Consider the following 230,686-nt stretch of genomic DNA (forward strand, 5'->3'; position numbering starts at 1 on the left):
CAGTCCAAGCCAGCGCGGTGGCTGCCTCGAACATCACGGCGTATGCCTCGGGTGTGTTCGCAAGAGCTGCAAAGCCGTGCGAGTGGATGGGGACGTTGGCTCCTGGAATGCTCAGCCACGGGTGCAAGGAGGGAATGACTTGGGAGATGTTGCCCATGTCCGTGGAGCCGCCGCCCATTCCTGCCGCCGGGGAAGTGTCCTTGCCGAACGCGTCCATGGCTTCGGTCCAGTGTGCGGCAAGTTCGCCGTCCTGGATCAGCGGCTCATAGAGCGGTTCCGCCGCCGTGATCTCCAGGGTGGTCCCGGTTGCAAGTGCGGCGCCTTCGAAGCAGCGCTTGACCCGTTCGAGCAGTGCCTCGTACTCCGCGAGCGTGAAGGCCCTGCATTCGAACGGAACCACGGCATGGTCCGGAATGATGTTGGTGACGTGTCCGGCTTCCGCCACGTAACAGGCAATACGGTGGTCTCCCGGAATTTGCTGGCGGAGCAAGCCGATCGCCACCTGGCTGAGCACGGCTGCGTCCCCGGCGTTGACGCCCAGATGCGGGGCGGCAGCCGCGTGGGCAGCCTTTCCGGTGAACACGGCCTCGTAACGGCCCACTGCTTGAGCCGTTGTCCCGGCGGGGTTGTACGTGACGCCGTCCTGGACCGGGTGGACCATCAAAGCAAGGCCGACGCCGTCGAAGGCGCCCCGCTCCAGCATCAGCACTTTGCCGCCTCCGTGTTCCTCGGCCGGCGTGCCGATCGCCTTCAACGTGATGCCGAGTTCGTCCACACGGGGGAGCAGAGCCAGTGCCGCAGCTATCGATGCTCCCGCGATGAGGTTATGTCCACAAGCGTGACCCACTGAGGGCAGGGCATCGTATTCCACGCACAGGGCAACAGTGAGTTCACCGGTTCCCGCGGTGGCGGTGAAGGCTGTTGGAAGCCCGGCCGTTCCTTGGGTGACGTCAAAGCCACCTTCGGCGAGCAGGGAGGTTATTGACTCTGCGGCCTGGACTTCTTGGAAGGAGATCTCGGGGTTGGCGTGCAGCGCCTGCGAGAGTGCCTGAACCCGGGGTTTCCAGGCCGTGACGCCGTCCGCCAAGGCTTGACGCAGCGGAAGTGATGAGGCCGTAGTGGTGATTTCCATGATTCTCCCTGCTAGTAGGACAGGGACGGGAAGGGGGATCCGGCTGCACGGGTGGGAACCCAAACCGCCTTGGTCTGCGTGTACTCGTCCAATACGCCGGGCCCGGAGGATCGGCCGTGGCCGGAATCGCCGAAACCGCCAAAGGGAACGGCAACGTGGATGGTCTTGTACGAGTTGATCCAGAACGTCCCTGCCTTCACCTCACGGGCGATGTGGTGGGCCCGGGAAACGTCCGAGGTCCACACAGCGCCGGCCAGTCCGAAGTTGGTGTTGTTGGCACGGGCAATTGCTTCGGCTTCCGTGTCAAAGGCGTCGGCACCGACTACTGGTCCGAAGACTTCAGTGGTCTCCAGGCGGTTTGCCGGTGTCACGCCATCCAACAGCGTCGGCATGACCCAGTGGCCGCCAGCCAGAGGCGACCCGGCCAAGGACTCAGGCAACGTTCCGCCCGTGAGCCTGCGGCCGCCGTCGTTCATTCCCTGTTCAATCAGCGAAGTGACGGTCGCGAACTGGGGCGCGGTGATAATCGGCCCCACCTCGGTGGCGGCGTCCAGTGGATCCCCGACCCGAAGCCGGGCAGCACGTTCGGCCACCATGTCAATAAACCGGGCGTGAACGCTGCGTTCGACCAGTAGGCGCGACCCTGCCACGCAGGATTGCCCGGCGCCGGAGAAGATGGCGGAGATGGCGCCGTCGGCGGCGCGCCCGAGGTCGGCGTCGGCGAAGACGATATTGGCACTCTTGCCGCCAAGCTCCAACAGGGCTGGAATTCCGGCTTCCGCGGCGGCTACGGCAACCCGGCGGCCCGTGGGAACCGAACCGATGAAGCTGACTTTGCCGACCCGGCGATCGGACGTGAGAGTGGCTCCGACTGTCTGCCCGAGTCCCACGGCTACGTTGAACGCGCCGTCGGGAAGGCCGGCTTCGTGAGCCAGCTGTGCGAGCCGCACGGTTGTAGCCGGGGTGAATTCGCTGGGCTTGATGATGACGGCGTTGCCCGCCGCCAGCGGCGCGGCTGAGTTCCAACCGGCCGTGAACAGCGGGGCATTCCAAGGCGTGATGGCGACGACGACGCCCCACGGAACCCGCTCCGTGTAGGTGTGCCACGGGCCGGGCACGGGTATGGTCTGGCCGGTGAGTTTGTCGGCCCAGCCTGCGTAGTAGCCGAACATTTCAGCTACCTTGGACGCTTCAACGCGGGCGTCGCGGATGGGCTTTCCCGTGGTGGCCGATTCGAGGATCGCCAGTTCTTCGGTGTGTGCTTCGACCATCCTGCTGACGTTGCGGAGGATGGCGGCGCGTTCGAAGCCGTTCAGCGATCCCCACGCCGCTGCGCCCCGGACGGAGCTCTGCAGGATGGCATCGGCGCCCTCGGTGCCAGGGTCGGCATAGGTGGCAAAGGCTTCGCCCGTGGCCGCTGACGTCAGGGTGACGGAAGCGCCGGAGCCGGCGGCCACTTCGCCGTCGACGAACGCGCCAAGCCCTGAAGGGAAGGCGGAGTCCAGGACGGTCCGGGCTGTTGCGGTGGAGGAAGCCGCGGGGGCTGTGGTGATGCTCAAGGTAATGTCCTTCTGTTGCTGGGGGCGCTATGCGATGTGCGTGGTGCCGGGGGCGCCGGCGGGGGTAACAGCGGGCGCTACGGTCCTGGCGATTTCGGTGAAGTCGGCGGCCGGGCCGAGGGATGCCAGGGCGGCCTGCCACTGATCGGCCGCGGCAGCCAGGAGTTCCGGCTGTTCGCCGACCTGCCGGGCGATGTCGACGGCCAGGGATGCGTCCCGTGCCATCAGGCCGAGGGAGAAGCCAGAGTCGTGGGTGCCGGACAGGATCCAGTTCGGGTACATCGCGGAGGAGACTTTGCTGCCCCCGGAGGCATTGCTGATGCTCGCGGCGGCCACTGCGGGATCGATTCCGTAGGCCTTTGCAACGCCGAGCGCCTCGCCCACTGACACCAGATTGGCGGCGGCCAGGATGTTGTTCAACAGCTTCACGACGTTTCCGCTGCCAGGCCCGCCGATGCGGGCATACTTTCCGCCGGTGAGGGCTTCGAGGACGGGCTGTGCAGCCGCGGCAGCTGTGTCCGTTGCTCCAACGAACGCGCTCAGAGTCCCGGTGGCTGCGCCTTCGCGTCCACCGGAGACCGGCGCGTCCACAAAGCATGCGCCGTGGGATTCCGCCAGCGCTGCCATGGACGTACTCGTGCCCGGCTCGGAGGTAGTGGTGTCAATGATTGCGATGGTCCCGGGTCCCGAGAGGAGCACCGGCACTGTTGCCTCGACAATGTGGGCCGAGGGCAGGGACAGCACGGCATATGGGATGCCGGCTAGATCCCGGAGTTCTGCCGTGGTGGAAATTCCGGTTGCGGCAGCCGCGTTCCGGGCAACGTCCGAGGGGTCGAAGCCGGTGACGTCCCAGCCTGCGCGGTGCAGCGTGGACGCCATCGCACCTCCCATGGATCCGAGGCCGACGACGGCGATGCGGCGGGTGTTGCTCATGAATGCTCCTAGGTGGGGATTGTGGGGGGAAGAAGAATGTGGTGGCCGCAGGGCGGGTCAGTCCAGGTAGATGTCCAGGTCTTTCCAGAGTTGCTGGGTGCGCCGGATGGCTGATCGACTCCGTTCGGGGTGCGCCGCTTCCATGCCGGCCAAAAGGCCGTAGACCATGGAATTGGCCGCCGTCACGGACTGGAAGAAGGAGATCCCCTCGGAGGCAACGATCAGCAGGTGGTCAGCCGCGGCGGCCAGGCGCCCGCGGCGCATATCGCTGATGGCGACGACGGTGGCTCCAGACTGCTTGGCGGCTTCGGCAGTGACGATGATCTGCTGGACCGACCGCCACATATTGACCACCACCAGCACGTCGCCGGGGCCGAGGCTGTTGGCTGCGGAAGCGAGATGTACGCCGCCACGGTTTTCCAAGGTAATGGGGTACCCCATGGTGGAACCGAGGTGCGCCATGACACTTGCCGGTCCGGCGAAAGAGCCGATGCCGATGGTGGTGATGGACTTTGCCGAGGCCAGGGCGGCGATGGCGGCTTCCACGTCCTCGGAAGTGTTCGAGTCAAGGGTGAGCCGCAGGTTTTCGATGTCGTGGTTCAGTGCGTCGTGGAGGGGGCTGTGGTGTTCACCGTGCTCGAGGAGGGTGTCCTCGGTGGAGATCATCACCAGGTACCGGGAGCGAAGTTCGCGTTGGAGGTCAGGCCAGCCCCGGTAGCCCAGACGCTGGGCGGTGCGTACAACTGTGGAGTTGTTGACGTCTGAGCGCTGCGCAATTTCGGCGATGTCAGCGTAGGAGGACAACTGCGGATTGCGTGCAATGACCTCCACCACCCGTGCCTGGGACTTGGATAATGCGACGTCGGGAAGTGCGTCTCCCAGCCAGGCGTGGTCCACAGGCTCGCGCGCCACAGTGCTGGGACCCGACTCGTCTGGCTTGCTTGTCACTACTCAAACTCCTTGTAACGCAGATCACTTGGCAATCTCGATTGCAATTAACATACTCTGCAATTTCGTTTGCAGCTAGTGGTTTGCGTTACAGGCATGTAAAAGTTCCACCCGAGGGCATGGGCGGGCGTTAAACGACAAGTGCCAGGGACCCTGTGGGGGTCCCTGGCACTTATCGTCACCCTAGGCCGGGTTGCTCACCAGCCCTGCATCCGCCTTCGTAATCCCGGGGCGCCGCGCAGAAAGGAGCGGAGCGAAGAACGCCGCAAGTTCCGCCGTCGCCGATAACGGCAGGACGTTGGCAACATACTGGTCCGGGCGGACGACGACCACGACGCCGTCACGGCTGAGGCCACGCAGCTCAAAGATGTCGTTGGCCGGATCTGCGCCGAAGACCTTCTCAAGGTACGTGAGCTTGAACGGTCCCACGGTCGGCTTGAATGCCGCGGGGACGGCGTTGATGTCCACGTTGGTGTGGTCCTGCTGGTAGATCACTTTGACATCGAACCAAGCGTCCCGGTCAAGGTTCGACGGCGTCGCAGCCAGCGGCGAGTCCGGCGCGTTCGCGATCCACTCGGCAAAGTCGGCAACCGGGCCCTCGGCGCCTGCTTGGGCGGCATCGGCAAAGACGTAGATCCGCCAGCGGCCGTCCGCCTTTGCGTGGTGGCCCAGCTGCATGGGGTTGGTGTCGCAGACCCGCTGGACAGGGGCGGACTTGAAGCGTTTGCCTACCGGGAAGCCGGTTGCGAGTTCCTGGTGCCGCGGCTCCGATACGACCAGGGAGGGCGCGTATTGGGTCATGAAACCTGCGGGGAACTCTGCGGTGCTGGTGTAGAAGTTCTCCAGCTCCGTGGGGTCTTCAAACTCTTCGGGCTTCTTGGCCATGAGGGTGGACCATTGCTTGTCGAAGTCGATTAGGTTCTTCGCGACCACCTGGCGCTCCGCGGAATACGTGTCCAGCAGGCTTTCGGGGCTGCGGCCTTCGAGGACGTGACCGAGCTTCCAGCCTATGTTGAAGCCGTCCTGCATGGAGACGTTCATTCCCTGGCCGGCCTTGGCGCTGTGGGTGTGACAGGCGTCGCCGGTGATGAACACCCGTGGGGTACGCGTTCCGCGCTCCTCCGGCAGGACGTCGTCGAACCTGTCTGTCAGGCGGTGGCCGACCTCGTAAACGCTGTGCCACGCGACGTTGCGAACATCCAAGGTGTACGGGTGGAGGATGTCGTTGGCCTTCTGGATGATCTGTTCGATGGTGGTCTTCCGCACCGCCCCGTGGTCATCCGCTGCGACCTCGCCGAGGTCCACGTACATGCGGAACAGGTGCCCGCCCTCACGGGGAATCAGCAGGATACTGCCGCCGTTGCCGGACTGGATAGCGCATTTCGTCCGGATGTCCGGGAAATCGGTGACCGCCAAGACGTCCATGACGCCCCAGGCATGGTTCGCTTGATCACCGGCCAGATGGCAGCCAATCGATTCGCGGACCTTGCTGCGGGCGCCGTCGGCACCAACTACGTACTTGGCGCGGATAACCCGCTCCTGGCCCTCATCGGCACCGGCGGTGTGGCCGAGGGTCACCTCAACCGGGTAGTCCCCGTCGCCGGTGACCTTCAGGCTGCGGAACTCGTAGCCAAAGTCAGGGACCATGCGCGTGGGGGAGTTCGCCATGAACTCCGCAAAATAGTCCAGGACACGGGCCTGGTTGACGATCAAGTGCGGGAACTCGCTGATCCCGGCGGGATCATCCACCGCCCTGGCTGCCCTGACGATGCGAGAGTGATCGGCCGGGTCCGGCTTCCAAAAGGCCATCTCGGTGATGCGGTATGCCTCGGCTGTGATCCGCTCTGCGAACCCGAAGGCCTGGAAGGTCTCAACACTCCGGGCCTGGATGCCGTCGGCCTGGCCAATGGCGAGCCTGCCAGGGCGGCGTTCGATGATGCGCGTAGTGACTCCGGGGAACTGGGCCAACTGGGCCGCCGTCAACATCCCGGCGGGACCGGTGCCCACGATGAGGACATCGACTTCATCCGGAAGTGCTGACGGCCGGTTGATTCCGACGCCGGCGGCCGGCTCGACCCGCGGGTCACCTGATACATAACCGTGGTGGTGGAACTGCACGGGCTTTCCTCACTTCTTTGTGGGCTGGTGGAATGACTTGGTGTTCGATAATAGAACATGCCGTTCTATTATCGCTCGTTATATCGTAATGCGGGTCATAGTGCTCTTCAAGTCATCGACGGAGAGCGCTGGAAGGAGACGGGTTCCTGTGGTTTTTGCCCGGGGCATGTCAGGATCAGGTATGCCTCGACTGATGCTCCTGGACACAGCCTCCCTGTACTTCCGCGCCTTCTACGGTGTGCCTGATTCCATCCGGCGTTCGGACGGGACTCCGGTCAACGCCGTGCGCGGCCTGATGGACATGATCGCCCGCCTCGTTACGGACTACGAGGCCACACACGTGGTGGCCTGTTGGGACAACGACTGGCGTCCTCAATGGCGTGTTGACCTGATTCCCAGCTACAAGTCCCACCGTGTCGCGGAAATCGTTCCGAACGGCCCCGACGTCGAGGTCGTCCCGGATCCGCTCGAAGCGCAGATCCCCATGATCCGCAAAGTACTGGAGCTCGCCGGGATAGCCGTGGTGGGCGCCGATGAGCATGAGGCTGATGACGTGGTGGGTACCTACGCCAGCCAGGCAGCGTTCCCCACTGACGTCGTGACCGGCGATCGCGACCTCTTCCAACTCGTCGATGACCAGCGCGGTGTACGGGTAATCTACACAGCGCGCGGGATGAAGAACCTGGAATTGGTCACCGAGGTAGTAGTTGTCGGCAAATACAAGGTTCTGCCGCAGCAGTACGCAGATTTTGCCACCCTCCGCGGCGACGCTTCCGACGGGCTTCCCGGAGTGGCCGGCATCGGCGAAAAAACCGCAGCTGGTTTGCTCGGCGAGCACGGCACCCTGCAGGGGCTGCTGGAGGCGGCAGAGGATCCCGACGGCGGTTTGTCGGCTTCCGTCCGAGCCAAACTGTCAGGTGCCGCGGACTACCTCAAGGTTGCGCCCGCCGTCGTCAATGTTGTCCGCGACCTGCAGCTGCCGTCCTTGGAGGAAGCGGGCGCGGAACTTTCACCTGTAGCGGGCGCTGCCCGCTCTGAGCTGGAGCAGCTGGCCAACGACTGGAACCTGGGTGGCTCCGTCAAAAGACTCCTCGATGCGCTGGACCGGGTCCGCTGACGTTACCGCCCTTGACCTTCCGAATATTCATTCACAGCTTCGTCATAGGTACAGGACAGGATGGTCTGGGGTTGGCCCGTCATCGTGTTAAGAGGACGGCACATTGGACCGTCCCTCAGACAACACCCGTAGCAAGGGATTGAGGAGAGGCATATGTCGAAAACCAAGAGAATAACCCTGGGGGTCGCAGCCGGAGCGCTTGCGTTGGGTGCCGGATTGGGTGTGACCAGCATCGCCACAGCAGCGACCACGCCGACGCCGAGTGCTACATCTTCCGCTGATGCGACCACTCCATCGGACCAGGGGGGAAGGCCCGGCGGGCATGGACACGGACGGGACGGCGGCAAGATTGCGTCCGAACTGGCAACCAAGCTGGGTGTGGACGAGACTAAAGTCTCCGACGCGCTGAAGGCCTTCCGCGAAGCGAACAAGCCCACCACCCCGCCTGCCGAGGGAACAGAGGGCACTAAGCCGGATCCCTCGGCCCGCGATGCCGCGTTGGCGAAGTCCCTCGCTTCGGCGCTCGGCGTTGACGAAGCCAAGGTCACCACGGCGTTGGAAGAGATCCGTTCTGAGGGGCAGGCCCAGCGTGCTGCCGCACTGAAAACCCGGCTCGACAAGGCCGTGACGGACGGAAAGCTGACGCAGGCCGAAGCCGACGCCGTAACCAAGGCCGTTGAGGCAGGCGTTATCGGAGGTGGCGGGCGCTAGTACGCCGTGACAAGCCCTTTTTGTGGCACTAAAAGGGTCCCCTGGAGTTGTCCGGGGGATCCTTTTTCGTGCCGCTGGAAGTTTTTTTAGAACCCTTGTCGATTTGACCTCGCACCGTTCGACCTATGGGTGAGAAGGTCGAAGGGCGACCTTCCACAACATAGGAGATTGAGCCAAATGGCAAAGTACATGTTGATCATGCGGGCAGACGACGATTCCTACGCCAAGTTCGAGAACATCGACTTCAACGACATACTCGAAGCCATGGGTAAATTCAATGACGAACTGATCCGGGCGGGAGTATTGCTGGCCGCCGAAGGTCTGGAGGATCCGAAGGAGACCGTAGTGGTTGATTTCACCGGCGAAACGCCCGTAGTCACTGATGGTCCTTACGGTGAAACAAAGGAGCTCTTCGGTGGCTTCTACATCCTTGATGTCGCCTCGAAGCAGGAGGCCGTCGAATGGGCCAAGAGGGCGCCCATGACAGCAGGCACCAAAACCGAAATCCGCCGCGTAACCAGCATCGACGAGTTCCCCCAGGACAACGAATGGATTCAAAAGGAACGTGCATGGCGCGAGCAGACAGGCCAACTCTGAAACTCCGGCCGGTTTTTCCCTGGAAGCGGCATCGCGCGTGAGCAGCAACGAGGCAAGGGCCGCCGTCGAGGCAGTGTGGCGGAGCGAATCTGCCCGCATCGTCGGCGCCCTTGCCCGCTATACGGGCGATTTCCCGCTGGCCGAGGACCTTGCCCAGGAAGCCCTCGCAGAAGCGATCGTGTCGTGGTCCGTCAAGGGTATTCCGTTGGAACCTGCGGGCTGGCTGCTGACTGCCGGACGACGCCGGGCCATTGACACCTTCCGCCGACGTTCCGCCCAGGACGAAAAGTACGCGCTGTTGGCCTGCGAGCTGACTGAAGAGGCGGCAGGAGCGGACGCGCTGTTCACCACGGATGCGATAGATGACGACGTCCTGGCCTTGATGTTCATCTCCTGCCACCCGGTCCTCTCGAAGGAAGCGCGAATCGCCCTGACACTGAGGGTAGTTGGTGGCATGGGGTCCGATGAAATCGCCAAGGCGTTCCTGGTTCCGCTACCTACCGTCCAGGCCCGCATCACCCGCGCCAAGAAGACCCTCGCGGCCGCCCATATACCGTTTGCCGTGCCGGAGCGCGACGAGATCCCCGAACGGCTTGGATCCGTGCTTCACGTCATCTACCTCATCTTCACTGAGGGGTCCTTCGCTTCTGCGGGGGACTCGTGGATGCGGACGGAACTCGCTGGCGAAGCACAGCGGCTGGCCCGGGTGCTTGTCCGACTGGCGCCTGAACCCGAAGTATTCGGGCTACTCGCGCTGATGGAACTAACGGCCGCCCGATTCCCGGCGAGGATCGACGCGGCCGGGAACCCGGTACTCCTTGCCGACCAGGATCGACGGCGCTGGGACCAGTCAGCGATACGACGCGGCAGGGCGGCACTCGCGACTGCGGTGAGCACTGGACGGGGTCTTGGTACGTACGGGTTGCAGGCATCGATCGCCGAATGCCATGCCATCGCCCGCACTGCGGACGAGACAGATTGGCAACGCATTGTCGTCCTGTATGAAGCGCTGGGGCGGCTCACCGGGTCGCCTGTCGTTGAACTCAATCGCGCGGTGGCCGTGGCCATGGCCGCAGGGCCGGCTGCCGGCCTGAAGCTCGTGGATTCGCTCGCAGCCAGGGGCGAGTTGGAAGGATCTCACCTTCTGCCAACAGTGAAGGGAGAGTTGCTGGCACGGCTTGGGTGCTACGCAGACGCCGAAGAATCACTGAAACTGGCCCTCGACCGCTGCACGAACGCAGCCGAACGGACTGCCCTGGAGCGAAAGATCGCGCAACTCGGTAAGAGCTGACCGAAGTCACGGGTTTGATGAATCATTCCGTGTTGCCGGCCGACGCAGTCCCGGATTCTCAGGAGAATGAAATTCCAGCCGGGTCTAGAGGCAGGCACGTCCCAGCCAGGTCTAATGCACGGCATAGTCACGTCTTGTCATGGGCCGCATGCTGGTTTCCCGCCCGGTGTCATGTTTTGGGTGGTGTGTGGTGGTGGTTGCGTCGGGGTGTTTGGTGGGGGTCGATGTGGGGTGGGGGGATGAACCAGGGGACGCCGTTTTGGATGGTGATGCGCCAGTGTTCTTTGTGGATGAGGTGGTGGTGGTGGGTGCAGAGCAGGGTGGCGTTGTTTGTTCCTGTGGTGCCGCCTTGTGACCAGTAGGTGATGTGGTGGGCTTCGCACCAGGGTGCGGGGAGGGTGCAGTCGGGGAACGCGCAGCCTTGGTCGCGGGCGGTGATGGCTTTGCGGATGTGGGGTGGGAAGATCCGGGTGGTGCGGCCGATGTCGAGTATTTGGGAGTCGGTGCCGAGCAGGACGGGCAGGATGTCGGCGTCGCAGGCTATTTTGCGGATGGTGTTGGGGTGGATCGGGCCGGTGAAGGTCGCGGTGCCGGTACTGACAGTGTTCCGGGGGCCCGGCTGATGTGTCGCGTTGGGCTGCTTCGGGGTGTTGGTTTCTTTTGTGGCGCTCGTGGTGGTGTGGGTGAGTTGTTGGAAGAGGTCGTGGTGGTCGATGGTGACGGTGAGTTGGGGTCGGAGTCCGCCGTTGCTGGGCAGTTTCCCGGTGGTCATGGCCACGGCGCAGGCTCCGACGAGGCCGTCGAGGAGTTTCTGGGCGCGGGAGCGCCGGTCCAGCCCGGGGCCCGCACCGTTCGGAACACCTGCAGCTGTTGCCGACGCGGTTGCCGTGCCGGTGCCGGTGGTGTTGGTGAGTCGTGGGTTGGTGGCGGCGTTCATGGCGGTGGTGAGGGTTTCGTATTGTTCGGTGGTGGCGAAGATTTCCAGGTGGTGGAGTCCGTGGCGGCGTCGGCGTCGTAGGAACGCGCCTTGGACGTGGTGGAGGGCTTCTTCGGTGGGTTCGGGGCCGTTGTGGTCGATGTGGTCGATCCAGCGGTTGGCCATTTTGGTGACGAAGTCGGGGTCGGATTGTGTGGCGGTGGTGGTGAGGGCGTGTTTCATGCCGGTGAGGGTGTCCGGGTCGGTGAAGTGTTGGGCTTTGTCCAGGGCGGTGCTGATGATCGTCGCGGACCGGGACGGGACCTGTCCGGTGTGGAGGGCGTCGGCGAGTCTTTGACGACGGGCCGGGATTTCCTGGCCGGTTATTCCGGCCCCGGGCAGGACGTCGGTGGCGAGGGCGAGCCGGCGCCGTGCTTCGCCGATCCCGATCCGCAACCGGGCCCGGAGGAACTCCGCCGCGTTCCGGTACCCATCATCCAAAACACTGCCACCACCACCAGCACCAGCACCAGCACCACCGTCCCCTGAGCCACCGGCTGGCTCGGTCCACCCCGTCCGCCATTCCTGGGCGCCGGACGCCGGGGACTGTCCGGACTGCTGTGCCGGCACCGCACGCTGCGCCTCCGTCCGGGTCCGCTCCACAGCCTGCGCCGCAACGACCTGCACGTACTCCAGCTGCCGAGACAGATCCTCTGCCCGGCCCGCAAAATCAGCAGCCTCCCCCAAGCCAAACAACCGGGCATCGGCAGCGACCGAACCACACAGCTCGACCAACGCCTCGGAAGCATCGTCAAGCAACTGTGCGTGTTCTGACGGACCACCTCCAGAGCCGGACGTGGTTCCGCAGCTGACAGGAAGCCGCTTATTGTTGTGATCGCGCGGGGACAAATCGCTGGAGCCTGATTGCTCGGATTGCGGATTCCCTGAACGGAAGGACACGTCGGACGGTTCGCCCGGCCGACTGAGAACCTGCCCGTTTGTGTCCATGCAAAGAGCCTGTCATGGCCCGACTCCGGCATTCAGCCCCCTCAAGGGCTATGTGGAAAAGTCCGTGACTACGCCGGTCTTGGAAGCCGAAAATCCACCCATGCAGCTCCTGCTGACAGAGCCTCCAACGCCAACGTCCTCATCATGCCGAGAGGGTTTCTGCCAGTACCCGTAACAGCAGTGACTGCTTACACTCAGCCAAAGCGTGTTAGATGGAAACATCCACTAAAGACAGACACGTTGGAGAAACATGCCTACCGCTTCCGCATTTGCCTCACCCTCGGCCACGGGCGACCTGACCCTGACCACCATTGAACGCCGCGAAGTTGGCCCGAACGACGTCCATATTGATATCAAGTTCGCGGGTATCTGCCACTCGGACATCCACACCGTTCGCGGTGACTGGGGTCCCCAGCAGTACCCCTTGGTGCCGGGCCACGAAATAGCCGGCATCGTTACCGAGGTTGGCGCCGAGGTGACCAAGCACAAGGTCGGCGACCGCGTCGGTGTCGGCTGCATGGTCAACTCCTGCAAGGAATGCAAGAACTGCCTGGCCGGCGAGGAACAGTATTGCCTGAAGGGCAACGTGGGCACCTACGGCGCGGTGGACCGCGACGGCACCATCACCCAGGGTGGCTACTCCAGCAACGTCGTGGTGAATGAAGACTTCGTGGTGACCATTCCGGAAGGGCTGGACCTCGATGTTGCTGCTCCGTTGCTTTGCGCCGGTATCACCACCTTTTCCCCGCTGCATCACTGGGGCGCGGGTCCGGGCAAGAAGGTAGCGATTGTCGGGCTGGGCGGTCTCGGACACATGGGCGTCAAGATTGCCCACGCCATGGGCGCCGAGGTGACGGTGCTGTCGCAGTCCCTGAAGAAGATGGAAGATGGCCTGCAGTTGGGCGCGGACCACTATTACGCGACCAGTGACCCCGCCACCTTCGAACAGCTTGCCGGTACGTTCGACCTGATCATAAACACGGTCAGCGCTTCAATCGACATCAGCGCCTACCTCCAGTTGTTGACGCTCGACGGGACGCTCGTCAACGTCGGCGCGCCCGCTGAACCGCTCCCGGTGAACGCCTTTGCCTTGATCGGCGGTCGCCGTCGTTTCGCCGGCTCCATGATCGGTGGCATCCGCGAAACGCAGGAGATGTTGAACTTCTGTGCCGAGCACGGCCTTGGTGCGGAGATCGAGGTCATTCCTGCCAGCAAGATCAATGACGCTTACGAACGAGTTCTCGCCTCGGACGTCCGCTACCGCTTCGTCATCGACGCCTCCACCATCGGCTAGACCTAACGTCTCGAAAGGCCGCGCTCTCCAAAGGGGCGCGGCCTTTCGGCTGCCGGGACGCTGCCAAAAAACAGCGACAATGGTTTGGTGACTTTCAGACTGGACACCATTGGCAGGGGACTGGTCTTCGCCGACTTCATCCAGGACCTTGCAGCGGCCCTGTCGCAGCAGGGCGACGGCGGCACGGCGGTCGTGCAGGCACCGCCAGGTACGGGAAAGACCACGCTGGTGCCGCCGCTGCTGGCGAACCTCATTGGTCAGTGGCATTCCGGGCAGCCACGCGTCGTCGTGACCCAACCCCGGAGGGTCGCAGCACGTTCCGCCGCACGGCGGCTCGCTTCCTTGGACGGAACCCGGTTGGGCAGAAAGGTGGGCTACACCGTCCGTGGCGAGTCCAGGACGGGTCCGGACACGATGGTGGAGTTCGTTACTCCCGGGATACTCGTCCGGCGACTCCTCAACGACCCCGGTTTGGAGGGCGTCCAGGCGGTGGTCCTGGACGAGGTCCATGAGCGGGGCCTTGAGTCTGATCTTCTGGTGGGGATGCTCGCCGAGGTCCGCGAACTCCGCGAGGACCTCACACTGGTCGCCATGTCGGCAACCCTTGATGCCCGGCGGTTCGCCGCGTTGTTGGGAACCGGGGACGACGGCGGCGGGCCGGCTCCCGTTATCGACTGCCCTTCCGCAATGTACCCTTTGGACTTTCAGTGGCGTCCGTTCCGGGAACACCGTTTGGACGAACGGGGAGTGGTCCGTGCCTTCCTCGATCACGTTGCCCGCACCACGGCGGAGGCCCACGCAGCCGCCGTGGCCGGGAACCCCGACGTGGATGCCTTGGTGTTCCTCCCGGGCGTCCGTGAGGTATCCGACGTCGCTTCCCGCCTGCGGGCGGAGGTGTCGGGGAACGTTGAAGTTCTTGAGTTGCACGGCCAAGTAGGTCCTGACGCCCAAGACCGCGCAGTATCCGGGCGGGAGCCGGGAGGCGCAGCACGGATCATCGTGTCCACGTCTCTGGCTGAGTCGTCACTCACCGTTCCGGGAGTCCGGTTGGTCGTCGACTCAGGGCTGTCCCGTGAACCGCGCAGGGATGCCGGCCGCGGCATGTCCGGTCTCGTTACCGTCTCCTGCTCACGTGCATCGGCGGATCAGCGTGCGGGGCGCGCGGCGCGGCAGGGCCCGGGTACCGTGGTCCGCTGCTACGACCAACGGGACTTTGCTTCCGCCCCTGCCCATCAAACCCCGGAGATCCTGGCCTCTGACCTGACTGGAGCGGCGTTGGTGCTCTCGTGCTGGGGGGCGCCCCGCGGCAAGGGGCTGGCGTTGCCGGATACCCCGCCCTCTGCCGCCATGGACGACGCTATGGAAGTGCTCAGGGAACTGGGCGCCGTGACGGAAGACGGAACAGCCACCGCCCTGGGCAAAACTCTTTCGCGCGTACCCGCCGATCCGCGTCTGGCCCGGGCCCTGCTGGACGGATCAGCAGTTGTGGGCCGACGCGTCGCGGCCGAGACGGTGGCCATGGTGGCCGGCGATCAGCGTGCTCCCGGGGCGGACTTGACCAAGTTACTGGGCTACCTGCGTTCCGGATCAGATCCCGCAGCGCGGCGTTTCGCCGAAGACGTGAAGCGGATGGAGAGCATCGCGCGGCAGGAGGCGGCCGCCGTCGTGCCCTTACCAAATGCCCGCCACATCACGGCGGCCGAGGCGCCCGGCTTCGTTGTGGCGCTGGCGTTCCCGGACCGTATGGCCAAACGCGTTACGGGGAATGGCCCGGACAGCTACCTGCTGACCTCGGGTACGCGGGCGGGACTGCCGGCCGGGAGTCCGTTGTCAGGGCACGATTGGCTGGCGGTTGCTGAGGTCTCACGCGCGCAGGGCCGCGACGCTGCCGGAACAGGTGCGGTTATTCGCTCGGCCGCGCCGCTTTCGGCGGAACTGGCCGAGGCCGCGGCCCCCCACCTCTTGACCGGGAAGGAATACGCCACCTTTGACCAAGGTCGCGTGACCGCCCGCCTGGAACGGAGGCTTGGGGCGATTGTTCTGTCCTCAACGCCGGTACGTCCCAGCGTCGCGTCCGGACGAAGGGCAGTAGCAGAGTCCCTGGGCAAGAACGGATTATCCATGCTGCATTGGTCCAGCAACGCCGATGCGTTCCGGCGGCGTTTGGCCCTGCTCCACCGTGAGCTCGGTGATCCTTGGCCCGATGTCACGGAATCAGGCCTGTTGGCCAGGTTGGAAGAATGGTTGGCCCCCGAGTTGGAGGCGATGGCCACTGGCACTGCTGCCAGTGCCGTGAATCTTGCCGATCCGCTGCGCCGCCTCCTTCCATGGCCGGATGCCGGCCGTTTGGACGTTCTTGTTCCCGAGCGCCTTGCGGTGCCCAGCGGTTCTCTGGTGCGCCTTGACTATCCGGACGTGGATGACGACGGCGGTCGTCCCGTTGTGGCGGTCAAGTTGCAGGAGTGCTTCGGCTGGGACAGCACGCCCCGGCTGGTGGACGGCAGGGTGCCTGTGCTCTTTCACTTGCTGTCCCCGGCAGGGCGTCCCCTGGCCGTCACGGATGATCTCTCGTCTTTCTGGTCCGGCCCCTACGCACAGGTCCGGGCAGAGATGCGGGGACGTTATCCCAAGCATCCCTGGCCCGAAGACCCGTGGACCGCACCGGCTACCGCCAGGACCAAGAACCGGATGTAGGCGGCCTGCTAGGCCGAACGGTCCAGCATGAACTGGATTTCCCCGTCCACGAACGTTCCCAGGACGCGGCTTGCGGCCAGCTCGTCCGGCGCTGCGCTAAGAGGGTCCAGTTCAAGGACAGTGAAGTCCGCCCGCTTGCCCTTGGAAATGGACCCCGAAACATCCCATAGCCCTGCGGCTTTTGCTGCGTGTGAGGTGTAGCCCTCAAGCGCTTGAAGCGCCGTAAGTGCCTGGGCGGGAGCGATGGGGTCCTGCTCCGGGTGGCCCGAACGGCGCCGCAGGCGTGCGTCCGCCATGATGGGCAATGGCGGGAAAGGAGCGATGGGCCAATCGGAGCCAATCCCCAGGGCCACACCGGCTTCACGAAGATCCCGGCAGCGCCACGCCCTGTCGGCCCTTTCGGGACCGAGCCTGGTGGACCAGTTGTCGCTATGGTCGGCCAGGGAGTAGTGAGTGCAATGGGTCGGTTGCATGCTCGCCACCACCCCCGCATCCTTGAAGCGCGCCACGAGTTCGTCCGGAACGGTTTCAAGATGCTCGATCCTGTGCACGGTCCGGCGGAGGACATCCGACGGCACAACATCGCGGAGGGACTCCATCGCCTCCAGCACGTGTTGCACTCCGGCGTCACCGATCGCGTGGGTCGCCGTCGGGATTCCGCGGGTCGCGAAGTAGCGGACGGCGGCTGAGTATTCTTCGGGCCGCGGCCAGAAGGGCGCCGTGGATTCGCCGTACAGATCGGGTTCGTAGAGCCAGGCCGTTCCGTTGTCCACCGTTCCATCTACGAACAGCTTGATGGCTTCAACGGACCAGCGGCGCCCACCGTTGCCCAAGGCACGGGCGAGTTCCTTCCAGTCGTCCTCTCCGGTGCCAGGCATGCACCACGGCGCAGAGCGCAGCCGGAGCGGCAGCTCACCGTCGGCCTCGAGTGCGTGGAAGAGCGCTGCGGATTCTGCACTGTGGTCCATGATGTGGCCGCCGGTGAGTCCCGACCTCGCAAAATCCCGGAGCAATGCGGCCAGCCTCGTCTTGCGCCGGGCAAAGGCCTCCTGGGGGATGTGCCGCTGCACGAGCTCCATAGCGGCGGCTTCTAGCAAGAGGCCGGTAGGAACTCCTTCGGCGTCGCAGACCACTTCCGAGGCTTGCTCGAAGGCGTACCTGCCACGGACGCCGGCCACCTCCAGGGCGCGGCTGTTGGCCACGGCCGAGTGCCCGTCGAACAACCGGATCAGTGCCGGTTTGCCGCCGCTGACATCGTCCAGCATGCTGCGGTGCAAGGGCGCCGTGCCGAACGCGTTCGGATTCAGGCCCCAGCCACGCAACCACTCGTCGTCGTGTGCTGCCTGGGCGCGGAGGAGCGCCCGGACCTCATCAAGCGTCGACGCACCGGAAAGGTCCACACCGACGGTGAGGTCCAGGCCGAATACCGGATGGATGTGGCAGTCAACCAGGCCCGGCGTGAGTGTTGCGCTGCCGAAGTCCACCACGTTTGTGCCCGCCTGTCGCCAGTCGTGGGCGTCAGCGCGGCTTCCGACGGCGGTCACGGTGCCGTCGCTGACCGCGACTGCTTGGACGGGCCCACGCTGTGGGTGCTCGTCCAGGGTGTGGATGGTATCGGCGAGGACGATGAGGTCAGGAATCATGGGTTTCAAAGCTTCCAATCCGGGCGAAGACATCGGGGCGGGCAGTGCGCAGGCGGCGGGCGATCAGCAGGCCTGCGAGGAAAACGATGGGTGTGACAGACAGGAGAATGGCGTTGGTGACGGCATCGGCAAAGGTCAGCAGTTCGATGTTGACGGCGATGAGCGCCACGACCCCGAAGAGCAGGAAGGCCGATGCAATGCTCACTGGAATGAGCACTCGGTTGGTCACTGCGGCGGGGTTCCGGCGCAGGTAGATGAACGCGGCCACCGAAACAAGCCCCTGCAACGCCACGATCCCCACGATGCCTGGTGTGTTGACCCAAATGAGCAGGTGCTTGTAGGGGTCGGCATTGGCCACGGCACAGATCAGGATGACGACGGCGGCCAGCACCGTCTGGATCTGTCCCGCACGGTGCGGTGACTTGTATTTCGGGTGTGTCCTGCCCAGGAAGGCGGGCAGGATCCCGTCCTTGGCCAGCATGTAGACATAGCGGTTGATGGCGTTGTGGAAGGCCAGCTGGGAGGCATAAACGCTTGTCACGATCAGCACATACATGACGACCTCGGCCCAGGGGCCTACGTACTGGTTAATGGTGGCGAAGAACATCCCGTCGGCGAGTTCACCGGCAGCAGCCACGACGTTCCCGTTGCCGAATGCTTGGATGACCGTCCACACAATGAAGGCGTAGAACACGGACATGAATCCCACGGCGATGTAGGTCGCCCTGGGGACGGACTTGTCCGGATTACGTGCTTCACGCCGGTACAGGACCGTTGATTCGAAGCCCATGAACGCCGCGAAGCAGATAGCGAGAATGGCCAGGACTCCGGGAGTGAAGGCGTTTTCGGGGGAGAAGGAAGCGAAACTGATACCTTCGGCACCTCCGCGGGCCAGGATGCCAACACCCATGATGGCGAGGATCGCGGTCTCAGCGATGAGCAAGACGCCCAGCACCTTGGCGCCGACGTCAATTCCGCGGTAGCCGAGGAACCAAACAGCCGCTATCGCGGCCAGGGCTACCAGCGGCCAAGGGACTTCCAGGCCGAAAAGCGTTTGAAGCATGGCTTGGGTCTGGACCGCGAACAGCCCGTAGACCCCGATTTGCAGACAGTTGTAGCACACGATCGCGAGGATTGCCGAGGCAAGTCCCACCGTCTTGCCCATGGCCAAGGTGATGTAGGTGTAGAAGCCGCCGGCGGCTTTGACGTGCTTGGTCATTGCCATGAAAGCGACGGCGAATACCAACAGCACCGCGCCGGCGACGACGTAGCCCATGGGGGCGCCGATGCCCCCGATTCCAATGGCTACGGGGGCCACGCCGGCCATGACGGTAAGTGGGGCCGCTGCGGAGATCACCAGGAAGGCGATGCCGCCGGTGCCGATGGCGTTCCGTTTGAGCCCGTTTCCAGCATCGGCTGCTGGCGGTCGGGTTTCCAGATCAGACATGGGGATCCTATGGGGTGAAGGGGAAAACTGGGGGAGGGAGACTTAAGCGAAAGCCTTTCGTTTATCGTATGGTCTTGTGATCCGCAGCACAATACCCATCGGGCAACTTCTGGCTAGAGTCGTAACAACAACCTTGAATGGAGTACCCCGTATGGCACGCCCGCTGGTCCCGCTGATATCCATCGACGCACTCGTCACCGCCGCCCTGGAGTTGGTGGACGAGGCCGGGGACTTCAGCCTGCCCAAACTGGCCAAACGGATCGGCGTCAGCCAGTCCTCCATCTACAACCACGTCAGTGGACGCGATGAGATCCTTGAACTCATGCGGGGCCGCATCATCTCCGAAAGCACTTACGAACTCGACGCCCGGCAGGATTGGGAGGCCGCCCTTCGCGCGATTGTCCGCAGCTACCGGGATGCCTTTGCCCGGCACCCCAGGCTCGCTCCGCTGCTGGTACTGCAGACGGTGCAGGACCACCAGGTCCTTGGCCTCTACGAGGATCTGGCACTGGCCCTGGAAGCCGCCGGTTTCCGCGGCCGCGACGTGTTGTCCGCGATCTCCACCATCGACAGCTTCGCCCTGGGTTTTGCCTTGGATCTGGCAGCCCCGGACGTTGTCTGGGCACCTCCACAGCAGGGCTTCCCGGCCCTCAGCGGCGCCTTGGCCAACGCAGCACCTGCCGATGAGCGGGGCGAAGCGGCCTTCGAATTCGGTTTGGAAATCCTCATCGCGGGCTTGCATTCCCGGCTGCGGACCGCGGTTCAGTGAACTTTCCGCAAACGTGGTGGGAGGCGGTGGTCCGTGGTTTCACCCAGACCCACACCACTACCGTACCCATGCCTGTCCTCGTTGGCATCCTGGCCTGTGCTGTGGTCCTCAGCATCCCGCGCGCGACGTGGCGATGGTTCGGCCTGTACGTCACCTTCGTCCACGAACTGGGCCATGCCTACGCAGCCCTCATGACGGGAAGATTCGTCCATGGACTCCGGATCGGGCTCGATCACTCCGGCCGCCTGGTCAGCAGTGGCCGGAGCGCCTTCGGTGCGGCGTGGTCCGGTTTCTGGGGTTATCCTGCCCCGGCCGTCGTGGGACTGTGCCTGATTGCGGCGGTCAGTGCCGGGCGGTCCGGCGCTGCCATGTCGGTCGGGGCCTTGATCCTCTTGGTTTCCCTGGTCTTCCTGCGCAACCTCACGGGGATACTGGTGGCTCTGGCCAGTGCAGGGATTGCCCAGGTTTTGCTCCTTTTCGCCACTCCCGACGTCGTCAACTACGTCGTGTTGGCCCTGGGCGTAGCCCTGACCGTAGGAGGGGTGCGTGACCTCTTCAAGCTGGCCGGCGTCCACGCAAAACGCCGTGAACGCCTCGCTTCGTCAGACGCTTTCATTCTGGGCCGGACCACTGGCGTGCCCGGGTTTGTGTGGCTCTCCGGGTTCACGGTCGTCATTGCCGGCTGCGTGGCGGCGTCAGCGTGGTTGCTGTGGGGGCTGCTCACCGTTTAGCCCGGCATCAGGGACAGCGGGGGACGTGCGACGCCGCGGGCTTTGGTTCAGTGGCTGCAGGCACTTGCCCTGTGGTCGCCTCAGGGTGTCCAATCCTCTTAAAGATTCGGAGCTCTGGATGCGAACCATGAGCGTTCGGGCTCCGTGGCGGGAGAACCTCAGGAGATGCCATGTCTGCAAAGGGCACGCGCGATGCGGGAAAAGCTACAAGCCCCACCGCGAATGAAACCAGGCGCAGTGGGAACGGCGTGGTTTCTGCACACCGAGACCCCGCCAGGATTCGCAACGTGGCGCTGGTCGGGCATTCGGGCTCCGGCAAATCGATGCTGGTCGAAGCGCTGCTCGCGGCAACGGGAGCCATTACCAGGATGGGCTCCATCAGCGAAGGCACGACTGTCAGCGATGCTGATCCTTCAGCCATCCATCAACAACGGTCGGTAACCCTGTCCGTCGCACCGATCCTCATTGGCGACATCAAGGTCAATCTGATCGACACCCCCGGCTACACCGACTTCACAGGCGAGTTGCGGGCTGGTTTGCGGGCCGCCGACGCGGCCCTTTTTGTTGTGTCCGCCGTGGAGGGAATCGACGGCGCCACCGTCGCGCTGTGGAGCGAATGCGAAAAGATCCGGTTGCCCCGCGCAGTAGTGATCAGCAAACTGGACCATCCCCGCGCAGACTTCAGCGCCGCCGTCGAGCGCTGCCGGGAAGCCTTCGGAGAATCTGTCCTCCCGCTGTACGTTCCGGCAGTGGGTAACGCCGGCCTCATCGGTGTCCTTCATGGCGCCGCGGAAGAGTTGACCCCCACGGTCGATGTGGAAGCAGTAAGGGATGCCCTGCTGGAAGGAATCATTGCCGAAAGCGAAGACGAAACCCTCATGGACAGGTACCTGGGCGGTGAAGAACTGCCGTTGACCGACCTCATCAACGACCTTGAAACCGCCGTGTCACGCGGCAGTTTCTTTCCCGTGATGCCCACCTCGGCCGAAACGGGCCTTGGGTTGCCGGAACTGATGGCCCTGCTCACCGACGCTATGCCATCGCCCCTTGAACGGACGCCACCTGCAGCCATGACGCTCAACGGTTCATCACTGACGACGTTGCACTGCGATCCCGCGGGCCGTCTCGCCGCCGAAGTCGTGCGGACCACCGTGGACCCTTTCCTCGGCCGGGTGTGCCTGCTTCGGGTCTTCTCGGGAACGCTGCGCGAGGATTCGTCCATTCACATCGGCGGCAGGGGACTGGCGGACAGGGGACATGAGGACCACGACGCGGATGAGCGCATCACACACCTGTACTCCCCGGTGGGATCCAGCCTCAAAGCCGTCCCGGAGTGCATCGCGGGTGACATCTGTGCCATCAGCAAACTGGCAAGTGCCGAAACAGGCGATACCGTCTCGGACCGCGAAGCCCCGCTCCTGATCGAGACCTGGAACATGCCCGAACCCTTGATGCCGATCGCCGTGGAGGGCGCATCACGAAGCGACGAAGACGCGTTGGCGAAGAGCATTGGAAAGGTAGCGGCCGCCGATCCAACACTCAGGCTTGAGCGCAACCCGGACACCCATCAGCTCATCTTGTGGTGCATGGGAGAAGCGCACGCCGAGGTGATCATGGACCGCTTGCGAAACCAAGGCGTGAAGCTGCAGACCGTGGATATCATTACTCCCCTTCGGGAGACGTTCGCCAGCAAGGCAACCGGACACGGCCGCCACGTCAAGCAATCAGGCGGCCATGGCCAGTTCGCCATCTGCGACATCGAGGTGGAACCGCTGGCACGCGGCGAGGGGTTTGCGTTCACGGACAAGATCGTTGGCGGGGTCATTCCGGGAACGTTTGTCACGTCCGTGGAAAAGGGGGTCCGGGCCCAAATGCTCAAGGGGGTGTCTGCAGGATTCCCGGTGGTGGACATCAAGGTAACGCTGGTGGGTGGCAAGACCCACAGCGTGGATTCCTCCGATGCCGCGTTCCAGGCAGCAGGCGCCTTGGCGCTGCGGGAGGCTGCCGCCGCCGCGAAAATCCAACTCCTTGAACCTGTCTCCTCCGTGGTGATCAGCGTGCCCGACGAATACGTCGGAGCTGTCATGAGCGACCTCTCCGGGCGACGAGGGCGGGTGAACGGCACCAATGCCACCGACAACGAGGGTACCGAGATCCTTGCGGAAGTGCCGGACCAGGAACTGCTGCGTTACGCCATCGAACTCCGCGCACTCACGGCCGGCACAGGACATTTCCGGAGATCGTACCTTCGCCACGAGCCACTGCCCAAGTAGATTCAGGCACCCGTTTTCAAGAACGCAGCTACCTCGGGTGCCAGCGAAGCACCTGTTTCAGCGGCGGTCCGTTTCAGGCCCTTGACCGCAAATGAATGGTCACCGCCCTCGCACCACTGGAGCCTCGCCGTCGGGCCGATCCTGGACACCACGCCTTCCAGGATTTCCGGAGTGGCGAAGGTGTCCCGGGTGCCCTGCAGGAACAGCATCGGCACGGTTATTCCGTAGAGGTGTTCATCCCGGAGCTTCTCAGGCTTCCCGGGGGCATGCAGCGGGTACCCAAGGTAGACGAGTCCCTGCGCGGGCATGCCTTCGGCCACCGCCATGGACGCCATGCGCCCCCCGAACGATTTGCCTGCGGCCCATAACGGATTGCCGTCCGACAACTCTGCCGCTGCCTCCATCACGGCCTGCCACGTTGCGATGGCAAGGGGCGGACGGTCCGGGAAGCGACGCCCGGCTTCGCGGTAGGGAAAGTTGAAACGGAGGGTAGCCACACCCTCCTGCGCCATGGCCGAGGCGAAGCCCTGCAGGAAGGGGTGTTCCATCCCGGCCCCGGCGCCATGGGCCACCACCAAGGTGGCAAAACTGTCCTCAGGCTGGACATGGAGGGCGGAAACACGGGTATCGGCGACGGCGACGGTCAGGGATGTCTCGACGGTGGGCATATGAATATCATTACCTACCGGAGCGGCAGGAGAAGAGCCCATCACGAAACACGCCCTCGGGCATCAGGCACAAGGTGCTGACGCGGCGCACCTTTACGGGGTAGCTTGTGCCCATGGCGAGTGAAGCAACCACTGTAACCGTGCCCGGTCCCAACGGCCCACGTGAGGTCAGGATTTCCAGTCCGGGCCGGGTCATGTGGCCGGACGCGGGGCTTACCAAGCTCGATCTCGCCAACTACCTGATCGATGTCGGCGAGCCGTTCGTCGCCGCCAACGGCAACAGGCCCGTGAGCCTTCAACGGTACTCAGGAAACATCGATGGAGAGATGTTTTTCTCCAAGAACCCTCCCAAGGGCGCCCCTGAGTACGTTCGCGCCGTCACTGTTACCTACCCGAGCGCGCGGTCACACCCCCAACTGGTCATCGACGAACCTGCGGCAGCGGTGTGGGCAGCCCAGATGAACACAGTGGTATTCCACCCCTGGGCTTCCCGTGCCAACGATCCCGATAACCCGGACCAGCTACGGATCGATTTGGATCCCCAGCCCGGGACGGATTTCGACGACGCCATCCCGGCTGCGATTGAGCTTCGCTCCGTCCTGGAGGAGGCCGGGCTGACGGCGTTCATCAAGACATCGGGTAACCGCGGTCTGCATGTTTACGCCCCCATCCATCCCAAGCACGAGTTCCTCGAAGTCCGCCACGCCGTGATCGCTGCCGGACGCGAACTTGAACGCCGCATGCCCGACAAGGTCACCACGGCGTGGTGGAAGGAAGAACGCGGAAAGCGGATCTTCGTGGATTTCAACCAAGCCAACCGGGACCGGACCATCGCTGGCGCCTACAGCCCGCGGGCTGTACCGACAGCGCAGGTATCCTGCCCTTTGACCTGGGAGGAACTGGAGAATGCGGACCCCGGTAAGTACACCATCACCACCGTTCCCGACCGGTTGAAAGAGGTGGGGGATCCTTGGGCGGCCATGCACGATCATCCAGGTGACATAGACGTCCTGCTCACATGGTGGGAACGCGACGTCGAGAACGGCCAGGGCGAGATGCCTTTCCCGCCGGAGTTTCCCAAAATGCCCGGTGAACCCATGCGGGTACAGCCAAGCCGGGCGCGAAAGCCGGAATAGTACGCCACCGCCGTCGGCCTCGACCGTTATTCGAAGCGGGAAGGATCGCCCGTACCGCGCCGTACCACCTCGGCCACCCCACTCGAAAAGTCGATCACCGTGGTTGGTTCCGAACCTGTGTCTCCGGCATCGATCACGCCGTCCACCTGATTGTCCAAACGCTCCTTGATTTCCCAGCCCTGAGTCAACGGTTCTTCCTCATCCGGCAGCAGGAGCGTGCTGGACAGCAGAGGCTCTCCCAATTCGGCGAGAAGTGCCTGCACCACCTTGTGGTCCGGGATGCGGACGCCGACTGTTTTCTTCTTGGGGTGCAAAAGCCGCTTCGGAACCTCCCGGGTGGCCGGAAGGATGAACGTGTAGCTGCCGGGGGTGACAGCTTTGATGCTCCTGAAGATGTCATTGTCCAGCATGACGAACTGGCCCATCTGGGCGAAGTCCTTGCAGACCAGAGTGAAGTGGTGTTTGCCGTCCAGATGCCGGATGGTGCGTATCCGGTCCAGCGCTTCCCTGTTTCCGATCTGGGCGCCCAAGGCGTAGCAGGAGTCGGTGGGGTAGGCGATCAAGCCGCCGTCCCGCAGCATATTGACCACTTGGCCGATGGCGCGTGGTTGAGGGTCTTCCGGGTGCACATCAAAGAATCTGGCCATGCAAAGAGCCTACGACAAAGCTACGACAACACGTCCTTGTTGGAGAATTTCGCATACGCCAAGGCGCCGCACACCACTATGTAGCCGGACTGCAGCAGCGCGTTCGCACCAAACGATGTCCAGGCGATGGGCTGCCTGAGCAGGTCAGCGAAGTCCAGCCAGTGGTGGCTGAAAAGCCACGGATGCAGCCACTCCAGCTGTGGCAGGTTGTCGAGGACCTGCGACACGACGGACAGGACAATCGTGGCTGCCATGGCACCAACAGGCGCATCGGTGAAGGTCGAGATCAAAAGGCCGATCGCCCCCAACCCCATCAGGGACACCGTGATGTAGGCAGCGATCAGCAGCGACCGCAGTGCGGAATCGCCCACGCTGACGGTGTCGCCGGACAGCAGGGTGACCGGCCCTACGGGAAAGAGGACGACGCCGGCCAGGGTGCCTGACGCTGCCACAGTTGCCGTCGCGGCACAACAGAAGGCGACCGTTCCCGCGTACTTGACCAACAGCAGGCGAATGCGTCCCGCAGGTGCCAACAGCAGGTACCTCAAGGTTCCGAGGTTCGCTTCCCCTGCGATCGTGTCTCCTGCCACCACACCTATGGTGAGGGGAAGGAACAATGGCACGCATACCACCAGCGCCGTGACCGCCACGAAGAGCCCGTTCTGGGTGATCCTGTCCAGGAACAGCGGGCCGCGGCCAGGAGTTGCGGGCCTCGACGACAACCTCACCGCGACTGCAATCAGGATGGGCACGGCGGCCAACGCGACCAGCATGGCCCACGTGCGGAGCCTGCGGAAGAGTACCGACAGTTCAGAGGCAAGGAGTGCCCACCCTGCCCCGGACCGCCCGGTGGCAGATGGAATACCAGCAGCGGTTTCAGCCGGCAACGTCAAACCCCTCTCCAGTAAGGGACACGAACCGTTCTTCCAGGCTTGCGTGCCCAACAGTGAATCCGCGGACGCGCACGCCTCCTGCAACCAGCGCGGCCACAATCGTCTCCGGGGCCATACCGTTGAGTCCGGTGCCCATGAGCGTGTCGTCGCCCCTGCCTGTCGCATCACTTGGGACCACACCAAGGCGGGACAGGACGCCTGCGGCCACGCCGACGTCGGGCGTGTGGATCAGGACGTGCGACTCCCCGGAGGAGCGCAGCTCATCCAGTGGCCCTTGGGCCACCAGTTTTCCCGCGCTCATAATGCCTGCGTGCGTGCACATCTGCTCGACCTCGGCCAACAGGTGGCTCGAGACAAAGACCGTCGCGCCACCTGCGGCAAGGGAACGAACCAGGGCGCGCACTTCGCGCGTCCCTTGGGGGTCAAGTCCGTTGGTCGGTTCATCAAGGACAAGCAGTTCACGGGGACGCAGCATCGCGTTGGCCAGGCCGAGGCGCTGTTTCATGCCTAATGAGTAAGCGCGGACCTTCTTTCCGGCAGCATGGCCGAGCCCCACACGGTCCAGGGCCTCGTGGGCACGCTGCCGCCTGGTCGATGAGGGTGCGTGGCGGTCGGCCGAGTCCAGGCGCATCAGGTTTGCCTCGCCGGTGAGGAACGGATAGAAACCGGGGCCCTCAACCAAGGCGCCCACGTGCGGCAACACGGAGGTCAAGGATTGTGGCATCTCCTTGCCCAAAACGCTGATGTCGCCGCTGTTCGCCGTGGCGAGGCCAAGCAGCAACCGGATGGTGGTGGTCTTTCCCGATCCGTTGGGCCCCAGGAAGCCGTAGACCGCCCCCTGGGGAACGGCCAGATCAATGCCGTCGACGGCGGCGCGGTGGCCGAAGCGCTTCACCAGTCCACGTGTTTCGATGGCAAGATTGTCGCCGGTGCCTGGATTGCTTGCCAGGACGGCAGGGCCGGTCAGCGGGCTGGTCGCTGGGTCGGTCACGGGGCAGGGACGTTTAACTGTTGGGCGACTGCCTGAAGCCGCTCCAACGGCACCATGCCCGCATAGACGCGGCCGTCGTCGAGAATCAGCACGCTGATCACCGACGTCGTCAGTGCGCGGCCGCCCGGAACAGCTTGGAGCGCTTGCGTGAGTTCCGGGCTGGCGGTGAGCCCGGCCGGAGCGGTTCCCGCCGGGAGGGAGATCACGGCGTCCCAGCCGGCGCCTGTAACCGTTGCACCATGATGTGGCTGGGTCGGATGTGGCTGGGTCGGTTGCGGCTGGGTCGTTGGGCCGGAGGGCTCAGGCAGTGGCATGGAAGGAACGGGTGCTGCGGGGATCGTCTTTTCCCTGACCGATGCGCCCTGCGGCGGTACGAATTCAAACAGCGAGGCGTCCGGGGCAGTCAGGTCCAGCTGCGTGTACTCCAGTGAGTAGGCGGGCCCGGCCTGCCCGTTGGCCCACAGTTCGACACCGAGGGGGAAGCCGGTTTCGGCATCCACATCAATCGCCACAGCGTCCACCAAGGTGCCCGCCGTGCGGGGTTTCAGGAGGAGTTTGTAGGCGCTGCGCCCGGCCACCGAGGACGAATCCCCGACGCTTACTTCAGTGCTGGCGTCAATGGCTGTCAGGAAGCGCGACGCTAAAGCCTCGGGAGTGGGGAAGGCGGGGCGCGGTGATTCTGGTACCCGGGACTCGGTGGGTGCTCCCACCGACGGACGGGGGATGCTCACATGCGTAGCACTGTTGTCCGAGGAGTCATAGAACCACGCGTCCTCGCCGTTCAGTACAAGATCGCGCTCGGCCATCCGGTCCAAGATCTGTACGCGTGCTTTGGAAGGACCATCAATGTAGACCCTCGCAGTGTGCGAGCCTGTCAGGAACTCCAAAGCGGAGGCGGTTCCGGGCGCAACCCCGGGGCCGGACGCTGGAACTTCGGGAAGTCCCAGTTCGGCGGTTTGTTCCAGTGTTCCGGACAGCTCCCGGACCTGGGTGCGCGCGATCATGGCCAGGATCTCGTCTGCGGTTTTGGGTGGCAGGGAGCCGCTTGCGCCCGCTTGGACTGCACCAAACAGCACGGCCATGCCCATGGCAAGGCTTATCAGGAGCGCCGGCAGCCACCGCCGCCTGGCCCGGGTCATTGCTACCGGCCACCGCACATCAAAGGCATGAGTCCAGATTACTCCCGTTGGCCGTCGGGATCACTCGTGGTTCGTTACTGCTGGATCAGTTGCCGTGCAAGTTTGACTGCGCCGAAAACGGGGGCTTGGGGGAGTATCCGGACCAACGACGGATCCTCCAAGGACACTTTGCGCGCTACAGCCGCAGCGAGTTGGTCCTGGTTGACCAGCAAAGCGCCGGCCATCACCAAGGGAAGATCCAATCCGAGTTCGCCCAGTACTTGCCTGGCCAAGGACGCCAGGGAGTGGGCTGCCTCGGCCTGGATCCGCAACGCCGCAGGGTCGCCGTCCTGCGCCATCTCAAGGACGAGCGGGGCCAGTCCAGCCCAATGGTCGGGTTCCGGTTTTGCATAGAAGAAGTCCATGAGCTGCAGGGCGTCCACACTGGCCGTGGCTGCCATCAACGATTGGACCAGCGGGCCCGGTTCAAGTCCTGCGTAGTACTCCCGTAAGGCCTCGCGAACGGCGTCCCGGACTACCGAGTATCCACCACCCTCGTCGCCGAGGAGATAGCCGTATCCTCCACTGCGGGCTTCCCGTCCCTCACGGTTCCTGCCCCAGGCCACAGAGCCGGTTCCGGCCACCAGGACCACGCCTGCTTCGAGACCGGCCGCGGCGAGGATGATGCGTGTGTCATGGACCACCTCGATTTTGGCACCGGGAAAATGTTCCGAGAGGAGGGCCGACAGAACGGCCCGGCTCGCAGGGGTGTCGGCGCCGGCCGCTCCCGCACAGACTGCTGCGACACTACCGCCCACACGTGCCGCAATCCGCCGCAGCACTGCGTCCGCGCCCTGGTGCCCCACGGAAGACAGGTTTGCACGTGCTTCGGTGATCTCCAGGCGGGCATCATTGTCCGCCCCGGAGAAGCGGGTGTCGTCGGCGAGAACCGCGTGGGTTTTCGAACCGCCGATGTGGAGCCCGAGGACAACCGGGGCAGCGTTTGTGGCGCTGTTGCTCCCGGACTGCTGCATTTCCTCCAAGTGACATCCCTTCGTCTCACGCCAAGTTTGGCACTCCGCCTAGATTGGCATAGACCAATCCCCTTGTCTACAGGTAGTTTGTCCGCATGTCCGCTGATACAGCTCCGGCAACACCCAAGTACTACATGGTCAAGACCGAAATCCTTGCCCGCATCACGGGGTTGAAGCCCGGTACCCTCATTCCCACCGAGAGGGCTCTTGCGCAGACGTATGCAACGTCCCGCACTACGGTGCGCCTGGCCATCAGTGAGCTTGTTGCCGAGGGGAAGCTGGGGAGGATCCAGGGGCATGGCACTTTTGTCGCACCCCCCAAGGTGACCCATGTGCGGCAGTTGACCTCATTTTCCGACGACGCCCGGATGCAGGGACTTAAACCTGGTTCGACGCTGGTGGCCCTGGATGTCACCAAGGCCAGCCAGGAGGTCGCTGCGCACCTCGGGCTCGCGGAGGGTGGCTTGGTAACCAGACTGGAACGCATCAGGCTGATCGATGGTGCACCACTGGCCCATGAGGTCGCATGGCTTCCGGGAAGGCTTCCACGGTTCAAGGCCAGCCTTGCCAAGGCGGGTTCGCTGTATGCCGCTCTCCGGGACACTTACGGGATAAGCATTGCCGAGGTCGAGGATACGGTGGAAACTGCGTTGGCCGGCCCGGGTGACGCCCGGATTTTGGGGATTGAAATGGGGGCACCTCTTCTGGTGGTCAACAGGCTGGCGCGCGACGGGAAAGGGGCGCCCGTTGAGTGGACTCACAGTACCTTCCGCGGTGACCGGTTCAGGTTTGTCTCGCGCGTGAAATCAGGGGAATAGCGTGGCCAACTCGACTTCCGGCGAGTCCGTCATCCGTCGGGTTGTCCGGCTTGTCGGCGCGTTCGACGACTCCCATCGGACCATGAGCGTCGCCACGCTGGCCCGCCGCTCGGGGCTGCCCGTAACCACCACCTACCGCTTGGTGGACGAGATGCTTGCCGAGGGCCTTCTTGAACGGGAAGCCAATGCCGAGGTCCGCATTGGCACGAGGTTGTGGGAGCTTGTGTCCAGAAGCTCCCGGATGGTTGGCCTGCGTGAGGCCGCGCTGCCCTTCATGGAAGACGTGCAGTCTGTGGTCCGGCATTCAACAACGCTGGGAATTTTGGAGTCCGATGAAGTCCTTTACATCGAGCGGATTGGTTTCAGGGATTCGATGGTGGACATCACCAAGGTGGCCGGACGTCTGCCCGTGCACGGCACATCCTCCGGGCTTGTCCTGCTGGCGTATTCCTCAGCCGCCTATCAGGACCTCTTCCTCTCCCGGACGCTTGAAAAGTTCACTGACGCCACGCTGACCGATCCAGCCGAACTGCGCCGCCACCTGGCAGCGATCCGCCAGCGGGGATTCGCGTCCATGCCCGGGATCATCGTGCCGGAGTCGAGTGGGATCGCCGTGCCTGTCTTCGACCGCACCAACGCCGTCGTGGCTGCCTTGAGTGTGGTGGTGCCCAGGAATGAAGAAAACGCCGCCGTCCGTGTGCCCGTTTTAATGACGGCAGCAAGGGGTATTTCGCGTGCCCTCGGTTGGCGCGGCGAACTCAAGGGCGCTCTTCGCCAAAGCAACGGAAGCATCTGATTCCCGTTCATCGGTAACGCTGTGGCTCTACTCACAGGGCCGCTGGCAAAGTGGAGGACACAGCAGGGCACTGCGGACAGGACCACCGTCCGGAGCCATCCAAGAGGACTCAGACCCTCACGGCATTTCGCCCAAGTTCACGATCAGCCCCTTGAGGCTCTCTTCCGTGCTGCCCTGCGCCGCAGTGATGTTTGAACGCCGCAATGCCGCGGCAGGAGGAGTTTGATCATGGATTCAGAAAGACGCGGAAAGCCGGCCGATGCGGCCCGGCGCGTGGCCGGGAAAGTGGCCGTGGTTACCGGCGGCAGGGGCGACCTGGGGAGCGCGACTGCCCGGCTGTTGGCGGACCATGGAGCCTTGGTGGCGTCGTTGGACCGCGCCGGGGCACCGTCCGGAGGCGGCCGCCCGGGCATCACCGAATACGACGTCGATGTCACCGATGAGTCCAGCGTCGCATCAGCGATCGGGAGACTCAGCAAAGAACTCGGCACCCCGGACATCCTGGTCAACGCAGCCGGAATCATCGGTGCCGCCGGAGCAAGCCACACCGCCTCCATGGATGACTTCAATGCCATCTTTGACGTCAACGTCAAAGGGGTTTGGCTCATGACCAAATACGTCGTTCCGGGGATGATCGAAAAGCAGTCCGGGAGCATCATCAACTTTTCGTCCATTCATGGACTAACAGGTGGAAGCAACGTGCCCCTCTACCACGCAACGAAGGGTGCCGTCCGGCTCCTCAGCAAGTCCGACGCCGCTACCTACGGAATTCACGGTGTCCGCGTGAACTCGATACACCCCGGTTCCATGAACACCAGGATGAGCCGCCGTTCAGCGGAACAGTCCGCGATCGGGGCAGAGGCCTACTACCGGCAATTGGTCGGCAACAGCCCCCTCCCCAGGCAGGGGGAACCGGACGAAATCGCCTACGGCGTTCTTTACCTTGCCTGCGATGAGTCCCGCTTCACCACGGGATCCGAGCTGGTGATCGACGGCGGCTACACCGCTGTCTGAGCCCAAGCATCCGCAACTGAACCACAATTCCCCTCTGAAAGGCATTCTTCGTGAAATTTCTCAACGGCACACAGGCCGGTACCTACGACGTCGTCGTCGTCGGCTCTGGCGCAGGGGCACTGACAGCAGCGGCCACCGCCGCACGGGCGGGCAAGTCCGTCGTCGTGCTCGAAAAGACCGAACTTCTCGGCGGAACCACTGCCGTCTCGGGCGGCATGCTCTGGGTGGCTGACAACCACCATGCCCGCCAAGCGGGCCTGGACGACTCCAAGGAAGCGGCCGCCCGGTACATCCGGGCCGTGGCGCGTGGACGCAGCCGCGAAGAGCTCCTGGACGCTGCCCTTGATTTTGGAGACACCATGCTCCGTTTTGCCGAGGAAGAATGCGGACTGCGCTTCATCTTCCTGGATAACTTTCCGGACTACCGCCAGGACCTACCCGGTTCCGTTGAAGGCGGGCGCACTGTTGAACCTGAACTATTCAATATCCGGGAGGCACTCGGCGACCTCGCCCGCCACGTCCGCTCCGATGGCAGGGCACCGTTCACTATGCAGGAGTATGAGAACTGGGGCGCCTTCACCAAATTTCCGTGGGCTCAACTCAACCAGCGCCAGGACCAAGGGCTCGTGGCCAAGGGGCACGCCTTGATTGGCATGCTGCTCGCAAGCCTGGTCCGGGACGGCGCTGCGCTGGTGGTTGGCGCCCGTGGTCAACGATTGCTTCTCGACGGCGGCCGGGTCACGGGCGTCGAACTCGAATCGGGAGAAACGTTCCTTGCCAACGATGGTGTCGTACTGGCTACCGGCGGATTCGAATGGGACAAGGCCCTGGCCGATTCGTTGCTGGCCTCGCGCCTGTACATTATGTGCTCACCGCCCTCCAACACAGGCGACGGGCTCAGGATGGCACAACGCATCGGGGCACAGACCCGCGGAACCCGCGAAGCGTGGTGGGCCCCCATGTCAATAACGGGAGACACCCGGGACGGGGCACCCGTGGGCACACTGCTGAGGTTCGAACGGCAAGGGCCCGGCTCGCTCATGGTCAACCGGCACGGACGCCGCTTCGCCAACGAGTCACAGAACTACAACGACCTTGCGCGCTGCCTTCAGTCCTGGGATTCGCCCAACAACCAGACCTTGAATACACCGGCACATGTGGTCTTCGACCACGCCTACTTGGAGCGCTACGGCGTCCTTGCACACCGGGCCGGCCAGCCCACGCCCGAATACCTCGTGGAAGCACCCACGCTGGAGGGACTGGCCGCAAAGATCGGTGTTCCTGCCGGGGAACTGAGGGCTACGGTCAGCCGCTTCAACGAATTCGCCGTCAAAGGCGAGGACCCGGACTTCGGCCGGGGTGAAAGCGCCTACGACAAGTACTGGGGCGACGACGACTGTCCTTGGCCCAACCCATCGCTCGGCCCGCTGGTGACCGGCCCGTTTTACGCGATGGAAGTGGTCAATGGTGCCTTTGGGAGCAATGGAGGCATAGCCACGGACGGACGGGCACGCGTCCTGGACGTCGACGGACAACCCATTCCGGGCCTTTTCGCTGCCGGTAACACCACCGAAAATGCCTACGCCGCTGGGTACCCGGGTGCCGGGGCCACCCTGGGTCCCATCATGACCATGGGGTACCTGGCGGGCCGGACCATTGCGAGCCAACCGGCCGAATACGCGGGTGAAAGCGTCATGACAGGGGTGGAAGCATGATCCGTCATGCAGTGCTGTTCAAGTTCAAGCCGGATTTTCCCACAGCCGACAAAGCCGCGTGGATGGCGGGACTGGATGCCATGGACGGCAACATTCCCGGCCTCCTGAAACTGACCCACGGCGCTGACATCTTGCAGCAGGAACGCTCCTTCGACTACGCGATCGTTGCCGACTTCGCCGCGGCGGAAGACATCGAGGTCTACAACACCCACCCGCTGCACGAGCCCCTCAAGAAGTACTCGTTTCCCAACAGCGAACTCATCATCGCCGTCGATTTCCACCTCTGAATCAACGCCTGGACGCCGTTCAAAGGAGAACAGCCATGCAAACAACCGCCAAGCAGCCAACGACGCTGCGCAAAACCCCTGGAAAAGCCGCTTTGGCCTCGTTTCTGGGAAGCACCCTCGAGTACTACGACTTTTTCATCTACGGCTCAGCCGCTGCACTGGTCTTCGGCCCGCTGTTCTTCCCTTCCGATGATCCCGCAGTTGGCCTGATCGGGGCTTTCGCCACGTTTGGCGTGGCCTACGTGGCACGGCCGGTCGGCGGCCTGGTCATGGGACATTTCGGTGACAAGCTGGGCCGGAAGAAGATCCTGCTCATCACCCTGGCCGTGATGGGACTGTCGTCCCTTGGCATCGGGTTCCTGCCGGGTTACAGCCAGATCGGCGTCTGGGCTCCGGTTCTCCTGGTCATTGGCCGCCTGGCACAGGGTTTCTCCGCAGGGGCAGAATCGGCAGGCGCGTCCACCTTGACCCTGGAGCACTCACCGGAAGGGCGACGTGGTTTCTTTACCAGCTTCGTCATGACCGGCTATGCCTCCGGCATGGTGCTCGCGACGATTGTCTTTATTCCTGTGTCCGCTCTGCCCACTGAGGCACTGATGAGTTGGGGTTGGCGCATCCCTTTCTGGTTGTCCATTGTGGTGTTGGGCATCGCCTACTGGGTGCGTACGCACCTGGATGAGACTCCGATCTTTGAAGAAGCAAAGGACCGCAAGGCTGTGGCTCCTTTGCCGTTACGGGAAGTCCTGCGTTTCCAATCTGCGGATGTGGTGAGGGTGATCGGCATGTCCATCATGTCAGTGATGCAGACGATCTTCACGGTCTTCGGTTTGTCCTACGCCACCGGTGCAGCAGGGTTCGACAAGGCACCCATCCTCACGGTGAATGCGGTAGCCATCGGCCTGTCCATGTTCGTGATGCCCCTGACTGCGAAACTCTCCGACAGGTTGGGACGCAGGCCGCTGCTGCTGACTGCGGCCATCGGCTGCTCGGTGACGATCTTCGCCTACTTCGCGGCTTTGTCCACGGGCAACATCTTCCTGGTCTTCGCCGCAGCGTTCATCAACATGACGTTGCTTTACTCCTGCTTCAACGGGATCTGGCCTGCCTACTTTGCCGAACTGTTCGCGGCCCCGGTCCGGTATTCGGGCATGGCTTTGGGTAACCAGTTGGGTTTGGTGGTTGCTGGTTTTGCTCCCCTCGTCGCAGGACTGCTCCTGGGCAAGGGCGACGACGGCTGGCTTCCCGTAGCGGGATTCGCGGTACTGTGCATGGCCATCGCCGGAGTTTCCGCCTTCTTCTCCCGGGAAACGGCCAGGACTCCCATAGGAGAGCTGGGGGAGCCCTACTGGCGGGGAACGGCTGTCAGGAAGCCGTGACCGTCACGGTGTCCTGGAGGGAACGCCGGACGAACTCCGAGCTGGGTTCCGCATAAGCTGCGAGGATCCGTTTGAACAACTCGGCACCTTCGGCCCCGGGCCAGTCGGCGGGCAGGAATGCCTGCGGCAACCCGGGGTCGAGGTAGGGAACGATGCGCCACCGATCGATGCACCGGACGTAGGCAGCGAAGGCGGAGGCGCCGGGTTCGACTTCCGGTGCGGCACCAATGACCGCTGCTGCGTGTTCACGGATGAAATCCCTATGGAGTTCAGCAACTGCTTCCAAGTCCCACCATTTGGACGCCGCTTCCCGGAGGCTGCCACCCACCATGGGTGTACCGGCCACGAAGATTGTGGTTACGTTGCGCAGCCCCAGGTCCGACAGTATTTCCTCCACTTCCACCCGGAGGGAATCCGGGCAGATCCACAGGCCGGCGGCCACTGTCCCGCAGCCGATCCAGTGCAATCTGCGCCGCAGTTGATGCCGTTTCTCACGTTCGGTCTCAGGGATCGAAAACGAAATCAGGCACCAGGGATCCGTGGGCGACATGGTTCGCGGGTTGTAGATCCGGCGGTCGCCGCGGGCAAGCATGGTGGCCGCACCTTCTGTCAGGGTGAAGCCTGGAATGCCCTCCCGGTTCTCCTGCACTAGCACGTCCTTCTTCCGCAAGCGGCCCAGTGCCGTCCGCGTGACTGTTCCCGACGTTCCCAGGGCGTCCATGAGCAACACAATGTCCTTGGTGGACATCCATCCGCCCGCGTCGCGCAAGTACAGGCCGATGACGGTGCGCAGCAATGAGGTTGTGCTCCCTGGACGGGAGTCCATGTCATCGAGGACGGCGCTCATTCCCGGCTCACCGCAATTCGGCGAGGGCGTCGCGGATAGCTGCCACTCCCAGCTCAACCTCGGCGTAGCTGGTGCTGAGCGGGGAGAGGCCGATGCGGAGGCCGTGCGGGGGGCGGAAGTCGGGGATGACTCCCTTTTCCCACAGCTTGGCTGTGACGTCGGCGAAGAGCGGGTGGTCCACGGTGATGTGAGAACCGCGTTCTGCCGGGTCCCGGGGGCTGACAATCTCTGCTCCGAGCGGGACCAGGAGTTCCTCGGACAACGCGATGGCGTACTCCGTGAGTTTGATGGACTTCTCCCGTATGGCGTCCATTCCCACAGTGGCGATAAGTTCGACCATGTCCTTGAGGGGTTGCATGGCCAGGACCGGGGGTGTGCCGGTTATGAAGCGGCGGATGCCCTGCGCCGGACGGTAGGCCTCGGTCATGCCGAAGGGGTTGTCGGCGCCCATCCAGCCCCAGATGGGCTGCTGCAGGCGGTCCTGCTGCGAGGAGTTGACGTAAGCGAAGGCAGGGGAGCCGGGTCCGCCGTTGAGGTACTTGTAGGTGCAGCCGACGGCAAGGTCCACGCCCCACGCATCCAGTTCCATGGGTACGGAGCCCACAGAGTGGCAGAGGTCCCAGAGCATGAGGGCACCGGCTTGGTGCACCTTGGCGGTGATTCCCTTAGCGTCCGCCAGGAACCCTGAGCGGTAGGCGACATGGCTGAGGACCACGACGGCGGTCCGCTCACCGAGGAGCCCGTCGAGGTCCGCGGCGCGGACGCCGCTGGCGGGGTTGGCCGCGATCCATTTGATCGTTGCCCCGCGTTCCTTGGCGATCCCTTCGATGATGAAGCGGTCAGTAGGAAAGTTGTCACGGTCGATGATGATCTCGTCGCGGCCTGGCTGAGCGTCGACAGCGGCGCGGATCATCTTGTAGAGCATGACGGAGGTGGAGTCACCCACCATGGTCTGGCCTGGGGCCGCTCCGAGGGTCACTTCGCCGATGCGGTCGCCCACAGCGGTGGGCTCGTCCATCCATTGTTCGTCCCAGCCGCGGATGAGGCGGCTGCCCCAGGCGTCGTGGACGAAGGAGGCGAGGTTCGCCGCTGTTGCCTTCAGGGGGCGTCCGAGCGAGTTGCCGTCCAGGTACGAGGTGAGCTGATCGGCGTCGGGGGCGTAAAAGGCCTCACGCTGGGCGGCGAGGGGATCAGCGGCGTCCAGTTCGGCCGACGTCTGCAGTGGGCTTTGGGTCTGCTGTGGGGTGGTCATGGCTTCTCCTGCGGAAGTTCTGGGCGGCGCTGCCCGGGGGTGGTGTGCTTAGTTGCCGATTTCGGTGCGGACGGCGTAGAGCTCGGGGAAGAACGTCAGGTCCAGGGCGCGTTTGAGGAAGTCCACGCCGGAGGATCCGCCGGTACCGACCTTGAAGCCGATGGTGCGTTGGACGGTCCGGAGGTGGCGGAAGCGCCAGGCCTGGAAGTTGTCTTCGATGTCCACAAGGTCCTCGCAGGCTTCGTAGAGTCCCCACTGAGTGTCATCCGATTCGTAGATCTTCTGGAAGATGGGAACCAGATCCTTGCGGAAGATCCACGGCTCGCTCGTGTCACGGTTCAGGATGTCCGCCGGGATGTCATAGCCGGCACGGGAAAGGACCCCGAGGAAGGCGTCGTACAGCGTGGGCTCCTCCAGGAGGGTGCTCAGCAGGGCGTGGGCTTCGGGTTCGCTTTCAAAGACGCGCAGCATCCCGCGGTTCTTGTTGCCCAGCAGGAACTCGACTCCGCGATATTGGTAGGACTGGAAGCCTGAGGAGCTGCCCAGGAATCCGCGGAACTGGGCGTACTCGCGCGGCGTAAGGGTGCCCAGGACGGACCACTGCTCCGTCATCGTGCGCTGGATTGCCTTCACGCGGGCGATGCATTTGAGCGCTTTGCCGAGGTTGTCAGCGTCGAAAAGCCGCCTGGCCTCCAACAACTCGTGCAGCACCAGCTTCAGCCAGAGTTCGCTGGTCTGGTGCTGGATGATGAACAACAATTCGTCGTGGTGTTCCGGCTTGCTGAGCGGGTGCTGGGAGCTAAGCAAACGATCAAGGTCCAGATACCCGCCGTAGGACATGGCGTGCCGGAAATCGGTGCGGACGGTGTCCTCGATGTCGCGGACGCTCTGGGCGGAGTGGACTGGGGGCTTTTCCATGAATCGAGATTATCACTTCCATGACGCACGTCAAGAGATTGATTATCGGCTCGCTGCATCCGAACAAACCCCGTTCCCGTAGGCTGGCTTCCATCTATTGGGGAGGGGACGATTGTGGATTCCATGGGGGATGCCGTGAGGCCCGTGTCCATCTACCTTGACGTCGACGGCGTGGTGAACCCCTTCAGTCCGATGGGAACCACGGACTGGGGCGGCGAATGGAGCATCGCCGACGCCGGCATCCTGGAGGTTGCCTTTGCGCCTGAAGCCGTGGCCGAGCTCAACGACCTCGCTGAACATCCCTCCGCCAGGTTCGTGTGGCTGACGACGTGGGAGCGCCTCGCGCCGGAGTTCCTGTGCCCCGCTATCGGCCTGAACGGCCAGGACTGGCCGGTACTTTCAAGCCAAGGCTGGGATGAGGGGCCGGAATGGTGGAAGCTGGTAGCCCTGCAGAAGGACCTGGCAGCGACCGGGAGTGAACGTATTATCTGGCTTGACGACCAGCTCAGCCAGGAGTCCGATGCCCGCTCGTGGGCCGAATACCAGCAGGATCGTGTGCTTTGCATCTCACCGGATCCCCGCAAAGGGTTGAGCCGGGGCGAACTCGCGGCCGTGCGCAGGTATCTGGGGTGAACCGGGGATCCCATACGTTTGGCTGCTCAGTGGATGGCACGTAGGATTCTTAAGGTTTCAAGCCCGCCAGAGTGAATCCCGCAAGCAGGGTCAGTTGAACAATTGCTGAACTATGCTGTGGATGGCAGGTATGGGGAAGTGAAACTGCTGAACGTCGACTCTGCAGATTGGGCAACAGGTGGATATCACCTTCATGGTCGCGCTGGTAATAGCGTTGGCCCTATTCTTTGACTTCACCAACGGGTTTCACGACACAGCCAATGCGATGGCCACGCCTATCGCTACGGGGGCGATCAAGCCCAAGACGGCCGTTGCCTTGGCCGCGGTACTCAACCTTGTGGGCGCATTCCTGTCCACTGAAGTGGCCAAGACCATTTCCGGTGGCCTGATCCGCGAAGGCTCCGACGGCATCCACATCACTCCTGACATTATCTTTGCCGGGCTGATGGGTGCCGTCCTCTGGAATATGATCACCTGGCTCAAGGGCCTGCCGTCGAGTTCCTCGCATGCGCTTTTCGGCGGTCTGATCGGCGCCGCGGTTGTGGGCATCGGATTCCACTCCATCAACTTCGAAACCGTTCTGCAGAAGGTCATCCTTCCTGCGCTCTTCGCGCCGCTGATCGCTGGCGTGGTGGCGTACATCTGTACCCGCCTGGCCTACGCGCTCACCTCACGGCATGATCCCGAAACCGGCGACAAGCTCACGCAAAAGCGAGGCGGCTTCCGCACGGGCCAGATCTTCACGTCCAGCCTGGTGGCCCTCGCGCACGGTACCAACGACGCCCAGAAAACCATGGGCATCATCACGCTGGTCCTGATCGCCGGTGGCACCCAGACACCTGGCAGCGGACCGCAGTTCTGGGTCATCGCCGCCTGTGCCTTTGCCATCGCCATCGGAACCTACGCCGGTGGCTGGCGCATCATCCGCACCATGGGATCCGGTTTGACCGAGGTCAAGCCCGCCCAGGGTTTCTCAGCTGAAACCAGCACAGCCTCCGCAATCCTTGCTTCCTCGCACCTGGGTTTCGCCCTGTCCACCACGCAGGTTGCTTCCGGCTCCGTCATCGGTTCCGGCCTGGGCCGCAAAGGCACCTCCGTCCGCTGGGGCACCGCAGGCAAGATCGCCTTGGGATGGCTGTTTACCCTCCCGGCATCGGCGATCGTTGGTGCCCTGACCGCCCTGCTTGTTGGGGTCGGCGTCGTGGGTGTCGTGATCGCCGCAGTAGCCGGAACGGCAGCCATCGTCTTCATGTTCGTTGTATCCCGGAAATCGCACGTTGGGCACCACAACGCCGTCGAGGTTGAAGAGGCCGGCCACGCCGTCCGGTTCCGCAAGAAGAAGAAGTCCCGAAAGAACACCCCGAGCAAGGACGTGCAGCGATGAAATGGTTGGAACTGCTGCAGGTAGCCGGCGTTACCCTCCTTGCCGCCGTGACGCTCGTGGTCCTGTACTCCCTGGGCGTGCGGCTTACTGCCATTGCCGGCGACGCCCAGCAGAAGTCCCCGGTCCTGATGCGGTCCCTGGCCTACATTTGCTTTGGCTTCTGCGGGGTGGCCGTCCTGTTCGGCATCTACCTGATTGTTCCGTACTTCGGAAAGTAGCAACTGCGGGTAGCAACTACTCTGGCAGCTTCGTCCATTCGGGAGAATAATCGGCAGTGTAGCCATGAATATGACTGCGTGGTCGTGGTCCGGCAGATATGGGGCTGTCATGAAGTGCCAATCCCGAAGCCGCCCGGCAGGACTTGCCCTGGTCCCGGTCCTGCTGCTGGTCCTTTCAGCCTGCTTGCCGCCGTCCTCTGAAGGCCTTTCCCCGCAGCCGGGGTCCGGGGCGCAAACGGCCGCAACCTCCGGACAGGCCAGTCCAACGGCCGGCGATCCGACGGCGGCACAACCTGCCGGCCCTGCCGGTCCCGCAGCGCCGCAGGCAGACGCGCCAGTCGTGCGATGGATTCCCATAGGGCCAGTCGGGCCCAACGATCCCACCTCCGGTCAGCGATACCTCCTTCTGCAGCAATTCCAGTGCGACGCCCTGGACCGCAGCATCGAAGGGGCGGAGGACTCGGCCGTTTGGGTGGCCGGTGCCGCTGTCTGCCGCGCCGTGCTAAGCGGCAGCCGGGGGGACTGGGAAAGGGCGTCCAACGCGGTTTCGGCCATGCCGCGGATTCCACAGAGTCAGTGCCTGGAGTTCAGGGTTGCAGCCATGTCGGCCTCTTTGGTGGCCCAACGTCGCAGCAACCCTGATTCTGCCTTCAAGGTCGAACCCGGGCTGGGCGAGGCATGTCCGCGCCAGTTGCTGGGCTTGACGGTAGTGGACGAACAGCTCAGGCCGGTTCCGGGGACGCCCCGGGCCTCCGGCCCAAGTTCCGGCGGCACCATTGTCCGCCTCGACGGCTACTACGTCCGCGTTGGCGAGGTCATGTTCGACGGCGTTCCGGCAGACGTCGAATTCGTGGGGGACAGAGAAGACTACGGGACGCTCTACCTGCGGATGCCGCCCGCCCAAGGGCGGAAGTCAGTCCGGATATCGGTCACGGACACCGTGGACATCGCCGGTTCAGTGACGTTCTTCTACGACGACGCCGGAGTTACCCCGAGCCCGAAGGCAACCGGAGGAGGTCCATCTACCGCCACCGGGACCCCCACGGTGTCCGTTGAAGCAACCCCCACGGCCTCACCGTGAGCGAAGAAACGGCGGCTCCAGACCGAAGCAACACCCGATGGCAACGGACCCTCGAGGTGCTCTCGGTCGTCGGTCCGCCGTTGACGGTTGTCACGGCGTTGCTGGTCTATTTCGGATGGGCACGCACCGATGCCCAGGCGAAAGCCATGGGCTTGGACGTCAGCCTGTTCGGCTACACGGTCCAGGACTTCATGCTGCGGAGTATCCAGTCGTTGTTCCAGCCCCTGGCGTGGTTGGTGGTCATCGCTTTGTTGTGGTTGATGCTGGACCGGGCAGTGGCACGCCTCCTCGAATTTCCCGGGCAGCGGAGGCGGGTGCAGTTGACCGCCACGGTAATTCTTTTCCTAGCTTTCGCCTATGCCGCCGTGATGTGGCTTGCGGTGACGGCGCGCCCTGAACAGACTGTCCTCTATGCGCCGTTCCTCATCGCGGCGGGGCTCGTTGTCGGCGCTTGGGGCCTGCGGGTCCGACGCCGGGCTGCCGGGCTTTCAGCGCAGGCCCCGCGCACCGGCAAGGGCGCCCTCGAAGGGTGGCTGGTATTTGTCCTGGTGACGCTCCTGCTGTTCTGGGGAACCTCCGACTACGCCCAGGCGCTGGGGCGGGGCGCCGCGGTCGACTACCAGGAGCGCTCCCACCTGCTGCCCACCGCCGTCGTTTACAGCAAGGAACGGTTGGCCGTTACTGTGCCTAACGTCAAGGAGGAGTCGGCCGGCTCGGAGGCGGCACCCCTGTACCGTTACACCGGCCTGCGCTTGCTGGTGGTCAGCGGCGGACGGATCTTCCTGCTGAACGACGGATGGTCGCTGGATCGCGGCAGGGTGGTGGTCCTGCCGGATAACGGGAGTGTCCGCGTGGAGTATGGGAACCCTGCTTCGGACTGACTAGTCTGGGGCCATGTCGACGTTCCAGTACTACGTAGCTTCCACCATCGACGGCTTCATCGCTTCGCCTGACGACGACCTCGGCTGGCTCCTGCAGTTCGACAGCGTCGACGAAGTCAACGAGGGCATTGGCTTGTTCATGGCCGGCGTTGGTTGCATCGCCATGGGCGGAGACACCTACAGGTGGCTCATTGAGCACGAACCCGGCACGTGGCCGTATCCGGATATCCCGTGCTGGGTCTTCACCCACCACGAGTACTCCGCACCCGCGGGATCGGATATCACCTTCGTTCGGGGCGAGGTCAGCGAATTCGCTCCCGACCTGGTCAAGGCCGCCGACGGCAAGAACGTCTGGTTGGTCGGTGGAGGTGACCTGGTGGCCCAATTCGCCAACGCCGGACTGCTCGACGAAATGATTGTCACCATCGTGCCTGTGGTATTGGGCGCCGGAAAGCCGCTGTTGCCGTTGAAGGGCCCGACGGCGCCACTCGAGTTGGTCTCGTCGAGGACGCTTGGTGGGGCTGCGGTGGAATTGCGCTACCGGCTGCAGCAATCCGCACGGTAATGGCGGGTTTCCGGCCCGAGCGGAATCAGTGGCGGTTGTCCCGGATCATGTTGGTGATGCGGGCTGTTGAGAGCCTCCGGCCTTTCTCGTCAGTGATGACGATTTCATGCGTGGCCAAAGTGCCGCCGAGGTGGATCGCGGTGCACGTGCCGGTGACGGTACCCGTTGCCACTGAACGGTGATGGGTTGCGCCCACTTCAATGCCGACGGCGTGGCGTCCCCTTCCGGCGTGCAACGATGCCGCAAAGGAGCCAAGGGTCTCCGCCAGCACAACGTGGGCTCCACCATGGAGAATGCCTGCTACCTGGGTGTTTCCCTCCACAGGCATGGTGGCCACCATCCGTTCCGCACTCATCTCCGTGAAACGGATACCCATTTTCACCACCAGGGTTCCCACGCCGTGCGCGGAAAGCCAATCGTGGAATTCTTCGGGCACCCCGGCCTCATTGAGTTGGTCGACAAAGCTGTTCGGCGTGAAATTGTCCATCATGCCAACTAGGCTGGCACCTGTGAGTGAAACAACCAAACCGGACCAGGTTCCAACGGCCCAAGCTGCTGCCATTGCAACAGCACCCGCCCCTTCTGCCACTACTTCCAGCGTCTCCGCGGGGGAGGGCCGGCCAAGGTTGCTGGTCCTGGATGGCCACTCCATGGCGTTTAGGGCTTTCTACGCCCTTCCTGCCGAGAATTTCTCCACGGCCCGGGGTCAGTACACCAACGCGGTGCACGGTTTTACGTCCATGCTGATCAACTTGATCAAGGACCAGAAGCCCACGCATGTGGCTGTCGCTTTCGACGTTTCCGACGACACGACGTTCCGCAAGGCGGAGTACAGCGAGTACAAGGGCGGCCGAAACGCCACTCCGGCTGAGTTCGCCGGCCAGATAGGCCTCATTGCGCGGGTGATGGAGGCATGGGGCATCAAAACCATCGCCATGCCCGGATACGAGGCTGACGATGTCCTTGCGACGCTGGCCTCGCAGGCTGATGCTGCCGGTTTCGAGGTGCTGCTGGTTTCCGGTGACCGGGACGCCTTCCAGCTCATCAACGACAACGTTTTTGTGCTTTATCCGAAGCAGGGTGTCAGCAACATTCCCAAGATGGACGCGGCCGCCATCGAGGAGAAGTACTTCGTTAAGCCCGGTTTGTACTCCGACCTCGCCGCACTTGTCGGCGAATCCGCCGACAACCTGCCCGGCGTTCCAGGCGTTGGCCCCAAGACTGCGGCCAAGTGGATCAACCTCTATGGCGGCCTGGAAGGCATCCTGGAGAACCTTGACTCCATTGGAGGCAAGGTGGGCGGCGCGCTCAAGGAGAACCTGGAAAACGTCAAGCGCAACCGCAGGCTGAACCAGTTGCTCACGGACCTGAAGCTGCCCATCACATTGGAGGATCTCCACGAACCGCGTCCTGACCGGCAGGCCATCGAAGAGCTTTTTGAAGAGCTCGAATTCCGGACCCTCCGCACGCGCCTTTTCGACCTCTATGGTGACGACACAGCGGGGGCTGCTCCGGACACCATCGATGCCCCCGAGTTCGACTCACTCACGGATGCTTCCGGGCTGGAAGCCTTTTTCACCGCCGGATCCGGCATGCGTTCGGCCCTGGCCGTGCAGATGGTCCCCGGCCGGGTGGGTGAGGACGCCAGTGCCTTGGCCGTCGTCCGCGCCAACGGTGCAGCCTTCATTGAACTGACGGGCCTGGACGCCGAGGCCGAGGGAGTGTTGGCCCGCTGGCTGCGCGACCCCGAAGAAGCCAAAGTGCTGCACGAGTTCAAGGCGGCACTTAAGGCCCTACACAACCGTGGCCTCGGCCTGGAAGGGGTCGTGGATGACACGTCCATCTCCGGGTACCTCATCCAGCCCGACCGCCGCAGCTACGACCTCGCCGAACTCGCACAGGTCCATCTCAAAATCTCCCTGGCCACGGCCGCTTCCCAGTCCGGACAGCTGGAACTCGACCTCTCCGGTGATACGGACCAGGCTGCCGCTGCCGCGCTCGTCCAGCATGCCGCCGTCGTGCACGCGCTCAGCAAGCACTTCGAAAAGGAGCTTGCAGACCGCAAAGCCGACGCCCTGCTGACCACGCTGGAACTTCCAGTGGCGCGCGTCCTGGCCCAAATGGAACTGACGGGCATCTTCGTCTCCACGGACCGTATGGATGAACAGCTGGCGGACCTCACCAAGGTGATCCAGACCGCCCAGGAACAGGCGTTTGCGGCTATCGGGCATGAGGTGAACCTCGGTTCGCCCAAGCAGCTGCAGACAGTCCTGTTCGAGGAACTGGGCCTGCCCAAGACCAAGAAGATCAAGTCCGGCTACACCACGGACGCTGCCTCGCTCAAGGCTCTGCTTGAAAAGACCGGCCACGAGTTCCTGGTCCAGCTCATGGCGCACCGAGAGTCGTCCAAGCTGGCACAGATGGTGGAGACGCTGAAGAAGTCCGTCGCTGACGATGGGCGAATCCACACCACCTACGCGCAGAACATCGCCGCCACCGGCCGTATCTCGTCCAACAACCCGAATCTGCAGAACATCCCGGTCCGCAGCGAAGAGGGGCGCCGGGTCCGCGGTATTTTCGTGGTGAGCGAAGGTTACGAGTGCTTGCTGTCCGCTGACTATTCGCAGATCGAAATGCGGATCATGGCCCACCTTTCGGGCGATGAGGCACTGATCCAGGCGTACCGGGACGGCGAAGACCTTCACCGCTTTGTGGGCTCCCGGATCTTCAACGTCGCGCCGGCAGAAGTCACCAGCGCCATGCGCTCCAAGGTCAAGGCAATGTCGTACGGGCTGGCCTACGGCCTCACCTCCTTCGGCCTGTCCAAGCAATTGGAGATTTCCGTCGATGAGGCCCGGACGCTCATGAAGGACTACTTTGACCGCTTCGGTGGTGTCCGGGACTACCTGAGGGGCGTCGTGGACCAGGCCAGGACCGACGGCTACACCGCCACCATCGAAGGCCGCCGCCGCTACCTGCCGGATCTGACCAGCACCAACCGCCAGGCCAGGGAAGCAGCAGAGCGGATCGCCTTGAACTCGCCGATCCAGGGCTCCGCTGCCGACCTCATCAAGCGGGCCATGCTGGGGGTATCGGCCGAGCTCGCCAGCCAGGGCCTGAAGTCCCGCATGCTGCTGCAGGTCCACGACGAACTCGTCCTGGAAGTAGCGCCAGGGGAGCGCGAAGCCGTGGAGAAACTGGTCATCGAACAAATGGGCTCTGCCGCGGACCTGTCAGTTCCGCTCGATGTCCAGATCGGCGTCGGATCAAGCTGGTACGAGGCCGGACACTAGCTTTCGAGTAACCGCTTGAGGGCGCGCCGCCGTGGTGGTGGCGCGCCCTCAGGCGTCTGGCTAGGCTCGAAGGCGTGGCTGATCCCAATGAAAGAAACTCCGAAAAGTACTCTGTCCAACGATTCCCTGTTGTCGCCGACAAGACTGACGAAGGCTACAGCCGTTGCACCACCTGGGTGCAGGCCGTCTCGCACGGCTTCCACCAGGAGCGGCGGGACGACGAATACCTGGCCAAAACCCTGGCTGCCTACCGGACCGACAAGCGCGAGCTGACCGGTGTCTATGTCAACGCGGACGTTCCCGATCATTCGCTCGGCGCGGATGTCCCGGTGGCCACCTATGCCACCATGCGCAAATCTCTCAACATCGGCTACGGGCGCCAGCTGGAGTCCAACCTGATTACTGCCGTAACCGTCCGTGGAACCCACAGGCGCAACGGAATCCTCCGCGGCATGATCACTGCCGACCTGCAAGGCGCCAAGGACGACGGCCTCGCCATGGCGGCGCTCACGGCCTCCGAAGGTTCCATTTACGGACGATTCGGCTTTGGTGTGGCCACTTTTGAACGCAGCATCAAAGTCGACACCGGTCCGCGATTCCGGCTCAAGGGACAGCCTGAAGGCGTGGTCGAAGTCGCCGATCCTTCAGTCCTCCTGGACGTTGCGCCAGAGGTCTTTGAGCGGGTCCAGCGGCTTTCTCCGGGTTCGGTCGACAGGCAGGAGTACTACCGCTTGGTGGCATCCGGTTCAATCGGCCATGACGGCAAGCCCGATGCCTCCGTGCGTTGCGCCTTGCATTACGACCCCTCCGGAACATTGGATGGCTACGTTTCCTACCGCTTCAAGGGCTGGGACCACAAGCCGTACACCATGGAAATCGTGGACCTCGTTGCCGCAACCAACGCCGGCTACCGCGACTTGTGGCGCTTCCTGGGCAGCATCGACCTCATCGACGAAGTCACGTGGGCCGAGGCCCCCGTGGATGATCCGCTGGCATGGGCGCTCGAGGACCAGAGGTGCATTGAGGCATCCGAAGTCCGTGACATGCTGTGGCTCAGGATCCTGGATACCCAGGCCGCTTTGGAGGCCCGGAAGTACCCCGCAGCCGGCCGCCTGGTTATTGAGGTCACCGACTCCTTGGGCTTGGCGGGGGGCACCTGGCTTCTGGAATCCGACGGCGGTGCTGCCGCCGTCGTCAAGGATGCTTCGGGTGAGAAGCCGGACCTCAGCATGGACGCCGCAGGCCTCGCCTCCATTTACCTGGGTGCGGTATCGCCGGTGACGCTGGCAGCCGCCGGCCGCATCCGCGAGAACTCCCCGGGCGCCGCGTTCCTGGCCCAGCAGTTGTTCACAGTGGAACGTTCCGCTCACTGTCTGACACACTTCTAGGCAGTACCACTTCACTACAACCACATAGTTACAACGTCAGTAAGGACATCCATGGGGGATTCCAAGCGGCGGCCATTGGCTGGCCGGCGATCAGTGCTGCTTGGAATGGCAGGTTTGGCAACTGCTGTCCTGGCAGGATGTGCAGACAGCGGGACCGGGTCCTTGCCGGGCGGTCCTGAAAAGGATGCGGCAACGGAGCAATTGCGGCCAACCGGTCCCGCTACGCCGCCTCCGTCCGTCTCTGCCAAGTCGAGCGAACAGGCTGCAGCCGCCCTCGCGCAGCCGACCATGAAGCCCCCGGCGGTGCCGGACAAACAAAAAATCCTTGCTGAGTTTGCAGGCAGGCAGCCCAAGGAATGGGGACTGCATGTCACCGGAGTCGTCAACGACTCTCCGGCCAAGCAAGTGGCCTTGACGTTCGATGCGTGCGGCGGGCCGGGGGGTTCAGGGTGCGACCATGAACTGCTGCAGACCCTGCGCAAGCTCCACGTACCTGCCACACTCTTCGTCAACAGCCGCTGGATCCAGGCCAATCCCGGACTTTCCGCGGAGCTGGCAGCGGACCCGCTGTTCGAACTGGCCAACCACGGGACATCACACCTTCCGTTGTCGGTCAGCGGCAAGTCAGCCTATGGGATCACCGGAACGGCCACAGCGTCCGCGGCGTACGACGAACTCATGGGCAACCAGGCAATCATGCAGGACACTTTCGGGAAGTCCCCGCGGTTCTTCCGTCCGGGAACGGCCTTTTACGACGACGTCACGGCCGCCATGACGCGCAGGCTCGGCATGCTGCCGGTCAACTTTACTGTCAACGGCGACGGCGGCGCGACCTTTCCGGCGGCCACCGTCGCCACCGAGGTGGGCCGGGTCGGGCCCGGAGACATTGTCATTTCGCACTTCAACAAGCCGGCGGGAGCAACAGCGGAAGGCTATGGGCGCGCCTTGCCGCGGTTGCTGGACAAGGGTATTTCCTTCGCGCGGCTCGGGGATGTCCTGAAGCCATAACACCGCTTTTGACCCTGCTTTGCCAATACGACTAGAATAAACGGGCGTGTACTACGTGCATGCATCCATTTTGTACTAATCCACAAATCAGGATGACCCGGCGCTTTGCCGTGTTCTGCCGTCCGGACCCGGGCGGCAGCGGTTTGCCTGACCGACTAACTATCCACAACGGAGCCCCTACTACATGACCATCACCTCCACCGAGAAGCCCGGTACCCCCGTAGTCGCCATTAACGACATCGGTACCGCTGAGGACTTCCTCGCAGCTGTCGACGCCACCATCAAGTACTTCAACGACGGAGACCTCGTCGAAGGTACCGTCGTCAAGGTCGACCGCGACGAAGTTCTGCTCGACATCGGTTACAAGACCGAAGGTGTCATCCCTTCCCGCGAGCTTTCCATCAAGCACGATGTTGATCCCGGTGACGTTGTCGCCGTTGGCGATCAGGTCGAAGCTTTGGTTCTCACCAAGGAAGACAAAGAAGGCCGTCTGATCCTCTCCAAGAAGCGTGCTCAGTACGAGCGTGCCTGGGGCGACATCGAGAAGGTCAAGGAAGAAGACGGCGTCGTTACCGGTACCGTCATCGAGGTTGTCAAGGGTGGCCTCATCCTGGACATCGGCCTGCGCGGCTTCCTGCCCGCATCCCTCGTCGAGATGCGTCGCGTCCGCGACCTCGCTCCGTACATCGGTCAGCAGATCGAAGCCAAGATCATCGAGCTCGACAAGAACCGCAACAACGTTGTTCTGTCCCGCCGTGCATGGCTCGAGCAGACCCAGTCCGAGGTTCGCTCCACGTTCCTCAACAAGCTGGAAAAGGGCCAGGTTCGTCCGGGCGTTGTTTCCTCCATCGTCAACTTCGGTGCATTCGTGGACCTTGGCGGCGTAGACGGCCTCGTTCACGTTTCCGAGCTGTCCTGGAAGCACATCGACCACCCGTCCGAGGTTGTCGAGGTTGGCCAGGAAGTCACCGTCGAGGTCCTCGAAGTGGATCTGGACCGCGAGCGTGTCTCCCTGTCGCTCAAGGCTACGCAGGAAGATCCGTGGCAGACCTTCGCCCGCACCCACGCCCTCGGCCAGGTTGTTCCGGGTAAGGTCACCAAGCTGGTTCCGTTCGGTGCGTTCGTTCGCGTCGAAGATGGCATCGAAGGCCTCGTCCACATCTCCGAGCTGGCTGTCCGCCACGTGGAGCTCGCCGAGCAGGTTGTCTCCGTTGGCGACGAACTGTTCGTCAAGGTCATCGACATCGACCTCGAGCGTCGTCGTATCTCCCTCTCCCTCAAGCAGGCCAACGAGGGCGTGGACGCTGACAGCACCGAGTTCGATCCCGCTCTGTACGGCATGGCCGCTGAGTACGATGAAGAGGGCAACTACAAGTACCCTGAGGGCTTCGACCCCGAGTCGAACGAATGGCTCGAAGGCTACGAGACCCAGCGCGCCGCTTGGGAGCAGCAGTACGCTGACGCCCAGACCCGTTGGGAAGCCCACAAGAAGCAGGTTGCCCAGCACGCTGCCGACGACGCTGCTGCTGCAACGTCCGGTGAGAGCGATTCCGGCACCACCAGCTACTCCTCGGAGCCGGCTGCTGCTGAGTCCAACGCTGGCACCCTGGCGTCCGACGAAGCACTCGCCGCACTGCGCGAGAAGCTGACCGGCAACTAATTCCGCCGCCCTCACGGGATGTGCTGAATAGCCAAAGAAGGACCCCTGCCTCCGGGCGGGGGTCCTTCTGTTTTGCGGTCAATCTGTTGGCGCATTCTTAGGCCGGAACGTCAATCCATTCGGTACCCTCGGGACGGAGGAGTGAGCTGCCTGCGGTTAGTGCCGCCACCCGGGCGTGGGCATCGCCAATCTCAGTGGCTGAGTCCTCCAACGCTATGCGCAGGACCGCATGCCGTGCTTCATACGAGGTTTCAGCCATGACATATCCGGCATTCCGGAGTTCGTTCTCCAAACGCCCGGCTTCGGCATGGGCGACCTCTACGGCGCAGAGCCGCAGACGCCGTCGCTGAACCAGGGGAGCCAGGTCCAGGGCCGTCGAGACCGATTCCGAATAGGCACGGACCAGCCCGCCCGCCCCCAGCAGAATTCCGCCGAAATAGCGTACGACGACGGCAGCGACGTCGCTGAGGTCGGTCACCCCGGGCGCCGACTCACGTTTGATAAGGGCTTCGAGCATCGGTATGCCCGCGGTACCGGAGGGTTCGCCGTCGTCGTTCGATCGCTGGATCATCCGGTCCGGTCCGATGACGAACGCCGAGCAGTGGTGGCGGGCGTCGTGGAACTCGCGCCGCAGCCCGGCCACCAACGCGCGCGCGGAATCCTCATCCGGCACCCTGCGGAGCACGGTGATGAAACGCGACCGCCGGATTTCCAGTTCGTGGCGGAAGTCGGGCCCTGCCCGGAGCGTCGTGTACCGGGTCGCACGGCTTTCTTCCTCAATTTCCACCGCTTCAGTCTAGTGTTGAGGGGTGCTGAAAATCGGACTGACGGGCGGCATCGCCTCAGGCAAATCGTTGGTGGCATCCAGGCTCCGGGAGCTGGGGGCACTGCTCATAGACGCGGATGTTATCGCCCGGCAAGTAGTGGAACCCGGGACACCGGGGCTGGAACAGGTTGTTGAAGCCTTCGGTCCTGGCATCCTGGATCACGACGGCGGGCTCGACCGGCCGAAGCTGGGTTCCATCGTGTTCCGGGAACCGGCTCAGCGCGAAATCCTGAACGCCATCGTCCACCCGCTCGTCCGCAAGTCCGCGGCCGCCGTCATGAACAGCGCCGGTGCGGGTGGCATCGTGGTGCAGGACATCCCGCTGCTGGTGGAAACCGGACAGGGCAGCACCTTCCACCTGGTGCTGGTAGTGGATGCGCCTGATGAGCTGCGTGTCCAACGGATGGTGGAGCTTCGAGGCATGACGCCGGAGGACGCGCGTTCCCGCATGGCCGCGCAGGCCTCCAGGGCGGAGCGCCAAGCTGCAGCCGACGTCATCCTGGACAATTCCGGCAGTCGGGAGGATCTACTTGCCGCGGTTGATGCACTGTGGGAGCGGCGTCTGGTGCCTTTTGCGGAAAACATCAAGAGTGGTGTCCGCGCGCCCCGGACAGATGGCCCCGTCCTTGTTGCCCCGAATGGGGAATGGGCACGGCAGGCCGAACGGCTGGCAGCCCGCGTCGCCCTGGCCGCTCCGGATGCGATTCTGGCCGTTGACCATATCGGCTCAACCTCTGTGCCGGGCCTGGCCGCGAAGGATGTCATCGACCTTCAACTGACAGTGCGCGATCTCGAGACGGCCGACCGGATCTCGCCCCTGCTTGGCGCAGCCGGATTCCCAGCAGTGCAGCACGTTCGCGGGGACACCCCGAAGCCCTCCCACCCTTCTCCGGAATCCTGGCAAAAGCGGTTCCATGCCAACGCCGATCCCGGCAGGGCGGTGAACCTTCACGTTCGGAAGGCTGGATCGCCCGGCTGGTATTACGCCCTGTTGTTCCGGGACTGGCTGCGCGCCGACCCTGCAGCCCGCGCTGAGTATGAGGCCCACAAACGCGGCCTGGCCGGGGCCCATGCGGGGGACAAGGACAGTGCAGCCTATGCCGAAGCCAAAGAGCCGTGGTTCACTGACGTGGCGTGGCCGCAGATGGAGGAGTGGGCCAAGCGCACCGGCTGGGCACCGCCGTCGTATTCATCTTCCGCTGAGCGCAAACGCGGACAGTAGCTGTCCGGGGTCGGGGGTAGATTTGGTGTATGAGCCTTGCCCAGGAAATCAACCGTGTCGTCGCACCCTTTGAAGTTGTCAGTGACTATAAGCCCGCAGGCGACCAGCCAACCGCCATCGCAGAGTTGACCGAACGCATCAACAACGGTGAGAAGGACGTAGTCCTCCTTGGTGCCACGGGTACGGGCAAGAGCGCCACCACGGCATGGCTCATCGAGCAGGTCCAGCGGCCTACCTTGGTGATGGTGCAGAACAAGACGCTGGCGGCGCAGCTGGCCAACGAGTTCCGGGAGCTCCTGCCGAACAACGCGGTTGAGTACTTCGTTTCGTATTACGACTACTACCAGCCGGAAGCGTACGTGGCCCAGACGGACACCTTCATCGAGAAGGACTCCTCCATCAACGAGGAAGTCGAACGGCTGCGCCACTCTGCCACCAACGCATTGCTGACCCGCCGCGATGTCATCGTGGTGGCAACAGTGTCCTGCATCTACGGCCTGGGCACGCCCGAAGAGTACATCGCCGGTATGGTGACGCTCCGGAAGGGAGCGGAAATGAACCGCGACCATCTCCTGCGGAAGTTTGTCTCCATGCAGTACGCCCGCAACGACATGGACTTTCACCGGGGAACCTTCCGGGTCCGCGGCGATACCGTGGAAATCATTCCCATGTACGAGGAACTCGCCATCAGGATTGAGTTCTTCGGCGACGAGATCGAGAACATCCAGACGCTCCATCCGCTGACTGGCGAGGTCATCCGGGAGGAGGAAGAGATGTACGTCTTCCCGGCCTCGCACTACGTGGCCGGTCCCGAACGGATGGCGCGGGCCATCAAGCGGATTGAAGACGAACTGGCGGACCGCCTGAAGGTCCTCGAAGCCCAGAACAAGCTGGTGGAAGCCCAGCGGCTCCGCATGCGGACCACCTATGACCTTGAAATGATGCAGCAGATGGGGTTCTGCAACGGCATCGAGAACTACTCGGTGCACATCGACGGCCGCGAGCCCGGCACGGCACCTCACTGCCTCCTGGACTACTTCCCGGATGACTTCCTGCTGGTGGTCGATGAATCGCACGTGACCATTCCGCAGATCGGCGCCATGTACGAAGGCGACATGTCCCGGAAGCGAAACCTCGTGGACTTCGGCTTCCGGTTGCCCTCTGCCATGGATAACCGGCCCCTGAAATGGGACGAATTCCTTGAGCGCATCGGCCAGACGGTCTACCTCTCGGCCACTCCCGGAAAGTACGAGCTCGGCAAGGCCGATGGCTATGTGCAGCAGATTATCCGACCCACGGGCCTCATCGACCCCGAGGTGGTGGTCAAACCCACCAAGGGCCAGATCGACGACCTGCTGGGGGAGATCCGAATCCGCACGGAGAAGAACGAGCGCGTTCTTGTGACCACCTTGACCAAGCGGATGGCCGAGGACCTCACCGATTACCTTGTGGGACACGGCATCAAGGTGGAGTACCTGCACTCGGACGTCGACACCTTGAGGCGTGTGGAGCTGCTCCGGGAACTGCGCATGGGTGTCTTCGATGTCCTGGTGGGCATCAACCTGCTCCGGGAAGGCCTTGACCTTCCGGAGGTCTCCTTGGTGAGTATCCTCGACGCCGATAAGGAAGGCTTCCTGCGTTCCTCCACGTCGCTGATCCAGACCATCGGCCGTGCCGCCCGTAACGTGTCGGGCCAGGTCCACATGTACGCCGACCGGATCACGGACTCCATGGCGCACGCGATTGATGAGACCAACCGCCGCCGCGCCATCCAGGTCAAGTACAACACTGAGCACGGCATCGACCCGCAGCCCTTGCGCAAGAAAATCGCTGACATCACCGACCAGTTGGCCAAGGAAGACGCAGACACCCAGGAGCTGCTCAACAACAACCGGCTGGCCAAGGGCGGCAAACGCGGTAAGACGTCCGCGAAGGGTGCCGCAACTGTCCGGCAGGACGGCCTTGCAGCAGCGCCGGCGGAGGATTTGGTGGGCCTCATTGAACAGCTAACGGAACAAATGCATGGTGCCGCCGCCGAACTCCAGTTCGAGGTCGCGGCAAGGATCCGTGACGAAGTCAAGGAGTTGAAGCGCGAATTACGCCAGATGCAGTCCGCCGGTCACGCCTAGGGTAAGGTTTAAGCCACGTAGGGGAGTATCCCAAGCGCTAGGTTCGTCAGCACGCAAGGCATGGTTGCCTCGCCGGGCCTAGCGGGTCGCCATGTCAGAGCATCAAACGCTCCAAGGCGGCCGGAGAGACTTACACCGTTTTCCCGTACCCTGCGAAAGGCCCTTTAATGGAGCTCCCTGTCTGGTTCGAGGTCGGCTCGTTTGTCGTCCTCGGAATTATCCTCGCTGTCGACCTGCTGTTGGTCGTCAAGCGCCCCCACGAACCCTCGATGAAGGAAGCCGGCCTGTGGGTCGCTTTCTACGTGGCCTTGGCCATGGTGTTCGCCGGAGCCATGTTCTACTTCACGGGCCCCGAGTACGGAAGCCAGTTCATTGCGGGCTGGGTGACTGAATACAGCCTCAGCATCGACAACCTGTTCGTGTTCATCATCATCATGGCCCGGTTCGCTGTGCCTCGTAAGTACCAGCAGGAAGTGCTGATGGTGGGCATCATCATCGCCTTGGTGCTCCGAGGTATCTTCATCGCCCTGGGCGCCGTGGTGATCGAACAGTTCAGCTGGGTGTTCTACATCTTCGGCGCTTTCCTTCTGTGGACCGCCTGGAAGCAAGCCAAGGACTCCGGTGAGGATGAGGAAGAAGGGGCCGAGAACCCTTTGATTGCCCGCCTTCGCAGGGTGCTTCCCATGTCTGAGAAGTTCGACGGCGGCAAGTTGCGGACCACTGTCAACGGCAAGAAGGTCTTCACCCCCATGCTGATCGTCTTCGTGACCATCGGCCTGACCGACCTCTTGTTCGCCGTGGACTCCATCCCCGCGATCTTCGGCCTGACCCAAAGTGCCTTCATCGTTTTCACAGCCAACATTTTCGCGTTGATGGGCCTTCGTCAGCTCTACTTCCTGTTGGGCGGACTCATGACCCGCTTGGTCTATCTGAAGCACGCCTTGTCGGTAATCCTGGCGTTCATCGGCGTCAAGCTTGTCCTGCACGCCATGCATGTCAACGAACTTCCCTTCATCAACGGCGGCCACCACATCGAGTGGGCTCCGGAGATCCCCACGTACGTGTCGCTGGCGGTCATCGTCGGTACCATCGTCGTGGCCGTAGTGGCCAGCCTTCTCAGCCCCGCAGCACGCCAGGCCAAGATTGATGCCCGGCTTGAGGAAGACGCACGAAAGAGCTTGAGCGAAGCAGAGTAACTTCATCGAAAGTTGTAGTCTCATGGGGTGACTACCTCCCCAACTACGGCGCTGGACCCACAACGGGTTCAGCGCCGTAGTGTTTTCCTGCTCAGTGCGTCCCAGCTCCTCAGCGGAGTTGGCAATGGAGCGACGCTTTCCATTGGCTCCCTGCTGGCTGTTGATCTGTCCGGCTCCGAGGCATGGGCAGGTTCCATCACTACCGTGTTGACCCTGGCGGCCGCCATTGCCGCCCTTCCGCTGGCGCGGCTGGCCGAAGCACGTGGACGCCGGGTGGGTCTGGTCACCGGCTTGGTAGCTGCCATGATCGGGGCACTCCTGTTCATAGTCGCCGTGATGGCCAGGTCATTCCCCGTCCTGATACTGGGGGCAGCCTTCCTGGGCCTGGGCACTGCGGCAAACCTCCAGGCGCGGTTTGCTGCCGTAGACCTCGCCGAGCCCGAACATCGCGGCAGGTCCCTGTCCACAGTGGTCTGGGCCATCACCATCGGAGCGGTTGCCGGGCCGAACCTCATCCAGCCAGGTGCCTTGGTGGGACAGGCTCTTGGGTTGCCGCCCATTGCTGGCCCCTTTGTCTTTTCCGCGGCAGGGCTCTTGCTGGCGGCGCTGCTTCTGTTCCTCGGGCTCAGGCCGGATCCCTTGTTGCTTGCCAGGCGGCTGGCATCAAGCGCCCACGATTCGGGCGGTACCGGGAGCATCCCCGTCAGGGGCACTGTCAGGTCCGGCCTACGGGCCGTTCGTTCCTCCCCGCAGGCCCTTCTGGCACTGGCCGCTGTTATCGCCGCCCACGGGGTCATGGTGGCGGTCATGTCCATGACGCCTCTTCACCTCCAGCAGCTGGTGGACGGATCCCATGCCGGCCACCACGGGGGAACCACCGACAGTACGGATGCTCTGGTGATTATCGGGGTCACCATTTCGCTTCATATTGCCGGCATGTTCGCCTTGTCGCCGGTGTGGGGATGGCTGACGGACAAGGCCGGCCGGCTGCAGACCATTGCCATCGGGCACGGCCTGCTGCTGGTGGCCGTGTTCATCGCCGGCTTCGGGCAGCACGAACCCACGCTTGTCACCGCAGGATTGATCCTTCTGGGCCTGGGTTGGTCCGCAGCCACCATCGCTGGTTCGACGATGCTGGCTGAGAGCGTCAGTCAGGATGAGCGGGTCACCGTCCAAGGAGTCTCGGACACCTTGATGGGCGCTGCGGGGGCAATCGGGGGTGCCACCTCCGGCCTTCTCCTCGCGTGGATTGGCTACCAGGGCCTCAACGTGGCGTCCAGCTTAGTGGCTGCAGCAGTCCTTGCCCTGACTCTGGCCATGGCTCTTCGGCGCCGCCCGGGCGTGAGCAGCCGCTGAAGCTCAGCCAAGCGGTCAGCGTGCGCCACGGACCATGCCCAAAAGCCGTTTGAAGATGCCTTCACCATCTTCCGCGATACCGTCGTGGTGGAAATCGGACGTAACCCATGCCTGGAGCCCGCGAACGGCCGCAGCGGTTTCAAGTGACAAATCGTGGTCCACGTAGATGTCATCCTTGTACACTGCCGCAGCCACGGGAACCGGGTTCGCGGCCAAGGCGGCGGTGTCGTACAGCGGCTTCCAATCTTTGCGGGCGGCAAGGATTTCCGCTACGTCGCGCAGGGGTGCAAGGGAGGGGTCCTGTTCGAAATACCAGGGATAAACCATTTCCCCGGTGAGCAGCGGCTGTTCGGCGCCTGGCTCGAACTCCGGATAATCCTCCAGGACCCGCCACGCCGCCCAGTTGGTTGCCTCGCCCTGACCATAGATTGATTCATGCAGCACAGCGTAAAGGGGGTTGGCAGCCCTGCTGACAAGGCTTCGTACTTGCTCGAGGAACACTTCTGAGAGTCGCTCCCCGTCCAAGGTGTCGATGAACGCATCCTCCAGCAGATAGTGAAGCGAATCCACGCGGGTGTTACCTCCCAGGAACGATCCGACCATTTGGAACCGTTCCGGGGTCAACCGCTCACCGCTTGCCAGGAACTCGGGAGTCTTTTCCAAGTGCCGGACGATCCGGGTGACCCGTTCACGGTCTTCCGGGTACCAACCGAAGTATTCGGCGTTCCGTGCAGCAACGCGCTTGAAGGTCGCCTGGTAGACCCGGTCAGCGGGTCCTTCCAAGGGAGCCAGGCCTCCGGTGATCAGGACCTCGCGCAAACCCTCCGGCGCGAAGGACAGATAGGTCAAGGCACAGAACCCGCCGAAGGATTGGCCCATGACGGTCCAAGGGCCCGAGCCCAGGACGCCACGGATAAATTCTGCATCGGCAACAATCGAATCGGCCCGGAAGTGCGTCAGGTACTCAGCCTGGGCAGCAGCGTCGCCACGAAGCTCCAGCGTTTGCCGTTCAACGGGGGTGGAAAGACCGGTGCCGCGTTGGTCGAGCATCAGGATGCGGAAATCCCGTGCGGCTGCCTTCATCCAGCCGGCCAGGGAGGTGACCCGGTTCCCGCGTCCACCCGGACCTCCCTGCAGGAACAGCAGCCACGGCAGCTTGGACGCTTCTTCCGCGGTATGCGCCGTAGAGGAGTACTCCCGGGCAAAAACGGTGATCGTTTCACTGGTGGCTTCGTTGGCACCGGGGGAATGCACCAGGGGGACGGTGAAGTAGTGTTCAACCGTGCGTACGCCACGGAATTCGTGGCGGTTCAGGACGGTGTGTTCCGGCATTGAGGAGTACGTTTCAGCCACGGGCAAACGATTCCTCTGACTGTCCGGCCTTCGTGCCAAAAGCTTCCAGGGCCTCTCCAGTGAGGCGGAAAGTGGACCATTCCTCCATGGGGAACGCGCCGAGTTTTTTATAGAAATTGATGGACGGTTCGTTCCAGTTCAGGACGCTCCATTCCACACGGGCGTAACCACGTTCGACGGCGGTCGCTGCCAAGTACTGAAGAAGCGCCTTCCCATGGCCCTCACCACGGGCGTCGGGTTCGACGTAAAGATCCTCCAGGTAGATGCCGTGGACGCCTTCCCAGGTGGAGTAGTTCAAGAACCACAGCGCGAACCCCTGCACGGTGCCGGCAGCGTTTTCCGCGATCGTGGCAAAGACCCGCGGGTTCTCGCCAAACAGCACCTCCGTGAGCCTTTCCGGGGTGTTCTTGACGGCGTCCGGCTCCTTTTCATAGATCGCCAGATCGTGGATCATGCGCAGGATCGCGGGGACATCGTCAACAGTGGCTTGGCGGATAACACTCATGCATTCGAGCTTACTAAAGGAAGCCCGCCTTACTGGCTCCACGCCACAGGGGATGTTCCATACCGCACAGGCGGCCGGCGATACTGCAGTTGCACGCCGTCCACCAACAGCGGCGGCCCCACGAACCGCAGCTGGCCATACGCACTCGGGGTCTCCCGATACGCAGGTTGGGGCAGCCGGGCGGCCTTTACGTCAGCTTGACGGGCCGGCAACCTGAACAGTTCCTCGGCGGTGCGTGCCAGCGACAAAGCCGCCATTCCTCCTGCCCCTGTCCTCAACCTCTCTGCCAACAGGGCCAGTACGGCAGCCGCCACTCCGTAGCCTGTTGCGTGGTCCAGGGCCTGCACCGGCAGCGCACCTGGCTTCCACCCGTCGTCGTCCAGGTGCCCGTATTCTTCGGCGATGCCGCAGGCCGCCTGTACCAGGCTGTCGAAACCGCGCCGTTGTCTCCACGGCCCCGCGCTTCCCCAAGCCGACAGGGTCGCCACCACGAGGTCCGGCTTCCCGGCCAACAGGGTTTCAGCTCCCAGGCCAAATCTGTCCAGGCCGCCGTTGCGGTAACCCGTCACGACGACGTCCGCGGTGGAGATCAGGTCTTTGACGGTCTCCAGTCCGGCAGCGTTCCCCAGGTCGGCCACGGCAGATCGCTTATCGAAACCGCCATCCACGAAAGCCTCCTCCAATTCCGGGAGGCCCGGAGGATCGATCCGCAGGACATCGGCTCCGAGCGCTCCGAGGAGCCGGGTCGCCGTCGGGCCTGCAATGACGCGGGTCAGGTCCAGAACCCGCAGGCCGGTGAGTGGCCGTTCAGGGTCCTTGGATGGCTTCCACGCGGCTGAGGCAGAAGAAACTGGTGAGGTGGTTGACGACATCTGCAGGGCGGTTGATGGGAGAAACCGGATCCACGGTTCATCAGAGAGCGCGCGGTGCATGGCGGAGGAGACCATTCGCCACGGCGTCGGACCGCCGTTGCCACGCCCCGGTTGGCGTTGGTGGCATCCTCGGCGTCCAGGGAGGTCATGGTCAGGAGTGCGTCGTCCACGTCCTGGGCGCTGTTCGCGCCCATCGCTTCCATCAGCCGCGCTGCGTGGTGAGGGTAGTTCGCGTGAAGGCGGATCCAGCCGTCCGAGGTCCGCCGAAAACCCGACGCCGGTGCGAAGCCCTGGGGTTTGGTGCCCGCGATCCGCAGGTGCGTCAGCGAATCGAACGAAGCAGCCACCGGCTCAGATGACGCTGAATACCTGCCCGCACAGCCTGTCAGGGCTTCCAGGGCAGTGGCTGCTGCCAACACTGAACCCAATGCAAGGCCCTCGACATCCAGCGCACCTTCCCACCAGCTTCTCAAACCCGGCAGGATCATCGTGGTCACGGGGGTTACCGAGCGCAAGGCCTCCAGGCTGCTGGTCAGGTCGGGGACGGGTTCCATGGCTTCTTCGGGCTAGAGCCTGTTGACGTCGGTCACGCGGACTACGGCTGTGCCACTCTCATCGGACGCCGCCAGATCCACTTCGGCCGAGATACCCCAGTCATGGTTTCCCGCGGGGTCGTCGAAAATCTGTCGGACCTTCCACAGGCCCGGCTCCTCCGTGATAATCAGCAAACCGGGTCCACGCGCGTCCGGGCCGGTCCCGATGTCATCGTGTTCGTCGAAGTAGTCGTCCAGAACTTCTTCCCACCGCCCGGCGTCCCAGCCGGCGTCGGCGTCGAGTTCTCCCAAGGCACTGGAATCCTCGTCTGCGAAAAGTTCAACTCTGCGGAACATCTCATTCCGGACCATCACCCGGAAGGCCCGGATGTTCGAGGTCAACAGTGGCGGCGGGGGAGGAGGCGCATCGTGCGGTGTCGGAGCCAGCCCGGAGGTCAGTTCCTCCCATTCGTCCAGCAGGCTCGAGTCAACCTGACGCACGAGTTCTCCGAGCCAGGCAATGAGGTCTTCAAGATCCTCGCGCAGCAGGTCCTGGGGAACGGTCTGCCGAAGTGCCCGGAAACCGTCCGCAAGGTATCGCAGGACGATGCCCTCCGAGCGTGCCAGGCCGTAGAACTGCACGAACTCGCCAAAGTTCATGGCGCGCTCATACATGTCCCGGATGATCGATTTTGGTGCGAGTTCGAAGTCGCCAACCCACGGCGCAGCTTTTCGATAGACCTCGAACGCCTCACCAAGAATCCCGGCCAACGGCATGGGATAGGTCACTTCGTCCAGCATGGCCATGCGCTGCTCATATTCGATGCCGTCCGCCTTCATGGCGGCAACAGCTTCCCCGCGGGCCTTCTTCTGCTGTGCGGAAAGAATCTGGCGCGGCTTCTCCAAGGTCGACTCAATGACTGAAACGACGTCCAGTGCGTAGGAAGGCGACTCCGGATCAAGCAGTTCCAAGGCTGCTAGAGCGAAGGGGGACAGCGGCTGGTTGAGGGCGAAGTTGGCTTGGAGGTGAACCGTCAGCCGAACCGACCGTCCTTCAGCTTCCTGCTCGTCCTCGGGGATTCGTTCAACAACCCCGGCAGCCAACAGCTCCCGGTAGATCCCCAGTGCTTTCTTCATCAGCCGAAGTTGTGCAGGGCGGCTCTCGTGGTTCTCGCTGAGCAACCGCCGGGTGGCTTGGAAGGGGTCGCCCGGACGCTCCATCAGGTTGAGCAGCATCGCGTGCGTAACGGTGAAACTGGACGTCAGCGGCTCAGGAATGGACTCGACGAGCTTCTTGAACGTGGGTTCGCCCCAGGACACGAATCCTTCCGGGGGCTTCTTCTTGACGACTTGCCGCAGCTTCTTCTGGTCATCACCGAACTTGGCAGTGGCCTTGGCCATGGCCTTGGTGTTCTCCACCACGTGATCCGGCGCCTGCACCACAACGGTGCCTGCGGTGTCGTAACCGGCGCGGCCGGCACGACCGGCAATCTGGTGGAACTCCCTCGAGTTAAGAGACCTGGTGCGTACGCCGTCGTACTTGCTCAAGGCCGTCAAGAGCACCGTCCTGATCGGAACGTTGATGCCCACGCCCAGCGTGTCCGTGCCACAGATGACCTTAAGCAGCCCGGCCTGGGCAAGCTGTTCCACCAAACGGCGGTATTTGGGCAGCATGCCCGCGTGGTGCACTCCGATGCCGTGGCGCACCAGCCGGTTGAGTGTCTTTCCAAAGCCTGCCGCGAACCGGAAGCCTGCGATCAGTTCGGCGATGCGATCCTTCTCGGCCCTGCTGCACATGTTGATGCTCATGAGGTTCTGGGCACGTTCGATGGCTTCGGCCTGGCTGAAGTGCACTACGTACACGGGAACCTGCTTGGTGGAGAGCAGCTCTTCCAGGCTCTCGTGGACCGGGGTCAGCTGGTAGTAGTAGTGCAGCGGTATAGGCCGCTCCGCGGAACTTACCGTTGTCGTAGTCCGGCCGGTCAGTTCCGTGAGGCCTGTTTCGAAGCGGGAGACGTCGCCAAGGGTGGCAGACATGAGGAGGAACTGGGCCTGGGGGAGTTCCAGGAGCGGCACTTGCCACGCCCAGCCGCGCTGGGGATCGGAGTAGAAGTGGAATTCGTCCATGACCACCGAGCCGAGTTCGGCCGCTGACCCTTCGCGGAGGGCTATGTTGGCCAGGATTTCCGCTGTGCAGCAGATGATGGGTGCATCCTGGTTGACGCCGGAATCGCCGGTGATCATTCCCACGTTTTCTGCACCGAAGATGTCGCACAAGGCAAAGAACTTCTCCGATACCAGTGCCTTGATGGGCGCCGTGTAGTAGCTGCGCTGGCCACGGGCCATGGCTTCGAAGTGGGCGGCGATGGCCACCAGGGACTTACCGGAACCTGTGGGCGTAGCAAGGATGACGTTGGCGCCGGAGGCGAGTTCCATGATCGCTTCATCCTGGGCCGGGTACAACTGCAGGCCACGGCTTTCAGTCCACTCGACAAACCGCGTGTAAATGTCATCCGGGTCCAGGGGACCTGTGGCGGTGGAACCAGGAAGCTGCTCAAGAAGTTTCATTGGTTTCCAGCTTAGTGCCCGGACAGTTTAGGCTCAGCCCAGCAGTGTTGCCCGGCTCCAGGAGGCTTTTATGAAGTGGAATCCATCCAAGTACGCCGAGTTCGGCAATCATCGGGACCGTCCGTTTCATGACCTGGTGGCGAGAATCCAAGCCGCTAAGCCCGGCCACGTGGTGGACCTGGGCTGCGGCCCTGGCAACATGACTGCCACTTTGGCGGACCGCTGGCCCGCGGCACACGTTGTTGGGATTGACTCGTCGCAGGAAATGCTGGCCAAAGCCGCGTCATTGACGGGTCATTACAGTGGGCTGTCCTTCAACCAGGGCGACATTGCTGAGTGGATGCCGGACAACGATGTCGACGTCGTGGTGACGAACGCTGCCCTCCAGTGGGTCCCCGGGCACCAGGAGATGCTCGCCGCCTGGCTCGAAGGGCTAAGGCCAGGCGCTTGGTTTGCCCTGCAGGTCCCGGGCAACTTTTCGTCGCCCTCCCACGCATTGATGCGTGAACTCGCCGGTTCGCCGCGATGGCGGACGCGACTGGATGGGGTCCTGCGGCACGATGACGCGGTGGGCAGTCCCGCGGACTACTTGGGCATAATGCTCGACGCCGGATGCTCGGCTGACGCATGGGAGACCACCTACCAGCAGGTACTTACGGGGGAGGATCCGGTGCTGGAATGGGTACGGGGCACAGGACTGCGACCCGTCCTTTCCGCCCTGCCCGCGCCCGAAGCCGACGCCTTCGAAAAGGAATACGCAGCCATGCTGCGCCAGGCCTACCCGTCGACGGCCCACGGTACGGTGTTTCCGTTCCGCCGTATTTTTGCGGTGGCGAGGAAGCACGCGTGAGCCGACATACATTTATGACCGGCCAGAGGAACACGCACCCCCATGTCTTGTCCCATGGTGGTGGCGCTGGTCTAATTCTCGGCATGGACCAAGGATGCAATCCGGATCTGCCGCCGACGGTGGCGCACGTGCCTGCCAGGAGCTCATCATGACGCCCGCAGGGGATTTCCCCGGGAGCTGGCGACCCAACGCCGGCAGTGCTGTGGCGCTCTTTGAACAGTTGAGGCTCCGCATCATCGAACTCGCAGATTCAGGCGTTCTCGCCGTGGGGTCGAAACTGCCGCCCGTCCGGAACCTGGCAGGTGTACTGGACGTGGCACCCCATACAGTCGCCCGGGCATATAAGGAGCTCGAAGCAGCCGGCGTTGTCGCTACCCGTGGACGCAACGGGACAGTAGTGTGTGCCCGCGATGACCGTTGGGGGGCGCTGGCCGAAGTTGCCGCCCAGTACGCAGCTGCTGCCAAGGCCCAAGGCGCTTCCTTCGCCGAGGCAGTGCAGCTTTTCGCTGCCGCTTACGACGCCGATTGATACCGATCGGTAGCATGTGAGGCACGACATGGAAATTCGAAGAAGTTTTCGATTAGCATTGGTGGGTGCCCAAAGCCTTAGCTGAAGATACAGCCATCGATTCCCTGAACAGCGCTTCCGTCGTTTCTGATAAAAAGCCAGCCAAGCCGGATCTGTCCCGCCTGGTGGTCAAGGGAGCCCGGGAACACAATCTGCGCAACGTGGATCTCGACCTCCCACGCGACGCCATGATCGTCTTCACCGGACTCTCTGGTTCCGGTAAGTCCTCCCTGGCTTTCGACACCATCTTCGCCGAAGGCCAGCGCCGGTACGTCGAATCATTGTCGGCGTATGCACGCCAGTTCCTTGGTCAGGTCGACAAGCCCGACGTTGACTTCATCGAAGGTCTCTCGCCTGCGGTGTCCATCGACCAGAAGTCCACCAGTAAGAACCCGCGTTCCACTGTGGGCACCATCACCGAAATCTACGACTACATGCGCTTGCTGTGGGCGCGCGTTGGCCGCCCGCACTGCCCGGTCTGCGGTGAGCCGATTACGCGGCAAACACCCCAGCAAATCGTCGACCAACTCCTGGAGTTGGAAACCGGCACCCGCTTCCAGGTCCTCGCTCCGGTCGTCCGCGGCCGGAAGGGTGAATTCGTTGACCTCTTCAAGGAGCTGACGGCCAAGGGTTACTCCCGTGCCCGGGTTGACGGCGAACTGGTCCAGTTGAACGATCCGCCCAAGTTGGGCAAGCAGTACAAACACACCATCGAAGTCGTTGTTGACCGCCTGGTGGTGAAGGAAGAGATCAGCCAACGGCTCACGGATTCCGTGGAGACTGCACTGGGCCTGGCCGAAGGCCGTGTGCTGGTTGAATTCGTGGACCTGGACGCTGAAGATCCCGCACGTATCCGTGCCTACTCCGAGAATCTGGCGTGCCCCAACGAGCACCCTCTGGCCATCGACGAGATCGAGCCGCGATCCTTCTCCTTCAACAACCCGTTCGGTGCCTGCTCTGCCTGCAGCGGCATCGGCACCAAGTTGGAAGTCGATGAGGAACTGATCGTTCCCAACCCGGAACTTTCGCTGGGCGAAGGCGCGATTGCTCCGTGGTCCCTGGGTACAGCTACCACGGAGTACTGGAACCGCCTCCTTGAAGGCCTCGCACACGAACTCGGCTTCTCCATGAAGACCCCGTGGGAGAAGCTCCCCAAGGATGTCCGGAACACGGTACTTCACGGCAAGGACCACAAGGTCGTAGTCCAGTACAAGAACCGTTTCGGACGTGAGCGCAAGTACAGCACCGGCTTCGAAGGAGCCATCCAGTACGTTCACCGGAAGCACGGTGAAACGGACTCTGACTGGGCCCGCGACCGGTACGAAGAGTACATGCGCCAAATTCCTTGCCCCGAGTGCAACGGAGCCCGCCTGAACCCGGCATCGCTGTCCGTACTGATCAACGGGAAGTCCATCGCCGAGGTGGCCGCGCTCCCGATGCGGGAATGCGCAGAGTTCCTCGGAAGCCTGACGCTGACCAACCGGGAAGCCCAGATCGCCAACCAGGTTCTCAAGGAGATCCAGGCCCGCCTGACGTTCCTTCTGGACGTTGGCCTGGAGTACCTCAATCTCGAGCGCCCTTCCGGCACGCTGTCCGGCGGCGAGGCCCAGCGCATCCGGCTGGCCACGCAAATTGGCTCGGGCCTGGTCGGCGTCCTGTACGTCCTGGACGAGCCCTCCATCGGCTTGCACCAGCGCGATAACCGACGCCTTATCGAGACCCTCACACGGCTTCGGGACCTGGGCAATACGCTCATTGTGGTCGAACACGACGAAGACACCATCCACGAGGCCGACTGGGTGGTGGACATCGGACCCGGCGCCGGCGAGCACGGTGGCCAGGTCGTCCACTCCGGTACCTACAAGGAACTCCTCGAAAACACGCAGTCCCTCACCGGTGACTATCTCGCCGGGCGCCGGAAGATCGATATTCCTGCCAAGCGCCGCAAGTACGACAAGAAGCGGGAGCTTAAGGTTGTTGGCGCCAGGGAGAACAACCTCAACAACGTTGACGCTACGTTCCCCCTCGGTCTGTTCACTGCGGTCACGGGTGTCAGTGGTTCGGGCAAGTCCACCTTGGTCAACGAGATCCTGTACAAGGTCCTCGCCAATAAGCTCAACGGAGCCAAGCAGGTAGCCGGACGCCACCGCTCCGTGGCCGGCCTGGAGCACTTGGACAAGGTAGTGCACGTCGACCAGAGCCCCATTGGCCGTACGCCGCGCTCCAACCCCGCCACCTACACCGGCGTGTTCGACAACATCCGCAAGCTGTTTGCGGAGACCACTGAAGCCAAGGTGCGCGGGTACCAGCCCGGTCGTTTCTCCTTCAACGTCAAGGGTGGCCGCTGCGAAGCCTGTTCCGGCGACGGCACGCTGAAGATCGAAATGAACTTCCTGCCTGACGTCTACGTTCCGTGCGAGGTCTGCCATGGGGCCCGGTACAACCGCGAGACGCTGGAGGTCCACTACAAGGGCAAGACCATCGCGGACGTCCTCAACATGCCCATTGAAGAAGGTGCGGAGTTCTTCGCCGCCTTCACTCCAATCGCACGGCATTTGAACACCCTTGTGGACGTTGGACTTGGCTACGTCCGGCTCGGCCAGCCTGCCACGACACTTTCCGGCGGCGAGGCCCAGCGCGTGAAGCTGGCTGCGGAGCTCCAGAAGCGTTCCAACGGCCGCAGCATCTACGTGCTGGACGAGCCCACCACGGGATTGCATTTCGAAGACATCAGGAAATTGCTGATGGTCCTCCAGGGCCTTGTGGACAAGGGCAACACCGTCATTACCATCGAGCACAACCTGGACGTCATCAAGTCGGCGGACTGGATCGTGGACCTTGGCCCCAATGGTGGTTCCGGCGGCGGACGAATCGTCGCGACCGGAACCCCGGAGCAAGTAGCGAAATCCACAGAGAGCCACACTGCCACCTTCCTGGCTGAGATTCTGGGTTAGAAGTATTCCGGTAGCGGCATGCGAGTTTCAGGCATGCCGCTACTCGTGAGAAACTAACCCGGTGACTCAAACAAAGGTGCCCGTAATATTCGATCTGGACGGCACCCTTGTCGATCCTGCCGGCGGTATCACCGGAGGCATTTCTCTCGCCCTCCAGGAAATGGGCCTTCCTGTTCCGGAACAGGCCGTACTGAATTCCATGGTGGGTCCCAAGCTCAGTGATTCCCTTCTGCGTTTGGCTGGCGTTCCCGGCGAATTGGTGGATGAGACCATTCACCGTTATCGGCGCCACTACAAGGAAACCGGTATTGGTCAAAGCCGGCTTTATCCGGGAGTCTTCGACCTCCTGGAGTTCTTTGCCGAAAGCGGCCGCCCCGTAGCGGTAGCCACGCAAAAGCCACAGTCCATTGCGCGGCTCGTCCTCGACCACCACCGGATCGCGGACTTCTTTGTTTCAATCCGTGGTGCTGCTGATGACGAGTCCGCGAAGGCAAACACGGCACCGGGGAAGGTCGCGATCGTCGGGGCAGCCCTCGCCGATCTGCATTCCCAACCAGCGGTCATGGTGGGGGACAGGCATCAGGACGTCGCCGGGGCGATGGCCAACGGATTGGACTGCATCGGCGTCAGCTGGGGTTTCGCACCTGACGGCGAACTTGAAGAAGCGGGCGCCGTGGCTGTTGTCAGCACGGCCCTTGAACTGCGTACGCGAATTGAAGAACTTGATGCTGTCCGTGCGGCGGCCCTTAGCGAGGTACAAAACGATGGCAGTCTTTGATGCGATCCGGTGGACAACCCGCGGACTGATCTCGTCCACATGCCGGCCAACAGTCATCGGACTTGAAAATGTCCCCAAAAGCGGACCTTTCATCGTGGCACCAAACCACCTTTCCTTTCTGGACAGCGTGATCGTCCAGGCCTTGATGCCGCGGCCCGTTGCGTTCTTTGCCAAGGCCGAGTACTTCACCACCAAAGGTGTTAAGGGCGCCGTGATGAAGTCGTTCTTTGAAGCCGTGGGTTCAATTCCCGTGGAGCGCGGGGAGCAGGCGGCCAGTGTGCAGGCACTCAAGACCCTCCTGGACATCCTCGAAGCCGGGAAGGGCATCGGCATCTACCCCGAGGGCACCCGCTCCCGGGACGGGATCCTTTACCGCGGCCGAACAGGAGTAGGCTGGCTGGCCTTGACCACGGGCGCCCCGGTGATACCCGTTGGCCTCATCGGCACGGAAAAGCTGCAACCTGCGGACAAGAACGCCGTCCGACCGCAGCACTTCACCATGAAGGTCGGCGAACCGCTCTATTTCGAGAAGACGGGCCCTGACCATTCCCTCCCGGCCCGCCGGGAGGTCACTGACAAGATCATGGACGCGATTGCACTGCTCAGCGGGCAGGAACGTTCTGGCAGCTACAACCAGAGCAAGTCGGTGGACTAGGCTTCCAGCGCACTGCACTGGCGTTTGACAGCCAGTCCGGTTCACTAGACTGGACGTGTGGCAGATCCATCAACTTACCGACCCCGGACCGGTGAAATCCCCACTACCCCGGGTGTCTATCGCTTCCGTGACCCCCATGGCCGGGTCATCTACGTGGGCAAAGCGAAGAACCTCCGTTCAAGGCTGAACTCTTACTTTGCCAACCCTGCGGGGCTGCTCCCCAAGACCCATGCGATGGTCCATGCAGCCAGCAGTGTTGAATGGACCGTGGTGGGCAGCGAGCTGGAGTCCCTGCAGCTTGAGTACACCTGGATCAAGGAATTCAAGCCTCGGTTCAATGTTGTTTTCCGCGACGACAAGACCTATCCCTACCTGGCCGTGACCATGGGGGAGAAATTCCCCCGGGTACAGGTCATGCGTGGCGAACGCAGGAAGGGCACCCGCTATTTCGGTCCCTATACGGCGGGGGCCATCAGGGAAACCATGGATACGCTCCTCAGGGTTTTCCCGGTCCGAAGCTGCAGCCCGGGAGTCTTCAAGCGGGCCGAAGCCTCCGGACGGCCCTGCCTGCTGGGGTATATCGACAAATGCTCCGCGCCCTGCGTGGGCCGTGTGACTCCTGACGAGCATCGGGGGCTGGCCGAGGATTTTTGTTCCTTCATGGGCGGCGAGGCCAAGCGCTTCATCAGCCGTTTGGAAAAAGACATGGCAGCAGCCGTGGCGGAACTCGATTACGAGCGTGCTGCCGGGCTCCGTGATGACATCATTGCTTTGCGCAAGGTCTTCGAGCGCAACGCCGTGGTCCTTGCAGAGGATACTGATGCCGACGTCTTCGCACTGCACGATGACGAACTGGAAGCATCGGTCCAGGTGTTCCACGTCCGTGGAGGCCGGGTCCGCGGCCAGCGCGGCTGGGTGGTGGAGAAGGTGGAAGATGCCACTACCCCGGAACTGATTGAACATCTTCTCCAGCAGGTTTACGGCGAAGACAGCGAGGTTCAAGGCAGGATCCCCCGGGAAGTCCTGGTTCCGGAGAACCCCAGCAACCATGCCGAACTGACTGAATGGCTTGGCGGACTCCGTGGCGCCAAAGTGGACATCCGGGTTCCGCAGCGCGGGGACAAGGCCGCATTGATGTCCACGGTCCGTGAGAATGCCGAACAAGCCCTCAAACTCCACAAGACGCGGCGCGCGGGAGACATCACCGTCCGGTCCCTCGCGCTCCAGGAACTCCAGGAAGCCCTGGACATTCCGGTTCCCTTGCTGCGCATCGAGTGTTTCGATATTTCCCATGTCCAGGGCACCAACGTAGTGGCTTCCATGGTGGTGGTCGAAGACGGGCTTCCCAAGAAGGCCGACTACCGCAAGTTCTCCATCACGGGCGCGGCCGCTGCCGATGACACCGCGGCGATGCACGACGTCCTCACGCGGCGGTTCAAGCACTACCTGACGGACAAGGCCGCCCAGGTACCGGTCGTTTCGGGCGAGATCGTCAACCCCACCCGGTCCGTGTCCAGCGGCATGACGGACCCAACGACGTCGGATGCCACGGTCCCGGCGCCCAAGGCCAAGTTTGCCTACCCGCCCAACCTCGTGGTGGTCGACGGCGGTCAGCCGCAGGTGAACGCAGCCGCGCGAGCCCTCGCCGAAGTTGGCATCGACGACGTCTACGTCGTGGGACTCGCCAAGAGACTGGAAGAGGTCTGGCTTCCCGACAGCGACTTCCCGGTCATCCTGCCGCGGACTTCCCAAGGGCTGTACCTCCTTCAGCGTATCCGCGATGAAGCGCACAGGTTCGCCATCACCTTCCACCGGCAAAAACGCGGCAAGGCAATGACGGTGTCGGTACTGGACGGAGTGCCAGGCCTCGGTGAGGCCAAGCGGAAGGCCCTCGTGTCGCACTTTGGGTCGCTTAAGAAAATCAAGGCAGCCTCGGTTGAGGAACTGACGTCCGCCAAGGGCATCGGTCCAGCCCTGGCCACCGCAGTGGTCCAGCACTTGGGTTCCACTGCCGCGGATGGGGAGACCGCTCCCGCAGTGAACATGACAACCGGCGAAATCATCGAATCTTAGCTAGGGTAAGAACTTGGCCGCTGCGGCAATTTCCGGCGCTGCGGTCAAGGGGTGCTCCGCCGTGTCCGGCGGGTGGCACAGGCAGCTATGACACTTCCGAAGAAACGGGGACAACTGATGGATGAGGCAATGGCTGGGTCCGGCACGGAGCAGGACGGCCTGACGCCAGTCAAGCCACCGGAGGCGGAGCTCCTGGTCGTCACCGGCATGTCGGGAGCGGGGCGCAGCACTGCGTCCGATGCCCTTGAGGACCACGGCTGGTACGTGGTGGACAACCTGCCTCCCCAGATGCTGGGCACCCTGGCTGAGATTGTCTCGCATGCTCCCAAGTCCATTCCCAAACTGGCAGTCGTGGTGGATGTCCGAAGCAAGGATCTCTTCACGGACATCCAAACGGCCTTGGGTGCGTTGAGCGCCAGCGGGATTACTTTCCGCGTGCTGTTCCTCGATGCCAATGACGATGTCCTCGTCCGCCGCTTCGAGCAGGGCCGGCGTCCGCACCCGCTGCAAGGCGGAGGCCGGATCCTCGACGGGATCGGCATCGAGCGGGAGGTCCTGCGCGAACTGCGCGAACACGCCGATGTAGTGCTGGACACCTCGGAGTTCAACGTCCACGGCCTGGCTACCGCCATCACCGAGCTCTTCAGCGACACGGGACCTGTGACTCTGCGGCTCAATGTCATGAGCTTCGGATTCAAATACGGACTGCCTGTCGACGCAAACTTCGTGGCCGACGCCCGCTTTATCCCCAATCCCCACTGGGTGCCGCAACTCCGTCCCCACACCGGCCTGGACGAGGACGTGAGTGACTACGTGCTCGGCGCAGAGGGCGTGCAGGAATTCGTGGATCGTTATGTCCGGGCCCTGGAGCCTGTTCTGGACGGCTACCGCCAGGAGAACAAGCACTATGCAACCCTTGCCGTTGGCTGCACAGGAGGAAAGCATCGTTCGGTGGCTGTCGCCGTCGAGCTTTCCAAGCGCCTGGCCCAGTTTCCCCGCGTGACCGTAACCACCACCCACCGCGACCTGGGACGTGAGTAGTGGGTGTCCTGACGGGCCCGCTGCCCCTCATACCGCCCAAGGGAGTCCCCGGCAGCCAGCAGAAGAAGAGCCCGTCCGTGGTGGCTCTCGGCGGTGGGCACGGCCTGGCAGCGTCACTTTCGGCCCTCCGGCTGCTTACCTCGGAGCTGACTGCCATTGTCACGGTGGCAGACGACGGCGGATCGTCCGGGCGTTTGCGTGAGGAGTACGGCGTCCTCCCGCCCGGCGATCTGCGGATGGCGCTGAGCGCCCTCTGTGACGACACCGACTGGGGCCGCACCTGGCGTGATGTCATGCAGCATCGTTTCGACGCCGGAGGCAAGGCCAAGGGCGGCTCGTTGGACAACCACGCCATGGGCAACCTCCTCATCGTCACGCTGTGGGAGCTTCTGGGGGATACGGTTGCCGGCCTCAAATGGGCCGGCGCCCTTCTGGGCGCCCGCGGCCAGGTGCTTCCGATGTCCAGCATTCCGTTGACCATCGAGGGCAAGGCACGCACGGAACTTCCCGACGGGAGCCACCAACTGCAGACTGTGCGCGGGCAAGCGAAGTGCGCTGTCGCGGGCAAACTGGAAGAGGTCAAGCTGTTTCCCGAGGATGCCCCGGCATGCACGGAAGCCCTGACGGCAATAGAGCTCGCAGACTGGGTGATCCTTGGACCTGGCTCCTGGTACACCTCCGTGCTGCCCCACTTGCTGCTTCCCGAGCTGCGCCAAGCGCTCGGTGACACCGCCGCCAAGCGTTGCTTGACCATGAATCTGGACGTGGAGACCAAAGAGACCTCCGGCATGACCGCCGCAGACCACCTGGACGTCCTTCGGCGCTACGCCCCGGAGTTCAGTGTGGACGTCGTGCTTGCCGACCCGGCTGCCATCCAGGACCTCAAGGCCTTCGAAAAGGCCGCCGGGATGATCGGAGCCGAAGTGGTGTTGGGTAGAGTAGGGGCGTCGAGGCGCCGCCCAGTCCATGACCCATTGCTGCTGGCAGCGGCTTACCACGATATTTTCGGGAACAGTTAGGAATACGCGATGGCACTTACTGCGTCGGTCAAGGACGAACTGTCCCGGCTGGACATCAAGAAATCTTCGGTCCGCAAGGCAGAGGTCTCTGCAATGTTGCGCTTCGCGGGTGGCTTGCACATCATCTCCGGCCGGATCGTCATTGAGGCAGAGGTCGACCTCGCCTCGACCGCCAGGCGCCTGCGCGCCGCGATCGCCGAGGTCTACGGACATCAGAGCGAAATCATCGTGGTATCCGGGGGAGGCCTGCGCCGCGGGAGCCGCTATGTGGTCCGCGTCGTACGCGACGGAGAGGCTTTGGCACGTCAGACAGGCCTTCTGGATGGCCGTGGACGGCCGGTGCGCGGACTGCCGTCGGTAGTGGTCAACGGTTCTGCCGCGGACGCTGAAGCCGTGTGGCGCGGAGCTTTCCTTGCCCATGGTTCCCTCACCGAGCCAGGGCGGTCCTCGTCCCTGGAGGTGACATGCCCGGGTCCTGAATCCGCGCTTGCGCTGGTGGGCGCTGCCCGCCGTCTGGGCATCCAGGCCAAGGCACGCGAGGTCCGCGGCGTGGACAGGGTGGTCATCCGCGACGGAGACACCATCGCTGCCCTGCTGACCAGGATGGGTGCCCATGACGCGCTCATGGTCTGGGAGGAACGCCGGATGCGGAAGGAAGTCAGGGCTACCGCCAACAGGCTGGCGAACTTTGATGACGCCAACCTGCGCCGCTCGGCCCAGGCTGCAGTGGCGGCCGGTGCCAGGGTGGACCGGGCCCTTGAGATTCTGGGCGACGACGTCCCGGACCACCTCAAGTACGCGGGGGAGCTGCGCGTGGCCCACAAGCAGGCCAGCCTGGATGAACTGGGCCGGCTTGCAGACCCGCCCATGACCAAGGACGCCATTGCCGGGCGCATCCGCCGTCTTCTCGCCATGGCCGATAAGCGTGCTTTGGACCTCGGAATTCCCGGGACTGAGGCAAATGTGACTCCCGAAATGATGGACGAGTAGTAAGCACCCATAGAATCGGGAAAGTGTGGAGGAAATACTGCGAGGCAACTGCTGGTTGACCCCGGTGGAGGCAAGAGCAGTTATCTTCCCCAAGGATTTCCGGCTGGTCCGCCGGTCGGATGAACATAACGAGAGTTACCAAACCGGACGTTAGTCCATTACATTGGAGGATTTCGTGACAGAGTACGTTCTGCCCGAGCTCGGCTACGACTACGCAGCACTTGAGCCGCACATTTCGGCAAAGATCATGGAGCTGCACCACAGCAAGCACCACGCTGCCTACGTTGCAGGCGCCAACAACGCCCTTGCCCAGCTGGCCGAGGCCCGCGACAAGGGTGACTTCGCCAACATCAACCGTCTCTCCAAGGACCTCGCGTTCCACACCGGCGGCCACATCAACCACTCCGTGTTCTGGAACAACATCTCCCCGGACGGCGGCGACAAGCCCGAGGGCGAGCTGGCCGCAGCCATCGATGACGCCTTCGGCTCCTTCGACGCTTTCCGCGCCCAGTTCACAGCAGCCGCTCTGGGCCTGCAGGGCTCCGGCTGGGCCTTCCTGGCCTACGAGCCCATCGGTGGGAACCTCCTCATCGAGCAGCTCTACGACCAGCAGGGCAACGTAGCTGTTGGCACCACCCCGCTGCTGATGCTCGACATGTGGGAGCACGCGTTCTACCTGGACTACGTCAACGTCAAGGCTGACTACGTCAAGGCCTTCTGGAACATCGTCAACTGGGCCGATGTCGCCAAGCGCTTCGAAGCAGCACGCACCAACGCCACGGGCCTCATCGTCCTGTAGCTGGTGAGCTCCGGTTCACGCCGATGTAACAAAAGTCACTTTTGGCGTGAATTGAAGCGAAATGCTGAAAAGCCTGCCTCCGCAGTTGCGGGGGCAGGCTCAATTAAACGTAAGATGGATCACGGAAGGCGGTTAGCCTTCAGCAACGTGGCTGGTCGCCCTCCGATCTGATAATCACCTCTGCCCAACGACGTGCGGGGTCTGTTAGTTGGAAATATTTGATCCGACTCACTAGGCGTGCTTGCAAGAGCACCAAGGAGATTGACACATAGTGACCACCCGTATTGGTATCAACGGCTTCGGCCGCATCGGCCGTAACTACTTCCGCGCAGCACTGGCCCAGGGCGCAGACCTTGAGATCGTCGCAGTCAACGACCTCACCAGCCCTGAAACCCTCGCCCACCTCCTGAAGTATGACTCCGTCGGTGGACGCCTCGCCCAGACCGTGGAAGTTGTCGATGGAAACCTGGTAGTCGACGGCAAGTCCATCAAGGTGCTTGCCGAGCGCGATCCCGCGAACCTCCCTTGGGGCGATCTCGGCGTCGACATCGTGATCGAATCCACCGGCTTCTTCACCAAGGCCGCAGCAGCGCAGAAGCACATTGATGCCGGGGCCAAGAAGGTCCTCATCTCCGCACCTGCCAGCGACGAAGACATCACCATCGTCATGGGCGTCAACGACGGGCTTTACGACCCCGCGGCGCACAACATCATCTCCAACGCCTCCTGCACCACCAACTGCCTCGGCCCGCTGGCCAAGGTCGTAAACGACGCGTTCGGCATCGAGCGTGGCCTCATGACTACGGTCCACGCCTACACGGCTGACCAGAACCTGCAGGACGGCCCGCACGGCGATCTTCGCCGCGCACGCGCCGCAGCCATCAACATGGTTCCCACCTCAACAGGTGCAGCCAAGGCAATTGGCCTGGTCCTGCCGGAGCTCAAGGGCAAGCTCGACGGCTACGCCATCCGCGTACCGGTCCCCACCGGCTCGGCCACGGACCTCACGGTCACCGTTTCCCGCGAAGTCACGGTTGAGGAAGTCAACGCAGCCGTCAAGGCAGCAGCCGAGTCCGAGCAGTGGGCCGGCATCCTGTCCTACACGGATGCGCCGATCGTTTCGTCGGACATCGTCGGGGACCCGGCGTCGTCCATCTTCGACTCCGGCCTGACCAAGGTCATCGGCAACCAGGTCAAGGTTGTTTCCTGGTATGACAACGAGTGGGGTTACTCCAACCGCCTCGTAGACCTCACGGAGCTCGTTGCATCCAAGCTGGGCTAGGGTAGACACATGACATCTCACACCCTCAACGAACTCATCGCTGAAGGTGTCCGCGGGCGGTACATTCTGGTCAGAAGTGACCTGAATGTGCCGCTCGACGGCTCTATAGTGACCGACGACGGCCGCATCAAGGCCTCCCTCCCGGTCCTCAAGAAGCTCTCGGACGCCGGTGCCCGTGTGCTCGTGACAGCCCACCTCGGACGCCCCAAGGGCGCGCCTGAAGCCAAGTTCTCATTGAAGCCCGCAGTGGAGCGCCTTGCCGAACTCGCTGACTTCAAGGTCCAGCTTGCTGCGGATACAGTCGGTGACTCCGCCAAGGAGCATGCCGCTGCGCTGCAGGACGGCGACGTGCTTGTCCTGGAGAACGTCCGCTTTGACGCCCGCGAAACCAGCAAAGACGACGCCGAACGCGGCGCCTTCGCTGATGAGCTGGTTGCCCTGACGGGCAGCAATGGAGCGTACGTGGACGACGCATTCGGTGCAGTCCACCGCAAGCACGCCAGTGTCTACGACGTCGCCACACGGCTTCCGTCGTATCTCGGTGATCTTGTCCATACCGAGGTGGAAGTTCTGCGGAAACTGACCACTGACACCCAGCGCCCATATGTCGTGGTTCTTGGCGGGTCCAAGGTCTCCGACAAACTGGCCGTCATCGACAACCTGCTGGGCAAGGCCGACACCATCCTTGTGGGTGGCGGCATGCTGTTCACCTTCCTTGCAGCAGCAGGGCATAAGGTTGCTGGCAGCCTCCTTGAAGAAGACCAGATTCCGGTTGTCCAGGATTACCTCAAGCGTGCTGCCGATGCAGGCACCTCCTTCGTCATTCCAACTGACGTTGTTGTGGCCAGCCGTTTCGCAGCGGATGCTGAGCATGAGGTCGTCAAAGCAGATGCCATCGAGGAGAGCACCTTTGGCGCTTCCGGCATCGGCCTGGATATCGGACCTGAATCAGCGTCGGCTTTCGCTGCCCAGATTGAGGGCGCCAAGACCGTCTTCTGGAACGGCCCCATGGGCGTTTTCGAATTCGAAGCGTTCGCCAATGGCACCCGGGCCATCGCCCAGGCGCTGACGGACACCGTGGCTTTCACCGTGGTGGGGGGCGGCGATTCTGCTGCCGCAGTCCGTACCCTCGGGTTCGAGGATTCGCAGTTCGGCCACATCTCCACAGGTGGCGGCGCCAGCCTTGAATACCTTGAAGGCAAGGAACTTCCCGGCCTGAGCGTCCTGGACCGCTAAAGCAACAAACCGGCCGGCAGGACGCCACTGCGTCCTGCCGGCCGTTCCACATCCCAACGCATTCTTTTGGAGTACATGTGACTACCTCCGCCAACGGCAACTTCGTCCGTAAGCCCTTCATCGCCGGTAACTGGAAGATGAACATGGACCACGTGCAAGGCATCACCTTGCTGCAGAAGCTCGCGTGGACCCTCTCCGACGCCAAGCACGACTACAACCGCGTTGAGGTCGCCGTGTTCCCCCCCTTCACCGATCTGCGCGGAGTCCAAACCCTCGTCCAGGGCGACGAGCTCGACATCGTCTATGGCGGCCAGGATCTTTCGCAGTTCGACTCGGGAGCCTACACGGGCGACATTTCCGGCCAGTTCCTTAACAAGCTGGGATGTTCCTATGTTTTGGTGGGTCACAGCGAGCGACGAACCATCCACAACGAATCGGACGAGGTCCTCAACGCCAAGGTCAAGGCAGCCTTCCGCCACGAGGTCACTCCCGTCCTCTGCGTGGGCGAAGGCCTCGAAATCCGCCAGGCAGGCACCCACGTTGAGCACACTCTCGCGCAGCTGCGTGCGGGGGTTGATGGACTGACTGACGAACAAGCCGCGGATCTCGTCGTGGCTTATGAGCCCGTCTGGGCCATCGGTACCGGTGAGGTAGCGGGCCCGGAGGACGCGCAGGAAATGTGCGCAGCCATCCGCGCAGAACTCGCAGTGCTTTTTAATGACGCTGTCGCGGCCAAGACCCGCTTGCTCTACGGAGGCTCCGTCAAGGCCAACAACGCCGCCGCCATTATGGCTGGAAGCGACGTTGATGGACTGCTTGTGGGTGGCGCCAGCCTGGACCCCGCAGAATTTGCTAACATTGTCAGGTTCGAGAGCCACCTCGTCACGGACTAGTCCGGCTCCCGTTTTCCGCTTCTTCGAAAGGCCGTCGTGGACGTTCTTCAAGTCATTTTGCAGATTCTGCTGGCTATCACCAGCCTTCTGCTGACGCTGCTTATCCTCCTGCACAAGGGACGTGGCGGCGGTTTGTCCGACATGTTCGGTGGCGGAATGAGTTCGGGGTTGAGCTCCTCCGGTGTTGCCGAGCGCAACCTGAACCGCTTCACCATCATTCTTGGCGTCACTTGGGGCGTTGTCATCATCGGGCTGGGGCTCATTATGCGCTTCACCTCGGGCGGCGACTCCTAGCAGCCACCGGGTGGGGAGGTTCCTTGACGGGAGCCTCCCCATTTTTGTGTCCGGATCGGCACACAACTACCAGTGCCGCCGTCGGGCCCCTCGCATTAGACTGGCCCTGTTGGCTGTAAAGCTTCCAGGGCCGTGACGGCCGACCACCGAGTCGCTAGGGGTTCGAAATGGTTCATGGCACGCCAGGTTATCGGGGCACCCGCGTGGGTGTGGCCCAGGGGTCTGAACCCAGAAATCACAGCGACCACGGACAAGGCGAGCAACTGCCGCGTATTCGGGTTCCCTACTGGTGTGCCAAGGGACACGAAACGCGGCTTGTTTTTCTTAAGCTTCCAGACGAGCAGATCCCGAAGACCTGGGACTGCCCCAAGTGCGGAATGCCCGCGTCACGTGATCCTGAGAGTCCAGCCAATCCACGACCGGAAGACGAACTCTTCAAATCCCATCTGGACTACGTTAAAGAAAGACGCTCCAGCCAGGACGCTGAAATTGTCCTGGCCGGAGCGTTGGAAAGACTACGCGCCCGCGGGATCCTTTCGGACCAACTGCTGGGGGACACGTGAGGCTGCGTTCTCGTCAATGAGCCATAGAGTCCTGGTGCGTCCTGCCGGCCCCGCTGCGGGAACCTGGACCGGATTGGCGCCGGCCAAAGCCAAGCCCACGGCGCCGGCCTTGTCCTCACCCGCCACCACCATCCAGATTTCCTGAGCGGTATTGATCGCCGGCAATGTCAAAGAAATACGCGACGGCGGGGGCTTGGGCGAGTTTTCGACGCCAACCACGGTGCGGCTCTTCTCGCGGATTCCCGCCTGCTCGGGGAAGAGCGAGGCAACGTGCGCATCCGGTCCTACACCGAGCAGCAGGACATCGAAACGCGGCAGGTTTCCAGGCTGTTCAGGCCTGTCGTCCGACATGTCCGCGGCGTGCTCGGCCTCCGCAGCCGCCTTGAGCTCGGCTTCGTAGGCCGCTGCAGCTTCATCCGCCGTGGCGAATTGATCTGTTGAGCCGGGCTCATGCACCCTGGCCGGGTCCACCTGCAGGTGGGACAAGAGCGCCTGATGGGCCTGGCGGGTGTTCCTGTCGTCGCTGTCAGCGGCAACGAACCGTTCATCTCCCCACCAGAAGTTGACCCTCGACCAGTCCACGGCCGGAGCCGCGGCGGAGTCGGCAACGGCCTTCAGGGTACCGATGCCCACCGTGCCACCGGTGAGCACCACTGTGGCCTCGCCGTGCTTGTCCTGGACATCCACTAGTTTGGTGATGAGTCGCGCCGCGATGGCGGCCATCAACACCTTTGAATCCGGGTGGATGCTTACTCTTGGCTCAGCGTGCACTGGTTTGGACTCTCCTCTGGCTGGTAAGTGGCAGTCCCATCGTAATCACTTCTCCGAAGACTTCGTCCGGATCCAGCCGCCGGAGTTCCTCAGCGAGGCAATCCTTGAGGCTTCGCCGGGGAAGCGTGATACGCTGCGCCGGCTGTCCCGGCTGCGTCAGCTCCGCGACGGACAGGCCCGGACGGAAAAGCTGCACGTCACCACTGGCGCGGGTGAGACGAACGCGGCGAATGCCGGTGCCCGCGGGGTCCGCCACAATCGTGACAGGCGCCTGCAGGGCCAAGCTCAGCCATGCCGCCAAGAGCAAGGTGCTGGGGGAGTCCGAGGCACCCTCCACAGCGACGGCGGAGACAGGGGCACCATCCACTTGATCGAAGACTGCAGCGAGCTGCATGCGCCAATTGGTCAGGCGCGTCCACGCGAGGTCGGTATCGCCGGCCTTGTACGTAGCACGGATGTTCTCCAATGCCAGGCGGGGATCGGGCTCGTTGGCGGAGTCGGTGATGCGGCGGTGCGCAATCCGGCCTATCGAGGTTTCACAGGCGCTCTCCGGGGCTCCGTGCGGCCACCAGGCCACGATCGGAGCGTCCGGCAGGAGGAGAGCCGAAACCAGGGATTCGCTCTCGTGGGCCATGTGCCCGTGGCCGCGCAGGACGATGACTTCCGACGCGCCGGCGTCTCCACCGACGCGGATCTGGGCGTCCAGACGATCGGGGCCTTCAGACCCGGCGTCGGCGAGCACAATGATGCGGCAGGGGTGTTCCCGGCTGGCTTCATTGGCCGCTTCGATGGCTTCTTCTTCCTGCCCGGACTTGGTCACCACAACCAGCGTCAGGACCCGGCCCAAGGCAATCACGCCACCCTGTTCGCGCAGCGACATGATCTTCTTGGAGATCTTGGAAGTTGTCGTATCGGGAAGATCTACGATCATGGCCTTCTCCAGGTTCGTCCGTCACGGGCCAGCAGGGCATCGGCCGATGCCGGTCCCCAGCTGCCGGGTGCGTAGGGTTGCGGTTGCTCATCAAGCCCGGCCCAGTAGTCCTCGAACGGATCCAGGATCTTCCAGGATAGTTCCACTTCCTGATGGCGCGGGAAGAGCGGCGGCTCGCCGAGCAGCACGTCCAGGATCAGACGCTCGTACGCTTCGGGGCTGGACTCTGTGAACGAGTGCCCGTAGCCGAAGTCCATGGTGACATCGCGGACTTCCATCTGCGTGCCCGGCACCTTGGAGCCGAAGCGGATCGTGGCGCCCTCGTCGGGTTGGACACGGATAACTACGGCGTTCTGGCCGAAGTCGTCCTCGCCGTGGTCACGGAAGAGCAGGTTGGGTGCCCTCTTGAAGACCACTGCGATTTCGGTGACTCGGCGGCCCAGGCGCTTTCCGGCGCGCAGGTAGAACGGAACCCCGTTCCACCGGCGGGTATTGATATCCACGCGGATCGCGGCGTACGTCTCGGTTTTCGAATCTGCCGGGATGCCATCCTCGTCCAGGTAACCGAGGACTTTCTCGCCGCCTTGCCAACCGCCTGTGAACTGGCCGCGGGCGGAGTGCGTGGAGAGGTCCTCTGGCAATTTAACGGCTGCGAGGACTTTTTCCTTCTCTGCACGCAGATCATCTGCGTTGAATGAGATCGGCTCTTCCATGGCAGTCAACGCCAGAAGCTGCAACAGGTGGTTCTGGATGACGTCGCGGGCTGCACCCACACCGTCGTAATAGCCTGCGCGACCACCGGTGCCGATGTCTTCGGCCATGGTGATCTGGACGTGGTCCACGTAGTTGGCGTTCCAGAGGGGTTCGAACAGCTGGTTCGCGAAGCGAAGAGCCAGGATGTTCTGGACCGTCTCCTTGCCCAGGTAGTGGTCAATCCTGAACACGGCATCAGGCGGGAACACGGACTCCACGATGTCGTTGAGCTGGCGGGCTGATTCGAGGTCGTGGCCGAACGGCTTCTCGATCACCACACGGCGCCACTGGCCGGGCTGGGCCTGCGCCAAGCCGTGCTTGGAAAGCTGACGACATACCTGTTCGAACGCCTTCGGCGGGATGGACAGGTAGAAGCCGTGGTTGCCACGGGTGCCGCGGGTTTCGTCCAATTCGTCCAGGACATCGCCCAGACGCTCGAAAGCGTCGTCGTCGTCGAACTCGCCCTGAACAAAACGGATACCGGAAGCGAGCTGCTCCCAGACACCTTCGTCGAACTTGGTACGGGCGTGGGCCTTGACGTTTTCCTTGACCTCAGCCGCGAAATCGGCGTTGTCCCAGTCCCGGCGCCCGAATCCCACCAGTGCAAAGCTCGGCGGTAACAGGCCCCGGTTGGCGAGGTCGTAGACCGCCGGCATGAGTTTCTTGCGGGCGAGGTCCCCGGTCACTCCGAAGAAGACCAACGACGACGGCCCGGCGATGCGGTTCAGGCGGCGGTCCCGCGGATCCCGCAAAGGGTTCCGCAGGCCGCCGTTCTTCCTGCCGTTTTCAGTTTCTGGCATGTTTTTCTATGTGCCTTAGCTTTCGAGTGAGCTGGCCTGGCCGGCCAACGCAGCGACGACTTCCTGAAGCTGAGCTACGCCGGCAGCGCGCTCGGTGAGGTGCAGGCGAAGCACAGGGCGGCCATGGCCTTCCAGGACCTGGGCGTCACCGGACGCCTGGGCAGCGATGAGCTGGCCGAAGGTGAACGGACGCTCAGGGATCTCGAGGTCAGTGGACGAGGCCGCGGTGATCTGCAGGAATACACCGATGGCCGGTCCGCCCTTGTGGAACTGGCCGGTCGAGTGGAGGAACCGCGGTCCCCAGCCGAAGGTCACCGGACGGCCCGATACAGCTGCGAGTTCATCCCGGATACCCTCAAGCGGAGCATGGGTGATGCGGTCAAGGTAGGCCTGGACGCTAAGGTAGCCATCCGAGCCAAGCTGGCCGAGCAGGGCCTGCACGGCATCAGTTACCGAATCCGCAGAGCCGAGCCATTCGCCTCCGCGTACTTCCACTGCTCCGTCGGTAAACGCTGCAGGCGTGGGTTCCGGGCGGGCATCCAGCAAGCCGCGTGCAGCCACCTTGGCAGCCTCGACGTCGGGCTGGTCGAACGGGTTGATGCCAAGCAGACGGCCCGCCACGGACGTGGCAAACTCCCACACAAACATCTGGGAAGCAAGCCCGCCGGCAATCGCCACCTCGTTTTCGCGAAGTTCGATGTCGGCATCGGCACTTACCAGACGGACCACCAGGACATCCTCGGCGCCGCCAAGGGCTTCGGGGGAGTCCGGACCGGCAACCACGGGCAGGACACCCGTGCCGAGCTTGCCCGTGGACTCTGCGATGAGCTGTTCAGCCCAGTCAGCAAAGCCAACAATGCCGGAGCCGTCCTCGGCGATGACGATCTTGTTGCGCAAGGGAGAGGTACCACCCAGGGCAATGCCGAGGGCAAGACCGATGTTGTCGGTCGAATCCTCGTTCAGGATCTCGGCTGCTTCTTCTGCTTCATCCAGGAACGCCTGGATATCCACGCCAGCCAGGCCACAAGGGACAAGGCCGAAAGCGGTCAGGGCCGAGAAGCGGCCGCCTACGTTGGGATCCGCGTTGAAAACGGCACGGTAGCCGGCCTCACGGGATGCTTTGTCCAACGGCGAACCGGGGTCTGTGACGATAATGATGCGGCTCTTGGCGTCGATGCCGGCGTCGTTGAACGCCTTCTCGAAGACCCGGCGCTGCGAGTCGGTCTCCACGGTGGAACCGGATTTGGAAGAGACAACGATGGCAGTTTCAGCCAAACGGTCCGCCAGCGCAGCACTGACCTGTTCAGGGTCGGTGCTGTCCAGCACAGTCAGCTCGACGCCAGCGGTGCCGGCAATGACCTCGGGAGCCAAAGAGGACCCACCCATGCCACACAGGACAATGCGCGAGACGCCTTCGGCCCGAAGGGCATCACGAAGCTCCAGGATGTCGCCAACCAGGGACTGGGAAACCGTGGCCGCTTCTACCCAACCGAGACGGATGGCCGCCTCGGACTCCGCGTCGGGACCCCACAACGTGTGGTCCTTGGCAAAGATGCGGGTGGCGATCCTGTCTTCGACCAGGCCGTCAATGTGCTTGGCGATGGCTTGCTGCGCAGCACCGCTGGCGTCGTAACTGAGTGTGCTCATGGTCGCTTAGGAGGCCTTCCGTGCGGTGACGAGTGCGCCTTCGACGTCGGCGAGGAGTTCCTTCCAGGAGCCCACGAACTTCTCGAGGCCTTCGGTCTCAAGAAGGGTCACGACGTCGTTGTAGGAGACGCCCAGCGCTTCGAGGGCGTTGAGGGTCTCGTTCGCTTCGTCGTACGTCCCGGTGATGGTGTCGCCGGTGACCACGCCGTGGTCGAACGTGGCATCGAGAGTCTTTTCGGGCATGGTGTTCACCACGCCCGCAGCAACGAGCTCCGTGACGTAGAGGGTGTCCGGGTAAGCGGGGTCCTTCACGCCGGTGGAAGCCCACAGAGGACGCTGGGGGAGTGCGCCGGCCTCAGCCAGCACTGCCCAGCGCTCGGTGGAGAAGAGCTCTTCGTAGACCTGGTAGGCCAGGCGTGCATTGGCAACGCCGGCCTTGCCCTTGAGTGCTTTGGCTTCTTCGGTTCCGATGGCATCCAGGCGCTTGTCGATCTCGCTGTCCACCCGGGAGACGAAGAACGAGGCAACGGAGTGGATCTTGGAGAGGTCGTGGCCGTTTTCCTTGGCCTGCTCCAGGCCGGACTGGAAAGCGTTGATGACGGCGCGGTAGCGCTCCAAGGAGAAGATCAGCGTGACATTGACGCTGATGCCTTCGGCCAGGGTAGCCGTGATGGCCTCGAGGCCTTCCAAGGTAGCCGGGATCTTGATGTGGACGTTGTCCTTGTTGACCTTAGCGTAGAGGTGCTTGGCCTCGGCGATGGTGCCCTCGGTGTCCCAGGCAAGGCGGGGGTCCACCTCGATGGAAACGCGGCCGTCGACACCGTTGGTGGCCGCGGCAATCGGGGCGAAGAGATCGCAGGCATCGGCGACATCGGTCGTGGTGATTTCGAAGATGGTCTCTTCGACGCTGGCCCCGGCTTCCGCCTTGGCCGCGATGGTTGCGTCATAGTCCGTGCCGGAGGTGATTGCGGCGTGGAAGATGGACGGGTTGGTGGTGACACCAACAACGTTCTTTTCGTCGATGAGCTTCTGCAGGGTGCCCGTTTCCAGGCGGGTGCGGGAGAGGTCGTCGAGCCAGATCGAAACGCCGGCGTCGGAAAGCTGCTGCGTGGGAGTTGTAGACATGTGGTTTCTCCTGTTGTGAGGTATCAGGCTGTTACGCGTTGGCGTCTGCGAGGGAGTCCTTGGCTGCGGCGGCGACGGCTTCGGCGGTGATGCCGAATTCGTTGAAAAGCCGCTTGTAGTCGGCCGAGGCGCCGAAGTGCTCCAGGGAGATCGAACGGCCGGCGTCGCCGACGAATTCGCGCCATCCAAGGGCGAGGCCGGCTTCGACGGAAACACGGGCCTTGACGGCCGCCGGCAGCACGGATTCGCGGTAGGCCTCGTCCTGCTTGTTGAACCATTCAACGCAGGGCATGGACACGACGCGAGCTGCGATGCCTTCTGCTTGGAGGGCTTCGCGGGCCTGGACTGCGAGCTGGACTTCCGAGCCGGTGCCGATCAGGATGACCTGTGCGTCAACGGTCTCGCCGTCCTTGGAGGCTTCGGCCAGGACGTAACCACCCTTGGCAACGCCTGCGGTGGAAGCGAAGGTGTCACCGGCGGCTTCACCTTCGCCGCGGGCGTAGGTGGGGATGTTCTGGCGGGTCAGCACAATGCCGGCGGGGTTTTCGTGGTTCTCCAGCATGGCCTTCCATGCAGCGGAGACCTCGTTGGCATCGCCCGGGCGGACAACGTCCAGGCCCGGGATGGCACGCAAGGAAGCAAGCTGCTCCACCGGCTGGTGGGTAGGTCCGTCTTCGCCCAAACCGATGGAGTCGTGCGTCCACACATACAGGGACGGAACGCCCATCAGTGCGCCGAGACGGATAGCCGGACGCTGGTAGTCGCTGAAGATCAGGAACGTGCCGGAGAACGCGCGGGTGCGTCCGTGCAGGGAAATGCCGTTCACGATCGAGGCGGCAGCGTGCTCACGGATACCGAAGTGCAGGACACGTCCGTACGGGTTGCCCTTCCAGGCATCCGTGGAGCGCGAGGTCGGGATGAACGACGGCGAGCCTTCGATGGTGGTGTTGTTCGACTCGGCGAGGTCGGCCGAACCGCCCCAAAGCTCAGGAAGGACCGGACCGATGGCGTTGAGGACCTTGCCCGATGCCGCACGGGTGGAAACGTCCTTGCCGGCTTCGAAGACAGGAAGCGCAGCGTCAAGCTCGGCCGGCAACTTCTTCGCTTCGACGCGCTCGAGCAGGGCAGCGGCATCCGGGTTGGCAGACTGCCATGCCTCGAACGATGCCTGCCATGCGGCCCGGGACTCGGCACCGCGGTCAAGGACCTTGCGGGCGTGGGCCAGGACTTCTTCGTCAACGTCGAAGGACTTGGCCGGATCGAAGCCGAGCACGCTCTTCAGTGCAGCGACTTCTTCGGCACCCAGGGCAGAGCCGTGGATCTTGCCCGTGTTCTGCTTCTTCGGGGCCGGGTAGCCAATGATGGTGCGCAGCGAGATGATGGACGGCTTGTTCGTCTCGGCCTTGGCAGCCAGAAGTGCCGAGTACAGTTCCTGCACGTCTTCGACGTATTCGCCGGTCTTGGTCCAGTCAACGCGCTGGGTGTGCCAGCCGTAGGCCTCGTAGCGCTTGAGGACGTCTTCGGTGAAGGCGATGTCGGTGTCGTCTTCGATGGAGATGTGGTTCTCGTCGTAGATCACAACGAGGTTGCCCAGTTCCTGGTGTCCGGCAAGCGAGGATGCCTCGGAAGTGACACCTTCCTGCAGGTCGCCGTCGGAAGCGATGACCCAGATGGTGTGGTCGAACGGCGACTCGCCGGCGGGAGCATCGGCGTCGAACAATCCACGCTGGCGACGCTGCGAGTAGGCGAAGCCGACGGCAGAAGCCAGGCCCTGGCCCAGCGGGCCGGTGGTGATTTCCACGCCGGCGGTGTGCTTGTACTCCGGGTGGCCCGGGGTCAGCGAACCCCAGGTACGCAGTGCTTCAAGGTCCTTCAGCTCCAGGCCGTAGCCGGAAAGGAACAACTGGATGTAAAGGGTCAGCGACGTGTGACCGGGGGACAGCACGAAGCGGTCGCGGCCCAGCCAGTCCGGGTTCTTCGGATCGTGGCGCATCAGCTTCTGGAACAGCAGGTATGCTGCCGGAGCCAAGCTCATCGCCGTGCCGGGGTGGCCGTTTCCGACCTTCTCCACGGCATCAGCAGCCAACACGCGAACGGTGTCAACAGCCTTCTTGTCCAGATCGGTCCATGACAGTTCTTGCTCTTCCAAATGTGGCACGAAAACCGAGCCCCTCTCTGTGCTGACGGCAGGCGTATGGACACGGCACGCAGGAAGCACAGGATGGCGCCCGCTGCAATGTGTCTACCAGCCGTTCACCATTGAAACGTTGATCTCTCATCCAGACCCACGGATATCCGAGAATACGGTTTCCCGGATGATCAACGTGTGCTGTTCTGCTCAACAGCTTAGCCCCAAACGTGTCATGGAACTCAGGGAATCCCACTAACTGGACAGAAATTCCCTTATATGAATCACGATTGCCCCCGGGAGCAGTGAAGATTCGGAAACATTGGCGTATTTTGCGGACATCGGTCCTCTTCCGGCCACGGTATGATATTTGGAGGCCACCAGCGGTTCATGCGCCCGTGTTTGCTTTCGAAAGCCGGGACGACATCCGCTGCGAGAACCCCAGAGCATAGAACAGAGTGACTGCCGCCGTGAGCACAACTGATACGCCCGTCAACGCTTCCCCGGCCCGGGGAAGCATCGGAACTTCCCGTAAATTAAAGGCGTATCTGGCTCTGACCAAACCCCGTGTCATCGAGCTGCTCCTGGTCAGCACCCTGCCCACCATGATCTTTGCGCAGCGCGGCTTCCCCTCCATCGGCCTGATCCTGGCAACCCTCGTCGGCGGCGCCTTCGCAGCCGGCAGCGCCGGTGTGTTCAACTGCTACATCGACCGCGACATCGACAAACTGATGCACCGCACCGAAAAGCGCCCGCTGGTGACAGGCGAAGTCTCCCCCCGGGAAGCCCTCGTTTTCGCTTGGATCCTTGGTGCCGCGTCCATCGCCATCCTGTGGTTCGGCGCAAACCCGCTTTCCGCCTGGCTTGGACTCGGCGCCATCGTGTTCTACGTGGTCATCTACACGATGATCCTCAAACGCCGCACAGCCCAGAACATTGTTTGGGGCGGCGCGGCGGGCTGCTTCCCGGTCCTCATTGCCTGGGCCGCGGTCACCAACACTGTCGAATGGCCCGCAATCGTCCTTTTCATGGTCATCTTCCTGTGGACGCCTCCGCACTACTGGCCCCTGTCCATGCGTTACGGCGAGGATTACCGCAACGCCAAGGTACCCATGCTCGGTGCGATCGCCGGTGCCAAGGTCGTTTCGGTGCAGGTAGTCCTCTACGCCTGGGCCATGGTTGCCTGTTCGCTGCTGATGATTCCGGTCGGAGGCGCGGGCTGGGTCTACACGATCGTTGCTGTGGCCGCCGGTGCATGGTTCCTCTACGAAAGCCACGCCCTCTACAAGCGTGCGCAGGGCGGCGATGTCTCCAACAAGGGCGCCATGAAGGTCTTCCACGGCTCCATCAGCTACCTGACACTCCTCTTCATCGCCTTGGCTGTGGATCCGTTCATCGGTTCCCCGATCATCGGCGGCTGATTCCACCCCTCCGTCCCGCAGCAATATCCGACGACGTCGGCACTCACCTGAGTGCCGACGTCGTTCCGTTTCCCCCATCGCTCGCTCACATCCCTACCGCTTGGACCCATCGCTCGCTCACATCCCGACCGCTTGGACCCATCGCTGAGCACCTAGATGGAGTGCCCACACCACCTATTTTGGCGATCTGACCACTCAAAGTTGATGAAATCACCACCTAGATGAGCCAATTTCCGTCTAGGTGGTGATTTTGGAGACCTACCGTTCGTGGAGGAACAAAGTTGTTCCGATTCAACTCGAGCATTGGGAATACATGAAAGCGGTACTTCGCACAGCGGGTGTTTTGGCAGTAGCGTCAGCCTCGGTCCTGACAGGAGTGAGCGCAGCTCAAGCCGCTCCTGCCTGCTCCACCGCCCGCGTTTGCTTTTACGACGATTATTGGTTCCTGGGAACCCCGCGCCCCTTCGGCTGGGTAACTTCCTACGTCGGCAACGCCGCAAATGACCAAGCCAGTTCCTTGGTAGTTGGGCCGCCGTCAGACTGGGCCTCGCCCTACGTGTACTTCTATCGGGATGCCAACTATGACGGCCACGCCATAATCTTCCGGGGCGGCAACGCAATGAATGATCTGCGTGGCAGTGCCATGATTCCCGGCGTGAATTGGGATGACGAAATCTCAAGTGTTTGGGGCTGAGTTCTTGAGGACCCGGGACGGTGGTCTCGCCGCGGTTTTTGCTGTCATCGTCACGATAGTGGCTCTGTTGGGAGCAGCTTGTTCAGCACCTCCAGCTTCACCGCCAGACCGCGGTTCCGATGGCAGCCTTCCGATCGTCGACCGTTCTGACGGAGCGGGGGCAAGGGCTTCTCTCAACGAGATCACCGGCGAAGTCCTCCTCCCCATGAGCAGCTATTGGTACTCGGATCGAGAGAACCTCATCGTCAACACCGCGGTCGCATTCCTTATCTACGATTGCGTCGAAGATGCGGGCTTCGCCGGGGCTCCGCGGGGTGGAGCCGGTAAGGCACTGCAGGACCGCAGTTACGGTCAGTGGTCCCGGGCCCTTGCCGCGAGGAACGGGTTCAGCCCGGAAATCCGCAAAATCCCGGGCGTGCTGGACGCGCAGCCCGAGCGATCTCCCGTCACTGCACGACAACAGGAAGCCGAAACCAAATGCTACAACTCTGTTGGACGGGCGGGGTTTCCGGAGCTCCTCGAAGGATTGGCCGTCGATCAGTCGGTTCAGAACAGGATAGTGCAGACTTCCTTGGCCTTAACTGATCGAGACCCGGATTACGTGTCATATCGGCGGGCATGGGAGGACTGCGTGGCGGCCAAGGGTTTGAAGCTCGCCGGCTCGGATTCGTGGTCTTTCCAAGGCGCAGCGTCCAAAGAAGAGGAAGTTCGGATGGCATTGCTTGATGTCGAATGCAAGGACTCCAGCGGCGGGGCACAGCTTCCGTATGACATCCTCGCGCAGTACGAGGCCGCGCAAATGAAGGACCATCAGGCCGAGCTCAATGAAGTCGCTAGCCAGAAAGCTGCATCCGTCGAACGGGCCAAGCAGGTGCTGAGGGACCACGGCGTGGCCGATGCCAAGCTCTGAAACCATGCAGAACCCTGAAACCCAGCTCAACTCTGCAATGCGGCGCATTCCGCGATGGTGGCTCCTCCCGTGCGTCTTGGTGCTGGTAGTGGGCGGGCTGGGGGCCGCCTACTGGGCAGGTATCAGCGCGGCAGAGAGTGCCGAGTCACCTCAGGCCTCCCAGCAAACGGTTCCTGTATCCGCCACTGTGGAGAGGCGTGCCGTCGTAAAGCAGGTCGTCTTGTCCGGCAAGGTCGTCCCTGGGACGCAGTCAGCCATCAAGGCTGCCGCCTCCACCGGAATTGCCCGCCTGGTGGTGACGTCGGCTGCCAAGTCACCTGGCGAAGAGCTCGTACCGGGGCAACTTGTGGCCGTCGTCTCCGGCCGCCCACTCCTTGTCATGCCGTCCGCCGTCCCGCTCTACCGGGACATTTCACCGGGTCAGTCCGGGCCTGACGTCAAAGGTCTTCAGGAGGCGCTCACCAATTTTGGATTTCCTGTGCCCGCCAGCGGTGTATTCGACCACGGAACCCAGCTGGCACTCTCCAATTGGTACCTGGCTGCTGGATCAAAGGCGCCCACGGAGGTGGCGGCCGATAATCACGGCGACGATACCAACACCTCGGCTGTCATCTTCCGCTGGCAGGAATTCGTCCAGATCCCTGGCGATGTTGGAAAGATCGCAACTATTGCACAACCGGGAACTGTCCTCGGAGAGGACGGCATCGTCGCCAACGTAACCATCGCCCCTGACACCATCGTCGCGCGTGCCGACGTGCTGCAGGCGGAGTCATTCCCCGTGGGTGCAGCTGTGACAGTCCGTGCCGGATCGGCAACCCTTGACACAAAGGTTGCCGGAGTAAGTGCTTTCATCGCAGGAGGAAAAGACAGCAGCGACATTCCGGGAAAGGACATAACGCTGCCGCTGACGGCCGGCAGTGCAGGGTTTTCGGCCGGGCAGACACTAACGGTCACTGCCATCACCGCGGCCCCTGAAACCTTGGCGGTCCCTCTGATCGCAGTCCGTCAGGAGCGAGGCAGTGCCTTCGTTGAGGTTGAGGCCGGCCCAGATGTCCGACGCGTGGATGTCTCTGTGACGGGCCAAGCCGACGGGTGGGCTGCCCTGGCAGATGTCCCGTCCATTGCGGAAGGGGATCATGTCCGACTCCCATGATCGAACAACTGTGCCTGAACCAGCAAAGTGCGACCCGAACGGTCGGCCGGCGCTCCTAAGCCTGCGTGGGGTCACCCGCTCCTTTTCGGGAACGGAAGCGCTCAGAAGCATCGACCTGGATATCCATGCGGGGGAATTTGTAGCGATCGTGGGACTTTCAGGTTCCGGCAAGTCGACGCTCCTCAACATCCTGGGCCTTTTGGATACGGCGACCAGCGGTACCTACCTCCTTAGCTGCGCGAACACGGCAGGATTCAACGAGGGCCAACGCGCTGAAAGCAGGGCCCGTACATTTGGCTTTGTCTTTCAGGACTCCCATGTGGTGGGACGCGACTCAACAGCACGCAACGCCACGCTGGGTCTTCGCGCCCGGGGGATAAAGGCGGCGCTTCAGAAATCGCTGGTCTGGCCGCAATTACATCGTTTTGGCCTCGACCATCGCGTGGGCACACCGGCGGCGAGGCTCTCTGGCGGTGAACGGCAACGGCTCGCAATCGCCCGCGCTGTCGTCGGTGATCCAGACGTTATCCTCGCTGACGAGCCCACTGGAAGCCTCGACACAGCCAACGGCGCGATTGTGCTGCAGCACTTACGCGAGCTTCACGAGGGCGGGACCACCGTCATCATGGTCACTCATGATCCGGGCACTGCCGCCTCCGCAGACAGAGTCATCACGATACGGGACGGCCAGGTGATCAGCGATACGGGAGCGGCGGTCCGTCAAGCGACGGCGACGGACGCACAGGTTTCCCCATCCGCGTCCGCCCTCAAGCGTCAGCGCATAAGTGAGTTCACCGACCTCGTTGCCGAGGCACTCTCCGCCCTTACCGGACGACCCGGGAAGGCACTGCTCTTGATTCTGGCTTTTCTCATCGGCAGCGGTGGCTTGGTCGCAGCCATCGGTCTTAGCGAAAGCGCCGCCGTTAAGGTCGTGGACCGCATTGACGACGCCGCCAGCGATGAAGTCCGAGTAAACCGCGACGGCGGGTACCCATCCTGGGATGCGGTCCGATCCGACCTCGGACGAGCAAAGCAGCTTAAGGGAGTCCGGGGAGGCGGAATTGTCGCCGAGCTATCGGCTTCGGTTGTCCTCCCGTCAACCTTCCGCCCAGGCACTTTTCCTGATCAACCCGTATTTGGTGGGGCAGTCAGAGTGGCGGACTCCGGCTATCTGGCGATACAAGGCGCAACGGTTTCGTTCGGTGACCCGGCCCTGCTCGATCAATCATTTGGTGGTCCAGTGGCATTCATCGGTCGAGGAGCAGCGCAGGATCTGGGCATCGGCACCCCTGGGCCCGGCGCCGTCGTCTGGCTCTTTGGGCAACCTGTTCCGGTGGTCGGCCTCATTACGGACCCGGGACGGGACCCCATTCTGACCGAAGCTGTGGTGGTGGGACTCGGATCCTATTCCGTCACAGACAGAATGGCGGCCAGCCTGGTTTTGCGCACGGACCCCGGAATGCCTGCCGCAATTGCGGAGGCAATTCCCAAGGCGCTAAATCCCACCGAAACGGGCGCCGTCAAGATTGAGACGGTGGCTGACCTACGCGAACTCAAGCAAGGAATCAATTCGGATCTCGGCCAACTGGTAGCGATAGTCTCTGTCGTCCTGTTGGCCATCGCGTGCCTCAGCGCAGGCACGACGATGTATCTCGGAGTGACAGCGAGGTTCAATGAGATCGCCTTGAGGCGGGCCCTCGGTATGCGGCGCTGGCCGCTGGGCTGCATGTTTCTCCTGGAAGGGGCCATCGTCGGGGCGATCGGCGGCGCAGCAGGGGCCGCCATTGGAATGGCCGCTGTCCTTAGCTATGCGGCGAGTGAGGGCTGGGTGCCGGCCATTCCAGGGTTTGCCGCACTCTGGGGAATCGGCGCAGGCACCCTGAGCGGCACCATCGCTGCCGCGTACCCTGCCCTCGTTGCATCCAGGGCCGACCCAGCCCAGTTGATTCGCCTCTAGCCACTGGCAGGTAACCAGCTACCAGAAGCGCGTTACCCGAGGGCCTGTTCCCAACCCGACAAGTACGCCTAGCCGACCGGACTGTGTTTGGCGACGTCCGCTGCATTCGTGGCAGCGCTCATCAGCAGCGCAGCGCCCAGCATGTGCGCCCCCACCAGAAGCGCCGGAATGCCGTTGTAGTACTGGGTGAAGCCAATGACTGCCTGCAGCAACGTCACGCCCAGCAAGAGGAAGGCAGCAGTGCGGAACGGACCACTGATCCTGCGCCGGACCACCAGGAACACGGCGAGGAGGGTGCCGGCCGTGATGAGGTAGGCGGGAATGGCGTGGATGTGTGAAAAGAGATCCCAGTCGAGGTCATTCCTCGGAGCATCGGCGTCCCCGGCGTGCGGGCCGGCTCCTGTGACCACGACGCCGAGCATGACAGCGATGGCGGAGAACACGGCAACCGCCATCATCAGGGGACGAGTTACTGAAGGTAGTGCCGGCAGGGTCCTGTTCATGAATCGGCCCGTTCGCCCGTAGGCCCTGTTGACCAGCAAAGTTGCGAAGACAACGAGTGCCATCGAGACAAGGAAATGCAGGCCCACAACCCAGGGGTTGAGGTTGGAGAGCACGGTGATCCCGCCAATAATGGCCTGCGCCGGGATGCTGGCAAGAAGGCCAAGTGCCAGCAGGAAGAGGTCCCGGCGCTGCTTGCGGAGGTTCCACAGGTACACCAGCATGAGCGCGGCGACGGCGGCCAGGGCAAAGGTGAGCAGGCGGTTGCCGAACTCAATGAAACCATGGATGCCCATTTCGGGGGCATTGACCAAGGAGTCGTTGGTGCAGCGGGGCCACGTAGGGCAGCCCAAACCGGATGCGGTAAGCCGTACGGCGCCCCCTGTCACCACCAGGATGGTCTGCCCGATGAGCGACAGCAACGCCAAGCGACGTACGGCCGAGTTGACCTCGGTGGGCAGTTTGGATGTCCATTGCTGGACGGTTTTCGGGAGGCGGGATGCCGTGCTCACAGTTTTCTCACTTCTTAGTTCTGCTCGGATCAGTTTTGCTCGGATTTGCTTAGTTCCATTTGAACCAGCGGATGGCCGCGCCGCCTGCCAGCACGGTCCACAGCAGCAGGATCACAACGGCAGACAAGGGAATGGTGCCCTGAAGGAAGGCATCCCTCAGTCCTTGCCCAAGTGCCCCGGAAGGCAGGAAATGCACAATGCCCTGCAGAACCGCCGGCAGGCGATCGGCCGGTACGACGATTCCGCCCAGCGCACCAAGCAGGATCCAGAGCAAATTGGTAATGGCGAGCGTAGCCTCGGGCCGCACAGTGCCGGCCACCAGCAAACCGAGAGCCGTGAAAGCTGCTGCGCCAAGGACGAGCAGGCCCAGCCCGGGAAGCCAGGCTTCCGGGCGTGGCTGCCATCCAAGGAAACCTGCCACGGCGCCAACCACCAGGACCTGGAGGGCAAGGACCACCAGCACGGCAAGGATCTTCCCTGCAATGAGGCCGCCCCTGCCAAGCGGGGTGGTGGAGAGGAAGCGGAGCACCCCGTAGCGGCGATCAAATCCTGTGGCAATGCCTTGTCCGGTAAACGCGGTGGACATGGCGCAAAGAGCCAGGATGCCCGGCGTAGCGGTATCTACCCGCGAGGGACCGAGACCGTCCAGCAGCGGGGTCACCACCAGGCCCACCAAGGCCATCAACGGAAGGACGATGGCGAGGATGAGCTGCTCACCGTTGCGCAGCATGGTGATGGTTTCGTACCGTCCCTGCTGCATGATGCGGCGGGGCAGGGACGCCGGACCTGCGTTGGGAGCGAGTAGGCCGGTCATCGGAGGTCCCTTCCGGAGATGTCGAGGAAGACGTCCTCGAGGCTTCGTGATTCCAGGCGCAGCGATGCAGGCATGATGTTCCGTTCTGCCCACCAGGCAGTCAGCCCGGCGAGGTCAGCGGGAGTTATGGCGCCGGCAATGGCGTAACTTCCGGAGCGGGACTCGGTAATGCGGAGCCCGGCTCCCACGACGCCTGCGAAGTCGAGACCTGCAGGAGCATCGAAGTACAGGGTCCGGTCTGACGCTCCGGATTCGGTGGAATGGTCATGCCTGAGGAGTTCAGCCACTGTCCCTTCCGCCACGTTGTGTCCGCCGTCGATGATGTAGACGTAGTCCGCCAGCCGCTCGGCGTCGTCCATCAGATGCGTGGTGAGAACGATTCCCATGCCCGCGTCCCGCAGTTCGGCAATAAGTTCGAACACCATTTGCCGCGACTGCGGATCGAGCCCGGCACTGGGCTCATCAAGGAACAGGATCTCCGGGTTTCCAACGAGGGCTGCCGCCAAAGCCAGCCGTTGCTTTTGACCCCCGGAAAGACGCCGCACCCCGGTCCTGCTGAACTGGTTGATGCCCAGCCGCTCCACCAGGGCATCGACGTTCATGGGGTTCTTGTACATGCCGGCCACGTGGCGCAACAACGGGATCGGACGGGCCGACGGCGGCAGGCCACCGTCCTGGAGCATCACGCCTACCCGGGCGCGCAGTTCAGCACCTGCAGTGTCCGGATCCGCCCCCAGAAGGGTGATGGAGCCGCCGGTTCGCTTCTGCAGGCCCTGGGCACACTCCAGCGTGGTGGTCTTGCCGGCCCCGTTCGCACCAAGAAGTGCGGTTACCTGGCCACGCTCTGCCACCAGGGACAGTCCACTGACCACCCGTAACATTTTGCCGTCGAGGGAGGCCAAAGGGCCTACATCCTTGATGAGTCCGTCTATGGTGAGGACAGGAGATTCGGGTGAGCGCACCAAAGTATTCTACGTGAAGTAGTACGGTCACACTTGGCGCGGAGCCAAGGTCAGTCTTGCCTTACTGGATGCGTGAAACAAATTACGACATGATTGTGTTGTGTATTCCATGAGCAGTCCAGTATCCATGCCCCAAAAGCGGCATGCTGCAGCGGGAGAGGCCCTTGTTGCCTCACCCTCGCTGCCGGACGCGGATGACCGCACCCGTGACCGCGTCCTCAGCGCCGTGCTCGAGAATGGTCCTGTCAGCGCAGCCGAGCTGGGAGATCTCCTCGGATTTACCCCCGCCGCCGTTCGCAGGCACCTTGACCATCTTGAACGCAGTGGCGTCATTGAGGTCAAGCGTGTTGCCAAGGCCGGTTCAGGCGCCGGTCGGCCCGCGCGTCGCTATGTCCTGAGTTCACAGGGGCAGTCCAAGCTGGGCGATGACTACCTGAACATCGCAAGCTCGGCCCTGCGTCGCCTCCAGGAACTTGCGGGCGAGGACGCTGTCCGGGAGTATGCGGAAGAGCGTTTCGCGGACATGGAAAGGCGCTATGCACCGGAAGTCCAGGCCGCAGGGGACGACATCACCGCCAGGGCCATGGCACTATCCAAGGCATTGAGCCGCGACGGCTTTGTTGCCTCCGCCCATTCCATCGAAGCCAAGGCGCCGTTGCCCGCAGCGTTGTCCAGCGTTCAGCTGTGCCAAGGGCATTGCCCCATTCAACGTCTCGCCGCGGAGTTCCCGGTGTTCTGCGATGCCGAGACCAAGGTCTTCTCCCGTTTGGTGGGAGTCGACGTCCGGCGCCTCTCGACGCTCGCGCAGGGCGGACATGTTTGCACCACCCACATACCTACCGGGCGATTGGCTGCCACGGTGCCCCCAGGCGCTGAAGTGCAACCCAAGAGCCCGTATCAGGAATCTAACAACCAGCAAGAAAGGCCGTGATGACGGACCAAATAGCAGAGAAAGCGGTAGCCGACGGCACTGTGATCTCGGAGATTCTGGAGAAGAATCCCGAACTGCACGGTATCGGAAACTACGAGTACGGCTGGGCCGACAAGAACGACGTAGGCGCCAATGCCCGTCGTGGCCTCAACGAGGAGGTCGTCCGCGACATCTCCTCGAAGAAGAACGAGCCCGAATGGATGCTCGATCTGCGCCTCAAAGGCCTGAAGTACTTCGACCGCAAACCCATGCCTACCTGGGGTGCAGACCTCTCGGGCATCGATTTCGATAACATCAAGTACTTCGTGCGCTCCACCGAAAAGCAGGCGGCAACCTGGGAAGACCTTCCCGAAGACATCCGGAACACCTACGAGAAACTGGGTATTCCGGAAGCTGAGCGCAGCCGCCTCGTCTCGGGCGTGGCCGCCCAGTACGAGTCCGAGGTTGTCTACCACCAGATCCGTGAGGACCTGGAAGCCCAGGGCGTCATCTTCCTGGACACCGACACCGCGCTGCGTGAGCACCCTGAGATCTTCCAGGAGTACTTCGGCACCATCATCCCCGTGGGCGACAACAAGTTCGCATCGCTGAACACGGCTGTTTGGTCCGGCGGATCATTCGTGTATGTGCCCAAGGGTGTGCACGTCGACATCCCGCTCCAGGCCTACTTCCGTATCAACACGGAGAACATGGGCCAGTTCGAGCGCACCTTGATCATCGCCGATGAGGACTCCTACGTTCACTACATCGAAGGTTGCACGGCTCCGATCTACACCTCAGACTCGCTGCACTCCGCGGTCGTGGAGATCATCGTGAAGAAGGGCGCACGCGTCCGCTACACGACCATCCAGAACTGGTCCAACAACGTGTACAACCTGGTCACCAAGCGTGCCATCTGCGAAGAGGGCGCCACCATGGAGTGGGTCGATGGCAACATCGGCTCCAAGGTGACCATGAAGTACCCGGCCGTCTACCTCGTTGGCGAGCACGCCAAGGGTGAGACGCTGTCCATCGCTTTCGCAGGCGAGGGCCAGCACCAGGACACCGGCTCAAAGATGGTCCACATCGCGCCGAACACCAAGAGTTCCATCATTTCCAAATCTGTCGCCCGTGGTGGTGGCCGCGCTGCCTACCGCGGCTTGGTCCAGGTCCGCGAGGGTGCCAAGCACTCTGCCAACACGGTCCGCTGTGACGCACTGCTGGTGGACACCATTTCGCGGTCGGACACGTACCCGTACATCGACATCCGTGAGGATGACGTCGTACTCGGCCACGAGGCCACCGTTTCCCGTGTCAGCGAAGAACAGCTCTTCTACCTGATGTCCCGCGGAATGCCGGAGGACGAGGCCATGGCCATGATCGTGCGCGGCTTTATCGAGCCGATCGCCCGCGAGCTGCCCATGGAATATGCCCTTGAGCTGAACCGCTTGATTGAACTTCAGATGGAAGGATCCGTCGGTTAATAATGACTGATATCACTACTGAAAAGGCCCGCATCGGCGCGCCTTCAGCACAGCCCTTTATCGACGGCTTCACGGAGGAAGGCGAGAACCTCTCGCCCATCAACGCTGACGGTTCGACGGCGGCAAAGCCGTCGGCGGGTCCGCTCGCGGGCGCTTCGTCCAAGAGCCACTCCCACGGTGGCGGGGTAGGCGTCCCGGACAGCTCCCGCGCCGGCCGTCTCACCTCGTACAACCTTGACGATTTCAAGGCACTGACCGGACTCGAAGAGGACTGGCGGTTTACTCCGCTTCGTCGTCTCCGTGGGCTGCATTCCGAAGCCCTTATCGGCGCGGCGCCGGCTGTCACGGTTTCCGCACCCGCCGGCGTCACTGTCGAAACTGTCGGCCGTGATGACCGCCGCATCGGCTTGGCCGGCATTCCGGAAGACCGTGTTTCTGCCAACGCCTGGTCCGGCTTCAAGGAAGCCACTGTGATCACGGTTCCCTCGGAGACCACGCTCGAGTCGGAAATCACGGTTACCTTGACCGGCGCCGGTACCGATGCCGCTGCCCAGCACATCGTTGTGGTGGCGGAGAAGTTCTCCAAGGGTGTCCTGGTCCTCGGCCACGAAGGTTCTGCCGTTGTGTCGGAGAACGTGGAAATCGTTCTTGGGGATGGCGCAGAGCTGACCGTCGTGTCCCTGCAGGAATGGAACGATGACTCCGTTCATGCTTCGTCCCAGCAGGCGAAGATCGGCCGCGATGCCAAGTTCAAGCACATCGTGGTCAGCCTCGGTGGAGACCTCGTCCGTGTCACCCCGACTGCACGCTTTGCTGCTCCGGGTGGCGAGGTTGAACTCTTCGGCCTGTACTTCGCAGACGCCGGCCAGCACCTTGAGCACCGCACGTTCGTTGACCACGGTCAGGCGAACTGCGTGTCCAACGTGCTGTACAAGGGTGCTTTGCAAGGCAAGGGTGCACACACCGTATGGGTGGGCGATGTCCTGATCCAGAAGAATGCCGAAGGAACCGACAGCTACGAGAAGAACCAGAACCTGGTTCTGACCGATGGCTGCCGCGCCGACTCCGTGCCGAACCTGGAGATCGAGACGGGTCTCATTGCCGGTGCAGGCCACGCCAGCGCTACCGGACGTTTCGACGACGAGCACCTCTTCTACCTCATGGCCCGCGGTATTCCGGAAGAAGTTGCCCGCAGGCTCGTAGTCCGCGGCTTCCTCAACGAGATCATCCAGAAGATCAACGTACCGGCCATCGAAGATCGCCTGACGGACGCTGTTGAGCGCGAGCTCGCGGCGACCGAGAACTAACGACGAACCCAACAAAGACAGGCAGTCCGGACAAGCATGAGTGAACAAACCAAGGGCGAACTGGTATGCAACGCCAATGACATCCAGGTCAAGCAGGCCCTGCGGGTTCTCATTGACGACTATCCCGTAGCGATCGTCAGGGATTCCATGGGCGAAATCCACGCCATTGGCGATACCTGCTCGCATGCGGATATCTCGTTGTCCGAAGGCGAAGTTGAAGGTTGCGCAATCGAATGCTGGGGACACGGTTCCCAGTTCGATCTCCGCAGCGGACAACCCCTCCAGCTGCCCGCCTACGATCCCGTGCCCGTGTTCGCCGTCACCCTCGACGGCGATGACGTTTACGTGGACGTGACCAACGTTGTGAACGGCGCTTCGGTAGAGAACTACTGAGCGCCCAGTACCGCCAGACTTACGAACGAAAAGAAAGAAGAGCATGTCTACTCTTGAGATCAACGACCTGCACGTCAGCATTGAGACGGAGCAGGGCACCAAGGAGATCCTGAAGGGCGTCAGCCTGACCATCAGGACCGGCGAAACCCACGCCATCATGGGCCCCAACGGCTCGGGAAAGTCCACCCTCGCCTCCACGATCGCCGGCCACCCGCGCTACACGGTCACCAGCGGCACCATCACGCTGGACGGCGAGAACGTGCTGGACATGAGCGTTGACGAGCGCGCCCGCGCCGGCCTCTTCCTGGCCATGCAGTACCCGGTGGAGGTCCCCGGTGTGACCATGACCAACTTCCTGCGCACCGCAAAGACCGCGATCGACGGCGAAGCACCGGCACTTCGTACCTGGACCAAGGACGTCAAGGCTGCCATGCAGCAGCTGCGCATCGACGCCGACTTTGCCCAGCGCAACGTCAACGAAGGCTTCTCCGGTGGTGAGAAGAAGCGCGTGGAGATCCTGCAGCTGGAACTCTTCAAGCCGAAGTTCGCCATCCTGGACGAGACCGACTCCGGCCTCGACGTCGATGCTTTGAAGGTTGTCTCCGAAGGTGTGAACCGTGCGCACGACGCCGGTAACATGGGCACACTGCTCATCACCCACTACACCCGCATCCTGCGCTACATCAAGCCGGAATTCGTCCACGTGTTCGTGGATGGCAAGGTTGTTGAGGAAGGTGGCCCCGAGCTCGCCGACCGCCTTGAAGAAGAGGGCTACGACCGCTACGCGCCAGGCGCCGGCGTTGCCGTTGCTCCTGCTGTGCAGGCCTAGTTAGGATCGTTCCATGACCGAAATCAACGCGGCGCGCACCAGCCTCGAGGACGTCGAGGAAGCGCTCAAGGACGTCATTGACCCCGAACTCGGAGTCAACGTGGTGGACCTTGGCCTCCTCTATGGCCTGAAGTACTCCGACGAGGACGGCGCCCTCCTGATCGACATGACGCTGACCACGGCGGCCTGCCCGCTGACGGATGTGCTTGAAGAACAGGTTGGCAAGTCCCTCGACGGAGTTGTTGACGATTGGCGCCTGAACTGGGTCTGGATGCCGCCATGGGGTCCGGAGCGGATCACCGACGACGGCAAGGACCAGATGCGGGCCCTCGGCTTCAACATCTGATCCGGGATTTCCGCCCGCTAATGCGGGCATAAAGAAGGGTTCCGGGCTATATGCCCGGAACCCTTCTGCTCTTTAAGCGTGAAAGCTATGGGGTTGCCACTCCAAAGGTGTCGCACTTGTTGATGTCACCGGTGCTGTATCCCTGGTAGAACCACTTCTGCCGTTGTTGGCTGGATCCGTGCGTCCACGATTCGGGAGAGACTCGTCCAGTGGCCGCTTCCTGGATCCGGTCATCTCCGACGGCGGAAGCAGCCGACAGCGCGTCCTGCAGGTCCTGCTCGGTGAGGGGATCAAGGAACGGCTTGCCGCTGGCATCAGTCTGCGTGGTGGCGTGGCGAACCCACAGCCCTGCATAGCAATCGGCCTGCAGTTCCACCCGAACGCCTCCCGACTGGGGTCCTTGCGGATCCTGCTGTGCCCGGTCGAGGTTGCCCAGGATGTTCTGGACATGGTGACCGAATTCATGGGCCACCACATATTCCTGGGCGAGCGGGCCGCCCGAAGAGCCAAACCGTGTCACCAGTTCATCGAAGAACCCGGGGTCGAAATAGGCCTTCACGTCGGCGGGGCAGTAGAACGGCCCGACGGCCGTGGTGGCCGGACCGCATCCGGTGTTGGTGGCCTGGTCAAAGATGACCGTTCCTGGCCGCGAGTATTTCACATTGTATTGGGCCAGGTAGTCGGGCCAGAAAGCGTTGAGGCTGTTAACTGTTCCGGTGATGCGGCAGTCGAGGCGCTTGTCCGCGTCAGCCCCGGTCTGGCACTCCTGCACGCCCCCTGCTCCGGTTCCGCTTTCGACGGCGGGAGGCGGACTCCCTCCACCGCTCAGGTCTCCGAGGATGTTGGGGTTGATACCGAAGAGGGCGAGCAGCAGCACCACGATGCCACCACCGATGCCACCACCGATTTTGGTCCCTCTGCCCATACCACCGCCACGTCGGTCCTCGACTTGGGACGGGTCAAGCTGCGCGCCATCGTTGAAACTCATACTGTCAGAATAGACGTCACTTTTGATGCCAGGGTGCGGACACTGCCGTAAAATTGGCTGGATGCCTTTCCTGGACAAACTTCACATCTGGGCTGATGAGCACCCGCACGACACCGCCGTCGTCGTGGGCAGCAGCCGGATCACTTGGGCCGGACTTCGCGACGGCGCAGCAGGACTGCTGGCCGCCTCCGGCTCCACGACGGTGCTGGCCGAACCAAACTCCGTTGACTTCGTTGGGCGGTACGCTGCCGCCGTCGCGGGGGAGCGACGCTGCGCAGTCCTTGACCCCCTCTGGCCTGCTCCAATGATTGAAGACGTAGCCTCGCGCCTTGTTGAATCCCGCAACTGCGGCGCAGCCAAAACTGCCGGTACAGCCGGAACCGCAATGGGGAGCGGTCTGCATGACGGAGATCCTTCAAGCACGTTCCTGGTTGGCCTGACCTCGGGTACTACCTCTGTTCCCAAAGCCTTCACCCGTTCCCGCCGCTCGTGGCAGGTCTCGTTCGAGGCTTCCATCGAATTCTTCGGACTCTCGCAGGATGACCACACGCTGGCGCCGGGCCCGCTTTCCGCGAGCCTGAACCTGTATGCCCTCTCCGAGTGCCTTTACGCGGGGGCCGCGTTCCACACCCTCGAATCATTCGATGTCGGAGACGCCCATGCGTCCATCAGCCATGACGGCATCACCCGCTTGGTCCTTGCCCCCACCATGCTGCGGTTGCTGAGCGAACGGGGCCTGGCGGGCGACGTGGACGCCTCCGGTATCCGCAGTATCATCTGCGCCGGTTCGAAGCTGGACGCACGGACCCTGGAAGCTGCCAGGCGCTGGGCACCGCATGCTGCCATTTATGAGTACTATGGCGCTTCGGAGTTGAGTTTCGTCTCGGGTACCCGGCTGGCCGCCGGTGAACCGCTGGATGTGGGGGGCACGGGCATCGGAACCCCTTTCCCGGGTGTGGAGCTCAGCATTCTCGACGACGCCGGCAACGTTTTGCCCGAAGGCACCCACGGCAACATCAGCGTGCGCAGCGGAATGGTCAGCAATGGCTACTTGTGGGGCGACGACGGGCACGCCCTGCGCTGCCTCAACGGCTGGTACACGGTAGGGGACCAGGGCTACCTCCGAGGGGGAGTCCTCCACATTCTCGGCAGGCGTTCGGACATGATCGTCACTTCAGGGAAGAACGTGTACCCGCACGAGGTGGAACTGGCCATGGCCTCTGTGCCGGGCATCGAGGTGGCGGTCGCCGCCGGCGCACCTGACGACATCCGCGGTCAAAAGGTGATCGCCGGCGTCGTTCCTGCCTATGGCGCCGTGACGGCGACGCAGCTCCGCACCGGGCTCGACGGCCTGCTGGCGCGGGATAAGTGGCCGCTGCAGTTCTACCTGCTCTCCGAACTGCCAATAACGGATCGTGGCAAAGTCAGCCGTAAGGTGCTGCTGGATTGGATCAAGAACCATGATTCCAGGGCACAGCCCCTTGGTTAGCACGGCGACGCAAACGGACCCCGCCCGGCAACCTGTCATCATTGCGGCCCTTCGATCGCCGGTTTGCCGCGCCAACGGGCAACTCAAGCATCTCCGCGCGCCGGATCTCCTGGCACCGGTCCTGGCTTCGCTGCTGGACTCCACGGCGGTGGAACCCTCGGACGTGGACGACGTCATCATCGGCAACGCAGTGGGCGGGGGTGGAAACCTCGCCCGGTACGCCGCGCTCCAGGCCGGCCTGCCTGTCACCGTCCCGGGGCTAACGGTTGACCGTCAGTGCGGCTCCGGTCTGGACGCCATAGCGCTGGCATCCCGGCTGGTTGCCGCCGGTGGTGATCCGCTGTTCCTGGCCGGCGGCGTCGAAAGCATCAGTACGGCCCCGGCCAGGGCCAACAAGGATCACGACGGCGGACTCGAGTTCTACTCCCGGGCCACCTTCGTGCCGCCACAGTTCGGAGACCCGGACATGGGAGTCGCTGCGGAAAATGTTGCCAGGACTTTCGGCGTGACCAGGGAGAGGCAGGACGAGTATGCCCTCCGCAGCCACCGCCGCGCAGTGGAGGCTGCCGCTGCGGGCCGATATTTCGACGAAATCGTCCCGCTGAGCGGCACTGATGGGCCCGTGATGTCCGATGACGGTCCCAGGCCTTCGCTGCGACCCGCTTTGATGGCCCGTTTCCCGGCCGCCTTCGTGACCGGTGGAACAGTCACGGCAGCGAACTCGTGCTTCGACGCGGACGCCGCGTCCGCCGTCGTGGTGACCTCCATGGCGCGGGCACGCGCGATGGGTGCGGTGGACGGACTCGAGGTGCTTGGCAACGACACGGCAGGCGTTGATCCGGATCTGCTGGGTATTGGTGCCGCCCATGCTGCCGAACGATTGCTCGCCAGTCGTGGTGTGGCAGCAAACACGCTGGACCTCATCGAGTTCAACGAGGCGTTCGCATCGCAAACCATCGCATGCCTGGAACACTTGGGCCTGGATCCTGCCCGGGCGAACCGTGAAGGCGGTGCCCTGGCGTTGGGTCACGGGTACGGTGCATCGGGGGCGGTTCTGGTGACGCGGCTCTTGGCGCAGGCCAGGAGACGGTACCGCGAGACAGGATCCGGGACCCTCGGGCTGGCGATGATCAGCATCGCCGGCGGCATGGGCACCGCCAGCCTTATGCGTTACTCGCGGCTCTGACTCAAGGGAGCTTCGTCGGCTTCGCCCAGCCCCCTGGCAGCGAGGGCGTCGCCGGTCTGTCGTGCATAGGCCACGGTCGAGATGAACACGGGCAGGACCAAGGCCCTGGGGTTCCGTTCAAGGCCCCGGGCGCGCGCGGAATCGCGGACATCGGCGAAGGCGCCGGCGATAAACGGGATGCTGCGCAGCATCACGGCAATGGTCAGTGCGAAACGTTCGGGATCGGCGCCGAACCGGCGGAACGGTTTGGAGAGGGACACCACGCCATCCAGCAAATCCTGCACGGGGGTGGTGGCGGTCAGCACTGAAGCGGCCACGACGCATACCAGTACATTCAGCACGATGCGCGCCGCTGTTGGTCCGCCCAACTGCCACCACTGGAAAAGACCGATGGCCAGAAGGATGGGCGTGACCATCCAGAGGGACCCCAGGAGTCGTTTGATCCCGGCGCCGCTGAGCAGGAAAAGCCCGCACATGACGATGAAGACGGCCAGGGATACTGCCCAGTCGACAATCAGGAACGACGCCGTTCCGCAGGCCGCCACCACAAGGAATTTCAGCCACAGGGGAGTGCGGTGTATCAGGGAACTGCCAGGGACGTGCTGTGCGAGCAGGTGGCCGTGGCCCCTCACCTCGGTAACCCTTCCACGGGCAGTTCGACTGCTGTACCTTCGCACAGCGCGCGGTAATGGGCCACGGCTTCGGCCGCGCCGCCGTCGAACACTATGCGACCGTCCTCCACCACCAGGACCCGGTCCATGTCGAGAACCAGGTCGAGGTCATGCGTGGACATGATGACCTGTTGGTCCAGCCCCGCAATGGTCCGGCGCAGCAGTTCGCGGTTGCGCAGATCCAGCAGGGTGGACGGTTCATCAAGGACCAGAACCCCGGGGTTGACGGCCAGCACCGCGGCCAGTGCGAGCAGTTGGCGTTCTCCGCCGGAGAGTTCATAGATGCTCTGGTCGGCTACGCGGAGGAGCCCGAAGCGGTCGAGAACGGTTTCGGCCCTTGCAGTGCGTTCCTTGGAGTTCCTGACGGAACGCCGCAGGGACAGCTCAACATCTTCCCGCCCTGTCGGCATCACCAGTTGGGACAACGGATCTGTGAAAACGAAACCTACGTTCGCCCGCACGCGGCGGACATCTGAATCCGTGCTGCGGCCATGCACCACGACTGTTCCATCAGTGGGAGCCACCAGACCGTTGAAGAGCCGGAGAAAGGTGGACTTGCCGGAGCCATTGGCACCGATCACACCGATACGACGCTCCGTGAGCTCCAGAGAAAACCGGTGCAGCAGTGTCTTGGGTGCGTCGCCGGTGTCCACAGCCACGCGCACCGAGACCCCGTTGAAACTGATGCTGTTCAACTTCCCTGCTTAACCCGACGTACCAAGACATCCGGGAATGCCTTGTGAATTGCCAGGGCGATGATCACGGCCAGGACGTTCTTGAGGGTGTCCCCGGGAAGGAACGGCACGTCAGCGAGCAGTGCCTTGCTGAAGTCGAGTTTGGCGTTGACCATCATGCCGAGGATGCCCAGGCCATGGACAACAACGAGACTGCTGGCCATGGTGGCAGCGAACAGCCAAAGTCCCCGGTATTTGACGGTCCTGCGGATCACTACGGCGGCAAGGTAGCCTGTGGCCGCCGCCGCCAGCGGGAAAGCGATGATGTACCCGGCCGAAGGGCTCGCGAGGATACCCAGGCCGCTGCGGCCTCCGCTGAAGATGGGCAAACCCGCCAGGCCCAATAAGACATAGAGTCCGACGGCGGCGAAGCCGCGACCGGCGCCAAGTACCAGTCCGCTGAGCATCACGGTCAGGGTCACCAAAGTGATGGGCACACCAAGGGCGCCCACCGGAATGCCGGGTACGATCGACGACGCGGCCACGAGGGCTGCAAAGACGGCGATGAGACCGATATCGGTTGCGTTCCAGCGTTTGCGTGAGGTGGTGGGCCGCTGCACAGTGACAGCATCGGTCTTGCTCATGACGGGTCCTAACGGATGAGATGGGTGCGATGAAAGTACTTGTTTCCCCTGGCTTCGACAATACGGATGCGGGGCGACGTGGATTTTGGAGCCTCCCTACAAGGGTGCTCGGGGAATCTTTGGTCGTTGGCACAGTTTCCGCTGTTGGAAGAGGATGTCAGTCCGTGCCCTGGGTGCCGGTAGACTTGAACAGGCTGTTCTCACGGCCGCACCCCGCCGCACTCATCGGGCCCACCGGCCCCCGCAGGCGTTCCCCATTGAAAGGCATCACCCGAATTGATTACCGTCCAGGAACTCGAACTCCGCGCCGGCGCACGCCTGCTCATGGACCAGGTCAACTTCAGGGTGGACAAAGGGGACAAGATCGGGCTGGTCGGCCGCAACGGTGCCGGCAAGACGACCCTGACGCGCGTCCTGGCAGGGGAGGGTCTTCCCGCAGGCGGCAAAGTGACGCGCAGTGGCGAGATCGGCTACCTGCCCCAGGATCCCCGGACGCCTGACATGGAACAGCTCGCCCGCGACCGTATCCTCTCGGCCCGCGGCCTGGATGTGGTGGTCGGAAAGCTGAAGAAGGCACAGCAGGAGATGGCCAGCGAAGATGCGTCCATCCAACGGAAGGCCATGAACCGGTACGACCGCTTGGAGTCGGAGTTCCTGGCCGGTGGCGGGTACGCCGCGGAGGCAGAGGCTGCCGCCATTTCCTCGAACCTGGCCCTTCCGGAGCGCATCCTAAACCAGCCGCTCAAGACACTGTCCGGTGGCCAGCGCCGCCGTGTGGAACTGGCCCGCATCCTGTATTCCTCGGCCGAAACGCTGCTGCTTGACGAACCGACCAACCACCTCGACGCCGACTCCATCACCTGGCTGCGGGACTTCCTGAAAGACCACCAAGGCGGCTTGATCGTGATCAGCCACGATGTGGAGCTGCTCGAGGCCACGGTCAACAAGGTCTACCATCTGGACGCCAACCGCGCCCAGATCGATTACTACAACATGGGCTGGAAGCGTTACCTCCAGCAGCGTGAGACCGATGAGCGCGCCCGTAAGCGCGAGCGTGCCAACGCAGAGAAGAAGGCCCAGGTCCTGATCGACCAGGCGAACAAGATGCGCGCCAAGGCCACCAAAGCCGTTGCCGCTCAGAACATGGCCAAACGTGCGGAACGCCTTCTCGGCGGGCTTGAAGCGGTTCGTGAAAACGATCGCGTGGCCGCCCTGCGCTTCCCGGATCCTTCACCGTGCGGCAAGACCCCGCTCACCGCGGAGGGCCTGAGCAAGTCCTACGGTTCCCTGGAAATCTTCACGGATGTGGATCTGGCCATCGACCGCGGCTCCAAAGTGGTCATCCTCGGCCTCAACGGTGCCGGCAAGACCACCCTCCTGCGTATGCTGGCCGGCGTCGACAAGCCTGATACCGGCGACATCATCCCGGGACATGGACTCAAGGTGGGTTATTACGCCCAGGAGCACGAGACGCTGGACCACGAACGTACGGTGCTGGAAAACATGAGGTCCTCGGCTCCGGACATGAAGGACGCTGAGGTCCGCGGGATCCTGGGTTCGTTCCTGTTCTCCGGAGACGACGTCGACAAGCCCGCGGGAGTGCTTTCCGGTGGCGAGAAGACACGCCTGGCGCTTGCCACCATTGTGGCTTCGAGCGCCAATGTGCTGCTCCTTGACGAGCCCACGAACAACCTTGACCCTGCCAGCCGTGCCGAAATCCTGGGTGCGCTGAAGAACTACAGCGGCGCCGTCGTCATGGTCAGCCACGATGAAGGCGCAGTGTCGGCCTTGAACCCGGAGCGGGTAGTGCTGCTCCCGGACGGTGTCGAGGACCACTGGAACGAGGACTACCTGGACCTCATCACCCTGGCCTAGGGGCCAGCGGTGCCCCGCATGCATCGCGCTAACGAACCAGGAGTTCCTCGGCGTTCGTGATCCTGCGGAGTTCTTCATAACTGATGGAGAACATGGAGTTGTGGTCGCCGGCGCCGGCCCAGAGGACGGGGTGCTGTTCCAGCGAGGCATCCAAGATGGTCCGGATCCTGCCGGGGTGGCCCAGCGGGGCCACTCCACCCACTTCCTGACCCGTGTGCTCCAGTACGAATGCAGGCTTGGCGCGCCGGATCCTGCCGGTCCCAAGCTGATCTGCCACGAGTGCGGTGTCAACCTTGGCAGCGCCGCTGGCAAGGATCAGCAGCGGTTCGCCATCGACATCGAATATCAGGCTGTTGGTAATAGCTGCCACCTCGCAGCCAAGGACCGCCGCTGCGGCTGCGGCCGTAGGCACCTCGTCATCGAATACTTGGACTGTGTCCTTGGCGCCGGCGGCTATCAGGGCCGACCGCACGTTGTCCACGGGATCAGTAGCCGGTTCAGTAGCCTTGTGCATCCAGGATTGCGTCTTCCTCTTCTTCGGCTGTGGGCCGCTTGTTCTTGCGCGGGGCAGGGGCACGGCGCTTCGGGCTTCCGCCGGCGGCCATGATCTGCTCGTCCTCTTCGTCTTCGGCGTCGATGGCAGCGTTGCGGGCCTGTTGGCGCGCGGCGTAGCCGAACCCAATGAACATCAGGACTCCAAAGGCGAACCATTGAAGGGAGTAGGAGAGGTGGGTTCCTTCTTCGGTGGCCGGTTTGGGGAACGGTGTCGGCATGGGCTGCACGGCAGGGTTCTCGCTGGCCAGCTGTCCGTAGGCTCCGGTGGCGATGGGGTAGGAAAGTTCAGTGGCAAAGCTTGCCAGGTCAATGGAGGCAAGCTGCCCATCCACCGCCCCGCGGTCAAGCTTCGGTTCGGCGGGCTTCAGGCGCGCAACAACGGTGACCTCGCCTGTGGGAGGCGCCGGAACGACGTCGGGACGGCCCGGTGTGTTGTTGCCGATCGGCAGCCAGCCGCGGTCGATCACCACCGCCTCGCCGGTGGTGAGGCGGAAAGGAACCACGACGTCGTAGCCTGGCTGGCCGTTCAACGGGCGGTTGCGGACAACGCGCTGCCCGTCGATGTCGTAGCTGCCGCGGAGTTGGACCTGCGTCCATTCCCGTTCGGGATCCAGCGCGTTGAACTGGTCCTTGATCTCGGAATAGGGGATGGGCGTCGCGGAATAATTGCTGACAACGCGATTGATTTCGGCGAGCGTCTCAGCCCTGCGGTCCATCTGCCAGCGCCCCAAAAACACACAGGCAGTCGCGAAAATCACGGCCAAAACGAAGTACCCCAGCCACTTGCTGGAGAAGAGGAAACGGTACATTCAGCGGGCCTCGTTCACTGCCGGATCATCGGTAAACGGCACCGTCTCTTTCCAGAGGCCCCGGGTCTGCAAGTAGTCTTCAAGCCATTCACGGTGCTCATCGCACGCAAGCCACACCTTTCGACGCTCCGGCGTGTGGATGCGAGGATTGTTCCACAGGAGCTGCCACCCGGCATCCTGGCGGCATCCCTTCCGGGAGCATGTGGCCGCTGCTGTGGCGCGACCGGAGTCCTGGCTGCCCAAGCCTGCGCTGCCAAGATTAAAGATATTCATGAAGCCGTCCGTCCGTCGCCGGGGTTGCCGGCTTCTCCTGCGTGGTCATTCGTTCCGGGGTCTGCTTCTCCGTCGGCCGGTGGATCGTCCACCAGTTCGCCCTGAAGCACCGTGGGCGCGTCGCCATCCTGGTCATCGTCAGGCAGGTCCGACCGCTCGAGTTCCGGAACTGCCACATAGTCCAGCAGTGAATCGCTGTGGTCCTCGGCTTTGTCGTTGCCGTTGGCTATGACCACGGCGATCCAGGGGAGAAAGACCGCGCCTGCAATGGCAATGATCTTGAACCAGCCGTCAACGACGAAAATCAGGACGATGCAGACCATGCGGATCCCCATGGCGACGGCGTACTTGATCATTCGTTCGCGCATGTCCTCGGAGTGCGCGGCAGCGGCATCGGTGATGCTGTGGACTTCGGGGTCGCTGGAGACCGCGTCCGGTTCCCCGGGCACTTGCTGCAGGGGGCTGTTCTCTCGTGTCACAGCTGAATCATCACGCTCCAAAGGCCTCTTCCAATTCTCTCACCAAGGCCATAGCCCGCCCAAACCGCGCAGCGTGCCGGTTACCCGCGGGTTGCTGCAGGCGGCGGATAAGATCGAGACAGGAAAATCCCTCTTCACGCGGCATTCGATGACCGCAGAACCTGGAGCAAAAGCATGTCTGAAGCAGTATCCACCGGTCGCAGCGTCCTGATCACTGGCGGTAACCGCGGCATCGGCCTGGCCATCGCGGAATCATTCCTTGCCAACGGCGACAAGGTGGCTGTTACCTACCGCAGTGAAACAGAACTCCCTGAGGGAATCCTGGGCGTAAAGGCCGATGTCACTGATGAAGCTTCGATCGATGCGGCGTTCAAGGTTGTCGAAGAGGCGCACGGGCCGGTTGAGGTTCTGGTGGCGAACGCAGGCATCACCAAGGACACGCTCCTGCTGCGGATGAGCGAAGACGACTTCACCTCGGTTCTCGACACCAACTTGACGGGAGCATTCCGGGTCATCAAGCGTGCCAGCAAGGGCATGATCAGGCTCCGCAAGGGCCGTGTGGTGCTTATCTCCTCCGTATCCGGCCTCTACGGAGCTCCCGGACAGATCAACTACTCCGCTTCCAAAGCCGGAATGGTGGGTATCGCACGGTCCCTGACGCGCGAGCTGGGAAGCCGTGGCATCACCGCCAACGTAGTGGCACCCGGGTTCATCAACACGGATATGACAGCCGAACTGCCGGAGGACACACAGAAGTCCTACCTCGCCAACGTCCCGGCCGGGCGTTTCGCTGAGGCATCCGAAGTGGCCAACGTTGTCCGCTGGGTGGCCAGTGATGAGGCCGCCTACATCTCGGGCGCCGTGATCCCCGTTGATGGCGGCTTGGGAATGGGCCACTGACCCACTACCGCAAACGGTAGTTTTTGTCCGGGGCCGACAACGGATTTCATCGTTGCCGCTGGCATGATGGAATCCGAGCACACGGAATTTGGATGAACTGAACAAAAGGAGCACGAATGGGAACGCTGGATAACAAGACCGCCATCGTCACGGGGTCTTCCCGCGGAATCGGCGCTGAAGTTGCCAAGATCCTCGCTGGCGAGGGTGCCGCCGTCGTCGTTAATTACCGCCAGAAGGCACCCCGCGCCAACAAGGTGGTGGCCGAAATCCAGGCGGCCGGCGGTCGTGCAGCTGCGGTTGGCGCAGACCTCACCACCGACGAAGGCGTGCATGCCCTGGCCAGCACAGCCATGGAGCAGTTCGGCTCCCTCGACGTGCTCGTGCTCAATGCCTCAGGAGGCATGGAAAGCGGCATGGAGGAGGGCTACGCGCTCAAACTGAACCGCGACGCCCAGATCAACATGCTCAACGCTGCCGTGCCCCTCATGCCGGAAGGTTCGCGGGTGGTCTTCGTGACCAGTCACCAGGCTCACTTCGTGGAGACCGTTCCCACCATGCCTGAGTACGAGCCCGTGGCCAAGAGCAAGCGCGCTGGTGAAGACGCCCTCCGTGCGTTGCTGCCCAGCCTCGCAGACAAGGGCATCTCTCTTGTAGTGGTTTCCGGCGACATGATCGAGGGGACCGTAACGGCAACCCTTCTTGACCGGTCCAACCCGGGAGCCATCGAGGCCCGCCGCGCAGAAGCGGGCAAGTTGTACTCCGTGGAAGAGTTCGCCGCTGAGGTCGCAAAGATGGTGACAGCCGATGTCGAATCCGGACACACCGAGTATGTCGGCGGCTCGGACTACTTCAGCAAAAACGCCGAGTAACTGCGGCTTCTTTCGTTGCGGCCCGGGACTTGTCCCGGGCCGCTTCCTTTTAAGCAGCAGATGATGACATTTTGATAAATTCTGATAATCTCGCGTCACGAATTGCCAGTGATGGTTTTGTTATTCTTTTTTGCCTTTTGTTAGGTCTTCTGATTGACTCAGCACTGCATCCGGACCCCTTATTTCGTCAGTGCTTTTCTGGATGCTTTGCGCATTACGGCCTTTCGACAGCCGTTCACGCATTAGTGCGGATTAGGAGCTTCTGTGGACCTGCTATTGCATGCGGATGGTATTCATGCCTCACATGACCAGCGCCGCATCCTCAAGGGTGTCGATTTCTCATTGCATCGAGGCGAGATACTTGGACTGATCGGAACCAACGGGGCAGGGAAGACCACCCTGATGGATGTCCTGTCGGGATCGCTCAGGCACGAGTCCGGATCCATGACGTTGGCGGGAGAAAAATACGGTCCCGATTCGCGCGAAGAAGCGCAGGCCTGTGGCGTGGGGATTGTTCCGCAGAACTTCCGCCTCGATCCCGGTATGACAGTGGCCGAGGCCGTGTACCGGGGCACCTTCCAATCCGGAAAGCCCCATACGGAACTTCGGGGTCCCGCCCTGAAACTCATCAAGGACGCCGGCTTGGACCTGGATCCTGACGCGACGGTGGGCACCCTGGTCCGGGCCGAACAAACGCTCGTTGAAGTCCTGCGGATGGTGGCTGAGGAAGCACAACTGGTCATTATGGATGAAGTGGCTGCTTCCCTTCCTGATCACGACGTCGCCGCCCTGCACCAGGTCCTCCGAATGCTGATCAGCCAAGGGCGGGCGATCATCTACATCACCCACCGCCTCGATGAAGTCCATTCAATCGCGCACCGCATTGCCGTGTTGCGTGATGGCAGGGTCCACAGGGTCGTTGAGGCCAGCCGGACCGACGCCGATGAACTGGCTTTCCTGTTGCTGCAGCACAAGCCGGCGGGCGGCCAGCGGCCTGCGGAGCCGGCCTGCGATGACGAGGTGCTGCGGGTCATGAACCTCAATGTTGAGGACTCTGTCCGGGACGTGACCTTCAGCGTCGGCAAAGGCGAAATTTTCGGACTGCTCGGAACCCATCAATCGGGTGTCTATCACTTGCTCGAATCATTGGTGGGTAGGAGGCCCCGCACCTCGGGAGAGCTCTTCCTGCATGGACAGTCCATTGACATCCAGGGTCCTGAGGACGCCCTGCGGCACAGGATCGGTTACCTCTCGGACGACGCCGGACACGTGGAAACAACAACCAGTATTGCCACCGGCCTGCGTGAGGATTCCGTCGAAGCAGGATTGCAGGACGAGATTGCCGGGCTCCGTGGAGTGATAGACCTTGTGCGCCGCATGCGCATCAGCACGACGAACATCCACGGTTCTGTTACAAACCTGTCAGGCGGGGACCGCCAGAAGGTCTCCCTCGCCAAATGGATGACGAGCGGCTGTGACGTGTTGATCCTGAGTCATCCGAGCCGCGGCATCGACATTGGGGCGAAGGACGTTGTGTACCAGATGCTCAACGAACTGAGGGAGACAGGTGTCGCGATCATTCTGCTGTCCTCGGATCTCACGGAACTAGTCAACTGGTGCCACCGGATAGGAGTAGTCCGCGATGGTGAGCTTGTCACCATCGAGGCAAACGCCAACACCAATGAGGACGTTTTGGTCTACCACATGCTGGGCAAAGCCGTCGCCTCGGCAAACAGTGGTGCCCGGAGGGTGAAGAGCCAGCGCCTGGAGACAGTGTCCGAAGACGGCCACTAACAGGGGACAGCCACTGATAAGGGACGGCCGCGGTCAAGCGGCCGTCCCCATGCTGACGACCTTGATCAGATGGTGATTCCCTTGGCTACGTTGTTGAGTTTGTGACGGGCCAGGGCGAGGTTTGCGTAGGTACGATCGAGCACCAAGTACACAAACAATCCCTTGGAGTCACGTGAATTCAGGACGTTGATGAGGTGGTACTGCCCACCCAGGGTGATGAGAATGTCTTCGATATCTCCGTCCAGGCTGAGGTCAGCCATGGTGCGCAGCTTTGCGCTCACCACATTCGAGTTTCCGGCCGCCGCTACCCCGAGATCGAATCCGGGGTTTCCTCCCTGCGCGAGTGCCATGCCACTGGAATAGTCGACGACGGCCGCGCCAGTAGCGCCTTCAATGGACAGCAGTTGCTTTATGGCTTCATCAAGCGTGCTCATGTTGCATTCTTCCTGTTTGGTAATGACTTCAGTGGAATACGGGAGATGGACATTTGCTCTCGATTCCTCCAACAGGGTAGGCACATTCGCCGATTAAAAAGCAGCTCGATTCCAAGATTTCGTGAATAATCCGCGCTCGACCCATCGCGGGTAACAATCAAATTACGTATTCGATTTCTTGCGTCACGAAATCGAGTCACGTGTTTCTTGTGACATTCGCATGCCGGGGTCCGACACCCCGAAAAGGACCGGTTTCGTCCGTCGTCCCTGGCCCACGGGAGGGCTGTGCGCGTCTTCCGTGGTGCCTCCGAACCACGACTGCCGCCAGCGGCACCAGGACAAGCACGGCGAAGGACCCGATAAGGGCTGCTATCGCCGCACCAAGAATGAGTATGGCCATGAGGCCGATCTGGACAATCGTCGCGTCAAGGCCGGCCATGCCAACGGACGCTCCCACGTGTGTTTGCTGAATAACCAATCTTTCGCTCCTGGGGATCTGGTTGCTGTGAGTCACCAATAGGTGGGACAGCAGCGTCGATCGTGTCGCGAAAAAACCGGGAAGTCCGTAGAGCCGGGTCAGACGTTGGCGATGTGCCGCACAGCGTCGAGGTAGGGCATATTGATCGCGGCGTCCGCCACTGCACGGACCGCGGGCTTGGCGTTGAATGCCACACCGATCCCGGCCGCGCCCAGCATGTCGAGGTCGTTCGCGCCGTCACCGACAGCGATCGTGTGCGCCAACTCGATTCCCTCGGCCGCAGCCCACTGCCTCAAGTACTTCTCCTTGGCAGCCCGATCGATGACGGCCCCCAGGACTTTGCCGGTCAACGCGCCGTCGACGATTTCAAGCTCATTGGCAATCCAGTAATCAAGGCCCAGATCTTCTGCGATGGGCCCAAGGATCTGGTTGAAGCCACCGGAAACAACAGCCACCACGTGGCCGGCCGCCTTGAACGCGGCCACGAGTTCTGCCGCCCCCAAGCTGAGGCGTACCTCGTCGCGGACGGAATTCACGACGTCGGCCGGCAGGCCCGCCAACACGGCCACACGGGCATGGAGGCTCTGCGCAAAATCCAATTCACCCCGCATGGCAGCTTCGGTGACGGCAGCGACCTCTTCGCGCTTGCCCGCATATGCTGCGAGCAGCTCTATGACTTCCTGCTGGATGAGCGTTGAATCCACATCCATGATGAGCAGCTTGCGCCCTGCCTGCCGAAGGCTTGCAGGTACCAGGGCGGTATCGGCGCCCTCGACGGCAGCTTCGGCCACCCGGCGTCGAAGATTGGACAGCTCGGCGGACGAATCAAGCCGCACGTTCAATTCAGACGTAAAGACGCCGAACCTGTCATCGCCGCTGTGTGATTCCGCTGACACTTCTGCGCCTGCGTCGGCCAGTACCTTGTGCACGCCCTCAAGCGAATCGGGGGATAGTTTCACGCCATAGCTGACCGCAGCCAAGTTCGAAGTCATGGCTTCAATCCTACTGAGGGCGCTCCGTCCACCCGAAACTGTTTCGACTCATATACGAGCAGAAACATCAGTTATCAGTCATGTGCAGTTTTGTCCTAGTGTCTACTGCTATGAGTGATGTTCTGGAATTGGCCTCCGTCAGCGTTGTCCGCGGCAAGAAGACCCTGCTGGACAAGGTGGACTGGCAGGTCAACGAAGGCGAACGTTGGGTCATCCTTGGCCCGAACGGCGCGGGCAAGACGACTCTTCTCCAGATTGCGGCCGCGCGCCTCCATCCCAGCAGCGGCAAGGCCGGAATCCTCGACGAAACCCTGGGTCGTGTCGATGTCTTCGAACTCCGGCCCCGGATCGGACTCTCCTCCGCAGCGCTGGCTACCCAGATCCCCGAGCATGAGAACGTCCTGAACGTAGTGGTCACGGCAGCGTACGGCGTCACCGGCCGCTGGCGGGAAGGCTATGAGCGCGACGACGAACGGCGCGCCTTTGGCCTCCTGAACGACTGGGGGATGGGCCCCCTTCTCAACCGCACCTTCGCAACGTTGTCCGAAGGTGAGCGGAAGAGGGTACAGATCGCCCGCGCCCTGATGACCGACCCCGAACTCCTCTTGCTGGATGAGCCTGCCGCCGGCCTTGATCTTGGCGGCCGCGAAGAGCTGGTTCACAAACTCGGCGAACTCGCTAGCGACCCGGCCGCGCCGGCCATGGTCCTGGTAACCCACCACCTGGAAGAAGTGCCGCCGGGATTCACCCACGCCATGCTGCTCCGGGAAGGGGGCGTGGTGGCTGCCGGTCCCATCAAGGACGTCCTCACTGACGAGCACCTCGGCAACACCTTTGGCCTGGCGCTGGACGTTTCCGAAAACGCCGGGCGCTACACAGCCACCGCACGGCGCTAGGGCGGTCCGGGACAAACGTGGAGATTCTTAGCAGCATCCTGGTCTTTTTTGCGGGTTTGTGGGCCGGCACCATCAACGCAGTAGTCGGCTCGGGCACCTTGGTGACCTTCCCCGTGCTGATCGCCCTGGGTGTGGCGCCCGTCGTCGCTTCCATGAGCAACGCGATGGGTCTCGTAGCCGGTACGGCCGCTGGCGCCTGGGGTTACCGCCGCGAACTGGCCGGCCGCGGCAGGCAACTGCTCAAGCTGATGCCGGCATCGCTGTTGGGTGGCATCACCGGCGCATGGCTGCTCCTCCACCTGCCGGAAAAGGTGTTTGGCTACGTGGCACCTGTGCTGCTGGTCGCAGCCTTGCTCATGGTGCTGTTCCAGCCCAAGCTCCAGGCATGGATCCGCAACAGGGAACAGAACCCCGAGCATGCCATCAAGGACAAGAGCCACGGCATCCTCTTGGTGGTCATGATCTACCTCGCCGGGGTTTACGGCGGTTACTTTGTGGCCGCGCAAGGAATCCTCCTGGTGGGGATCCTCGGAGTTTTCCTCTCCGGCACGATGCAAAATGCCAACGCCATGAAGAACATCCTCACCCTGACGGTGAACATGGTTGCCGCTGTTTCCTATCTCATCTTCGCCTTCGACAGAATCAACTGGTGGGTCGTCCTGCTCATTGCCGTCAGCTCCACGATCGGCGGGCTGCTTGGGTCGAAGGTTGGCCGGAAGTTGTCGCCCAAGGTGTTGCGCGGCGTCATCTTCACCCTGGGTATTGTGGCGCTTGGCTTCATGATCTCCAACCTCCTGAAGTGATCCCGGGGTGACATTCCACTACCTTGAGTCCGCTGACGATCCACGCGTCAGTGACTACACAACACTTACCGATGTGCACCTCCGGAAGCTCCGGGAGCCTCGCGAGGGCATGTATATCGCCGAGTCCTCCAGGGTCCTGCGCAGGGCGTTGGCCGCCGGCCACCAGCCGCGTTCCTTCTTCCTGGCCGAGAAGTGGCTGGAGGACCTCACCGACGTCTTCCAGGCCTATCCGGACGTGCCGGTCTTCATTGGGAGAGCGGCACTCCTGGAGGAAATCACGGGCTTCCACCTCCACCGGGGAGCCATGGCCGCCATGCACCGCCCGGCTCCCGTCCCGCTGGAGGAGCTCCTGGCATCCGCAAGGCGCGTCGCCGTGCTCGAAGACATCGTGGACCACACCAATGTGGGGGCTATTTTCCGGTCGGCGGCTGCACTGGGGGTGGACGCCGTCCTGGTCTCGCCACGGTGCGGCGACCCGTTGTACCGCCGCAGCGTGCGCGTCAGCATGGGCACGGTCTTCCAGGTCCCCTGGGCACGTTTGGAGAGCTGGCCACAGGACCTGGGCCGCCTCAAGGAACAGGGCTTCACCGTGGCAGCCATGGAACTGACAGACGACGCCCTGGACCTTGACGACCTCGCCGCCAGGGAGCTCCCGAAACTGGCGCTGGTGCTGGGAACCGAAGGTGCCGGCATGAGCGCAGAGACCCTTGCCGCCGTCGACCTCGCCGTCAAGATCCCCATGCGCGCCGGCGTCGATTCCCTCAACGTGGCAGCTGCCTCCGCCGTGGCATTCTGGGAACTCCGTCCGCGGGGCTGACGCCGGTTCGTATGGCGTGTTTGTTTCGGCTATGATTGGTTGTTGGTCCGGAAGCTGGAATGTTGCATTGCAGTCCACGGACCACCTCCATTCATACCTGGCAGCTGGCAAAATCCAGTTGCGTGAACAAAAGGTCCCATTATGAAGTCTGATATCCACCCGAAGTACGAAGCTGTTGTATTCAACGACCTGGCTTCCGGTACGCAGTTCCTGACCAAGTCCACCGTGTCTTCCTCGAAGACCATCGAGTGGGAAGACGGAAACACCTACCCGGTTATCGACGTCGAAATCTCCTCGGAGTCCCACCCGTTCTACACGGGCAAGCAGCGCATCATGGACTCCGCTGGCCGCGTCGAGCGCTTCAACGCCCGCTTCAAGGGCTTCGGCGGCAAGAAGTAACCACTTCACCCCAAGGCTTTCAAAAGCCCGCATTACCGGATTCTCCGGCAATGCGGGCTTTTGCGTTTTCCGGCAAGATGGAAACCATGACTTCCCAGCCGACACCTGAAACCGATAACGACGACGCCGGGACCCGCCTTCACGGCGAATATAAAGTTCCCGGCGGCAAACTGGTGGTGGTGGACCTGGATGTGGTGGACGGCCTGTTTGCCAACGTTTCGCTGAGCGGCGACTTCTTCCTCGAACCCGATGAAGCCCTGCAGGACATCAATGGGGCACTGACAGGACTTCCCGGGAACTCAACAGCAGCAGATATTGCCGCGGCGGTCAGCGCCGGATTGCCCGCCGGCGCAACGCTGTTCGGTTTCTCCGCAGAAGCTGTGGCCATTACAGTCCGACGCGCATTGTCCAAAGCCACCAGCTGGGACGACCACCAGTGGGACGTCATCCCGCCGTCAGTTCTCCCGACCCATGTGAACGTCGCACTGGACGAAGTACTGACCGAAGAAGTCGGCGCCGGGTTGCGTAATCCCACGCTAAGGTTCTGGGACTGGGAGGAGCCATCAGTAGTCATCGGCAGCTTCCAGTCGGTCAAGAACGAGGTTGATCCTGAGGGCGTTGCCCGCCACGGCATCACCGTGGTCCGCCGGATCAGCGGCGGCGGAGCCATGTTCATGGAGGCCGGCAACTGCATCACGTATTCCCTGTACCTGCCACAGACCCTGGTGGACGGCATCAGCTTCGCCGACTCATACGCGTTCCTGGATGCCTGGGTCATGGCAGCACTCGAGAAGCTGGGAATCACCGCTTTTTATGTGCCCCTCAATGACATCGCAACGGACCAGGGCAAGATCGGCGGAGCCGCCCAGAAGCGGCTTGCCAACGGCGGCATGCTCCATCACGTCACCATGAGCTACGACATCGACGCCGACAAAATGGTCGAAGTGCTGCGGATCGGCAAGGAGAAGCTTTCGGACAAGGGCACCCGCAGCGCCAAGAAACGCGTGGACCCCTTGCGTCGCCAGACCGGCATGGCGCGGGCCGCAATCCTGCAGGCCATGCAGGACGTTTTTACCGAGCGATACGGTGCCTCAGAGTCCGTGCTCACTGAAGCAGAGCTTGCAGAAGCCAGGAAACGCGTGGACTCCAAGTTCGGTACCAGTGAATGGCTGAACCGGGTTCCCTGATCATCATGACCGGAGTTGGATTGACCGGAGTTGGATTGACCAGAGTTGGAAACTGCCGGGTTCTGGATACTGTCGGGTTCACTGCGCACGCCCATGCACCGGCCGGGCGTTCACCGGGGGCTCGCCAACTTCGTCGATGGTATGGCCGCTGCAGGCAGTTGTGGTGACGCTGGCCCCTTCGATGCGGGAAACGATAAACCATCTCATCGCGTCGCGCAGCCGGCACCACCCCACCAGGTACCACCGGCCGTTCGTGGAGGCGAAAAGCACAGGTTCCACGTCGCGGATGGTCGTAGTCCCGTCTGCCGAGGTGTAACTCATACGGACCACGCGCTGCGCGGCCATTGCTTCCTCCAGCGCTGACCTGGTTTTGCGCGACGGGGAGCGAACCTCATTGACCCAGATGCGACCGGCCAGTTCGTCTGCTTTAGCCTTGGTTCCGGGATCGAGGACGTCCAGGATTTTGTGGATACCCGCTGCGGCCAGGTCTGCGTACGGCGCATCGGGCGCTGCGGACACAGCCGCCATGAGGGCCACGGCCTGCGCCGGGGACAGGGTGACGGGCGGCAGGGAGGACCCTGCAGCCAGTCCGTAACCACCGCCGGGGCCTGGGCGGGACCAGATGGGCGCCCCACTGTTCTCCAGGGCATCAAGGTCTCTCTTGACGGTGCGTACTGATACCGCGAACTCCCTGGCCAGCGTTTCGGCGGAGACCCCCCGGGCTCCGCTGCGGCGCAACATCTCAGAGAGGGCATGGAGCCGTTCGACTCTTCTCACTGTTCGAATCTTCCCAAATTCATGACACAAATAGTGACATACCCTTGTCCACGGCGCCTGCGAGGGTGGTGTCATGACAACTTCCACTAACCGCCCAACCATCATTCTCCTCGCCGGCCACTGGTTGGGCGCTTGGGCCTGGGACGAGGTCCTGGAACACTTGGGGTCCCATGACTCACGCGCGACGGCATTGACCTTGCCCGGCCTCGATCCCGACGACCCCGACCGTGCCGCGAGGACCCTCGACGATCAGGCAGCAGCGATCCTGGACGCCATGGCGCGACTCGAGGTATCCGAAGACCGGCCGGCGGTCCTCGTCGCCCACAGTGGTGCAAACGCACCTGCCAGCCTCGTCCTGGACCGACGCCCTAAGCTCATCCACCGAATGGTCTGGGTAGACTCGGGCCCTCTGGCGCCGGGAAGTATCTTCGCCCCGGACTTTCCGGACGGGGTGGCGGAGCTTCCGTTGCCGTCCATCGATGTCCTCGCAAGCCAAGCGAGCCTGGAAGGCCTGAACACCGGGGACCTTGAGCGCTTCCAGGCCAGGGCCGTCCCGGAACCCGGCCGCGTGCTTCGTCAGCCCGTCGAGCTCACGAACGATGCCCGCCGCAAGGTCCCCACCACACTGGTGTGCTGCTCGATACCCGGCACGACCGTGTTGGAGCTCGCCCTCTCAGGCCATGGCATGTTTGCCGAAGTCGCGCACATCGAGAACCTCGACGTTCTTGACCTCCCCACGGGGCACTGGCCCATGTGGAGCCGTCCCCGCGACCTCGCCAGGGCCATTCAGTCAGAAGCTACCCGGAACAACTGAAGAGCATTCCTGGACCGCCGGCGCGGAGAGCCTGCGCAGCCTGCAGGAGCAGGAACGGGCTTGGGTCCGGTCCTGAATGACAGCTAAACCTGTGCCGACTGTGCTGTGTTTGCCGACTGCGCTGTGTTTGCCGACTGAGCTGTGAGGGACCGCAGGAGGTGGCTCCGCTGCTCAATGATGATGCGCCGTAACGCGCGCGGGGCATCAGAGTGGTGGTGGAGCCATTCATCCGTCCTGAGCACGACCGGATGGCCGGAGGGCTCCATTCCCTCCGCGAGGTCCTGGGCCGCCGGGAAGAGGCCCCTGACGATCCTGCCGGCAATTTCAATGCTCCGCTCGGCCCATACACGCTCAAGGCATTCGAAATAGGGCTCGACATAGGACGCCAGCATGTCACTGGGCGCAGTGGCGAAGCCGGCAATTGTGGCGCTGAGGATCTCGTTGGAGAGGCCCGTGGTGTTGACGGCCAGGTTCCAGGCTGCCGCCTTCACGGCAGCATCCGGGCGGGCAGCGGACGCCAACGCGTGCCCTTCCTTGCCTGACGCTGTCTTATCCGCTTCGAGTTGCCTGTCCAGCTCGGCCTGGGATGCCTCGCCGTGCGCGGCCAGGGCCTGCCAGAAGCTCCATCGCAACTCTGCGTCGACAGTCAAGCCCTCCACTACTGTGGTGCCGTCAAGGATGCTGCGCAGCAAGGGGAGCTGGCTGTCACCGTGGCGTGAGACCTCTGCCAACGTTCTGGCCCACGCCAGCTGCGCGTCGGAGCCGGGAGCCGAAGCCCGCAGTTGATGAGCCGCGACAGCCAGGAAATCCGTGCGAACGCTGTCCCTGGACCGTGGGGGTACGAAGCGTTCAATGGCGCCGGCGGCGTTTCCGAGCACATTTTGGAGGACTCCGATGCCGGATTCTGCCGGAGCGAACTGCTCCACCGCGCTCACGTACCGTGCAGCAGGCGTCACGCCGTCCCGGGCAGAATCCCACAGTGCCGTCCAGCACAACGCCCGGGCCATGGGGTCCTGGATTTTATCCAGCGAGGTACGCACCGTGCGCTCGGAGACAGGATCAAGCCGTACCTTGGCGTAGCTCAGGTCGTCATCATTGACCAGCAACAAAGCCGGACGCTTCTTGCCTGCAAGCCCGGAGACGAGGGTGCTGGGACCTGCGACATCCACTTCCAGGCTTTCCAACCTGAGCAAAGCGCCGGTCTGGTCGGCGTCGTACAGTCCAAGGCGCATACGGTGGGGCCGGAGTTCCTGGTGGCCGGTCAAGGGATCGATGGCTTCCTGCTCCAGCATCACCGCGCCCATCACCCCATCGTCCTCCACGATGTCGGCCGTGATGGTCGAGATACCGGAGGTCTGCAGCCACTGCCTGGCCCAATCGCCGAGGTCCCGTCCCGAGGCTTCGCTGAGGGCCTTCAGCAGATCCTGCAGGGATGTATTACCGAAGGCATGCTCGCGGAAGTACTGCCGGGATCCGGCGATGAAGGCATCGAAGCCCACGTAAGCCACCAGTTGCTTCAGCACTGAGGCACCCTTGGCATAGGTGATTCCGTCAAAGTTCTGTTTTGCGGCCTCAAGATCCGGAATATCCGCCACAATCGGGTGCGTCGTGGGCAGTTGGTCCTGGACGTAGGCCCACGCTTTGCGTTTGCTGGCGAAGTTTATCCAGGCTGTGTCCCAGTCGGTGGCCCGGTCCACACCCAGGGTTCCCATGAAATCGGCGAACGATTCCTTCAGCCACAGATCGTCCCACCAGGTCATGGTCACGAGATCGCCGAACCACATGTGCGCCATCTCGTGCATGAGGGTGTTTGCCCTGGCCTGGTACTGGGCATCGGTGGCACGTGAGGCATAGACGTACTTTTCGGTGAAGGTCACCAACCCGGGGTTTTCCATGGCGCCCAGGTTGTACTCGGGCACGAAGGCCTGATCATATTTGCCCCAGGGGTACGGATAGTCGAAAAGCTTGTTGAAGAAGGCCAGGCCGCTCTTGGTGAGCCGGAACAATTCCTCCGCATCGAAGGACGGCGCCAAGGATGCGCGGCAGTAAAGTGCCAGCGGAACATCCAGGCGGGTGCCGTCGTCGAGCGTTGCATCCCAGTGGTCGGTGGCTTTGAAGTAGGGGCCCGCCAGCACAGTGGTGATGTAGGTGGACATCCGTTCAGTGGTGGCAAAGTCCCACTGGGAAACGTCCTCAGAGCCCGGCACCGGCACCCGGGCGGCCTCCGAGCCGTTGGACGCGACTTCCCAGCCCGACGGCGCAATGACGTGGAACGTGAATTCCGCTTTGAGGTCGGGCTGTTCGAAGTTGGCGAAAACACGCCGGCAGTCCGCCGGTTCGTACTGGGTGTAGAGGTAGCACTGCCCGTCGGCAGGGTCCACGAAACGGTGCATTCCCTCACCGGAACGGCTGTAAAGGGCTGTCCCTGTAACCGTCACGGTGTTCTCCGTTGCGAGGCCCTCCAGGATGATTCTGTCCTGGTCCACCACTGTTCCTACATCCAAGGCGCGTCCGTTCAACACCACGGACTGCACGCCCCCACTGATGAAATCGAGGAAGGTGTCGGAGCCGGCCCGGGCCGAAAAAGTGATGGTGCTGGAGCTTGGATATCCGCTGACTGCGGGATCCGCCGCGTCCCGGACATCAAGGGTGACGTCGTAACTGTGGGTGGTAATCAGGGCTGAACGGGTAGCGGCTTCATCGCGCGACAGATTGTGATTCGACACACAGCTATCTAATCATGATCCAGGCAGCCCCCAGGCCCAGTGAAGCGATGATCAGCCAGGACCCCAGTGCCACCACGGCAGCACGTCCCCCGGTATGGATCAGCGTCCTGACACGCACGGCAGAGCCCAGACCGAAAAGCGCCGACGCCAGCAAAATGTCCTGTGCCACCGCCGCCGCTTCCAGGAGTTCCGGAGGCGTCCATCCGAGCGAGCGGACCGCGACCATGGCGATGAAGGCGACCACGAAAAGCGGCACGATGGGCGGGAAACGGCCGTCCGCATTGTCCGCATCCGCTGAACCGTTGGCGCGTTGACGGACATGCTGGACCCGCTGATGCAGTCCTGCCGCAGCCACAATGGGGGCCAGGAGGATCACCCGCGTCAGCTTAACGACGACGGCGATCGCCAGGGCCGCTGTTCCTGCCGTTTGCGCTGTGGCCACCACCTGGCCGACATCGTGCACGGAAGCGCCCGTCCATGCCCCGAACTGCTCCGGACTCAGCATCAACGGATGCATCAGCAGGGGCAGGACGCCAATGGCCAAGGTCCCGCAAAGGGTGACCAGTGCGACGGGCAGCACCGTGTCCTGGTGTTTGATGCGCCGCACTGCGGCCATGGCGCCGATGGCGGAGGCCCCGCAAATGGAGAAGCCCGTAGCAATCAGCAAGGAAGCCTCACCGGGCAGGCGCAGCCATCTCGCCAGGCCGTAGGTTCCGGCGAAACTGGCCAGGACCACCCCGGCTATCAGGAGCAGGGACAACCAGCCGAGTCCCAACACGTCACCCACACTGACTTTGAGGCCGAGCAACACAATGCCCGCACGCATCAGGTGCTTTCCGGCGAAGTCCAGGCCGGGCCGGGCGCGCCCCGCAACGACCACCGCCGTGCCCGGTATATTTGCTGAGAGCAAACCCAAAGCAACAGCAAGCGTCATGACTGGTATGACTGAAACCGCAGGCAGCAATGCGTGCATGGCGAAGGCAAGGCCGGTCGCGGCAACGCTCAGGACCAACCCTGGCCCCAGCCGTGACAGCTGGGACGCGATTCTGTTGAAGGGCATGCCTCAACCCTGCCGGATGGGGGCACGGAAGGCGAAACCGGGAGCACCCGGAAACCGCGACACAATCAGTGCGTAATGCGCTCGACTCAAAAAGGTGATTGTCTGAATCCCATGTCTGACCTATTCCAGGATTACTCCGAGGCCGCTGCACGCAGTGGAGCCTACGACGAGATGTTTGCCCCCGGCCACGTTGCCAGAAAATCCTACGGTCAGGTCTCCGGTGCGCTCCGCGAGCTTTCCCTTGCAGATGTCACCGCCCGTGCCGACTCCATGGCACGGACCTTCCTGGACCGTGGCGTCACTTTCGACTACGCGGGGGAGGAGCGTCCCTTCCCCCTGGACATCGTCCCGCGTGTCATCCCGGCCGATGAGTGGGACGTGCTCGAACGCGGAGTTGCCCAGCGGGTCAAAGCACTTGAAGCATTCCTCAACGACGTTTACGGGCGGATGGCCGTAGTGGCCGATGGCGTGATTCCACGCCAGCTCGTCACCACCAGCGCCCATTTCCACCGGGCGGTCCACGGTTTTGAACCCTCCGGCGGCGTCCGCGTCCATGTTTCGGGCATCGACGTCGTCCGTGACGCTGCCGGCACGTTCCGGGTACTCGAGGACAATGTTCGTGTCCCGTCCGGCGTCAGCTACGTGCTGGAAAACCGCAGGGCCATGGCGAAAGGCTTGCCCGAAGCCTTCGGGCAGCAGCACATCAGGCCGGTTGAAGAGTACCCGCGGCGGCTACTGTCGGCGCTGCGCAAGACCGCACCCGCCGGCGTCGATGATCCGACAGTGGTTGTCCTGACCCCGGGTGTCTTCAACAGCGCATATTTCGAACACACGCTCCTGGCCGGGCTGATGGGCGTGGAGCTGGTGGAAGGCCGGGACCTCATTTGCCGCGGCAACCGCGTCTACATGCGGACCACGGCCGGCGAACAGCGTGTGGACGTCATCTACAAACGCATCGATGACGATTTCCTCGATCCCCTGCAGTTCCGCTCGGATTCGATGCTCGGCTGCCCTGGCCTGGTCAACGCCGCCCGTGCCGGGGGAGTGACCATCGCCAACGCGGTGGGCAACGGGGTGGCCGATGACAAGCTCGTCTACAGCTACGTGCCTGACCTGATCCGGTACTACCTCCACGAAGAACCCATCATCGCGAACGTCGACACTTTCCGGCTTGAGGAAAAGGAAGCCAGGGAACATGTCCTGGACCGCCTCGAGGAACTGGTGGTCAAACCCGTCGACGGTTCGGGTGGAAAGGGGCTGGTCATCGGTCCCGACGCTTCCAAGGAAGAACTGGACGCCTTGCGCAAGCGCGTCATCGCCGATCCCCGCGGCTGGATTGCCCAGCCAGTGCTCCAGCTTTCCACGGTTCCGACACTCTCCGGAGACAAGTTCGGGCCCCGCCACGTCGACTTGCGGCCTTTCGCAGTGAACGACGGCGACGACGTCTGGGTTCTGCCCGGCGGCCTCACCCGGGTGGCCCTCAAGGAGGGCTCGCTGATCGTCAATTCCAGCCAGGGCGGTGGTTCCAAAGACACCTGGGTTCTGGCGAACTCGCCCCAGATGCCGGCCGAGGTGATCCCGCGGCAGTCTGTCACCCTGCGTGAACAGGTTTCCGTATGGCCGGTCGAAAGCAACTGGCGCGACCGCCAAACGGAGCAGCAGCAGTGAACCCGTTCCAACCACCACTTGAACTTCGACATGCACCACGCGAAGGAGGCACAGCCGCATGCTGAGCCGTATTGCTGAGTCACTCTTTTGGATCGGCCGCTACGTAGAGCGGGCCGACGGTACTGCCCGGATCCTGGATGTGCACCTGGAGCGCCTGAACCACTTGCCCCTTGAGGAGCAGCGCAGCGTAGCCAGGGAACTCCTCGCTGTCATGGGCGCCAAGCCCCAGAGCGACGATTTCGGCCTGCCTGAGCTGCTTCATGCCCTGGCCTACGACAAACAGAGTGCCTCGTCCATTGCAGGGTCCCTCGGGGCAGCCCGTGAGAACGCACGTCGTGCCAGGGAAACGGTGTCCCAATCCCTTTGGGAGAGCCTGAACACTACCTATTACGGCTTGAACCAGCATCGCAAGGACGTGGTGGGAACGTATCGTTTCTGCAACTGGGTGTTGGAACGAACGGCCATGGTGCGCGGCCTTGCCGACACCACGGTCAGCCACGACGAAAGCTGGCTGTTCATGGTGCTGGGCCGTTCCCTGGAACGTGCGGACATGACTGCCCGGATGCTGTCCACCCGCGATGTCCAGTCCGCTGGTATGTCCTGGGTGAACATGCTGCGCTGCGCAGGCGCGTACGAATCCTTCATCCGCACCAGGCGGGCGGCGTTCGGCGACCAGCACGCGGCCGAATTCCTGCTCCTGGACCGCCTGTTCCCGCGCTCCATCGTGTACGCATTGCGCGATGCCGATGAGTGCCTCGCGAAACTGGACCCCTCAGCACAGCGCGTCGGCTTCATCAACGATGCCCGCCGCATTGTGGGACAGGCACGTACCTTCCTCGAGTTCCACCGCACCGATGACCTCATGTCGGAACTGCCTGAGCACATGGAACGTGTGCAGAAGGCCGTGACGCAGGCATCGGACGCGATTTCCCGTAAGTACTTCAATCAGGCTGATGAGCACGCCTGGGTGGGAGAAGTTTCATGACCCGGCTGAGCATCGTCCACAAGACGGCTTACAAGTACAACCGCCGCGTGACGTTGTCCTACAACGAGGCCCGGATGACACCGCTGACGGACGGCCAGCAGGTGGTGCTGGAGTCCTCACTCAAGGTCTCTCCCAACCAGGCCTCGGTCAGCACCTACCGCGACTATTGGGGAACCCGCGTCACCGCTTTCGACATGCAGATGCCCCACGAGAGCCTGGAGGTCCTTGCCACGGCCACCGTGGAAGTGCACCGCACAGAGCGGGTCGCCGCGGAGGACGACATCGTGGGATGGGACGTCATGGCTTCCGAAAAAATCCAGGACGAATTCAGCGATTGGCTTCCGCAGTCACGGCTCAGCGGGCCGGGGGAGGAAGTCCTCGGCATCGTTCCCGGGATTGTCGACGGCAAGAATCCCCACGAAGCCGCACTGGCGGTTTTCGCATGGATGGCCGGCGAGATGACCTATATGAAGGGCACCACCGGGGTGACGACAAACGCAGAACAGGCGTGGTCACAACGGCAGGGGGTATGCCAGGACCTGGCCCACCTTGCCATCGGAGCCTTGCGTTGCAGTGGCATCCCGGCGCGTTACGTTTCCGGCTACATCCATCCCCGGTCCTCGGCAGACATCGGGGAGACGGTGGCCGGCCAGTCCCACGCCTGGCTGGAATGGTGGGACGGGGAATGGCGCAGCTGGGACCCCACCAACCACAAGCCCGCGGGCGACTACCACGTCACTGTTGCCAGGGGACGCGACTACAGGGATGTGCCACCCTTGAAGGGCATCCTCTCCGGCGGCGGCGGATCCGGGCTCTCCGTGTCCGTGGAGATCACCCGGCTCGCATAGGAATCCAAAGACAGGCAAGGCCCTTAAGAAGCATTCTTAAGGGCCTTGCTTGTCTATAAACATTTTTACCAGGGAGACGGTTTGTAATCCTTGAGGAAGACGCCGTACTGGTCCTCGCCCTTTTCACCCATGACGATAGGGTCATACACGCGGGCCGCACCGTCCACCAGGTCCAAGGGAGCGTGGAACCCCTCTTCCATGAGCCGGACCTTGGTGTAGTGGGGACGCTCGTCAGTGATCCATCCGGTATCCACAGCCGTCATCAGGATGCCGTCAGTGTCCAGCATTTCCTGGGCACTGGTGCGGGTCATCATGTTCAGGGCAGCCTTGGCCATGTTGGTGTGGGGGTGCCCCGGTCCCTTGTAGGCCCGGGAGAACTGGCCTTCCATGGCCGATACGTTCACGATGTATTTCCTGTGGGCCGTGGAGCGCTTCATCGCGTCCCGCAACCGGCTGACCAGCAGGAAGGGCGCCGTGACATTGCAGAGCTGGACTTCCAGCATCTCCAAAGGATCCACTTCATCGACAACCTGGGTCCAGCTGTTGATGGAGGCGAGGTCGGGGACCAGGCCGCCGGCGTCGATCGCCGTCCCTGATTCAATCCGTTCCAGAGACGCCGAACCAGTGGAAAGCGCCAGCGAGGTAATGGCGTCGCCTGCCAGGACCGGGTGCTCGGTGACGCTGCTGGCCAGCGCCAATGGATGCTTGTCGTGGGCATGTCCGAACGTCACCAGCTCAGGGCCACCATTGGCAGCGTCAAGCTCGGCAGGCAGCGGCTCATCTTCGGCGTCGACCAGGGGCTTGTAGGCATTTCCTGACCGCCGCACGGTCTGGGCCGCGTTATTGATGATGATGTCCAGGGGACCGGCTTCGTTGAGGGAGTCCGTCAACGCCATGACCTGTGCCGGATCGCGGAGGTCGATGCCAACAATCCTGAGACGGTGCAGCCACTCGCCACTATCCTCCATCGCTGCGAACCGGCGCGCTGCGTCCTTCGGGAAGCGGGTGGTGATGGTGGTGTGCGCGCCATCCCGGAGAAGGCGCAGGGCAATGTACATGCCGATTTTCGCGCGGCCGCCTGTTAGCAAGGCCCGGCGACCCGTGAGGTCCGTGCGGGCGTCCCGCTTGCTGTGGCTGAATGCTGCACATTCAGGGCACAGCTGGTGGTAGAAGGCATCCACCTGGGTGTAGTGCTCCTTGCAGATGTAACAGGGCCGTGAGCGGATCAAGTGTCCGGCAATCTCACCGGTTGCGGACGGGGCCAGCTTGTTGCCCCGGGTCTCGTCGTCGATCCGGTCCGGGGCGGCTGTTGCCGTCAAAGCGATGACTGCCCGGTCGGCCTCGGCAATGGAATCGCGTTTGGTGACGCGGCGATGGCGCTTGACGGCTTTGAACATCTTGCCGGTGGCACGCCGGACAGCAACGTAGTCCGGGTGCTCCTCGTCGTAGACGTGGATCGTGGTCAGAACCTTGAGGCAGGCCTGGATCTCTTCAGGCGTCAGATCGGTGGAGCTCATTGACCTGATTTTACAGCCTTGGGAGTGTCCGGCCTGCCTCGGGTTCTGTCCGGGTCAGCGCGATGGGCGCAGCCTAGTTCGCGGCACCCTGCGATGCCGGCCCGGCCACGCGGGACTGGATCCCTGCGGCCACCTTTTCTGCGGAGTCGCGAATGTCGGGGTCGTGGTGAGTGGCTGCCTTGACGGCCTCAGGCAGCCCGCGGCGGTACTGGGCAGACAACGCGAGCTCCGCCTCACCGGGTTCCGGAACCAGCTGTCCCTTGGCGAGGACGGTGATGCCCGACTCCGTCACCTTGTACCCGCGGGCTTTATCCAAGGCGGGGTCAAGCCCGATTGCCGCACCCGCGGGCACCTTGACGTTCTTGTCCAGGATGGCCCGCTTGATCACAGCCCCTTCACCGACATAGACCTTGTCCATCAACACCGAGTCTTGGACACGGCTGCCTGCCGCAACGTAGGCATCGTTGGACAGGACGGAGCCTTCCACGATGCCACCGGAAATAACGACGCCGCTGGCCACGATGGAGTCCAGGGCCGTTCCCACCGTGTTGTTCCCGCCGCGGACAAACTTGGCCGGCGGAGAGATGCTCTGACGGGTGTAGATCGGCCACTCGGAGTTGTAAAGGTTGAACACCGGAACAGGGGAGATCAGGTCCATGTGCGCGTCATAGAACGAGTCGATGGTACCGACATCACGCCAGTAGGTACGGTCACGGTCGGTGGCACCGGGAATGTCGTTGAGCGTGAAGTCGTAAACCCCAGCTTCGCCTTGATCGACGAAGTAGGGGATGATGTCGCCACCCATGTCATGTTTGGTATCGAGCCGCTCAGCGTCGACATGCAGCGCCTCAACCAGGGCATCGGCATTGAAGACGTAGTTGCCCATGGACGCCAGGAACTGCGAGGGATCGGCTGCCAGTCCGGGGGTGCTGGCAGGTTTCTCCACGAAGGCGGCGATCTTCTGCGGGTCGTTCTGGTCCACTTCGATGACACCGAACTGATTGGCCATGTTGAGCGGTTGGCGTACCGCCGCAACCGTGGCCTTCGCGCCGCTTGCGATGTGCTGCTCCACCATCTGGGAGAAGTCCATCCGGTAAACGTGGTCCGCGCCGACCACTACCACGATGTCCGGGGCGTCATCATGGATGAGGTTCAGCGATTGGTAGATGGCATTGGCACTGCCAAGGAACCAGCTCTTGCCCACGCGCTGCTGCGCCGGAACGGAAGCCACGTAACGGCCCAGCTGCGTGGACATGCGCCACGTTTCCGAGATGTGCCGGTCAAGACTGTGTGATTTGTACTGAGTCAATACCACGATTTTCAAATATCCCGAATTAACGAGATTCGACAGCGCAAAGTCAATTAACCTGTAGCCGCCAGCAAACGGAACGGCCGGCTTGGCCCGATCCGCCGTCAGCGGCATGAGTCGGTTGCCTTCGCCGCCTGCCAATACGATTGCCAAAACTTTCTTCAACGCCATGGTCACAGCTCCCCGTACGTCTTCGTATCCCCCAAAAGTCCGATTTTCCGGACCCTTTCACACTAGAACACATACGCCGGAACGACTACGTTGGTTAGCGTGCGAATAGACATTGTGACTAAAGAATTCCCTCCGGAAATATATGGCGGTGCCGGTGTCCACGTTGCCGAGCTCAGCCGGGTGCTGGCGAAGCACGTCGACCTTCATGTCAGGGCGTTCGGCGCGCCCCGTGATGCCGACTACCACGGGGCAACCGTGGCCTCCTACGCCACACCCGAAGACCTCGGCGGTGCCAACGCTGCACTCCAGACCCTGGGCGTTGATCTCAGGATCGTTCCGGACATTGCGGGAGCGGACCTTGTCCACTCGCACACCTGGTACGCCAACATGGCCGGTCACCTGGCATCGCTGCTGCATGGCATACCCCATGTACTCAGCGCCCACAGCTTGGAACCGCTGCGCCCGTGGAAAGCCGAGCAGCTCGGCGGCGGGTATGCCTTGTCATCATGGGTCGAAAAGACAGCCTACGAAGCTGCCGCCGCCATCATTGCCGTCTCCGATGGCATGCGCCAGGACATCCTCCGCAGCTATCCCGACGTCGATCCCGACAAGGTGCGCGTGGTCCACAACGGCATTGACGTTTCCCTGTGGGAGCGCGACGAGGAAGATGATGCCATTCGGGCGTTGGGCATTGATCCCGCCAAGCCCAGCGTGGTGTTTGTTGGCCGCAACACCCGCCAAAAGGGCGTTCCGTACCTGCTTCGCGCGGCGTCAAGCCTCCCCGACGATGTCCAGTTGGTGCTGTGCCTCGGCGCGGCGGACACTCCCGAGCTTGCCGCTGAAACGGCACGGCTCATCGAGGAGCTGCAGACCAAGCGGCAGGGTGTGGTTCTCATCGAACGGATGCTCCCGCGCCGGGAGCTGATCCAGGTCCTGAGCCATGCCACGGCTTTTGCCTGCCCTTCCATCTACGAACCCCTGGGCATCGTGAACCTGGAAGCGATGGCTTGCGGCGCAGCCGTCGTGGCCAGCGCCACCGGCGGCATTCCGGAAGTGGTCCAGCACGGTGAAACCGGCCTGCTGGTTCCCTTGGAGCAGGTCACCGACGGCACCGGCACTCCGCTGGACCCTGAGAAGTTCGTCAGTGATTTCGCCGCCGCCCTCAACCAGGTGGTGTCGGATCCCGCGCGCGCCCGGGAGATGGGTATCGCTGGACGGCGGCGGGCCGAGGACCACTTCTCCTGGGAGTCCATTACGGAGACAACCCTCGAGGTGTACCGCTCAGTGCTGCGCTGACGCCCCGCTTCCCGGGTCCGTCCCGAAAGCACGCCAAACCACGACGGCGCCGCCCCCCTCGGTGGGGACGGCGCCGTCGCGGTTTAACTTCCCAGGCTGTTTGCCGGAAGGTGCATCACTTCGACGGGCGGGATTTTGCTGCTTTCAATGCCAGCAGCGCCTTCTCGTCCGAGGGTGCGCTGCCGCTGGCACGCATTTCGCGGAAATGCCGGCGCGCCTCATCCTGGCGTTCCGCTTCTGCGCCGCTGGCGATCCTGGCCCGGAGGTGCTCGGGGCCGTAGCCGAACGCATCAACGAGGTCGACCGCGTGCGGACGGATCTTCACCAGGAGCCGGTTGATGTAAGTACCCACGGTCCTGCCGCGCTGCATGGAAAGCCGGCCGTTCATGAGGTACCAGGAGAGGTGCTTCTCAATGAGGGACAGGCCGAAGAGATCGCGCAACCAGGTGAGCACCCGCTTGGTTCCCTCGTCAGGCGTCCGGGCCAGGGCCTCGGTGAAGGCCTCCCACTGGAGCAGTTCGGCATGGGCCTGGGCTGCTTCGATCAGTTCATCCTGGTGCTGGTTGAAGAGGGCCGCCGCCTGGTGCTGGGGGAGCTTATTGGCTCCCTTCAACGCCGCGCCGACCTCGGCAACCATGGACTGGACACGGTCCGCGAGCAGTGTGCGCTGGCCTTCTTCGTCGCGCAAGGCCAGGGCGGCTTTTTGCACCGAGCCGGTGTCGGCCACGAACTGGGCAACCTGCCTCAGTCCTGTCCGGTGCAGGGCGACACCCGCGGCCTGGTCCACGACGTAGCGGGCCAGCACGCCAAAGTCGGCACTGCGGAATTCCTTGGCGTAATCGGCCAGGAGACGCTTGGCGACCAGTTGGAGCAGGACGGTGTTGTCACCTTCGAACGTCACGTAGACGTCGAGGTCCGCACGCAGGGAAGCAAAGCGGTTCTCGATCAGGAAGCCCGCGCCGCCGCATGCTTCACGGCATTCCTGCAGTGTGTCCAGTGCGTGCCAGGTGCTCAGCGGCTTGAGTGCAGCTGCCAGCGTCTCGAGGTCCTGCCGGTCGGCGTCGGTGTCATGGGCGCCGGAGAACACGTCGTCGAACTTCTGGAGCAACTGCTCGTGCGCAAAGCTTGCCGCGTAGGTGGTGGCCAATCGCGTGAAGAGCCGGCGCTGGTGCCGCTGGTAGTCCAGCAGCACTTCTTCATCCGTGGGGGAGGAGGCATTGAACTGCCGGCGCTCAGTGGCGTATTGGATGGCCGTCTTGAGGGCTACCTTGCTGGCGGCAACGGCTGCACCATCGAGGGAGACACGCCCCTGGACCAGGGTTCCCAGCATCGTGAAGAAACGACGGCCGGGGCTGGCGATAGTGGAGGTGTACGTGCCGTCCACTGCGACATCGCCGTAGCGGTTCAGAAGGTTGGTGCGAGGGATCCGGACGTTGGTGAAATGGAGGCGTCCGTTGTCGATGCCGTTCAGTCCACCCTTGATGCCGTCATCCTCACCGCCGATGCCCGGCAGGAACTCCTTGGTGGCCGGATCCCGGAGTTCCACATAGAAAGCGTGGACGCCGTGGTTGACGTTCCGGGTGATCAGCTGGGCGAACACCACGGCTGCCAGGCCGTCATTGGCCGCGTTGCCGATGTAGTCCTTCCATGCTGCACGGAAGGGGGTGTTGATGACGAACTCCTGGGTGCTGTCGTCGTAGGTGGCCGTGGTGGCGATGCTTGCAACATCAGAGCCGTGGCCGGTCTCCGTCATCGCAAAGCAGCCGGGAATGTCCAGGCTCATGATGCCAGGAAGCCATTTGTCGTGGTGCTCGGACGTGCCCAGGTGCATGACGGCAGAGCCGAAGAGGCCCCACTGCACACCGGCCTTGATCTGCAGCGAGGGGTCGGCGGTGACCAGTTCCTCGAAGCCGGCGATGTTGCCGCCGTGGTCGTCCGAGCCACCCAAACGCGTGGGGAAGGCACGGTGGACAGCATTGTTGTCCACCAGGAACTTCAATTGCTCGAAAACGCGGGCGCGGTGCTCCGTGTGGTGCAGCCCCTCGATTTTTTGCACAGCGGGGTTGCCCGCCACCTCACGGGCCTGATGCCGTATATGAGCCCATTTACCCAGGAGTTGCTCGCCGAGCGCCGCGACATCGACCACGGGTTCGGCGGCAGCAACGTCGCGGCTTGCCGGCTTGTTGGCCGATGAGGCCCGGTCCACTACTTCAGTCATGTTGTTTCCTTCTTTGGTTCCGATAACTGATGAGTCATTTGCTGGTGTCAGGTGGTGTTCTTGAGTTGCGGTGCGATGCCGAGGCAAAGCCAGTCGGTAATCTGCCCGGCCATGGCCGCCTGGTCGGGCTTGTCGGCGCCTGCGGGGCTCCCCAGCCACATCTCTCCGGCGTTTCGCACCAGCCCGATGGCAGCAGTGGGCCAGTAGACGATCACCGATTCCTTTTCTTCACCCAGGTGCTCACGCATGGGGGTGGCGATCATCTCCGTGATCTGCTCAAAGAAGTTGCCCAGGGCCCCCGAAGCCGCAATTGCGTCCTGCGCGGACGCTTCGCCAGGAGACAGGCGCGTGATGAAGGCATAAACGTTGGGACTGGACTCAGCCATCTGCAAATAGGCCGAAACCATCGCATACAGTCCCTCGCGGGGGGTTTGGGCCAGTTGCGCAGCTTCCTTCATCCGGCGCTGCATCTGGCCCAGGACTACTTCTCCCATGGCCTGTTGCAGCCCGGCCTTGTCACCGAAATAGCGGTAGAACACGGATTTGGAAGTGCCCGCCGCGCCGGCGATGTCCTCCATCGACGCATCGCTTCCCAGCCGGTGGACGGCCCTGCGGGCTGCCTTGATGAGTTCGCGACGACGTTCCTCGCGGTGGGATTGCCATCGCGCGGCCCTGCCGTCTACGGCGGAGGGAGCCTCTCCCGGGAGAACCTCGGGGGCGGTGGGGATTTCCTGACGGTGGCTGTTCACGATACCCAGCGTATCAGGTACGCTGGGTATCAGTAACTGGCATTGATCGAAGGAGACAAGCATGGCTGCAGCAGACGTGACCCCGGACGAGAACCCCGAGCGCACTACGACACCCGCGGCAACGCGCCGCGCCTTCATTGTGGGCGGCAACCGCATCCCGTTCGCCCGCACCGGCGGAGCCTACGTGAAGTCCTCCAACCAGGACATGCTCACAGCAGCACTTGAGGGGCTGATCGCACGGTTCGGGCTGCAGGACGAACGCATCGGCGAGGTAGCGGCCGGGGCGGTGCTGAAGCATTCACGGGACTTCAACCTCACCCGCGAAGCCGTGCTGGGCTCGGCCCTGTCACCGGAAACCCCTGCCTACGACCTCCAGCAGGCCTGCGCAACAGGCCTGGAGACCGTGCTGGGTTTGTCGAACAAGATCAAGCTGGGCCAGATAGAGTCCGGCATTGCCGGTGGCGTCGACTCGGCGTCCGATGCGCCCATCGCGGTCAGTGAAGGCCTCAGGGAGATCCTGCTGGACCTTAACCGCGCCAAGACTCCGGTTCAGAAGCTGAAGATCATCGGCCGCATCCGCCCCAAGGATCTGGCTCCCGATGCCCCCAACACCGGAGAGCCCCGCACGGGCCTGTCCATGGGAGAACACCAGGCCCTCACCACAGCCCAGTGGAACATCAGCCGCGAGGCACAGGATGAGCTGGCCTTCAACAGCCACCGCAACCTCGCAGCCGCCTACGAACGGGGCTTCTTCGATGACCTCCTGACCCCGTACCGGGGCCTCAGCCGTGACTCCAACCTCCGCCCGGACACCACGCTCGAGAAGCTCTCAACGCTGAAACCCGTGTTTGGCAAGAACCTTGGGTCCGAGGCAACAATGACCGCCGGCAACTCCACGCCGCTGACTGATGGCGCGTCAACAGTACTGCTCGCCACCGAAGAATGGGCCGATGAGCACAGCCTGCCCAAGCTGGCCACCGTGTTGGACGGCGAGGCGGCCGCCGTCGATTTCGTCCATGGCAAGGACGGGCTCCTGATGGCTCCGGTCTTCGCCGTCCCGCGCCTGCTGGCCCGCCACGGCCTGACGTTCGAGGACATTGACTTCTTCGAAATCCATGAGGCCTTCGCCGGAACCGTCCTGAGTACCCTGGCTGCCTGGGAGGATGAGGAATTCGGCCGCACGCGCCTTGGGCTTGACGGCGCCCTCGGCAAGGTCGACCGGGCCAAGCTCAACGTCAACGGTTCATCCCTGGCCGCAGGGCATCCCTTTGCCGCTACCGGCGGACGGATCGTCGCCTCCCTCGCAAAGATGCTGCACGAAAAGGGATCCGTGGACGGGCGCCCTGCGCGCGGCCTGATCTCCGTATGCGCCGCAGGCGGCCAGGGCGTCGTCGCGATTCTGGAAGCAGCCTAGGGGGAACTCCATGACAGACAAGTACACACAGATCGTCAGCCACGGACTGGGCAGGAACGTCGCCCGGAAACTGGGACTGCCACAGCCGGTGGAGCTTCGACGCTACCAACCCGGAGCACCGCTGATAACCGGCCCCGTACTGGTCAGCGGTGACAGCGCCGGAAGCGACGACATCGCCACCACCCTTCTCGGCTGGGGCCTGGACGTCCGCCGGAATGCGCTCCCCAAGGAAAAGCTGGGCGCCATCATCCTTGTGCTGGATGCTGTGCAGCACCCGGAGGACCTTGGCAAGCCTGTCCTCAAGGCGGCCGCCTCCCTGCGGGACCTCGCTCCCAACGCCCGGGTGGTGACGATTTCGCGGAGCCCCCAGTCCGCACCGTCACCGGCGTCGGCGGCCGCCCGCCAAGGCATTGACGGACTCCTGCGCTCCCTGGCCAAGGAGCTGCGGGCCGGGGCGACAGCCAACGGAATACTCCTCGACGACGAGCTGGCAACAACCAGTCCGTCTGCGCTCGGTGCCCTGCGCTTCTTCCTGTCGGGCCGCTCGGCGTACGTTGACGGACAGTTCCTGACGGTCTCCTCGACGTCGGGGGCGCTGCCTACGGACTCCGACAAGCCGTTGGCCGGCAAGGTCGCAGTTGTTACCGGAGCTGCCAGGGGCATCGGTGCTGCCATTGCCCGCACCCTGCACCGCGATGGGGCGAAAGTGGTCCTGGTGGACATTCCGGCGGCCGGCGACCATCTGGCCGCTGTCGCCAATGACGTCATGGGCACCGCGCTCCAGCTCGACATCAGCCGTGACGACGCAGGGCATCGGATCATAGAACACGCCGTGGAACGCTACGGCCGGCTGGACATCGTGGTGCACAACGCCGGAATCACCCGCGACAGGCTCCTGGCCAACATGGACGAGGGCCGGTGGCAGTCCGTGATGGCGGTCAACATCGCGGCGCAACTGAGGATCAATGAGGCCCTTCTGGCATCGGAGCACTTCAGGACCTCTCCGCGCATCGTTTCAGTGGCCTCCACCAGCGGAATCGCCGGCAACAGGGGCCAGACCAACTACGGGGCGTCCAAAGGTGGCGTGATCGGCATGGTCAGGTCGACGGCGGCCCTGCTGGAGCCATACGGCGGCACCATCAATGCCGTCGCACCTGGATTCATTGAAACCGAGATGACGGCCAAGATGCCTTTGGCCATCCGCGAAGCGGCAAGGCGGCTGAACTCCCTTAAACAAGGCGGCCAACCACAGGACGTAGCCGAAGCAATTGCCTTCCTCGCCAGCGACGCCGCCGGCGGGATCTCCGGAGGAGTGCTGCGGGTCTGCGGGCAACAGTTGGTGGGAGCATGAACACGCCGCAAGCGGTGGTTCTTGAGGAGCTTCCGTCGCTGTCCCGGCTTTACGTCAACGCAGCGACGACGGCGGCCCGCCGGCGCGTACTGGGCGCAAATTCAGGCGGAACCAGGTTGCCGGCGGTCAGCCACGAGGTCCGGGACGTCAGGGCCGACGTCGAAAACCTGACCGCCTACCAGCACTTGGTGGGGGAGACGGCCAGCGACACCCTCCCGGCCGGCTATGTCCATGCACTGGCGTTCCCGGTGTCCATGAGTGTGATGAACCGGGACGATTTCCCTTTACCGCTCCTTGGCATGATCCACCTCAGGAACCATGTGGAGCAGCACATGCCCATCCACTTCACCGAAACCCTGGACATCAAGTCCTGGGCGGAGAACATGACCGGGCATCGCGCAGGGACCCAGCTGGACGTTGTTGCTGAAGTCCGTTCCAATTCCAATGGGACGCTGCTGTGGCGCGGGGTGTCCACCTACCTCGCCAAAGGCGTTTTCCTGCCGGGCATCGATAAGGCGGGAACCGCACATGGATCTTCCGCCCCAGCCGATTTTTCACCTCCGGATCCCACAGCCCTCTGGCAGCTTGGCCTGGACATCGGGCGGAGCTATGCCGCGGTGTCGGGTGACTTCAATCCAATCCACCTGAGCGTCCTGTCAGCGAAAGCACTGGGCATGAGGGGCTCGATTGCCCATGGGATGTATCTGGCCTCCCGGGCGTTGGCAGACGTTGGAGCTGCCAAGTCGGAGGCTTTTACCTGGAAGGTCACGTTCGAGGCTCCTGTTTTCCTTCCTGCACGGGTGGCCTTGGATATTGCGACAGTCCAGTCCGCGTCGGGGGCGTGGGAGCGCTCGGAGTACATCGCTTGGAATCCGCGCAGCGGTAGGCGCCATTTCCTGGGCTCCGTTTCAGCATTGTCGTGAACCATGTCCGGTAAACGGCGGCCCCTTCGGTGGGCGCCGCTTACCGGATCGACAAATGAAGAAACAATAGTGACCAACGTCGCAGAGGCGGCCTCGACTACGGCTCGCAGCAGTTCGTGATGGAAACAAACAAGGCCTGGAATCCGTGGATTCCAGGCCTTGGTATTGTGCGCGGAGGGGGACTTGAACCCCCACCCCCTTTCGAGGACTAGCACCTCAAGCTAGCGCGTCTGCCATTCCGCCACCCGCGCAGGTGGTGTTCAGCAGGAGTAGTAAGCACCTTGCGGCGCTTCATATTCCTCCGAAGCAGCGAGAAAAACTCTAACACGGTTTCAGGTGCCTGAAAAATCGGCAGGAGCCGCCAGGCACGGGTGAGGCCCCGGGGACCCTTAGGGCCGTGGAGTTCCTGACTCGGGGCGCAACTGGTGAGTAGGCTAAAGCTACACGGGACGGGCTGCGGATGAAGCAGTCCGCGTCGCCGGAACCTGCAGCCCAGCCACGCAAGGAGAGTTTCCATGTCTGCCATCCGCCCTGAAGACGAAGTTGTCAGGATCTGCCAGGAGCTCATCCGCATCGATTCCTCAAACTACGGCGATGACACCGGTCCCGGGGAGCGGGCAGCAGCCGAATACACGGCCGGACTCATCACTGAAGTAGGCCTGGAAGCGGAAATTTTCGAATCAGCCCCTGGCCGCGCCAACGTCGTAACCCGCATGGCAGGCGAAGATCCCGGTGCGGATGCGTTGGTTGTGCACGGACACCTGGACGTCGTGCCCGCGCTGAAGGACCAATGGAGCGTGGATCCCTTCAGCGGCGAATTGAAGGACGGGCTGGTGTGGGGCCGCGGAGCCGTGGACATGAAGGACATGGACGCGATGATCCTGTCCGTCATGCGTGACTTCGCCCGGACCGGCCGCAAGCCAAAGCGGGATATCATTTTCGCTTTCTTCGCCGATGAAGAGGCCGGCGGCACCTACGGTGCCAGGTACGCGGTGGAGCACCGCCGTGAGCTGTTCGACGGGGCCACGGAAGCCATCTCCGAAGTGGGTGGTTTCTCCGCGACCATCGGCGGGCAGCGGACCTACCTGCTCCAAACTGCCGAGAAGGGCCTGTCCTGGTTGCGGCTGGTGGCCCACGGAAGGGCGGGACACGGTTCCCAGATCAACACTGACAACGCTGTGACCAGGCTGGCAGCCGCGGTTACCCGTATTGGCGAATACAAATGGCCTGTTGAGCTGACCCCTACCACCCGGCAATTCCTGGACGGCGTGACTGAACTGACCGGCGTCGAGTTCGACGCTGACAACCCTGACATCCTCCTCAAGGAGCTCGGCACGGTCTCACGCTTCGTGGGTGCCACCTTGCAGAATACGTCCAACCCCACCTTCCTGCGTTCGGGCTACAAGCACAACGTCATTCCCGAGTCCGCCGAGGCCTTCGTCGACTGCCGTACCCTGCCTGGGCAGCAGGAGCTGGTGTTCGAGACCATCAAGCAGCTTGCCGGCGACGGAATCGACATCAGCTACGTCAACAAGGACGTTTCCTTGGAAGTGCCTTTTGCCGGCAACCTTGTCGATTCCATGATCGATGCCCTCCACTCCGAGGACCCTGGGGCCAAGGTCCTGCCCTACACCCTCTCCGGCGGCACGGACAACAAGTCACTGAGCAAGATCGGCATCACCGGGTACGGCTTTGCGCCCCTGATGCTGCCGGACGAGCTCGATTTCACCGGAATGTTCCATGGTGTTGACGAGCGGGTGCCCGCAGAGTCACTCCAGTTCGGCGCCCGCGTCCTGAATACGCTGCTGAGCAACTACTAAACGGCACCCACCACAAGGAGGCCCTGCTTTGACTCCCGAAGAAATCCTTCCCGACGCCCTGCTGGAAAGACTGCGGGGCCGTGCTGCCGGGTACGACCACAACAACCAGTTCTTCCATGAGGACCTGGAAGAACTGGCAGCCGCCGGTTACCTCAAGCTGTTCGTGCCGGAGCACGACGGCGGCTTGGGGCTTGGTCTCGAAGCGGTAGCTGCGCTGCAGCAGCGGCTCGCAACGGCTGCCCCGGCCACCGCCCTGGCGGTGAACATGCACTTGGTGTGGACCGGCGTCGCGCGCGTCATGGCGGCCAGGGGTGACGATTCCCTGGACTTCGTCCTCAAGGAAGCCGGGAAGGGCGAAATCTTCGCCTTCGGTATTTCGGAGGCCGGCAATGATTCCATGCTGTTTGATTCGGGCACCGTTGCCGAACCTTTGGCTGACGGCAGTTACCGCTTCACCGGCCGGAAGATCTTCACCAGCCTCTCGCGTGGCTGGACGCGGCTGGGGACGTTCGGCAAGGACCCGGAAGCCAGGGAGGGTGAGGGCGAATTGGTGTTCGGCTTCCTCCGCCGTGACGAACCCGGGCATGAGACCCTCAGCGACTGGGACACCCTGGGCATGCGGGCCAGTGCTTCGAACACGACGCTGCTGCATGGAGCGGTCATCCCGGCCGAACGCATCTTCCGGAAACTGCCTGTGGGTCCCAACAAGGACTTGCTGATCTTCGCCATCTTCGCGTGCTTTGAGACGTTGCTTGCCGCCGTCTATACGGGCGTTGCCGAGAGGGCGTTCACGCTTGCGGTGGAGAATGTGAAGCGTCGCGTGTCGGCGAAATACGGTGGCCGCAGTTACGCGCAGGACCCGGACATCCGGTGGAAAGTGGCCGACGCTGCTTTGGCGATGGACGGGATCTACCCTCAGATCTCAGCGGTGGCCCGCGACGTCGACACCATGGTGGACCACGGGGCCCAATGGTTCCCCAAGCTTGTGGGGATCAAGTCCCGCGCCACCGAAAACGCCCGGCATGTGGTGGACCTGGCCATCCGGGTCACCGGAGGATCAAGCTACTTCCGTGGCTCGGAGATGGAGCGGCTGTACAGGGACGTCCTGGCGGGAATCTTCCATCCATCCAACGACGAATCAGCCCACAACACAGTTGCCAGCGCCTGGCTGGGACCACTCGAGGGCTAGTCGAACGAACTGCGTGCGTCGAAGGAGCTTGGGCACCTAGACGGTGCGCTGCACGGAGTACACCTTGCGGCGCAGCCAGAATCGTCGTCCGCCACCGAGATAGAGGACGCTGCGCTCCAGTTCCCACTTGCCGTACTCTGAGTGCTCGGCCAGCCGGCGCCGGGCATCGGGCAGTGAATCATCAGGCCCCACCGTCAGTACGAGGTATTCGTACTGACGTGCGTAGTCTCGTTGGCGCTCCACGGAGCTGCCTGGAAATTGTTCTCTCATCCCTCTCCATTTTCGTCTTTTTCCGGCTAACGTGAAGTCATGAGCATCGATCCGCGTGTCGCGCTTCAATCATTTACCGCCGCCTTGGAAGAACATCTCGCCGCTGCATCGGCACGACGCGGTGAGGGCGACCCCACCGTCGAAGCCGCCTTCTTCGCCGTTGCTGACGCCTTCGAAGTCTACGAAGACGCCCTCTACGAGTCATTTTCAGAGGTCACCCCTCTCCAGGTTTTCGAGGATGAGGATGAAGATGAGGAAGAGGATGACGAAGACGAGGCGCTCGAGAGCGTAGACGACTGATTTTCCGTTGCACCGGCCGCCACACGGCGGCCGGTTTTTTGTGCCCTTTTCGCCGATTCGGCTGTGGTGAATCTGTGCGGATTTCCGGGCTTTTCCCTGTCCTCGCGGTCAAGCAAAACACGTAGTGCCCCGACGGCCAGCTAGGTACTCGCACGTAGGACCCTTGGGCAATACTGCGCAAACTTGAGTACCGACTACTGGTGCGCCCCCTTGCGGCCAAAGCTTCACTGATATGTAGGCAATGGACGGTCTGCAAAGAAGGCTGACAAGGTGAAAGTTCCAGTCGTACGTTTAGGCAAGGCGGCAGCACCCAAGGGTGCGGGCCATGCTGCCGTGGGACCAGCCTTCCCAGTGGACCCGGTCACTGCCCACGTCAATCCGCCGGTGTCTCCCTGGATTGACAAGTCCGTTGCTGCACAACGGACTGAAAAGGCGGGACTGGCGGCGCCCAGGCCGGATGTCACCCTGGACCTCGTGCCGCCAGTCACCCACCGCCACTCACGCGTCAAGCCCCCGCACCGGAACCGGCTGGGCTGGACGCGCTTCCTGACCACCTCCCTGACAGTCTCCGACACCATACTGGTCTCAGCCGCCGTCTCAGCCGGCTATGCACTCAATACCGGGGGACTGCCCTTCACAGACGGAACTTCCGGGTTCCCGCGCCAACTGACCCTGGTGGTGATCCTGGGCATCATCTGGCTCGCCGCCCTGGAGGTCTACCGGACCAGGGATCCGAAAGTACTGGGAGTTGGACCGGAAGAATACAAACGCGTGCTCTCAGCGAGCTTCAGGGTGTTCGGCTTCCTGGCAATCGTCGCAGTGGTTTTCCGTGTTGAATCGGTAAGCTCCTACGTTCTTGTCTCCCTGCCACTGGGCATCGTGGCGCTGACAGGCAGCAGATGGGGCTTCCGTAGGTGGCTGACCCGCGAAAAATCACGGGGGCGCTGCCTGACCCGCGCCATCGTGGTGGGAGAACCACAGGACGTCCGGTACGTGATCAAGCAGATCAACCGGAAGTCAGGTGCCCCCTACGACATCCTCGGCGCATGCCTCCCGGGGGCCAGGCGAGGGGCGGTGCTGGTCGTAGACCAGGTCCGTGTCCCCGTTCTGTCATCCATCTACGGGATAGCGCACACGGTCCGCCAAACCGGAGCGAATGCCGTCATCGTCGCCGGACCCTTGCCCGGCGGAAACCAATTCATCCAGGAACTCGGCTGGCGCTTGGAAGAAGACGCCGCCGAACTCGTCCTGGCCGCAACGCTGACCAATGTGGCCGGCCCCCGGATCCACTGGCGGCCAGTGGAAGGCCTGCCACTGATGCACGTGGACATTCCGCACTACTCCGGAGGCAAGCACACCCTCAAGCGATTGATGGATATCGCCGTTTCTTCCCTGGCACTGGTTGTCCTCTCGCCGGTCCTGTTGGCCCTTGCCATGATCGTCAAAGCAGACAGTCCCGGTCCTGTGCTCTTCCGCCAGCAACGCATAGGAAAGCAAGGCACCACGTTCCAGATGCTCAAATTCCGTTCCATGGTGGTTGACGCCGAAGCGCGCCTGGAGGAACTGGACAACCAGGACGAAGGAGCAGGCGTACTTTTCAAAATCCGCGGTGACCCACGCGTCACGACCTGTGGCCGGTGGATGCGCAAGTACTCCTTGGACGAACTGCCGCAGTTTTGGAACGTCCTTGCAGGCGACATGAGCCTGGTCGGTCCACGGCCACCGCTGGCGCGGGAAGTCAATGGCTATGAACGCCACACCCATCGCCGGCTCCTGATCAAGCCCGGCATCACCGGGCTCTGGCAAATCAACGGACGGTCCGACCTCCCCTGGGATGAGGCTGTCCGGCTCGATCTCTACTACGTGGAGAACTGGTCCATCGCCGGGGACTTGATGATCATGTGGCGCACTTTCCGGGCCATGATCCGGCCATCGGGTGCCTATTAGCCACCGCCCGCAAGGCAAGGCAACAAGAAACCTGCTACCTATACAGAATCCGAGTGGGAAATGAGCATACGAACTATTCCATCTGGACAACTCAACGGCAACGGTCACCGGCCCAAGCTGCGCATTGCGGTGGTCGGCGCCGGTTATTGGGGTCCCAACCTCGCACGGAACCTCAAAGCCAGCCCGGACTGGGATCTCGTAGCGATCTGCGACCTGGACGTTGAGCGCGGCATGAAGCTCGCCGAAGCGGTGGGTGGGGTGGCCGTCGTCGAGTCTTTGGACGAACTGCTGGACGACTACAACCTGGACGCCGTGGCCGTCGCAACCCCGGCGCACACGCACCACGGCGTAGTGATGACGGCCCTGCGTGCGGGCAAGCACGTCCTGGTGGAGAAACCGCTGGCTGACAGCCGCGCCAAGGGACTGGAAATGGTGGACGAAGCCAAAGCCAGGGGACTGGTGCTGATGGCCGACCACACTTACTGCTTTACCCCGGCGGTCCTCAAAATCCAGGAACTGGTGGCCAGCGGCGCCTTGGGCGACATCCTCTATGTTGACTCGGTCCGGATCAACCTCGGGCTCGTCCAACCCGATGTCAACGTGTTCTGGGACTTGGCGCCCCACGACCTCTCCATCCTCGACTTTGTCCTGCCGGGCGGCCTGCACCCCACCGAAATTTCGGCCCACGGCGCGGATCCCCTCGGTACCGGCCGCGACTGCGTCGGGCACTTGACCTTCGGACTGCCCAATGACGCCATGGTCCACATCCACGTCAACTGGCTCAGCCCCACCAAAATCCGGCAGATGATCATCGGAGGGTCAAAGAGGACCCTCGTCTGGGATGACTTGAATCCGCAGCAACGGCTCAGCGTATACGACCGCGGCGTCAGCCTGGAGCAACAACCCCGATCGGCTGCAGACAAGAAAGCTTCGGCCATCTCGTACCGTCTTGGCGACACGTGGTCACCGGCCCTCCAGGAGCGCGAACCCCTGGGACAAGTGGTGGCTGAACTCGCTACCTCCATCCGGAACCACACGATGCCCCGCACCAGCGGCGAATCCGGGCTCAGGGTCTTGTCCGTCCTGGAGGCCGTGACGCAAAGCCTCGGCACGGATGGACGGTCCACCATCGTGGCCGGCAATGAGACGAATCTCCAGGTTGTGCGATGAAAGAGCTCTTGGGCGCCAACGTGCTGGTCACCGGAGGCGCCGGAACCATCGGCTCCACCGTGGTGGACCAACTGCTCGACGCCGGCGCGGCCCACGTCGACGTTTTGGACAACCTGGTGCGCGGCAGACGCGCGAACCTGGACCAGGCCTTGGGCAGCGAGCGCGTCTCCCTGGTCGAAGGCGACCTGCGGGACCGTGACCTCGTCAACGACCTCACCCGCGGCAAAGACCTCGTGTTCCACCAGGCCGCCATCCGCATCACCCAGTGCGCAGAAGAACCACGCCTGGCACTCGAAGTTCTGGTGGACGGCACTTTCAACGTCTACGAAGCAGCCGTGGACCACAAAGTAGGCAAACTCGTCTCCGCGTCAAGCGCGTCCGTGTACGGGATGGCTGAACAGTTTCCCACCAGGGAAAACCATCACCACCACAACAACGAAACCTTCTACGGCGCGGCAAAGTCCTTCAACGAAGGGATGGCCAGGAGCTTCCGGGCCATGTCCGGCCTGGACTACGTCCTGCTGCGCTACTTCAACGTCTACGGACCCCGCATGGACGTCCATGGGCTCTACACCGAAGTCCTCGTGCGCTGGATGGAACGGATCGACGACGGCCAGCCACCCATGATCTTCGGCAGCGGTGACCAAACCATGGACTTCGTCCACACCGACGACGTCGCCCGGGCCAACATCCTGGCAGCTGTCAGCGATGTGCATGAAGGCGTCTACAACGTCGCCAGCGGAACCGAAACCAGCCTGGCTGAGCTGGCGCAGACCCTCCTGAATGTCATGGGTTCAAGCCTGCATCTCGAGCACGGTCCGGAGCGTGCCGTCAACGGCGTGGCCCGGCGCCTGGCGGACACCACCGCAGCACGTAAAGACCTGGGTTTCGAAGCAGCCATTGGACTGGAGGACGGTCTGCGTACTTTGGTCTCATGGTGGCGTCCGCTCCGTGCGGAAATAGCAGCGGCCCGCCTGGTGGCCCACCCCGCCGTCCCCGCAGCAGGTGCGCGATGACCATCTCCGAGACGCGCCTGGCCCGTATCGACGTCATGAAACCCTGGCTTGGCGAAGAGGAAGCCCAAGCAGTGGCCGAAGTGATTGCCTCCGGGTGGGTGGCCCAAGGACCCAAGGTCCGCCAGTTCGAAGAAGCCTTCGCGGCGGAGCAATTGGCAGGTCACGCAGTGGCTACCTCCAGCTGCACTTCAGCCCTGCACCTGGCACTCGCGGTCGCCGGCGTTGGACCGGGTGATGACGTCGTTGTCCCGTCATTTTCCTTCATTGCCACAGCGAACGCGGCTACGTACATGGGAGCACGCCCTGTGTTCGCCGACGTCGACCTCCAGACAGGGTGCGTGACAGCCGAGACCGTGGAAAGAGCCCTGACTCAGGAAACCAAGGCAGTCATCGCCGTGGACCAAGGCGGGGTGCCCGTTGACCTGGATCCCATCAGGGCCTTGTGTGAGCCCCGCGGGATCATCGTGGTGGAAGACGCAGCCTGCGCCATTGGCTCCCGCTACCACGGCCGCCCTGTCGGTGCCGGGGCGGAGGTGGCAGCCTGGTCATTCCACCCGCGCAAGATCCTCACGACGGGAGAGGGCGGCATGCTCTCAACTCCACGGCAGGACTTCGCGGACAGGGCACGACGCCTCCGGGAACATGCCATGAGCGTTTCGGCCTCGGACCGGCACGCCAGCATCCTCGCACCGGCCGAAGAGTACCTCGAAGTCGGGTTCAACTACCGCATGACCGACCTTCAGGCCGCCGTCGGACTCGTCCAACTGGGCCGCCTCCGGGAAGCCGTCCAACGGCGTCGTGAACTGGCCGCAAACTACGCGAACGCGTTTGCCGGCGTCGAAGGCCTCCGCCTGGTCGGCGACCCCGACTACGGGACCGGCAACTTCCAATCCTGCTGGCTGGAAATCGGGCCGACGTTTCCCCTCGGGAGGGACGGACTGATGGGCCACCTTGCACAGGACGGCATTTCAGCCCGGCGGGGCATCATGGCAGCCCACCGCCAACCCGCCTACGCGGGCAAGGACACCGGCGGGGCGTCCCTTGAGGTCACGAACTGGCTGACTGACCACACGCTCATCCTGCCGCTGTACCACCAGCTCGCCCTCCACGACCAGGTCCGGGTCATCGACTCGGTCCTGCGGGCATCGAGGCACCCATAATGAGCGAACTTCTCCTCATCGCTGCCAGCGGCCTTGCCCGTGAGGTACTGGCCATGGTCCGCAGCAGCGGCCCGTTCGACGTCATCGGAATCCTCGACGACGACGAGGACAAGACCGGCCGGGTGGTCGACGGCGCACACGTCCTTGGGCCCATCCGTGACGCCCTGAAGTTCCCCCACGCGTTGCTGCTGGTCTGCATCGGATCAGGAAGCGGCCGCGAGGGTGTGGTGATGCGGCTACGAAGCCTCGGGCTTGACGAAGAACGCTACGCCACAGCCATAGATCCCTCAGTCAACGTTCCGGAGGGGTGCGTGATCGGCCGGGGGAGCATCATCCTGGCCCACGTCAGCATGACGGCGTCAGTGACCATCGGCAATCACGTTGTCGCCATGCCCGGGGTCACCTTCACCCACGACGACGTCATCAGTGACTTCGCCACATTCGCATCAGGCGTTTCCCTGGGCGGCAATGTTCGGGTCGGCCGGGCGGCCTACATCGGCATGAACGCCAGTGTCCGGGAGGGCCGGTCCATCGGGGCCAAAGCGACCATTGGCATGGGAGCGGCCGTCCTGAACGATGTTCCCGACGACGAGACCTGGGCCGGTGTCCCGGCCCGGGTGATCAGGCGCGGCAATACGCCTGCGCTGGAGGGGGCCCAGTGACGCTCAAGAGCCCGGTTACCCAGCGGAAGGGACCAACCCCCACAAGGGCGTTCGTGATCAGCGTCGTCAACGCCTTCATCACCAAGCTGGGGACCATTGGAATCGGTATAGCGTTGGCGCGGCTGCTGGGGCCTGAGGAATTCGGGACCTACGCAGTGGCGTTCATTGCACTCGTCGCCGTCCTGAGCTTCAACGAATTGGGCGTCAGCCTGGCGATCGTACGCTGGCCGGGGGACCCCAAGGAAATAGCCGCCACCGTCACCACCATCTCCGTAGTCTGCAGTGTCCTGTTGTTCGGGCTCTCGTACGCGGTTGCACCCCTCTTCACAGCGGCCATGGGAAACGAAGCAGCAACGGACGTGGTCAGGGCCTTGGCCTTCTGCATCGTGCTCAACGGGCTGGTGGCCACGCCCGCGGCCCTGTTGCAGCGCAACTTCCGCCAGGGACAACGGATGGTCATCGACCAAGTCAATGTGTGGCTCGGGGCGGGCGTTTCGTTGATCCTGGTGATCGCCGGAATGGGAGCCATGAGCCTGGCAGTGGGCCGGGTCCTGGCCAGCCTCGTAGCGGCCGTCCTGTTCCTTGTTTACTCACCCCTGCCGTACCGGTTCGGATTCTCACCGCTGTCCGCGAAACAGCTCCTGGCTTTCGGACTTCCCCTGGCAGGTGCGAGCGCTGTGGTCTTTGCCGTGGGTTACGTCGACCAACTCATCGCTGGGCGGCTGTTTGGCCCGGTGGTCCTCGGCTTCTATGTCATGGCCTTCAACATGGCCGGGTGGCCCTCGAGTTTGTTGTCCCAACCCCTGCGAAGCGTGGCGCCGCCGACCTTCGCCAGGCTCCAGGACCGGCCGGATGACATGAGGGCGGCCTTGCTGGCGATGATCGGAGCAGTGTCGGCCATGGTGTTGCCCGTCTCGGCGGTGATGGTGGGGTGCGCCCTTCCCCTTGTCAAAGTCGTCTACGGTGAAGCCTGGGCCCCGGCGGGCATGGCGCTGATGTGGTTGGCGCCCCTCACGGTCCTCCGGAGCCTCCATGAGCTGCTGTACGACTACCTCGTGGTCCTGGGTTCGTCCCTGTCCATCTTGAATGTGCAGCTCGTGGCTCTGATCGCGCTCGTTCCGGCGCTGCTGGCAGGCGGTGCGCTCGCAGGGATGCCTGGGCTGGCAGCGGCTCCTGTGCTGGTGGCCCTGCTGGTGACCTCGCCGCTGTATCTCCGGGCTCTCCGGAAGGCAGGTGTGCCGCTCCTGGCCGTGGGAAAACGCTTGGGACTTCCCACGGTCATGGCAGCACTGACCGCAGCCGGCTGCTACGCAATCACCCGGTTCCTGGATTCCCCTGTGGTCGCTGTCCTCGTTTCCACGGGACTGGGAGTCGTCGCGATGGCGGCAATCATGGGGCTTCGACGGCAGGACCTGCGGGACGTCCGGATGTGGGGGCGTGGACGGGAGGTGGCCGCGACATGAGGATCCTGATCTACCCGCACGATCTGCGCATGGGCGGCAGCCAATTGAACGCCATCGAACTCGGTGCCGCAATCAGGCAACTGGGCCATGAGGTCATTCTCTTTGGACAGCCCGGGCCCCTCGTCGAAAGGGGAGCAGAGCTTGGGTTGGAGTTTGTCCCCGCGCCTGCACCAGGGAAGCGACCTTCCCCATCGGTCATCAGAACTTTGGTGCGCACCGTCCGCGAGCGCCGGATCGACGTCGTTCACGGCTACGAATGGCCCCCGGCGCTGGAGTGCCTGGCGGCCTCCAGGCTGGTGCCGGACACCACCGCGGTGGCCACGGTGATGTCCATGGCAGTGGCTCCGTTCATCCCCAGGTCCATGCCGCTGATGGTGGGCACTGAACAGATCCGGCAGGGCGAGCTGTCCTCCGGACGCCACCGTGTCCATTTGCTGGAACCGCCCGTGGACATCATGGCCAACCGCGTGGTCGATGACGCGGACCTGGAAGGGTTTCGCGCACGGTGGGGACTGCATGGCGACTTTTTCACGATGGTTTGCGTCTCCCGCTTGGCCAAGGAACTCAAGCTTGAAGGCATCCTGTCGGCGATTGATGCCGCGGGACAACTCGCCCGGGATCTCCCGGTGCATCTGCTGATCACAGGTTCAGGCCCGGCGGAGTCCGTGGTCAGAGCCCAGGCCGAACGCGTCAACGCGGCGACAGGGGAAAACACGGTTATTCTCACCGGTGAACTTGCTGACCCCAGGCCGGCCTACGCTGCTGCCGACGTCGTCCTGGGCATGGGTGGCTCCGCCCTCCGGGGGCTATCGTTCGCCAAACCGCTCGTTGTCCAGGGCGAAGGAGGCTTCTGGGAACTTCTCACTCCAGAGTCCCTGCCGGTGTTCCTTTGGCAGGGCTGGTATGGTTCCGGTCCGGGTTCGACCGGTACCGGGACCGACGCGCTGGTAACCATCTTGAGGGCTCTCCACACGGACGAGCTGCTGAGGAAGTCATTAGGCTCTTTCGGCCGATCGGTGGTGGAAGAGAGGTTTTCACTCACTTCCGCGGCGCAACACCAAACCGAGTTGTACCAGCGCTTCCTGGCCGGTGCTCCCGCGACGCGGTCCCGTTTGTGGGCTGAAACCATCGCCGGGGTGCAGTACTCCTCCTATGTGGTTCGCCGACGTTATCAGCGCCTCCGTGGCCACCAGCCCGCAGAAGACTTCAACGCCCGTCCTGTCGCCGTCCGTGCTGCCGCGGCCGGGCAACTCGTCTCAGGGGAGGCGTGATGGACACGATCATGTACATCTCCGGTGGCCAATGGGATGGCCTGCCCGGAACTGATCGGCTGCTGGCTGAGTCCTTGGCAGAGACAGGCCCGGTCCTCTGGGTTGACCAACCTGCCCCTGTCTTCCGGTTCGCAGATGTCCGGAACCACACGGTGAGGAGTCTTCGCGGGATCCCGGAGACCATGACACCGCACTTGTCGCGCTTGCGGCTTCCTGCTCCGCCGTTCTTCAGCAGCACGCTTGGCCGTCCCCTGACCGAAGCCATTGCACGTCACTGCATGGACAACGCCATGAAGACCGCAGGCGGTCCAGTGTCGGCGGTCGTCAATGCCTCCCCGGTTGTAGCGTTCCCTGACCGTGGCAGCGGCGTGCGGCTGCTGCATCTGACGGATGACTGGCTGGCCGCAGCTGAATTGATCGGATTTCCCTCCGGCTATCTGAGGCGCTCCCTGGAACGCAACATCGGGACGGCCGATGTCATCACCGCTGTCTCAGCAGGCCTGGCCGCCAAGATGTCCCATTTCTCGGGACGGCCCGTGCAGGTTCTTCCCAATGGGTGCCGTCCACCGGCCGGCCCATCCACAGACGAGAACCGGAGGCCGGTCGCGGTCCTGGTGGGACAACTCAACGAACGATTGGACCTTGACGTGCTGGAGTCGTTGGCCGACGCCGGGCTCAGCCTTCTGGTCATTGGTCCGCGGACTGAGTCCAACCCCGTAACCAGGCAGAGGCTGGACGCCTTTCTGGAGCGAAGCAACGTGGATTGGCGTGGACCTCTGGCCCCTGATGACGTACGGCGGTTGCTTCAGACCGCAGCCGTCGGGATCACCCCTTATGCCGACACGGAATTCAATAGATCCAGCTTCCCCCTGAAAACGTTGGAATACCTGTCGTCGGGCTTGCCCGTGGTCGCCACGGACCTGCCTTCCGTTCGATCGCTGCAGTGCAGCGCTTTAGCTGTGGCAAGCAGCCGTGCGGCATTCGTGGATCTGGTCAGGGCTGCCCTGCAGGAGCCTCCGGACCGGGAGCAACGTGAAGAGATGCGGCGCGTCGCGGAGGCGAACTCCTGGGACGTACGGGCCGCCAGTATCAGGGATCTGTGCCGGCAACCGGGAGGCGGGCGCAACACCAAGTTGCGCACCACAGTTCAATCCGTTCGAGGAGCAAGCCATGAACGTTGATAAGCCGGGGAACCCGCCGTCGGGTATTGACCACGTGTTGCTCACTAGGTTCAATCTTCCTTCCCGGGGCTTTGAGAGCCTGGTCCGGGCCCAGGAAGGCTGGCTGAGGGACCGGATTGCTTTGTTCGAGCGCTACTGTCTACCCTCCGTGAAGGCACAGACCAACCGGGACTTCCGGTGGATCATCTACTTTGATCCGGAGAGTCCGGCCTGGCTGCTGGACCGTGTGCTTGGGCTGAACCGTGAAGGGACCTTCGTGCCCCTGTTCAGGACAGAAGTCAGCCCGTCCGAACTGCTTGAGGACATCAGGACAGTCACAGGGGGCGGACGTGGCACACTGCTCACCACCAACCTGGACAACGATGACGGGTTGGCCATCGATTTCGTGGACCGGGTGCAAAAAGCGGCCCACGATGCTGGAAACTCAGCGATCTACCTCGTATCCGGCCTGGTGATGGGAAAGGGTTCTGTTTTCCTAAGGAACGACCCCCATAACGCGTTTTGCTCCGTCAGCGCCCCCTGGTCCGCTCCTGTGACGTGCTGGGCTGCATGGCACAACCGGCTGGGCCAATCCATGAAGGTCACATCGCTGCGCGGTGCACCTGGGTGGTTGCAGCTGGTCCACGATCACAATGTCAGCAACAGAATCCGCGGCCGGCGCGTTTCCCCCAAGCCTTACAGGGCACTTTTCCCGGCCCTTTTGGCGGATGCTCCCATCCCCACTGCAAGTTCCATCATCGTGGATCGGGTCTTTGAGTCTCCCCTCCGGGCGTTACGGGAGCTCGCCCGGAAGGCTGCCAAGGCCGTGACCATCGCGCTGCTTGGAACCCAGGGCATCGATCGCGTCAAGACGCTGCTTGCCAACCGGAGAAGCACAGTGTCCAGGACCTGAGCCGTACGACTGGTCCAAACCCAAAGACACTCAACGAAAGGTAAGAGCAGGACATGCAGGTACAAAAGATACTGAAAAGCCTGATACGCCGATGGTTCATCGTCGTGTTGGGTCTTGCCGTGACCGCAGGCGCCTGCTTCTTCCTCCAGCAGAACGCGCCCGACAACTACAAAGCCCAGGCGAGCCTGGTCCTCCTGCCCTCCACCAAAAGCGTCGGAGAAGCCGGTAATCCATATCTGGGGCTGGGCGGCATGAGCGAGGCCCTGGATATCCTCACCCGCAAGATGTCCTCCGAGGAGTTCAAGGAGACCATCCGTGAACAAAGCGGGGCCAGCACCTTCACAGCTGAAGCCGACAAAGGAACAAGCGGGGCCATCCTCCTCATCACAGCCTCCTCACCCGACTCCGGCCAGGCCCTCAAGATCCTGGATACTGTGATGAACCAGGCACCCGTGGCCCTGACCGAGCTGCAGGACGTCCTCAACGTGCCAACAACTTCCCGCATTTCCACGATGAAACTGCTTGAGGACAGCAAAGCAGTTCCCGAGGTCAAAGCCCGGACGCAACTGCTCCTGGTCACCGCTGCCGGCGGCGTGGCGTTCAGCATCATGCTTACCGTACTCATCGACGGGTTGCTCCTGTCCCGGAAACACCGCAAGAGCACAGAACCCACCGACAAGCCCGCCGGATCCAAACCGCCCACGCCGCCGGCTACCAGGCAAAGGAAACCTTCCTCGACGGAACGGTTTTCAAGCAACCGGCCCACAACGGACGAACCGGCACACCTCGCGGGTGAAACTGCCAGTGTCGTACCCAGTTCCTACAGGCCGGGATAACCATGACCGCAGCCATCCTTCTCCGTATCCTGGGCAGGCGCTGGTACATCGTGGCCATCGGGATAGCCATCGGACTGGCGTCCCTGGGCGCGGTCCGGTCCGCTGAGCCTGTCTACTGGACCAAGGCGGAAGTTACGTTCGTCGCTCCGGACCGAGAACCGGCCTACTGGATACCCGGTGACGACTACGCGTCGCTGGTGGACTTCGCGGCCATGGTGGAGCGACGTGTCAACTACGACTCAGCATCAGTGGATCTCACGCTCTCCAGCGGAACCCTTTATGGTGCCGGGGTCCGGCACGGCTACTCAGTGACCCTGCTCAACAGCGGCGGCCAATGGGCCAAGAGCTTCCGATGGCCGGTCCTATCCGTGCAGGTGGTCGACTCCAGCGCACAAAAGGTGAAGGACGTGCTCCAAAACGTTGTCGACGGCATCAATGACGCTTCCCTGGCGCTCCAGCAGGAGGCAGGTGTCCAGCAAGCCCTCATCACCACCCTCACGTCGCCGTCCAGCCCTGAGATCGTGTTCGGCGGAGGCACCCAACTCAACCGCGTCAAAGGCGCAGTATTCTGGGTTGGCCTAGCCGCCACACTTTCCATCCTGGCCGCAGTCATTGTTGATTCACGGCCCCGTCGCCGCAGGACCCTGCACAAGGGCGGCTCAAGCGTCCAACGTCCCGACATCCCGCACGCAAAGGTGACCTCCCGTGTACCGGGCTAACGGGTTACTACATCGAGACGGCATTCAGGGGGTGGCCCGGAAGTCCGATGCGCCCCTGTTCCTCACCATCTACCTGGTGCTCACATGTGCCCTGCCGTCAAACATGGTGATAGCGTCCCTGGGGTCCATCGGCCGGCCAAGCACGCTCTTCGCCCTCCTGGCCCTCGCATGGTGGATCCTGCACCAGCTGCGCCGCACGACACCATCAATCAGGCGGTGGCATCCCTTGCGGGTGGCACTGGCAGCCTTCCTCCTCGTCGCAGCATCCAGTTACGCCTACGCCATGGTCAGGGGATTGCCGGAAAGCGAAGCCAGCCCCGCAGACGCGGGCCTCCTACGGCTCGCAGGATGGGCCGGGATCCTGCTCATAGCAACTGACGGCCTGACAACCCGCGAAAGCGTCAGGACGCTGCTCCGCAGGATCGCCCTGGCCGGGGGACTGACAGCATTACTGGGCCTGCTCCAGTTCGCCACCGGCTCGTCCCTCATCGAATGGATCAGGATACCGGGCCTCAGCGTCAGCTCGGAGCTGGCAAACATCGATTCCCGGGGAGGCTTTGTCCGCGCGGCCGGCATGTCGTTGCATCCCCTTGAATACGGGGTAGTCCTCTCCACCTCGCTGCCGATAGCCATCACCCTCGCCCTCAACGACACCACCAAGCGCCGGCTGCTGTGGTGGCTCCCCGTTGGCCTGATATCCGTAGCTGCCATGCTCTCCGTCTCCCGGGCCGCACTGATCTGCATGGCATTGGCTTTCCTCATCCTCCTGCCGGTATGGCCCAAACAGCTCCGGCGGAAGGCCGTGATGGTTTCAGCCCTCCTGGTGGCAGTGATCTACGTAGTGACGCCAGGCATGATCGGAACACTCTTGGGCCTTTTCACCATAGGGACCGACGACCCCAGCATCAGTTCAAGAACCAACGGCTACTCCACCGCCTTCGGAATGGCGAGCCAGAACTTGCTGTTGGGCCGTGGCTTCGGCACCTTCCTCCCCGCGTACGTCATCGTTGACAACCAATACCTGGGGCTCCTGGTCGAACTCGGCATAGCAGGCCTGATCGCCTTCCTGCTGCTGGTCTTTGCCGGCATCCTCTGCGCCTGGCAGGCCAGGAAGTCGGCCAGGGACAACGAACTGCGCCAAATGAGCCAGTCAGTCCTTGCAAGCGTCGCCGCAGCCGCATTGGCCTTCGGATTCTTCGACGCCTTCGCCTTCCCCATGGCAGCCAGCCTCCTGTTCCTTATGCTGGGCATCACCGGGGCTCTATGGCGCATATCGCGCAGGGAAGCGACGGAGGCACAGATCCAGGAGAAAGCCGCAACCTCGGGGGACAGCTGAGACAGGGGACAGCTGGGACCGGGGACAGCTGGGACAGGATCAAGGCAGGGCAACCGTCTATCGGCGGCTCTCATCCCGCTCCCACACAGGAGCAGAGATGCCGGAGACCCCGGCACGACGACGACCCGCCACCGCGAACACCGCATAGACGGCCGCATCGAAAGCCGTCCGCGGCCCACGCACCGAGGCAAGCAACTGCCGCACGGTCCGTGACAAGGACGCCCCACCAGTCACCACATCCTGCTCGGCATTTCCCCGATACGTTCGCCGCAGGACAGCCAACAAGGCGCCAGAGGTCCTGGGCGTCCGGACGACCACCGGCTCCGTAGCAAGAACCGCCTTCTCCTGCTCATCAAAGAGCCTGTCCACGAAATAGTCATCACCCGTGAGCGCAGGAAAGACCCCCATACGGAGATGCCCTGAGTGACTCAGGGCATAGGCACCAGCACCCCACAGACCCTGCGCATTGCCCGGGATCCTGCTGCGGGCACGGTAGTAGGCCCGGACAGGCGCAGAAGCGCCCTGTGTGTCGTATCGGAAGGCTGGCCGGGCAGCCAACAAGGTCCCATCCTGCAACGATGCAAATACCTCAGCAAGGGCCGTGGCGCTGACCTCAATGTCCGCGTCCAGATAGAGGCGGGGCCACAACCGGGTGCATTGGTCGCCGGCATTGAGCGCAGCCGTCTTTGACGCCTCCGGCACCTGAAGTACCGAAACCCCCTGCCACTGGGACGCGATCGCCTCCGTCCCATCGCTACAGCCGTTGCAGGCCACCACAACATCCACCGTGCCCCACCCAATGACCTCCCGCAGCGACCCAAGGGTACGCCCGATGACGGCAGCCTCATTATGGGCGGGGATAATCACAGCGCCCGAGGGGAACGCCCCCACCATCAGAGGACCCCGCCAACATTGCGTACGGCATGCGGCAGGCGATCCCAACGCCGTCGGCTGGCCACTGCCCAGGCAGCTTCCAGATGACCCGGCTTTCCCAACCGGGCCACCTCAGCGGCGAGAACGGCACCGCGAAACGCCATGACCCGACCCGGCCCAAGATACTTCTCCGCATAACGGACCCTGTTCACAGACATCAAGGCAGTCAACTGCGGCGAAGCCCCGGACCCACCGCGTTGATGCCACATCCGCGCGGAAGGCTCAAACCAGATGGAATACCCCGCCTCCCGCATACGGTGGCAGTAGTCCGTCTCTTCCGAATACAGGAAAAACCGTTCATCCCAGGCTCCCACGGCCTTAGCCGCACCGGCATCCAGCAAAAGCGCCGCACCCGTTGCCCACTCAACCCGATGCCCGTGCAAATAGCTCTCTTCATCAAAGTCCATCTCGGACAACCACCCCGGGCGTTTCCTCACATGGCTGCCCAGCGCGGCGTCACCCAGCGCTCGCAGGATTCCCGGCTCACGGCGCAGCGAAGGGTAGACGCTCCCGTCGTCGTCCAGCAGGACAGGCACCACCATCCCGGCGCCGGACCGTACCATGCGTCTCCGCATTGCACTGATGGCACCCTCCTCAATCCGGAGATCCGGATTGAGGATGAGGTAGGTGGCCGCTTCTCCGGCTTCTGAAAGTGCGGCGTTGATGCCCCCGGCGTATCCGAGGTTTCCTCCGGTTTTTATGGCAATGACGTCGGGAAATTGTGCCAGCGCCTCAAGCGTGTGGTCGTTGGGGGAGTTGTCGGCCACCACCACCTTGATCGACTGGCCCAAGGCCTCCTTCCGCAGGCCACGGACCAAGGGCCCGATATCGTCCTCGTTGTTGTAAGTGACGACGACGACGGCGACATCGGCTGCAGCCCTGGCAGGGAGGAAAGACCCCGGAGCGCGGCTGGGCGCACGCTCCGGGACATCCCTGGATGGCAAGGACCTGTTGGACGACAGGGATAAGCCGCTGTCCCTGCGCAACCGGACGTAGGCTTCCGGGCCTTCCACGAGGTACCGCCGGGCAAGGCGGCGTGGTTCCAACGCAAGCCGCCAAGCCCACTCAAGGCTGTTGGAACTCACCCATGAAGGGGCCCGCCGGATGTGGCCTGCCAGAAAATCCACCACCGCTCCGAAAGCCAGCAGTACCTTGGCTCCGGTCAGGGCTCCGTACTCTGATATCCAAAGTTCCTGCCGGGGTTTTCCCAAGCCGACGATCAGGATGTCGGGGGCTGTCAACGCGATCATTGCTGCCAGCTCCCGGGAAGCGTAGTCATCGCCAAGAGTGGTCCGTGGCGGTGCCCACCATCCAGTGACCGCAAGCTTTGGCCGTTCCACCTCGAATCTGGCCCGTATCCGTTCCTGGGTCTGAACCGACCCGCCAAGGAACCCGATACTGAGGCCCCTTCGTTCTGCCTCATCCAACAACGGGCCCACGAGATCGCTGCCCGCCAGCCTCGGCCATGTCCGTGCGGTGAGGCGCCGGGCCTCAGTAGCCAGCGGGGCGCCGTCGATAAGCGTCAACCACTCCAGGGACCGGGACCGTTCCAGGGTCTCCTCCCACCGGCTCCCGGAGCCGAAATGACGTATGTGGTCCAAATTGGCTGAGCACACTCCCAGGGGCGGTGCGCCTGTAGCGCCTGCCCTGCCCAGGATCTCCTGAATTGCCGGGTCGAACTCCATGAGCTTTACGGGGACGCCGCCAAGATTGACCCAGCGCTCCGGGGACGTGGCGGCGGGCGTCCCGCCGTCGTCCATCGGCCTCTGAAGCAGGAGGCTGCGGCCACTGAGCCCGCTTGTCAGGGGGCGGTGGCGGACTGCACCGTGGAGGGCATTTCGGGTGGGCAGGACTTTGGGTAGCAGCATTCTTGGCTCCAGGCTCGGGTCAAGCTCAAGGCATAACCATGTAGCCCACGATCCGTGGCTGCTGCACTGCCAGGATCGTGGATGGCGGACAAACGCCGCCACATCGACATGTTCACTTGAGTTGTCTCCCGGCCTCCTGCCAGAGGCTGCCGTAGGGCTACTTTAGGACGATTTTCCGGAGTCCGCCAGAGCCCTGGGCGGCCTTTGCCGGGACAGTACGCGCCTTAAAGCGCGATGCGGTAGACATGGTGCGTGTATTCGTTCGGGAAAGCATCCGTGAATTTCCCGCCCTGGATGTGAATCGACCGGTTCTCGCCCAACACCTCCACGGTGGACCCGGTGATCCCGCCCGGGAGCGTGAAGGTCCTGCTTCCGGTGAGCCCGTCGTCCGTCATCGCGAAAATATAGGCACTTCCGTCCTTGGCTTTGAGCATCGTGTCGGTCCCTTCGCCAAAATCCCAAACGTAGGACTGGGTGTTGATGACAGGCGCCAATGAAGTGATGGCGTGATTCACGACCCCCGCTGCAGCCACTTGGTCCTTCAAGCAGGCAGCGCTGTGTATCCGGGCGTCCTGGAAAGCGTCACCGCTGATGCAATCGTTGACGTTTTGCTGGTCCGGGGACTGGCTGAACCACACGATGCCCCGGGCCTCATGGATGATCGACGCCCACACCTGGGCTTGGACTTGCTCGGGGCCCAACTGCTTGTAACCGCCTGTGGAACCGCCGGTGCTGATCACAGTGGGCAGAGCCCATAGTGGTGCCTGTACGCCCCGCGCGGCATTGATTTCCTGCTCGAGCTGCATGATTTTGCCGTAGCTCGAGGCCGTGCGGCAGTTCACTGGGGCGATGGGATTCTGTTCCTTGGGCGTCCGCCACCTGAGCGTCCCGTCGCCCCAATCGCATTGGGGGACGGCGTAGAAGTACTGGTCCACGGAGTTCACGTTCGCAGTGCTGAAATAGTCCATCGACAACTGCATGGGCACGTCATAGGTGATGATCCCCGAGGTCCAGTTCGCGTAGGTGAACCTGCCCGTGGCTGCGGGATCATGCTGGGCTGCCAACTGCTTCATGTGGGCGAGCCCGGCTACGGGGTCATACCTGCCGTCCACTTCGTCGTCCAGGACGCTCCCCACCTGCCGGTCCCAGCCGGCCGGTGCGTCCTTGGTCGCGAAAAGGGTGAACATGCCATGCGCGGAGATGGCCGCACTGGACGCGTCCGGGTTCCCTTGGACGTAAGTGTTGATGCCCAGCGATTTGTCGTAGGCCAGTTGCGCATCGCTTCCAGGGGACCCGTACCAGATCGCGATGGGAAAGAAGGTCGGATCGCTCCAGCCGGCTGCGGTTGCCTTGGCAAACTGGTTCCAGTACGCCGGTCCGCCTTCCCACGGAATCCTTGGCAGCTCGTGGAGCGCGTCCGCTGCTTCCACGGGGGCTGTCGTGGGGTCCGGCTGCGGAAGGGCAGCTGTCCTGGTTACGGTGCCAGGTATCGTGCTCGCCCAGAACAGCAGGCCAAACGTCAAGGCCATCGTGGTGAAGTAGCGAACCCGCATAGCGTCATCTTCTTCCGCAACCCAATGATGAGTACCTCAAAGGATGGCACCAGCTTCGCGAATCCGTAACCCGCCGTCGTCAATTGCTCCTGGTGCGGGCCGCGTTCAGGAGGGCCTTTGCCGAGTCGTGTGTTGGAGATAATCGGCCAGCCGCTGTGAGGCGTCCGGGGGAGCGAAGCCCACTGCCGAAATTTTGCCGAGGTCCAGGACGCTGTTGGCCGGCCGCGGTGCCATCTCCGGTTTGTTGTACTCGGCTGTGCTGATCGGGCGCACCAGGCGCGGGTCCGCTCCGCACAGCCGGTAGACGTCCGCAGCAACATCTGCCCAGCTCTGATTGCCGCCGCTGTTGCTGAGGTTGTAGGTTCCATACGGGGCCCGGGAGTCGAGCAGGTGCCGGATCCCTGCGGCGAGGTCCTCGGCAAAGCTCAAGCGGCCAAGCTGGTCATCGACCACTCCCGGTGATGCACCTTTTGCAGCAAGGCCGGCCATGGTCCGAACAAAGTTCTTTCCGTCGCCGACCACCCAACTGGTCCTGACGATGTAGTGCCGCGGCACGGTACCCGCGGCGATGTCACCGGCGGCCTTGCTCTGTCCGTACACACCCAAAGGTGAGAAGGGTTCGTCCTCCCGGTGAGGCTTGACGGTCCCGTCAAAGACGTAATCGCTGGATACATGGACCAGGGTTAGAGAATGGTCGACGGCGGTGGCCGCCAACCGGGATACGGCGGCTGCGTTGATTGTCCAGGCAGCTGCACGGCCCTCAGGGCTCTCGCAAGCGTCAACCGCGGTAAATGCCGCGGCGTTGATGATCGTGGAGTAATCGCGCCAGTTCACTGACCGGTAGGAATCCTCGCTGGTGATGTCAAAGTCCCGGCGGCCGGCGAAGTCCACGGTGGTGTCGCCCTCGAATGCTTGCCGGAGCGCAGTGCCCAATTGGCCGCCGGCCCCCAGCACGAGCGTGCGCCGCTTCTCCATCGGACTGACGCCGGCCAGCCGCGGGTGGTTCTTGTCCTGGTCCGAAAGGATGGCCTCGCTGAGGGGTATCGGCCAGGGAACAGCGACCTGTTCGTCGGCAAGATTCAGGAAGGTGTAGTTCTGCTGGGCCTCAGGGCTCCAATGGTCGTTCACGAGATAGGTGTAGGCGGTGTCGGCGTCCAGTGTCTGGAAGGCGTTGCCCACGCCACGGGGCACGAACACGGCTTGGCCAGGCGTCAACTCCGCCGTGAACAGGACACCGAAAGTCGGTCCTTTCCGGAGGTCCACCCAGGCCCCGAAAATACGACCGGAGGCCAAGGAGACGAACTTATCCCACGGCTCGGCATGGATGCCCCGCGTAGTGCCGCGTACGGCGTTGAAGGATATGTTGTTCTGCACCGGCCCGAAGTCCGGCAGTCCGGCAGCCAGCATTTTCCTGCGGTGCCAGTTCTCCTTGAACCAACCGCGGCTGTCGGTATGGACAGGAAGTTCGAAAAGCACCAACCCCGGGATCGGAGTCGGAGTGGAAGCCAGTTCCCGCGGGTCCACGGCCTAGTGCCCTTGACCTGCATATTTTGACTCCGTGACCGCTTTCTGAGGACGCCACCAGTCTTCGTTGCTTCTGTACCACTGCACGGTCTCTGCCAGGCCGGAGGCAAAGTCGGAGAACCGGGGCGTCCAGCCGAGTTCCCTGCGCAGCTTGGTGGAGTCGATGGCGTAACGCAGATCGTGTCCGGGCCGGTCCTTGACGAGGTCGTAGGCGTCAGGTTGTTGTCCATCGAGGGCGAGGAGCATTTCCACTACCTCGCGGTTCGATCGCTCGCCATCTGCCCCGACCAGGTAGGTTTCACCCACCCGGCCACGTTCAAGGATGGTCAAAACCGCGGAGGAATGGTCTTCCACATGGATCCAGTCCCGGACGTTTAATCCTTGGCCGTACAACCGCGGGCGCACGCCGTCCAGGATGTTGGTGATCTGCCGCGGAATGAACTTCTCAACATGCTGGTAGGGACCGTAATTGTTGGAGCAATTGCTGATGGTCGCCTTCAGGCCGAACGAACGCACCCATGCCCGCACCAACATATCCGAACCTGCCTTGGTGGCCGAGTAGGGGCTCGTCGGGCGGTAAACGGAGTCTTCAGTGAACTTGCGGCGTTCGTCCAAGGCCAGGTCTCCATACACTTCATCCGTGGAGATGTGATGGAAGCGTGTTCCATGCCGGCGGGCAGCCTCGATGAGAGTAAAGGTTCCCGCCAGGTTGGTGTCCATGAACGGACGTGGATCCGCCAGGGAGTTGTCGTTGTGCGATTCTGCAGCGAAGTGGACGACGGCGTCCACCGAGGATGTCAGCGCGTCCACAACGCCGGCATCGCAGATATCGCCTTTTTGAAAATCGAAACGGCCGGACGGCAGCCCCGACAGGGATTCCATGTTGCCGGCGTAGGTCAATTTGTCCAGGACCGTGACATGGAGGCCGGTGTGCTCCATGATGAAGTGAACAAAATTGCATCCGATGAATCCGGCCCCGCCGGTGACAAGGATTCTCTGCATGGCCATAGCGTAACCGTCATGGACGGTTATGTGCAGCGGGAGAGGACAGCTAGATGCGCGGAATTATTCTTGCCGGTGGCACAGGATCCCGGCTTCATCCGATCACGCTCGCCATCAGTAAACAATTGGTTCCGGTCTTCGATAAACCAATGATTTACTACCCGCTGTGCACCTTGATGCTGGCGGGAATCCGGGACATCCTGATCATCACTACGCCTGCCGACGGCCATCAATTCGAAAATCTCCTGGGGGATGGCTCGCAATTCGGCGTAAATCTGAGTTACGCCCGTCAGCCCACTCCCGATGGACTCGCCCAGGCGTTCATCCTGGGCGAGGAACACATCGGCAGCGGCAAAGTGGCGCTCATCCTCGGCGACAATATCTTCAATGGCCCCGGCATGGGCAACCAGCTCCGGCATTATGCCGATGTCGACGGCGGTGCAATTTTCGGCTATTGGGTCAAGGACCCGTCCGCTTACGGCGTGGTGGAATTCGACGACGACGGCCTGGCTGTTTCCATTGAAGAGAAGCCCGCCGTGCCCAAAAGCAACTACGCGGTTCCCGGCCTTTACTTTTATGACAACAATGTGGTGGCCATGGCAAAAGACCTTCAGCCGTCTCCGCGCGGGGAGCTGGAAATCACTGACATCAACCGCAAGTACATGGAACTTGGACGGTTGCATGTGCAGAAGTTCCCGAGGGGTACAGCTTGGCTGGACACGGGAACCTTCAGCGACCTCAACGATGCATCCAACTACGTCCGAACCACCGAGAACAGGCAGGGCTTGAAAATCGGGGCCCCGGAAGAGGTGGCGTGGCGGATGGGATACCTGACCGACGACGAACTGCGCCGGCAAGCCGCGAAACTGGCCAAAAGCGGCTACGGCAGCTACCTGTTGGACATCCTGGACCGGCGCTGACAGCGCTAGGCTGCAGAAACGTCCTCCAGGGCCCTGGCAATCTCCGTTGGGAGCACGGACAATTGCGCGTCCAGCAATTCCTTGAGCTGGACAGCGTTCCTGGGTCCCACGACCGCGGAGGAAACCCCCGGCCGGGAAAGCAGCCAGCTCAATGAGACATCCAGCGGTGACCGGCCCAGACCACGTGCGGCCATTGCCACCGCTTCCACGACCCGGGACTCCCGGGGTTCCAGATAAGGCTCAACGTAACCGGCAAGCCTGCCCTGCGCTGCGCGGGAATCAGCGGGAATCTGTCCGCGGTACTTTCCGCTGAGCACACCACGTCCCAGCGGGGCCCAGGCCATCAAGCCAAGGCCTGCGTCCTCCACGGCAGGGATCAGTTCTTCTTCGGCTTTGCGGTTGACCAGTGAGTATTCGGACTGGTTGGCCACCAGCGTGAATCCGGCCACGGCCGCTGCCTTGGCCGTCTGCCAGCCGTTGTAGTTGGAAATGCCCACGTAGCGCGCCCGTCCGCTCCGCTGGGCCAATTCCAGGGCGGAGAGGGTCTCTTCCAGGGGCACGTTCGGGTCCCATTCCTGGGCGAACCAGATGTCGATATAGTCCGTTCCGAGCCTCGCCAGGCTCGCATCCAGGGCAGAAAGCAACGCGCCCCGGGAAGCGTTGATGCTGCGGCGTGTTTCTGATGACGACACGCCGGCCTTCGTGGAGATCACCACCTCGGAACGGGCTACAACATCGCCGAGCATGGAACCCAGCATTGCCTCGGCCTGGCCCTGCGCATAGGAAGCTGCCGTGTCCACAACCGTCCCTCCGGCGGCAACGAATGCGTGGAGCAATTCGGCAGCGTCTTGCTCATCGGTCTCCTGGGCCCATGACATGGTTCCGAGGGACAAGGAGGACACGCGGAACCCACTGTTCCCGACATAACGCTGCTGCATAGCTGCTAGCTTACGGGCAGTTACCAGTCTTCATGACGTAGGGTCTATTCACGTGAACTGGATAGAAGCAGCCTTGCTGGGCCTTGTGCAGGGCCTCACCGAATTCCTCCCGATTTCCTCGAGCGCGCATCTGCGGATCGTCGGCTCATTCCTTCCGAATGCAGCCGATCCCGGGGCGGCCTTTACTGCCATTACGCAGTTGGGAACCGAGACCGCCGTGATCGTCTATTTCTGGCGCGACATCGTCCGTATCGTGCGGGCCTGGTTTGGCTCGCTGACGGGCAAGGTGGAAAGAAACGACCCCGATGCCCGCATGGGCTGGCTGGTCATTCTTGGCAGCCTGCCCATCATCGTTCTTGGATTGTTGTTCCAGGACCAGATCGAGTCTGTGCTCCGCAGCATGTGGATTGTGGCCACCATGCTGATTGTCTTCGGCATGATTCTGGCCGTCGCCGACGCCGTGGGGCGGCAGGAGCGCGACCTGACGCAATTGAGCTACAAGCACGGCATTCTCTATGGCTTCGCGCAGGCCATGGCCCTGATCCCGGGCGTCTCACGCTCCGGTGGCACGATCACCGCCGGCCTGCTCATGGGCTATACCCGTGAAGCAGCAGCACGCTATTCCTTCCTGCTCGCCATACCGGCCGTGTTCGGCAGTGGGCTCTACCAGCTGTACAAGACAGTCTCGAATGAAGGTTTGGCTGGACCTTACGGCCTGCCCGAAACGGCCCTGGCCACCGTCATTGCCTTCGTTGTGGGTTACGTCATCATTGGCTGGTTCCTGAAATTCGTGTCCACGCGGAGTTACCGGCTCTTCGTTTGGTACCGGATCCTTCTTGGGCTGGCCTTGTATGTCTTGCTCGGTTTCGGTGTGATCAGTGCCTAGCACTAAGGTTGAGTCGTGAAATCGTGGATCTCCCGCCCTGTACCTGAGCTGCCCGGCAGCATGCCGCCCATCCGGCTGTACGACACCGCCGTCGGCCGTGTCGTGGAGGTGGAGCGGCAGGCGGAACAATCCATGTACGTCTGTGGCATCACGCCCTACGACGCAACGCACATGGGCCATGCTGCAAGCTATGTCTCGTTCGATCTGCTGAACCGGGCGTGGCGCGACGCGGGCGTCCGGGTCTCCTACGTCCAGAACGTTACGGACGTCGACGACCCCCTCCTGGAGCGGGCCACCGCAACTGGCGTTGACTGGCGTGATCTGGCACAAAGCCAGATCGACCTGTTCCAAACCGACATGGACGCCCTGAACGTTCTCGCACCAAATCACTACATCGGTGCCGTCGAGGCCATCCCCGACATCGTGCCCGCCATCGAGAAACTCATCGCCGACGGTGTCGCCTATCGCGTCCAGGGCAGCGACGGCGAGCCCGACGGCGACGTCTACTACGACGTCGAAACCGCCGGAAAGCGCTCCAGCGCCACTGACGCCTGGAAGCTGGGCGAGGTCTCCGGCCTGGGCGAATCCGAAATGCTCACGTTGTTCGCCGAGCGCGGGGGAGACCCCACCCGGCCAGGCAAGCGAAACGCGTTGGACCCCCTGCTGTGGCGGGTCGCCCGTGAGGGGGAGCCCAGCTGGCCGGGAGCAGGTCTCGGAGCCGGCAGGCCCGGATGGCACATCGAATGTACCGTGATCGCGCAGAAGTACCTCCCTGCGCCATTCACAGTGCAGGGTGGGGGATCGGACCTGATTTTCCCCCACCACGAAATGGGAGCCGGCCACGCCTATTCACTCTCCGGCGTTCCGCTGGCCCGCCACTACTGCCACGCCGGCATGGTGGGTCTGGACGGCGAAAAGATGAGCAAGTCAAAGGGAAACCTGGTGCTCGTTTCCAAACTCCGCGCAGCCGGTGAAGAACCTGCAGCCATCCGCCTGGCAATCCTTGCCAACCACTACCGCTCGGACTGGTCCTGGACCAATGAGGGTTTTGCTGCAGCCAAGGACAGGCTCGCACTCTGGCGGGCAGCTCTGGAACAGGCCACGGCCGGTTCGGCGGGCAACCTCGTTTCCGCCATGCGGGAGGAACTGGCCAACGACCTCAACGCCCCCGGCGCGCTGGCCGTCGTCGACCAGTGGGCCAAGGACGCCGTAAGCAACGGGGAGGAAGCGTCCGCCCAGGACGCGGCACTGGTTGCCGACGCCATCGACGCTTTACTCGGGGTGGAACTCTAAGTCCCGAACCCCGGCAAAAGGAACGGCCCCGACGAATGTCGGGGCCGTTCCTTTTGCGGTACGGGGTCCTTACGGGCGCTCTTTACCGCGTCGTTTAAGGTAACGCTCGAATTCCCGGGCAATGGACTCACCGGAGGCTTCCGGAAGGTCTGCTGTGTCCTTCGCTTCCTCCAACTGGCGCACATACGCGGCAATTTCAGGGTCTTCGGTTGCAAGTTCATCCACCCCGCGTTCCCATGCCTCAGACTCCTCGGCGAGTGCATGGCTGTCCAGCGGTACCTGGAGCAGATCCTCGATCCGGTGCAGGATAGCAAGCTGGGCTTTGGGGGAGGGCGGCTGCGCAACGTAGTGCGGGACTGCGGCCCACAGGGATACCGTCGGCAGGCCCGCCAGCAAGGCGAATTCGGCAAGGACCCCCACGATGCCTACGGGACCCTCGTACTGTGATGCTTCCAGGTTGAGGCGTTCCCGCAAGGAGTTGTCTTCGGTGGTGGTGCTGACCGGAATGGGGCGGCTGTGCGGAACGTCCGCAAGCAACGCGCCCACCAGGATGACGGCGTCCACCTTCAGCGCTTCAGCGTGCACCAAAAGTTCGGTTGTGTAGGCGCGCCACCGGTAGGAAGGTTCAGTCCCAAGAACAAAAACGACGTCCACGTTGCTGTCGGGAACGGCTGCCTTATAGATCCGGGTCGATGGCCATTTAACTTTGCGGGCACCTGAAGAAGTGCGCCGCACGGTGGGCCTGGTGAACTGGAAATCGTAATATTCCTCGGCGTCCACGGTGGCAACCTTCTTGCCGTCCCATAGTTTGTTCAGGTAGTGCAGGGCATCGCTGGCAGCTTCACCGGCGTCGTTCCAGCCCTCAAATGCAGCGATCATTACGGTGACACGCTGGCCTTCCGCGGGTTCCTTCAGGAAACGCTCGGGCTCCGCGGTGATGTCCTGCCCTTCGGGGGTCCCGTCCACACTGTTCATCCACTCACCCTACGTCGAAGACCCTGATGGATGCATGGCATTTCGCGTCAACGCGTGTCCCATATTCGCCCACAGCACAACGCCAGGACTGTCGACCACCAGGTTCCACGTAGACTGGAAACCATGCATTCGTTACCCAGCCAGCCCCTCCTCAAAGCCGTGCTCTGGGATATGGATGGCACACTCGTGGATACCGAACCCTATTGGATCGCTGCCGAACGAGCCTTGGTGGAGTCGTATGGCGGCACTTGGTCGCACCAGCAGGCCATGCAGCTGGTGGGACAGTCCCTGCTTCATTCGGCTGCCGTTCTGCAGGCCGCCGGTGTCGGGCTTGAGGCCCGTGAAATCGTGGACACCCTCAGCGCGCAAGTCATCGCCGAGGTTCGCCGGGAAGTCCCGTGGCGGCCAGGCGCGCGTGAACTGCTGGATGAGCTTCACACCGCGGGCATCCGTTGCGCGCTGGTGACCATGTCGGAAGGCCCCCTCGCCGGCGTGGTGGTGGAGAGCCTACCCAAGACCTACTTCGAGTTCATGGTCACAGGCGACACCGTCACCAACGGCAAGCCGCACCCGGAGGCCTACCTGACGGCGGTCGAACGCCTTAGGCTGGACGACCCCTCCCTGACCATCCACCATTGCGTGGCCTTGGAAGATTCCGTACCCGGCGCTACTGCCGCCATCGCTTCAGGCGTCATAACGGTGGGAATTCCGCATCAGGTACCCCTGCCGGAGGACCCCCGCATGATCACGTGGCCCACTCTCGCGGGCCGGACCACCTCGGACGTCGAGCAGCTGGTTTTCGACCGCTTCCCGTCAGTCAACCTCGTTGAAGGGGCCAACTAGGTGAGCAGTCCCACCACTCCGCACCATGTTGTGACAAAGCGGGAAGGCATCCCACTGGGCAGGATCGCCGGCGTTCCTGTGTACCTGGCATATTCGTGGTTCGTTATCGCCGCCATCACCGTTGTCTTCTACGGCCCGGTTGTCATCGACTTGTTCCCGGGCATTGGCAACTGGGGATACCTGGTTGGGCTGGCCATCGCCTTGCTGCTTGCCGTGTCGGTGCTGATCCACGAACTGGCACACGCGCTGAGCGCCCGGGCGTTCGGGTGGCCCAGCGAGAAAATCGTCCTCAATCTCTGGGGCGGGCACACGCAGTTCGAGAACTTCACGGCTTCCCCGGGCCGCTCCGTCACCGTTGCCCTGGCGGGACCGGCTTCAAACTTCGTCATCGCCGGAGTGATGTGGGCGATTCTGTCAACGGACACCCTGACCGGCGTACCCGCCATGCTCGCGGACATCCTGCGACTGGCAAACCTGGTGATCGGTATCTTCAACGTCCTGCCCGGTATGCCGCTGGACGGCGGCCGGCTGGTGGAATCCGCTGTATGGAAAGCCACCGGCAGCCAGGACAAGGGAACCATTGCAGCCGGCTGGTCGGGTCGGATCATCGTGGTTGCCCTGGTCATCTGGTTCATCGTTGTGCCCTTCCTGCAAGGGCAGCTGCCCAACCTGATGTACACCGTCATTACTGTCCTCGTCTGCGGTTTCCTGTGGATGAGCGCTTCGAGCTCCATCCATCACGCGAAGCTGCGCAGCAGGCTGTATCTGGTCAGTGCCGCCGGTCTGGCAGAGCCCGCTGTCGGCGTGCCGAACACGGCTACCGTGGCTGATGTCCTGGCCATCGCACCCGCGGGGAGTCCCGCCGTCGTGATCTGCGGCCCCGATGGCAGGCCGCAAGGAGTGGTGGACAGCGGTGCCACCGCCAGCGTCCCGCCGGAAGCCACGACGACGACGCCCGTGACCGCGGTTGCCCACGCCCTGGCAGCAGGGGCTTACGTCCCGGAATGGTCAAAGGGGCAGGAACTGATCCAGTACTTGGCTCGGCTGGAGGGCGGCGAATACGCTGTGGTGGACCATAACGGAATCGTCACCGGCCTTCTCCGCCAGGAGGCCGTAGTGACAGCCATAACAGGTAAGGAAGCCCGCAGGAGCGGTCGCCCCTGACCATGCGCCCGGTAGAGTTACATGCCGGTCGGCAAAGCAAAGAACCCATTCTGCCTGGCGCCACCAGCCAGCAACACGTCGCGGCCCAGCCGTACAAGAGCGAGGAAAACCACATGAGCAGCGAAACCGCCGCCCCCGAGGCCAGCGCAGGCCCTGACGAGGCAGCCACAGGCTCCGCCCCGCAGCCGACGGGCGCTGCGCGGCGTCGCGGGCCGTTCCGCGTGGGCGAGCGGGTCCAGCTCACTGACGAACGCGGCCGCATGAACACCATCACGCTGGAAGTCGGCGGGGCGTTCCACACCCACCGCGGTTTCCTGAACCACGATGAAATCATCGGCAAAGTGGACGGTTCCGTGGTCAGCAACAACGTCGGCCAGCAGTACCAGACTCTGCGCCCGCTGTTGTCCGACTTCGTCTTGTCCATGCCGCGTGGGGCCGCAGTTGTCTACCCCAAAGACGCCGGCCAGATTGTCACCATGGCCGATATCTTCCCCGGCGCACGGGTTGTGGAAGCAGGCGTTGGATCCGGCGCGCTGTCCATTTCCCTGCTCCGTGCAGTTGGCGATGGTGGCTACCTGCACTCCTTCGAACGCCGCGAAGAATTCGCGGACATTGCCAGGGGCAACGTCGAGACAATCTTCGGCGGCCCCCACCCTGCCTGGCAGATTTCCCTCGGTGACTTCCAGGAGGAAGTCGTCAAGGCCGAAGCACCCGGGTCCGTGGACCGGGTCGTCCTGGACATGCTTGCCCCATGGGAGTGCCTGGACGCGGTGGCAACGGTCCTGGCCCCTGGCGGCGTCTGGATCAACTACGTAGCCACTGTCACCCAGTTGTCGCGCACAGCTGAGGCCATCCGCGCTGATGGACGCTTTACCGAGCCTGACGCCTGGGAGTCCATGGTCCGCGGCTGGCACCTCGAAGGCCTGGCCGTCCGTCCCGACCACCGCATGGTGGCCCACACCGGCTTCCTGCTGGTCACCCGCCGGCTGGCTGATGGCGTAACCGGGATTTCCGTGAAGCGTCGTCCTTCCAAGACCGAATTCAGCGAAGAGGACCTCAACGCCTGGACCCCCGGCGCAGTCGGGGAACGCTCCGTATCGGACAAAAAGCTCCGCCGGGCCGCCCGTGACGCCATCGCCGGCACCAACGTCCAGGACGACCCCACGGTCACAAACTGAAAAGGTCACAATAGGGTCCGTATTCCGGATGTCACCCAGCACCCTGCGCTTTTCGGGACTAAGGTCTTGTTAAGCGCAGGAAGGGGCTGATGAATCGTGGATACGCCAAACAACGACCTTGGACGGCCGACGCCGGAGGATGCAAACACAGCGGCAGAGGAGAGGGCGGACCGGGGTCCCGCCCCGGTTCAACCGCAGGAACCTTCGACGGACCTGACTGTTGCCGAACGGCAGATCAACATCCTTCGGGACAAACTCCGCCACATTGACCGCCAGCTGGCTGCCGCCACGCAGAACAACAGCAAGCTTGTCAGCATGCTGGAAACGGCCAAGGCCGAAATACTTCGTCTCAAAGGTGCACTGGAGCAAGAAGGACAGCCGCCCTACAGCTTCGGCACGGTGCTCCAGATCAACCCCCGGAAGCAGCCGGCCCCCGGTAACTCCGGGCAGGCGGCCACCGAAGAGTCAGTGGACATTTTCAATGCGGGCCGAAAGATGCGGGTGGGTGTCAGCCCGCTGGTGAACCTCAACCAGCTGGCTGTCGGCCAGGAAGTCCTGCTCAATGAGGCGCTCCTTATCGTGGCAGGGCTCGGATACGAGCGGGCCGGCGAGCTGGTCACCCTGAAGGAAATGCTGGGCAAGGAACGCGCCTTGGTGGTCGGTCGCGCCGACGAAGAACGGGTGGTCCGGCTCTCCGGTGCCCTCCAGGAACTTCACTTGAAGGTCGGCGACGCCTTGTCACTGGACTCGCGGACGGGTTACGCCTTGGAGAAGGTCCCGCGCGCCGAAGTGGAGAACCTGGTCCTGGAGGAAGTCCCGGACATCACCTACCAGGACATCGGCGGACTTGGTCCGCAGATCGAACAGATCCGCGACGCCGTCGAACTGCCGTTCCTGCATCCGGACCTTTACCGCGAACATGGCCTGAAGGCCCCCAAGGGAATCCTGCTCTACGGCCCTCCGGGTTGCGGCAAGACCCTCATCGCCAAAGCGGTGGCAAACTCCCTTGCGGCCCGCGCGGCAGAACGCGCCGGCAACACCGACCTCAAGAGCTACTTCCTGAACATCAAGGGCCCCGAGCTCCTGGACAAGTACGTGGGCGAGACTGAGCGCCACATCCGCCTGATTTTTGCGCGGGCCCGCGAAAAGGCCTCGGACGGCAGCCCCGTCGTAGTTTTCTTCGATGAGATGGACTCCCTCTTCCGCACCCGCGGCACCGGGGTCTCATCCGACGTCGAAACCACCATCGTGCCGCAGCTGCTCAGCGAAATCGACGGCGTGGAGCGTTTGGACAACGTGATCGTCATTGGCGCCTCCAACCGCGAGGACATGATCGATCCCGCCATCCTCCGTCCGGGACGGCTGGACGTAAAAGTAAAGATCCAGCGGCCTGATGCCGAAGCAGCGGCGGACATTTTCGGCAAGTACATCACCACGGACCTGCCGTTCCATGCCCAGGACCTCGCCGAGTACGGGGGAGACGTCCAGGCCACAGTGGATGCCATGGTCCAGCGCACCGTGGAAGCCATGTATTCCACCGAGAAGTCCAATGAATACCTCGAGGTCACGTACGCCAACGGTGACACCGAGATGCTCTACTTCAAGGACTTCAATTCGGGCGCCGTCGTCCAGAACGTGGTCGACAGAGCCAAGAAGTACGCCATCAAGGACCTTCTGACCAACAACCAGAAGGGTCTTCGGATCGAGCACCTGCTGCGCGCGGTGGTGGATGAGTTCCGCGAGCACGAGGACATGCCGAACACCACGAACCCGGATGACTGGGCACGGATTTCGGGCAAGAAGGGTGAACGAATCACTTACATCCGTACCATCGTCCAGGGCAAGGCCGGTCAGGAACCGGGCAAGTCCATCGAAACCACAGCCAACACGGGCCAGTACCTGTGACAGCAAGACCCGAAGGTACACAGGCCGGAAGCTTGCCTGCTGGCGGTGCAATGCGTGTCATGGGCTCGGAAACGGAATACGGTATCCACGCGCCGTCGGCACCCGGCGCGAACGCCACCATGATGTCCGCCAGGATCATCCAGGCCTACGCCACAGTGACCCGGCAACGGGCGGCAGGAGGAGCGGAGACGCGTTGGGACTACACCGACGAAGAGCCGCTGCACGACGCCCGGGGCTGGACCGTGGACCGCGCGGCTGCCGACCCCAGCCAGCTCACCGACCAGCCACCGGTTCTCGACGCCGAAGCCGTCGCCTTGGCGTACGGCCGGCAGGAACTGGAACTGGATGGCGCGGATGAATCCGGTTCGCTGCTGATGAACATGGTCCTGGGCAACGGTGCGCGTCTCTACGTGGACCATGCGCACCCGGAGTATTCCAGCCCGGAGGTCACCAACCCCAGGGATGCCGTGACCTGGGATGCAGCCGGCGACGTCGTAGCGCTTGCCACAGTCCGGAAGGTTGCTGCTGATACCAGCCTGCCTGCCATAAACCTCTACAAGAACAACACCGACAACAAGTCGGTCTCCTATGGCTCACACGAGAACTACCTCATGCCACGTTCGGTTCCATTCGGTGACATCATCCGGGGCCTGACGCCGTTCTTCGTGTCCCGGCAGGTGACCTGCGGTGCTGGTCGCGTGGGCTTGGGGCAGGACAGTTCCACCCCCGGTTACCAGATCAGCCAACGGGCCGATTTCTTCGAAGCGGAGGTGGGGCTGGAGACCACGATCCGCCGTCCCATCATCAACACCCGGGACGAACCGCACGCCACGGCGGACAAGTATCGCCGCTTGCACGTCATCATCGGGGACGCGAACCTCAGCCAGGCCTCCAACTACCTCAAGTTCGGGACCACAGCCATGGTCCTGAGCCTCATTGAAGCCGGTCAGGCGCCCAAAATCGAGGTCCACGAGCCGGTCCAGGCGCTTCAGGCCGTCAGCCATGACACAACGCTTGCTGCTACAGTCCGGCTGCTGGATGGACGCAGGGTGACGGCCCTGGACCTTCAATGGATGTACTACGAGGCCGCGGCAAAACTTGCCCAGGAAACCGGTGTGGCTGATTCGGTGACCGGAGACGGCCACACCCACGACGTCCTCCTGCGCTGGGAATCCACTTTGACTGCTCTGGGATCCGATGTCGGATCTGCGGCGTCTTCCGTGGAGTGGGTGGCCAAGAAATCGATCCTGGAAGGGTACCGGAACAGGGACGGACTGGGCTGGGACGACGCCAGGCTTGGCCTGGTGGACCTGCAGTGGTCCGATATCCGGCCCGAGAAAGGGCTGTACTACCGGCTGCTGTCCAACAACCGCATGACGCGCGTGGTGGACGACGCCGACATCGCCCGGGCGGTGACGGAGCCGCCGTCGGACACCCGCGCATATTTCCGCGGCCGGTGCGTTTCGAGGTTCGGCCGGGACGTTGTCGGCGCCAGCTGGGACTCGGTCATCTTCGACGTTCCAGGGCTGGGAAAGCTCCAACGGGTACCAACCCGCGAGCCCTTGCGGGGGACGCAGGCCCTGACCGGCGCATTGTTCGACCGCCACCAGGATGCCGGTGCGTTCCTGGCCGAATTGCTGGGCCAGAATCCGCCGGCGGCAAGGGCCTGAGAACGTGTCCGGCACAGCAACATTCGTACTTGTCCAAGCCGTACGAAGCGGCCCGCAGCGTGGCAATATGGCAGTAGGAAGTCCCCAATTTCAGGGGACTGACAGTAGGGAGAAAGAAAATGGCAGCTCAGGAACAGCAACAACCACAGTCACGGGAAACCGAAGCAGAAGTGGACGTCCCGGAGGCTCCGCCTGCAGCGCCCGAAGCCCAGGCATCCGAGGCAACACAGGGCGTGGATGATCTCCTCGACGAAATCGACGGCGTGCTGGAATCCAATGCCGAAGAATTCGTCAGGGCTTTCGTCCAAAAGGGCGGCCAGTAACCGGCCCGTACAAGGATTCACAACCCGGACGGCGTGAGGCCGCCGGGCACCGGAACGCAGAGTCGAAGGAGTGCAGCAATGCAGGACCCATCAAACGGCCCCCTGGCCACCCAGGCAACGTCTTCATTTACCGAGCATCTCCAACGCTCTCGTCCTGAACTCCTTCCCTTCAGCCAGGCGCTTCCCGCCGGCACCGTGCCGTCATCGCCGCACGCCACCACGATCGTCGCACTGACGTATGCGGGCGGCGTGCTGATGGCGGGCGATCGCCGCGCCACGATGGGCAATGTCATCGCCAGCCGGCACATCGAGAAAGTTTTTCCGGCCGATGAATATTCGGTGCTGGGCATCGCCGGCACGGCCGGCCTGGCCATCGACATCACCAGGCTGTTCCAAGTGGAGCTGGAGCATTACGAAAAAATAGAGGGAACGCTCCTGAGCCTGGTGGGCAAGGCCAACCGCCTGGGGGCCATGATCCGCGGAAATCTCCCGATGGCGATGCAGGGGATGGCCGTTATCCCGCTGTTCGCCGGATTCGACCACGTCAGCGGTATTGGCCGGCTGTTCTCCTACGACGTCACGGGCGGCCGCTATGAAGAACAGGAACACCACTCAGTAGGCTCAGGATCGGTGTTTGCCAGGGGCGCCCTGAAGAAGCTGTGGAAGCCCAACCTTTCCGAGGAAGACGCGGTCGCTGTTGCAGTCGAAGCCCTGTACGACGCCGCGGACGACGATTCCGCGACCGGCGGTCCGGACCCTGTCCGCCAACTTTGGCCGGTGGTCTTTACCGTGAACAGAGCCGGTAACCGAAGGGTCCCGGAGCGCGACCTCGCAGCAATCGCCGGAGCAATCGTTGAATCGCGCGCCATCGCCGGACGGGAGGCCTGACATGACGCAGCAGTTCTATGTTTCTCCGGAACAACTGATGAAGGACCGCGCGGACTTCGCCCGGAAGGGCATCGCCCGTGGCCGATCCGTAGTGGTCATCAGCTGCGCCGACGGCATCGCCCTGATCGCGGAGAACCCGTCACCATCCCTGCATAAGATCGGGGAGATCTACGACAAAATTGCCTTCGCAGCGGTGGGCAAGTACAACGAGTTCGAGAGCCTGCGGCAAGCCGGGGTCCGCTATGCCGACGTCCGCGGTTACTCGTACGACCGCGAAGACGTCACGGCCCGCGGGCTGGCCAGCGTGTACGCACAAAGCCTGGGAGCTGTGTTCACTGCAGAACAAAAGCCTTTCGAGGTGGAATTGGCGGTAGCGGAGGTCGCTGCGGCACAGGAGCAGGACCACCTCTACCGGCTGACCTTCGACGGTTCCATCGCCGATGAGAACGGTTTCGTGGTCATGGGCGGCCTGGCAGATCAAATTTCCGACGTCGTCCGCGGGGCTTGGGAGTCCGAGCTCAGTTTGGCCGGCGCCATGCGTCTGGCCCTGCGCGCGCTGGCGGTCGACAAGGAAGTGGAAGCCCTTCCGGCCACCGCTGTCGAGGCGGCAGTCCTCTACCGCGCGTCGGAGAGCCACCGCGGATCACGCAGGGCGTTCCGACGCCTGCTGCCCGAGGACATGACCCGGTTGCTCAACGAGGAGGCCTGAGATGGACAAACGAATATTCGGCATCGAAACAGAGTTCGGGATTTCCTATTCCAGCCCGGATTCACGCCCGCTGGCGCCTGAGGAAGTGGCCCGGTACCTCTTCAGGAAGGTCGTCAGCTGGGGAAGGTCTTCGAACGTCTTCCTGACGAACGGCTCGCGGCTTTACCTGGACGTAGGCTCGCACCCGGAATATGCCACAGCCGAGTGCGATGACCTTGCCCAGCTCATCGCGCACGACCGGGCGGGCGAGCTCATTCTCGACGACCTCGTGGACGAAGCGCAGACAAGGCTCGCCGCAGAGGGATTCAACGGAACCGTCTATCTCTTCAAGAACAATACGGATTCGGCCGGCAACTCCTACGGCAGCCATGAGAACTACCTGATTCCGCGCCGCGGGGAATTCTCCCGCCTGGCGGAGATCCTGATTCCGTTCCTGGTCACCCGTCAGTTGATCGCAGGGGCGGGCAAGGTCCTGAAGACTCCGCACGGAGCCACCTTTGCCTTCTCCCAACGCGCCGACCACATCTGGGAAGGCGTGTCATCGGCAACCACCCGATCACGTCCCATCATCAACACGCGCGACGAGCCCCATGCGGATGCCGAGTTCTACCGCCGCCTTCACGTGATCGTGGGGGACTCAAACATGTCCGAAACCTCGGCTCTGCTCAAGGTCGGCACCGTCGACCTGATCCTCCGCATGATCGAGTCCGGTGTCATCATGCGGGACATGCGCATGGAAAACCCCATCCGCAGCATCCGCGAGATCTCCCATGACCTCACAGGCCGGGCGCTCGTCCGGCTCGCCAACGGCAGGCAACTCACGGCCCTTGATATCCAGCGCGAGTACCTGACCAAAGTCACGGAGTTCGTGGCGGCCAACGGCGCCCACAATCAGCATGTTCCGCTCATCCTTGACTTGTGGAAGCGAACGCTGGACGCCATCGAGTCCGGTGACACCAGCACCATCGACACCGAGGTCGACTGGGCCATCAAGAAGAAGCTCATGGACAGCTATATGCGGCGGCATGGACTCAGCCTGGATTCGCCGCGGATCGCGCAATTGGACCTGACCTACCATGACATCTCAAGGCAGCGGGGTCTGTTCTTCCTGCTCCAGTCCAGGGGAGCTGCGCGCAGGCTGGTCACGGAGACCGACGTCAAGGACGCCGTGGATGCACCACCGCAGACCACCCGTGCAAAGTTGCGCGGGGATTTTGTCCGTCGGGCACAAGAGCTCGGCCGTGACTACACCGTCGACTGGGTCCACCTGAAGCTCAACGACCGCGCACACCAGACCATCCTCTGCAAGGATCCCTTCCGGAGCGAAGATGAGCGGGTGGATGCCCTCTTGGACTCCATGGGCTGAACGTCCCTATAAGCTGGCTCCCAGCTTTCCGGGCTATTCTGGATAGTGGTCTCTTTCCAGGAGACAACCTGCTTGGAGGCGCCTTGCGCTGTTCCGAGTGTCCCTTGCCCCGACGAAAGTGTCTTTTTTGTGCGCCGACTCCTAGCAATTCTCCTTCCTGCCCTGCTGCTCATTACCGCGTGCGGCGGAAGCAACCCGGCCGCCGAGCCCACCAGCCAGTCCGCCGGTGACCTCTCCAAGCTCGACTCCGTGAAAGTGACGGATAACGGTAACGACAAGGCCCCCGGCGTTGAGTTCTCGAAGCCGCTGAGCGTCACCGAGCCCACCGTCAAGGTGGTTGTCGAAGGTGACGGAGAGCGCGTAAAGGCCGGCCAGACGGCTGAGCTTGTCTACGTGGCCGTCGACGGCAACGACGGCAAGACGGTGGAAGACGCCTACACCAACGGGCCTCAGCCGATCGACTTGACGGACGAACTGAAGTCCGGCAACCAGCAGATCTACAACGCAATCGTTGGAGCCAAGATCGGCTCACAGATTGCCTTCGCAGCTCCCGGCAACGCCTCGGCTTCACCGGCCGCCTCTACGCAGCTGGTCGTCTTCAAGCTGCTCTCGGCCAAGGATCCGGCCCCCGTGCTGGACAAGCCCGAAGGCGATACTGTCACTCCTCCCGCCGGTCTGCCAACGGTGAAGGAAGACGACAAGGGAATCCCGCAGATCTCCGTTGACGGTGTTGCTGCGCCCAAGGAACTTATTGCCCAGGATCTCATCAAGGGCAAGGGTGCAGTCGTCAAGGCAACCGACACCTTGACCGTGAACTACGTAGGTGTGAACCTCGTGGGCGGTACCAAGTTCGATTCCAGTTACGACCGCGGAAAGTCCACCAGTTTCCCGCTCACCGGCGTAATCAAGGGCTGGACCCAGGGGCTGGAGGGCAAGACTGTCGGCTCCCGCGTGCTCTTGGTGATTCCGCAGGACCTCGCCTACGGCGCAGCCGGGCAGGGCGAAGCCAAGGGCGACCTCGTCTTCGTCGTGGACATCCTGGGCGTTAAGTAACCCCAGCGGAAAATGCAGGCACTGGCTTAGGCTGGTTCCTGACACCAATTCATCACTGACACCAAGGAGTACCCATGTCATTTGGTCAGCGTGACTTCGACCGCACCAAGCCGGAGATCGATTTCCCCGAAGGCGACGTCCCCACGGACCTCGTCATCACGGACCTCATCGAGGGAACGGGTCCTGAGGCCAAGGCCGGAGACACCGTGTCCACCCACTACGTGGGCGTTGCCTGGTCAACCGGCGAAGAGTTCGACGCTTCCTGGGGCCGTGGGGCTCCCCTTGACTTCCGCGTCGGAGTCGGCCAGGTCATTCAGGGCTGGGACCAGGGCCTCCTGGGCATGAAGGTTGGCGGCCGCCGTCGCCTGGAAATCCCCTCGGAGCTGGCCTACGGCTCCCGCGGCGCCGGTGGAGCCATCAAGCCGAACGAAGCACTGATCTTCGTGGTTGACCTCGTAGCTGTCCGCTAGGAAACAGCTGTTCTGCACGGCGCGTCATCTCCCGGTTCAACCGGCAGGTGACGCGCCTTGCTGTTTTCCCGCTGGACTTTAGTAACGTAGCAACCGTGTCCGCATCCCGCACTGAACGACTCCTGAACCTTCTCCTTGCTTTGCTCAACACCAAGGTGGGGCTCTCACGCTCCGTGCTGCGCGAAAAGGTCTACCACGATACCGCCGGAAACGATGTCTCCTTTGGGCGCATGTTTGAGCGTGACAAGGCCGACCTCAAGCAGTTCGGCTTCGAGGTGGAGACATTGATGGACCCCAGCAGCTTCGGCGCCGATGACCCTGCCTCAGCGCGCTACAGGATCGGTAAGGACTCCAACAGGCTGCCGGAAGTGAAGCTGACTCCGGCAGAGTGCACGGTCCTCCTTCTGGCCGCCCAACTGTGGGAGCGCGCTGCCCTGGGAAATGCTGCCGCCAATGCCGTCCGTAAGTTGCAGGCCGCCGGCGGATTCACCGACGTCGAACTTCCTGCGGGGGTTCAGCCGCGGATCAAACCGGCCGGACAGGCTTTCGACGACGTCGTTGCCGCCATGCATGGCAGGCACCCCGTCCGTTTCGGCTACCTCGCCATCAGCACCGGCCGCGAGGAAACCCGCGAGGTGGAGCCATGGGGGCTCGGCAGCCGCTTCGGCCAGTGGTACCTGGTGGGCTTCGACAGGGGGAGAGGCGCCAAGAGAATCTTCCGGCTCTCGCGGATGACCACCGCACTGACCTTGGTGGCGGGCAGCAGTTTTGAACCTCCGGCAGGCTTCAACGCCAAGGCTGAGCTCGCTGCGCTCAACGAGCTGCCACTTCAAAAGGCCATCCTGGATGTGGACAAAGACCGCTTGCTGGCGCTGCGCAAGAGGGCAATCGCCACTGGACAGTCCGCTGACGGGGGAGTCCGTGACCGGATCCAGGTTGATTTCAGGGATCCCGAACAACTCGCCGAGGAGCTGGCGTCCTACGGCCCGCAGGTGAAGGTGTCAGAACCGGCCGACTTGCGCACCGCCGTCGTCCGACGCCTGAAGGCTGCAGAGGACTTTGGCGCCGCACCGGCAGTGGAGGTGGGGTTCCCCGAAGCGGGACGCGCACCGCGTGCCCGGAAGCGCACTTCGGAAGACCAGTTGGCAAGGATGCTGCAGTTGGTGCCGTTCCTGGTCCATCACCAGGGCCTGCATATCCAGGAGGTCGCTGACCGTTTCGGCGTCTCCCGCAAGGATCTGATCGATGACCTCAAAATACTCATCTGTTCGGGCCTTCCCGAGGGTTACCCGGATGATCTGCTGGACATACAGTGGGAAAACGATCATGTGTATATCTCGGAGCATCTGGACCTGAACAGGCCGGTCCGTTTCAGTGAGGACGAGGCCGCCGCGTTGCTGACCGGCCTGGCCATGCTGGGGGATCTGCCCGTACTGGCTGGCGTGGCCGGCGACGAAGCCGGCAGTGCACTGGAATCTGTCACCATCAAGCTGACCGGCGCTGCAGGGCAGGCCGGCCGCTTGGCCGGTTCAGTGGCCGGCCAGTCGGTGGCACCGGAACAGTCCGAGGCCTTTGCCACCATCACGCAGGCGATCAGGGACGGGCAACAGCTGCGTCTGCGGTATTTGTCGCTGCAGCGCGATGAGGTAACCGAGCGGGACGTCGACCCTTTGCGGCTCTATTCGATGGACAACACCTGGTATTTCGAGGCCTACTGCCACAGCAAGGCCGGAATCAGGAATTTCAGGTTGGACAGGGTGGAGTCGCTGGAACCGAATGGCCGGGCCGTGGCGGGCCCCGCACCGACCGGCCAGGACTTCCCCGCGCGGCTGTTTACCCCCAGCGACGACGACCTCCAGGTGGTGCTCCAGCTGACCCGCCAGGGTGCCGGGCTTGCCGATGACTACTACGCGGAACGCACCGCCCAACTGCCCGACGGCGGCCTGCTCGCCGAGGTGCGGTTCGGTGACGCAGGGTGGTTGCCCATGTTCGTGGCACAGCATGGTGGAACGGTACGGATCCTCCAGCCAAAGGCCCTGCAAGACAAGGCCCTCGCCTGGGTGAGGGCTGCCCTGGCGCAGTACGACTCTGCTTCCGACGCCCAGGCTGGCTAGACTACTCAGATGCCTTGGTGGTTCTGGATCCTGTTGTGGATCGCACTCGTAGCTCTTGCCCTGCTCCTTCACTTGACCTTGGGTTATCGCTTGTTCAGGAAATTCATGGCCACTGTTCATGATTTGGGCGACGCCGGGAAACGTTTCAGCAACCTTTCTCCTGCCGCGGAAACCTCCGATGTGGAGGTCGCCGAAGACCGCGCCGCACCGGGATCCGCAATTTTTGCCTCCCCGGATCAGATGCGTCATGATTACCTGACGGCCAAAGCCTTCCGGCAGGAAGTTCGCCGCCAAAAGCGTGTCCAACGCAAAGCGGAGCGGGGTCAGCCGCAATCCCTGCACGACATTGAATTCAGATAGACGTAGGATGTATCCAAAAGGAAAGGACCTCCCCACATGAGGCTCGAAGGCTGGCATCTCATCATCATCATCGTCCTGGCTCTGGTGCTTTTTGCCGCACCGAAGCTGCCGTCCATGGCGCGCAGCATTGGGCAGTCGATGCGTATTTTCAAGTCTGAAGTCCGGGAAATGAAGAAGGACGGTTCTTCAGAGGCGAAGGACTCCCAGGACGGTTCCGACGCCGTTGAAGGCAAGGTCGTGGGCCACCCGGACGCCAAGACACAGAACGTGAAGGCACAGAACACCGGCGAGACCGACGTTCCGCCCTCCAACCGCGTCTAAAGAGAAGTGGTAGAGACGAAGGGGCGCAAGGCCAACCCCGAAGCCCGGATGGCGCTTCTTGACCATCTCAAGGAGCTGAAGAACCGGCTCTTCAAGGCTGCAATCGGCGTCATCCTCGGGACAGTGGTGGGCTTCATTGTCTACCAGCCGCTCCTGGAGGCGCTGATCAAGCCGATCAAAGACCTCAATGAAAAAGAGGGTCGCGCTGCGACACTGAACTTCGATGGCGTAGCCAGTTCGTTCGACCTCATGGTCCAGGTCTCGGTATTCCTCGGCGTGCTGCTTTCGAGCCCGGTATGGATCTATCAACTCTGGGCTTTCATTGTGCCCGGCCTGCACAAGAAAGAACGTCGACTCGCGTTGTCATTCGTGGCTGCGGCGGTCCCGTTGTTTATCGGTGGCGTTCTTCTTGCCTGGCTTGTCCTGCCCAACGCCGTGCGGGTCCTGACGGATTTCACCCCCATTGGCGGTTCAAACTTCATCAGCGCCGAAATTTACCTTGCGTTCGTCCTCCGGCTCCTGTTGGCGTTCGGCATTGCCTTCCTGGTTCCGGTGGTGCTTGTTGGTCTGAACCTGGCCGGCATCGTCAAAGGAAAGCAGCTCGTCAAGAGCTGGCGCATCACCATTTTCCTGGTGTGCTTGTTCGCCGCCATGGCCGCCCCGGGCGCGGATGCCATGAGCATGTTCTACCTGGCAGCACCCATGCTGTTGCTGTTTTTCGCAGCCATTGGGGTTTGCCTCCTCAACGACCGCCGTCGTGAACGCCGCGCCATCAAGCGGGCTGCCGAGACGGAGGCCACTGCGGATATCGCCACCCCGGCCTCCGATCTGGAGAATCTCTAGACCTTGGGCCACTAGGCTTGATGCATGTCTTCGTTTCCCGGGTCTCCTTCTCCATCAGAGCGTTACCAGGCTGCAGCCCAGAGGGCGGCCGAGGCTAAAACCTATCTCGGTGCTTTCGCCGGCTCGCTCAACTTCGAGCTGGATGATTTCCAGCGCGAAGCCTGCAAGTCCCTGCAGGAGGGCCGGGGAGTATTGGTGGCAGCCCCAACCGGTGCCGGCAAGACGATCGTCGGGGAATTCGCCATCTTCCTGGCCCTTCAGCGGGGGCTCAAGGCTTTCTATACCACTCCCATCAAGGCCCTGAGCAACCAGAAGTACTCGGAACTGGCAGAAAAGTACGGTGCGGCCAACGTCGGTCTGCTGACAGGCGACACCACCATCAACGGTGAAGCACCGGTAGTGGTGATGACCACCGAAGTCCTCCGGAACATGCTGTACGCGGATTCCGAGACGCTCAGCGACCTCGGTTTCGTCGTGATGGACGAAGTCCACTACCTGGCCGACCGCTTCCGCGGTGCAGTCTGGGAAGAGGTGATCATCCACCTGCCCAGCGAGGTCCAGGTGGCATCACTGAGTGCCACCGTATCCAACGCCGAAGAGTTCGGTGCGTGGCTGGACACTGTGCGGGGCGATACTGACGTGATCGTGTCCGAGCATCGTCCCGTGCCTCTGTGGCAGCACGTCATGGTGGGCCGGGAAATCGTGGATCTCTTCGCTGGCGATACCACTTTCGACGAAATCGCGCCGGTTGCCCCGGGAGCCCAGGAAACCGACGCGCCCGATCTCTCGGAAGCCGGCGAGGTATCCAGCGAACCGAGCAATGGCCGCCGCGTCTCTTCCAAGCAAACGTCCGCCACGAAGGTGCGCCAGGCAGTGACCGGACCCGAATTCGAGGTCAATCCTGACCTCCTGGCCATGGCACGTTCAGAGAGCCGGATGAACATGAACGGACGGTTCGGCCACGGTGGCCGCAGCCGCCGTCGTCAGGACCGGAACCGTGACGAGCGCCAGCAGTCCGAACAACGCAGTCCTGTACGCAAGGCGAGCCGCCCGCAGGTCATCGAAAGCCTCCGGCGGCAGGACCTCCTGCCTGCCATCACCTTCATCTTCTCCCGCGCAGGCTGTGATGGTGCCGTGGCCCAGTGCGCAGCGTCCGGCCTGTGGCTCACCACTGAGCGGGAGCAACAGATCATCGCCCAGCGCGTGGACGAAGCGAGCCACGAGATCCCTGCGGACGACCTCGATGTTCTCGGCTTCTGGGGTTGGCGTGACGGGTTGGTCAGGGGCTTCGCCGCCCACCATGCCGGTATGCTCCCCACTTTCAAGGAAGTGGTGGAAAAGCTCTTCGCCGACGGCCTGGTCAAAGCGGTCTTCGCCACGGAAACGCTCGCGTTGGGGGTCAACATGCCCGCCCGGTGCGTGGTCCTGGAAAAGCTCGAGAAGTTCAACGGCGAAGCACACGTCAACATCACAGCGGGTGAGTACACCCAGCTGACGGGTCGCGCCGGAAGGCGGGGGATCGACGTCGAAGGCCATGCCGTTGTGTTGTGGCAACCCGGGACGGATCCCGCGGCAGTAGCCGGCCTGGCATCCAGGCGCACCTACCCCCTGAACTCCAGCTTCAGGCCCACCTACAACATGAGCATCAACCTCATTGCCCAGTTCGGACGCGTGAGGGCACGGGAGATCCTGGAGTCCTCCTTCGCGCAGTTCCAGGCCGACCGATCCGTAGTGGGCCTTGCCCGACAGGTCCGTGGGCGGGAAGAGTCACTGGCGGGATACGCCAAGTCCATGAGCTGCCATCTGGGCGATTTCACCGAGTACGCCAAGCTCCGGCGCGAACTCAGCGACGCGGAAAACCATGCCGCCCGCGACCACCAACGTGCGCGCAAATCACGCGTCGCTGATTCGCTGGCACGGCTGATCCCGGGTGACGTCATCAGCGTCTACAGCGGCCGGCTCGCGGGGCACGCGGTGGTCCTTGATGTTGACCCCAACGCCCGCGAACCACGGCCCTCGGTACTGACCCAGGACAACCAGCTCCGCCGGATCGGCGTCCACGACCTCGACGGTCCCGTGTCACCGGTAACCCGGATCCGCATTCCCAAGTCGTTCAATGCCAAGGTGCCAAAGTCCCGCCGCGACCTCGCCTCGTCCATGCGCCATGCCATCAGTGAGGACGCACCCCAACGCCACCGGAACAGCCGGCATGAGGACTTCGGCCTGGGGGCCCGCCTGCCGGACCAGGAGAAGAAGATTGCGGATCTCCGGCGCGCACTCCGGGCCCACCCCTGCCATGGCTGCAGCGAGCGGGAGGACCATGCGCGGTGGTCCGAGCGCTGGTGGAAGCTCCGCAAGGAGACCGACGGGCTGGTGCGCCAGATTCAAGGCCGTACCAACACCATCGCGAAAACCTTCGACCGTGTGTGTGAGGTCCTCTCCGTTTACGGGTACCTGGAAACAAACGACGCCGGCGACGTCACCATCAGTGCCGACGGGCAGCGCCTTCGCCGGATCTACGGGGAGAAAGACCTGCTCATTTCCCAGTCCATCCGGCAGGGTGCCGTCAACGACCTCGATGCGGCAGAACTGGCTTCCTTCGCCAGTACGCTGGTCTACCAGGCCAAGCGTGAAGACCGCGGGCTTCGCCCGAAGATGCCTACCGTCTCGCTGGAAACGGCCGTGGACGTGGTTGTCCGTGAGTGGTCTCGACTGGAGGACACCGAGGAGCAACACCGGCTCCCGCTGACCGGCGAGCCGGAACTCGGTTTGATGTGGCCCATGTACAAGTGGGCCAAGGGCCGCCATCTCCAGGAGGTGCTCAGCGGAACAGACCTGGCGGCCGGAGATTTCGTCCGCTGGGCCAAGCAGGTAGTGGACCTCCTGGACCAGCTCGCCAAAATCCCGCAGCTCGACCCCCGCTTGGCCAGGATTTGCCGGGAGGCGATCGATTTGGTCCGCCGCGGCGTGGTGGCATACTCCACGGTGGCCTAGCCGGCCGTCCCATGATTGATTTGTTGACAACGCTCAAGGAGCCCACAGCATGAACCAGCCAGGCGCGTCTGCCGGCCAGCACCCCAACGGATCCGGCCGCAAGGTCACCATGTACCGCAATGGTTCTATCTATACGGCGGCGGATCCCTTTGCAACGGCCATGGTGGTGGACGGAGACACCGTGGCTTGGGTGGGCTCCGAACAAGCTGCGACCTCCATTGCCGATTCGTCCATGGAGATCATCGATCTTCGGGGCGCCCTGCTGGCCCCCGGGTTTGTGGACTCCCACGTCCATTTAACGGAAACCGGAGTGGCCCTCGCAGGCCTCCAGCTCGGCACCGTCCGTTCCGCTGCGGAACTGCTCGACGCCGTTGCCACCGCGGGTGGTACGGGCACCATCCTTGGCCATGGTTGGGATGAGACGAAGTGGGACAACCCCACACTGCCCAGCCTTGAACAAATTTCCCGGGCCGCAGGTGACCGGCACGTATATTTGTCGCGCGTCGACGTTCACTCTGCACTGGTTTCACCCTCACTTGCCGCGGCCGCCGGACTCGAAGGACTCGACGGCTTCACAGGCACTGCTCGTGTGGTGCGGGCAGCGCATACAGCGGCCCGCCTGACTGCGCGGAACTTCCCGGAGCAAGAACGGCGCCGGTACCAGGAACAAGCGCTGCGGGAAGCCGCTGCGCACGGCTATGTAGCCATGGCCGAGATGTCCGCGCCACATATTTGCGGTCCCGAGGACCTCAGGACCGCCGTGTCCTGGAACGACGGCGGGGACCAACCGGAGGTGCTCCCTTATTGGGGCGAACTGGCGTCCTCGCAGGAGCACGCCAAGGCCATCCTGGATGACTTGGGCACCAACGTCCTTGGCCTCGCCGGGGACCTCAACATGGACGGCTCCATCGGTTCGCGCACAGCTGCCCTGTTGGACGACTACTCCGACGCCGCTGGGCAGCGCGGCAGCCTCTACCTTTCGGTCGACGAGGCAAGCAAACACCTCGCCGCCACGTCGGCACTGGGCGTGCAGGCAGGATTCCATGTGATCGGCGACGCCGGCCTGGCGGCGGTACTGGATGCCCTGGACGCCGCGGCGGCAGAAGTGGGGGAGCAGCGCATCCGGGCAGCGGGGCACAGGCTTGAACACGTGGAGCTGGCTGACCAGTCCGCCATAGACAGGCTGGCGAAGTACTCCGTGACAGTCAGCGTCCAACCTGGCTTTGACGCCGCCTGGGGCGCAGCTGGTGGCTTGTACGAGCAACGCCTTGGCAGCCGTAGCGCCGGCATGAACCCGTTCGCGTCCTTCTACTCCAGTGGCGTACCGATTGCTTTTGGCAGCGACAGCCCTGTCACTGCACTCCGGCCCTGGTCCAGCGTGCGCGCTTGCCTCGAGCACAGCAACCCGGAACAACGCATCTCGGCGCGTGCGGCGTTTCTGGGGCACACGCGCGCAGGATGGCGGGCGGCAAAGCACAGGAACCCCCTAATGGGGCAACTCGTACCTGGCGCACCGGCCAGTTTCGCCGTGTGGGAAGTGGAAGAGCTGATGGTCCAGGTTGCTGACAGCCGGGTACAGTCATGGAGCACGGATCCCCGTGCTCGGACACCGCTCCTGCCCGCCCTCGACACAGGGTCGGACCCCCGCTGCCTCCAAACTGTCCGTGAGGGACGTGAACTGTTCGCCCACGAATCCCTTCGTGTCTAGTCGTTCCGTCTGCAAGCCAAGAACAGGGACTGCCACTGTGCCCTGTGGCCGGCACCACAGACGCAAAAGTCATGGCCGCCGTCGTCCTATAATGGAGAGTTGCGCCAGAACGCCAGCTGCCAGGCTGGTCCGGCACACTGACCGCTCCATCAAGGAAAGGCCTCTTCTTGCGTGTCCTGACGATCATTCCCACCTACAACGAGCTGGAATCGCTCCCCGTGACGCTGGGACGGCTGCGCGCAGCGGTACCCGACTCCGACGTCCTGGTGGTCGACGACAACAGCCCTGACGGCACGGGAAAGCTTGCCGACGACTTCGCCGCTGAGGACAGCCAGGTTCATGTCCTGCACCGCAAGGGCAAGGAAGGCTTGGGGGCCGCCTACATCGCAGGCTTCAAGTGGGGTCTGGCCGCCGGTTACGACGTCCTCGTCGAAATGGACGCGGATGGTTCGCACAAGCCCGAGCAGCTTCCCCTCCTCCTCGACGCCGTGCGGGACGGTGCGGATCTCGCCATGGGTTCCCGCTGGGTTCCTGGCGGAAGTGTCGTGAATTGGCCCCTCTACCGCCAGGCCATCTCGCGCGTCGGCAGCACCTACGCCCGCATCATGCTTGGCGTCAAGATCAAGGACGTCACCGGTGGATACCGGGCGTTCCGCCGCAGCACCCTCGAGGCACTGAACCTGGACGAGGTCGAGTCAGTAGGCTACGGCTTTCAGGTTGACCTGGCCTGGCGAGTGGCCAAGCTTGGCCTTCGCATCGAGGAGCGCCCCATTACGTTCGTGGAACGGGAGCTCGGAGCCTCGAAGATGAGTGGCAACATCGTGGTGGAAGCCATGATCAACGTCACCAAGTGGGGCCTGGCTGCACGCTGGGCGAAAATCACCCGCAAGTCACCCGAAGCCGCGAAGTAGCAGGCACAAGAAAGGCCGGGTCCGGTTCCATCAGGAACCAGACCCGGCCTTTGCTGTTGTCTTGGAGACTATGCCCAAAAGGCTTGCCGTTTAGCGGCTATGCGGAGCGGCGTTCTCCACGGCGCTCACGAAGGATATTGAGGCGGTCCTCGAGGATCTGCTCCAGCTCAGGAAGGCTGCGGCGTTCCAGCAGCATGTCCCAGTGGGTACGGACGGCTTTCTCGTTGGCGTCCACGGGACGCTCGCCATCGACCAGGAGCGCTTCCTTCCCCGTTTTGGAAACCCAAACGGGAGGGATCTCTGCTTCGGAGGAGAAGGTTACGAAGACCTGCTCGCCATCCTCGCAACGGTACTCGACCCGCTGACGCGGTGCCGGTTCAACGCCGGATTCAGTTTCCATGCTTTGGGCGCCAAGACGCATACCCCGCAGGCTGCGATCGCTCATGATTACTCCCTCTGTCTGTTCGCGGAGCAGGAACTCCGCGCTAGCCGTAAGCCGTTTTCACGATCCCTACGGACTACTTCTGCACACCTTGCATCACTAATTGCAACGCCTGGCCAAGCTTTAATGTTCCGTCCACGCTGAACCAGCCGGACAAATATCCCATTATACGCTGATCTTCGCTGAGTACTCAAAAGCCCGGAGACGCCGCGAGCGGCCAGCCGGAATGGCTGGCCGCTCGCGTTGTCCCTAAGGGACAGGAACTACTCGGCGGGACGTGGTGGTTCCACTGTCCCTACCGGCTCCGGGGTCTTCGAGCCTCCGTCGAAGAGGCCCGCGACAGGGGAGTCGGGGCTGTTCCCACCAAGCGCACCGCCGATGCCCTTGAGGGCCTCGCCAACTTCGCTCGGGATGATCCAGAGTTTGTTCGAACTGCCCTCTGCGATCTTCGGAAGCGTCTGAAGGTACTGGTAGGCGAGCAGCTTTTGGTCCGGGTTGCCCTTGTGGATGGCATCGAAGACCTTCTGGATGGCCTGTGCTTCACCGTCTGCCCGGAGGATGGCGGCTTTGGCGTCACCCTCAGCTGCGAGGATGGCAGCCTGGCGCTGGCCTTCCGCGGTGAGGATCTGCGACTGCTTGGTACCCTCGGCGGTCAGGATGGCTGCGCGGCGGTCACGCTCTGCACGCATCTGCTTTTCCATCGAGTCCTGGATGGAGTGGGGCGGGTCGATCGCCTTCAGTTCCACCCGGGACACCCGGATTCCCCAGCGGCCTGTTGCTTCGTCCAGTACGCCACGCAGCTGACCATTGATCTGGTCGCGGGATGTGAGTGCTTCCTCAAGGTTCAGTCCACCCACCACGTTACGAAGCGTGGTGGTTGTCAGCTGTTCAACGGCCTGGATGTAGTTGGCGATCTCATATGTCGCGGCCCTGGGATCAGTGACCTGGAAGTAGACCACGGTGTCAATCGAGACCACCAGGTTGTCCTCGGTAATGACCGGCTGCGGCGGGAAGGAGACTACCTGTTCGCGCAGGTCGAGCAGCGGCAGGAGCCGGTCGACAAACGGAATCAGGATTGTCAGTCCCGGGTTGAGCGTGCGCTGGTACTTTCCGAGCCGTTCAACGACGCCGGCACGTGCCTGCGGGATGATCCTTACCGAACGGACCAACACGATGATGACAAAAATAACGAGAACAATCAGCACAATTGCCGCTGCTGTTCCTCCTAAGCCGTCCATACATCTCCTTCGTTCCCCAATTGCGTGGTTTGATGAGGCTGTGCGCGGGCAGGTTGCCCCGGTCCGGCAACGGCCTGAAATCCGAGTGCGACTAAACGTCAGCGGGAGCTGTTGTCGGCAGCCGAAGCGACCACCGCCGTCGCTCCGTCAATCTTGGTGACCTGGACCGTTGCCCCGGCGTCAATGACGCCGGCGGCGCTGCGCGCGCTCCACACGTCGCCGCCGATTTTTACCAGCCCGCTGGTGCTGCTCACGGCTTCAATGACGAGGGCAGGCTGGCCGATGAGCCGGTCTATGTTGGAAAGCTGTTCCGTGGGTCCCTTGCGCAGGTGGTTCAAAGCCACAGGCCGCACGAAAACGATCATCAAAAGGGAAACCACGCAGAAAATGACGATCTGCAGCCAGAAGTCGGCGCCGGCGAAGTCCGCTATCAGGCCTGCCAGCGCACCGCCGCCCAGCATGATGAAGAAGAGGTCGAGAGTCAGCATCTCCACCACTGCGAACGCGAGGAAGACCGTGAGCCAGAGAGCCCACCAATTCTCGCCGAGCCATTCAAACATCGTTCCCCCTTGGTCCCGGATCCCGCGAGCGGGATCACAGTCGCTGTTCCTCCATCCTAGCCCGACGTGTCGTCGCGCGTCAGGACGCAGTGAACACGCTGATCCGGAACTTCGCGGTGGCGGGCACCGGCTCCTCGGAAGCTGCCAGCCCCGACAACTGTTCCTGCTGCAAATGGTGGCCGGCAGGGCCCATGAAGGCGAGGTCGGCTACCTCGTTTCCGTCCAGCACCAAGGGCAAGTCAAGGCAGTGGCTCGCCGAAGAATCGAAATACCCGCTCATCGACTCCGCCAGCCGTTCCTCCTTGCCTTCTTCGATGCTGAGCATTCCCGTCCTGGCTGCGATCTCCTGCAGGTGGCCAGGCCGTGGAGTCACCACCAGGAGGCTTCCTCCGGGCCGAAGCACCCGCGCGAACTCCGAAGGGTTCCGCGGGGCGAACACAACCGTCAGCACGTCCACCGAGTTGTCCGCCATGGGCAATGGACGCCAGATGTCCCATACAACATTGGCCGCTTGCGGGTTGAGGCGGGCTGCACGACGAAGCGCGAATTTGGAAATATCCATGCCGACGGCGGTTGCGCCTGTCGCTTCAATAACGCTGCGCAAGTAGTGGCCGGTGCCCGTTCCGGCGTCGAGAACCAGTGTCTCCGGCCCCTGAAGCGCCTCAGCCGCCATGCCGGCCAACGCCGCGGCCAGACCCGCATAGTGCCCGCCTTCCAGGAACCGGAACCTGGCAGCGACCATCTCCGCCGTATCAGCTTCGAAGACGGTGCCTTTCCCGGTCAGGAAATTGAAGTAGCCCTGCTTGGCGGCATCGAACAGGTGTCCGTTCCGGCAGGCAAGCGTGGCCGGCCGGCCTTCCCTTAACTCGAAAAGTCCTTGGCACACGGGACAGCGCAAGGCGGGGACGGCGTCGGACAACATGGCTTCAATCCTACGGCGGGACGGAGTGTCTGGAGCCGCGGGACGAGGCGCCGGGCTAGGCTCACCAACGTGAAACCCGAGCAGCTGCCCCTGTTGAACTCCGTGTCCGCCCCTGCCATCCACCCCGACGGGACCAAGGCGGTGGTGTCCGTCACGAGGCCGGATTTTGACGCTGACACTTATGTAGGCCAGCTTTGGTCAGTGCCTTTGGACAACGCCAAGTACCCGCGCCGCATCACCCGGGGATTCCGCGACACTGCACCGTCATTCTCACCGGATGGGCTGGTCCTGGCCTTCCTGCGCAGCGACCCCGGCGGTAAACCCCAGCTGTTCGTGGTGGAATCGGCCGGCGGGGAACCGCAGCGGATCACGAACCAAGCGGCGGGGGTTGACAGCTTCGTTTGGGCGCCGGATTCGCACCGAATCGCCTTCCTGGCGCGGGTCCCCGAACGGGGACGCTACGGAACGGTTGACGACGTGGCCCCGGGTGCCGAAGATGCCCGTCTCATCACCGCAAACCAATACATGATGAACGGTGTTGGATACACCGCCGACCAGCGCCAACAGCTGTTTGTCGTCGAGGTCCCGGAATTGGGCGGCGAACCTGCAGTCCTTCCGCGCGGCAGGGCGGCCCACGAGCAGCCGACTCTGGAGCTGCCCGGCCTGCCCGCCGCCCTGCAGCTCACTTTCGGGGACGCCGACCACACATCGCCGGCGTTTTCTGCGGACGGTGGCCGGCTCTACTTCGTAGCGGCACTGCATGAAGGACACGACGACGATCTGGTCACCTCTGTTTACAGGGTTGATGCTGCCGGCGGCGAGCCGGTCGTCGTCGAACCCGCCAACCGGACACCGCAGACCGTCACCGATGTGCGCCCCTCGGCGGACGGCAAGTGGTTGTTCTACATCGCCCAGGAACTGGGTGATACCGGCCGGGACTTTGTGGCGCGGAACTCCGTGCTCTACGTGATGCCGTCGGCCGGGGGAGAGGCTGTAGCCCTGACTGATGTGGAGCACCTGGATGTTTCCGGGCCCCTGGAACCAAGCGGACCGGACCGTGTCCTGGTCCTCAACACGGCTTTGGGCAGCGTTGAACTCCTTGAAGTCGTCGCGAACGGCGACATCACCCCGCTGGTGCACGGCGCCCGGGTTGTCATCGGGGCTTCAGTTGCCGCAAACGGAGAAATCGCGGTAAGCCTCTCCGACGCGTCCACTGCTGGAGATGTCGCAACGCTGGAGCGTGGTGAGCTTCGCCTCCTGACGGATTTCTCAGGAGCCCTTCGGAACAACTCCACGGTCATTGAGCCCCTGGATTTCGAGGCTGAATCAAGCGACGGACATGCCGTCCACGGTTGGCTCGTCATACCGGAGGGCCCGGGACCGCATCCGGTCCTTCTGAACATCCACGGCGGACCGTTCGCCCAGTACACGGGAGCGCTCTTCGACGAGGCCCAGGTTTATGCCGCGGCCGGATACGCGGTGGTGATGTGCAATCCCCGCGGGTCGTCCGGCTATGGCCAGGAGCACGGGCGAGCCATCAAGGGGCGCATGGGCACCCTGGACATGCAGGATGTGATGGCCTTCCTCGACGCTGCCCTGGCATCGCGGAAATCCCTGGACCCCGGGAATGTGGGCATCATGGGCGGCTCCTACGGCGGTTACCTGACTGCGTGGATCATCGCGCATCATCATCGCTTCAAGGCTGCGATCGTGGAGCGGGGTTTCCTGGACCCGGTCAGCTTTGCGGGTTCTTCGGACATTGGTTGGTTCTTTGGCAGGGAATACACCGGAGGGTCAATGGAGCAGATGCTGGCCCAAAGTCCCATGGCCTTCATCGCGGATGTGCAAACACCGACGCTGGTGGTGCACAGCGAAAATGATCTTCGCTGCCCTATCGAACAAGGCCAGCGCTACTACGCACAGTTGAAGGCGCAAGGGGTTGAGACCGCCCTGCTGGTCTTTCCGGGTGAGGACCACGAGTTGTCCCGTTCGGGTACACCGCACCACCGCCGACAACGCTTTGAGCACATCCTCAGCTGGTGGGCCAAGTACCTCCCGACCGCCGGAAACAAAGCTGCGGAGTAGGGAACCGGCGGGGCGCCAGGCTTCAGGGAAGGAAGCCGAGCGACCGGCGTGCCTCATCAATGTCGGGCGAGGCCCAACGCGCGGTGTGTTCGGCGTTGCTGGCCAGGGAGCGGATCTCGGCACGGTCCAGGTAGAGGACGCCATGAAGGTGGTCGGTCTCGTGCTGCACAATGCGGGCCTGCCATCCGGAGAACCATTCCTCCACAGGCTCGCCGGCGGGGGTCACAAAGGACAACTCAACATTGCTGTGTCGGTCCACAACCGCCTGGTAGCCCTGGACTGAGAGGCATCCCTCGTAAAATGCCGAGGTTTCCGTGCCCAACGGACGGTACTGCGGGTTGACAATGGCGAAGAACTCCAACGGTTCCCTGTGCCGCACGGAGGCGGACACCGGATCAATCTCGTATTTGTCCTCCAGGACCGCCAACTGCAAAGGGATGCCCACCTGGGGCGCGGCGAGGCCGACCCCTGGGGCTGCATGCATGGCATCGCGCATCCGGTCAATGAACGCCAGCAGTTCGACGTCGTCGAGCTGGCCGTCGTACGGCGCGGCATGCTGACGCAACACCGGGTGCCCCGCCTGGACGATGGCGGGGAGTTCCTCACTATCGAGCAACCGTCGGACGGCATCCCGGATCTGGAGGGGATTGAAATCTGCAGCGGGGCTTGAAGCTCGGGGATGGGGTTGATGCGTCATGGAACGAGCCTATATCCGTGGGTGTCTTTGTCAGTGGGCTAGGCTCGAAGAATGACCAATCCCACGCCTTTGGAACACGTGCTCGGGTTCGTCCGAACAGTTGAAGCCGGCGGTGGCTCAGCTGCGTTGCGGCCTTTCCTGGCTGAGGACTTCAAGCTCACCGAATGGCCCCACGCGCTGTCCAAGACAGGCTCCACACGGAACCTTGCGGAAACCCTCTCCGGCGCTGACCACAGCCAGGACATCGTGGCGGACCAGCGCTTCGAGATTGTCCGCACCACCACTGAGGAAGACCGTGTCGTCCTTGAGATGAATTGGTCGGCAACGCTGCTCCTGGATCTCCCGCACTGGGACCGCGGCGACACCATCCGCGCCAGGAGCACGGCCATCTTCCAGCTACGGGATGGCCTGATCATCAGCCAGGACACCTACGACTGCTACTACACGGCGCCGGAATAGTTACCGCATGGTGAAGCGCCGCTCCACCACCCCGGCCACGCCGGGCACCTCCAAAAGACCCGCAAACACCCTGTTCCTCGCCGCCATAGCAGCTGGTGGCAGTGGCCGGCCCAAGGCCATGTTGAGCCCGGCCTGCCGCGACGCCCGGACCGCGGCTTTCCTCCGGACCCCTTCGAAGACCTGCAGCGCCTTCCCGACACCGTTTCCGGCCAATGCGGCATCGACAATGGGAGCCAAGGCTTCAGCATCCAGCCACCCAAGGTTCATGCCCTGGCCGCCGATGGGGCTGATTTCGTGGGCGGCGTCTCCAAGGAGGACCACCCGCCCGTGCACCATCTGACGGACCAAGCGCGACTGGACGTCAAAAGCGCTGAGCATCGTATTTCCGGCTACCTCCAGCACCTCACCCGTCCTGGCTTCGACCAACCGAGCCAGCCCTACCGCCGTCGCATCCGTTGCCGGCGCACCGAGCCTCACCACCCATCTGCGGACACCTGCCGGCAGGGGGAATGATTCAACGATCCCTTCCGGCTCGAGATACAGCACCGCATCAGCACCATGCCCAGTGGCGTCAGGGAAGTCTCCCATAAGGTACGAGTCCGGATAAGTCCGTGGTGCGATGTCCGGGACAAGACGCCGTCGGAGTGATGAATGCGCGCCGTCAGCAGCAATCACCAGCCGGGCCCGGTACTCCCGGCTCCCCGGCGTCGGGTGGGCCAGGACGCGAACAGCAATTCCGTCGTCGCGGGTTTCCCGGACGTCGATGCCTCGGACGATCGCTGCCGGGTCGGCTGCCAGCACCGCATCCTCCAGCACCTTCTCCGTGGTCGCCTGCGGAACGGCCAGAATGAAAGGAAACGCGGAGTCCCCGGTGAAGGGAAGTTCGGCAACTTTACGACCCCGGCTGTAGGCAACGCCCCGTTTGATCCTGACCCCGGCCTGCACCAGCTGCCCGGAGACTCCCGCGCGCTCCAACGCTGCCAGGGCCGGAGGATGGATCCCGATGGCGCGGGAACGTGCGCTTCCGGCACTCCTGCGTTCCAGGATACGGATCCTGTGGCCGCTCCGGAGCAGCCGCAGGCCCATAAACAAGCCCACCGGACCCGCTCCGACAATCACCACATCAAGCACGGTTGCGGTTCCCCGATCCTTGGTGCTGGTGGACCAGCATATTGTGCCATGGTCCGTTGCTTTCGACTGTCCATGCGGGCGGGATGGCGGATTGCAATTCAGCCATCGTGTAGCTCCGCCTGATGGACAGCAAGCCGTCCCTGACGATGTACGAGCCCCAGCCCAGAGGCCAAAAGCCGGCCAGGAACAAAACGTAGGCGACGTTGCTTCGTTGCAGATCGTTGTGCAGCGCCAGTCGCGTGCACAGCAGTTCCGAATCGTGCAGGACCGCGGCGAACTGCCGGGCATCCAGGTGGTGAAGGATGTGGTTGGAGATCACGACATCGAATGCCAGCCCCTCCGCAACCAGCTCGGAACTGTGGGCCAGACGATATGTAACCCTTTCGTCCCCGGGTAAGTGCGTCGCAAAAGCATGGGCCCGTTGATCCGGATCGACGGCAGTCACGTCCAGCGTGAATCCATCCCGGCGCGCCCATCGCGCCAGACTGCGGGCCACGTCACCGCTGCCGCTTCCTATGTCCAGCAAGGATGCATGACCCGTCTCCGCCAGCAGCGGACGGATGCGGCGCTTGTACGTCCGGCGCCATCCTGAAAGCAGCCTGTTGACGACGGGAAACCTGGCATAGGTTCGGCTGAGCAGCAGCGGATCGCAGTCCGGCCTGTCCATGTCCTCAATGCTGTCCAGGTCCCTTTCCCTGAGGGACCCCCAGGGACTCACAGAGCGGGGGAGACCAGCGTGAAGAGGCCCGTCTCCACCGTGAGGCCGGGGCCGAACGCCATGGAGCAGATCCGCTCCTCGCGTTGGCTGGCCGCCTGTCCCATCATGTACTTCAGGACGAACAACACTGTGGCACTGCTCATGTTGCCGTATTCCCTGAGAGTCTCCCGTGCAGGTACCAACTGTTCTTGCGTCAATTCCAGTTTGGACTCGACCTTGTCAAGGATGCTGCGCCCGCCGGGATGGATGGCCCAGTGGGTGATGTCCCTGTAGGGCGAACCGGCCAGTTCCGGTTCCTTGGCCAGCAAGGGCTCCAGCGCGCCGGTGATGTGTTCTTCGATGATGTGGGGCACATAGGAGCCCAGGACCATCTCAAAACCTTCGTCTCCGATGTTCCATGCCATGGCTTCCTCGCCGACCGGCGTCAGAACCGTTTCGAAGTGGTCCAGCCGGATCACTGGCTCTTCGCCCTCCGGCTCCCTGGCGGAAATGACCGCCGCTGCCGCGCCATCGCCGAAGATGGCCGAACCCATGATGGTGTCCGGGTCGTTCGATGTCCTGACATGGAGCGAGCAGAGTTCAACACAGATCACCAGGACAACCGCCTCCGGGTCAGCAAGGCAGAACTGCTTTGCCGCCTTCATGGCGGGGAATGCGGCATAACAGCCCATAAAGCCCAGGTGATAGCGCTGAACTGCCGGATTCAGGCCCAGCGCCCGGACCACCTTGTAGTCGGGTCCGGGGTTGAAGAAGCCGGTACAGGACACGGTGATCACGTGCGTGATGTCATCCAGATCGATGCCTTGGGCCTGCGCGACCGCTGTCTTGCCGGCCTCGACGAACAGCTTGGTTGCTTCGGTGGCGAAGATTTCGTTGCGGACCTTGGTGCTGGGGCTCAGGACCCTGTTGGTTTCAGGATCGAAGAACTTCGGATTTTCGGGGTTGGCATCGAGGCTCAACTCCTCAACGGCGGTGAAACGGGTGTCGATAGCGGCCGAATCAAAGCATGTGGTGACAAGCCGGGTACCCAGCCGCGTCAGGCCCGGCTGGGCGGCAAACACCTCACGCGCCTGCTCCTGGACCAGAATCGTAGGGGGAACTGCGGTTTCGAGGGACCTCATGTATACCGGCATGCTTCATTCTTAGTGAGTAAAGCCGGGAAGACAATGGCAGAATCAATCGTATTGACCGAGGTCGGTCAAGGAGAGCCAGGCGACGCCGACGGGGGACTGTTGGACAGTGTCGCCCAACGGACGGAGAAACCATGACTATTGCTGCCGGTTCGGACACGCAATCTCCCGCGATGAACATTGCCGATACCCACGACCTCATCAGGGTCCAGGGCGCCCGCGAAAACAACCTGAAAGATGTCAGCGTCGAAATTCCGAAGCGACGACTGACGGTGTTTACCGGCGTCTCGGGATCCGGCAAGAGCTCCCTGGTTTTCGCCACCATTGCTGCAGAATCGCAGCGCATGATCAATGAAACCTACAGCGCGTTTGTCCAGGGCTTCATGCCGTCTTTGGCACGACCTGATGTGGACGTGCTTGAAGGACTGACGACGGCGATCATCGTGGACCAGGAGCGGATGGGCTCCAACCCCCGTTCCACGGTGGGTACGGCCACAGATGCCAACGCCATGCTCCGCATTCTCTTCAGCCGCCTCGGACAGCCCCACATTGGATCTCCCAACGCGTACTCCTTCAACGTCCCCACGGTGAAGGCGAGCGGGGCGATCACTGTGGATCGCGGCGAGGGCAGGACCAAAACGGAGAAAGCCTCCTTCAACCGCCTCGGTGGAATGTGCTCACGCTGCGAAGGCATGGGCTCGGTCAACGACTTCGACCTCACTGCTCTTTACGATGAGAGCAAATCGCTCAGCGAAGGCGCGCTCACGATTCCCGGCTACAGCATGGACGGCTGGTACGGACGCATCTTCAGCGGTACAGGCTACTTCAACATGGACAAGCCGATCGCCAAATTCACCAAGAAGGAACTCCACGACCTTCTCTACCGGGAGCCCACCAAGGTCAAGGTGGAAGGAATCAACCTCACCTACGAGGGCGTGATCCCGAAGATCCAAAAGTCGATGCTTTCCAAGGACGTTGACGCTCTGCAGCCCCACGTCCGCGCCTTTGTGGAGAGGGCCATCACGTTCACCACCTGTCCTGAGTGCGAGGGCACCAGGCTGAGTCCGGAGGCCAGGTCTTCCAAGATCAAAGGCAAGAGCATCGCTGACGTGTGCACAATGCAGATCAGCGATCTCGCTGAGTGGATCCGCCAGCTCGATGAGCCCTCAGTCGCGCCCCTGCTCAAGGGACTGCAGCATCTCCTGGACTCCTTCGCGGACATCGGCCTGGGTTACCTTTCGCTGGACCGGCCGGCCGGCACCCTGTCCGGGGGTGAGGCCCAGCGCACCAAGATGATCCGGCATCTGGGTTCGTCCCTGACCGACATCACTTATGTGTTCGACGAGCCAACCATCGGGCTACACCCCCACGACATTGAGCGGATGAACCAGTTGCTGCTCCAACTGCGGGACAAGGGCAACACCGTACTGGTGGTCGAACACAAGCCGGAAAGCATCGCCATCGCGGACCACATCATCGACCTTGGTCCGGGGGCTGGTACCGGCGGCGGCACGGTGTGCTACGAGGGCGACCTGGACGGGCTGCGGGGGAGTGACACCATTACCGGGAGGCATCTTGACGACCGCGCCTCCATAAAGGCCACGTTCCGTAAGGCCAAAGGACAATTGGAAGTCCGCGGCGCTTCAACCAACAACCTTCAGAGCGTGGACGTGGATATTCCCCTTGGTGTCCTGTGCGTCCTGACCGGGGTTGCGGGGTCCGGAAAGAGTTCACTGATCCACGGATCGGTGGCCAAACGCGATGGCGTACTGGTCATCGATCAAGGTGCCATCCGAGGATCCCGAAGGAGCAATCCTGCGACCTACACCGGCCTGCTCGAACCCATCCGCAAGGCCTTTGCCAAGGCCAACGGCGTGAAGCCGGCCCTCTTCAGTTCGAACTCCGAGGGCGCCTGCCCAACGTGCAATGGCGCCGGCGTCATCTATACGGATCTCGGGGTCATGGCGACAGTCGAATCGACCTGTGAGGAATGTGAAGGAAAGCGCTTTCAGGCCTCCGTTCTGGAGTACAAGCTGGGGGAGCGCAATATTGCAGAAGTGCTTGCAATGTCGGTCAACGAGGCTGAAGGCTTCTTCAGCGAGGGGGAAGCGCGAACGCCTGCGGCCCACAAGATCCTGGACCGGCTCGCCGATGTCGGGCTTGGCTACCTGACGTTGGGCCAGCCATTGACCACGTTGTCAGGTGGTGAGCGGCAACGGCTCAAACTGGCCACGCAGATGTCCGAGAAGGGCGACATTTACATCCTCGATGAGCCCACCACGGGTTTGCACCTGGCGGATGTCCAAAACCTGCTGGGCATGTTGGACCGCTTGGTCGAGTCCGGGAAATCCGTCATTGTGATCGAACACCATCAGGCGGTCATGGCTCACGCCGACTGGATCATCGACCTTGGCCCTGGTGCGGGTCACGACGGCGGCAGGATAGTTTTCGCAGGAACGCCGGCTGAGCTTGTGGCTGGAAAAGCAACACTGACCGGCAAACACTTGGCCGCTTACGTAGGCGCATGACCTCTGTCGTTTGACCTGGCGGACTACGGATAGCCGCCGGTCACAGGCGGGATCGTGTGCCCGGCTTCGACTGCTGCGTCCAGCTTCGATCGGTCAAGGCGCCAGACAACAGTCTCGCCCGAGGTGGGTCCGGCAAAGGAGTAGACCGGTTCAGCGTTTGCCTTCAGCCACTCCACGAGCTCAGGAGCTGCGTAGCCGTACCCCTCGCGCAATTGCCTGCCCTGGGTCAGGACATATTCAGTGCCCCGGTCGCTTAGCGACTTCAAGGAAGGCAGGACCTCCCAGTTAGTGTGTGGCAGCAGCGCGAATTCTTCAGTCACGGTGGTCAGGCCCACCTGTGAGTCGGAAGGCAGCCGGGTGGTCAGGAAGTCGCGTGCGCGCACCAGCCCGTCATCAACAGTCAGCCTTGCCTGCAATCCGAGGGCAAGGCTGATGACACTCATCAGCGCCGCGGCAGTAACGAGAAAAGTTCGGGCTGCGGGTCGCCGTTCGAGCACCATGGTCGCGGCGACAGGAGTGGAAATCAGGGAGGCAAGCACCACACAATAGCCGAACTGCTCCTCGGCAGCCCCGAAGAAGACGGAATATGCGCCAACGATGCCGCTGATGAACGAGTACACGCCGATGATGCGGCGAATTTGGACCCGGGACAAGGACGCCAGTGCGCCGGAAACCAGGGAAAGTCCAAGGAGTATGTAACTGGTGCCGAACCGGCCGGCGAGTTCCACGAGACGTCCGGTAAGGTCCGTGCCCGTCACTGAATTGAAGCCGGTCATTTGCATAACACCGGTAATCCTGAGGACACCTACTGTCTTCTGGTCCACGAACGCAGGAAGCAAACCTGCAGAGGCAATCACGCAGAGATACACCAGGTAGGGGACCAGTGCACAGGCGAAGATCCTCAAGGCGGTCATTGCTCGAAGCGTTTGGCGCCACAGCACGGCAGACAGGAGAGGAACCACCGTGAACATGACAGTCATGTCCTTGGTCACCAGTGCCAGTCCAAAAGCGAATCCGCCGGCAACTTCCAGCAGCACACGCCGGCGACCTGGCGCTTGACCCAGAGCCATCAGGACCAGCAGCCAACCTGCAAGTACGGCCAGTCCCGCTGGGGTCTCCATCATCAAGCGGCCGTCCATCCGCAGCACAAACGGGTCACTTGCCAGAATCGCACCGGCGAAAACTGCAGGTACCAGGCTGACGAGCCGGCGCACCAGCAGAACGCAGACGACTACCGTCATGACGCCCACAATTGCGTTGACCCACCGCAACTGCAGGGCCAGGTCCATGGGGCCGCCACCTAGCCCCAACACTCTAATGACCATTCCGTCGAGCGCAAACAGCCCCGGGGGATGAAGGAAGAAAGGAGACCCCAGAATAGACGGAAGTTGGCCCTCCGCCATCTGCCTGGCCATTTCCGCATACGTTACTTCGTCAATGAACAGGTCATTGGCTTGCTGGACGCCGTAGACGCGAAGCAGCACCGCCAGCAATGCCAGGAGGATCGTCATGGAAGAAGGCCGCCACAACAGCCAAAGCAATGCACCCACCGATTCACTGAGCCGAACGCGTAGTTCGCTTCGTGGACCTGATTCCAGAACTCGAGTCATCAGGGAACCAACACCCCGATGCGCAGAGCGTCTCTGACCAGCCGTCTTTCCACCGTATTCATCTCCTCAACGTGACCACAGCGATACCGCCGAAGAGTTAGTGCAGCAGTGACGGGGTTTGTGTTGCAGGCAGGCATTAGGAAACGAAATCCTGAAGTCGGGAGTTCTCGAAGCTACTTCTACCCCCTAGTCTCGACTGGCAGCGAGACGTGTTGAAGTGGGACGAGTTGCAGTTCTAGATTCCTTTGGCCCACGCCGGCATGGAGTGGACAGCAGTTGATTCGAGCACAGTCAGGCTACTATCGATGCGCGCGGGTATGCCCGACTAGTACTTGGAAGCAGCGGTCGGTGCGAGTATCTTGGCGCTATTCCCTGAGAGGACGACCGATGCTGCGATGGTTGCGGAGTGCTTACCGATTTCCGAAGTATGACATTAGAGATCTCGTATGGCTTGGGTATGCCTACGTTCTCATAGGCGTGGGGTTCGCCGTCGTCGGTGTCTTGCGACTTCCTGAATGGCCCGCTTCTCTTTATGCAGCCCTGGCAGTCCTGTGGTTCTTCCAAGCCTTCGCAACGAGGAAGGAAATCCGGAGACGTAAAAACGCTCAGGCATCAGCACCTCTCTGACGGCAGGTAAACCAGTTCCTCGATAGGATTTCTCAGCGGTGAGCGCGCCCGATGCCAGTCCAGTGGAATCTCCGGCTTCTAGTTTCCTGAGGCGACCTTCGTTTATCAAGGTCCACAGTGGCTGATACTCACTCACTTACGTTTGCCGGCCGGACAGAGTCCATATATTCCATGTAGTTTGCCGAAGAGGCCAGCGCATGGCGGTCAATTGTTGCCGGGGCGTAGCCAAGAGCTTCCGCGATGATGGCTACCGGGGCGAGTTTGGTGAGTTCGTGGAGGGTTCCGAGCCTGGCTGCTCGGCTGCTGAAGGCTGTTCTGAGTCGTTCGGTGAGGCTGGAGGCTCGGAGATGTTTTCCGGGTGAGCCGCCGCGGAAGACCCAGTTGCTGTTGGGGTGCGCGGCGGTCTGATCATGTGTGGGAGTGGCCACCAACTCGCGCCAGGGTTCATCGAGTGGCCGTGTGAGGGCAATCTCGACGGTTCCGAGGGTGATGGTGACTTCTTCGTCGGTGACCTTGACGTGGTCCCAGGTGAGTTTAACGACGTCCGAGATCTGCTGGCCGAAGACCAGGACAAGGATCGCTGCCGCGCGGTCTCGTGGGCTCATTTCGGTTGTGTGGGTGAGGCCTTGGACAAGGTCTTGTTGTGTGGCTGCGTCGAGTCGGGGGCTGGTGCCGCGGCGGTGGGGTTGCAGCTTCAGTGAGGGGTCGATGAGGTTGGTTTTGGTTGCCCAGTCGAGGAAGCGGGATGCGATTCCCCGGGTGGTGGGGCCTTCTGCTTGCCAGCGGTCCAGGTGTGCCTGCGTCATGGTTGCCAGGTCGGTGTGTTGTTCAGTGAGCCAGTTGAGCAGTTCGATGGCGACCGTGACTGATTGTTTGGCTCTGAGGAAGGTACCTTGGGTGACTTCGTCCATTTGGTTCATGCGGCGTTGGTGGTGCCAGCGGATGTAGCGGCGGATCACGTCGCGATGGTTCTGGGTCGTGACCCTGTCGATCGCTTGGCCGGCCCAGCTGGTGAATCGCTGGCTGAGCTCGTCACGGCGGGGCAGGACGTTGTGTTCGACGAGGAGGCCGCGGACGTATTCGCGGGTTGGCGAAGCGGGGAGTTGGTCGAGGCCTGTGTGGGTGATGTCGGGCGATGCTGCCAGTTGGCGGAGGAAGCCGGTGACGTGGGGCTGCTGTATCCAAGTAAGGCCGCTGTTGGCTCGTTTCATGGATTTCAGCGCTGTTGCGATGGCTTGCAGTTCGGAGGAAGGTGCCTTTTCTTCAGGCGTGAGGAGCCGGTCGACTGTTGCTGCGAGGACGCAGGCCCAGCAGCGGTTTCCGGAGTGGATCTCATCTTCGTTGCCGCAGCCGATGCAGTCGATGTTGAGTTTGACGCCGGAGCATTTGCGGCAGGCCGGGAGCGTGTCTACCCGGCCGGGCAGGATACCCTCGTGGCCGCAGGCGCAGCTGCCCCGGGTTCGTTTGGCTTGCTGGTAGCAGTAGCCACAGATTCCGCTGTCGGGCCAGCGGACGACGATTTGGTGGTGTTCTGAGCAGCGTCCGCATGGTTCGGGCCATTTCGCGGGGTCGCTGGGTTTCCGGGGTCTAGGCATCGTCGTCCGGCGGCAGGACCCTGATCCGGCGGGCGACCGGTGAGCCTGGCTGGATTCCGAGGTCTTCTGGCCGTTTGGGGGCGTTGGCGGTCTTCGCTGCGCGCATCTGGACGTAGGGTTCGAACAGGTCGTTGGGTGTGCATTCGAGGATGTCGCAGAGCGCTGCAAAGGTCTGGGCCGGGATGCGTTCAGGGGTTCCTGTGACGAGCCGGTGGACCTGGGCGTTGGAGAGGTTGATGCCGCGGGCTTTGAGGAGGGGGAGGAGCTCGGTGGTTTTCCAGAGGTTCCGTTGGGCCATCATCTGCCGAAGGTTCCATCGGTAGCCGATCCGTCGCTGTTCAGCCATGGGCCGTTCCCTTCGTCAGTGCCGCTGCCGCGTAGCCGCTGAGCGATCATCTTCTGGACGGTCTTCTGTTTGAAGTCCGCCGACACGGAAGTATAGAGGGCTGTCGTCGATGAGTAGCTGTGACCGACCTGCTGCTGGATAAACAACGGATCGTAGCCGGCCTCGATCAGGTGGGTGACGTAGGAATGCCGCAGGGTGTGCAGGGACAACTCGTCCGGCAATCCAGCGGCTTTCCTGATGCGTTGGAAGGCCCGGTCGAAGTTGCGGTAGACCGTGGAACCCGAGCGCTCCGAGGGCCACATGCTGGCTGAACGGTCCGCGGTGGCGAAGCGTTTACGGCCATCGGGGGAGAGCCAGTACTCCAACTGACCGACGACCCAATCGAACTCCGGGACGGTCAGCACGGTCCGGCGCCGAGGGCCTGAGCCTTTTGTTCCTTTGGCCCACCGCACCTGGAGCGCACCGAACCGGCCGAACTGTTCAACGTGGGGATTAGGGCCGAAATCGACGTACTCAAGCATGGTCAGTTCACGACGGCGCAGCCCGTAAGCATAGGCAACCTTGAACGCCGTCGAATCCCTCAACGCCGGCAACCAACGCTTGGAGCGTTTGGCAAACTCCGTATCGATCAGATCATCAGCGGCATCAAAGAACGTTTGAAGCTCTGCCCGGGCGAAGGCCCTCCGGCGCGGCGGCATGGCATCGTCAGTGGTATGCCGCGGTGAGTTCCACTCAAATACGACCTGCACCGGGATGTCGGCGAACACCCGTTCGCAAAACGCTGCCCACCCATAGCGCCCGTCGGTCACGTACGCGCAGAACGCCTTGATAGCTCCCGCGTTGGACCTGAGCGTGGACAACGCCAGGCCTTTCTCTGAACTGCGACGGTCTGCGAGGAATTCGTCCACGTTATGTGCCGACCATGTCCACGGATACTCGTTCGCGTGCTCCTGGAACCGCTCAACGACACTGCAGGAGCTTTTGATGTAGGCGTTTGAGAGCCCGCGTGCCAGCATCTGCGCCCGCCAACCATCAAGCATCGCCTCGAAAACCCGGTCTTCAGCCCGCAGCAGCCCAACGTTCTCAGTGTTCAGAAAGGCAGGAATCCGGCCAGGTTCGATGTTCACAAGCCAAACTCTACGCAAGAATCTCTCATTAAATGAGAGATTACGCCGCTAGAGCGCGCAATGACGCGGTCGAGCTGCTGGTCATCATTCAATCCCATCACATGCGAACGATCCCTGACGTGGGAAAACGCTGCATGGCAGGTTGAGACGAGTTATCTCATCCACTTCTACTCGTCCCACTCGAACGCCGATAATCTACATTATGTAAAGTAAAGTCTCAGAGAGCCCGGCTAGACGGATGATTCTCCGCTCCCCGCCTACACCGATCTTCGCGCCCGTCCCGCGCCTCCGCGGTTACCGCCACGATGCGCCACATCGAGTCGCCGCTTGGAAACCAGAGGGTCGCCCGGCACTACAGTCATCCGGTTATATTGACGAAATCAGTAATAACAAAGAATGCGCAGCGATGGTCTTCGCACGAACGCATAAAAGAAATCAAAACGGGAATTCACTCCAATGTTGAAAGTGATCAGGGTGGGTGATCCCTCAAGGAACACCCACCCCGCGTTATGAAAGTCTTCTAATCTGTCGTACTGGTACCCGCACGACGACGCACGACCACCACGGACGCCGCGCCCGCCGCCAGCACACCGGCACCAACCAGCCCCCATATGACCATGCCGGAGTCGGCACTCGAGTCCGCCACACCAACTGCCGCTCGAGCATCAGTAACACTGGAGACAGCAACGAAATCAGAGCCGCCCTTGCCATTGCCATTATTTCCGCGTCCGTGGTTGCCGTTATTCACTGCCACGCGCGCCGAACGAATATTGCCGGATGTGGCACCGACGGCGGAAATCATGTAATTGCCGGCGTTGTCGAAGGTTATGTTTGTGGAGATGGTGCCATTGCCGTCGGCGATGACGGCGAAGTTGGCTGGGGCGCTCCCCCGCGGGCGACCTCTCTTCTCGAAACTAACGTTGACAGTCTCGCCTGGGATGTATCCGCCGCCGGAAAAGGTGATCGTTTCACCACGATCGATGGTGCCGTCCGAAACGGTTCCCTGCTCATTGCCGGGCGCCGGGTAGGTACTGGCCATGGAGGACGTGGCTCCAGCGAACATGACAGTTCCTGCGAGCACAATTGTCGCAATAGTTCTTCTCATTTGCTTCCCCTGGGTTGATGAAGAATTTCAAGTGATGATTGGGCCGCTAAAAGTCTTAGCCAAATGCTTGCCGAATCCCCCATATGTCCAGCCAGCGAAACGCTATCACCGCGGGACTATCCAAACAAGCTTCAGGTGCCTCAGTTACAAAGAGTTAGCCCGTTATTTACTTGACAGTGTTGTCTCGTTTATGACAACCCTGCGACTTTAGTGACTTTATCAACTGACTATGTGACAAGCGAGTCAGTCGCATCCGGAGCAGCAATCAAAAAGGATGCCCGTCCGGTTATCCGGACGGGCATCCCTGTCGCGTCCCGCTACGGCATGGCCGTAGCGGGCATGGAGAGTGGCGCTATTGGGCCTGTTGTTCCCCGGCGATGTTGACCAACCATGCGATGCCAAACCTGTCCACGCACATGCCGAAGGTGTCGCCCCACGGAGCGCTCTCGAGCGGCACGGTGACCGTGCCGCCGTCGACAAGTTTCTCCCAGTAGCCGCGCAGCTCCGCTTCGTCCGCAGCTTCACCACTCAAGGAGACAGACATGTTGTTACCCGGGTTGTACTCCATGCCGTTGGGCGTATCTGCCGCCATCAGCGTCAGGCCGTTCGGCGTCGTCAATTGGGCGTGCATGACCTTATCGGCTTCCGCAGGGTCTTGGCTGGCCTGGAAGTCTCCAAAGGTGCTAAGAGTCAATTCGCCGCCGAAGACGGACTCATAGAAATTGATTGCGTCCCTGGCGTTGTCGAGGAACGAGATGTATGGATTGAGGCGGGTGGTCATCAGTCAGTTCTCCTCATGGTTATGAAGGGTGCGCACGTCACCGTGCGGCAATGCTAACAGCGCCCAGAGGCGCCTGTCCCCCAAACTTTCTAGTCGCCGTCGTAGGCCTTTTTCAGCACCGCCAGGTCAAGTTTTCCCATCGTCATCATGGCCTCCATGGCACGGCGGGATCCGGCCTCATCCGGACCGTTCAAAAACTCGGGCATTGCGGTCGGGATGATTTGCCAGGAGACACCGAACTTGTCTTTGAGCCACCCGCACCGGCCCTCCTCTCCCCCATCAACCAGCGCGTCCCAGTACCGATCCACCTCATCTTGGTTTTCGCAGTTCACAACCAAGGAGATGGCCTCGGTGAAGCCAAGTCCCGGCCTTCCGTTCAATGCCATGAACTCCCGGCCCCCGATTTCGAATCCGACCATGATGACCGTGCCATCGGGACCCGGCATTGGCTGCCCCATGGACGCATTTGCGAACGTCGACGTGTAGAACTCCGCTGCCTCCCCCGCTTGGCCGTCGAACCACAAACAAGTGGAAATCTTCTGCATCCTGCCAACCTTCCAAAGGTCTTGGGAACCGATCGTCCCCACACGAGGCTAATAGCCCCGTTTCGTCCAAACAATGCCCGACGGCGGGTGGAGACTGGCACGCCGGACCCAACGCACAGTGTCGCAACAGGGGGCGCACCATCCAATCCAGGTCAGTCGCCCGCCGGCCTGACCCGACTGACCAGCCCGACCGTATTGCCTTCGCTGTCCTCGATGAACGCCATCCACTCCTCCGACTCCGCAGGACCCAAAAGGTCGTCTTCGTGGGCGAAAATCATGTGGGGTTCAGATATGACCCGGACGCCGCGCTCCTTAAGACCTGACACCAAGCCGTGGAGGTCACCTACCTCCAGATACAAGAGGGATGAGGGCGCGGCCTCCTCCAGAAGCAGCCGCACGCCGCCAACATCGAAAAACAGAAGTCCGGGAGGGTCGAACAGCGCCTTCGGTTCCGAGCCCAACAGTGCCGAGTAGAAGGCAGCTGCCCGCTGCAGATCGCCGGCGTGCTGGGCCACCTGGAGCAGTTTCATTCGACCTCCCGGAGCGGGGGCTGTCGGCCCCTCCCGGTCATCGTCGCCTCAGCGGTGCACTACGCGCAAGTGTCCACCGCACACCGACTTTCGGGGAACGCTCAACTTCGCGGTGGCCCTCCTCCCCCGATATTGTCAGGATCATGCTTTCAACCTCGAAATCCTGGCTTACAGCCGCGGCCGCCGATCTTCTGCTGATTCTCGTGTTCGCTGCGATCGGCCGTGACGCCCATGCCCGCGGAGACATTATTTCCGGCGCCTTCATCACAGCATGGCCGTTCCTGGTAGGCGCGTTGCTCGGCTGGCTTGTCCTGCGGGTGTGGCGTGCGCCGTTCGCCGTCTGGCCATCCGGCGTGGCAGTGTGGCTCGCGGCCGTGATCGTCGGCATGATGTTGAGGGCCGTGACGGGACAAACCGTCGTCCTGCCGTTTGTCATTGTTGCGCTGATCAGCCTGGGTGTTTTCCTGCTTGGCTTCCGTGCGGTGATTGCGTTGGTCCGTCGGGTGTCGGCAAGCCGGCAACGCCGAGCCTGATCCGATCCTCCAACCAGCACATGCACTAGGCTGGGGAGCGTCCGCAACGATGCTTTTCCGGAAAGGCCCCACGTGATCACCGCTTTTGTCCTGATCAAGACCGATGCCTCGCGCATCCCGGAAACCGCCGAACAAATCTCGGCCATCCAAGGCATCAGCGAGGTCTATTCAGTCACCGGCGAATGGGACCTCATCGCTGTTGCCCGGGTGTCCAAGCACGAGGATCTCGCGGACGTCATTGCAGATCGCTTGTCCAAGGTGCCTTCAGTGGTCCATACCACCACGCACATTGCGTTCCGCGCCTACTCACAGCATGACCTGGACGCCGCATTTGCCCTCGGTTTTGAATAAGGACTGAGCCTGCGCACGGGAAGAACGTGAGCCAAATCAGCTTTGGCTGAGGGCCGTCCATTTGGCCAGCACTCCGGCAGCCAACCCGGAATCAATCGACTCAGTTGCCCTGCCGAAGGCAGCCCGCATCCGGTCCAGCAGGCTTCCGTCAGCGTGGAGATCGAATGCCACCAACCCTGCAGCTGCGTTGAGGAGCACCGCGTCCCTGACGGGACCGGGCTTGCCGTCAAGCACTTCGCGGACGACGCCAGCATTCACCGTGGCGTCCCCACCACGGAGGTCCGCTACGGTGGACGGTTTGATACCGAGCTCGGCAGGTGTGAACACCTCTTCTGTCACGGAACCGTCCCTGATCTCCCACACCGTGGATGGCCCCGTTGGCGTAAGTTCATCAAGCCCGTCATCTCCACGGAACACAAGGCCGCGGCTACCGCGGCGGGCCAGCACGCCGGCAACAAGGGGCGCCATCCGCGCATTCGCCACGCCCACGGCAGATGCCTGGACATGTGCGGGGTTGGTCATGGGACCCAGGAAGTTGAACGCCGTAGGAACGGCCAATTCCCGCCGAGGGACTGCCGTGTGCCTGAACGAGGGGTGGAAGACTTGAGCAAAGCAGAACGTGATTCCGGCCTCTTCCGCGTTGCGCGCCACCTGGTCGATGGACAGATCCAGGCGCACACCGAGTGCCTCCAGGACATCCGCCGAGCCCGAGGTCGATGAAGCAGCCCGGTTGCCGTGCTTTACAACCTTGGCTCCGGCGCCCGCAGCCACCAGTGCCGCCATTGTGGAGATATTCACAGTGTTGAGGCGGTCCCCGCCGGTTCCAACGATGTCCAGCTTTTCACCCGAGATCGAAATGGGATTGGCATGCTGGACCATGGCCTCCACCAGACCAGCAAGCTCCTCAACGGTCTCGCCCTTGGCCCGCAAGGCCACCAGGAAGCCTGCAATCTGCGATGGAGTAGCTTCTCCGGACATGATCGTGTTCATGGCCCACGCTGTGTTGTCCACTGCAAGGTCGTCGCCGTTGATCAGTGCTGAGATGAGCCCTGGCCAGGTATTGCTGGCTGCAGGTGCCGATGCCGGAGAAGTCACTCCCTGATGCTATCGAGCCAGCCACGCCGATGACCAATGTGAACCACGCCGGGAACTTTTCCGCGCGATTTCGCGTCTTTGTAGAACGCGTCTTTGTAGAAAAAGTCTCCCGAATCGGTGGTTTGCATTGGGAACTCTGGACTTTTACAGACATAATGTCCTTGTGACATCTGCGACCCATGCCCCCAGTACCCCGGCGCACCCGACGCTGAACCGCCCTAACTTGGTTTCTGTTGGAACCGTAGTTTGGCTGTCCAGTGAGTTGATGTTCTTCGCCGGCCTCTTTGCCATGTACTTCACCCTGCGATCCACATCAGGACTGATGTGGGCCGAGGAGACGGCCAAGCTCAACTTCCCGTTTGCGCTCGTCAACACCATCGTCCTTGTGGCAAGTTCCTTTACTTGCCAGATGGGCGTCTTTGCCGCCGAGCGGCTCGAACCCCGCCGCACCGGCGGGCTCTTGCAGTTCACCCGCTGGGGCATGACCGAATGGTTTACCCTCACCTTCATCATGGGTGCCTTCTTCGTTGCCGGGCAGACGACGGAATACGCCATGCTCGTATCCGAGCACGTATCCCTGTCCTCCAATGCCTACGGCTCCGCCTTCTACATGACCACGGGCTTCCACGGCCTCCACGTCATCGGCGGCCTGATCGCTTTCCTGTTCATCATCGGCCGTGCGTTTGCGGCCAAGAAGTTCGGACACTTTGAAGCGACGTCGGCAATCGTCACCTCGTACTACTGGCACTTCGTTGACGTTGTTTGGATTGGCCTCTTCCTGGTCATCTACGTCCTCAAGTAAGCCCGGCTTGACTCTTTTTCTACAAGAGGCAGAATTTCAAGAAGCGGCTCACGGAGCCGACGCAGGATCGAATAAAGGAACCACCACGTGAAGGCACTCTCGCAGAAGCGACGTCACCCACTGGCAGCCATAGCGCTGCTATTGATGGGCCTCCTCCTCACTGGTGGGCTGTACGCCGTTGCCACATCTGTCAACCAGGCCAAGGCCGACACCACAAGCTACAGCGCCAGTGACGTAGAAGAAGGCGGCAAGCTTTTCGCCGCCAACTGCGCCACCTGCCACGGCATGGGTGCCAGCGGAACCCAGGACGGCCCCTCGCTGGTCGGCGTGGGTGCTGCTGCGGTTGACTTCCAGGTTGGTACCGGTCGTATGCCCATGCAGATGAACGGCCCGCAGGCCCAGCAGAAGCCCGCCCAGTTCAATGAAGAGCAGACCAAGCAGCTCTCTGCCTATGTTGCATCCCTTGGCGCAGGTCCGGCCATTCCCGAGGAACACCTCCTCGATGGCAAGGGAGACGCTGCCAAGGGTGGCGAACTCTTCCGCGTCAACTGCGCCATGTGCCACAACGCAGCTGCTGCTGGTGGAGCCCTGACACGAGGCAAGTTCGCTCCGGCTCTTGCAGGCGTCAGCTCACAGCACATTTATGAGGCAATGGCCACGGGCCCGCAGAACATGCCCGTGTTCAACGACTCGAACGTCACCCCTGAAGACAAGCGCGACATCATCACCTTCCTGAAGACCATTGAAGCCAATGGTTCGCCGGGTGGCGCTGACCTTGGATCCCTCGGCCCGGTCTCCGAAGGCCTGTTCGTGTGGGTTGCCGGCTTGGGTGTCATCATCGCATTCACGATCTGGCTGACGTCCCGCACGTCCTGATCGCGAAGCAACGAAAACTTCTGCTGCACGATCAGCAGTTTGAAACTGAAAATAACTCGGCCCCGGCCGAGACAACGAGAGAAGGATGAGGCGAATTATGGGCAACCATAGTGACGGCAGTCCGAACCACTCGGGCACCGTAGCTACGGCTGGTCAGAATGAGGTGGAGAAGTTCCAGGATCCTGGACTCCCTCCGCATCGTTTGCGCCTGGCTGACACGGACCCGGTAGCCGCAAAGCGCGCCGAGCGTCAGGTAGCCATTCTGTTTGGCACCTCCGTCATCGGAACGCTGGTCTTCCTGGTGGCGTACTTCGCCATTGACCTTGGCGACGACACCACCATTGCAACCATCCGCACCCAGAACCTTCTTCTGGGCCTCGGCACGGCCTTCGCGATGCTCGGTATCGGCACCGGCATCGTGCACTGGGCCAAGGCCCTGATGCCCGATCACGAAGTCTCTGAAGAGCGCCACGCTATCCGTACCGAAGAGGACCGCCAGGCAGCTGTGCGCATCGTCGACGACATCGTCGAGGAAACCGGCATCAAGCGCCGTCCGCTGATCCGCAACACCCTTCTTGGTGCTGTCGCTTTGGCTCCCCTGCCCGCTCTTGCCATCTTTGGCGACTTGGGTCCGCGTCCTGACAAGGCTCTGGCGCACACCATGTGGGCTCCGGAGGGCGGCAAGCTCAAGCGCCTGACCCGCGACCCCGATGGCACACCCATCAAGGCCTCGGATGTCACCATCGGTTCGGCTTTCCACGTTATCCCCGAGGGCCTCAACGAGCTCCACGAGGGCAAGTTGAACGAAAAGGCCAAGGCCGTTGTCCTCTTGATGCGTCTGGACCCGAACTCGCTGAATCCTTCCGAGGGACGCGAGAGCTGGAGCTACAACGGAATCGTTGCTTACTCCAAGATCTGCACGCACGTCGGATGCCCTGTCGCTCTTTACGAGCAGCAGACGCACCACCTTCTGTGCCCGTGCCACCAGTCCACCTTTGACCTCACGCAGGAATGCAAGGTCATCTTCGGGCCGGCCAGCCGTCCGCTTCCCCAGCTGCCTATCGCGGTTGATGCAGAGGGCTACCTCGTCGCTACCAGCGACTTCAGAGAACCTGTAGGACCGAGTTACTGGGAGCGTGACGAGCATGAGCGCCTCATCAACAGCTGAAGCCCCCTTCGTTCCGAAGACCAAGGTTGGTAGTTTCACCAACTTTGTAGACGAGCGTGTTGGCGGCTCCGGCATCCTGCGCGAGTTCGGCCGGAAGGTCTTCCCTGACCACTGGTCGTTCATGTTCGGTGAGGTGGCGCTGTATTCCTTCGTCATCCTGCTGATGTCGGGTACCTTCCTGACCTTCTTCTTCGATCCGTCCATGGCAGAAACCCATTACCAGGGTTCCTACACGCCGTTGTACAACGTCGAAATGTCTGTTGCCTACAACTCGTCGCTGAACATCTCGTTCGATGTCCGTGGCGGTCTCTTCATGCGCCAAGTACACCACTGGGCAGCACTGCTGTTCGTGGCATCCCTCGGCGTTCACATGCTGCGTGTCTTCTTCACGGGCGCTTTCCGCAAGCCCCGCGAAATGAACTGGGTTGTGGGCGGCGTCCTGCTGATCCTCGCCATGGCTGCCGGCTTCACCGGTTACTCCCTCCCCGATGACCTGCTGTCCGGTAACGGCCTGCGCATCATCGACGGCGTGATCAAGTCGATTCCGGTCATCGGAACGTACATCTCCTTCTTCCTCTTCGGTGGGGAGTTCCCGGGTACGGCCATCATCGGCCGCCTGTATGTGCTCCACATCCTCTTGGTGCCCGCCCTCATCCTGCTGATGATCGTGATCCACCTCTTCATGGTGGTTGTCCACAAGCACACGCAGTACCCTGGCCCGGGCCGCAACGACGGCAACGTCGTCGGTTACCCCCTCGGCCCGGTTTACGCGGCCAAGGCCGGTGGCTTCTTCTTCATCGTGTTCGGTGTTCTGGCGCTCATGGCGGCAGCGTTCACCATCAACCCGATCTGGAACTACGGGCCTTACGACCCCTCCCCTGTCTCGGCCGGCACCCAGCCTGACTGGTACATCGGATTCGTCGACGGCGCCCTTCGCCTTATGCCGGGTGTCATCAACAACTTCCACTTCGAGTGGATCGTCTTTGGACACACGCTCACGCTGAACGTGCTTCTTCCGGCCCTGGTTCCTGCGGGAATCATCTTCACCGTTCTATTCATGTACCCATGGATCGAACGCTGGGTCACCAAGGACAACCGTGAACACCACGTTCTGGACCGCCCCCGCAATGCACCCACCCGCACTGCGATCGGTGTGGCCGGTTTCACTTGGTACTGCGTTATGTGGGCCGCAGCCGGCTCGGACCTCATTGCCACTCACTTCCACGTGTCATTGAATGACGTGACGTACTGGTTGCGGACGCTGTTCTTCATCGGCCCGATCATCGCCTTCATCGTCACCAAGCGAATTGCCCTGGCTCTCCAGCGCAAGGACCGCGAAATTGCACTCCACGGTCGCGAAACCGGACGTATCGTTCGGCTCCCGCACGGCGAGTTCATCGAAGTCCACGCACCCCTGGACGAGTACAAGCGCTACAAGCTCGTAGGCTTCGAATCACCGGCTCCCCTGCCGGCGCAGCCGAATGAGCATGGCGTAGTAACCCGCAAGGAAAAGCGCCGTGCAGCGCTTTCCCGCTGGTTCTTCGAAGACCGCGTTGCTCCGGCAACGCCTGCGGAACTTGAAGCCGCGCACGCACATGGCCACCACGAGGCCATCGAAGCGGCCGACGAGCAAAAGAGCCTGAGCCACTAACGGCCCGGACCTCGACAACAGAAGGGGCACAGTCCATGCGGACTGTGCCCCTTCTGTTGTTGGATCTCAAAGAACGCTGTAAGGGGTCGGATGTCCAGTCCCACACCGATGGTGCGGAGGCCCACCCGACAGCCACCCGACGGCGCGCCGGGCAAGCTCTACTGAGTGGTCCGGTATCCCGATGCATAGTTGCGCGTAGGACGCACTCCGGGCCGCTGCAAGGGAACCCACAGCTTGTACCTGTCCGCACGGTAGTAGGAGACGGAATAGTCCACCATTGCGCGCGCAACGAAGGCATGGCGCTGGATCTTCAGCAGCGGCGATCCGACGTCCACGTTCAGCAACCTTGCAGTGGACGGTGACGCAGCCGTTGCCTCGATCATGTCCTCGCCCCACTCCATGACCAGGCCATACCGTTCGCTCAGAACGTTGTACAGCGACGTTGGCGGGGCCTCATCGAGAAGTCCTGGAACGCGGTGTGCCGGAATAAAGTTCTCGTCCACGCTCATGGGCTCGTTATCGGCCAGGAGAAGCCGCCGGAACCGAACCAGGGGCGTTCCCTCGTCGAGCTGCAGTTCCCGCGCCAGAAACGCACTGGCTCCAATCTGTTCAAAACTCAGAACCTTGGCGGCCGGGACCATGCCGCGCCGCTGCATTTCCTCACTGTAGGAGGTCAGCTTCACCTGAAGGTCCAGCTTGGGCTTCCTCACGAAAGTTCCCAAGCCTACGACGCGCTCTATGACTTCTTCGCCGACCAGCGCATCGATTGCCTGTCGAACAGTCATGCGTGCAAGGCCAAAGCGCTCCGAGAGATCCCGTTCGGAAGGAAGGGCCGAACCCGGCGGACACGACTGCCCAATGAAGGTACGAAGGATTTCACGCAATTGAATGTAGATGGGCGTGCTGCTGGAACGGTCAATCTCGCCAGCAATGCCGGCTGCGTCAGCCACAGCAGAAATCCAGCAATTGAGTCATGTTTCAAGGATAAGACAGACAGCCACAGGTCTAGACCAGCGGGCATTGAACTGGTGGGCTTCACGGGATGGCGGCTACTCTTGTATGGATCATTTCCTGGCGGAGTAAACCGCCGTAGCAAAGGAGCTGGCTTGCCGCAGCAGAAAGCCTTAGTCGCCGCTGAGATCGGCCTTCATGCCCGCGCGGCAGCAGTCTTTGTCCGTGCCGTCACGGAGACAGGACTGCCCGTGACAATCCGGAAGACAGACGGCAAGCCAGTCGACGCCCGATCTCTGCTCGAGGTCATGACAGAGGACTTCGGCCACGGATGTGAAGTTCTTCTTGAGGTCGCCCCCGATGCGCTCACGGACTCTCAAACTCTCTGGACGGCACGGAATGCCCTTGCTGCTCTTTCCTCCGTCCTGGAGGCTCCTGAGGCCCGCTGAGGCTACGTTGCGCGCGGACCACCCATCACACGGGGATGCCGCACGCGGAAAAGAACCCTGAATACACAAATAAGGATGGGCCCCACCTTTCGGTAGGGCCCATCCTTATTGCCGTTCTGGAACTGCTAGTGGGCGTGGTCGCCGCGGCTGTATTCGAAGACCCAGCCGATCAAGGCAACGATGGCCAGGCCACCAGCCACGTAGGTTACCCAGAAACCTACGGCCAAGCCGAGGAATCCACCTGCACACGAGAGGCCAAGAACCAGGGGCCACCAGCTCCAGGGGCTGAAGTGACCCTGCTCCCCCGCACCCTCGTGGATCTCTGCGTCAGGACGGTCCTCCGGGCGCATTCCGATGCGCTTGCCTGTGAAGCCAAGGTAAGCACCGATCATGCCCGCGAGGCCACCTACGAGCAGGATGCCGAGCACGCCAACCCACTCGGACCATTCGGTCAGGAAGCCGTACGCAATCGCTACGGGTACGAAGAAGAAGACTCCGGCTCCGAAGAGCCACGATTCAATTTTCATTTGCTGACGTCCCTCTGGTCGGCGTTACCCAGAACTGCTGCTGCGGGTGACGGAGCCTCGGCGGTGTGCACCTGGGCCAACTCCGGGTGGTGGAGATCCAGGGCCGGGCGTTCGGAGCGAATACGGGGCAAGGAAGTGAAGTTGTGGCGCGGCGGCGGGCACGAGGTTGCCCATTCCAGCGAAGCACCAAAGCCCCACGGGTCATCTACTTCAACCTTCTTGTTGCTGCGCCACGTGATGTAGACGTTCCAGAAGAACGGCAGCAGCGAAGCGCCCAGGACGAAGGAGGAAATAGTGGAGAACTGGTTCATCCACGTGAAGTTGTCCTGCGGCATGTAGTCGGCGTAGCGACGCGGCATACCTTCAACACCCAGCCAGTGCTGGATCAGGAACGTGCCGTGGAAGCCGAGGAACAGCAGCCAGAAGTGGATCTTCCCAAGACGTTCGTTCAGCATCTTGCCGGTCCACTTGGGCCACCAGAAATAGAAGCCGGCGAACATGGCGAACACGACGGTACCGAAGACCACGTAGTGGAAGTGGGCGACCACGAAGTATGAGTCGGAAACGTGGAAGTCCAGCGGCGGCGATGCCAGGATGATGCCCGTCAGGCCACCGAAGAGGAACGTCACCAGGAAGCCGATGCTCCAGAGCATAGGCGTTTCGAACGTGATGGATCCTTGCCACAAGGTGCCGATCCAGTTGAAGAACTTCACGCCCGTCGGTACTGCGATCAGCATCGTCATGAAAGCGAAGAACGGAAGCAGGACGGAACCGGTCACGTACATGTGGTGGGCCCACACGGTCACGGACAGAGCTGCAATGGCGATGGTTGCGTAGACAAGGCCCTTGTAACCGAAAATCGGCTTCCGGCTGAAGACCGGGAAGATCTCGGAAACGATACCGAAGAACGGCAGGGCGATGATGTACACCTCGGGGTGGCCGAAGAACCAGAACAGGTGCTGCCAGAGGACGGCGCCGCCGTTTTCGGGATCGAAGATGTGGGCACCAAAGCGGCGGTCAGCGCCAAGGGCGAAGAGTGCAGCTGCAAGCGGCGGGAAGGCCATGAGGACGAGGATTGCCGTCACCAGGGTGTTCCAGGTGAAGATCGGCATACGCCACATGGTCATGCCCGGAGCGCGCATGCAGATGATGGTGGTGATGAAGTTGACGGCACCAAGGATGGTTCCGAAACCGGAGAGCGCGAGCCCGAAGACCCACAGGTCACCACCGACACCCGGACTGAATGTCGTATTCGACAACGGTGCGTAAGCGAACCAACCGAAGCTGGCAGCACCCTGCGGGGTGATGAAGCCGGATACGGCGATGGTGGAGCCGAAGAGGAAGAACCAGAACGCCAGGGCGTTCAGACGCGGGAACGCAACGTCCGGGGCACCAATCTGCAACGGCATGATGACGTTGGCGAAGCCGGCGAACAGCGGGGTTGCGAACATCAGCAGCATCACGGTGCCGTGCATCGTGAACATCTGGTTGTACTGCTCTTTGGTCTGCAGGATCTGCATGCCCGGCTCGAACAGTTCTGCACGGATCAGGAGCGCCATGACGCCACCGAGGCAGAAGAACACGAACGACGCAATGAGGTACATGTACCCGATGGTCTTGTGGTCCGTGGAGGTGATCCAGTTGACGACAATGCGTCCCTTGGATTTAGGAACTACGGGAGCCTCAAGGGTCCCGGCGGATTGAGTGTAAGTAGCCACGTCGCTCCCCTTACTTTTCGTTCAGGTTCGGATTGCGGTCGTATTCCGCACCGAGCAGGCCCGTGTTGCCATCCTGGCGGAGCTTGTCCATGTGGGCCTTGAACTCAGACTCGGAGACAACCTTGACGCGGAAGAGCATTTCGGAGTGATATTCACCGCAGAGTTCGGCGCACTTTCCATCGAAGGTGCCCTCCTTGGTGGGAGTGAACCGGATGTAGTTCGTCTTGCCGGGGATCATGTCGCGCTTCTGAAGGAAGGCGGGAACCCAGAAGGAGTGAATGACATCGCGGGAGTTCAGCTCCAGGTCCACGGACTTGCCAACCGGCAAGTACAGGGTGGGGAGCAGTTCCTTGTCCACTTCGGCGCCCGTCAGGTGAGCCTGAACGCCGGCTTCGTGGAGGTCCTCGGAGATGACCTGGCCCTGCTTGTAGTTGAAGTCCCAGGCCCACTGCTTTCCGCGGACATCAACAACGACATCTGCAGGCTGTGAACGATCGTCGATCGCGCGCTGGTCCTGGTCGGTGAAGTAGAAGAACACCAGCACCATGAACAGCGGGATGGTCAAGTAGAAGACCTCGAGCGGCAGGTTATAGCTGAGCTGCTTGGGGAATCCCGTGGTGCCCTTACGGCGACGGTAAGCAATGATGCACCAGACCAGGAGGCCCCACGTGATGATACCGACTGCCAAGGCGGCGATCCATGAGTTGACCCAGAGGTCCATGATCCGGTCAGTGTGGTTGGTCGTGCCGCGCTCTGTAGGCAGCCAACCCTTCTCTACCTCTGGTGAACATCCGGTCAAAACCAACGCGCCGGCGAGTGCCAAGCCAGTGATCGAGGTGATCTTTATGCGTCGGCTGCCGGTTCGGTTCTGCGAACTCACAGACGGCCCTTCCTCTTGTTGCTGTCTCCCGGCAGGCCGAAGGCTCACCGGGCACACTAAAAGTTTTACTACCCGATGTAGAGCTTACCGCTATCAGGCGGTTTTCGCGCACATGTCAGCGCCGTGGCTCCGAACGCTTTTGAAGCGGCCCGGAGGGGCGCCGACATGCGGCGATGGCTCACATCAGTGGAACGAATCACCGCAGGCGCAAGACCCGCCGGCGTTCGGGTTGTCAATGGTGAAGCCCTGCTTCGAAATGGTGTCTTCAAAGTCGATGCTTGCACCGCTGAGGTAAGGGACACTCATCTTGTCCACGATGACCTCGACACCGTCGTAGTCACGCACAGCGTCTCCGTCGAGCATGCGCTCGTCAAAGTAGAGCTGGTAGATCAAGCCGGAGCATCCGCCAGGCTGGACTGCAACGCGCAGCCGAAGATCGGTGCGCCCTTCCTGTTCGAGGAGGCTGCGGACCTTGCCTGCTGCGACGTCGGTCAGATTGACCTCGTGCGTGGGCAGTTCGTCACTGGTGACGACCTGTGTTCCGGTGCTGTTTTCGTTGGTTGCAGTGCTCATTGGCCTACCTTCTTATGAAGCTTCTGGAGGCGGCGCCGGGACGCTGCCTGCCCTTACCCAATTACATACGGGTTATAGCTAATGCTACGTCGCGCAGACGCTTTGCTATAACTCCAGACGTAACCACTGACAGCATTTCCTTGTTCCCGGCTAAACAGGGACTAAGCCCCCAGCCCCTCGGCGTTCAGGCGTGCAAGCATCAACGCTTCAGCCAACACTGCGTGGCGGAAGTCGCCGATGTGGAGGGATTCGTTGGCGCTATGCGCGCGGGAATCGGGATCTTCCACCCCTGTCACCAGGATCTGGACGTCCGGATACATTTCCAGGAGGTCGGCAATGAAGGGAATGGACCCGCCGATTCCCATTTCCACAGGCTGCACGCCCCAGGATTGTTCCAAGGCCCACAAAGCGACACGGGCGGCAGATGAGGTCGTGTCGGTGCTGAAGGCGTTCCCGCGCTCCCCCGGCGTAAAGGTCACCTTGGCTCCGAATGGCGCCCTCGACTCAACGTGGTTCTTCAATGCGTCCATGGCAGCTTCGGGGTCCTGGCCAGGGGCCAGGCGCATGCTGAATTTGGCACGTGCTGCGGGAATCAAGGTGTTGGAGGCCACGTCTACAGCCGGTACATCCATGCCGATGATGGACAATGCCGGCTTGGTCCAGAGGCGCGAACCGATGGTCCCGCTCCCGGCGAGCCGCACGCCGTCGAGCACTGACGCGTCGGCGCGGTAGTCCTCTTCGGTGAGGTCGACCACCACGTCATCACGCCCCACCAGCCCGGCGACTGCCACATTGCCGTCGTCGTCGTGGAGTGTGGCGATCAGGCGTGACAGAAGCGTAGGAGCGTCCAGGACCGGCCCGCCGAACATCCCTGAGTGGACGGCGTGGTCCAGGACGCGGACTTCGAACGTGCCGTCCACCAAGCCGCGGAGGCTGGTGGTCAGGGCCGGAACACCCACTTTCCAGTTGCTCGAATCGGCCACCACGATGACGTCCGAACGGAGCAGCTCCTGGTGTTCCTCAAGGAAGGTGCGGAAAGTGGGCGAGCCCGCCTCTTCCTCGCCCTCGAAGAAGAAGGTCACGCCGAGGCCGAACTTTTCGCCAAGAACTTCGCTGACGGCGCTGTAAGCAGCCAGGTGGGCCATGATGCCTGCTTTGTCATCGGCCGCACCGCGTCCGTACAGGCGGCCGTCCCGTTCTTCCGCTACAAAGGGCTCAGAGGTCCACAGATCCCGGTTACCCGGCGGTTGTACGTCGTGGTGGGCGTACAGAAGGATGGTCGGCTTGCCGTCCGCGGCGGGTCGACGGGCGACGACGGCAGGGCCGCCGGGGGTACCGTCGGCTTTGTTGCACCTCAGGATACGGACGTCCGGCATGCCGGCGGCCTGTACCAGGGAAGATACGGCCTCGGCACTTCGATCGAGTTCATTGGGGTCGAAGCTGGGCCATGCAATGCCGGGAATGGACACCAGGTTCTTCAGGGAATCCATGGTGGAGTTGAAGGCCTCGTTGACCGCCTTCTCCAGTTCCTCGACCGGGATGTCGCCGGAGTGCTGTTGCTTGTTCTGCGGGTTCTCCGCATGCGCTGAAGTCATGGCCCACACTTTACCTCCGGGTAACAAGCCCCGGCGGGATGCAAGGCCGGGCTGACCGGACCCATAACCCCGGCCAACCTCCCACGAGGTAACGTGCGCCACCTTGCCGAGGGTATTCTGTATGGGTGTTCGGACGTAAAAAGGAAGAGCCCAGCGCTCAGTCAGTAGTAGACCAAGCCTACGCCACCGCCCCGGGACCGGGTGCCGGTAAGGGCACCCCTACGCCCAAGCGGAAGGCCCAGGAAGCAGCCCGGAAACGCCCCCTGGTGCCCACCGACCGCAAGGCCTCGAAGGCTGCGGAAAGGGTGGCAATCCAGGACCAGCGCCAGAAAATGCGCCAGGCCCTGGACACCGGTGACGAGAAGTTCCTCCCCCTACGGGACAAGGGACCCCAGAAGCGGTACGTGCGCGACTACGTCGATGCCCGTTTCAGCCTGGGCGAATACCTCATGTTCGGAGCTTTGCTGTTCGTCGTGATCTCGCTGATCATTCCGCCCACCAGCGCCGGCATCAGCTACGTCCTTGTCGGCTTCTGGATCATGTTCCTCGCAGTCTTCGTTGACGTGTTCATCCTGTCGCGCAAGCTCCGCAAACAGCTGACAGCAAAATTCGGCGAGGTTGAGCGCGGATCCGTTTGGTACGGCTGCATGCGTGCGCTCCAGTTCCGCAAGCTTCGCCTGCCCAAGCCACAGGTGAAGCGCGGGCAGTACCCGGCCTAGTAGCCACACCATTCAAAAGGAGACCCCGGACCATTGGTCCGGGGTCTCCTGCTTTTGCGCTTTAGCGGGATGACCGCTTGCGGAGCTTTACCAGGCCCTTGTTGATGCGGGAAACCCAGAACGGACCTTCATAGAGGAAGGCCGTGTATCCCTGCACCAAGGTTGCTCCGGCATCCAGCCGGTCCTGCACATCGCGGGGTGTCTCTACGCCACCAACAGCGATGAGAACGAGCTGATCGCCGACCGCTTCCTTGAGGCGGCGCAGAACCTCCAGGGAGCGCTGCTTGAGGGGCGCCCCGGACAATCCACCGGCACCGAGGGCATCAACCTTTGCGGGATCAGACATGAGGCCGCCCCTGGAAATCGTGGTGTTGGTGGCGATGATGCCATCAAGCTTAAGGTCCAACGCCAGGCGGGCGACATCGTCAATGTCTTCATCGGACAGGTCCGGAGCAATCTTGACGAGCAGCGGCACATGCCGCCCCGCGGACTCATCGGCGGCGTCGCCGACGGCCCTCAGGAGCGGGCGGAGGGTTTCGACGTTCTGCAACAGACGGAGGCCAGGCGTGTTCGGTGAGCTGACGTTGACCACCAGATAATCCGCCGCCGGAGCCAGGGTCCTTGCACTCACCAGGTAGTCCTCAGTGGCGTCCTCCAGCTCCACTACCTTGGTCTTGCCGATGTTGACCCCGATGATTGGCCGTGTGTCACGGTACTGCCTTTGCAAAGCAGCCCGTGCCGACTTAAGCCGCGGCGCAACTGCCGCGGCGCCGTCGTTGTTGAATCCCATGCGGTTGATAACAGCGCGGTCCTCGATCAGGCGGAACAGCCGGGGCTTCTCGTTGCCCGGCTGAGCTTGTCCGGTGATGGTGCCAACTTCCACATGGCCGAAACCGAGCTCGGACAGGGCCTCAATGCCGTGGCCTTCCTTGTCGAAGCCGGCGGCCAAACCGAACGGCGACGGAAAAGTGAGGCCCAACGCCTCCGTCCTTAAGGAGGCATCAGGCGCAGTCAGCTTTGCCAGGATCCGGCCGGCGCCCGAACGGTGGGCAAGCCGGATTCCCTGGAAACCGATCTTGTGGGCCTTCTCGGCATCCATCCAGGAAAAGGCCAACTTGAAGAATGTGGGGTAAACACGCATGATCCTAGTTTTGCCGTTCGGGGACTACTCGCCAAACCCGTGACCATGGAAGCCGCTAGCATGTACGCATGCCGCCGGTAGATAGTGACGCACATCATGAACATCAGCCCATGACTGCCGACATCGCAGTAGTCGGCGCCGGCCTGTCGGGGCTCGTGGCCGCTGCCACAGCGTATGCCGCCGGAAAGAGCGTCATCGTGCTGGACCAGGAGCCGGAAGCCTCGCTCGGCGGTCAGGCCCACTGGTCCTTCGGCGGCCTCTTCATGGTCGACACCCCGGAACAGCGCAGGCTCGGCGTCAAGGACAGTACCGAGCTCGCGTTGTCTGACTGGTTCGCCTCCGCCGCTTTCGACCGGCCCGCCGATACGCAGGCGCGGGCCTGGGCCGAGGCCTATGTCAACTTCGCAGCCGGCGAGAAGAGGAGTTGGCTCAGGAACCTGGGCGTCGGCATCTTTCCATTGGTCCAGTGGGCGGAGCGGGGAGGCTACGGACCGCAGGGTCATGGCAATACGGTGCCCCGCTTCCACGTCACGTGGGGAACAGGTCCGGCGCTCGTCCAACCCTTCCTGGCCAAAGTGCAGGAGGGTGTAGCCGCGGGAAAGGTGCGGATGTGCTTCAGGCACCGCGCCGCAGCCCTGACGACGACGGCGGGAAAGGTCACCGGGGTGGCCGGCCAGGTCCTGGAACAGTCGACGGCGGTCCGGGGCCAGGCATCGTCCAGGGTCACCGTCGGAGACTTCGAAGTGAATGCGGGGGCGGTGGTGGTGACCACCGGAGGGATCGGCGGCAACCACGAGGTTGTCAGGCGGCAATGGCCAGGGGGAAAGGCGCCTGCGGAGATGCTCAGCGGTGTGCCCGCGTCAGTGGACGGCGGGTTCCTTCCGGCGGTAGCGACAGCGGGTGGCTCGTTGATCAACGGTGACAGGATGTGGCACTACCCGGAGGGAATCCGCAATTATGATCCCGTCTGGCCACAGCACGGCATCCGCATGCTTCCGGGCCCGTCGTCCCTGTGGCTGGACGCCACCGGAGCCCAGCTGCCCGCCCCGCTGTTTCCCGGCTTCGATTCACTGGGCGCTTTGAGCCACATTGTCGCGACCAACCACGGGTATTCCTGGTTTGTCCTTAATCGGACCATCGCGCTCAAGGAGCTTGCCCTGTCCGGATCGGAACAGAACCCGGATCTGACCGGCAAGGATGTCCGTCTGTTGGCTTCACGCCTGAAACCCGGCGCCGACTCCCCCATCCAGCGTTTCCTGGACAAAGGCGAAGACTTCATCCAGGCCTCCTCGGTGCGGGAACTCGCTGCAGGGATGAACAAACTAACCGGCAACCAGCTGATCAATGCCGGGTCCCTTGAGGCCCTGGTCCAAGCACGTGACCGCCAAGTGTCCAGCGGCTTGGGAAAGGACCCCCAACTCGCGGCAATCAGGGCTGCACGGCGATTTGCCACGGATAAATTGATGCGCGTCGCGCCCCCGCACCGTCTGACGGACCCGGCTCACGGCCCCTTGATAGCCATCCGCCTGTCCGTCCTCACCAGAAAGAGCCTTGGCGGCCTCCAGACGGATCTGAAGTCCAGGGTGCTCAACGATGACGGTCATGCCATAGCGGGCCTCTACGCTGCCGGCGAGGCGGCGGGGTTCGGCGGAGGCGGCATCCACGGGTACCGTGCCCTGGAAGGAACCTTCCTCGGCGGCTGTCTCTTCAGCGGGAGGGCCGCGGGGCGGGAAGCCGCCGCCAGTGTCTAAGCTAGGGCCATGGAGTGGACCCCTGACATCCTGGGAAAGGACTTTCAATCCTGCAGTTTTGAGGCGGCAGGGCCTGACGGCGTCGTCCGCCGCGCCACTCTGATCCGTCACAGGGCGGAACTGCCTGCCGGGCCGCACGAAGGTCCGGGGGCTGGAAACGCCCCCTATGGTGCCGTCCTGTTCCTGCACGGTTGGAGCGACTACTTCTTCAATACGGAGTTGGCCCGGTTCTGGGCGGGCCAGGGTTACGACTTCTATGCCCTTGACATGCACAACCACGGACGAAGTCTTCGATCGGACAGCCCGGGTGGCTACGTGGCTGACTTGGCCTACTACGACGCCGAAATCGACGGAGCCCTGGAACTCATCCGTGCTGACCGTGCCGGCGTCCCTCCGGGCAGTCTGACCTTGATGGGACACTCAACCGGCGGATTGATTGCAGCGCTGTGGGCAAGCCGGCACCAGGACGAACTCCAGTTCCTGGTCCTCGACAGTCCATGGCTGGAAATGCACGGTCATTCGTTGGTTCGTCGTGCCGTCCACACTGTGCTGGCTCCCTTGGCCAAACTTCGTCCTGAAACCATACTGAGGCTGCCGGAGAGAGGCTTCTACTTCCGGAGCATCAGCAGCAGCGCCGAGGGTGAATGGGCGCTGGACGAGAAGTACCGGCCCCCGCTTGCCTTCCCTGTCCGGGCAGGCTGGCTCAGCGCCGTCTTCGCGGGCCATGCGCTGGTATCGCAAGGGTTGAACCTGCAGATGCCGGTCTTGGTCCTTACATCTGCGGCCAGCGCCAATGGCATGGTGTGGCAGGAATCGATGCGTCGCTCCGATGCCGTCTTGGATGTCGGCATTATCGCCCTCCGGGCCATGGCACTGGGCCGGACAGTCACCCTGGAACGCATTGATGGCGGGCTCCACGATGTCTTCCTTTCGGCACCTGCAGTGCGGCAGGACGCTTATGCAAGGCTGGGCCGCTGGATCAGTGGATACATGCGCTATGGCGCCCCGCAAGGCAGCGTGCCGGAAACCACCGTGCCGGAGCACCCGGCCCAAGAACACCACAGCAGGGAACACCACAGCAGGGAACACCAAAAGAAGGGGGATGCATGACTGCTACAGGTAACGCCGGAACACAGTGGGGGCCGGATGTACTGGGCCACAACTACGAGAGCCTGGATTTGCCCTTGGGGACTGACGAAGAGGGCCCGGTCAAAGCCACCTTGGTGCGGCACTCGCCACCCACCGGGGACACCTCCCCGCACGGAATCCTCGACTTCCTGACGACCTTCGCAAAAAGAAAGCGCCGTACTCCGCCCGAGTCCGGCGGGGCGCCGCGAGCGGTGCTCTACCTCCACGGGTGGGCAGACTACTTCCTCCAAACCGAGCTGGCCGAGTACCTTACCGCGTCTGGATTTATGTTCTATGCCCTGGACCTCCGCAAATTCGGCAGAAGCCTGCTCCCGGGACAAACCCCCGGCTACGCCTCGGATCTCGGTGTCTACGACGAAGACCTGTCCGCGGCCCTCCGGGCGATTGAAGCGGATGTGGCAGAACGGACCAACAACCCTGTGCCGCCTACGATCCACGTGATTGCCCACTCCCTTGGCGGGCTGATCGCGGCACTCTGGGCCGACCGCAACCCGGGCAAGGTCGGCACCCTCGTACTTAACTCCCCTTGGTTGGAACTCCAGGGCAGCAGCCTCGTCCGCAGCATCGCCATGCACCTGGTGGAACCTTTTGCCCGCACGGACCCGAAACGACCCTTCCGCTTCCCGGAAATGCCGGCCTACTGGGAGAGCGTCAGCAATGAGGCACACGGCGAATGGATGTTGGACCCGGTCTGGCGTCCGCGCACGTCCTTCCCCATTCGCGCCGGTTGGACCAAGGCAGTACTGGCGGGGCACGCGGCAGTGGAGCGCAAGCTGAACATTGACGCACCCGTCTTGGTTCTCCTGTCGGGTCGCACCAGGATTCAGGCGGAATGGACCTCGGACCTTATGCGCGCAGACGCCGTCATCGACGTCGAACAGACCTCCCGGCGTGCTCTCGGCCTGGCCCGGCGGACAGCAGTGTTCCGGTATCCGGGTGCGCTCCACGACGTCTTCCTGTCCCGTCGCACTGTCCGGCAGCAGGCGTACCGGGATGTCGCCGTCTGGCTGGCTGCATACCCGTATTGATTTAGCCCACGTGTGCTATTCCGCTACCGGGGCAGCATCGACGGCCCCGCCGTAGCGCCTGTCCCGTTTGGCGTAGATTTCGACGGCGTCCCACAAGGTGCGCCGGTCCACATCAGGCCACAGGGTGTCCATGAAGACGAACTCCGCGTAGGCGGACTGCCAGAGCAGGAAGTTGGACAGTCGCTGCTCCCCCGAACTCCGGAGGAAGAGATCCACATCCGGGAGATCGGGCTCGTCCAGATACCTCTGTATGGTCTTCTCAGAGACAGAGCCGGGCTTCAAGCGGCCGGCTGCGACGTCCTGCGCTATGGCCGATACAGCATCGGCAATCTCGGCCCGCCCGCCGTAATTAACACACATGGTCAAGGTACAGGTGTCATTGCCCTTGGTGTATTCCTCGGCCTCTTCGAGTTCCTTGATGACCGAACCCCAAAGCCGCGGCCGCCGGCCGGCCCACCGGATCCGGACGCCCCAGTCGTCCAGCTGGTTCCGCTGCCGCCTTAACACATCCTTGTTAAATCCCATGAGGAAGCGGACTTCCTCGGGCGAACGGCGCCAGTTCTCTGTAGAAAAAGCGTAGACGCTGACGTACTTGATCCCCAGTTCGATGGCTCCGGCCATCACATCAAGGAGGGCCGGTTCGCCGGCCTTGTGGCCCTCGATCCGTGGCAATCCACGCTGGTTCGCCCATCGGCCATTGCCATCCATGACGATGGCCACGTGCTGCGGGACAAGCTCACTTGGAATTGCCGGCGGCACCGCTCCGGATGGATGCCCGTAAGGAGCGACGACCGGCGCAGTCCTTGCCGCTGTTGTCTTGCTTTTCTTTCCAAGTGCCACTGTCAGCTTCGCTCCACGTGTTTGAG

General features: G+C 62.7%; 210 protein-coding genes and 1 tRNA gene (2 of these 211 cut by a window edge). 127 read left to right on the forward strand and 84 right to left on the reverse strand.

Translation table 11 applies throughout. From position 1 onward, the window contains the following. The 5 genes from PYR64_RS07935 to PYR64_RS07955 all read right to left on the reverse strand — a co-directional run. A protein-coding gene (locus PYR64_RS07935; RefSeq protein ID WP_275779293.1) for an amidohydrolase crosses the window boundary here: on the reverse strand, positions 1-1,132 show its 5' portion. It extends 92 nt beyond the left edge of the window; the window shows 1,132 of its 1,224 coding nt (coding positions 1-1,132); it begins with the start codon at positions 1,130-1,132; the stop codon falls past the left edge of the window. An 11-nt stretch (positions 1,133-1,143) separates the two neighbouring features. After that, positions 1,144-2,691 (reverse strand): aldehyde dehydrogenase family protein, encoded by a 1,548-nt coding sequence (locus PYR64_RS07940; RefSeq protein ID WP_275779295.1) that lies wholly within the window; start codon positions 2,689-2,691, stop codon positions 1,144-1,146. Positions 2,692-2,718: 27 nt separating this feature from the next. Next, a complete protein-coding gene (locus tag PYR64_RS07945) occupies positions 2,719-3,624 on the reverse strand; it encodes an NAD(P)-dependent oxidoreductase (protein WP_039241145.1) in 906 nt (301 codons plus the stop codon). A 57-nt stretch (positions 3,625-3,681) separates the two neighbouring features. Beyond that, positions 3,682-4,572 carry a MurR/RpiR family transcriptional regulator gene (locus PYR64_RS07950; protein WP_018779637.1) on the reverse strand — a complete coding sequence of 297 codons (891 nt, stop codon included), beginning with the start codon at positions 4,570-4,572 and terminating at the stop codon, positions 3,682-3,684. A 183-nt stretch (positions 4,573-4,755) separates the two neighbouring features. Beyond that, complete coding sequence (locus PYR64_RS07955) at positions 4,756-6,690, reverse strand: FAD-binding monooxygenase (protein ID WP_018779636.1); 1,935 nt, start codon at positions 6,688-6,690, stop codon at positions 4,756-4,758. A 181-nt stretch (positions 6,691-6,871) separates the two neighbouring features. Here PYR64_RS07955 and PYR64_RS07960 point away from each other — a divergent pair, with 181 nt between their 5' ends. The 4 genes from PYR64_RS07960 to PYR64_RS07975 all read left to right on the forward strand — a co-directional run bounded on the left by PYR64_RS07960 (position 6,872) and on the right by PYR64_RS07975 (position 10,406). Continuing rightward, complete coding sequence (locus tag PYR64_RS07960) at positions 6,872-7,807, forward strand: 5'-3' exonuclease (protein ID WP_227453641.1); 936 nt, start codon at positions 6,872-6,874, stop codon at positions 7,805-7,807. Between the two features lie 153 nt (positions 7,808-7,960). Continuing rightward, entirely contained in the window at positions 7,961-8,518 is a 558-nt protein-coding gene (locus PYR64_RS07965) for a Clp protease N-terminal domain-containing protein (protein ID WP_018779634.1), read from the forward strand. 177 nt (positions 8,519-8,695) lie between these two features. Continuing rightward, complete coding sequence (locus PYR64_RS07970; protein WP_018779633.1) at positions 8,696-9,115, forward strand: YciI family protein; 420 nt, start codon at positions 8,696-8,698, stop codon at positions 9,113-9,115. Positions 9,116-9,152: 37 nt separating this feature from the next. Continuing rightward, on the forward strand, positions 9,153-10,406 hold the full coding sequence (locus tag PYR64_RS07975; protein ID WP_026267432.1) for a DUF6596 domain-containing protein: 1,254 nt from the start codon (positions 9,153-9,155) through the stop codon (positions 10,404-10,406). Positions 10,407-10,575: 169 nt separating this feature from the next. Here PYR64_RS07975 and PYR64_RS07980 read toward each other — a convergent pair whose 3' ends face one another. Further along, positions 10,576-12,330, reverse strand: coding sequence for an HNH endonuclease signature motif containing protein (locus PYR64_RS07980; protein WP_275779297.1), 1,755 nt, complete (start codon positions 12,328-12,330; stop codon positions 10,576-10,578). A gap of 250 nt (positions 12,331-12,580) precedes the next feature. Here PYR64_RS07980 and PYR64_RS07985 point away from each other — a divergent pair, with 250 nt between their 5' ends. Continuing rightward, complete coding sequence (locus PYR64_RS07985) at positions 12,581-13,624, forward strand: NAD(P)-dependent alcohol dehydrogenase (protein ID WP_055975599.1); 1,044 nt, start codon at positions 12,581-12,583, stop codon at positions 13,622-13,624. 87 nt (positions 13,625-13,711) lie between these two features. After that, on the forward strand, positions 13,712-16,318 hold the full coding sequence (gene hrpB / locus PYR64_RS07990; protein ID WP_275779300.1) for an ATP-dependent helicase HrpB: 2,607 nt from the start codon (positions 13,712-13,714) through the stop codon (positions 16,316-16,318). Positions 16,319-16,326: 8 nt separating this feature from the next. Here hrpB and PYR64_RS07995 read toward each other — a convergent pair whose 3' ends face one another. After that, positions 16,327-17,961, reverse strand: coding sequence for an amidohydrolase family protein (locus PYR64_RS07995; RefSeq protein ID WP_275779302.1), 1,635 nt, complete (start codon positions 17,959-17,961; stop codon positions 16,327-16,329). Beyond that, positions 17,951-19,408, reverse strand: a complete 1,458-nt coding sequence (locus PYR64_RS08000; protein WP_275779304.1) for an APC family permease — start codon at positions 19,406-19,408, stop codon at positions 17,951-17,953. The genes PYR64_RS07995 and PYR64_RS08000 overlap by 11 nt, the downstream gene beginning before the upstream one ends. A 151-nt stretch (positions 19,409-19,559) precedes the next feature. Here PYR64_RS08000 and PYR64_RS08005 point away from each other — a divergent pair, with 151 nt between their 5' ends. The 3 genes from PYR64_RS08005 to PYR64_RS08015 all read left to right on the forward strand — a co-directional run bounded on the left by PYR64_RS08005 (position 19,560) and on the right by PYR64_RS08015 (position 23,181). After that, positions 19,560-20,177 (forward strand): TetR/AcrR family transcriptional regulator C-terminal domain-containing protein, encoded by a 618-nt coding sequence (locus tag PYR64_RS08005; RefSeq protein ID WP_275779306.1) that lies wholly within the window; start codon positions 19,560-19,562, stop codon positions 20,175-20,177. Beyond that, a complete protein-coding gene (locus tag PYR64_RS08010; protein ID WP_275779308.1) occupies positions 20,174-20,908 on the forward strand; it encodes a M50 family metallopeptidase in 735 nt (244 codons plus the stop codon). The genes PYR64_RS08005 and PYR64_RS08010 overlap by 4 nt, the downstream gene beginning before the upstream one ends. A gap of 170 nt (positions 20,909-21,078) precedes the next feature. Further along, positions 21,079-23,181, forward strand: coding sequence for an elongation factor G-like protein EF-G2 (locus tag PYR64_RS08015; RefSeq protein ID WP_275779310.1), 2,103 nt, complete (start codon positions 21,079-21,081; stop codon positions 23,179-23,181). Positions 23,182-23,183: 2 nt separating this feature from the next. Here PYR64_RS08015 and PYR64_RS08020 read toward each other — a convergent pair whose 3' ends face one another. Further along, positions 23,184-23,849 (reverse strand): alpha/beta family hydrolase, encoded by a 666-nt coding sequence (locus tag PYR64_RS08020; protein ID WP_275779312.1) that lies wholly within the window; start codon positions 23,847-23,849, stop codon positions 23,184-23,186. Between the two features lie 113 nt (positions 23,850-23,962). Here PYR64_RS08020 and ligD point away from each other — a divergent pair, with 113 nt between their 5' ends. Further along, complete coding sequence (gene ligD, locus PYR64_RS08025; protein WP_275779314.1) at positions 23,963-24,985, forward strand: non-homologous end-joining DNA ligase; 1,023 nt, start codon at positions 23,963-23,965, stop codon at positions 24,983-24,985. 26 nt (positions 24,986-25,011) lie between these two features. Here ligD and PYR64_RS08030 read toward each other — a convergent pair whose 3' ends face one another. The 5 genes from PYR64_RS08030 to PYR64_RS08050 all read right to left on the reverse strand — a co-directional run bounded on the left by PYR64_RS08030 (position 25,012) and on the right by PYR64_RS08050 (position 29,668). Continuing rightward, on the reverse strand, positions 25,012-25,632 hold the full coding sequence (locus tag PYR64_RS08030) for an L-threonylcarbamoyladenylate synthase (RefSeq protein WP_018777514.1): 621 nt from the start codon (positions 25,630-25,632) through the stop codon (positions 25,012-25,014). Between the two features lie 20 nt (positions 25,633-25,652). Then, complete coding sequence (locus PYR64_RS08035) at positions 25,653-26,525, reverse strand: ABC transporter permease subunit (RefSeq protein WP_275779317.1); 873 nt, start codon at positions 26,523-26,525, stop codon at positions 25,653-25,655. Then, positions 26,509-27,474: an ABC transporter ATP-binding protein gene (locus tag PYR64_RS08040; protein ID WP_275779920.1), complete on the reverse strand. Its 966-nt coding sequence runs from the start codon at positions 27,472-27,474 to the stop codon at positions 26,509-26,511. The genes PYR64_RS08035 and PYR64_RS08040 overlap by 17 nt, the downstream gene beginning before the upstream one ends. Positions 27,475-27,512: 38 nt before the next feature. Further along, positions 27,513-28,655, reverse strand: a complete 1,143-nt coding sequence (locus PYR64_RS08045) for a DUF2092 domain-containing protein (protein ID WP_275779319.1) — start codon at positions 28,653-28,655, stop codon at positions 27,513-27,515. Between the two features lie 74 nt (positions 28,656-28,729). Then, positions 28,730-29,668, reverse strand: a complete 939-nt coding sequence (locus PYR64_RS08050; RefSeq protein WP_275779922.1) for a BadF/BadG/BcrA/BcrD ATPase family protein — start codon at positions 29,666-29,668, stop codon at positions 28,730-28,732. Between the two features lie 95 nt (positions 29,669-29,763). On the opposite strand from PYR64_RS08050, the gene PYR64_RS08055 reads away from it, so the two are divergent. From PYR64_RS08055 to PYR64_RS08080, 6 genes are all read left to right on the forward strand, one after another. Beyond that, positions 29,764-30,486, forward strand: a complete 723-nt coding sequence (locus PYR64_RS08055) for a GntR family transcriptional regulator (RefSeq protein ID WP_018777519.1) — start codon at positions 29,764-29,766, stop codon at positions 30,484-30,486. Between the two features lies 1 nt (position 30,487). Continuing rightward, a complete protein-coding gene (locus PYR64_RS08060) occupies positions 30,488-31,282 on the forward strand; it encodes an IclR family transcriptional regulator (RefSeq protein ID WP_039241167.1) in 795 nt (264 codons plus the stop codon). A gap of 228 nt (positions 31,283-31,510) precedes the next feature. After that, positions 31,511-32,296 (forward strand): SDR family oxidoreductase, encoded by a 786-nt coding sequence (locus tag PYR64_RS08065; protein WP_275779322.1) that lies wholly within the window; start codon positions 31,511-31,513, stop codon positions 32,294-32,296. A 50-nt stretch (positions 32,297-32,346) separates the two neighbouring features. Then, complete coding sequence (locus tag PYR64_RS08070) at positions 32,347-34,011, forward strand: FAD-dependent oxidoreductase (RefSeq protein WP_275779324.1); 1,665 nt, start codon at positions 32,347-32,349, stop codon at positions 34,009-34,011. Then, positions 34,008-34,298: a Dabb family protein gene (locus PYR64_RS08075; RefSeq protein ID WP_275779326.1), complete on the forward strand. Its 291-nt coding sequence runs from the start codon at positions 34,008-34,010 to the stop codon at positions 34,296-34,298. Before PYR64_RS08070 ends, PYR64_RS08075 begins: the two co-directional genes overlap by 4 nt. 35 nt (positions 34,299-34,333) lie before the next feature. Beyond that, the gene (locus PYR64_RS08080; protein ID WP_275779328.1) at positions 34,334-35,674 is read left to right on the forward strand and encodes an MFS transporter; all 1,341 of its coding nucleotides are present in this window, start codon (positions 34,334-34,336) and stop codon (positions 35,672-35,674) included. On the opposite strand, the gene PYR64_RS08085 is transcribed toward PYR64_RS08080, so the two are convergent. From PYR64_RS08085 to kynA, 3 genes are read right to left on the reverse strand one after another with little or no spacing between them, the layout of a single operon-like run. After that, positions 35,661-36,521 (reverse strand): PaaX family transcriptional regulator C-terminal domain-containing protein, encoded by an 861-nt coding sequence (locus PYR64_RS08085; RefSeq protein ID WP_275779330.1) that lies wholly within the window; start codon positions 36,519-36,521, stop codon positions 35,661-35,663. The genes PYR64_RS08080 and PYR64_RS08085 overlap by 14 nt on opposite strands. A gap of 7 nt (positions 36,522-36,528) precedes the next feature. After that, entirely contained in the window at positions 36,529-37,773 is a 1,245-nt protein-coding gene (locus PYR64_RS08090; protein WP_018777526.1) for an aminotransferase class V-fold PLP-dependent enzyme, read from the reverse strand. Between the two features lie 48 nt (positions 37,774-37,821). Continuing rightward, complete coding sequence (gene kynA / locus PYR64_RS08095; RefSeq protein ID WP_018777527.1) at positions 37,822-38,691, reverse strand: tryptophan 2,3-dioxygenase; 870 nt, start codon at positions 38,689-38,691, stop codon at positions 37,822-37,824. 114 nt (positions 38,692-38,805) lie between these two features. Between kynA and PYR64_RS08100 the strand changes: the two genes are divergently transcribed. The 6 genes from PYR64_RS08100 (at position 38,806) to PYR64_RS08125 (ending at position 43,453) form a co-directional block, all read left to right on the forward strand. Then, positions 38,806-39,324, forward strand: a complete 519-nt coding sequence (locus tag PYR64_RS08100) for an HAD domain-containing protein (RefSeq protein ID WP_039241178.1) — start codon at positions 38,806-38,808, stop codon at positions 39,322-39,324. 178 nt (positions 39,325-39,502) lie between these two features. Further along, a complete protein-coding gene (locus PYR64_RS08105) occupies positions 39,503-40,708 on the forward strand; it encodes an inorganic phosphate transporter (protein WP_018777529.1) in 1,206 nt (401 codons plus the stop codon). Beyond that, positions 40,705-40,926 (forward strand): hypothetical protein, encoded by a 222-nt coding sequence (locus tag PYR64_RS08110; protein WP_018777530.1) that lies wholly within the window; start codon positions 40,705-40,707, stop codon positions 40,924-40,926. The genes PYR64_RS08105 and PYR64_RS08110 overlap by 4 nt, the downstream gene beginning before the upstream one ends. Before the next feature lie 109 nt (positions 40,927-41,035). Then, positions 41,036-42,007, forward strand: a complete 972-nt coding sequence (locus PYR64_RS08115; protein WP_275779334.1) for a hypothetical protein — start codon at positions 41,036-41,038, stop codon at positions 42,005-42,007. Next, entirely contained in the window at positions 42,004-42,888 is an 885-nt protein-coding gene (locus PYR64_RS08120) for a hypothetical protein (protein WP_275779336.1), read from the forward strand. Before PYR64_RS08115 ends, PYR64_RS08120 begins: the two co-directional genes overlap by 4 nt. A gap of 13 nt (positions 42,889-42,901) precedes the next feature. Then, positions 42,902-43,453, forward strand: a complete 552-nt coding sequence (locus PYR64_RS08125) for a dihydrofolate reductase family protein (RefSeq protein ID WP_275779338.1) — start codon at positions 42,902-42,904, stop codon at positions 43,451-43,453. Positions 43,454-43,478: 25 nt separating this feature from the next. Here the strand turns inward: PYR64_RS08125 and PYR64_RS08130 are convergent, their stop codons facing one another. After that, positions 43,479-43,943 carry a hotdog fold thioesterase gene (locus tag PYR64_RS08130; RefSeq protein ID WP_026267138.1) on the reverse strand — a complete coding sequence of 155 codons (465 nt, stop codon included), beginning with the start codon at positions 43,941-43,943 and terminating at the stop codon, positions 43,479-43,481. A 160-nt stretch (positions 43,944-44,103) separates the two neighbouring features. On the opposite strand from PYR64_RS08130, the gene polA reads away from it, so the two are divergent. From polA to rpsA, 4 genes are all read left to right on the forward strand, one after another. Continuing rightward, a complete protein-coding gene (gene polA / locus PYR64_RS08135; RefSeq protein WP_275779340.1) occupies positions 44,104-46,746 on the forward strand; it encodes a DNA polymerase I in 2,643 nt (880 codons plus the stop codon). Positions 46,747-46,820: 74 nt separating this feature from the next. Then, positions 46,821-48,134 (forward strand): GNAT family N-acetyltransferase, encoded by a 1,314-nt coding sequence (locus PYR64_RS08140; RefSeq protein ID WP_275779342.1) that lies wholly within the window; start codon positions 46,821-46,823, stop codon positions 48,132-48,134. Positions 48,135-48,185: 51 nt separating this feature from the next. Next, positions 48,186-49,142, forward strand: a complete 957-nt coding sequence (locus tag PYR64_RS08145) for a polysaccharide deacetylase family protein (RefSeq protein ID WP_275779344.1) — start codon at positions 48,186-48,188, stop codon at positions 49,140-49,142. A gap of 184 nt (positions 49,143-49,326) precedes the next feature. Further along, positions 49,327-50,802, forward strand: a complete 1,476-nt coding sequence (gene rpsA, locus PYR64_RS08150; RefSeq protein ID WP_011774756.1) for a 30S ribosomal protein S1 — start codon at positions 49,327-49,329, stop codon at positions 50,800-50,802. 97 nt (positions 50,803-50,899) lie between these two features. Here the strand turns inward: rpsA and PYR64_RS08155 are convergent, their stop codons facing one another. After that, the gene (locus tag PYR64_RS08155; RefSeq protein WP_193590520.1) at positions 50,900-51,589 is read right to left on the reverse strand and encodes a YigZ family protein; all 690 of its coding nucleotides are present in this window, start codon (positions 51,587-51,589) and stop codon (positions 50,900-50,902) included. A 22-nt stretch (positions 51,590-51,611) separates the two neighbouring features. On the opposite strand from PYR64_RS08155, the gene coaE reads away from it, so the two are divergent. The 4 genes from coaE to PYR64_RS08175 all read left to right on the forward strand — a co-directional run bounded on the left by coaE (position 51,612) and on the right by PYR64_RS08175 (position 57,531). Then, positions 51,612-52,850: a dephospho-CoA kinase gene (gene coaE / locus PYR64_RS08160; protein ID WP_275779348.1), complete on the forward strand. Its 1,239-nt coding sequence runs from the start codon at positions 51,612-51,614 to the stop codon at positions 52,848-52,850. Positions 52,851-52,879: 29 nt separating this feature from the next. After that, the gene (gene uvrB, locus PYR64_RS08165) at positions 52,880-54,979 is read left to right on the forward strand and encodes an excinuclease ABC subunit UvrB (protein ID WP_018777539.1); all 2,100 of its coding nucleotides are present in this window, start codon (positions 52,880-52,882) and stop codon (positions 54,977-54,979) included. 167 nt (positions 54,980-55,146) lie between these two features. Then, entirely contained in the window at positions 55,147-56,175 is a 1,029-nt protein-coding gene (locus PYR64_RS08170; RefSeq protein WP_018777540.1) for a TerC family protein, read from the forward strand. Between the two features lie 27 nt (positions 56,176-56,202). Continuing rightward, positions 56,203-57,531, forward strand: coding sequence for an MFS transporter (locus PYR64_RS08175; protein WP_275779352.1), 1,329 nt, complete (start codon positions 56,203-56,205; stop codon positions 57,529-57,531). A 15-nt stretch (positions 57,532-57,546) separates the two neighbouring features. On the opposite strand, the gene PYR64_RS08180 is transcribed toward PYR64_RS08175, so the two are convergent. From PYR64_RS08180 to PYR64_RS08190, 3 genes are read right to left on the reverse strand one after another with little or no spacing between them, the layout of a single operon-like run. Next, entirely contained in the window at positions 57,547-58,863 is a 1,317-nt protein-coding gene (locus PYR64_RS08180) for an alpha/beta fold hydrolase (RefSeq protein WP_064722279.1), read from the reverse strand. Positions 58,864-58,876: 13 nt separating this feature from the next. Continuing rightward, on the reverse strand, positions 58,877-59,389 hold the full coding sequence (locus PYR64_RS08185) for a GNAT family N-acetyltransferase (RefSeq protein WP_018777543.1): 513 nt from the start codon (positions 59,387-59,389) through the stop codon (positions 58,877-58,879). 29 nt (positions 59,390-59,418) lie between these two features. After that, on the reverse strand, positions 59,419-60,261 hold the full coding sequence (locus PYR64_RS08190) for a CoA transferase (protein WP_275779354.1): 843 nt from the start codon (positions 60,259-60,261) through the stop codon (positions 59,419-59,421). A 300-nt stretch (positions 60,262-60,561) separates the two neighbouring features. On the opposite strand from PYR64_RS08190, the gene PYR64_RS08195 reads away from it, so the two are divergent. Continuing rightward, positions 60,562-60,831 (forward strand): hypothetical protein, encoded by a 270-nt coding sequence (locus tag PYR64_RS08195; protein ID WP_275779356.1) that lies wholly within the window; start codon positions 60,562-60,564, stop codon positions 60,829-60,831. Here the strand turns inward: PYR64_RS08195 and PYR64_RS08200 are convergent. Beyond that, positions 60,828-63,362, reverse strand: a complete 2,535-nt coding sequence (locus PYR64_RS08200) for a DEAD/DEAH box helicase (RefSeq protein ID WP_018777545.1) — start codon at positions 63,360-63,362, stop codon at positions 60,828-60,830. The genes PYR64_RS08195 and PYR64_RS08200 overlap by 4 nt on opposite strands. A 70-nt stretch (positions 63,363-63,432) precedes the next feature. Between PYR64_RS08200 and PYR64_RS08205 the strand changes: the two genes are divergently transcribed. The 15 genes from PYR64_RS08205 (at position 63,433) to PYR64_RS08275 (ending at position 79,357) form a co-directional block, all read left to right on the forward strand. Continuing rightward, positions 63,433-64,212 (forward strand): trans-aconitate 2-methyltransferase, encoded by a 780-nt coding sequence (locus tag PYR64_RS08205; RefSeq protein WP_275779358.1) that lies wholly within the window; start codon positions 63,433-63,435, stop codon positions 64,210-64,212. A 148-nt stretch (positions 64,213-64,360) separates the two neighbouring features. After that, positions 64,361-64,741 (forward strand): GntR family transcriptional regulator, encoded by a 381-nt coding sequence (locus PYR64_RS08210; RefSeq protein WP_018777547.1) that lies wholly within the window; start codon positions 64,361-64,363, stop codon positions 64,739-64,741. A 65-nt stretch (positions 64,742-64,806) separates the two neighbouring features. Further along, the gene (gene uvrA / locus PYR64_RS08215) at positions 64,807-67,734 is read left to right on the forward strand and encodes an excinuclease ABC subunit UvrA (protein ID WP_275779360.1); all 2,928 of its coding nucleotides are present in this window, start codon (positions 64,807-64,809) and stop codon (positions 67,732-67,734) included. 61 nt (positions 67,735-67,795) lie between these two features. Next, entirely contained in the window at positions 67,796-68,512 is a 717-nt protein-coding gene (locus PYR64_RS08220) for an HAD hydrolase-like protein (protein ID WP_275779362.1), read from the forward strand. Continuing rightward, positions 68,499-69,167, forward strand: coding sequence for a lysophospholipid acyltransferase family protein (locus PYR64_RS08225; protein ID WP_018777550.1), 669 nt, complete (start codon positions 68,499-68,501; stop codon positions 69,165-69,167). The genes PYR64_RS08220 and PYR64_RS08225 overlap by 14 nt, the downstream gene beginning before the upstream one ends. Before the next feature lie 57 nt (positions 69,168-69,224). Then, on the forward strand, positions 69,225-71,240 hold the full coding sequence (uvrC, locus tag PYR64_RS08230; protein ID WP_275779365.1) for an excinuclease ABC subunit UvrC: 2,016 nt from the start codon (positions 69,225-69,227) through the stop codon (positions 71,238-71,240). A 117-nt stretch (positions 71,241-71,357) separates the two neighbouring features. After that, a complete protein-coding gene (gene rapZ / locus PYR64_RS08235) occupies positions 71,358-72,281 on the forward strand; it encodes an RNase adapter RapZ (RefSeq protein WP_018777552.1) in 924 nt (307 codons plus the stop codon). Continuing rightward, positions 72,281-73,300: a uridine diphosphate-N-acetylglucosamine-binding protein YvcK gene (yvcK, locus tag PYR64_RS08240; RefSeq protein ID WP_018777553.1), complete on the forward strand. Its 1,020-nt coding sequence runs from the start codon at positions 72,281-72,283 to the stop codon at positions 73,298-73,300. The genes rapZ and yvcK overlap by 1 nt, the downstream gene beginning before the upstream one ends. A 9-nt stretch (positions 73,301-73,309) precedes the next feature. Beyond that, the gene (whiA, locus tag PYR64_RS08245; RefSeq protein WP_018777554.1) at positions 73,310-74,290 is read left to right on the forward strand and encodes a DNA-binding protein WhiA; all 981 of its coding nucleotides are present in this window, start codon (positions 73,310-73,312) and stop codon (positions 74,288-74,290) included. A 175-nt stretch (positions 74,291-74,465) separates the two neighbouring features. Further along, the gene (locus PYR64_RS08250) at positions 74,466-75,089 is read left to right on the forward strand and encodes a superoxide dismutase (protein WP_018777555.1); all 624 of its coding nucleotides are present in this window, start codon (positions 74,466-74,468) and stop codon (positions 75,087-75,089) included. Positions 75,090-75,360: 271 nt separating this feature from the next. Beyond that, positions 75,361-76,371: a type I glyceraldehyde-3-phosphate dehydrogenase gene (gene gap, locus PYR64_RS08255; RefSeq protein ID WP_189075589.1), complete on the forward strand. Its 1,011-nt coding sequence runs from the start codon at positions 75,361-75,363 to the stop codon at positions 76,369-76,371. Positions 76,372-76,380: 9 nt separating this feature from the next. Beyond that, the gene (locus tag PYR64_RS08260) at positions 76,381-77,607 is read left to right on the forward strand and encodes a phosphoglycerate kinase (protein WP_275779373.1); all 1,227 of its coding nucleotides are present in this window, start codon (positions 76,381-76,383) and stop codon (positions 77,605-77,607) included. A gap of 77 nt (positions 77,608-77,684) precedes the next feature. Further along, the gene (gene tpiA, locus PYR64_RS08265; protein ID WP_018777558.1) at positions 77,685-78,500 is read left to right on the forward strand and encodes a triose-phosphate isomerase; all 816 of its coding nucleotides are present in this window, start codon (positions 77,685-77,687) and stop codon (positions 78,498-78,500) included. Positions 78,501-78,536: 36 nt separating this feature from the next. Beyond that, positions 78,537-78,794 carry a preprotein translocase subunit SecG gene (secG, locus tag PYR64_RS08270; RefSeq protein ID WP_018777559.1) on the forward strand — a complete coding sequence of 86 codons (258 nt, stop codon included), beginning with the start codon at positions 78,537-78,539 and terminating at the stop codon, positions 78,792-78,794. Between the two features lie 167 nt (positions 78,795-78,961). Next, positions 78,962-79,357, forward strand: a complete 396-nt coding sequence (locus PYR64_RS08275) for an RNA polymerase-binding protein RbpA (protein WP_079581468.1) — start codon at positions 78,962-78,964, stop codon at positions 79,355-79,357. On the opposite strand, the gene pgl is transcribed toward PYR64_RS08275, so the two are convergent. Genes pgl through tkt form a run of 6 tightly spaced genes read right to left on the reverse strand, consistent with a single transcriptional unit; the run spans position 79,310 to position 87,542 of the window. After that, positions 79,310-80,128, reverse strand: coding sequence for a 6-phosphogluconolactonase (pgl, locus tag PYR64_RS08280; protein ID WP_039241216.1), 819 nt, complete (start codon positions 80,126-80,128; stop codon positions 79,310-79,312). The two genes, PYR64_RS08275 and pgl, sit on opposite strands and share 48 nt — an antisense overlap. After that, positions 80,118-81,059: a glucose-6-phosphate dehydrogenase assembly protein OpcA gene (locus tag PYR64_RS08285; protein ID WP_275779376.1), complete on the reverse strand. Its 942-nt coding sequence runs from the start codon at positions 81,057-81,059 to the stop codon at positions 80,118-80,120. The genes pgl and PYR64_RS08285 overlap by 11 nt, the downstream gene beginning before the upstream one ends. Beyond that, positions 81,056-82,612: a glucose-6-phosphate dehydrogenase gene (zwf, locus tag PYR64_RS08290; RefSeq protein WP_039241219.1), complete on the reverse strand. Its 1,557-nt coding sequence runs from the start codon at positions 82,610-82,612 to the stop codon at positions 81,056-81,058. Before zwf ends, PYR64_RS08285 begins: the two co-directional genes overlap by 4 nt. 15 nt (positions 82,613-82,627) lie before the next feature. After that, positions 82,628-84,259 (reverse strand): glucose-6-phosphate isomerase, encoded by a 1,632-nt coding sequence (locus PYR64_RS08295; protein WP_039241221.1) that lies wholly within the window; start codon positions 84,257-84,259, stop codon positions 82,628-82,630. A 6-nt stretch (positions 84,260-84,265) separates the two neighbouring features. Continuing rightward, complete coding sequence (tal, locus tag PYR64_RS08300) at positions 84,266-85,384, reverse strand: transaldolase (RefSeq protein ID WP_018777564.1); 1,119 nt, start codon at positions 85,382-85,384, stop codon at positions 84,266-84,268. A gap of 31 nt (positions 85,385-85,415) precedes the next feature. Then, entirely contained in the window at positions 85,416-87,542 is a 2,127-nt protein-coding gene (gene tkt / locus PYR64_RS08305; protein WP_196802756.1) for a transketolase, read from the reverse strand. Positions 87,543-87,970: 428 nt separating this feature from the next. Between tkt and PYR64_RS08310 the strand changes: the two genes are divergently transcribed. The 5 genes from PYR64_RS08310 (at position 87,971) to PYR64_RS08330 (ending at position 93,647) form a co-directional block, all read left to right on the forward strand. Further along, complete coding sequence (locus PYR64_RS08310; protein ID WP_018777566.1) at positions 87,971-88,933, forward strand: heme o synthase; 963 nt, start codon at positions 87,971-87,973, stop codon at positions 88,931-88,933. A 376-nt stretch (positions 88,934-89,309) separates the two neighbouring features. Further along, the gene (locus tag PYR64_RS08315; protein WP_275779378.1) at positions 89,310-89,627 is read left to right on the forward strand and encodes a peptidase inhibitor family I36 protein; all 318 of its coding nucleotides are present in this window, start codon (positions 89,310-89,312) and stop codon (positions 89,625-89,627) included. 4 nt (positions 89,628-89,631) lie between these two features. After that, positions 89,632-90,537: a hypothetical protein gene (locus tag PYR64_RS08320; protein ID WP_275779379.1), complete on the forward strand. Its 906-nt coding sequence runs from the start codon at positions 89,632-89,634 to the stop codon at positions 90,535-90,537. Continuing rightward, positions 90,524-91,690, forward strand: a complete 1,167-nt coding sequence (locus tag PYR64_RS08325) for a hypothetical protein (RefSeq protein ID WP_275779380.1) — start codon at positions 90,524-90,526, stop codon at positions 91,688-91,690. Before PYR64_RS08320 ends, PYR64_RS08325 begins: the two co-directional genes overlap by 14 nt. 10 nt (positions 91,691-91,700) lie before the next feature. Then, positions 91,701-93,647 carry an ATP-binding cassette domain-containing protein gene (locus PYR64_RS08330; RefSeq protein ID WP_275779381.1) on the forward strand — a complete coding sequence of 649 codons (1,947 nt, stop codon included), beginning with the start codon at positions 91,701-91,703 and terminating at the stop codon, positions 93,645-93,647. Positions 93,648-93,715: 68 nt separating this feature from the next. Here the strand turns inward: PYR64_RS08330 and PYR64_RS08335 are convergent, their stop codons facing one another. Genes PYR64_RS08335 through PYR64_RS08345 form a run of 3 tightly spaced genes read right to left on the reverse strand, consistent with a single transcriptional unit; the run spans position 93,716 to position 96,436 of the window. Continuing rightward, the gene (locus PYR64_RS08335) at positions 93,716-94,660 is read right to left on the reverse strand and encodes a COX15/CtaA family protein (RefSeq protein ID WP_275779382.1); all 945 of its coding nucleotides are present in this window, start codon (positions 94,658-94,660) and stop codon (positions 93,716-93,718) included. Positions 94,661-94,709: 49 nt separating this feature from the next. Further along, positions 94,710-95,474 carry an ABC transporter permease gene (locus tag PYR64_RS08340; RefSeq protein ID WP_018777572.1) on the reverse strand — a complete coding sequence of 255 codons (765 nt, stop codon included), beginning with the start codon at positions 95,472-95,474 and terminating at the stop codon, positions 94,710-94,712. Then, complete coding sequence (locus tag PYR64_RS08345; protein ID WP_039241235.1) at positions 95,471-96,436, reverse strand: ABC transporter ATP-binding protein; 966 nt, start codon at positions 96,434-96,436, stop codon at positions 95,471-95,473. Before PYR64_RS08345 ends, PYR64_RS08340 begins: the two co-directional genes overlap by 4 nt. Before the next feature lie 109 nt (positions 96,437-96,545). On the opposite strand from PYR64_RS08345, the gene PYR64_RS08350 reads away from it, so the two are divergent. From PYR64_RS08350 to PYR64_RS08375, 6 genes are read left to right on the forward strand one after another with little or no spacing between them, the layout of a single operon-like run. After that, positions 96,546-97,367 carry a helix-turn-helix domain-containing protein gene (locus PYR64_RS08350; protein ID WP_026267140.1) on the forward strand — a complete coding sequence of 274 codons (822 nt, stop codon included), beginning with the start codon at positions 96,546-96,548 and terminating at the stop codon, positions 97,365-97,367. Then, positions 97,367-98,830, forward strand: a complete 1,464-nt coding sequence (gene sufB, locus PYR64_RS08355; RefSeq protein ID WP_018777575.1) for a Fe-S cluster assembly protein SufB — start codon at positions 97,367-97,369, stop codon at positions 98,828-98,830. The genes PYR64_RS08350 and sufB overlap by 1 nt, the downstream gene beginning before the upstream one ends. A gap of 2 nt (positions 98,831-98,832) precedes the next feature. Further along, the gene (sufD, locus tag PYR64_RS08360; RefSeq protein ID WP_275779383.1) at positions 98,833-100,137 is read left to right on the forward strand and encodes a Fe-S cluster assembly protein SufD; all 1,305 of its coding nucleotides are present in this window, start codon (positions 98,833-98,835) and stop codon (positions 100,135-100,137) included. A gap of 36 nt (positions 100,138-100,173) precedes the next feature. Next, complete coding sequence (locus PYR64_RS08365; protein ID WP_018777577.1) at positions 100,174-100,530, forward strand: non-heme iron oxygenase ferredoxin subunit; 357 nt, start codon at positions 100,174-100,176, stop codon at positions 100,528-100,530. A gap of 43 nt (positions 100,531-100,573) precedes the next feature. Beyond that, positions 100,574-101,359, forward strand: coding sequence for a Fe-S cluster assembly ATPase SufC (gene sufC, locus PYR64_RS08370; RefSeq protein WP_018777578.1), 786 nt, complete (start codon positions 100,574-100,576; stop codon positions 101,357-101,359). A 13-nt stretch (positions 101,360-101,372) separates the two neighbouring features. Beyond that, on the forward strand, positions 101,373-101,705 hold the full coding sequence (locus PYR64_RS08375) for a metal-sulfur cluster assembly factor (RefSeq protein WP_018777579.1): 333 nt from the start codon (positions 101,373-101,375) through the stop codon (positions 101,703-101,705). Between the two features lie 85 nt (positions 101,706-101,790). On the opposite strand, the gene PYR64_RS08380 is transcribed toward PYR64_RS08375, so the two are convergent. Further along, complete coding sequence (locus tag PYR64_RS08380) at positions 101,791-102,693, reverse strand: neutral zinc metallopeptidase (protein ID WP_018777580.1); 903 nt, start codon at positions 102,691-102,693, stop codon at positions 101,791-101,793. Positions 102,694-102,754: 61 nt separating this feature from the next. On the opposite strand from PYR64_RS08380, the gene PYR64_RS08385 reads away from it, so the two are divergent. After that, entirely contained in the window at positions 102,755-104,182 is a 1,428-nt protein-coding gene (locus PYR64_RS08385) for an AMP-binding protein (RefSeq protein WP_275779384.1), read from the forward strand. Further along, on the forward strand, positions 104,154-105,368 hold the full coding sequence (locus PYR64_RS08390) for a thiolase family protein (protein ID WP_275779385.1): 1,215 nt from the start codon (positions 104,154-104,156) through the stop codon (positions 105,366-105,368). Before PYR64_RS08385 ends, PYR64_RS08390 begins: the two co-directional genes overlap by 29 nt. Here PYR64_RS08390 and PYR64_RS08395 read toward each other — a convergent pair. The 3 genes from PYR64_RS08395 to PYR64_RS08405 are packed head-to-tail and all read right to left on the reverse strand — an operon-like array spanning position 105,353 to position 107,357. Continuing rightward, complete coding sequence (locus PYR64_RS08395) at positions 105,353-106,000, reverse strand: energy-coupling factor transporter transmembrane protein EcfT (RefSeq protein ID WP_064722125.1); 648 nt, start codon at positions 105,998-106,000, stop codon at positions 105,353-105,355. The genes PYR64_RS08390 and PYR64_RS08395 overlap by 16 nt on opposite strands. Continuing rightward, complete coding sequence (locus PYR64_RS08400) at positions 105,997-106,734, reverse strand: ABC transporter ATP-binding protein (protein WP_064722126.1); 738 nt, start codon at positions 106,732-106,734, stop codon at positions 105,997-105,999. The genes PYR64_RS08395 and PYR64_RS08400 overlap by 4 nt, the downstream gene beginning before the upstream one ends. Beyond that, positions 106,731-107,357: a biotin transporter BioY gene (locus tag PYR64_RS08405; RefSeq protein WP_018777585.1), complete on the reverse strand. Its 627-nt coding sequence runs from the start codon at positions 107,355-107,357 to the stop codon at positions 106,731-106,733. The genes PYR64_RS08400 and PYR64_RS08405 overlap by 4 nt, the downstream gene beginning before the upstream one ends. A 276-nt stretch (positions 107,358-107,633) precedes the next feature. Here PYR64_RS08405 and PYR64_RS08410 point away from each other — a divergent pair, with 276 nt between their 5' ends. Continuing rightward, positions 107,634-109,232 carry an ABC-F family ATP-binding cassette domain-containing protein gene (locus PYR64_RS08410; protein ID WP_018777586.1) on the forward strand — a complete coding sequence of 533 codons (1,599 nt, stop codon included), beginning with the start codon at positions 107,634-107,636 and terminating at the stop codon, positions 109,230-109,232. 28 nt (positions 109,233-109,260) lie between these two features. Here PYR64_RS08410 and PYR64_RS08415 read toward each other — a convergent pair whose 3' ends face one another. From PYR64_RS08415 to PYR64_RS08430, 4 genes are read right to left on the reverse strand one after another with little or no spacing between them, the layout of a single operon-like run. Next, the gene (locus tag PYR64_RS08415; RefSeq protein ID WP_055975727.1) at positions 109,261-109,746 is read right to left on the reverse strand and encodes a YbaK/EbsC family protein; all 486 of its coding nucleotides are present in this window, start codon (positions 109,744-109,746) and stop codon (positions 109,261-109,263) included. After that, positions 109,730-110,596, reverse strand: coding sequence for an SURF1 family protein (locus PYR64_RS08420; RefSeq protein ID WP_275779386.1), 867 nt, complete (start codon positions 110,594-110,596; stop codon positions 109,730-109,732). Before PYR64_RS08420 ends, PYR64_RS08415 begins: the two co-directional genes overlap by 17 nt. Next, on the reverse strand, positions 110,597-110,869 hold the full coding sequence (locus PYR64_RS08425) for a hypothetical protein (RefSeq protein WP_039241248.1): 273 nt from the start codon (positions 110,867-110,869) through the stop codon (positions 110,597-110,599). Beyond that, a complete protein-coding gene (locus PYR64_RS08430) occupies positions 110,866-111,369 on the reverse strand; it encodes a DUF3099 domain-containing protein (RefSeq protein ID WP_064722130.1) in 504 nt (167 codons plus the stop codon). The genes PYR64_RS08425 and PYR64_RS08430 overlap by 4 nt, the downstream gene beginning before the upstream one ends. Positions 111,370-111,522: 153 nt before the next feature. On the opposite strand from PYR64_RS08430, the gene PYR64_RS08435 reads away from it, so the two are divergent. The 3 genes from PYR64_RS08435 to PYR64_RS08445 all read left to right on the forward strand — a co-directional run bounded on the left by PYR64_RS08435 (position 111,523) and on the right by PYR64_RS08445 (position 114,911). Next, the gene (locus PYR64_RS08435) at positions 111,523-112,248 is read left to right on the forward strand and encodes a beta-ketoacyl-ACP reductase (RefSeq protein ID WP_039241251.1); all 726 of its coding nucleotides are present in this window, start codon (positions 111,523-111,525) and stop codon (positions 112,246-112,248) included. Positions 112,249-112,364: 116 nt separating this feature from the next. Beyond that, a complete protein-coding gene (locus PYR64_RS08440) occupies positions 112,365-113,117 on the forward strand; it encodes an SDR family oxidoreductase (protein WP_275779387.1) in 753 nt (250 codons plus the stop codon). A gap of 264 nt (positions 113,118-113,381) precedes the next feature. After that, entirely contained in the window at positions 113,382-114,911 is a 1,530-nt protein-coding gene (locus PYR64_RS08445; protein WP_275779388.1) for a sugar ABC transporter ATP-binding protein, read from the forward strand. Positions 114,912-114,976: 65 nt separating this feature from the next. On the opposite strand, the gene PYR64_RS08450 is transcribed toward PYR64_RS08445, so the two are convergent. Together PYR64_RS08450 and serB are read right to left on the reverse strand one after the other, a co-directional pair. After that, positions 114,977-115,345, reverse strand: a complete 369-nt coding sequence (locus PYR64_RS08450) for a hypothetical protein (protein ID WP_018777594.1) — start codon at positions 115,343-115,345, stop codon at positions 114,977-114,979. Between the two features lie 576 nt (positions 115,346-115,921). Next, on the reverse strand, positions 115,922-116,815 hold the full coding sequence (gene serB, locus PYR64_RS08455; protein WP_275779390.1) for a phosphoserine phosphatase SerB: 894 nt from the start codon (positions 116,813-116,815) through the stop codon (positions 115,922-115,924). Positions 116,816-116,925: 110 nt separating this feature from the next. Between serB and PYR64_RS08460 the strand changes: the two genes are divergently transcribed. From PYR64_RS08460 to PYR64_RS08480, 5 genes are all read left to right on the forward strand, one after another. After that, complete coding sequence (locus PYR64_RS08460; RefSeq protein ID WP_039241258.1) at positions 116,926-117,711, forward strand: ABC transporter ATP-binding protein; 786 nt, start codon at positions 116,926-116,928, stop codon at positions 117,709-117,711. A 17-nt stretch (positions 117,712-117,728) separates the two neighbouring features. Further along, entirely contained in the window at positions 117,729-118,514 is a 786-nt protein-coding gene (locus PYR64_RS08465) for a sulfite exporter TauE/SafE family protein (RefSeq protein ID WP_275779392.1), read from the forward strand. A gap of 7 nt (positions 118,515-118,521) precedes the next feature. After that, a complete protein-coding gene (locus PYR64_RS08470; protein WP_275779394.1) occupies positions 118,522-119,331 on the forward strand; it encodes an RNA methyltransferase in 810 nt (269 codons plus the stop codon). A gap of 141 nt (positions 119,332-119,472) precedes the next feature. Beyond that, complete coding sequence (locus tag PYR64_RS08475) at positions 119,473-119,730, forward strand: type B 50S ribosomal protein L31 (RefSeq protein WP_017200906.1); 258 nt, start codon at positions 119,473-119,475, stop codon at positions 119,728-119,730. Between the two features lie 86 nt (positions 119,731-119,816). Then, positions 119,817-120,917, forward strand: a complete 1,101-nt coding sequence (locus PYR64_RS08480; RefSeq protein WP_275779399.1) for a biotin/lipoate A/B protein ligase family protein — start codon at positions 119,817-119,819, stop codon at positions 120,915-120,917. A 78-nt stretch (positions 120,918-120,995) separates the two neighbouring features. On the opposite strand, the gene PYR64_RS08485 is transcribed toward PYR64_RS08480, so the two are convergent. Then, complete coding sequence (locus tag PYR64_RS08485) at positions 120,996-121,694, reverse strand: YafY family protein (protein WP_275779402.1); 699 nt, start codon at positions 121,692-121,694, stop codon at positions 120,996-120,998. Positions 121,695-121,767: 73 nt separating this feature from the next. On the opposite strand from PYR64_RS08485, the gene PYR64_RS08490 reads away from it, so the two are divergent. Further along, a complete protein-coding gene (locus PYR64_RS08490) occupies positions 121,768-122,508 on the forward strand; it encodes an alpha/beta fold hydrolase (RefSeq protein ID WP_275779404.1) in 741 nt (246 codons plus the stop codon). A gap of 83 nt (positions 122,509-122,591) precedes the next feature. On the opposite strand, the gene pepN is transcribed toward PYR64_RS08490, so the two are convergent. Beyond that, entirely contained in the window at positions 122,592-125,234 is a 2,643-nt protein-coding gene (pepN, locus tag PYR64_RS08495) for an aminopeptidase N (protein ID WP_275779405.1), read from the reverse strand. 4 nt (positions 125,235-125,238) lie between these two features. Next, positions 125,239-126,294, reverse strand: a complete 1,056-nt coding sequence (locus PYR64_RS08500; protein WP_275779407.1) for a putative sulfate exporter family transporter — start codon at positions 126,292-126,294, stop codon at positions 125,239-125,241. Between the two features lie 111 nt (positions 126,295-126,405). Between PYR64_RS08500 and PYR64_RS08505 the strand changes: the two genes are divergently transcribed. From PYR64_RS08505 to PYR64_RS08515, 3 genes are read left to right on the forward strand one after another with little or no spacing between them, the layout of a single operon-like run. After that, on the forward strand, positions 126,406-127,962 hold the full coding sequence (locus PYR64_RS08505) for a circularly permuted type 2 ATP-grasp protein (protein WP_039241274.1): 1,557 nt from the start codon (positions 126,406-126,408) through the stop codon (positions 127,960-127,962). A 58-nt stretch (positions 127,963-128,020) separates the two neighbouring features. Beyond that, entirely contained in the window at positions 128,021-128,947 is a 927-nt protein-coding gene (locus PYR64_RS08510; protein WP_018777606.1) for an alpha-E domain-containing protein, read from the forward strand. Then, positions 128,944-129,795 (forward strand): transglutaminase family protein, encoded by an 852-nt coding sequence (locus tag PYR64_RS08515; protein WP_275779410.1) that lies wholly within the window; start codon positions 128,944-128,946, stop codon positions 129,793-129,795. Before PYR64_RS08510 ends, PYR64_RS08515 begins: the two co-directional genes overlap by 4 nt. A gap of 65 nt (positions 129,796-129,860) precedes the next feature. Here the strand turns inward: PYR64_RS08515 and PYR64_RS08520 are convergent, their stop codons facing one another. Beyond that, positions 129,861-131,312 (reverse strand): SDR family NAD(P)-dependent oxidoreductase, encoded by a 1,452-nt coding sequence (locus tag PYR64_RS08520; protein WP_275779412.1) that lies wholly within the window; start codon positions 131,310-131,312, stop codon positions 129,861-129,863. A 73-nt stretch (positions 131,313-131,385) separates the two neighbouring features. Continuing rightward, positions 131,386-132,798: a glucose-1-phosphate adenylyltransferase gene (gene glgC / locus PYR64_RS08525; RefSeq protein ID WP_018777609.1), complete on the reverse strand. Its 1,413-nt coding sequence runs from the start codon at positions 132,796-132,798 to the stop codon at positions 131,386-131,388. 93 nt (positions 132,799-132,891) lie between these two features. On the opposite strand from glgC, the gene glgA reads away from it, so the two are divergent. Further along, complete coding sequence (glgA, locus tag PYR64_RS08530) at positions 132,892-134,088, forward strand: glycogen synthase (RefSeq protein WP_035733564.1); 1,197 nt, start codon at positions 132,892-132,894, stop codon at positions 134,086-134,088. A gap of 115 nt (positions 134,089-134,203) precedes the next feature. Here the strand turns inward: glgA and PYR64_RS08535 are convergent, their stop codons facing one another. Together PYR64_RS08535 and PYR64_RS08540 are read right to left on the reverse strand one after the other, a co-directional pair. Continuing rightward, complete coding sequence (locus PYR64_RS08535) at positions 134,204-136,306, reverse strand: acyl-CoA dehydrogenase (protein WP_018777611.1); 2,103 nt, start codon at positions 136,304-136,306, stop codon at positions 134,204-134,206. A gap of 47 nt (positions 136,307-136,353) precedes the next feature. Then, positions 136,354-137,118 carry a TetR/AcrR family transcriptional regulator gene (locus PYR64_RS08540; protein WP_275779416.1) on the reverse strand — a complete coding sequence of 255 codons (765 nt, stop codon included), beginning with the start codon at positions 137,116-137,118 and terminating at the stop codon, positions 136,354-136,356. On the opposite strand from PYR64_RS08540, the gene PYR64_RS08545 reads away from it, so the two are divergent. The 3 genes from PYR64_RS08545 to PYR64_RS08555 are packed head-to-tail and all read left to right on the forward strand — an operon-like array spanning position 137,117 to position 140,743. Continuing rightward, entirely contained in the window at positions 137,117-138,469 is a 1,353-nt protein-coding gene (locus PYR64_RS08545) for an acetyl-CoA C-acetyltransferase (protein ID WP_275779418.1), read from the forward strand. The genes PYR64_RS08540 and PYR64_RS08545 overlap by 2 nt on opposite strands. A gap of 10 nt (positions 138,470-138,479) precedes the next feature. Then, complete coding sequence (locus PYR64_RS08550; protein WP_189075570.1) at positions 138,480-139,820, forward strand: 3-oxoacyl-ACP reductase; 1,341 nt, start codon at positions 138,480-138,482, stop codon at positions 139,818-139,820. Beyond that, positions 139,817-140,743 carry a MaoC/PaaZ C-terminal domain-containing protein gene (locus tag PYR64_RS08555; RefSeq protein WP_189075569.1) on the forward strand — a complete coding sequence of 309 codons (927 nt, stop codon included), beginning with the start codon at positions 139,817-139,819 and terminating at the stop codon, positions 140,741-140,743. Before PYR64_RS08550 ends, PYR64_RS08555 begins: the two co-directional genes overlap by 4 nt. A 168-nt stretch (positions 140,744-140,911) precedes the next feature. Here the strand turns inward: PYR64_RS08555 and PYR64_RS08560 are convergent. Further along, positions 140,912-140,994, reverse strand: a tRNA-Leu gene (locus PYR64_RS08560). Between the two features lie 264 nt (positions 140,995-141,258). On the opposite strand from PYR64_RS08560, the gene PYR64_RS08565 reads away from it, so the two are divergent. Continuing rightward, positions 141,259-142,563, forward strand: coding sequence for a M20/M25/M40 family metallo-hydrolase (locus tag PYR64_RS08565; RefSeq protein WP_039241278.1), 1,305 nt, complete (start codon positions 141,259-141,261; stop codon positions 142,561-142,563). 28 nt (positions 142,564-142,591) lie between these two features. After that, on the forward strand, positions 142,592-143,752 hold the full coding sequence (locus PYR64_RS08570; RefSeq protein ID WP_079581441.1) for an acyl-CoA dehydrogenase family protein: 1,161 nt from the start codon (positions 142,592-142,594) through the stop codon (positions 143,750-143,752). A 36-nt stretch (positions 143,753-143,788) separates the two neighbouring features. On the opposite strand, the gene PYR64_RS08575 is transcribed toward PYR64_RS08570, so the two are convergent. After that, complete coding sequence (locus tag PYR64_RS08575) at positions 143,789-144,022, reverse strand: DUF5703 family protein (protein ID WP_011774832.1); 234 nt, start codon at positions 144,020-144,022, stop codon at positions 143,789-143,791. Between the two features lie 39 nt (positions 144,023-144,061). On the opposite strand from PYR64_RS08575, the gene PYR64_RS08580 reads away from it, so the two are divergent. From PYR64_RS08580 to PYR64_RS08640, 13 genes are all read left to right on the forward strand, one after another. Then, entirely contained in the window at positions 144,062-144,322 is a 261-nt protein-coding gene (locus PYR64_RS08580) for a hypothetical protein (RefSeq protein WP_018777618.1), read from the forward strand. 270 nt (positions 144,323-144,592) lie between these two features. Then, entirely contained in the window at positions 144,593-146,269 is a 1,677-nt protein-coding gene (locus tag PYR64_RS08585; protein WP_055975785.1) for a sugar transferase, read from the forward strand. 60 nt (positions 146,270-146,329) lie between these two features. After that, on the forward strand, positions 146,330-147,439 hold the full coding sequence (locus PYR64_RS08590) for a Gfo/Idh/MocA family oxidoreductase (RefSeq protein WP_055975788.1): 1,110 nt from the start codon (positions 146,330-146,332) through the stop codon (positions 147,437-147,439). Then, positions 147,436-148,455 (forward strand): NAD-dependent epimerase/dehydratase family protein, encoded by a 1,020-nt coding sequence (locus PYR64_RS08595; protein WP_275779427.1) that lies wholly within the window; start codon positions 147,436-147,438, stop codon positions 148,453-148,455. Before PYR64_RS08590 ends, PYR64_RS08595 begins: the two co-directional genes overlap by 4 nt. After that, positions 148,452-149,615 (forward strand): DegT/DnrJ/EryC1/StrS family aminotransferase, encoded by a 1,164-nt coding sequence (locus PYR64_RS08600; protein WP_275779429.1) that lies wholly within the window; start codon positions 148,452-148,454, stop codon positions 149,613-149,615. Before PYR64_RS08595 ends, PYR64_RS08600 begins: the two co-directional genes overlap by 4 nt. After that, the gene (locus PYR64_RS08605; protein WP_018777623.1) at positions 149,615-150,277 is read left to right on the forward strand and encodes an acetyltransferase; all 663 of its coding nucleotides are present in this window, start codon (positions 149,615-149,617) and stop codon (positions 150,275-150,277) included. The genes PYR64_RS08600 and PYR64_RS08605 overlap by 1 nt, the downstream gene beginning before the upstream one ends. Continuing rightward, positions 150,274-151,740: an oligosaccharide flippase family protein gene (locus tag PYR64_RS08610; protein ID WP_275779431.1), complete on the forward strand. Its 1,467-nt coding sequence runs from the start codon at positions 150,274-150,276 to the stop codon at positions 151,738-151,740. The genes PYR64_RS08605 and PYR64_RS08610 overlap by 4 nt, the downstream gene beginning before the upstream one ends. Continuing rightward, entirely contained in the window at positions 151,737-153,011 is a 1,275-nt protein-coding gene (locus PYR64_RS08615) for a glycosyltransferase (RefSeq protein ID WP_275779433.1), read from the forward strand. Before PYR64_RS08610 ends, PYR64_RS08615 begins: the two co-directional genes overlap by 4 nt. Then, positions 153,011-154,192: a glycosyltransferase gene (locus PYR64_RS08620; protein WP_275779435.1), complete on the forward strand. Its 1,182-nt coding sequence runs from the start codon at positions 153,011-153,013 to the stop codon at positions 154,190-154,192. The genes PYR64_RS08615 and PYR64_RS08620 overlap by 1 nt, the downstream gene beginning before the upstream one ends. Further along, positions 154,182-155,084 carry a glycosyltransferase gene (locus PYR64_RS08625; protein ID WP_275779437.1) on the forward strand — a complete coding sequence of 301 codons (903 nt, stop codon included), beginning with the start codon at positions 154,182-154,184 and terminating at the stop codon, positions 155,082-155,084. The genes PYR64_RS08620 and PYR64_RS08625 overlap by 11 nt, the downstream gene beginning before the upstream one ends. 53 nt (positions 155,085-155,137) lie before the next feature. Beyond that, on the forward strand, positions 155,138-155,920 hold the full coding sequence (locus tag PYR64_RS08630) for a hypothetical protein (RefSeq protein WP_018777628.1): 783 nt from the start codon (positions 155,138-155,140) through the stop codon (positions 155,918-155,920). 2 nt (positions 155,921-155,922) lie between these two features. After that, positions 155,923-156,639, forward strand: a complete 717-nt coding sequence (locus PYR64_RS08635; RefSeq protein WP_055975804.1) for a hypothetical protein — start codon at positions 155,923-155,925, stop codon at positions 156,637-156,639. Positions 156,640-156,670: 31 nt separating this feature from the next. After that, positions 156,671-157,975: an O-antigen ligase family protein gene (locus tag PYR64_RS08640; protein WP_275779439.1), complete on the forward strand. Its 1,305-nt coding sequence runs from the start codon at positions 156,671-156,673 to the stop codon at positions 157,973-157,975. A 57-nt stretch (positions 157,976-158,032) separates the two neighbouring features. On the opposite strand, the gene PYR64_RS08645 is transcribed toward PYR64_RS08640, so the two are convergent. The 5 genes from PYR64_RS08645 to rfbB all read right to left on the reverse strand — a co-directional run bounded on the left by PYR64_RS08645 (position 158,033) and on the right by rfbB (position 164,861). Continuing rightward, positions 158,033-158,869: a glycosyltransferase gene (locus tag PYR64_RS08645; protein WP_275779441.1), complete on the reverse strand. Its 837-nt coding sequence runs from the start codon at positions 158,867-158,869 to the stop codon at positions 158,033-158,035. Beyond that, positions 158,869-160,776: a WecB/TagA/CpsF family glycosyltransferase gene (locus tag PYR64_RS08650; protein WP_275779443.1), complete on the reverse strand. Its 1,908-nt coding sequence runs from the start codon at positions 160,774-160,776 to the stop codon at positions 158,869-158,871. Before PYR64_RS08650 ends, PYR64_RS08645 begins: the two co-directional genes overlap by 1 nt. Before the next feature lie 224 nt (positions 160,777-161,000). Further along, positions 161,001-162,329 (reverse strand): hypothetical protein, encoded by a 1,329-nt coding sequence (locus tag PYR64_RS08655; protein ID WP_055975813.1) that lies wholly within the window; start codon positions 162,327-162,329, stop codon positions 161,001-161,003. Positions 162,330-162,434: 105 nt separating this feature from the next. Next, positions 162,435-163,853 carry a bifunctional dTDP-4-dehydrorhamnose 3,5-epimerase family protein/NAD(P)-dependent oxidoreductase gene (locus PYR64_RS08660; RefSeq protein ID WP_055975816.1) on the reverse strand — a complete coding sequence of 473 codons (1,419 nt, stop codon included), beginning with the start codon at positions 163,851-163,853 and terminating at the stop codon, positions 162,435-162,437. A 3-nt stretch (positions 163,854-163,856) separates the two neighbouring features. Continuing rightward, positions 163,857-164,861 (reverse strand): dTDP-glucose 4,6-dehydratase, encoded by a 1,005-nt coding sequence (gene rfbB / locus PYR64_RS08665; protein WP_179128358.1) that lies wholly within the window; start codon positions 164,859-164,861, stop codon positions 163,857-163,859. A 47-nt stretch (positions 164,862-164,908) separates the two neighbouring features. Between rfbB and rfbA the strand changes: the two genes are divergently transcribed. Then, complete coding sequence (gene rfbA / locus PYR64_RS08670) at positions 164,909-165,775, forward strand: glucose-1-phosphate thymidylyltransferase RfbA (protein WP_026267147.1); 867 nt, start codon at positions 164,909-164,911, stop codon at positions 165,773-165,775. Positions 165,776-165,780: 5 nt separating this feature from the next. On the opposite strand, the gene PYR64_RS08675 is transcribed toward rfbA, so the two are convergent. Further along, complete coding sequence (locus tag PYR64_RS08675; protein ID WP_018777637.1) at positions 165,781-166,713, reverse strand: aldo/keto reductase; 933 nt, start codon at positions 166,711-166,713, stop codon at positions 165,781-165,783. A gap of 52 nt (positions 166,714-166,765) precedes the next feature. Between PYR64_RS08675 and PYR64_RS08680 the strand changes: the two genes are divergently transcribed. Next, positions 166,766-167,599: an undecaprenyl-diphosphate phosphatase gene (locus PYR64_RS08680; RefSeq protein WP_039241297.1), complete on the forward strand. Its 834-nt coding sequence runs from the start codon at positions 166,766-166,768 to the stop codon at positions 167,597-167,599. Positions 167,600-167,614: 15 nt separating this feature from the next. Continuing rightward, complete coding sequence (mshC, locus tag PYR64_RS08685; RefSeq protein ID WP_275779459.1) at positions 167,615-168,892, forward strand: cysteine--1-D-myo-inosityl 2-amino-2-deoxy-alpha-D-glucopyranoside ligase; 1,278 nt, start codon at positions 167,615-167,617, stop codon at positions 168,890-168,892. A 69-nt stretch (positions 168,893-168,961) separates the two neighbouring features. Here mshC and PYR64_RS08690 read toward each other — a convergent pair whose 3' ends face one another. After that, on the reverse strand, positions 168,962-169,867 hold the full coding sequence (locus PYR64_RS08690) for a PAC2 family protein (protein WP_018777640.1): 906 nt from the start codon (positions 169,865-169,867) through the stop codon (positions 168,962-168,964). Between the two features lie 30 nt (positions 169,868-169,897). Here PYR64_RS08690 and PYR64_RS08695 point away from each other — a divergent pair, with 30 nt between their 5' ends. The 18 genes from PYR64_RS08695 to PYR64_RS08780 all read left to right on the forward strand — a co-directional run bounded on the left by PYR64_RS08695 (position 169,898) and on the right by PYR64_RS08780 (position 190,687). Continuing rightward, positions 169,898-170,710, forward strand: a complete 813-nt coding sequence (locus tag PYR64_RS08695) for an HAD family phosphatase (protein WP_275779461.1) — start codon at positions 169,898-169,900, stop codon at positions 170,708-170,710. After that, positions 170,711-171,874: a site-2 protease family protein gene (locus PYR64_RS08700; RefSeq protein WP_018777642.1), complete on the forward strand. Its 1,164-nt coding sequence runs from the start codon at positions 170,711-170,713 to the stop codon at positions 171,872-171,874. Positions 171,875-171,987: 113 nt separating this feature from the next. Then, positions 171,988-173,052: a tRNA (adenine-N1)-methyltransferase gene (locus PYR64_RS08705; RefSeq protein WP_026267150.1), complete on the forward strand. Its 1,065-nt coding sequence runs from the start codon at positions 171,988-171,990 to the stop codon at positions 173,050-173,052. 96 nt (positions 173,053-173,148) lie between these two features. Continuing rightward, entirely contained in the window at positions 173,149-174,957 is a 1,809-nt protein-coding gene (gene arc / locus PYR64_RS08710) for a proteasome ATPase (RefSeq protein ID WP_275779464.1), read from the forward strand. A gap of 50 nt (positions 174,958-175,007) precedes the next feature. Beyond that, positions 175,008-176,627, forward strand: a complete 1,620-nt coding sequence (gene dop, locus PYR64_RS08715) for a depupylase/deamidase Dop (RefSeq protein ID WP_018777645.1) — start codon at positions 175,008-175,010, stop codon at positions 176,625-176,627. A gap of 119 nt (positions 176,628-176,746) precedes the next feature. Next, complete coding sequence (locus tag PYR64_RS08720) at positions 176,747-176,950, forward strand: ubiquitin-like protein Pup (RefSeq protein WP_018777646.1); 204 nt, start codon at positions 176,747-176,749, stop codon at positions 176,948-176,950. Between the two features lie 78 nt (positions 176,951-177,028). Then, positions 177,029-177,838 (forward strand): proteasome subunit beta, encoded by an 810-nt coding sequence (prcB, locus tag PYR64_RS08725; RefSeq protein WP_275779467.1) that lies wholly within the window; start codon positions 177,029-177,031, stop codon positions 177,836-177,838. A 1-nt stretch (position 177,839) separates the two neighbouring features. Continuing rightward, a complete protein-coding gene (gene prcA / locus PYR64_RS08730) occupies positions 177,840-178,547 on the forward strand; it encodes a proteasome subunit alpha (RefSeq protein WP_039241301.1) in 708 nt (235 codons plus the stop codon). Between the two features lies 1 nt (position 178,548). Then, positions 178,549-179,913, forward strand: coding sequence for a Pup--protein ligase (gene pafA / locus PYR64_RS08735; protein ID WP_018777649.1), 1,365 nt, complete (start codon positions 178,549-178,551; stop codon positions 179,911-179,913). A gap of 129 nt (positions 179,914-180,042) precedes the next feature. Then, entirely contained in the window at positions 180,043-180,966 is a 924-nt protein-coding gene (locus tag PYR64_RS08740; RefSeq protein ID WP_055975826.1) for an FKBP-type peptidyl-prolyl cis-trans isomerase, read from the forward strand. A 74-nt stretch (positions 180,967-181,040) separates the two neighbouring features. Further along, positions 181,041-181,436 carry an FKBP-type peptidyl-prolyl cis-trans isomerase gene (locus PYR64_RS08745; RefSeq protein WP_017200957.1) on the forward strand — a complete coding sequence of 132 codons (396 nt, stop codon included), beginning with the start codon at positions 181,041-181,043 and terminating at the stop codon, positions 181,434-181,436. A gap of 95 nt (positions 181,437-181,531) precedes the next feature. After that, a complete protein-coding gene (locus PYR64_RS08750) occupies positions 181,532-183,550 on the forward strand; it encodes a WYL domain-containing protein (protein ID WP_189075550.1) in 2,019 nt (672 codons plus the stop codon). A gap of 9 nt (positions 183,551-183,559) precedes the next feature. Then, positions 183,560-183,910 (forward strand): hypothetical protein, encoded by a 351-nt coding sequence (locus PYR64_RS08755; RefSeq protein WP_064722161.1) that lies wholly within the window; start codon positions 183,560-183,562, stop codon positions 183,908-183,910. A gap of 36 nt (positions 183,911-183,946) precedes the next feature. Continuing rightward, complete coding sequence (gene tatA, locus PYR64_RS08760) at positions 183,947-184,231, forward strand: Sec-independent protein translocase subunit TatA (RefSeq protein ID WP_018777653.1); 285 nt, start codon at positions 183,947-183,949, stop codon at positions 184,229-184,231. 6 nt (positions 184,232-184,237) lie between these two features. Further along, positions 184,238-185,074 (forward strand): twin-arginine translocase subunit TatC, encoded by an 837-nt coding sequence (tatC, locus tag PYR64_RS08765; RefSeq protein WP_018777654.1) that lies wholly within the window; start codon positions 184,238-184,240, stop codon positions 185,072-185,074. 24 nt (positions 185,075-185,098) lie between these two features. Then, entirely contained in the window at positions 185,099-188,068 is a 2,970-nt protein-coding gene (locus tag PYR64_RS08770; RefSeq protein WP_275779474.1) for a DEAD/DEAH box helicase, read from the forward strand. A gap of 49 nt (positions 188,069-188,117) precedes the next feature. Beyond that, entirely contained in the window at positions 188,118-189,776 is a 1,659-nt protein-coding gene (locus PYR64_RS08775; protein ID WP_079581422.1) for an amidohydrolase family protein, read from the forward strand. A 167-nt stretch (positions 189,777-189,943) separates the two neighbouring features. After that, a complete protein-coding gene (locus PYR64_RS08780) occupies positions 189,944-190,687 on the forward strand; it encodes a polyprenol monophosphomannose synthase (RefSeq protein WP_039241307.1) in 744 nt (247 codons plus the stop codon). A 97-nt stretch (positions 190,688-190,784) separates the two neighbouring features. Here the strand turns inward: PYR64_RS08780 and PYR64_RS08785 are convergent, their stop codons facing one another. The 4 genes from PYR64_RS08785 to PYR64_RS08800 form a co-directional block, all read right to left on the reverse strand. Beyond that, positions 190,785-191,132 carry an RNA polymerase-binding protein RbpA gene (locus PYR64_RS08785; protein WP_011774875.1) on the reverse strand — a complete coding sequence of 116 codons (348 nt, stop codon included), beginning with the start codon at positions 191,130-191,132 and terminating at the stop codon, positions 190,785-190,787. Positions 191,133-191,392: 260 nt separating this feature from the next. Continuing rightward, on the reverse strand, positions 191,393-192,367 hold the full coding sequence (locus tag PYR64_RS08790) for an SPFH domain-containing protein (protein ID WP_018777659.1): 975 nt from the start codon (positions 192,365-192,367) through the stop codon (positions 191,393-191,395). Between the two features lie 98 nt (positions 192,368-192,465). Beyond that, the gene (locus PYR64_RS08795; RefSeq protein WP_018777660.1) at positions 192,466-192,927 is read right to left on the reverse strand and encodes an NfeD family protein; all 462 of its coding nucleotides are present in this window, start codon (positions 192,925-192,927) and stop codon (positions 192,466-192,468) included. A 79-nt stretch (positions 192,928-193,006) separates the two neighbouring features. Further along, on the reverse strand, positions 193,007-193,849 hold the full coding sequence (locus PYR64_RS08800; RefSeq protein ID WP_064722163.1) for a methyltransferase domain-containing protein: 843 nt from the start codon (positions 193,847-193,849) through the stop codon (positions 193,007-193,009). A gap of 69 nt (positions 193,850-193,918) precedes the next feature. Here PYR64_RS08800 and PYR64_RS08805 point away from each other — a divergent pair, with 69 nt between their 5' ends. After that, entirely contained in the window at positions 193,919-195,934 is a 2,016-nt protein-coding gene (locus PYR64_RS08805) for a S9 family peptidase (RefSeq protein ID WP_275779479.1), read from the forward strand. A 22-nt stretch (positions 195,935-195,956) separates the two neighbouring features. On the opposite strand, the gene PYR64_RS08810 is transcribed toward PYR64_RS08805, so the two are convergent. Continuing rightward, complete coding sequence (locus tag PYR64_RS08810) at positions 195,957-196,631, reverse strand: peptide deformylase (RefSeq protein WP_275779481.1); 675 nt, start codon at positions 196,629-196,631, stop codon at positions 195,957-195,959. Between the two features lie 51 nt (positions 196,632-196,682). On the opposite strand from PYR64_RS08810, the gene PYR64_RS08815 reads away from it, so the two are divergent. Next, a complete protein-coding gene (locus PYR64_RS08815; RefSeq protein WP_018777664.1) occupies positions 196,683-197,090 on the forward strand; it encodes a nuclear transport factor 2 family protein in 408 nt (135 codons plus the stop codon). Here the strand turns inward: PYR64_RS08815 and PYR64_RS08820 are convergent, their stop codons facing one another. The 3 genes from PYR64_RS08820 to PYR64_RS08830 are packed head-to-tail and all read right to left on the reverse strand — an operon-like array spanning position 197,091 to position 200,072. Continuing rightward, positions 197,091-198,221: an NAD(P)/FAD-dependent oxidoreductase gene (locus PYR64_RS08820; protein WP_039241311.1), complete on the reverse strand. Its 1,131-nt coding sequence runs from the start codon at positions 198,219-198,221 to the stop codon at positions 197,091-197,093. Then, positions 198,214-198,939 (reverse strand): class I SAM-dependent methyltransferase, encoded by a 726-nt coding sequence (locus PYR64_RS08825; RefSeq protein WP_039241312.1) that lies wholly within the window; start codon positions 198,937-198,939, stop codon positions 198,214-198,216. Before PYR64_RS08825 ends, PYR64_RS08820 begins: the two co-directional genes overlap by 8 nt. Next, positions 198,936-200,072 (reverse strand): type III polyketide synthase, encoded by a 1,137-nt coding sequence (locus tag PYR64_RS08830; RefSeq protein ID WP_018777667.1) that lies wholly within the window; start codon positions 200,070-200,072, stop codon positions 198,936-198,938. The genes PYR64_RS08825 and PYR64_RS08830 overlap by 4 nt, the downstream gene beginning before the upstream one ends. A gap of 131 nt (positions 200,073-200,203) precedes the next feature. On the opposite strand from PYR64_RS08830, the gene PYR64_RS08835 reads away from it, so the two are divergent. Beyond that, a complete protein-coding gene (locus PYR64_RS08835; RefSeq protein ID WP_018777668.1) occupies positions 200,204-202,597 on the forward strand; it encodes an excinuclease ABC subunit UvrA in 2,394 nt (797 codons plus the stop codon). Between the two features lie 23 nt (positions 202,598-202,620). Here the strand turns inward: PYR64_RS08835 and PYR64_RS08840 are convergent, their stop codons facing one another. Next, positions 202,621-204,108, reverse strand: coding sequence for a phospholipid carrier-dependent glycosyltransferase (locus PYR64_RS08840; RefSeq protein ID WP_275779485.1), 1,488 nt, complete (start codon positions 204,106-204,108; stop codon positions 202,621-202,623). A gap of 854 nt (positions 204,109-204,962) precedes the next feature. Beyond that, on the reverse strand, positions 204,963-206,045 hold the full coding sequence (locus PYR64_RS08845; RefSeq protein WP_250820231.1) for a Fis family transcriptional regulator: 1,083 nt from the start codon (positions 206,043-206,045) through the stop codon (positions 204,963-204,965). 114 nt (positions 206,046-206,159) lie between these two features. Between PYR64_RS08845 and PYR64_RS08850 the strand changes: the two genes are divergently transcribed. After that, complete coding sequence (locus PYR64_RS08850) at positions 206,160-206,369, forward strand: hypothetical protein (RefSeq protein ID WP_250820232.1); 210 nt, start codon at positions 206,160-206,162, stop codon at positions 206,367-206,369. 52 nt (positions 206,370-206,421) lie between these two features. Here PYR64_RS08850 and PYR64_RS08855 read toward each other — a convergent pair whose 3' ends face one another. The 6 genes from PYR64_RS08855 to PYR64_RS08880 all read right to left on the reverse strand — a co-directional run bounded on the left by PYR64_RS08855 (position 206,422) and on the right by PYR64_RS08880 (position 210,863). Further along, positions 206,422-206,775 (reverse strand): helix-turn-helix transcriptional regulator, encoded by a 354-nt coding sequence (locus tag PYR64_RS08855; RefSeq protein ID WP_250820233.1) that lies wholly within the window; start codon positions 206,773-206,775, stop codon positions 206,422-206,424. After that, complete coding sequence (locus tag PYR64_RS08860; RefSeq protein WP_250820234.1) at positions 206,727-207,902, reverse strand: site-specific integrase; 1,176 nt, start codon at positions 207,900-207,902, stop codon at positions 206,727-206,729. The genes PYR64_RS08855 and PYR64_RS08860 overlap by 49 nt, the downstream gene beginning before the upstream one ends. Before the next feature lie 520 nt (positions 207,903-208,422). Further along, positions 208,423-208,941 carry a hypothetical protein gene (locus PYR64_RS08865; protein WP_275779490.1) on the reverse strand — a complete coding sequence of 173 codons (519 nt, stop codon included), beginning with the start codon at positions 208,939-208,941 and terminating at the stop codon, positions 208,423-208,425. A gap of 418 nt (positions 208,942-209,359) precedes the next feature. Beyond that, the gene (locus PYR64_RS08870) at positions 209,360-209,788 is read right to left on the reverse strand and encodes a VOC family protein (protein WP_039241316.1); all 429 of its coding nucleotides are present in this window, start codon (positions 209,786-209,788) and stop codon (positions 209,360-209,362) included. Positions 209,789-209,877: 89 nt separating this feature from the next. Continuing rightward, the gene (locus PYR64_RS08875; protein ID WP_018777672.1) at positions 209,878-210,333 is read right to left on the reverse strand and encodes a VOC family protein; all 456 of its coding nucleotides are present in this window, start codon (positions 210,331-210,333) and stop codon (positions 209,878-209,880) included. Between the two features lie 152 nt (positions 210,334-210,485). Continuing rightward, positions 210,486-210,863 carry a VOC family protein gene (locus PYR64_RS08880; RefSeq protein ID WP_018777673.1) on the reverse strand — a complete coding sequence of 126 codons (378 nt, stop codon included), beginning with the start codon at positions 210,861-210,863 and terminating at the stop codon, positions 210,486-210,488. 143 nt (positions 210,864-211,006) lie between these two features. On the opposite strand from PYR64_RS08880, the gene PYR64_RS08885 reads away from it, so the two are divergent. After that, positions 211,007-211,396 (forward strand): DUF3054 domain-containing protein, encoded by a 390-nt coding sequence (locus tag PYR64_RS08885; protein ID WP_039241318.1) that lies wholly within the window; start codon positions 211,007-211,009, stop codon positions 211,394-211,396. Between the two features lie 72 nt (positions 211,397-211,468). After that, a complete protein-coding gene (locus PYR64_RS08890) occupies positions 211,469-211,747 on the forward strand; it encodes an Lrp/AsnC ligand binding domain-containing protein (protein ID WP_018777675.1) in 279 nt (92 codons plus the stop codon). Between the two features lie 36 nt (positions 211,748-211,783). Here PYR64_RS08890 and trpD read toward each other — a convergent pair whose 3' ends face one another. Beyond that, on the reverse strand, positions 211,784-212,842 hold the full coding sequence (gene trpD / locus PYR64_RS08895; protein ID WP_018777676.1) for an anthranilate phosphoribosyltransferase: 1,059 nt from the start codon (positions 212,840-212,842) through the stop codon (positions 211,784-211,786). Between the two features lie 127 nt (positions 212,843-212,969). Here trpD and PYR64_RS08900 point away from each other — a divergent pair, with 127 nt between their 5' ends. The 4 genes from PYR64_RS08900 to PYR64_RS08915 all read left to right on the forward strand — a co-directional run bounded on the left by PYR64_RS08900 (position 212,970) and on the right by PYR64_RS08915 (position 217,339). Continuing rightward, positions 212,970-213,644, forward strand: coding sequence for a heme-copper oxidase subunit III (locus PYR64_RS08900; RefSeq protein WP_179128356.1), 675 nt, complete (start codon positions 212,970-212,972; stop codon positions 213,642-213,644). Positions 213,645-213,731: 87 nt separating this feature from the next. Further along, complete coding sequence (locus tag PYR64_RS08905) at positions 213,732-214,520, forward strand: c-type cytochrome (protein ID WP_018777678.1); 789 nt, start codon at positions 213,732-213,734, stop codon at positions 214,518-214,520. A 97-nt stretch (positions 214,521-214,617) separates the two neighbouring features. Further along, positions 214,618-215,688 (forward strand): Rieske 2Fe-2S domain-containing protein, encoded by a 1,071-nt coding sequence (locus tag PYR64_RS08910; RefSeq protein ID WP_018777679.1) that lies wholly within the window; start codon positions 214,618-214,620, stop codon positions 215,686-215,688. Beyond that, a complete protein-coding gene (locus PYR64_RS08915; protein ID WP_018777680.1) occupies positions 215,666-217,339 on the forward strand; it encodes a ubiquinol-cytochrome c reductase cytochrome b subunit in 1,674 nt (557 codons plus the stop codon). Before PYR64_RS08910 ends, PYR64_RS08915 begins: the two co-directional genes overlap by 23 nt. Before the next feature lie 158 nt (positions 217,340-217,497). Here PYR64_RS08915 and PYR64_RS08920 read toward each other — a convergent pair whose 3' ends face one another. After that, complete coding sequence (locus tag PYR64_RS08920) at positions 217,498-218,289, reverse strand: GntR family transcriptional regulator (RefSeq protein WP_039241320.1); 792 nt, start codon at positions 218,287-218,289, stop codon at positions 217,498-217,500. A 156-nt stretch (positions 218,290-218,445) separates the two neighbouring features. Here PYR64_RS08920 and PYR64_RS08925 point away from each other — a divergent pair, with 156 nt between their 5' ends. After that, positions 218,446-218,739: an HPr family phosphocarrier protein gene (locus PYR64_RS08925; RefSeq protein WP_018777682.1), complete on the forward strand. Its 294-nt coding sequence runs from the start codon at positions 218,446-218,448 to the stop codon at positions 218,737-218,739. Between the two features lie 125 nt (positions 218,740-218,864). Here the strand turns inward: PYR64_RS08925 and PYR64_RS08930 are convergent, their stop codons facing one another. The 5 genes from PYR64_RS08930 to PYR64_RS08950 all read right to left on the reverse strand — a co-directional run bounded on the left by PYR64_RS08930 (position 218,865) and on the right by PYR64_RS08950 (position 224,032). Further along, the gene (locus PYR64_RS08930; protein WP_018777683.1) at positions 218,865-219,266 is read right to left on the reverse strand and encodes a cytochrome c oxidase subunit 4; all 402 of its coding nucleotides are present in this window, start codon (positions 219,264-219,266) and stop codon (positions 218,865-218,867) included. Then, the gene (gene ctaD / locus PYR64_RS08935; protein ID WP_018777684.1) at positions 219,263-220,984 is read right to left on the reverse strand and encodes a cytochrome c oxidase subunit I; all 1,722 of its coding nucleotides are present in this window, start codon (positions 220,982-220,984) and stop codon (positions 219,263-219,265) included. Before ctaD ends, PYR64_RS08930 begins: the two co-directional genes overlap by 4 nt. A 10-nt stretch (positions 220,985-220,994) precedes the next feature. Continuing rightward, positions 220,995-221,864, reverse strand: coding sequence for a cytochrome c oxidase subunit II (coxB, locus tag PYR64_RS08940; RefSeq protein ID WP_018777685.1), 870 nt, complete (start codon positions 221,862-221,864; stop codon positions 220,995-220,997). 183 nt (positions 221,865-222,047) lie between these two features. Further along, positions 222,048-222,437 carry an iron-sulfur cluster assembly accessory protein gene (locus PYR64_RS08945; protein ID WP_018777686.1) on the reverse strand — a complete coding sequence of 130 codons (390 nt, stop codon included), beginning with the start codon at positions 222,435-222,437 and terminating at the stop codon, positions 222,048-222,050. Positions 222,438-222,598: 161 nt separating this feature from the next. Continuing rightward, positions 222,599-224,032: a dipeptidase gene (locus PYR64_RS08950; RefSeq protein WP_035733623.1), complete on the reverse strand. Its 1,434-nt coding sequence runs from the start codon at positions 224,030-224,032 to the stop codon at positions 222,599-222,601. Positions 224,033-224,157: 125 nt separating this feature from the next. Between PYR64_RS08950 and PYR64_RS08955 the strand changes: the two genes are divergently transcribed. Then, complete coding sequence (locus tag PYR64_RS08955; protein ID WP_039241322.1) at positions 224,158-224,751, forward strand: DUF3043 domain-containing protein; 594 nt, start codon at positions 224,158-224,160, stop codon at positions 224,749-224,751. Positions 224,752-224,812: 61 nt separating this feature from the next. On the opposite strand, the gene PYR64_RS08960 is transcribed toward PYR64_RS08955, so the two are convergent. Beyond that, the gene (locus tag PYR64_RS08960; protein ID WP_039241323.1) at positions 224,813-225,892 is read right to left on the reverse strand and encodes a quinone-dependent dihydroorotate dehydrogenase; all 1,080 of its coding nucleotides are present in this window, start codon (positions 225,890-225,892) and stop codon (positions 224,813-224,815) included. 110 nt (positions 225,893-226,002) lie between these two features. Here PYR64_RS08960 and PYR64_RS08965 point away from each other — a divergent pair, with 110 nt between their 5' ends. The 3 genes from PYR64_RS08965 to PYR64_RS08975 are packed head-to-tail and all read left to right on the forward strand — an operon-like array spanning position 226,003 to position 229,820. Then, on the forward strand, positions 226,003-227,643 hold the full coding sequence (locus PYR64_RS08965; protein WP_275779509.1) for an FAD-binding dehydrogenase: 1,641 nt from the start codon (positions 226,003-226,005) through the stop codon (positions 227,641-227,643). A gap of 9 nt (positions 227,644-227,652) precedes the next feature. Continuing rightward, the gene (locus PYR64_RS08970) at positions 227,653-228,753 is read left to right on the forward strand and encodes an alpha/beta hydrolase (RefSeq protein ID WP_275779511.1); all 1,101 of its coding nucleotides are present in this window, start codon (positions 227,653-227,655) and stop codon (positions 228,751-228,753) included. Beyond that, positions 228,750-229,820, forward strand: a complete 1,071-nt coding sequence (locus PYR64_RS08975; RefSeq protein ID WP_275779513.1) for an alpha/beta hydrolase — start codon at positions 228,750-228,752, stop codon at positions 229,818-229,820. The genes PYR64_RS08970 and PYR64_RS08975 overlap by 4 nt, the downstream gene beginning before the upstream one ends. A gap of 15 nt (positions 229,821-229,835) precedes the next feature. Here PYR64_RS08975 and PYR64_RS08980 read toward each other — a convergent pair whose 3' ends face one another. Together PYR64_RS08980 and recO are read right to left on the reverse strand one after the other, a co-directional pair. Beyond that, positions 229,836-230,660 (reverse strand): isoprenyl transferase, encoded by an 825-nt coding sequence (locus tag PYR64_RS08980; protein ID WP_275779515.1) that lies wholly within the window; start codon positions 230,658-230,660, stop codon positions 229,836-229,838. Positions 230,661-230,662: 2 nt separating this feature from the next. Then, on the reverse strand, positions 230,663-230,686 hold the 3' portion of the coding sequence (recO, locus tag PYR64_RS08985) for a DNA repair protein RecO (protein WP_018777694.1). Its footprint extends 729 nt past the window's final position; 24 of the gene's 753 nt are visible here — the last part of the coding sequence; its start codon lies off the right edge, out of view — the gene reads right to left on this strand; it ends in the stop codon at positions 230,663-230,665.

The sequence above is a fragment of the Paenarthrobacter sp. Y-19 genome (assembly GCF_029223985.1).
In the GTDB taxonomy this organism is placed as follows: domain Bacteria; phylum Actinomycetota; class Actinomycetes; order Actinomycetales; family Micrococcaceae; genus Arthrobacter; species Arthrobacter nicotinovorans.

Bases quoted from the DNA above. Each gene is read 5' to 3' on its own strand.
- PYR64_RS07945 (WP_039241145.1), bottom strand. From the start codon at position 3,624: ATGAGCAACACCCGCCGCATCGCCGTCGTCGGCCTCGGATCCATGGGA.
- PYR64_RS07960 (WP_227453641.1), top strand. From the start codon at position 6,872: ATGCCTCGACTGATGCTCCTGGACACAGCCTCCCTGTACTTCCGCGCC.
- PYR64_RS07965 (WP_018779634.1), top strand. From the start codon at position 7,961: ATGTCGAAAACCAAGAGAATAACCCTGGGGGTCGCAGCCGGAGCGCTT.
- PYR64_RS07970 (WP_018779633.1), top strand. From the start codon at position 8,696: ATGGCAAAGTACATGTTGATCATGCGGGCAGACGACGATTCCTACGCC.
- PYR64_RS07980 (WP_275779297.1), bottom strand. From the start codon at position 12,330: ATGGACACAAACGGGCAGGTTCTCAGTCGGCCGGGCGAACCGTCCGAC.
- PYR64_RS07985 (WP_055975599.1), top strand. From the start codon at position 12,581: ATGCCTACCGCTTCCGCATTTGCCTCACCCTCGGCCACGGGCGACCTG.
- PYR64_RS07995 (WP_275779302.1), bottom strand. From the start codon at position 17,961: ATGATTCCTGACCTCATCGTCCTCGCCGATACCATCCACACCCTGGAC.
- PYR64_RS08000 (WP_275779304.1), bottom strand. From the start codon at position 19,408: ATGTCTGATCTGGAAACCCGACCGCCAGCAGCCGATGCTGGAAACGGG.
- PYR64_RS08005 (WP_275779306.1), top strand. From the start codon at position 19,560: ATGGCACGCCCGCTGGTCCCGCTGATATCCATCGACGCACTCGTCACC.
- PYR64_RS08015 (WP_275779310.1), top strand. From the start codon at position 21,079: ATGTCTGCAAAGGGCACGCGCGATGCGGGAAAAGCTACAAGCCCCACC.
- PYR64_RS08020 (WP_275779312.1), bottom strand. From the start codon at position 23,849: ATGCCCACCGTCGAGACATCCCTGACCGTCGCCGTCGCCGATACCCGT.
- ligD (WP_275779314.1), top strand. From the start codon at position 23,963: ATGGCGAGTGAAGCAACCACTGTAACCGTGCCCGGTCCCAACGGCCCA.
- PYR64_RS08030 (WP_018777514.1), bottom strand. From the start codon at position 25,632: ATGGCCAGATTCTTTGATGTGCACCCGGAAGACCCTCAACCACGCGCC.
- PYR64_RS08045 (WP_275779319.1), bottom strand. From the start codon at position 28,655: ATGACCCGGGCCAGGCGGCGGTGGCTGCCGGCGCTCCTGATAAGCCTT.
- PYR64_RS08050 (WP_275779922.1), bottom strand. From the start codon at position 29,668: ATGCAGCAGTCCGGGAGCAACAGCGCCACAAACGCTGCCCCGGTTGTC.
- PYR64_RS08055 (WP_018777519.1), top strand. From the start codon at position 29,764: ATGTCCGCTGATACAGCTCCGGCAACACCCAAGTACTACATGGTCAAG.
- PYR64_RS08065 (WP_275779322.1), top strand. From the start codon at position 31,511: ATGGATTCAGAAAGACGCGGAAAGCCGGCCGATGCGGCCCGGCGCGTG.
- PYR64_RS08075 (WP_275779326.1), top strand. From the start codon at position 34,008: ATGATCCGTCATGCAGTGCTGTTCAAGTTCAAGCCGGATTTTCCCACA.
- PYR64_RS08080 (WP_275779328.1), top strand. From the start codon at position 34,334: ATGCAAACAACCGCCAAGCAGCCAACGACGCTGCGCAAAACCCCTGGA.
- PYR64_RS08085 (WP_275779330.1), bottom strand. From the start codon at position 36,521: ATGAGCGCCGTCCTCGATGACATGGACTCCCGTCCAGGGAGCACAACC.
- PYR64_RS08090 (WP_018777526.1), bottom strand. From the start codon at position 37,773: ATGACCACCCCACAGCAGACCCAAAGCCCACTGCAGACGTCGGCCGAA.
- kynA (WP_018777527.1), bottom strand. From the start codon at position 38,691: ATGGAAAAGCCCCCAGTCCACTCCGCCCAGAGCGTCCGCGACATCGAG.
- PYR64_RS08110 (WP_018777530.1), top strand. From the start codon at position 40,705: ATGAAATGGTTGGAACTGCTGCAGGTAGCCGGCGTTACCCTCCTTGCC.
- PYR64_RS08115 (WP_275779334.1), top strand. From the start codon at position 41,036: ATGAAGTGCCAATCCCGAAGCCGCCCGGCAGGACTTGCCCTGGTCCCG.
- PYR64_RS08125 (WP_275779338.1), top strand. From the start codon at position 42,902: ATGTCGACGTTCCAGTACTACGTAGCTTCCACCATCGACGGCTTCATC.
- PYR64_RS08130 (WP_026267138.1), bottom strand. From the start codon at position 43,943: ATGATGGACAATTTCACGCCGAACAGCTTTGTCGACCAACTCAATGAG.
- polA (WP_275779340.1), top strand. From the start codon at position 44,104: ATGGCGTTTAGGGCTTTCTACGCCCTTCCTGCCGAGAATTTCTCCACG.
- PYR64_RS08145 (WP_275779344.1), top strand. From the start codon at position 48,186: ATGGGGGATTCCAAGCGGCGGCCATTGGCTGGCCGGCGATCAGTGCTG.
- rpsA (WP_011774756.1), top strand. From the start codon at position 49,327: ATGACCATCACCTCCACCGAGAAGCCCGGTACCCCCGTAGTCGCCATT.
- uvrB (WP_018777539.1), top strand. From the start codon at position 52,880: ATGAGCCTTGCCCAGGAAATCAACCGTGTCGTCGCACCCTTTGAAGTT.
- PYR64_RS08170 (WP_018777540.1), top strand. From the start codon at position 55,147: ATGGAGCTCCCTGTCTGGTTCGAGGTCGGCTCGTTTGTCGTCCTCGGA.
- PYR64_RS08180 (WP_064722279.1), bottom strand. From the start codon at position 58,863: ATGCCGGAACACACCGTCCTGAACCGCCACGAATTCCGTGGCGTACGC.
- PYR64_RS08185 (WP_018777543.1), bottom strand. From the start codon at position 59,389: ATGAGTGTTATCCGCCAAGCCACTGTTGACGATGTCCCCGCGATCCTG.
- PYR64_RS08190 (WP_275779354.1), bottom strand. From the start codon at position 60,261: ATGTCGTCAACCACCTCACCAGTTTCTTCTGCCTCAGCCGCGTGGAAG.
- PYR64_RS08200 (WP_018777545.1), bottom strand. From the start codon at position 63,362: ATGAAACTTCTTGAGCAGCTTCCTGGTTCCACCGCCACAGGTCCCCTG.
- PYR64_RS08205 (WP_275779358.1), top strand. From the start codon at position 63,433: ATGAAGTGGAATCCATCCAAGTACGCCGAGTTCGGCAATCATCGGGAC.
- PYR64_RS08210 (WP_018777547.1), top strand. From the start codon at position 64,361: ATGACGCCCGCAGGGGATTTCCCCGGGAGCTGGCGACCCAACGCCGGC.
- PYR64_RS08225 (WP_018777550.1), top strand. From the start codon at position 68,499: ATGGCAGTCTTTGATGCGATCCGGTGGACAACCCGCGGACTGATCTCG.
- rapZ (WP_018777552.1), top strand. From the start codon at position 71,358: ATGGATGAGGCAATGGCTGGGTCCGGCACGGAGCAGGACGGCCTGACG.
- whiA (WP_018777554.1), top strand. From the start codon at position 73,310: ATGGCACTTACTGCGTCGGTCAAGGACGAACTGTCCCGGCTGGACATC.
- PYR64_RS08260 (WP_275779373.1), top strand. From the start codon at position 76,381: ATGACATCTCACACCCTCAACGAACTCATCGCTGAAGGTGTCCGCGGG.
- PYR64_RS08275 (WP_079581468.1), top strand. From the start codon at position 78,962: ATGGTTCATGGCACGCCAGGTTATCGGGGCACCCGCGTGGGTGTGGCC.
- PYR64_RS08285 (WP_275779376.1), bottom strand. From the start codon at position 81,059: ATGATCGTAGATCTTCCCGATACGACAACTTCCAAGATCTCCAAGAAG.
- zwf (WP_039241219.1), bottom strand. From the start codon at position 82,612: ATGCCAGAAACTGAAAACGGCAGGAAGAACGGCGGCCTGCGGAACCCT.
- PYR64_RS08295 (WP_039241221.1), bottom strand. From the start codon at position 84,259: ATGAGCACACTCAGTTACGACGCCAGCGGTGCTGCGCAGCAAGCCATC.
- tal (WP_018777564.1), bottom strand. From the start codon at position 85,384: ATGTCTACAACTCCCACGCAGCAGCTTTCCGACGCCGGCGTTTCGATC.
- PYR64_RS08325 (WP_275779380.1), top strand. From the start codon at position 90,524: ATGCCAAGCTCTGAAACCATGCAGAACCCTGAAACCCAGCTCAACTCT.
- PYR64_RS08340 (WP_018777572.1), bottom strand. From the start codon at position 95,474: ATGACCGGCCTACTCGCTCCCAACGCAGGTCCGGCGTCCCTGCCCCGC.
- PYR64_RS08350 (WP_026267140.1), top strand. From the start codon at position 96,546: ATGAGCAGTCCAGTATCCATGCCCCAAAAGCGGCATGCTGCAGCGGGA.
- sufB (WP_018777575.1), top strand. From the start codon at position 97,367: ATGACGGACCAAATAGCAGAGAAAGCGGTAGCCGACGGCACTGTGATC.
- sufD (WP_275779383.1), top strand. From the start codon at position 98,833: ATGACTGATATCACTACTGAAAAGGCCCGCATCGGCGCGCCTTCAGCA.
- PYR64_RS08365 (WP_018777577.1), top strand. From the start codon at position 100,174: ATGAGTGAACAAACCAAGGGCGAACTGGTATGCAACGCCAATGACATC.
- sufC (WP_018777578.1), top strand. From the start codon at position 100,574: ATGTCTACTCTTGAGATCAACGACCTGCACGTCAGCATTGAGACGGAG.
- PYR64_RS08375 (WP_018777579.1), top strand. From the start codon at position 101,373: ATGACCGAAATCAACGCGGCGCGCACCAGCCTCGAGGACGTCGAGGAA.
- PYR64_RS08380 (WP_018777580.1), bottom strand. From the start codon at position 102,693: ATGAGTTTCAACGATGGCGCGCAGCTTGACCCGTCCCAAGTCGAGGAC.
- PYR64_RS08385 (WP_275779384.1), top strand. From the start codon at position 102,755: ATGCCTTTCCTGGACAAACTTCACATCTGGGCTGATGAGCACCCGCAC.
- PYR64_RS08390 (WP_275779385.1), top strand. From the start codon at position 104,154: ATGATTCCAGGGCACAGCCCCTTGGTTAGCACGGCGACGCAAACGGAC.
- PYR64_RS08405 (WP_018777585.1), bottom strand. From the start codon at position 107,357: ATGAGCAAGACCGATGCTGTCACTGTGCAGCGGCCCACCACCTCACGC.
- PYR64_RS08415 (WP_055975727.1), bottom strand. From the start codon at position 109,746: ATGCACAAGGCTACTGAACCGGCTACTGATCCCGTGGACAACGTGCGG.
- PYR64_RS08420 (WP_275779386.1), bottom strand. From the start codon at position 110,596: ATGTACCGTTTCCTCTTCTCCAGCAAGTGGCTGGGGTACTTCGTTTTG.
- PYR64_RS08425 (WP_039241248.1), bottom strand. From the start codon at position 110,869: ATGAATATCTTTAATCTTGGCAGCGCAGGCTTGGGCAGCCAGGACTCC.
- PYR64_RS08435 (WP_039241251.1), top strand. From the start codon at position 111,523: ATGTCTGAAGCAGTATCCACCGGTCGCAGCGTCCTGATCACTGGCGGT.
- PYR64_RS08440 (WP_275779387.1), top strand. From the start codon at position 112,365: ATGGGAACGCTGGATAACAAGACCGCCATCGTCACGGGGTCTTCCCGC.
- PYR64_RS08450 (WP_018777594.1), bottom strand. From the start codon at position 115,345: ATGAGCACGCTTGATGAAGCCATAAAGCAACTGCTGTCCATTGAAGGC.
- serB (WP_275779390.1), bottom strand. From the start codon at position 116,815: ATGACTTCGAACTTGGCTGCGGTCAGCTATGGCGTGAAACTATCCCCC.
- PYR64_RS08460 (WP_039241258.1), top strand. From the start codon at position 116,926: ATGAGTGATGTTCTGGAATTGGCCTCCGTCAGCGTTGTCCGCGGCAAG.
- PYR64_RS08475 (WP_017200906.1), top strand. From the start codon at position 119,473: ATGAAGTCTGATATCCACCCGAAGTACGAAGCTGTTGTATTCAACGAC.
- PYR64_RS08480 (WP_275779399.1), top strand. From the start codon at position 119,817: ATGACTTCCCAGCCGACACCTGAAACCGATAACGACGACGCCGGGACC.
- PYR64_RS08490 (WP_275779404.1), top strand. From the start codon at position 121,768: ATGACAACTTCCACTAACCGCCCAACCATCATTCTCCTCGCCGGCCAC.
- PYR64_RS08500 (WP_275779407.1), bottom strand. From the start codon at position 126,294: ATGCCCTTCAACAGAATCGCGTCCCAGCTGTCACGGCTGGGGCCAGGG.
- PYR64_RS08505 (WP_039241274.1), top strand. From the start codon at position 126,406: ATGTCTGACCTATTCCAGGATTACTCCGAGGCCGCTGCACGCAGTGGA.
- PYR64_RS08510 (WP_018777606.1), top strand. From the start codon at position 128,021: ATGCTGAGCCGTATTGCTGAGTCACTCTTTTGGATCGGCCGCTACGTA.
- PYR64_RS08515 (WP_275779410.1), top strand. From the start codon at position 128,944: ATGACCCGGCTGAGCATCGTCCACAAGACGGCTTACAAGTACAACCGC.
- PYR64_RS08520 (WP_275779412.1), bottom strand. From the start codon at position 131,312: ATGAGCTCCACCGATCTGACGCCTGAAGAGATCCAGGCCTGCCTCAAG.
- PYR64_RS08535 (WP_018777611.1), bottom strand. From the start codon at position 136,306: ATGACTGAAGTAGTGGACCGGGCCTCATCGGCCAACAAGCCGGCAAGC.
- PYR64_RS08545 (WP_275779418.1), top strand. From the start codon at position 137,117: ATGGCTGCAGCAGACGTGACCCCGGACGAGAACCCCGAGCGCACTACG.
- PYR64_RS08540 (WP_275779416.1), bottom strand. From the start codon at position 137,118: ATGCTTGTCTCCTTCGATCAATGCCAGTTACTGATACCCAGCGTACCT.
- PYR64_RS08550 (WP_189075570.1), top strand. From the start codon at position 138,480: ATGACAGACAAGTACACACAGATCGTCAGCCACGGACTGGGCAGGAAC.
- PYR64_RS08555 (WP_189075569.1), top strand. From the start codon at position 139,817: ATGAACACGCCGCAAGCGGTGGTTCTTGAGGAGCTTCCGTCGCTGTCC.
- PYR64_RS08565 (WP_039241278.1), top strand. From the start codon at position 141,259: ATGTCTGCCATCCGCCCTGAAGACGAAGTTGTCAGGATCTGCCAGGAG.
- PYR64_RS08575 (WP_011774832.1), bottom strand. From the start codon at position 144,022: ATGAGAGAACAATTTCCAGGCAGCTCCGTGGAGCGCCAACGAGACTAC.
- PYR64_RS08580 (WP_018777618.1), top strand. From the start codon at position 144,062: ATGAGCATCGATCCGCGTGTCGCGCTTCAATCATTTACCGCCGCCTTG.
- PYR64_RS08590 (WP_055975788.1), top strand. From the start codon at position 146,330: ATGAGCATACGAACTATTCCATCTGGACAACTCAACGGCAACGGTCAC.
- PYR64_RS08595 (WP_275779427.1), top strand. From the start codon at position 147,436: ATGAAAGAGCTCTTGGGCGCCAACGTGCTGGTCACCGGAGGCGCCGGA.
- PYR64_RS08600 (WP_275779429.1), top strand. From the start codon at position 148,452: ATGACCATCTCCGAGACGCGCCTGGCCCGTATCGACGTCATGAAACCC.
- PYR64_RS08605 (WP_018777623.1), top strand. From the start codon at position 149,615: ATGAGCGAACTTCTCCTCATCGCTGCCAGCGGCCTTGCCCGTGAGGTA.
- PYR64_RS08615 (WP_275779433.1), top strand. From the start codon at position 151,737: ATGAGGATCCTGATCTACCCGCACGATCTGCGCATGGGCGGCAGCCAA.
- PYR64_RS08620 (WP_275779435.1), top strand. From the start codon at position 153,011: ATGGACACGATCATGTACATCTCCGGTGGCCAATGGGATGGCCTGCCC.
- PYR64_RS08625 (WP_275779437.1), top strand. From the start codon at position 154,182: ATGAACGTTGATAAGCCGGGGAACCCGCCGTCGGGTATTGACCACGTG.
- PYR64_RS08630 (WP_018777628.1), top strand. From the start codon at position 155,138: ATGCAGGTACAAAAGATACTGAAAAGCCTGATACGCCGATGGTTCATC.
- PYR64_RS08635 (WP_055975804.1), top strand. From the start codon at position 155,923: ATGACCGCAGCCATCCTTCTCCGTATCCTGGGCAGGCGCTGGTACATC.
- PYR64_RS08645 (WP_275779441.1), bottom strand. From the start codon at position 158,869: ATGGTGGGGGCGTTCCCCTCGGGCGCTGTGATTATCCCCGCCCATAAT.
- PYR64_RS08650 (WP_275779443.1), bottom strand. From the start codon at position 160,776: ATGCTGCTACCCAAAGTCCTGCCCACCCGAAATGCCCTCCACGGTGCA.
- PYR64_RS08655 (WP_055975813.1), bottom strand. From the start codon at position 162,329: ATGCGGGTTCGCTACTTCACCACGATGGCCTTGACGTTTGGCCTGCTG.
- rfbB (WP_179128358.1), bottom strand. From the start codon at position 164,861: ATGGCCATGCAGAGAATCCTTGTCACCGGCGGGGCCGGATTCATCGGA.
- rfbA (WP_026267147.1), top strand. From the start codon at position 164,909: ATGCGCGGAATTATTCTTGCCGGTGGCACAGGATCCCGGCTTCATCCG.
- PYR64_RS08675 (WP_018777637.1), bottom strand. From the start codon at position 166,713: ATGCAGCAGCGTTATGTCGGGAACAGTGGGTTCCGCGTGTCCTCCTTG.
- PYR64_RS08690 (WP_018777640.1), bottom strand. From the start codon at position 169,867: ATGAACAGTGTGGACGGGACCCCCGAAGGGCAGGACATCACCGCGGAG.
- PYR64_RS08695 (WP_275779461.1), top strand. From the start codon at position 169,898: ATGCATGGCATTTCGCGTCAACGCGTGTCCCATATTCGCCCACAGCAC.
- PYR64_RS08705 (WP_026267150.1), top strand. From the start codon at position 171,988: ATGAGCAGCGAAACCGCCGCCCCCGAGGCCAGCGCAGGCCCTGACGAG.
- dop (WP_018777645.1), top strand. From the start codon at position 175,008: ATGCGTGTCATGGGCTCGGAAACGGAATACGGTATCCACGCGCCGTCG.
- PYR64_RS08720 (WP_018777646.1), top strand. From the start codon at position 176,747: ATGGCAGCTCAGGAACAGCAACAACCACAGTCACGGGAAACCGAAGCA.
- prcB (WP_275779467.1), top strand. From the start codon at position 177,029: ATGCAGGACCCATCAAACGGCCCCCTGGCCACCCAGGCAACGTCTTCA.
- prcA (WP_039241301.1), top strand. From the start codon at position 177,840: ATGACGCAGCAGTTCTATGTTTCTCCGGAACAACTGATGAAGGACCGC.
- pafA (WP_018777649.1), top strand. From the start codon at position 178,549: ATGGACAAACGAATATTCGGCATCGAAACAGAGTTCGGGATTTCCTAT.
- PYR64_RS08745 (WP_017200957.1), top strand. From the start codon at position 181,041: ATGTCATTTGGTCAGCGTGACTTCGACCGCACCAAGCCGGAGATCGAT.
- PYR64_RS08755 (WP_064722161.1), top strand. From the start codon at position 183,560: ATGCCTTGGTGGTTCTGGATCCTGTTGTGGATCGCACTCGTAGCTCTT.
- tatA (WP_018777653.1), top strand. From the start codon at position 183,947: ATGAGGCTCGAAGGCTGGCATCTCATCATCATCATCGTCCTGGCTCTG.
- PYR64_RS08770 (WP_275779474.1), top strand. From the start codon at position 185,099: ATGTCTTCGTTTCCCGGGTCTCCTTCTCCATCAGAGCGTTACCAGGCT.
- PYR64_RS08775 (WP_079581422.1), top strand. From the start codon at position 188,118: ATGAACCAGCCAGGCGCGTCTGCCGGCCAGCACCCCAACGGATCCGGC.
- PYR64_RS08785 (WP_011774875.1), bottom strand. From the start codon at position 191,132: ATGAGCGATCGCAGCCTGCGGGGTATGCGTCTTGGCGCCCAAAGCATG.
- PYR64_RS08790 (WP_018777659.1), bottom strand. From the start codon at position 192,367: ATGGACGGCTTAGGAGGAACAGCAGCGGCAATTGTGCTGATTGTTCTC.
- PYR64_RS08795 (WP_018777660.1), bottom strand. From the start codon at position 192,927: ATGTTTGAATGGCTCGGCGAGAATTGGTGGGCTCTCTGGCTCACGGTC.
- PYR64_RS08800 (WP_064722163.1), bottom strand. From the start codon at position 193,849: ATGTTGTCCGACGCCGTCCCCGCCTTGCGCTGTCCCGTGTGCCAAGGA.
- PYR64_RS08810 (WP_275779481.1), bottom strand. From the start codon at position 196,631: ATGACGCATCAACCCCATCCCCGAGCTTCAAGCCCCGCTGCAGATTTC.
- PYR64_RS08815 (WP_018777664.1), top strand. From the start codon at position 196,683: ATGACCAATCCCACGCCTTTGGAACACGTGCTCGGGTTCGTCCGAACA.
- PYR64_RS08830 (WP_018777667.1), bottom strand. From the start codon at position 200,072: ATGCCGGTATACATGAGGTCCCTCGAAACCGCAGTTCCCCCTACGATT.
- PYR64_RS08835 (WP_018777668.1), top strand. From the start codon at position 200,204: ATGACTATTGCTGCCGGTTCGGACACGCAATCTCCCGCGATGAACATT.
- PYR64_RS08840 (WP_275779485.1), bottom strand. From the start codon at position 204,108: ATGACGATCCTCCTGGCATTGCTGGCGGTGCTGCTTCGCGTCTACGGC.
- PYR64_RS08845 (WP_250820231.1), bottom strand. From the start codon at position 206,045: ATGAAACGAGCCAACAGCGGCCTTACTTGGATACAGCAGCCCCACGTC.
- PYR64_RS08855 (WP_250820233.1), bottom strand. From the start codon at position 206,775: ATGGCTGAACAGCGACGGATCGGCTACCGATGGAACCTTCGGCAGATG.
- PYR64_RS08865 (WP_275779490.1), bottom strand. From the start codon at position 208,941: ATGGCCAGTACCTACCCGGCGCCCGGCAATGAGCAGGGAACCGTTTCG.
- PYR64_RS08870 (WP_039241316.1), bottom strand. From the start codon at position 209,788: ATGACCACCCGCCTCAATCCATACATCTCGTTCCTCGACAACGCCAGG.
- PYR64_RS08875 (WP_018777672.1), bottom strand. From the start codon at position 210,333: ATGCAGAAGATTTCCACTTGTTTGTGGTTCGACGGCCAAGCGGGGGAG.
- PYR64_RS08880 (WP_018777673.1), bottom strand. From the start codon at position 210,863: ATGAAACTGCTCCAGGTGGCCCAGCACGCCGGCGATCTGCAGCGGGCA.
- PYR64_RS08885 (WP_039241318.1), top strand. From the start codon at position 211,007: ATGCTTTCAACCTCGAAATCCTGGCTTACAGCCGCGGCCGCCGATCTT.
- PYR64_RS08910 (WP_018777679.1), top strand. From the start codon at position 214,618: ATGGGCAACCATAGTGACGGCAGTCCGAACCACTCGGGCACCGTAGCT.
- PYR64_RS08915 (WP_018777680.1), top strand. From the start codon at position 215,666: ATGAGCGCCTCATCAACAGCTGAAGCCCCCTTCGTTCCGAAGACCAAG.
- PYR64_RS08930 (WP_018777683.1), bottom strand. From the start codon at position 219,266: ATGAAAATTGAATCGTGGCTCTTCGGAGCCGGAGTCTTCTTCTTCGTA.
- PYR64_RS08945 (WP_018777686.1), bottom strand. From the start codon at position 222,437: ATGAGCACTGCAACCAACGAAAACAGCACCGGAACACAGGTCGTCACC.
- PYR64_RS08950 (WP_035733623.1), bottom strand. From the start codon at position 224,032: ATGACTTCAGCGCATGCGGAGAACCCGCAGAACAAGCAACAGCACTCC.
- PYR64_RS08960 (WP_039241323.1), bottom strand. From the start codon at position 225,892: ATGCGTGTTTACCCCACATTCTTCAAGTTGGCCTTTTCCTGGATGGAT.
- PYR64_RS08965 (WP_275779509.1), top strand. From the start codon at position 226,003: ATGACTGCCGACATCGCAGTAGTCGGCGCCGGCCTGTCGGGGCTCGTG.
- PYR64_RS08970 (WP_275779511.1), top strand. From the start codon at position 227,653: ATGGAGTGGACCCCTGACATCCTGGGAAAGGACTTTCAATCCTGCAGT.
- PYR64_RS08975 (WP_275779513.1), top strand. From the start codon at position 228,750: ATGACTGCTACAGGTAACGCCGGAACACAGTGGGGGCCGGATGTACTG.